Raw genomic sequence first — 227586 nt, forward strand, 5'->3', positions numbered from 1 at the left:
CCCCCGACGTGCTCACCCCGCGCGCGGATACCGAAACGCTGGTGGACTACGCCTTGTCCGGGCCGTTTGAACGGGTCCTCGACCTTGGCACCGGCTCGGGGTGCATTCTTGCGACGCTGCTGGCCGAGCGTCCGACGGCTTTGGGGCTTGGCACTGACCTGTCGCCGCCCGCGCTGGAGGTGGCCGCGCGCAACATCGCGCGTCTCGGCGTCGGTGAACGTGCCTCAGTTCTGCAATCGGATTGGTACGCGGCGGTCGCGGGCGCGTTCGATCTGATCGTGTCAAACCCGCCCTATATCGCGGCGGCCGAGATGCAGGGTCTAGCGCCCGAGGTCCGCGATTGGGAGCCGCATCTGGCCCTGACGCCGGGGGGGGACGGGTTGGCGGCCTATCGCGCCATTCTGGACGGAACGCATGCGCATTTGGTCCACGGGGGGCGCTTGGTGGTCGAGGTGGGCTATGCGCAAGGGGCCGCGGTGACCAAGCTTTTCCACGAGGCAGGTCTTGAAGACGTCGCCTGTCACCCCGATCTTAGTGGCAACGACAGGATTGTCTGCGGCACGCGCCGCTGACGCCAACAAAACGGCGCAAAAACCGGCGAAATATCGCGAATATGCGGGTATTTCATCAATTGCGTGAGTTTGCGCTGGACAGAACCGCGCCCTCATGTTTACTCGTCGCAGGGTGTGAATATCGGGCCATATCAGTCCCAGCGCACCTTATCTTACCAGACAGCGTGACGGTCAGCGGGGATGCAGGCCAAGACGCAAACTGAGACCAATCTCGGCCCGCACGAGATGCGTAGCTGCCGACAAACCAGGACAACTGGACCAAAACACACATGAGATCATCGAAGAACCGCTCGCGGTCCAAAGGGAACCGCAACCGCTCTGTCGGAAACATCGTCAACCGCGTGTTTGACAGCTCGGGTCCCGAGGGCAAGGTGCGTGGCACCCCGCAGCAGATCATCGACAAGTACAATCAGCTGACCCGCGATGCGCAGCTCAGCAATGATCGCGTGGCCGCCGAAAACTTTCAGCAGCACGCGGAGCATTATCTGCGCATGCTGGCCGAAGCGCAGCGCGAGATGGACGCCAAGCGCGACGCGCAACAACAGCAGAACAACACTCAAAACAACAACCAGAACAACAACCAGAACCCGCAGCAGGGTGGTGGCGACGGGGGTGGCAAGAACAATCGCCGCAACCGCGACCGCGATCAGCAGGGTCAGGGCGGGGGCAACCAACCGTCGCAGCCGCAAAACGATGGCGCGTCGCAGCCTGAGCAGGACGCAGCCCCCGAGGCGCAGCCCACGCCCGAGCAGGGCTCGTTCGACGCAGTGATCGACAATGCCGCTGACGGCGATACCGGCCTTGTCGAGACGCCTGAAAGCGCGCCCAAGCCCAAGCGGACGCGGCGTCGGCGCAAGCCCGAAAGCGATGGCGGTGATGGCGGCGATCAACCGCAGCCCCCGCAAGAAGCGGCGGAATGATCCAAAGGGGCCCTGCGGGGCCCTTTTTCGTCAGAGCGTCCGGCCCTTGACCCGAGCCATCAGCGAAAGGTCGGGCGCACGCGACGCGCAAATACCATACGGCGCTCGGCCAAAAGCTGCGATGCAGGTTTGTTGGCCGCACGTTTTAGGGTTTGGCCATCACGCGGGCCAATGCGCAGAAGCCTTCGATCGGCACCTGTTCGGCCCGGTCGGTCGGTTTGAGCCCCGCCGCGATCAAGCGATCCTCGATATCGGGGGCCTGACCCTTGAGCGCCGCGCGCAGCATTTTGCGCCGCTGCGCGAAGGCGGCTTTGACGACGCGGCTCAGAATGGCGGCGTCCGCCTCGAACCGGGGGGCGGGCAGGGCGTCGAGATGAACCACGGCGGAGTGCACCTTGGGCGGCGGTGTGAAGGCTTCGGGCGGCAGGCCCATCGCGATCCGCACCTCGCAGCGCCATTGCGCCAATACTGCCAGACGACCATAGGCCTTGCCGCCGGGTTGCGCGACGATCCGGTCGGCGACCTCTCGTTGGAACATCAACGTCAGGCTCTCCCACGGCGGCGGCCAGCGTTTCGGGGTCAGCCACCGCACCAGAAGCTCGGTCCCGACGTTGTAGGGCAGGTTGGCCACGATCTTGCGTGGCGGGGTCAGGTTGGCCTCCCAATCCACGGCCAGCGCGTCGTCGTTCAGGACGATCAAGCGCCCGGGGTAGGCCTCGGCGATCTCGGCCAGCGCGGGAAGACAGCGCGCGTCTTTCTCGATCGCAACAACCCGTCGCGCACCTTCGGCCAGAAGCCCGCGCGTCAGCCCGCCGGGGCCGGGTCCAATCTCCAACACATCCGCCCCCGACAGATCGCCAGCGACCCGCGCAATCTTAGCGGTCAGGTTCAAATCCAGAAGGAAGTTCTGCCCCAAAGCCTTGCGCGCCGACAGGCCATGGGTCGCGATGACGTCGCGCAGCGGTGGCAACCCATCAATCGCGCTCATGTCTGCGCCCGTCGCAGGGCCATGTCCCGCGCCAGTTCCAATGCCGCGATCAGGCTTGTCGGATCGGCCACGCCCTGACCCGCGATATCAAGCGCCGTGCCGTGGTCGGGCGAGGTGCGAATGAACGGCAAGCCAAGCGTGACGTTCACACCGCCGGAAAAGTCGATGGTCTTGATGGGGACAAGCGCCTGATCGTGGTACATCGCGACCGCTGCATCATAGCCCGCCCGCGCGCCGGCGTGGAACATCGTGTCGGCCGACATCGGCCCGATCACATCCAGGCCCGCCGCGCGCAGCCGGTCCAGTACCGGGGTGATCAGGTCGATTTCCTCGCGGCCCATCGCGCCACCTTCGCCGGCATGGGGATTGAGGCCCGCGACTGCGATGCGCGGGCTGGCAATTGCGAAATCGCGGCGAAGTGCGGCGTCGGTGATCTCAATCGTCTCACTCAGCAGGGCCTCGGTCAGTGCCCCTGCGACATCGGCCAATGCGATATGGATCGTCGTGGGCACAACGCGCAATTCCGGGCAGGCGAGCATCATCACCACGCGCGCGCCGCCCGCCAGATGGGCGAGGTATTCGGTATGACCGGGAAATCCGAACCCCGCGCCGTCGATCAGCGCCTTCTTGTGGATCGGCCCGGTGGTCAGAGCGGCGGCTTTGCCCTGCGCCACCAGATCGACGCCGCGTGCGATGGCGTCGATAACGCCCTGCGCATTGGCGGGGTCCGGCGTTCCGGGGGCGGTTGCGCCGCCAAATGCCAGCGGCAGAATCGGCAGGCCGCGCTCGGCGGCGGCTGGTGTTTCGGACGGGTCGCCAAGTTCGACCAATGGTGCGCCAAAGCCCGACAGGTGGCGCGGATCCCCGATCACGAAGAACGGCACGTCAGTTCCCAGCACGCGCCACGCCTTCACGGCGATCTCGGGGCCGATGCCCGCGGGCTCGCCGATGCTCAGCGCCAGTGGCAGGGGGGCGGGCGTGGTGTGGTTCGGGGTCTGGCCCATGGGCCGCACGCTCAATTCTCGAACGTGATGCGTGCTTCGGAGCGAAGCTCTTCGAGGAAGCCATTGGAATAGGCCTCAAGGGTCTGCCCGACCAAGCGCTGGCGCACCGCATCGCGGCCCTGTTCCGGCTCGGACCGGACCCGGTCACACAACATCAGCGCCAGCAGCACGGTGCCCCCCGACCGCGTGACCGAGGTCGACATCTCGCGCTCGTCCAGCGCGCGAAGGGCGAGGGAGACATCTTCGGGCAATTCACCCGGCGCGACCGTCTGGCGTTGAAAGCCGCCGGGGATCACACCGTTGAAATCATTGCAGGTGTCCACGGCATTGCGCAGACGCTCCGCCTCGGCGAGGGCCTCGGACGTGCGGCCGCCGGGGATGGCAATCGACACGTAATCAATCGCGGTGACGGGTAGGTTGGGCGCCTCGACCTCGCGCTGACCGCGGTATTGGAACAGGGCATAGGCCTGCCCCCCACCCAAGGGAACGGGTTCGGTGACTTGCCCCACGGACATGGTCAAGAAGAGGTCGCGCAAGCCCTCGGGCAATTCGTTGAGCCCGCGCCATCCGGTCACGCCACCGGCCTCGCGCGTAGGCGCGGCGGAGAACCGGCGCGCGGCCTCCGAAAAGGTTTCGGTGCTGCCGGCAATCTGCTCTCGCAGGCGGAGCAATTCCGACACCAGGTTCGCCTGGTTCTGCGGCGTCACGGGGATGATGATCTCGGCCAGCAACAATTCGATGCCACCGCCCAGAACCGTGCCCAGTTCCATCGCGCGGTCCACGTCTTCTTCCGTGACCTGCGCCCGGGCGCCGAAACGCGCGCGCACCACGTTGCGCCAGGTGATCCCGTTGGCGACGAAATCGCGCACGGTCTCCGGTGCGATGCCTTCGCTCGCCATTTGTTGCAGGAACTGCTCAGGGCCCAGGTTGGCGCGTCCGGCAAATTCGACCAGCCCGTTTTCGATGTCCTCGGGCGAGGCTTCGGCCCCCATCGCGATACCGGCGGCGACTTGCAGGCGTTCGTTGATCAGCGCTTCGGTAGCCTGCTGTCGCAGATCGCCTTGCGCGTTGAGGACCTGAAGAAAGCGCGCGCGCTGGTCGATCTCGTAATTCGTGACCACGGAATCGTTCACACGCACCGCCACGGCAAAGGGGTTCTGCGCCAACGCCGCCTGCGCGCCAAGGATAAAAGCGGCGGCCGCCAGCACCACGAAGCCGCCACGATGCGCCCGCGCGATGATCCGCTTGACTGCTCCGCCCATGCCCATCTTTTCGCCTACATTCGTCATGCTCAATCCGGCCATTTCTGCTGTGCCACTTTGGTTGGTTTTGTCCGGCGCGCTCCGAACGCTCGGGCGCGTTATCCGCCCCGGCAGCTGCGCGCAATGCTTCGCCCTTCGCGTCCGGCACCGAAGCCCGCCAGTGAGACGGTGAAGCCGAAGCGCGTCGCAGGTTCCACATCCGCCGCCGTCGTATACCGGCGCGAGACCGAGAATTCCATATCAACGCATTCGTTTTCGTATCCGAGGGAGACGCCCGCCCGTGTCGGCGTGTTCTCCGAAAAATCGTAGCGCCAATTCACGCCCGCGTCCCATCCGCTTTGCAACGTGTAGTCCGCATCCAGCGTCCATTCCGCGAGATTGTCGGGCCGCTCTTCGCCGGCATCGGCTTCGAGGAAGGTGTAGGTCGAGACAAGCTCGTGGTTGTCGCCCATCCAGAACAGCGATAATTCCGAGGAGGTGAAGCTGAGATCGGTGTCGAACAGGGCGCGGTTCACGACGCTGAGGTGGTCGTTGAATTGCACATGGGCGGCGACGAGGAAATCCGACTGCACCCCGTTCAACCCGGAGCCATTCGTCAGTTGCCCCTGTTCATCGGTGCGCAGCACGACGCCGCCCGCAACAGAGTAATTCAGCCCCGACGGCGCAGCGCGCGTATAGGTCAGGCCCAGATTGGCGCGCGGGCCGACCTCGCGTTCATCGGAGCCGGGAAAGCGGTCGAGCGAGAACAGGTTCGCCTCGTCGAACTCGACGATGAAACTGTCTTCGTTGGGGACGTCATTGCCGTAGGTCTCGGACCAGACGAATTGTGCAACTGGCTCGATCACGTGGCGCACGCCAGTGCCGGAGACGGCCTGCATCGGATAGCGAAACTCGATCGCGCCGTAAGGTGTTACCCGGGTTTCAGTGCCATTCAGATCGCCGCCCTGCTGCGTCGCGTAAATGCCACCATGCAAGGCACCCTGGAATGTCACGGCAAGGCCGCCGAAAATTTCGGTCCGGCGCCAATCCAACTCGCCCGAGATGCGGAACACATCGCGGCCGTTGGGGGCATCGCCGACGCTTTCGACCGTCGAGAACCGGTAGAGGCCCGTCCCCTCAAGCTCGGCCGTCAGGGTGCCACCGATCAGCGACGGGTTGTACCGGCGCACGATCTCGGCATGGGCCACGCGGGTCGGCAACACGTCATTGTCCGTGCCCTCGCGTAGCGATTGGTAGAGCGTGCCGTGGGCTTCGATATACTGCGCGCGCTCCACGCGGCTGATGCGCGCGAAGCTTTCGAGGATGTCTGGGTCGGGGAAGTCATAGGTGGTCAGGTATCCACGGTCGCTGACCGCCTGGGCCTGCAGGTCGAGGATGAAGCCGCCGCCGATTTCGAACTGTCCATTGGCAAAGAGGTAGGCGCGGGTGGTGTCGTCGGTCAGGTCATCCCAGGACACCGCGCCATCGGCCTGCACCCGTCCGTTGCGGAAGGCCTGTCGGTAGCGCAATTGGATGGTCTGGCTTCCGGTGCCGATCCAGGGCGTCACGGTGACATCGGCATTGTCGCCAAGCATGATGAAATAGGGCACACGCAGCTGCGTCCCGGTGCTGTCGTCGGCACGGATGGAGGGGGCGAGGAAACCGGTCGCGCGCTCGAGTGTGGGGTCAGGCAAACGCATCCGGGGCAGGTAGAACACCGGAATTCCCATGATGCGGAACGTGGCGTTGTCGAAGTAGAGCTGTTGTTCAAGCTCATCATGGACGATCCGGCGGGCACGGATTTCCCACAGCGGGGTGGGGTTTTCGAAGCAGACTTCGCAGGACGAGGCGACCGCCTGGTAGAGTTGCGTGTAGCGCCCGTCGGTGCGGTCGATCTGGGTCGCGGCAATCTGAAGCTGCCGATCCAGCACAAGCCGCGCGGATTGCAGGACACCGTTCTGCAGGTCGCCGGACAGTTCCGCGAATTCGGCGAAGATCTGCGTGTTGCCGGCCGCATCGGTCAGCGTCAGCGGCCCCTGCACGCGCAGTTCGTCGGTGGTGCCGTCGAAGGTGATGGATTGGGCCCGCAGGCGTGCGCCGTTGTAGAAGACCTCGACCGATCCATTGGCGGAGACCGAGGCACTGCCATCAAAGCGGATGTTGTCGGCAATCAACGTCGCAGGCGGCAGCGAAGGGGAACCCTGCGCTGCAAGAGGGGCACCCCAGCAGAGGACCACGGCCACAAGGGCCGCAAACATATGGCGCATGCGGCGCGTCACCCGTCCTCCGTATGCAATAATAGCCCGAGGGCCAAGAGAATTGCGGCAATTGGCGGCGTCCATGCGACAAGTGTTGCCGAAAGCTGGCCGGTTTCGCCCAAAACCTCGGCAAAGCGGCGGATGAACACCACGCCGAAGCCCAGTAGGATCGCTGTCAGTACCATCACCCCGGTTTTGCCGAACCGCGTGTGGCGCATGGTGAAGCCCGCACCGATCAGAACCATTGCCGCCAGCAGCAGGGGTGAGGACAATTGCATCTGCAACCAGGTGCGGTGTTGCAGGGCCGCGAAACCTGCGTCGTTGAGTTGCCGTATGAAGCCGGGAAGCTCGAAGATGGGAACCGTTTCCGGCTTGCCGAAGCTGTCGCGGATCTGCTCGGCGGTGAGTGTCGAGGGCAGGGTCAGCGTGGCAAGTGCTGTCGCATCGGCCTCGGGGTTGCTTGACCCGGCCAGCGGCCAGCGGCGCACCTCGGTCAGGGTCCAGGCGCCCGCATTCAGCACCGCCTCGGTGGCATCCATGCGGTCCAGCAACTGGCCATCGGCATCGAAGGTAAAGAAACTCGCGCCGAACAGATGCGTGCCATCGCCATTGGTCACCTCGGCGCGGATCACCGTTTGCTCGCTCCCGACGCCTTGGCGCAACCACAAACCCTGCCGGGAGACCGAGACGGTGCGGGTTTCCTCCCCCAAAAGGCGCGCCAGCGTCAGGTCGTATTGCCGCGCCGTGGCCGCCACCAGCGGGTTCAGGATCAAAAGCGACAGCACCCCGATCAGAAGCGCGGTCACGACCGGCGCCGCCGCCGACTTCAGAGCCGAACGCCCCGCCGCGCGCACCACCACCAGCTCGGACGTGCGCGCCAGCCCCAAAAACAGGACCAGCGTGGCCAGCATTACAAACAGCGGCATCAAGCCGTTCAAGCTTCGCGGCAGGTTTAACAACGCCAGTTGCAACACCGCGCCAAAGCCCTGATCGCTGCCGATCCGGCGGAGTTGATCTGCCATGTCGATGGGCAGTAGGATGGCCACGAACACCGCCAGCACGATCCCGAAGGCCCGCAGGAACCGACCGGCGATGTAGAGATGCAGGATCATGCGGGAATGGCCCTCCATCCGCTGCGCCTGCGCATCGCAAGCGCGGTCATGCAGATGGCCACACCGGCGGCCAGCGCGGGTTGCAGATAGGCCATGGCCCACGCATCCGCGTCGGCGCGCACGGCGGCCTCTCCGGCGTTGCGCACGATCTGCATCGGCAGGACCAGCATGACCGCAATCAGGATCTGCCGCCACACGCCAAAGCGGCTGAACGAACCAAGCATCAACGACGCAGCCCCGATCAGCGGCACGAAAATCGCGAACAACGACTGCGCCACGCGGTCGTGTCCTTCGAACACCATATGAGCCAGCGGCACGCCAAGCGCCTCGGCGGTCTGCGCATCGGCCTGCAACAGTATCGAGGTGGGCAATTCGCGCACGTCGACCCGCCGCTGCCGGGTGCCGTCCATCAACGCGCCGACGTCATAGGTAAAATCGCTGAACGAGATTGTGGAGAGCCGCCCGGTGTCCAGGTCAAGCGTCTGCGCCAATCCGTCGAACATCACCAGACGCGGACCGGTGTCAGAGCGGACCAGAAGCGCATTGGTGGCGGAATAGGTGACCTCAACGCCTTGGTTTGACGAATCCTGTAGGAACAGGTCCCTGAATTCGCCGAGTTCCGTGATCTCGCGAATGTAGACGGTCAAACCGCCGGTGGGGTGGATGAATTCGCCCGCGCGCAGGAAGCGGCCCGTCAGGTCATCACGTACCTCGTCCTGACGGTCGATGAACTGGGCACGTGCCGTCGGGGCGAGAACGTTGCCGAGGATCCCGACCAGGAGCGCCATGAGCAAGCCAAAGACGAAGACCGGCCGCAGCAGCCTAAATGCCGAAAGGCCCGCGGTTTGCAACACCACCAGCTCACTTTCGCCGATCATCCGGTTGAAGATGTAAAGCGTGGCCACGAAGGCCGAAACCGGCAGGATAAGCTGCACAATCCACGGCAAGGTCAGAGCTGAAAACTCAAGAAAGACACTGACGTTTTGCCCGTCTGCGATCAGGTCGTCGAACAGGCGCGCGGCCTGGTTGACCCAGTAAACCGACACCAGCACGAGGCTGAAAAAGCCGAACAGCATCACAAGCTGGCGCAAAACGTATCGGTCGTACTGACCCAATGTCACAAACCCCCATATGCGGTGTTTGATGGGCAGAACAACCGCGTCATCTATGTTCTAAATGACATTTTCGGGGATGCGTAGGGGTGATCTGGTCAACCCCGGAACACCGGCCTAATGTCGCGACCTGAATGTCACGCCTTTCATGCGCAGGAGCCGCCCCATGACCACGCCGATCACAGTTGATTTTGCCGAAACCGACCTTGATGCGCTGGCGCAGATTGAGGGGAAGCTGGCGATCATGGTGACGCCAGACGGCAAGCTGGATCCCGCCGGGCGCAGGGTGAACCGCCTCACGAAACAGGCGGTCGCGCGGCTTGTCGAGAGTGAGCGGTGGGAGAAAGTGAAGGCAGGCCAAGGCTTTACGCTTGGGTTTCCCGCCGGGCTCGCGGCCATGTCCGTTCTGGTGGTCAAGCTTGATCGCCGCCCGAGCGTTGAGGATGCGCGCCGTGCCGGGGCCGCGCTGGCCAAGTTCAAAGGCCCCGACGCGCTGACGCTTTGCGCGGGTGCCGTGACCCGGGTGGCGGAGGTGGCGCTGGGGATGGCGCTGCGGGCCTATGAGTTCACCGACCACAAGACCGCCGAGACGCCCGAGCGGGCGGCGGCCACGATCATGTGCACCAAACCTGATGAGGCCAAGGCGGAGGCCCGTGCCGCCATTGCCGTGGCCGAGGGGGTCTTTTTCACGCGCGATCTGGTGAATGAGCCTGCCAATGTGCTGACAACGCAGGAATTTGCTGATCGGTTGGCGGCGATGAAAGAGATCGGTCTCAAGGTCGAGGTGCTGGAGGAAAAAGACCTCGAAAAGCTCGGGATGCATTCGCTTCTGGGGGTCGGCGAAGGGTCGGAAAGCCCGTCGAAGGTTGTGGTGATGGAATGGAACGGCGGCGGCAAGGAAAAGCCCTTGGCGTTGGTCGGCAAGGGGGTCGTGTTCGACACCGGCGGCATCAGCCTCAAGCCCGCGGGCGGCATGGAAGACATGACGATGGACATGGGCGGCGCGGGCGTGGTCTCGGGCGTGATGAAAACGCTGGCACTGCGCGGGGCGAAAGCCAACGTGGTGGGGCTGGTCGGGCTGGTGGAGAATATGCCCGACGGACGCGCGCAACGTCCGGGAGACGTTGTGAAATCCATGAAAGGCGACACGATCGAGGTGATCAATACCGACGCCGAAGGCCGCCTCGTTCTGTGCGATGTGATGTGGTACGCGCAGGAGCGGTTCAAGCCGTCTGGGATGATTGATCTGGCGACACTGACCGGCGCGATCATCATTGGCCTGGGCCATGAGAACGCGGGCGTGTTCTCGAACAATGACGCGATTTGCGATGCTTTCCTGAAGGCGGCGAAGGCCGAGGGCGAAGGCGCGTGGCGGATGCCGTTGGGGAAGGCCTATGATGACATGCTCAAGAGCCGGATTGCCGATATGAAGAACGTCGGCGGACGCGCGGCGGGCTCGATCACGGCGGCGCAGTTCCTGCAGCGCTTCGTGAAGGAAGAGACGCCTTGGATCCACCTCGACATCGCGGGCACTGCCAGCGTGAAATCCGACACCATGCTGGCGCCCAAGGGGGCGACGGGCTGGGGCGTGATGGCGCTGGACCGGTTGGTGCGCGATGGTTATGAAAGCTGATTTGCAACATCAACGTCGCGGCGTAACCCATGGGTGAGGCTTACTTTTATCACCTGACCCGTGCCCCGGTTGAGGTGACGCTTGCGACCTTGTTGGGCAAGTCGCTGCAAGCCGGATGGCGGGTTGCGGTGCGCGGCCGGACCGAAGACGCACTGGCGCGACTGGACGAGCAGCTCTGGCTGCGTCCGGACGACGGGTTCGTGCCACACGGGCGCGCCGGTGGGCCCCATGATGCGGCGCAGCCGGTGCTTCTGACGACCGGGGCGGCGGGCAACGATCCGACCTGCCTTGTGTCCGTCGAAGGGGCCGATGTGACGCCGGAAGAAGTTACCAAGATGACGCGTGTCATGGTGCTGTTCGACGGCCATGACGAGACCGCGTTGCAGACCGCGCGGGCGCAGTGGAAAGCGCTGACAGGGGCAGGCGTGGGTGCGAAATACTGGTCGGAGGAAAGCGGCCAGTGGGAGATGAAAGCGCAATCCGGAACGTCCTGATATCCTGTTTTTGGATGACACAAGCTTTCGGTATGCGGAAAGTGGATAGCGCTTAGCGTTCCAGAACCAGCTGCCCATTCGTGATTTCCAGGCGTGAGAAGCGCGAAAGATAGCTCATGCCGAGCAGGCTTTCGTCCAACGCGCCGTTGTTTACGACGGCGCGGACATTGGTGTCGGTTGTGCCGCCGAGGGTCAGGGTGTCCAGCGTCACGGGCGCGGTGTCCACGGGGCCATTGGCGGTCCTTGCGCGGCCTATGAAGATCAGCTCGTCGGTGTCGATGCCAGCCGCGCTGGCATGGTTGCGTGACAGCACAATGCCGGTGGCGCCCGTGTCGACAACAAAGCGGATCGGGGTGCCGTTGACCTCGAGGGTGAGGTAGAAATGTCCGTCCCTGTCACGCGGTGTTGTGACGATTGTGTCGCTCAGCATCACTTGCTGGGGCAGGATTTGATCGCGCAGGTCGGTCCATAGCAGAACACCCATGAGCACGGCCACGAAGATGACCCCCCATAGCGCCAGTGCCTTGGTCATCTGACCGATACTGGTCTGGCGGTTGATGAGTGTGAAGGCGGCCAGTCCCACCAACAGCACAATCAGGTAAATGAGATTGGCGGTGGTCGCTTCATCCATGATCCGCTCCGTCGTTTGGATCAATATAGGTCGCGCTCAGATCACTTGCAGGTCGCGCAGGCCATCAATCACGAATTGCACCGACAGCGCGGCCAGCAACATGCCCAGAAGGCGGGTCACGACGGTGATCCCGGTGGGCCCGAGCAAGCGTTCGAGCGGTGCCGCAAGAAGAAAAAGCGCCAGGACTATCAGCAAAACAGCGGCCATTACGCCATGCACGGCCGTAATATGCAACGCGCCGCTTCCTTCTCCGGTCAGCAGGATCATCGACGCGATGGCGCCAGGTCCGCCGATAAGCGGGATGGCGAGGGGGAAGACGGAAGGGTCGTCAGGGGCGTCTTCGGCCTGAGCCGTGTCGGCCTGATCCTGCCGGCGCTGGGTGCGCCGTTCGAACAACATGTCGAGCGCGGTGAGGAACAGCAGGATGCCGCCGGCCATGCGGAAGGCCGGCATGGAGATGCCCAGGAAGGAAAGGACGGATTCGCCGGCCAGCCCGAAGAGCAGCAGGATGCCGAAGGAGACCAAGACCGAGCGTATGGCAATGATCCGTCGCTGTCGCGCATTCATCCCCGCAGTCAGGGCGACGAAAAGCGGCGTCAGGCCGATGGGATCGATGACCACGAAGAGCGTGACAAAGGCGGGAATGTAGAGGCTGAGATCCATTGTCCGTTCCAAAGGTTGCTAAGCGGAGCGGCTTGCGCCGCGTTGTTTTTTCTTTTGCGCCCCCCGATGGGGTCGCGATGGGGCGCTGCCCCAAACCCCGAGGTATTTGGAAAGCAAAGAGGGGCGGTCAGGTGCTTTGGGCTTTTTCCAGCTTCTCTTCGGCTTTCATCCAGAGCGCTTCAGCGCGTTCGAGGCCTTCGGAGACTTCGGCGTATTTGGCTTGCCAGACCTGAAGGCTGTCGGTGTTTTCGTCTTCATAGAGCTTGGGATCGGCGAGTTTCTTGGCGAGTTTATCGCGCATCTCTTCGATCTTGGCGACGCGGGCCTCGGCGCGTTTGACCTCGGATTTGAGGTCTTTGATGTCCGCCTGACTGACCTTTTTCTTTGGTTTGGCGGCCTTTTCCTTGGGCGGCGCGGTGTTGAGCAGTGACGCGCGGTAGGTTTCGAGGTCATGGGCGTAGGGGGCGACATGGCCGTCTTTCACCAACCACAGCCGGTCGGCCACGAGGCTGAGCAGGTGCATGTCGTGCGACACCAGAACGACCGCGCCGGAATAGGCGGTAAGCGCCTCGACCAGGGCTTCGCGGCTTTCGATGTCCAGGTGGTTGGTCGGCTCGTCAAGGATCAGAAGATGGGGTGCGTCGAGTGTAGCCAGCAGAAGCGACAGGCGTGCTTTCTGGCCACCGGAAAGCTTCGCGACCAGCGTTTCGGCCTGATCCGCGCCAAGCCCGAAGGAGGCCAGCCGCGCGCGCAGTTTCGGGGGCGCGTCGTCGGGGCGTTCGCGGCGGATGTGATCGAGGGGCGACTCGTCGAGGTGCAATTCGTCGACCTGATGCTGCGCGAAATAGCCGATGCGCAGTTTCGAGGACGAGGTGATGCGCCCGTCCATCGCCGAAAGCTTGCCCGCGAGCAGTTTGGAGAGCGTGGATTTGCCCTCGCCGTTGCGGCCCAGAAGGGCGATGCGGTCGTCCTGATCGAGACGCAGGTTGAGGCGTTTGAGAACGGGCGTGTCGGTGTAGCCGACCGCGGTGCCGTCCATGTTGACGATGGGCGGCGACAACTCTTCGGGTTCGGGGAAGGTGAACACGGTGCGCGCGGCGTCTTCGGGGGCGCGGATGGTTTCCATCCGTTCGAGCATTTTTACGCGGCTTTGCGCCTGTTTCGCCTTGGACGCCTTGGCCTTGAACCGGTCCACGAAGCTTTGCAGATGCGCGCGTTGGAGGTCTTGTTTCTTGGCGGCGGCGGCTTGCACGGCGCGGCGTTCGGCGCGGGTCTTGGCGAAGGTGTCATAGCCGCCGGTGTAAAGTGTCAATTGCCGGTCGTTGAGGTGCAGAATGTGACCCACCGCGCGGTTGAGAAGGCCGCGATCGTGCGAGATGACCAGCACGGTATGGGGATATTTGGCGAGGTAGGCCTCGAGCCAGAGCGCGCCTTCGAGGTCGAGGTAGTTGGTCGGTTCATCGAGCAACAGCAGGTCGGGTTGCGCGAAGAGCACGCCCGCAAGCGCCACGCTCATGCGCCAGCCCCCCGAAAACGCGGAGCAGGGCATTTGTTGTTCGGCATGGGTAAAGCCGAGGCCCTTGAGGATCGAGGCCGCGCGCGCCTCCGCCCCCCAGGCATCGATCGCGGTCAGGCGTTCCTGCACTTCGGCGATGCGGGCGGGGTCGGTGGCGTCATCCGCCAGAAGGGCCGCGCGTTCGGTGTCGGCCTCAAGCACAGTGTCGATGAGCGAGGTGTCAGATGACGGCACTTCCTGCGCCACACCGCCGATCTTGGCGCCCGAAGGCAGCGTGATGGAGCCGGTGTCCAGCGCCAGCTCACCCCGGATCAGGCGGAAGAGCGTGGTCTTGCCGGTGCCGTTCCGACCCACGATGCCCACCTTGTGGCCCGTGGGAATGGAGGCCGACGCGGCCTCAAGCAAGGGGCGGCCCGCGACCGAGTAACCGATATCATCAATGCGCAACATGGGGGGGACATGGCGAATGCGCCGGGCGGCGTCAATCGCATGATCACTGGTGGGCCGCAGACCGGCCTGCTACGCGGGGACGATGGACCGCACACAGCCACATTTAATCACGCTCATTTTGTTGACGGCGCTGACCGTGTTGTCGTTGAACATGTTCCTGCCCGCGCTTCCGGCGATGCAGGCGAGCTTTGGCGTGTCGGAGGCGGTGATCGGGCGTGCGATCTCGATCTACATGGCGGCGGCGGCGGTGTTGCAGCTTATCCTTGGGCCACTGTCGGACCGGATCGGGCGGCGCCCGGTGATCCTTGGGCTTCTGGCTATCTATGCCGTCGCGTCGGTGATGTGCCTTTTGGCAGAAGATATCACCTTGTTCCTGATTGCGCGGGTGGCGCAGGCGGTGGCGGTGGGGGGCGGCATTCTGGCCTCGGCGGTAGTGCGCGATCTGTTCGACGGGCGCAGTGCGGCGGCGAAGCTGTCGTTGATCGCCTCGGCCATGGCGGTCGCGCCGATGCTGGCGCCGATGATTGGGGGCCTGTTGGAGGCCGCGTTTGGCTGGCGGTCGATCTTTGTGGCCTATGCGGTGCTTGGTTTGGGCCTTCTGGTGTGGTGTTGGCGCGACTTGGGCGAGACGAAAGCGCGCGGGGCGATGTCGATGCGCGGCATCGGCGGGCTTTTGCGGGTACGGCTTTACTGGGCCTATGTCGGCGTGCAGGCGCTTGGCGTGGGCGTGTTCTACGTCTTCCTGACCGGCGCGCCGTTTGTGATGGTCGAGGCGTTTGGCCTTGGAACGGCGCAGACCGGGATTGTGCTTGGCTCGACCACGGCGGGATTTCTGGTGGGCGCGGGGGCGAGCGCGCGATTGGTGGAGCGGGTGGGTGAGTTGCGCCTGATCCTGCTTGGGCGTGCGGTGCCGGTGATCGGAATCGGAGCGGCCTGCATCTACTTCGCGTTCGGCGGCGCGGCGCTTTGGCCGCTGTTGGTCGCGACACTTTGCGTGGGACTGGGCAACGGGTTTTCGATCCCGAGTGCTGCGGCGGGCGCCTTGTCGGTGCGCCCCGAACTGGCGGGGAGTGCATCTGGTATCAGCGGTTCGGTCATGCTGGCGCTGGGGGCGGTGTTGACCGGCTTGGCGACCCTGATCGTGGAGGCGCAGACCACGCCGCTTGCCTTGTTGAGCCTGATGGGGGCCATTGCCACCGGAGCCCTGATCGCGGCGCTTGCCGTACGGGCCTGGGTTGGTGCCGCACAGGCCGGTTAAGCGGACGGCCGGACCGCAAAGGCCAGGCGCGGGCCGGGGTCTTTTCAACCGTCAATCCCCGTGTTAGCCCGCGCGCAAATTAAAACGCCCGAACGGAGCATTCCAATGGCCATCCAGCGCACTTTTTCGATCATCAAACCCGACGCCACCAAGCGTAACCTCACCGGCAAGATCAATGCCAAGTTCGAGGAAGCGGGCCTTCGCATCGTCGCACAGAAGCGTATCCACCTGACCATGGCGCAGGCCGGAGTTTTCTATGAAGTTCACAAAGAGCGCCCGTTCTACGGCGAGCTGTGCGAATTCATGGCCTCCGAGCCGATCGTGGTGCAGGTCCTTGAAGGCGAAGACGCGATTGCGAAGAACCGCGAAGTGATGGGTGCCACGAACCCGGCCGAAGCCGCTGAGGGCACGATCCGTAAAGAATTTGCGTTGTCGATTGGCGAAAACTCCGTCCACGGCTCCGACGCACCGGAAACCGCGGCGGTCGAGATCGCCTATTTCTTCTCGGGGCTTGAACTGGTCGGCTAAGCCGCCTTACGTCCCCGCCATGCCAAAAGGGCCGCGCAAGATGCGCGGCCCTTTTTTGTTGCGTGCCAGCCTGTGATCCGGAAACCGAAAAGGGCGCCCGCGTGGGGCGCCCTGTCCGGGGAGAGATGGTTTGGGGGGAGATTACTCGTCTTCGAGCGACGCGGCGCGGAGGCGGTCGAAGATGTCTGCGCCGTAGGCGGGGGTGCCGTTGACGAGGGTTGCGCCGTTCACGCCGCGCAGGTCGGAGGCAACGTCCTGGTCTTCGTTGAGGACCGAGAAGGTCTGACCCAGGCTGCCCGTGGGCGACACGCGGGTGCCGACGCCGTTGACGTTGGTGCGCTCGAGCGCGCTGTCTTCGAACTGGTTGAAGTGCTGGATCGCGGCGACGGAGGCTGCGGATTGGGCGAAGGCCGGGGCGGCGAGGGAAGCGGCGACGGCGGCGATGATTGCGATGTTTTTCATTTGACTGGTCCTATTCAGTTTGTGTGGTGGGCCTGATGTGGGAGGCGGCCCTGATTTGGTTTCGTTGGCGAGCCGTTGTGGCCTGCCGATGAGATGAATATGGCGGGTGGGTTGCTGAAATACGATACACGGAACCGCGAGAATTGGGGGTTTTAGGTGCGCTTGTGCACAGAACCTCCGACACCCTGCACCAACCCCACGGGGGCGTGAGCCTGGGTCTCAGCGGCGTGAAAACAGACGGTGATTTTGAAATGTTTGGGCGGAGAGGGGCGGTGCGATTCCCCCCATGGGCACCGCAAGCGCTCGTGATGTGCCAGCCTGCGGGCGATTGGCACGCAATTGCGCCGCTTTATTGGGCAAGGTGCGAATCTGGCGCTGGCAGCGGCGCAATCGCCTTCCATGATCCGGTGCTGCGTCGCTAACTGAACTCAGCCAGACTACGTGGGATTGTCTCCTCCCTTCCTAAATCCCGCGCAGTGGCACGACTTAGTGTCGGCGGTCCGCATATCGTCTCTCTTCCTTCCTGTGGATCGCCGGCACGTTTTTCCCCTTAAATCGTTGGGCTATCGCATGGCTCGCCATAAATCTGCCACATTTTGGCACCGTGAAATGCCGCATTTTCGATGGAGGGTCGGCCCTGTAATCAGTGTCGGAGTAACCCTATGCCTTCCCCCAAACCCATCCCAAAACCCGAAAAAGAGCAGGCCCCTGAAAAGGAGCGCCCGGTTCCGGTGCGTTTTTCGGATTGGGCCAGCATCTGAGCCAACCGCCGGGTTGCCGCGTCTGATACGACCGCGTCAGATCAGGCCCGGTGGTAAATTGTGCCGATAGGTCGCCGTGCTTTTTACGTGTCTGGTCGGTTTTGACACGCCACCGCAGCAGGCGCGGTGTAGCGTGCCGTCATGGAACATCTGACCCACACCCAAGCGATGCGCGATGCCGTTCTGGACGGTCTGCACGACATCCCGTTTCCCAGTGATGACGCCGAGCGGCCTGCCGCACTCCTGACGCGCTGCCCCGTTGCGGCCCCAACACCCCTTGTCTCAGCCGATGCGCTGGCCACTGAACTCGGCCTGACGGCGTTGCACATAAAGGACGAGCGCGATCGCATGGGCTTGGGAAGCTTCAAGTCACTTGGTGCGGCCTATGTCATTGCCTGCGATGCGCAGAGCGGCCGGGCGGCGGGCGCGGCCTATTACGCGGCCAGTGCCGGGAACCACGGCTTGTCGGTGGCGGCGGGGGCCAAGGCCTTCGGGGCGCGGGCGGTCATCTACCTTGCGCAAACGGTGCCGGCGGCGTTCGGGGCGCGATTGGAAGCCCTGGGCGCCGAGGTGCGGTGGCGTGGGGCGATTTATGAACAGAGCATGGCCGCCGCCGCCGAAGACGCCAAGGCGGAGGGGGCGATCGTGTTGTCGGATTCGTCCTGGCCCGGATATCTGGAACGGCCGCATCGCTTGATGGAAGGGTATCTGGTGTTGATGCATGAGGCGGCGGCCGAGATGGCGGAGGCGCCGACGCATATCTTCCTTCAGGCCGGTGTTGGCGGCCTGGCCTGCGCCTGCGCCGCCTATGCGCGAAAGGTCTGGGGCCATGCGCCGCGGATCGTCGTGGTGGAACCCGACGCCGCGCCTGCGCTGCACGCGTCCGTGGCGGCGGGCCGGTCGGTTGTGGCACCGGGCCCGGCCTCGGCGATGGGGCGGCTGGATTGCAAAGAGCCGTCGTTGATCGCGCTCAAGGGCCTGGCGCGGGATGCGGATGATTTTGTGCTGATCTCGGAGGCCGAGGGGCAGAGCGGCGCCGACACGGCGGCGCGGATCGCAATGCCCTCGACGCCGTCGGGGGCGGCAGGCTTGGCGGGGCTTTTGGCGGCGCGGGTCGGGGGACCGGCGGGCGATCTGGGCCTTGATGGCGGGTCGCGCGTGCTGGTGATCCTGAGCGAGGGGCCGGAATGACAGCGCCGCGTGGCCTTCCGCGCGCAGAATTCGCGGCGCGGTGTGCCAAGGCGCAGGTAGAGATGGCGCGCGCGGGGCTTGGCGCGCTCTTGCTGACTACAGAGGTTGAGCTGCGGTATTACACCGGGTTTCTGACGCGGTTTTGGGAAAGCCCGACGCGCCCGTGGTTCGTGATCGTGCCGTCTGCCGGCGCGCCGATTGCGGTAATCCCGTCGATTGGCGCGCATTTGATGGGGCAGACCTGGGTTGAGGACATTCGCACATGGTCCGCGCCGGATTACGGCGATGACGGGATCGGTTTGCTGGCCGAAACCCTGCGCGAGGTGGTGCCGGATGCGGGCGCCATCGGGTTGGCGAGCCATCTGGAAAGCCATGTGCGGATACCGAGGGCGGATTTGCACCGGCTGGAGGCCGCTTTGGGCGCGCGCCGCCTGATCGATGATGCGGCGATTACCTGGCGGCTGCGGACGATCAAATCCGAACCGGAAATTGCCAAGATCACCGCCGCTGTGGCCGTGGCCGACCGGGCCTTTGCGCGGGTGGATGAGATCGCCGGTGCGGGCGTCCCGTTGGAGCAGGTCTTTCGCCGGTTTCAGATGCTGTGTCTTGAGGAAGGGGCCGATTGGGTGCCGTATCTGGCCGGGGCGGCGGGGCGGGGCGGCTATCGGGATGTGATTTCTCCTGCGACGGAGGCGCCGTTGCAACCGGGCGATGTGTTAATGTTGGACACGGGCGTGATCCGCGATGGGTATTTCTGCGATTTCGACCGCAATTATAGTGTTGGCCCGCCCTCTGCTGCCGTCGCATCGGCCCATGCGCGGCTGATCGAGGCGGTGGATGCGGGGCTGGCGGCGGCGCGGCCCGGCGCGCGTTTCGCCGATCTGTTCCACGCGATGAACGCGGTGGTGCGCCCGAGTGGCCCACCGGACGCGAGCGCGTCGGAGGCGGGACGGTTGGGCCACGGGCTTGGCCTGCAATTGACCGAGGGGCCGTCGATCATTCCGGGCGATGACACGGTGCTTGCGCCGGGGATGGTCCTGACGCTGGAGCCGGGGGTGGATATGGGTGGGGGCAAGATCATGGTCCATGAAGAGGATATCGTGATCCGCGAGGGCGGCGCGGTTTGCCTGAGCCGCCGGGCCGGGCGGGAGATAGTGGTGATATGAGCGCGCTTGCCTATACGCTTGTTGACCGGATGCCGCCGCAACTGGGCTTGGTGGTGTTGCAATCGGACGAAACCATCGAGGCGGATATGCGCCGCTTGATGCCCGCGGAGGTGGAGCTGTTGGTGACGCGCATCCCCTCGGCGGAGGACGTCACGCCCGAGACGCTGGCCGCGATGGAGGGGGAGTTGGCCGGGGCGGTGTCGCTGTTCCCACGCGCGGCGCAGTTCTCGGTCGTGGGCTACGGCTGCACTTCGGGCACGGCGCAGATCGGCGCGGGACGGATCGCAGAGCTGGTGCAAGGCGGGTGCAACGCGGGCGCGGTGACGCAGCCGGTCTCGGCGCTTGTGGCGGCGTGCGGGCATCTTGGGGTGACGCGCCTCGGCCTGATCAGCCCCTATGTCGCGGCGGTCTCGACGCATTTGCGGCACGTGTTGACCGACGCGGGCCTGGAGATCGCAGCCTTCGGCAGTTTCGACGAGGGCGAAGAAGCGCGCGTGGTGCGCATTGCCCAATCGGCGGTGCGCGACGCGGCTTTGGCGGTGGCAGCGCAGGCGGACTGCGACGTGCTGTTCCTGTCGTGCACAAACCTGCGCACGCTGGATGTGATTGCAGAAATCGAGGGCGAGACGGGCCTGCCGGTCCTGTCGAGTAATCTCGTCTTGGCCTGGGACATGCTGCGTCACGCAGGGAAGCGCGGGGCCGAAAGCGCGCCGGGCCGTCTGTGGCGCGCGGGTTTTTGACAGGGGCCGATCACGGCAGGATATTACACCCTCAGGGGGCGAGGATAAAGGAAGACGACATGCGCGCGGCGCTTATCAAAGACTTCAACGCGGATTTGTCCATCGAGACGGTCGATGATCCTTCCTGCCCCGACAATGGCGTGGTGCTGGAAGTGGCGGCCTGCGGCGTCTGCCGGTCGGATTTCCACGGCTGGGTGGGGGAGCATCCGAAGGTTGGGCCGGGCTCGATCCTTGGCCATGAATATTGCGGCACTGTGGTGGCGGCGGGCCCGCAGGCCACGCATCCGGTTGGCGCACGGCTGATCGCGCCGTTCATCCTGGCCTGTGGGGCGTGCCCGGCCTGCGCGACCGGCGTGTCTAACACCTGCGCCAACCAGATCACGCCGGGTTTCGGCACGCCTGGGGCCTATGCGCAATATGTGGCGGTGCCGTTCGACCATAACCTTGTCGCATTGCCCGAGGCCATGTCACCGGCCTTGGCGGCGGGGCTCGGGTGCCGGGTGACGACCGCGTGGCACGCGCTCACGGACCGCGCGCAGGTGCGCACGGGCGAATGGGTCGCGGTGCATGGCACCGGGGGGATCGGGCTGGCCACGTTGCTTTTGGCGCGCGCGCTTGGGGCGCGGGTGGTGGCCGTGGATGTTGTTGATGACAAGCTTGCCCATGCCAAGGTGCATGGGGCGGAGGCCGTTGTGAACGCGGCCAACGTCGATGCAGCCGAGGCGATCCGCGAGCTCACCGGGGGCGGCGCGCATGTCTCGATCGAGGCGCTGGGGATCGGGCCGACGACAAACGCGTCGCTGGATTGTTTGCGCATTCTCGGGCGGCATGTGCAGGTCGGGATGCCTGCGGGCAGCGGCATGATGGAGGTCAACATGCGCGCGATCTATGCCAAGCAATTGTCGTTCTTCGGCACCCGCGGCATGCCCGCGTGGAAATACCCCAGCCTGCTGGAGATGATCGACAGGGGTGCCGTGGACATCACCCCGATGCTGGCGCGCGAGGTGGCCCTTTCGGGCGCGAGCGCGGAGTTGCACGCGATGCACGGGCCGACCGCGCCGGGGACGGCGGTGATCACGGATTTTGCCGCTTAGTCGAGCTTGAACCCGATAGTGCGGATATAGGCCCCGAAATCCGCGCGCTCGGGCTGGCTGTACTGGCGGACCTTGTCCTCGGACCAGGTGTAGGGATCGGCGGTTCCGAAGCTTTGTTCGAAGCGTTGGGTTCGGTAGGGCTGCGTTGCGGCGCGGTCGGCGTCATAGGCGGTGAGCGCGGCGGGCAGGGCGGCCTCGGAGTAACGGTCGGTGTGCAAGGTTGCGGCCAGCGGCAGGCGCTTGGCGATGCGCGGTGGCGCGTCGGGCCAACCGACCGCGAGACCGGCGAAGGGAAAGACATGATCGGGTAGGGACAGCAGGTCGGCCACCGCGCGCGCCTCATTTCGCACGGCGCTGATCGGGCAGGTGCCAAGTCCCACGGCATCGGCGGCGGCGGTGAAGGCCCCAAGCGCGATGGCCGCGTCGCAGGCGGCGTTGAAGACCGCGTCGAAATGGTCGTTGGCGAAGGGCACGTTGGCCTCGGCGTGCAGCAGGCGCTGCCGCCGGTTGTTGCCGCAGAACACCAGAAGTCTCGGCGCATCAGCGACCCAGGCCTGTCCGCCGACCAATGTGGCAAGGCGCGCGCGCAAGCCGTCGTCGTCGATCACGATGATATCGCGTTGTTGCAGGTCGCTTTTGGTTGGGGACGACAAGGCGAGCGCGCTGAGCGTGTCGATCAGGGGGCGTGGAACCGCGCGATCCGTGAACCGGCGGCACGATCCGCGCGCCGCCATCGTGGTGAGCGCAGGGGCATCTGCGGCCTCTGGTACGACCCTAGGGGCATCCAGAAACCGTGTGTCCAACGCCTCTTGCAAAGGTGTTTCATTAGCGTTGCTTACAGTTTCTGTCACAACATTTCCCATTCATAAAGTTGGGGTATCGGTGTATGCCGACGATAAGCCAAGCTGGAGAGCGGAGCCAAGATGCCAAGCGACGTTTTGAGTGTAACGATTGATCGCGCCGACGGGCCGCAGAGCTATGACGTGCCGGCCTATGACAATCAGACCGTGCTGGACGTGGTCAGTTGGGTGCAGCAGAACGTGGACCCGACGCTGAGCTATCGGTTTGCATGCCGTGTGGGCATGTGCGGGTCGTGCGCGATGATGGTCAACGGCGTGCCGCGATGGACCTGTCGCACGCATGTGTCGAAGGTGACGGCCGGCGCGGCGATCCATATCGGGCCGTTGCGAAACCTGCCTGTTATCAAGGATCTGGCGGTCGACATGGATCCGTTTTTCGACAAATGGGTGGCCGCCGAGGGGGTCCATCACGGCGGCCTGACGCGCGACGATCCGATTGCGCCCGTCGCTGAGGACAGCGCGGCGCGGGTGGAGGCGAACGCAGGCATCGAATGCATCAATTGCTCGGTCTGCTATGCGGCGTGTGACACGGTGGCGGGCAATGCGGATTACCTTGGCCCGGCGGCGTTGCAGCGGGCGTGGACCCTATTGAACGACGCCAAGGACGAAGGGCGTGTGGCGATCCTTGATGCGGTCAGCGGGTCGGGCGGGTGCCACAATTGCCATTCGATGGGGTCCTGCACGGCATATTGCCCGAACGAGCTTGATCCGATGTCGGCCATCGCGAAGCTGAAACGCGAGACGGCGAAGAACTTCTTCCGGAAGGGGCGATAGATGCTGGGGCTGCGACTTTACATGGCGCAACGCATCACGGCGCTTTTGATGGGGCCGTTCGTGCTCGGGCATATCGCGGTGATGATCTATGCGATCCAGGGCGGGGTGACGGCCGAGGAAATCCTCGGGCGGACGCAGGGATCGTTCCTATGGTTCGCGTTCTACGGGCTTTTTGTGGTGGCGGTGTCGATCCACGGCGCGATCGGTTTGCGGGTCATCGCGCATGAATGGGCCGGCCTGAAAGGCGCGGTTTTGGAGGCCGTGATGTGGGCCATCGGCCTGGCGCTTTTTGCACTTGGGGCGCGGGCGGTCTGGGCGGTGACATTCGCGGGGGTGGGCGCATGAAGGCTCCGGCGCGCGCGCATCCGCTTTGGGTGGCCTACATCGTGCATCGGGTGTCGGGCCTTGCGCTGGCGCTGTTCCTGCCGCTGCATTTCTGGGTGCTGGCGATGGCGGTGAGCGACCCCGGGGGCCTCAACGGATTTCTGGCGATGACCGAGGCCACCTTGGTTAAGATGGCCGAGTTCGGGCTGGTGTTCCTTTTGGCGGTGCACATGTTTGGGGGCTTGCGCCTTTTGGCGTCGGAATGGCTGCCGTGGCGGCCCGCACAAAAGAGCCTTGCGGCGGGGGCGGCGGCTTTGTCGTTCCTGATTGCGGGTGCGTTTTTCCTACAGGCGGTATGAAATATGACAGTTTCGATTGAACGCCACGACACAGATATCCTGATCCTCGGCACCGGGGGCGCGGGCCTTTTCGCGGCGCTTCATGCGCAACAGAGCGCGCCGGAGGGCACAAAAATTACTATCGCGGTCAAAGGCTTGATCGGAAAATGCGGCTGCACGCGGATGGTGCAGGGCGGCTATAACGTGGCGCTTGGCGGCGGCGACAGCGTTGAGCGGCATTTCATGGACACGATCAACGGGGGCAAATGGCTGCCCAATCAGGACATGGCGTGGCGTCTGTGCGAACAGGCCGTGGTGCGCATCCGTGAGTTGGAAAACGAGGTCGGGTGTTTCTTTGATCGCAATTCCGACGGCACGCTGCACCAGAAGGCTTTCGCGGGCCAGACGGCGGACCGCACGGTGCATAAGGGCGACCTGACGGGCATCGAAATCATTAACAGATTGATGGAAAAGGTGTTGGCCAGCGGTGTCGAAAAGCTTCAGGAGCATCGCGCGATTGGCCTGATCCCGACGAAAGATGGCAGCGCCCTGGCCGGTGTTTTGATGATCGACATGCGCACGGGCGGGTTCCGGTTCGTGCGCGCCAAGACGGTGCTGATGGCGACCGGCGGCGGCCCGACGATGTACAAATATCATACGCCCTCGGGCGACAAGACGATGGATGGCCTTGCGATGGCATTGCGCGCGGGCCTGAGCTTGCGCGATATGGAGATGGTGCAGTTCCACCCCACAGGGCTTTTGGCGGGCGATCACACCCGGATGACCGGCACGGTGCTGGAGGAAGGGTTGCGCGGCGCGGGCGGGCAATTGATCAGCCATTCCGGGCAACGGTTCATGTTCGATTACGACGGCAAGGGCGAACGCGCGACCCGAGATGTGGTGAGCCGCGGGATCTATGCTGAGATGCGCAAGAACAACAATCCCGAGCAGGAGGGCGTGTTCATTTCGATGTCGCACCTCGGGCCGGAATGGGTGGCGCAGAAGTTCAAAGGCATGGTCAAACGCTGCGCCGATAGTGGATTTGACCTTGCGGCGGGCAAGGTCGAGGTCGTGCCGACGGCGCATTACTTCATGGGGGGCGTGGTCGTGGACGTGGACACGCGCACGGCGATGGAAGGCCTATACGTCGCCGGAGAGGATGCGGGCGGGGCCCACGGATCGAACCGTTTGGGCGGCAACGGCGTTGCGAATTCAACGGTTTACGGCGGGATTGCCGGGGACACGATGGGCCGCGATGTGCGTGGCATGACCCTGCGCGAGCCGGATGAAGACGTGCTCAACGCCGAGGTCGCGCGCGCGATTTACCCGTTATCGAAAACCCCCGACCTGATCCTGCCGCTGCGCAAGCAATTGCAGGAGGTGATGTGGGAAGAGGTCGGCGTGATGCGGACCAAGGCCGGCATGAGGCGCGGATTGACCGGGATCGCCGAGGTGTCGGACGCGTTGATGGAGGTCGGTGTCGATGACAGCAATCTGGCGTTCAATCTGACGTGGCATGATTGGCTTAACCTGCGGTCGCTTTGTGATATCTCGGACGTGATCGCGCAGGCGGGGATCGCGCGCGAAAATTCACGCGGCGCGCATTTCCGCGAAGATTTCCCCGATCCCGGCGCGATGGACGACAGCGAGTTTACCGTGGCGCGGATGGACGGGGATGGGGTTAAAGTCACCCGTGAGCCCGTTCAATTCACCATCGTCCGCCCGGGCGAGACGATCCTGCCCGAAGGCGAACCCGAAACATTGGTGGCAGCACAATGATACCGATTAACCTGATACAACAAACGGCCGAAACCCTGATGGACAAGGCCGCGATTGAGATCCCGCAGGATTACCTCGACGGGTTGCAAAAGGCTGCCAAGACGGAAGACGGGGATCTGTCATCGTTCGTGCTCAAGGCGATGTTGGACAATTACGAGGCCGCAAAGGAAGACCGCCGCGCGATGTGCGGGGACACGGGCGTGCCGCGGTGGTTTGTGAAGATGGGCAACGAGGCGCAGGTAGAGGGCGGCATGATCGCGTTGGAGGCCGCGTTGCGCCGGGCAACGGCCAGCGCCACCAACGGGGTGCCACTCAGGCCCAACCGTGTGCATCCGCTGTGGCGGACGGACCATGACAACAACGTCGGCATCGGCGCGCCCGAGATCGAATACGGCTTTGAACCCGAGGGCGAGTGGATCGACCTGATCACCGTGCACAAGGGCGGGTTGTTCGGCACCGATTACCGGATGCTGTTCCCGTCCGACGGGATTCAGGGGATCAAGCGCTTCTACCTCGACAGCTTGATGGCATTCGGCAAGCGCGGCCTTGCGTGCCAACCCGCAATTATCGGGATCGGGCTTGGCGGGTCGAAGGACACCTGCATGGTGCTTGGCAAACGGGCCTCGATCCTACGCACGGTGGGCAGCCGCAACAGTGATCCGCGCATCGCCGAGATGGAGGACGAGTTCAAGGAACTTGGCAATTCCATCGGCATGGGTGCCATGGGATTTGTGGGCAAAAACATGGTGATCGATTGCAATATCGAGGTGGGTTACTGCCACACGGGCGGCATGCCGATGTCGGTGCATGCGTTCTGTTTGTCGTCGCGCAGGGCGGTTGCGCGCATCCATGCCGATGGCCGCGTTGAACACCGGACCGACCCTGATTGGTTCACCAATTATCAGCGCCGGGAAACCGTCGAGTGGGAACCGGCCCGGGAGGCTGCTGAATGACGTTGGTTATTCACCGAAAAAACCACTGGGTGCGCAAGGCTGTCTTTGCCTTGCATAGATCACTGGCCCAAACGTTCGAACATCTGGGAGAAATTTGATGGCCCCGCGCGAAATCATCCTTTCGACCACGCCCAGTGACGAAGACATCGCGCAATTGCGGCTTGGCGATGTCGTTTACCTGTCGGGGCTGATGTATACGGCGCGCGAGGGTGTTTACATGCGCGCGCTGGAAGATCAGGCGAACATCCCGATGGAGCTTCCGAGCCAATCGGCGGCCAACTTCCATTGCTCTCCGGCGGCGCGGATCAACCCCGACGGCTCGTTCGACATGGGCGCGGTGACGGCCACCGCCTCGTTCCGGTTTGCCAAGTGGTTGCCGGAATGGATGGCCAAGACCGGCGCGAAGCTGATCGTGGGCAAGGGCGGGATGACGTCGAAGGATTACAAGGAATATTTCGTGCCCAACGGCGCGGTGTATCTGTCGACCGTCGGCTACGGGACCGGCGCGTTGTTGGGGCGCGGGGTGGAGAATGTGGAGGCCGTGCATTGGAACGAAGAGCTTGGCCTCGCGCAGGCGATGTGGGTGATCAAATGCAACCGGATGGGGCCGTTTATCGTGGCCTCGGATTTCAACGGGAATTGCCTGTTCGAGCGCGAGAACGCGAAGATCGCAGAGAATGTCGCGCGGGTCTACGAGGGCACGAAGCCCGCGGTCCTCAAGCGCTATGGCGAGAGCGACGACCGCACCGATGAGGTGATCTAGGTCAGCTCGCTGAGCAGGATGCCGACGCCCATCGCGAGGCACAACAGGATCAGGATGCGCCGAAAGCCAGTGTCGCTGAGCCGTCGGAAGACGTAGATCCCGACCTGAGCCGCGAGTAATCCGCTGGGGATGGTGATCGCCAGCGCAGGCAGCGCGCCCTCATAGGCACCGCGCCAGTACAGCAGCACAACAGTGGTCGTCAGCATGACCATATTGAACGGTTGCAGCACGGCGCGGGTTTCGAATTTGGTCCAGGGGCGCAGCGACATCCACATCGACGGAAGCGCCCCGGACATGCCCGCAGCGCCGCCGAGCACGCCGCCGATGCCCCCGATGGCGGCGTCGATGACTGGCGTGCGACGGGTGAAGGCGGGAAGGGCGCGGCGAAACGCGAAATAGCCGCCGTACAGGATCAGGAACCCGGCCACGCCAAAACGCAATACGGCGGTGTCGAGCCCGCTGAGCAGCCAGATGCCGACGGGTACTCCGACGAGCCCGGGCAGGACAAAGCGCAACAGGCGTTTGGGGTGGTCGAAGATGGATGCGCGCACGACCCAAAGGCCCTGAACGCCTGCGACGACCGACATCAACGCCACGATAGCCACGGCTGTGACCGGGTCGAGAACCACGAGGTAGAACCCCAGTGCAAACAGCGCGGTACCGGTGCCCGACAGGCCGTTGATGAAGCCCCCCGCAGCGGCGCCGAGCACCAGAAAGAAAATCGTTTCAACGGGCATGCGCATCTTTCAGCACGTGGCGAAGGGCGGCGAGAACTTCCTCGATCGCGCGGGCCTTGAGTGGTGTTTCGGCGTGGGCGAGGCCCACGATCCGGGAGGGCGCGTCGGGGCCAAGTGGCAGACGTTTGACGGGCACGGCGTCGGCCGGCGGAACGGCCAGTCGAGGGATAATCGAAACGCCCAGATTGGCATGGACCATGCTGGTGATCGCCTCCAGCCCGTCCAGTTCCATCGTCTCGGACACGCGCAGGCCTTGGGAGACGATCCAATTGTCGATCAATGTGCCGACGACCGCGTCGCGATTGAACCTGATGTAGGGCCGCGTCGCCAGAAGGGTGAGTGGATCATCCTCAACATCGTGCGGGGCGGTGATCAGTTCCAGCGGCTCGCGCGCGAGGTCGTGGAAAACCAGACCCGCGGGCAGAAGGTGGGGCCGCGAGGCGAGGGTGGCATCAAGCTCCCCGCGCTGAACATCGGTCAGAAGCGCACTGGTCAGGCCGGGGCGGATGTGCAGGCCGACCTCGGGAAAGCGCGCCTTTAGAATGGCCATGGCGCGCGGGGTCAGGCCGGTCAAAGTGGTGCGCAGCGCGCCCAGATTAAGGGTCCCGCTTAGCCCGTCATCGGACAAGACGGCGCTGGCCAATCCGTCGTAATCGGCGATCAGACGCCGGGCGCGCGCAGCCACCTGCTGCCCGATGGGGGTCAGTGTGGGCGTGCGGGTGGAGCGGTCGAACAGGGCGAGGCCGAGGTCCTCTTCCAGACTGCGCATCTGCTGGCTGACGGCTGCATGGGTGACATGGACCACATCGGCGGCTGCGCTGAAGGTCTTGGTGTCCGCGACGGCGACGAAGGTTTTGAGCAGGCGAATGGTCACTTGGTAAGCTTGCCTTACACGAGCGGTGGTCACAAGGTGGAGAGTGTAAGGAGGCCTTCAAAAAGAGAAGGCCCGCGGACATGCCACGGGCCAATTCCGTTGCGGATACGCGCCGCGTCAGATTGCGAGGTATTCTTCGCGCAATTCCTTGTTGTCGAGCACTTCCTTGGCGGAGCCGTCGAACACCACGCTGCCGGTGTCGAGGATCACGGCCCTGTCGGCGAGGTTGAGTGCCGCGATGGCGTTCTGTTCGACGATCACGGTGGTGATCCCCTGTTCGCGGATGATGTCGAGCGTCTTGGCGATTTCCTGCACGATGACGGGCGCCAGGCCTTCATAGGGTTCGTCCAGCAACAAAACCTTCACGTCGCGGGCCAATGCGCGGGCGATGGAGAGCATTTGTTGCTCGCCGCCCGAAAGCGTCACGCCCTCCTGCTTGCGGCGCTCGCCCAGGCGGGGGAACAGTTCATAAAGGCGCTCGAACGACCAGCCGATGGGCGGGGCGATCTGCGCCAACTTCAGGTTTTCTTCCACCGTCAGGCCGGGGATGATCCGCCGATCTTCGGGGACAAGTCCGATGCCAACGCCCGCGGCCTCATGGCTTTTCATCTTGTGCAACGGCTGATGGTCGAGCCAGATTTCGCCATGGCGCAACTCCGGGTCATCGACCCGTGCGATGGTGCGCAGGGTAGAGGTCTTGCCGGCCCCGTTGCGGCCCAGAAGGGCGAGGATCTCGCCCTCGTGCACGTTGAAGGACACGTGCTGGACGATGTAGCTTTCGTCGTAATAGGCGTCGATCTCCCAAACCGAAAGGAACGCCGGGGCGTGGCTTGAGAAGTTGGTGGATCGGTCGAACTCGGGTTTCTCGTTCATGTCTGTATCCCCCCTCAGACCTGTGTTTCGCCAAGGTAGGCTTCGCGGACCTTCGGGTGGCCCTTGATGTTTTCCGGCGTGTCTTCGACCAGCGGCGTGCCCTGGGCCAGAACGGTGATCCTGTCGGCCAGCGAGAAGACGACATGCATGTCGTGCTCGATGATCGCCATGGTGATGTTGCGCTTTTCCTTGATCTCCTTGAGGAGCTCGATGGTGTTGTTGGTATCGGCGCGCGCCATGCCCGCAGTCGGTTCGTCCAGCAACAACAGCCGGGGCTGCTGCACGAGGCACATCGCCATCTCAAGACGCCGTTTGTCGCCGCGCGAGAGCGAGCTGGCCTGCATGTCACGCTTGGAAAGCATGTTCACCTCGTCGAGCATGCCCTCGGCCTCGGCGTTCAGGGCCTTTTCGGAGCGGATCGACGTGATGGCATGCAACGCGTAGGAACCGTCCCGACGCGCAAGGCAAGGGATCAGCATGTTCTCCATCACGCTCAGGTCGCCGAAGATTTCGGGCGTCTGGAACACGCGGCTGATGCCCATCTGGTTGATCTGGTGCGGTTTGCGCCCCAGAACATTGCGCTCCTCGAAGGTGACCGACCCGGTGTCAGGCTTCAGCTTGCCTACCAGCACGTTCAGCAACGTGGACTTGCCCGCGCCGTTGGGGCCGATGATGGCATGGCAGGTGCCTTCCATCACGTCGAGGTTCACATCGCCAAGCGCCTGAAGGCCACCAAAGCGTTTGTTCACATTCTTGACTTCAAGAAGTCCCATCGTTGCGTTCCTTACTCACCGGGGCCGGGTTGGGGGGCGGGACTGGGCGGCACGGCGCCCGGGTCTTTGCTCTTGCGCGAGAACAGGCCGTAGATCTTGCGCCCGCCTTCCACGATCCCGCCGGGCAGGAAAATCACCACGATCATGAACACAAGGCCCAGGGTCAGGTGCCAGCCGGAGCCGACGAAGGGATAGATGATGTTGACCAGAAGGTTCTCCAGCCCGTCGGGCAGGGGCGCGAACCATTCATGCAGCACCGACGAGTTGATCGTCGAAATGATCGCTTCGAGATAGGTGATCAGGCCCGCGCCCAGGATCGGGCCGATCAGCGTTCCGACCCCGCCCAGGATGGTCATCAAAACGACCTCGCCCGAGGCGGTCCACAGCATGCGCTCGGCGCCTGCGAGGGGGTCCATCGACACCATCAGACCGCCCGCGAGGCCCGCGAACATGCCCGAGATCACGAAGGCCGCCAGTGTGTAGGGCCGCGCATTCAGGCCGGTGTAGCTCATCCGGCTCTGGTTCGACTTCACCGCGCGCAGCATCAGGCCGAATGGCGACCGGAACAGGCGGATGGTGAAGTAGAAGGCCAGCGCAAACACAACGGCTGCGAAATAGTAGCCGACCGAAAAAGTGAACGACCATGCCCCGATATCAAGCGTCGTGGTGGCGTTCATCGGCAAGCCGAACAGGTGCGGCACGGGGATGTTGCCGGCCTCGGTCTGCGGCACGCCGATGATACGGGGATCATCGAGGGCCAGTTGCAGGCCGGTCTCGCCGCCGGTGATCGGCGTGAGCACCGAATAGGCGAGGCTGTAGCACATTTGCGCGAAGGCCAGCGTCAGGATCGAGAAATAGATGCCCGACCGGCGCAGTGAAATGTAGCCGATCAGAAGCGAGAACAGGCCCGCTACGATGGTCGACACGATCAGCGCCGGGATCACGTTCATCGTCAGCAGCTTGAACATCCACACCCCGGCATAGGAGCCGATCCCAAGGAAGGCCGCGTGGCCGAACGAGAGGTAGCCGGTCAATCCGAACAGGATGTTGAACCCCACCGCGAAGAGCCCGAAGATCACCAGGCGCTGCATCATGTCGGGATAGCCCGCGTTGAATTGCGCCATGCCGGAGCCATCGGGAAACGGGTTGAGGAAGAAGGGGGCGAAGACCAGCATGACCAATACGATGATGTAGAGCCGTGCGTCTTTTGCGTTGAGACCCAGCATATTCTTATTCCTCCATCACGCCCTTGCGGCCCATCAGGCCACGCGGACGGGTCAGCAAGATGACGATTGCGACGAGGTAGATCACCACCTGGTTGATGCCTGGGATCAGTTCGATGATCCATGACATGGACGCGAAGCTTTGCAGGATGCCCAGAAGGAAGCCGGCGGCGACGGCGCCGGGCAGTGAGCCCATGCCACCGACCACGACGACCACGAAGCTCAGCACCAGGAAGTCCATCCCGATATGGTAGTTGGGCGACAGGATCGGGGTGTACATCACGCCTGCCAGTCCCGCGACGATGGCGGCAATGGCGAACATGGTGACAAAGCGCTTGTCGATGTCGATGCCCAGAAGCCCAACGGTTTCGCGGTCGGCCATACCGGCCCGGACCACCATGCCGAAGGTTGTGAATTGCAGAAACGCAAAAACCAATCCGATGATCAGAGCGGCGAAGAAGAAATACACCAGGCGCCAATAGGGATACATGATTGCGAAGGGATCGAAGCCCAGAAGCTGCCCGACATCGAAGGAGCCCACGAAGGCTTCGGGGGCAGGGGTCGGGATCGGGTTGGCGCCGTAAAAGGCCTTGATGATCTCTTGCAGGACGATGGCGAGGCCGAAGGTCACAAGGATCTGGTCCGCATGGGGGCGCTTGTAGAAGAAGCGGATCAATCCGCGTTCCATCGCAACGCCGATCAGCGCCATCAGGGGGATGGCGACCACGACCGCGATCGGGACCGACCAGTCAATCAGGAAACTGCCGACGTTTTCGCCGAACCAATGCACGACATAGGGCGTGTCGACCATCATGGCGTTGCCAAGGAAGTCGGTGCGCGTCGGATCCTCGACCTCGAACGAGATGCCAAGCACATTGTTCAGCGTAACCGCGATGAACGCGCCCATCATGAACAGCGCGCCGTGGGCGAAGTTCACAACGCCGAGTGTGCCGAAGATCAGTGTCAGGCCAAGCGCGATCAGCGAATAGGCCGATCCCTTGTCCAATCCGTTCAGCAACTGAAGGATGATCGATTCCATCATTGTCCCTGGGTCCCCAAAAATCTGCGCGCGGGCATGTGGGCCCGGCCAGCGTCAAGCATGGCCCGGGCGCGTGATGGCGCCCGGGTCCGGTTTTTGTTGTGAAACGCCTCAGGCGCCGGGGTTACAGGACCCAAGCTGACCTTCGACGAAGTCGGGGTGGTCGACCGGATAGGTGACGGCGTCACGCGGGGTGACTTCCACAACTTCCAGAAGGTCATACTCGTTTTCGGGGTTCTCTTTCCCGCGCACGACCAGCACATCCTTGAAGCACTGGTGATCGGCTGCACGATAAAGGGTCGGGCCATTGCCCAGACCGTCGAACTCGAAATCGGCGAGGGCTTCGTCGACACCGCAGGGGTTGAACGTCCCGGCGCGCGTCACGGCATCCGCATAAAGCAGCGTCTGCACGTAGCACGTATGGGCGGCCTGCGACGGCGGGAAGCCGTATTCGGTGCCGAAGGAACGCGTGAACGCCTGTGAGCCTTCGTCCTGCAGCGACCAGTGCCAGTTGGTGGAACCGTGGATGTTCGCAATCGCGGAGCCCGCACCCTGCGCCATCAGGCGCGAGAACAGCGGAACCACAACGGCGAAGTCCTTGTTGTTGGCGACCATGTCGCGCAAACCGAACTGCACCGCCTGCGTGAGCGAGTTGACCATGTCGCCACCGTAGTGGTTCAGGATCAGCACGTCCGCGCCCGAGTTCGCAACTGGCGTGAGGTACGACGAGAAGTCGCCCGCGCCCACCGGCGTCAGAACCGAGTTCACCGTCTCCCAGCCGAGGCCTTCGGTATAGGAACGGATCGAGCGTTCCTGGCTCCAGCCCCAGTTGTAGTCGGCGGTGAGGTGATAAGCCTTCCGGTCGCCGCCATAGAGGCCTTCCAAGATCGGTGCCAGAGCGCGGCCCGTCATCTCGGTGTTGAAGAAGTGACGGAAGCCATTGGCCCGGCGATCCTTGCCGGTGGTGTCATTGGCGTGGGTGAGACCCGCCATGAAGATCACGCCCGCATCCTGACACAAGCTTTGTACGGCCACGGCCACGCCGGAAGACGAGCCGCCGGTGATCATGATCGCGTTGTCGCGTTCGATCATCGAGCGTGCCGAAGCGCGTGCGGCGTCGGAGTTGGTCTGCGTGTCACCGGTCACATATTCGACGCGGCGGCCCAGAATGCCGGTGCCGTCGAGGTTGCGCTCGGAGAAGGTGTTGAGCATGCCGCCATCGCCTTCACCGTTGAGGTGGGCAACCGCGAGGCGGTAGGCGCGCAGCTCGTCCGCACCCTCATCGGCATAGGCGCCGGTTTGGGGCACGTTGAAGCCGAGTGTGACCGAGCCTTCGCCCGGCGCATTGGTGAAGCCGGTGTGGCCATCGGCCCAGACAGCACTTGTGAACAGCGTCGGCGTGGCCAGAGCGGCACCAGACGCGGCGCCAGCCTTAAGAACCCCGCGGCGCGAGACTTTCGAAAAACTCATGTATTCCTCCCATGATACGAGCGATCCCGCATCCTCCTGCGAAATCCCTCACCTTGACTATGGAGGACGAAACTTTTGCACTCCACTTTGGCGCGTTTGCGAAACATCGTTTTGTAAAAACCTTAACGGAATTTCAGGAAACCTGTAAAAATAACGTAATTTCAATTTCTTAAAGGGGTGAGCGCAGGAGCCGCACGGCTCTTGGGGGACTGGACCTTTCCGGTATGCCGGAATTGCGTTTTGCGTCCAGACCCGACGTCGACAGGTTTTCGCCACCGGATGGGCCACGATGTAGCCGCCCCTGTAACCGTGCAGGCATACCACGAGATTCCCGAAGTTCGACCCTCCGAAATGCACACGTTTCAGCGTTCGAGCCGCCCATATCAGCAGTTCTGGGTCGGGCCTCGGTCAGGTTAATTGGCCCGTTTGGCGTGCTGTCCCATCACGCGCAACCATCGTCGCACCCGCGCCGGTTGTAGGGCACAGAAAAAAGCTGCGTAAATAATTGCGGATGCGTCGAAGGTTTGCCCGGACATCGATGAAGCAAAAGTATCTAAGCTATCGGTAATTTGACAGATGCATGCGGTCCGCGCGTTACACCTGACCGGCGGATTTTATTCAATTCGATCTCTCACATTCTCTCCATGGGATGTGATTTTACAGCGTCAAGTTTGTCGCGTCTAAACCGCCCGGCGATCACGATTTCAATCCTTTTCCCTGATCCGTAACACATACAGGAGATATCCATTATGACCCCATCCCGTTCTTTCTTGAGTGTCCGCGAGCGTATTGCGGCTTGGCGCGCCGAGCAGGAGGCCCGTGCCCTTGAACAGGCAGAATCCAACAACGTTCAGACCCCGGCGAGCGGCACGGGTGAGCCCGAACTTCGCAGTGAGGTTGTCAGCAACTCGATCGAAGTCGTCGCAACACCCGGCGCGCAACCCGCGCCCGAAGCCCCGGCGGTCGAAGCCGCTGATGCGCCCGCAGGCCCGCAAATCATTCGTGTAACCCAGGATGGTGACGACGTCGCGGTGGAAGGTGACATCCCCGAAAACGCCGTCCTCGAGATCACCCAAGGTGGTACAGGAAACGCCGACCCTGATGGCCCACGCGTGATCATCGACTCGGTCTCAGAGCAGATCGAGCGCAATCCTCAACCCGAACCGGAGCCCGGCCTCCAACTCGAAGGTGGCGAGGGCCGCGACAACCTGCGCGGTGGCACCGGCGACGATGTGCTCAATGGCAACGGCGGGAACGACCGCTTGACCGGCGGTGACGGTGACGATGTCCTCGCGGGCGGAACGGGGCGCGACGTTCTCGACGGCGGCACGGGCGACGACACCTTCGTCTTCAACGAGGGTGATGGCTTTGACCGCATCCGCAATTTCGACCTGCTCGGCGATGATAAATTGCAGATCAGCGTCGATGGGATCGAAACGCTCGACGATTTCCTCGGCACCCTGACCCGGGTCCGCGATGCCGGCGATGCGGTATCCGCTACCTTCAATTTCGGTGACGGTGATCGCCTTAACATCGTACTCGACTCGGTGGACAGCCTGACATCCGAGGATTTCATTTTCGGCTAAATCAGGCCAGGCCCGGTGCTTTGCACTTCACCCTGTCTCGTCGCAGGGCACCGGGCCAGCACCCCTTTTGCTTGATGTCTCATTCGCCCGCCAAGGCACGCAATCTGCTGCAACAGTCGCTAGCGCCCGCGCCCGACTGGCCCCGTTCTCGGCAAAAGATGGCGCCGCAATCCCTCGTCAGAAAAGCGATTGCCTCCCCCTCGTAAAATGGAGAAACGTGGCCTCCAGCAAGGCAGATGGCGTTGGCCGTCGGTTTTTTCATGAAGGAGATGTCAGGATGAAATGGGCACGCGGACGACAGGGCGACGGCACCGACGTGACAGGTGTGCTTGCAGACGGCATGCTGCACCCGCGCGCCTCGCTGGGATCAGACGTAGCCACCGGCGAGCCGGTTGCACTGGATGAATTGACCCAACTGCCCCCCGTCGTGCCGGGTAAGTTCATCGGCCTTTGGAACAATTTCAAAGCGGCCGCCGAAAAGGGCGGCATGGCACATCCCGAGCATCCTTTGTACTTTTTCAAGGCCAACACCTCGGTCAGCGGCCCTGGCGCAGAGGTTGTGATGCCCGCGTCTGCCGGGCGCGTGGTGTTTGAGGGCGAGCTTGGGATCGTGATCGGGCAGACCTGCAAGAACATCTCCCCCGAGCAGGCCGATGCCGCCATATTCGGATACACCTGCATCAACGATTTCACGTCGCTGGATGTTCTGAATGCCGACCCGTCGTTCCCGCAATGGACCCGTGCCAAGAGCTTTGATGGCTTTGGCGTTGTCGGGCCGGTGATCGAGACGGACGTGGATTGGCGTCAGTTGACGATCACCGTGCTTGTCAACGACCGGGAGCGGCAGTCCTATCCCGCCGCGGACATGATCCTGTCGCCTGCGCAGATCGTCAGTTGCCTGTCCCGGGACATGACGCTCCATCCCGGCGACCTGATCGCCTGTGGCACGTCCATCGGCGCACGGCCGGTCAAGCCGGGCATGGCGGTTGATGTTGTGATCGAGGGGATCGGACGTGTCGGTGTGACGATGGCGGCGCCGCAAGCGTAGCGCGAACAGCCGCGCCGCCGCTGTGTATTCTGGCTGCTGCTGGAATGCTCTTGGCGGGCGGTTCTTGTCCTGATCCTTCGATAATAGGTGGGGACATTTGCTCTGCATGCCGTCCGGCGCAGGGGCGCTTGTTCGGCTCCGGGTCGTGAACCGGAGATGGGCAATTGCTCCCATCGCCCTCCGAATCTTCTACAGGAATTTTTCCAAACCGAACCCTGCGAGGGCCCAAACCCTGCATTTGTGCCGCAGACACGTCGGTATACCAAGGCGTACGAAAAAATATTTCTTAACAAGGGCTTAAAAACGAACGATAAAATGACTTGGTAAGTTTGTTGCGATGAAATCTCTGTTGACGAAATAATCGTGCGGCTATCTTAGTGCGGCACATCGGTGGTTGCCCCGGCGGAAACGCCACTCACTGGTCCATGAAACGGCTGCAGGACGCAGCGTAGGCGCAGCGGAGAGGTGATACGGTGATCAAATCAATCCTCGTCCCGGTGCGCGGTGATGGCATGGTCGCAACCGTTTTGGCCCATGCCGCAGAGCTTGCGAAGAAACACGATGCAACGGTTAACGTTGTTCATTGTCGGGCGCAGGCCAAGGATATGATGCCACATGGCATGCCCCTGAGTGATTTCGCCCGCAAGGTCATGATGGAGCAGGCCAGCGAGCTTGCGAACCAGCAGGAAGACCACCTGCGGCGGATTCTGCACCGCCTCGCTCGGGAATTCGGGCTAAACGACGATCCCGACGCACAAGGCGGCCTGCGCTGCACCTTCACCGAGGAAAAGGGCCGCATGGCCGACGTCGTCAAACATGCGGGGCGTCTGTCGGATATCATCGTGCTGCCAAAGCCTCAGCGCGAACGCAATCTGGGCCAAAGTTCATTGAAATCAGCGCTCTATGGGGCGGGTCGGCCTGTGCTGATCTGCCCGGGGCAATTGCAACCGGACGCTACTTTCGCGCAACACGTGGCGATTGGGTGGAACGGATCGCTGCCCGCCGCGCGGGCCGTCGCGTCCTCACTCGACATCATGCACCGCGCCGAGCGCATCAGCATCCTGACCGGGGGCAAGGTGCAGACCAGCGGACCGACCGAGAAAGAGTTGGTCGACTATTACGCGCATCGCGGTATCACCGCCGAAATCGTGCGCTTCGACGGCAAAGATCCCGCCACCGAGCTTCTGAAGACCTGCGAAAGCATCGGGGCCAGTCTGCTTGTTACCGGCGCCTACAGCCATAGCCACGAGACCGAGATGCTGTTCGGTGGCAACACGGAACGCATCGTCGACCGAACCGAAATGCCCATATTGATGGCGCATTAGACCCGCCTTGACCGACCAGGGCGCAACGGTGATCGGAGACACCTTAAATCGAAATCAGGCCGAAATTGAACCAATACGACCCGTCCACAGGAACGGACATCTTTAGGGAGGACTACATCATGAAACTTACCAAACGGCTTTTCCTTGGGCTGGCTGCAAGCAGCGCCCTTGCCACATTGCCCGTCTCTGCCACCGCGCAGGATTGGGAACCGACGCGCCCGGTCGATTTCACGATCATGGCCGGTGCTGGCGGTGGTGCGGACCAGATCGCGCGCTTCGTGCAATCCGTCGTCGAAGCGAACGACATGATGAACCGTCCCCTGATCCCGACGAACCGTGGCGGTGGGTCCGGTGCCGAGGCGTTGTTGCACCTCAATGAGGCGCGCGATGCCGATCACACGTTGATGGTGACGCTGAATTCCTTCTACACCACCCCGATCCGGCAAGATGGCCTGGGCGTCGATATCGAGACGTTCACGCCGATCACCATGATGGGCGTCGATCCTTTCGTTCTTTGGGTCCACACCGAGTCCGGCATCACCACCTTTGACGAATTCGTCGAAACGGTCCGCGAAATGGACGGCGAATACGTAATGGGCGGCACTGGTTCGGGTCAGGAAGACTCGATCGTCATCGCGTTCATGTCCTCGGCCTATGACCTTGACATCAACTACATTCCCTACGACGGCGGCGGCGCTGTGGCCCGCGACCTTGCGGGTCAGCAGATCATGGCCACGGTGAACAATCCCGCCGAGGCCAACGGCTTCTACGCGGCGGGCGATTTCGTTCCGCTTCTGGCCTTCTCGGACGAGCGGATGCCGGCCTACCCGGACGTGCCCACAATGCGCGAGCTGGGGCATGACTTCTCCTACTACAACCAGCGGGCCATTGTCGGCGCGCCGGGTATGTCGGACGAGGCCGCAGCCTACTACCGCGAGGTCTTCGGTCAGGTCTATGAAGGCGACGATTGGCAGGAATACCTTGCCTCCGAAAGCCTGTCGCCGCTGCCGATGGATGAGGCCGAGACGCGCGCCTATTGGGCCACGCAGGTCGAAACCCATCGCCAGCTTCTGGCCGACATCGACGGCTAGGGCTGTATCAAGGACGAAGGGGGGCAGGGATGCGCCAAGGTGAGATATCTCTCGCAGGGCTTCTTGCCCTCCTTTCTCTCTATCTGATGTGGAAGAGCACCGAGCTTCCCATCGGATACATCAGCGGGCAGGGCCCCGGCGGTGGCTTCTGGCCCTTCTGGTTGTCGTTCGGAATGCTGCTGAGCTGCGCGGCGATCGCGTGGAAATGGTGGCGCGGGCTTAGCCCCGCTTCGGCAACCGACGAGCCTTTGATGGATGGGTTTGGATGGCGCACGATCGCCCTTGTGGGCGGCGGTGTCGTGGGGTTCGTGGCCCTGATCCCGATCATCTCGATGTATGGCGCGATCTGCCTGTTTCTGGTCTATTACCTGCGCTTTCTGGGGCGGCATTCTTGGCTTTTGACGCTGACGATCGCCATCGTCCTTCCGATCGGGCTCTTCTTCTTTTTCGAGGGCGCGATGTACATCTCGATGCCGCAGGGCCTGCCGTTCACGCAGCCCTTCTTCGACATGATGTACGACATCATTTATTGACGCAGCCCCGCACCCCCCACCGAGGATCACCATGGAAATCTTCTCATTAATTGCCGACGGCGTGGGCACGGCGGTACAGCCGATCAACCTGATGCTGATCGTTGTCGGGGTGACCGTCGGGCTGTTCATCGGCGCGATGCCCGGGTTGGGATCGGTCAACGGGGTGGCGATCCTGTTGCCGGTGACGTTCCTTGTGCCGCCGGCATCCGCGATCATTTTCCTCGCCGCGATTTACTATGGCGCGATGTATGGCGGCGCGATTTCATCGGTGGCGCTTGGCATTCCCGGGGCCTCAACGGCCGTGGCGACCACGTTCGACGGGCGGCCATTGGCGCTTCAGGGCCGTGCGAGCCTCGCCCTGGTGACCGCGGCGCTTGCTTCCTTCGTCGGTGGCACGGTCGCCACGGTGTTCTTCAGCCTTTTCGCGCCGCTTCTGGCTGATGTGGCACTGTCTTTCGGACCACCGGAGATCTTTGCCCTGATGCTGCTGGCCTTCGCGACCTTCGTGGGCCTGGGCGGCGATGACATCCCCAAGACGATCTTCTCGATCTGCTTTGGCCTCGTGCTCGCGACGGTCGGGTTCGACACCATCTCCGGCGAGCCGCGTCTTGTTTTGTTTGACATCCAGGGTTTCCTGCGCGGGATTGGCTTTATCGTTCTGGCCATCGGCGTCTACGGCATTGGAGAGATGCTATGGACCATCGAACAAACCCGCGGCGAGGTCACCACAACCAATCCAAAGATGACCGCGCGCGGCCTTGTCTCCGACACCAAGGAGGCCGTGCGCAGGGGCTGGAAAGGCACATGGATCGGCTCGATCCTCGGCTTTTTCGTCGGCGTCCTGCCTGCGGCGGGGGCCACCCCGGGCTCGCTGATGGCCTACGGTGTGGCCAAGATGACCTCGCGCACGCCCGAGGAATATGGCCGTGGCTCTCCGGATGGCGTCGCCGCTCCGGAGGCTGCCAATAATTCGGCCTCTACCGGGTCCATGCTGCCGATGCTGACCCTCGGCATTCCCGGCTCGCCCACCACCGCGATCTTGCTTGGGGGCATGGTCATGTGGGGCCTGACGCCCGGCCCGCGCCTGTTCGTGGACGAAAGCGAATTCGTCTGGGGCCTGATCGGGTCATTCTATATCTCCAACCTCGTGGCGGTTCTGATCAACCTCGCGTTCATCCCGCTGTTCGTGTGGATGTTGCGGATGCCGTTCACGATCCTCGCGCCGCTGATCTTCGTGCTGTCGATCATCGGGGGCTTCGCCGCCTCGCGGAGCATGCATGATCTTTGGCTGATCGTGATCTTCGGCATCGCCGCATTCTTCATGCGCAAGTTTGACTACCCGCTGGCCCCCGCCGTTCTGGCCATCGTTCTTGGCCCTATCGCCGAGCCGACCTTGCGCCAATCGCTGTTGTTGTCCTCGGGCGATCCGTCGATCTTCTTCACCCGTCCCATCGCCGCGCCAATCATGGTGATCGCGATCATCTTGATCCTGTGGCCCGCCGTGAAGCTGATCCGGCGCAAGCGGCAGGCGGCCACGGACTGACACCTACCCAATAGACCCGAACTGCCCTATAGAGCGGCGCCACAACCCGCGCCCCCTTAGCGATACGGAAAGCGAGACCATGCACACACTTGAAGACCTGATCCAGCGGCACCCAGACGGCGCCAACGCCATCGGCGCACCCGGCCGTGACTGGATGACCTATGCCGATCTCAAGGCGCTCACCCAGGATGTGCGCAAGACTCTGCGCCGCGCCGGTATCAGCGCACAGGATCGTGTGGCGATTGTGCTGCCCAACGGGCCCGAGATGGCGGCGGCCTTTGTCGCGGTGGCGCAATCGGCCACCACCGCGCCCCTGAACCCGGCCTACAAGGAAGACGAATTCGCCTTCTATCTCGAAGATCTGAAGGCGTCCGCGATCATTGTCGAGGCGGGCTACGACGGACCCGCGCGCGCCGCTGCGAACCGCTTTGGCATGGGCGTGATCGAGTTGACCGCGACGGACCCTGCGGGCAGTTTCACGCTCTCCACCGATATGGAAGGCAGCGCGCCCGAGGCTGCCCCCGCCGCCGATGATGTCGCCTTGATCCTGCACACATCCGGCACGACATCGCGGCCCAAGATCGTGCCACTCCTGCAATCCAACGTGGCGGCGTCTGCCGAGAACATTCGCGCTTCGCTGGCCCTGACGCCCGACGATTGCTGCCTCAACGTCATGCCGCTGTTTCACATCCACGGCCTGATTGCCGCGGTCAGCGCATCGCTCGCCGCCGGTGCCTCGATCAGCTGCGCGCCGGGATTTGATGCGCTCAAGTTCTACGGCTGGCTCGAAGGGGTGGACCCCAGCTGGTACACCGCCGTTCCGACCATGCACCAGGCCATCCTTGCCCGCGCGCCGCGCAATGCCGAGATCATCAAAAACGCCCGCCTGCGCCTGTTGCGTTCGTCGTCGTCGTCCTTGCCGGGGCCGGTCATGACACAATTGGCCGAGACCTTCGGCGCGCCCGTGGTCGAAGCCTACGGCATGACCGAAGCGGCCCACCAGATGTGCTGCAATCCGATCGAGCCCGGCCGCCAGAAACCTGGCGCTGTGGGTCTCGCTGCAGGCCCTGAGGTGCGCATCGCACACGAGGTCGAGGACCGCCTAATCGATGGTGTCGGCGAAGTCTCCATCTCTGGGCCCAACGTAACGCCCGGCTATGAGGCCAACCCGGAAGCCAATGAGAAGAACTTCTTCGAGGCCGAGGGCAAGCGCTGGTTCCGCACCGGCGACCAGGGCATGTTCGATGCCGATGGGTTCCTGTCCTTGACTGGCCGCCTGAAGGAAATCATAAACCGCGGCGGCGAGAAAATCAGCCCGCTTGAGGTCGATGGCGTATTGTCCGACCATCCCGCTGTCGGCCAATGCGTGACCTTCGCCGTCCCCCACGACAAACTGGGCGAAGACGTCGCCGCAGCCGTGGTTCTGAAGGAGGGACAATCGGCCACCGACCGTGAGATCCGCGATTTCGCGTCCGAGCGTCTCGCGGCCTTCAAAGTGCCGCGCAAGGTCCTGATCCTCGATGAGATCCCGAAGGGCGCGACGGGCAAGTTGCAACGCATCGGGCTGGCCGAGAAACTGGGTCTGGGGTGAGGGAAAAGCCATGAAAATCTGCATTTTCGGCGCAGGCGCCATCGGCGGCTACATGGGCGCAAAATTGGCTCAGGCGGGCGCGGACGTCAGCCTCGTGGCTCGTGGCCCGCACCTCAAGGCGATGCGCGAAAACGGCCTGCGCCTGATCGAGGAGGCGGGCGAGACGACGGTGCCCGTCACCGCCTCGGACAATGCCGCCGATCTTGGGCCGCAGGATTACGTGATCGTCACGCTCAAGGCCCATTCGGTCCCCGCCGTCGTCCCGCATATGCAGCCGCTCATCGGCGAGAACACCACCATCGTTTCGGGCGTCAATGGCGTACCGTGGTGGTATTTCCACAACCTGGGCGGACCGTTCGACGGCACCCGCCTGGGGACCGTGGACCCCGGCAATGCGCAATGGGACGGCTTCGGACCGGACCGCGTGTTGGGCTGCGTCGTCTATCCGGCGGCGGAGGTGGTCGAGCCCGGTGTCGTGAAGCACATCGAAGGCAATCGGTTCTCCCTGGGTGAGCCTGACGGGTCGAAATCCGAGCGCGCGCTGGCTTTGTCCAAAGCCCTCGGTGCTGCTGGCCTCAAGGCCCCGGTACGCCCGAAAATCCGCGATGAGATCTGGGTGAAGCTCTGGGGCAACCTGTCTTTCAACCCGATCTCGGCGCTGACCCATGCCACTCTCGATGTACTGTGCACCGAGCCCGGCACCCGCGACGTTGCACGCAACATGATGCTGGAGGCGCAGACGATTGCCGAGAAGCTTGGCGTCAAATTTCCCATCGACGTGGACCGCCGTATCCAGGGCGGCGCCGATGTTGGCGCGCACCGTACGTCGATGCTGCAGGATCTGGACCAAGGCCGCCCGATGGAAATCGATGCCCTCGTAGGCGCCGTGAAAGAGCTCGGTCGCGTGACCGACACACCAACGCCGACCATCGACACGGTTCTTGCCCTGATCGCCCTTCGCGGGAAAACGGCAGGGCTTTACGGCAGCTGATATCGATGTGGTGCCGCGTCGCAGGGCGCTTAGATCTGCGGTCGGACGCACGGAATTCCGCCCGTGATACGACAGAGCCTCGACAACGTCCAACGATAGACGCCTACCTTGAGCGGCGGGAGGCTTTGGCGCGACTTGCGAGACACAGATACTTGCAATTTGTCACAAGGCCCTGCGGCGGTTGGATTGAACGCTGCGGCACTTGCAGGTTCTGCATGCGCAACAAGCCTCGCCGCAATGAGCATGCGTTGCCGCTTACCTCTTCAATCTCATATGGAAAAATTGGCTCCGGCGGTAGGGATCGAACCTACGACCAATTGATTAACAGTCAACTGCTCTACCGCTGAGCTACGCCGGAACTGAGGGCGCGTATAGCAAGGCGGTTTTGGGGCGTCCAGTGGGGGAATTGGAAAATTTCATCCGGCTTGGAATGATGTGTCCGCCGTGATCGGGCCGGTGGTGGTGATCTGGCCGCGCTGGGACAGATCGATCAGGTGGGCCAAGACATTTCGGGCCGCCGCCGGACGCAATTCCGGGGCCACGTCGGTGTAGATCTGCGCGGCGAGGTCTTCCGCGTTTGCCGGGCCCAACGCAGCCAGCGCTTGTAGGATTTGTGCTTCGCGGCCTCGGCGGTGCTCCAAAAGCGCTTTGCAACGCGCGCGGGGGGTGGTCACGGCGGCGCCGTGGCCGGGCAGGAACAGCCGGTCGTCCCGCTGCGCCAGCCGCTCGACCGAGGCGAAAAACGCGCTCATGTCGCCATCGGGCGGTGACACCAGCGAGGTCGACCATTCCATCACCAGATCGCCCGAAAACAGGACATCGTTCCACGCAAAGCTGAGGTGGTTGGCCATGTGGCCGGGCGTTTCCAGTACGTCGATCTCGCCCCAGGAGCCGGAGATGCGATCGCCCTCCGCGATCTGTTCGTCTGGGGCGAATGTTGCGTCCACCCCCTCGCCGCCGCCGAGGGTTCCGGTCTCGGCCAGCGCCTGCATCACGTCGCTGCGGCCCCAGTCCGACGGACCTGCCGCTAAAACCTTGGCGCCGGTTGTGGCTGACAAAGGTGCGGCAAGCGGCGCGTGGTCGAGGTGGGAATGGGTGACCAGAATGCCCGCGATCCGTTCGCCCGGTGCAAGAGCTGCGAGAATCGCATCGTGATGGATGTCGGACAAGGGGCCGGGGTCGATGATCACGATGTCCCCCTCGCCCAGTAGGTAGGTCTGCGTGCCGGTGAACGTCATTGGCGATGGATTGGGTGCGGTGATCCGGCGCAAGCCAGGTTGCAGAACGTCGACTGACAAGGAAACGGACCTCCGCGTTCGAACGGCCGCAGGCGCGGCGCGTGCGCGACGGAGTATATGGGCCCTGTCGTACGCGTCAAACCTGTCGCGCCGGGGCAGGAACCGGGTATAGGGGGGCATGCGATTGGAGAACTTGATCAAATCCATCCTCCCCCGCGGCCTTTACGGGCGCGCTGCGTTGATCTTGATCGTGCCGGTGGTGACGATCCAACTGGTTGTCAGTTCGGTCTTCCTTCAACGGCATTTTGAAGACGTCGCGGCCCAATTGACACGCGCCCTGAGCCTTGATCTGAACCTGATCCTGCGCACGTGGGAGACAGAAGGCGAAGCGGCCGCGCTTGCGATGGCCAACGAGCTTGAAATCAGCGTTGGCGCGCCACGTTTCGATGGCGGTACGCATCTGTATTTCTACGATATTTCCGGGATCACCGTGATCGCGGTGCTGGAGCGCGTCCTTCCGGGGTTTGCAGGGGTCGATCTGAAAAGCAACGAAAGCGAGGTCGAAATCTTGGTGGACCGGGGGCAAGGGGCGCCGGTCGCCTTCACGGCCTCGCGGCGGCGGGTGTCATCGCGCGCGCCGCACCAATTGCTGGTGATCATGGTGGCGACCGGCATCCTCATGACGATGGTGGCCTACCTGTTCCTGCGCAACCAACTGCGCCCGATCCGGCGTCTGGCGGGCGCGGCAGAGGCGTTCGGCAAGGGGCGCCCGGTGAAGTATTACCCGTCGGGGGCGACCGAGGTGCGCTCGGCCGGGCGTGCGTTTCTGGACATGCGCGCGCGGATCGAGGGGCATATGGAGCAGCGCACGTTGATGCTGTCCGGGGTCAGCCATGACCTGCGCACGCCGTTGACGCGGATGCGTCTGGCGCTTGGGATGATGGACGAAGGACCGGATCGTGAGGACCTGACCCGCGATGTCGAAGAGATGGAAGCGTTATTGAACACCTTCCTCGATTTCGTGCGGGGCGATGCGTTGGATGATCCGAAGCCGGGCGATCCGGTGGCACTGGCGACGCGGGTGGCTGAAAATGCGCGGCGCGGCGGGGCGCGGGTTGACCTAATTCTGCCCGATGCAGCCGAAGACGTGCAGCTGCGTCCGGTGGCGATCCAGCGCGCGCTGATGAACCTTGTCTCGAACGCGTTGCGCTATGGCAAAACGGCACGGCTGACGGTGACGCTTTTGGAGCGCACGCTGCAGTTCACGGTGGAAGATGACGGGCCAGGGATCCCACGGGACCGGCGCGCCGATGCACTGCGCCCGTTCATCCGGCTTGACGCCGCACGCAACCAGAACCAAGGCTCGGGCGTCGGCCTGGGGCTTGCGATTGCCGACGATATCGCGCGGCGGCATGGCGGCACCCTTACGCTTGGCGACAGTGCGGCGCTTGGGGGATTGCGGGTGGATCTGACGCTCCCACGCTGACCTGTCTTTTTGGCTATGCTTTGCGCGCCGCAGGTCAACCGAACCGGGCCGGACCTGAGTCATTGGCTTGACCCGGTGCAACTAAGCCCGCTTTACTCAAGGTGTTGATAGGTTTCACATTTTATGAAGGAAATGCCTCATGCGCATCAAAACCCTGACCCTTGCCGCCCTGTTTACGCTGTCCGGCGCCGCGCTGGCCTCTGCGCAACAATGCCCGGCGCTCGGCTCGACCGGCGCTGTGGTTGAGGTTGACGGATCGCAGTTGAACCGTGGCATCCGCACCGAAGTCATCGCAGGCACGCAGATCGACGCGTGGGACTGTCAGCGGTTCTACATGGTCGGATACGTGAACGTCGCGCCGACCCTGACGATGCGTCTGAGCAATGCCGGATCGCGGGGGGTGGAAGTGATTGCGGAAAGCGATTGTGATCCGACGCTCTTGATCGAGACGCCAAACGGCCAGATAGCGTTTGACGACGACAATTACGACATCGGTCGTGGCCTTGATCCGGCGATTCCACTGCCTGCGATGGGCGATGGGACCTACAACATTTGGGTCGGGTCCTACCGCAATAGCTATTGCCTGACCACATTGCGCATCCGCTACCGCTGAGCGACAGCGCCGTTAGAAAAGCCCATGTTGGCGCAGCTTAACCGCGATGCTGCGCCAGCAAGGCGCGCGTGGCCTGAACCGCCAGTTTTTCGTGTGCATCTGCACGCGCACGGCGTGTGTCGCCACCGATCCAATCCGCCCCGGCACGGTCTATTGCGCGCGCTGAGGCGTGGTCCAACATGAACATGACAAGTTTGATGTGCTTCATTTTGGCACCCTCCTAGGCATATGAGGGTCGTTCGGTAAGCTGAATATCCGATGAAGATGCCCATCTGGTCCAGCCCGCTCACACGCATGTGTCCCGAAACCCGGCCAGATTGCCAAAAAAATGACCGCATCTGCGGATCTGCGCGGCATGTTGGGGAAGGATGGTAGGCCCGGCAGGACTTGAACCCGCAACCAAAGCGTTATGAGCGCTCTGCTCTAACCAATTGAGCTACAGGCCCCCGTTTTGCCGCGCCAGACGTAGCAGAGCCACAGGCCGGTGGGAAGCGGTGGCGGTGCGTTGCACAGCCGCGCCCGATCCTTTACCCCCGGCAGGCGCATATTTTCCCTGATCCGAGGTCGCCCATGCCACCGCTTGCCTTGATTGCCCTGCGCTATCTCGCGTGGCTCATCGGGCTGCGCATCCTCTACGTTGGCCTTCTTGCGCTGACCGGGGTTCCTAACACACCGGCCACAATTGTGATCCTTGCCGCCGTGCCTGCGGTCGAGATCGGCATATATACCAGGCGGCGCGCGGCGGAGGCGATCGACCTGGGTGGATGGGTGCGGATCTGGGCGGTGATGGTCGCGGTCTACGCGGTGGTGAACGTAGGCCTTCCTGCCCTGCTGATGCCGCAGTTTCAGGCCGCCGTGGTGGCGGGGCAGGGCCTTGGCAATCTGTTGATCATCACGGCAAGTGCGGTGGTGATGCTGGCGCTGTTTTTATGGATTGGCAGCCGTGCGGGGGGCGGTGGCGGCAAGGCCTGAAGCCACCATGGTCTGTCGAAGCGCCTCGATATGGTGCTTCATCCGCTTGCGTTTCGCGTGGGCTCCAAAGGCATCGAGAAACGCTTCGGGTGCGTCCGTCCCGTGCAGTTCAACCAATCGCTCCAAAGCCTGACGTCCATGGGTGCGATGGGCCCAGAGCACGCCAAGCCGATGGTAGTGCACGATCTTCTGCCGGATGGCATCGGCGTCACCGAATCCCTGAATGTTGAAATTCATGTGCTGCGACAAGGCCTTGACCGGTGCACCGCGCAGATATCCAAGGATGGGAAGGGTGAATTGGTCGATGTTGGAACGGGCGTAGTCGCGCTGCACTTCGCGTTCGAAATATATCGCCGCCGCGAGCCAATCGCTGCCGATTTGGGTGGGATGGCCATCGTCGGTGCGTTCGCGGAAAACCACCACGCCTGCATTGAAATAGGGGTAGGACACGATCCGCCGCCCGCCATTGTACCGCACACGATCGGTCGTCGGCTCCAGCCCGAATGTTTCGTAAAAGGCGGCCCAATCCGCGTCGCTGCCGACGGAGGCGGCGTAGTCCGAGACGCAGGCCGCGATATGAGCCTCGCCCAGTTCCGCTTCGAAATCCACCGGCGCGGCGAGGATGGTGTCGGTATCGAGAAAGACGGAGATGTCGCAATCGCGCGGGCAGGCGGCGGCGAGGATCTTGTTGCCATGCGGGTAGGGCGCGGCCCAGGGGGCGTGCCCGCCGTTGGTGCCGGGTATGTCGCGCAATTCCACGTCCGAGGCCATCAGAATGTCGAGGGTCAGCGGATCGAGCGCCGCGCGGTAATCCTCGCGGACATAGGCCACCGTGCGCTGATGAGCGGCCAGGTGTTGCTTCAAACTGGGCGCAAGCAGGCAGGCCTGCGCTTCAAGCCGCGCGCCATCGACGATGAAGAAGATCTCGGTTTTCCGACCGTTTGCCATGGACTGCCCCGTGGTCTTATTGTTGCAATTTTCGAAACGATAGCCCGCCAATTTGTCTAAAATTGGGCGGAATGCGCGATGGTGGTGGGGGTGGTGCATGGACCTCCTGCGCGGGTGCTGCTAACGCACGCGCATCGGTCGCATTCGGGGGATATTCGCGATGACTGACGATGGAAAACCGGCACTGACCTATGCGCAGGCAGGTGTCGATATCGGCGCGGGAAACGCTTTGGTCGACCGGATCAAACCCGCCGCAGCCGCCACGAAACGGCCCGGCGTCATGGCTGGCCTTGGCGGGTTCGGTGCGCTGTTTGACCTCAAGGCGGCGGGGTACGACGATCCGGTTCTGGTGGCCGCGACCGATGGGGTGGGCACCAAGCTCAAGATCGCGATCGACACCGGCCATTTCAACACGATCGGCGTCGATCTGGTGGCGATGTGCGTTAATGATCTGGTGTGTCAGGGGGCGGAGCCGCTGTTTTTCCTCGACTATTTCGCCACTGGCAAGCTTGAGGTCGAGGCCGCCGCCACCATCGTGGAAGGCATCGCGAAGGGATGCGCCGAGAGCGGCTGCGCGCTGATCGGGGGCGAGACGGCGGAAATGCCCGGCATGTACGCGCCGGGCGATTTCGATCTTGCAGGCTTTGCGGTCGGAGCCGTGGATCGCGGCGCGACCTTGCCGGAAAATGTGGCCGAGGGCGATGTGCTGCTGGGACTTGGCTCGGACGGGGTGCATTCAAACGGCTATTCGCTGGTCCGGCGTGTGGTGGAGCGCACGGGCCTTGGCTGGGACGCGCCCGCGCCGTTTGCGCAAGCCTCGCTTGGGGCGGCCTTGCTCGCGCCGACGCGGCTTTACGTCAAACCGGTGCTGAGCGCGATCCGCGCGGGCGGGGTGCATGGGCTGGCGCATATCACCGGCGGCGGGTTGACCGAGAACCTGCCGCGGGTGGTGCCCGAGGGGCTTGGCGTGTCGGTTGATCTGTCGGCCTGGCCGTTGCCGCCGGTTTTCGGCTGGCTCAGCCAGGAAGGCGGGTTGGATCAGGCAGAGATGCTCAAGACGTTCAACGCCGGGATCGGTATGGTTCTGGTGGTCGCCCCCGATGCGGCGGAAACGCTCAGCGCGCAGCTCAGCTCCGAGGGTGAACAAGTGTTCCGCATCGGCACTGTGACGACCGGCGCAGGCGTGCGCTACTCAGGACAGCTTGCGTGAGCAAACGCGTCGCGATCCTGATTTCCGGCGGTGGGTCGAATATGGTGGCGCTGGCCCGTTCGATGCATGGCGATCACCCGGCGCGGCCCTGCGTGGTGGTGTCGAACCGGCCTGATGCGACCGGGTTGGAGCGCGCCGCAGCGATGGGCATTCCGGCCATTTGCGTCGACCACCGCCCCTTTGCGGCTGACCGTCCGGCCTTTGAGGACGCGCTGCAGACGGCGCTGGCGGGTTACGCGCCCGACATGATCTGCCTTGCGGGATTCATGCGGGTGCTGACGGCGGGGTTTGTGGGGCAATGGGCGGGGCGTATGCTCAACATCCATCCTTCTTTATTGCCGAAATACAAAGGCTTGAACACCCATGCGCGCGCGATCGAAGCCGGTGACGCAGAGGCGGGATGTTCTGTTCATGAGGTGACGCCTGCGCTTGATGATGGCCCTGTTCTGGGCCAAGCGCGGGTCCCGATCGAGCCTGGTGACACGCCCGAACGCCTGGCTGCGCGGATCCTGCCGCTTGAACATCAGCTTTACCCCGAGGTTCTGCGCCGGTTTGTCGCCGGGGATCGCAGGCCGGTGCGTCTTCCCTGAGCCGAAACGGGCGACGTTTGGGCGACCGAGAGGCACCGAAGGTCATGGGCGCGCCGCCACACTCGGGCGCACATCGCCGCCGCTCCCTTTCCTTCACCGCGAACCTCCTTTATCAGGCTGCGATGGAACTTTTCCCAACAAGACGAACACCAAACCCGTGCCCACGACCCTGACCACCACCGCCGATCTTGCCGCCTTCTGCGCCCGTGCCGCAGATGTGCCGTATGTCACCGTCGACACCGAATTTCTGCGCGAGCGGACCTACTTCGCACAGCTCTGTCTGGTGCAGGTTGCGCTGCCCGGAGAGGATGAAAGCGACGCGGTTCTGATCGACCCGCTGGCGGATGGGATTTCCCTCGATCCGCTCTATGAGCTGTTCAAAAACCCAAATGTTGTCAAAGTCTTCCATGCCGCGCGGCAGGATCTTGAGATCTTCCATGTGGAAGGCGACGTGGTGCCCACACCGCTGTTTGATACGCAGGTTGCGGCGATGGTGTGCGGCTTTGGGGATCAGGTCGGATACGAGACGCTGGTGCGCAAGATCGCAAAGGCGTCGCTGGATAAATCGAGCCGGTTTACCGATTGGTCGCGTCGTCCGTTGAGTGATGCGCAGAAGACCTATGCGATCGCGGATGTCACGCATTTGCGGCAGATTTACGAGCATTTGTCCGCCGAACTGGCGAAGACCGGGCGCACGCATTGGCTTGAGGAAGAATTGGCGCAGCTGACCGATGCGGGCAATTACGTGGTTCGGCCGGAGGAGGCGTGGCGGCGCCTCAAGCTGCGTTCGAACTCGGGACGGATGGTTGCGATTGCGCGCGAATTGGCGGCGTTTCGCGAGACCTACGCGCAGGAACGCAACATTCCGCGCAACCGGGTTCTGAAGGATGACGCCTTGATGGAGCTTGCGGGAACAAAGCCCAAGTCCTTGAGCGATTTAGGAAAATCGCGCCTGCTTTTGCGCGATGCGCGCAAGGGGGCGATTGCCGAAGGGCTGATCGAGGCGGTGGCGCGGGGGCTGGCGGTGCCCAATTCCGAGGTGCCGAAACCGACGCAGGGTAAGGATCGCTCAAACCTCAACCCGGCGCTGGCGGATTTGTTGCGCGTGCTGCTGAAGGCCAAGGCGGAGGCGGCGGGGGTGGCTCCGAAATTGATCGCGTCGTCCAGTGATCTGGATGATATCGCGTCCGGCCATATCGAAGGCGTTTGGTCGTCGGGGTGGCGGCACGAGGTGTTTGGATCGGATGCGGAACGGCTTCTGAACGGAGAGGTTGCCTTGTCGGCCAAGGGGCAGAAGGTCAGGATTGTGAAGCTCTGACATCCTTTGGTTGCAGACGTCTACGCGCCGAAGTTCACGTCATTTATCGCGATACCGTGCGCCGGTTCTGGGCGGCTATGACGGTGATCGACCGGATCCCGGCAAGTTCTCCATTCGTCAGGGTCACGCCCGCAGTTATGGTCTGCACGCCCGGGAGCGGGGCACCGGTGGGGGCGGCGGCGCGAAAGTCGAAGAAAAGCTGACCATCTTCGGCCTCGGCCAGCACCAATTCAGCGGCGAAATAGCCCTGTGCGGGCGTCACGCCGGTGGCGCGCAGAATCGCGCCGGAGGTGGTCGCTTCAATGGAAAGTTGCGTGATTTCAGTGACTAAGCTACGCGGGTCGGTGGGCGTTCCGCCGGCGGCATCGGGGTCGACGCGGACCCGTTCCTCGCGGTCGCCACTGAACCAGTTGAGCGGGTTCAAACGGCTGTTGCCGCAGGCCGCGACGGTGAGGCACAAGGAGAACACGAGCAGGGCGCGCAGAAGCATCTGATGACCTTTCGGACTTCAATCACACCATGGCCTACCGGATCACGCGCAGGTTGGGAAGTCTCGCCCACACCCACGCCCCTTTACCTTGCCCGGTGCAGCCCCTAGGTCACGGGGGACACAGCCCGCAGGAGCAAAGATATGGCCAGCGAAGCCTTTGAAGAAATCGCGGAAACCTTTGAATTCCTTGATGATTGGGAAGAGCGCTACCGTCATGTCATCGAATTGGGCAAGGCGATGGACCCATTGGATGAGGCGGTCAAAGTGTCCGCCACCAAGGTCGATGGCTGCGCCAGCCAGGTGTGGATTTTGCCCCGGATCAAAGGCGAAACCTTTGATTTTCAAGGCGACAGCGACGCCATTATCGTGCGCGGTCTGATCGCGGTTTTGCACGCGCTATATGGCGGTTTGAGCCATGCGGACGTGCTGGAGGTGGACGCACCGGCGGAATTGGGGCGCCTGGGCCTTGATGAGCACCTGTCCTCGCAACGCTCGAACGGGGTGCGGGCAATGGTGGAGCGGATCCGGTTGCTGGCCGCGGAAGCGGCGTGAGCTTCGTTCAGCGAAACGGATATGCATGCATCTGAACGGGATGATTCCGGAAACCTGCGTTCTCGTGAGCCGGGCTCGAGCGGCGCGCAAACATGAAAACGGCCGCCCGGTGGCGGGGCGGCCGTTTTGCGTTTCTTCGGGACCTTGATCAGCGCGCGACCAGGGCCCGGTTAGCGCAAGATCAGCGGTTTTCGATCGGGACGTAGTCGCGCATCGTCTCGCCCATGTAGAGCTGCCGCGGGCGGCCGATCTTGAGGGCGGGATCGGCGAGTTGTTCCTTCCACTGCGAAATCCAGCCAACGGTCCGCGACAGCGCGAAGATCGGGGTGAACATCGAGGTGGGGAAGCCCATCGCCTCCAGAATGATGCCGGAATAGAAATCGACATTCGGGAACAGTTTCTTGTCCGAGAAATACGGATCGTCGAGGGCGGCCTTTTCGAGCGCCTTGGCGACCTGAAGCTTTGGATTGTTCTCTACGCCCAGAAGGTTGAGCACCTCGTCCGCGGATTTCTTCATCACCGTCGCGCGGGGATCGAAGTTCTTGTAGACGCGGTGGCCGAAGCCCATCAGGCGGTAATCGTCGTTCTTGTCCTTGGCGCGGGCGATAAACTCGGGGATCCGGTCAACGGTCCCGATCTCTTCGAGCATCTCAAGGCAGGCCTGGTTCGCGCCGCCATGGGCCGGACCCCAGAGACAGGCGATGCCGGCCGCGATGCAGGCAAAAGGGTTTGCACCGGAGGACGAGGCGAGGCGCACCGTCGAGGTCGAGGCGTTTTGTTCGTGGTCGGCATGAAGCGTGAAAATGCGATCCATCGCGGTCTCAAGGATCGGATCGACAACGTATTCCTCGGCCGGAACCGCAAAGCACATGCGCAGGAAGTTTGCCGCATAGGACATGTCGTTGCGCGGATACACGAACGGTTGCCCGATGGTGTATTTGTAGGCCCAGGCCGCGATGGTTGGCATCTTGGCGATCAGGCGGTGGGAGGCAATCTCGCGCTGGCGTTCATCGTTGATGTCGGTGCTGTCGTGGTAGAAGGCCGACATTGCGCCGACCACGCCGACCATGACGGCCATGGGGTGCGCGTCGCGGCGGAAGCCCCGGAAGAAGTTCGCCATCTGCTCGTGGAGCATGGTGTGGCGGGTGATGGTGTATTCGAATGTCTCGAGCTCATCCTTGGACGGCAGGTAGCCATAAAGCAGCAGGAAGCAAACTTCGAGGTAATGGGATTGCTCGGCGAGTTGGTCGATCGGATAGCCGCGGTGCAGAAGCTCGCCCTTGCCGCCGTCGATGAAGGTGATCGACGATTCGCAGGCCGAGGTGGAGGTGAAGCCGGGGTCATGCGTGAACACGCCCGCCTGTCCGTAGAGCTTGCCGATGTTGAGCACATCGGGGCCTGCGGTGGGCGAATGCATCGGCAAATCGTAGGATGTGCCGTCAATCGTCAAGGTGGCGGTTCTGGTCTGATCTTCGGCCATGTTCGTCCCTTCAAGCAACTGGCGCACCGGCGGGATGCCGGTGGGGGGCGGGGGTGGATCACCCCCTGAGTGCCCCCCGCGTCAGGTGTCGAGGGAGGCCGCGTCTGTCAGTCGGGCGAGGGTTTCAGTCCGGCCCAAGACAAGCATCATATCGAACACGGAAGGGCTGACCGTCCGTCCCGACAGGGCCGCGCGCAGCGGTCCGGCAAGCTTGCCGAATTTCAACCCATGGGAGTCTGCGGTGGTGTTCAGAACACCCTCCAGCGTGTCTCGGGACCAGCTAGCATTCTGCAACTGCGCAGTCAATTCAAACAGTATACCACGGGATACCGGATCGAGCGATGTCACGGCCTTTTCATCCAGCGTGAGCGGCCGGTTTTCCAGTACAAACCGAGCCTTATCGAGGATATCGGGCAGGTTTTTGGCCCGCTCCTTGAGGCAATACATCGCGGCCTCAAGGCCCTTTTGCTGCGTCTGCGAAAGGGCGGGTTGGTCGGTGAGGGCGAGAAAATCGGTGATCTGGCTAACCAGATCGGCATCGTCGGTGCGCGCGATGTGCCAGCCGGTGACATTGGCCAGTTTCTTCATGTCGAGGCGCGCAGGCGATTTGCCGATGCCCTCGAGGTCGAACCAGTCGCGGGCCTGGGCGTCGGTGAACAATTCGTCATCGCCATGGGACCAGCCGAGCCGGGCGAGGTAGTTGCGCATCGCCGCCGCCGGGATGCCCATCTCGGCATATTCCATCACGCCCGTCGCGCCGTGGCGTTTGCTGAGTTTCTTGCCGTCCTCGCCGTGGATCAGCGGGATGTGGGCCCAAACCGGCTGCGGCCAGCCCATGGCATTGTAGATCTGGATCTGACGGGCGGCATTGTTGAGGTGGTCGTCGCCGCGAATGACGTGTGTGATGCCCATGTCGTGGTCGTCGACCACGACCGCGTGCATATAAGTGGGCGTGCCGTCGGAGCGCAGCAGGATCATGTCATCGAGCGTCGCGTTCTGGATCGTGACGTCGCCCTGCACCTGATCGGCGATGACGGTGGTGCCGTCGCGCGGCGCCCTGAGGCGGATCACATACGGCGCGTCGGGGTGGTCGGCCACGGGCGTATCGCGCCAGGGGCTGAGGAACAGCGTGCTGTCGCCGTTCGCGCGGGCGGCATCTCGAAAGGCCGCGATTTCGTCCTGCGTCGAGAAGCATTTGTAGGCGGTGCCGTCGGCCAGCATCTGCTCGGCGACTTCGCGATGGCGGGGGGCGCGTTCGAACTGGCTGACGGCTTCGCCATCATGGTCAAGAGCCAGCCAAGCCATGCCGTCGAGAATGGCCTGCGTCGCCTGCGCCGTGGAGCGGTCGCGGTCGGTGTCTTCGATCCGCAGCAGGAACTTGCCGCCATGTCGGCGCGCGAAGAGCCAGTTGAACAGCCCCGTGCGCGCGGTGCCGATATGCATCATGCCGGTCGGCGATGGCGCGATGCGGGTGACGATCTGAGCCTCTTGGGACATCGACAAACCTTTCCAGCGGGTGACGGAGATCCGGCACCGTTAACCATTCCTAAACCACGTTCATGGCAGGGTTCGCGGGTCAGTAAACCCGTTGCGGAGGGGCGACAAGGGTGAAGGCCAGCGCGGCCATCAGCGCGGTGAACGCGATCCAGCAAGGCCAGCGCGGGGCGCTGATGCCGTGGACGGCGGTGTGCCTTGGCATCGGGGTTGGCGTCTATTTCGCGTTGCCGATGGAGCCGGGGGTCGGGTTTTACGCGGGCACGGCGGCGGTCTTTGCGCTGGGCATCGGGCTGCTGGTGTGGCGGCGCGAGGGGCTTGGGCCGCTTGGCATTGCGCTGGCGCTGATGGCGGTGGGGCTTGGCGTTGCAGGCCTGCGCGCGCATCAGGTGGCCGGTCCGGTGATGGAATTTCGGTATTACGGCGCGATCGAGGGTCGGATCGTGGGCATCGACCGCTCGGCCAGTGATGCGATCCGGCTGACGCTGGACCGGGTGCGGCTGGACGATGTGCGCAATGTGCCGCGGCGCGTGCGGGTGTCGCTGCATGGCGAGCAGGTGTTCCTCGATCCGGTGCCGGGCGCGGTGGTGATGATGACCGGGCATCTCGGCCCCCCTGGCGGCGCGGCGGAGCCCGGCGGCTTCGATTTTCAGCGCCACGCGTGGTTTCAATCGCTGGGGGGGGTCGGCTACACCCGCGTCCCGGCACTTCTGCTGACCCCGCCGGAGCCCGGCGATCAGCGGCTGTTTTCGCTTCGGATGCGGATGTCGGCAGCGGTGCAGGCAGCGATCCCTGGCCAGCCCGGCGCCTTTGCCGCAGCGGTTCTGACCGGTGATCGGTCGGGGCTGGATCAGGGCCCGGTGCAGGACATGCGCGACAGCAACATCGCGCATCTGTTGGCGATTTCGGGCCTGCACATGGGGCTTTTGACGGGGTTTGTCTATTCCGCACTGCGCTTCGGACTGGCGTTGATCCCGGTGCTGGCGCTGCGTTATCCGATCCGAAAATGGGCGGCGGTGGGCGCGCTGGGGGCGGGGGCGTTCTACCTGGCGCTGTCGGGGGGCAACGTGGCGACGGAGCGCGCGTTCATCCAGGTCGCGGTGATGTTCACGGCGGTGCTGTTGGATCGGCGCGCGATCACCCTGCGCTCGGTCGCGATTGCCGCGATCATCGTGCTTTTGCACCGGCCCGAGACGCTTCTGTCGCCGGGATTTCAGATGTCCTTTGCCGCGACAACGGCGTTGGTTGCGGTGTTCAATGGCCTGCAGGGCGCGCCGTGGATGCGCAAATGGCCGGGGTGGGTGAAGGGCGTTTGGGCGTTGGTCGTATCATCGGTGGTCGCGGGGGGCGCGACGGCCCCGTTCGCGGCGGCGCATTTCAACCGGTTGGCGGTCTACGGCTTGATCGCGAACCTTCTGACGGTGCCGGTGATGGGGTCGGTGGTGATCCCGTTCTCGGTCCTGGCGCTGTTGCTGACGCCGTTCGGCCTGTCGTGGGTGGCGTTCTGGGTGATGGAGCGGGCGTTGGAATGGATCCTCGGCGTGGCGGCACGGGTCGCGGATTTGCCCGGAGCGGTGGACATGGTGGCGAGCCCGCCGGGGCTGGTGCTGGCGATGATTGCGTTGGGCGGCATTGGGCTGTGCCTGTGGAACGGGCGGGCGCGGTGGGCGATGCTGGCGCCGGTCGTGATCGCGTTCTGGATCTGGAGCGGGTCAGAGCGGCCCGCGGTGCTGATCTCGGAAAGCGGCGGGTTGGTGGGCCAGATGACCGAGGCGGGCCGAGCGTTGAGCCGCCCGCGCGGTGACGGGTTTGTCGCGCGGATCTGGCTGGAAAACGACGGAGATCTCGCGGATCAGGACGGGGCGGCCACGCGCGCGGGATGGGTGCCGGCGGGCGACGGACAAATGGTTGAGATCGGCGCGCAGACCCTGTGGCACGGGACGGGCCAGGCGGCGTCGCGCGCGGCGCTGGCGGCGTGTGAGGTGCATGACATCGTGGTGGTGAACACCTGGCCCGACGACCCGCCCGCGCCCCTTGTCGCGGCGGAGGCGGAGACGCTGGCGCGGTTGATGGCACCGGAAATCGGGCCCGGCATGCGCTTGGGCGCGGCCAATGCGCAGCCGCCGACGGATTGCCTGCTGCTCAGCCCGATGGTCCTGTCGCGGACAGGGGCGGTGGCGCTGTCGTCGGGGTCGGAAGGCCTGCGGCTGGACACCGCCCGCGCCCATCAGGGGCGGCGTCTGTGGTCGCCGCGGATGCGCTGAGCATGCCGAATTTTGGCCCCTGAAAATGCAAAAACCGCGCTCTGGTCGCGCGCGCCAATCCGCCTATCTTGCCCCCATGGCCAAGATGCGCAAGAAATCCGATCTCCCCCAGAAAGACTGCGCGACCTGTGGGCGTCCGTTCAGCTGGCGCAAGAAATGGGCGAAGGTTTGGGACGAGGTGCGCTATTGCTCGGACCGGTGCCGGGCGGAACGGCGATCGGATTGTGCGGAAAATCGCGGTGATGCCCCGGCGGAAACGCCGCGCTGAGGTCGGTTGCCTCCGGCCCGGTTTCGCCGTAATCCGCCAAGTATACCGGAGCATACTTTGAGAGGGGCGCAGGCCATGGCAGATCGGGTCGAGCGGAACGGATTGCAGGTCGCCACGGAGCTGGCAGAATTCATCGAGACGCGGGCCTTGCCCGGCACGGGCACCGAAGCCGACGCGTTCTGGGCCTCGTTTTCGGAGCTTCTGCACGATCTGGCCCCGAAAAACGCGGCCCTTCTGGACAAGCGCACGGGGCTGCAAAGCCAGATCGACGACTGGCATATCGCGCGTCGCGTTCAGCCCCACGACCCCGATGCCTACAAGGCCTTCCTCGAAGAGATCGGCTACCTGGTGCCTGAGGGCGATGCGTTCCATGTCGAGACGACAAAGATCGACCCCGAGATTGCCCATGTGGCGGGGCCGCAGCTGGTCGTGCCGATCACCAATGCGCGCTTTGCGCTGAATGCGGCGAATGCGCGATGGGGCAGCTTGTATGACGCGTTTTATGGCACCGATGCGATGGGCAGCCTGCCCGCGCCGGGCGGCTATGACCGGGGCCGTGGCGCGCGGGTCGTGGCGCGGGCGCGGGTGTTTCTGGACGAGGCGTTTCCGATTGTTGGCGCGTCCCATGCCGATGTGCGGCGATACTACGTAGATCAGGGCGCGTTGTTGATTGACGACAAGCCGCTGGCCGATCCGGCGCAATTCGCGGGCCATACCGGCCGCGCGAAAGCTCCCGACAGCGTGCTACTGGTCAACAACGGCCTGCATGTGGAGCTGGTGTTTGACCGCGCGCATCCGATTGGTGCGCGCGATCAGGCGGGGTTGGCCGATGTGCGGATGGAGGCGGCGGTCAGCGCGATCATGGATTGCGAGGACAGCGTGGCCTGCGTCGATGCCGAGGACAAGGTGCTGGCCTATGGCAATTGGCTGGGGCTGATGAAAGGCGATCTGGAGGAGACATTCCGCAAGGGCGAACGCGATGTGACGCGGCGCCTGGCCGAGGACCGGGTGTTTGTCGGGCCGAAGGGCGAAGAGGTGTCCGTGAAGGGTCGCGCGCTGATGCTGGTGCGCAATGTCGGGCATCTTATGACCAATCCCGCGATCCTGCTGCGCGACGGGGCGGAGGTCTTTGAGGGGCTGATGGATGCGATGATCACGGTACTGATCGCCAAGCATGACCTTGCGCGGGCGGGCGGCAACAGCGCGGCGGGCTCGGTTTATGTGGTGAAGCCGAAGATGCACGGGCCCGAGGAGGTGGCGTTCAGCGATGAGATCTTCACGCGCGTCGAGGCGGCGTTGGGGCTGGAGCAATACACGGTCAAGCTCGGGATCATGGATGAGGAGCGGCGCACGTCGGTGAACCTCAAGGCGTGTATCCGGGCCGCGAAACACCGGGTTGCGTTCATCAACACCGGGTTTCTCGACCGGACCGGCGACGAGATCCACACCTCGATGGAGGCCGGTCCGTTTAGCCGGAAGGATTTCATCAAGCGCAAGGGCTGGATCACGGCCTATGAGAACCAGAATGTGGATATCGGGCTGGAATGCGGGCTGCGCGGGCGCGCGCAGATCGGCAAAGGCATGTGGGCGAAACCCGATGCGATGGCCGAGATGATCGAGCAGAAGATCGAACATCCGCGCGCGGGCGCGAATTGCGCCTGGGTGCCGAGCCCGACGGCGGCGACGCTGCATGCGCTGCATTACCACAAGGTCGACGTGGCGGCGGTGCAGGCGCGGCTGGAAGCGGGCGGGCGGCGCGCTTATGTGACGGCGCTTCTGGATATTCCGCTGGCCGCGTATCGGCGCTGGACGCGGGAGCAGGTGATCCGCGAGGTGGAAAACAATGCGCAGGGCATCCTGGGCTATGTGGTGCGCTGGGTGAACCAGGGCGTGGGCTGCTCCAAGGTGCCTGATCTGAACGGTGTGGGGTTGATGGAGGACCGCGCGACCTGCCGGATTTCGGCGCAGCATATCGCGAATTGGCTGCACCACGGGGTGGTGAACGAGATCGAGGTCGGCGAGGTGTTCCGGCGGATGGCGGAGGTTGTGGATCAGCAGAACGCAGACGATCCGGCCTATCGCCCGATGGCACCGGGCTTCAACGGGATCGCTTATGCGGCGGCGCTTGATCTGGTGCTGAAGGGTCGGGCGCAGCCGTCGGGCTATACGGAACCGGTGCTGCATGGGCGGCGGTTGGAGTGGAAGGCGGCGTGACGCACGCGGATCACGGCGGCGTGGTGTAGCCGTCCTCGATACGGCGCATCCGGTCGATGGCCTGGCGCAGGCGGGACAGCGCGTGCGGCGGGCAATCCGCATCGGTCGCGACATGCACGGTCGCGTGTCGCGGCGCGGGCGGGTTGAGGCGGGCGCTTTCATCGAGATAGGTGTCGAGTGCCGTTTCAAGCACCGCGGAGGTTGCAGCGAAGCGATGTTCGTGGAGCGCCTCGCACAGATGGTAAAGCAGATCGAAGGCACGGTCGGCGGTGACCAGATCGCTGACCTGCGCCTGTGTCCGGCTGAATTGCACCGGGTCCAATTGCTGCATTTCGGGGCCTTTGCGCTGTGGGGTCGGGGCTTTGGTGACAGGCTTGCGTTGAGGAATGATGAAGATGTGATGGCTTGCGCGGGTATAGGGCGCACTTTCTTCTGGAATCTGCGCCGCCTTCGGACCAGCATGGCTTGATGTGCCGCACGGGCCGCAGGAGACCACCAAGATGCCCCTGACCAATTCCGCCGCAGGTTATGGTAGCCTGACCAAACTGTTTCACTGGCTGATCGTGATCCTGTTCGCCACGCAATATCTCGGCGGCAACATCATGGTGGCCATCGGGTTCAATTCGAGTTTCGCCGGGATCGAAACGAATACCTATTACAATTGGCACAAATCGCTGGGCCTGGTGGCGCTGGTGGTGGCCGTGCTGCGGATCATCAACCGGCGGGTGGGCGAGCTGCCGCCATGGGCGCCGACGCTGTCGACGTTTGAACAGGCGCTGATCCACCGGGTCGAGCAGGTGTTTTACGCGGCGATGCTGATCATGCCGATCACGGGATGGTTTTACGTCATGTACGGCCATTACGGTGTGAACCTGTTCGGGATCTGGGAGATGCCGCGGCCGTTGCCGCGCGATGATACGCTGCGTGACGTGTTCAAATGGGCGCATATCGTGGCGGGGTGGATCCTTCTGGCGGCGATGGTGACGCATATAGGGCTGGTGCTGCGCCATCAGATTTTCAAGAAAGACGGGCTTCTGAAACGGATGATGTGAGGCTGTGCACGTGTGCACAAAGGGGTCAATTATCTGATTTTATGACATAAAGTGATTATAGTATAAGAATGAATAAGGCCTGTTGGGCACGGCTCCGGGCTTTTTTGTAATGCGCCCTCCGGCATTGGTTTTTCAAGGGCGCGCGCTCCGGCGTTACCTTTTTACAAGCGCGGGCTCTGGCATTTTTATTTTATGAGTGCGCGCCTCTGGCTTTGCGTTTTTATCAGCGCCCCTCTGGTGCGGCTCCGGAACGGCGCAAAAGCGCGCTGAAATCACTGGCCGGCATCGGGCGTTGCAGCGCGTAGCCTTGAAGAACATCGCAATCGAGATAGCGCGTCGCGGCCAGAAGCATGCCGTTTTCGAGGCCTTCGATCACGGTGCGCGCGCCTTCGAGCCGGGCAATCCGGCACAGCGCGCGCAGCGTCATGATCTGGCGCGGGTTTTCTTCGAGGGGCAACACGAGGCTGCGGTCGATCTTGGCGATATGCGGCTTGAGGGCTTGCAGGGCGATGACGGAGGAATGGCCGGAGCCGAAATCATCGAGGTCGATGCGAATGCCAAGCTCGCGCAGCGCGTCGAGATTGGCTGTGGTCGTGGCGTCGACCTTGTCGATGAACGAGGTCTCCAGCAATTCGACGGCGACCTTGTGCTGCGGGCCGAGGACGAGGCGGATCGTGTCGATGAACTCCGGGCGGGCGAGGCGTTCGGCGGAGGTGTTGACGGCGATGGTGGGGTAATCGATCCCGTCCGCGCGCCATCTGTTCTGCTGCGAGGCGACCATGTGCAGCACGCGATTGTCGATCTCGTCGAGCAATTTCAGGTCCGAGGCATCGCCCAGGAATGCCGCGGGCGAGAGCAGGCCGCGCTGCGGGCACATCCAGCGCACCAGCGCCTCCGCCCCGACGACCCCGAGCGATTGGGCATCGAATTGCGGCTGATACCAGCAGACAAACTCGTCATTGGTGAGCGCGTTGAGCAGGTCGCGCCGGACGTTGGTGGCATCGGCGGGTTTGGAGGCGAGGCTGTCGGAATAGGCGCGATAGCCGCTGCGCCCATTGCGCTTGACCTCATAGAGGGCGGTGTCGGCCTCGGCGAATACGGCAGACGGATTGTCGGGCGGGCCGGTGCCGATGGCGTAGCCGATGCTGGCCCCGACGAAGCATTCCTCCCCCTCGAACTCCATGGGCGAGCCGATGCGGAACACCAGCGCCTCGCATAGCGCATCGAGATCGTCCTGCGCGGGCGCGGTGGGGAAGAAGATGGCAAATTCATCGCCGCCCGCGCGGAACGCGGTGCCGCGCGGCGCGGGACAGGCGAGTGCGTCGAGCGTCGAGCGCAGGATTTCACCGACGTTGGAGAGGATGAAATCGCCTGCAAGGTGGCCGAGAGAATCGTTCACCTCCTTGAAATGGTCGAGGTCGAGCAGGATCAGGCAGAACTGGTCACGCTCTGTCATCAGGGCGAAGGCGTCGATCATCGCCTCGTCCAGCGCGCGGCGGTTGCCGAGCCGGGTCAGAGCATCATGGCGGGCGTCATGTTTGAGCTGCGCCTGCGCCTTGCGCAATTCCTCGGAACGCAGGTAATCGTCGGTGACATCGATGTTGACGCCGACCAGCCGGCTTTTGCCCCCGGGGACCGTCAGGGTGCGCGCGAGGCTGCGGATGTGGCGCACCGCGCCGTCTTCGCGGATGATCCGGTAATCGTGCTGGAAGTCCCTGTTTTCGCGGCGACATTTATCGGCATAAGCGACCATGTCGGTGACATCGTCAGGGTGGATGTGGCGTTCCCAGAAATCATCGGGGCGGTTGTTGAGCCCATCGGTGATGCCGTAGATTTCGAGCATCCGGTCGTCCCAATGGACGCTGTTGGTGCGCTCGTCATATTCCCACACACCCATGCGCGAGGCCGCGACGGCAAGCTGCAGCTTGCTGACAACCTCAAGGAGGTTGTCATTGTCGGACAGGTGTATCTCGTCGACATGTTTCATGGGGGGGCGGTTGTCGTTCAGGGGCTTGGTTCCTGCGGAACGGCTGCGGTTGGGTTTCCTCCCAGGACTAACCTCAAAAACTCAGCGTTCGGTAAACATCTTCTCTTCAAGTCTTCGAAGAGGGCGAAAAAAAGGCCCCACCCGGATCGGGTGAGGCCGTGAAGCGCCGATCAGGGTGCGGGGGGCGGCGGTGGCGGTGGCATGACGGTGAACAATTGCGCCAGCTCGGTCACATCGCCCGCCTGCATCCACCCGTCCTGCCCGGCGGTCCACACCATGGTGTCGCGCGCGAGCGCCCCGTCGGCGACCATGCGACCCATATCGGCCTTGGAGAAGGGGCCTTTGGTCTGCCCGTTCTCGGCCACGTGCCAGACGTGTTCGACGGGCGGGGGCGGCGGGGCGGCATGGGCGGCCTGGTGCGGTTGCTGATGACCCATGTGCATGTTGTTGGCCATCTGGTTGGCCATCGCCATACCCATGCCCATGCCAAGCCCTTCGCCCATGCCCGAGCCGGGCGTGGAGGCTGCGGCGGCCATGGCTTCGGCCGTCTGGAACTGCGTGTAGCGGTTCAGATCGCCGACGACGCCCATTGAGGTGCGCTTGTCGAGCGCCTCTTCGACCGCGGGCGGCAGGGAGACATTTTCGATATAGAGTTCCGGCAGCGTGAGGCCGTAGGAGCCGATGGTGTCGGAGATCCGTTCGGCCACAAGATCCCCGAGCTGCCCGGTGTTGGCGGCCATGTCGAGCACCGGGATGCCGGAGCCTGCCATCGCCTGGCTGAATTGCTGCACGATGATGTTGCGGATCTGGAACGTGACCTCGTCGGTGGTGAATTCACCGTCGGTGCCGACGATCTCGGTCATGAAGAGGCCCGCGTCCTTTACCTTAACGGTATAGGTGCCGAAGGCGCGCACGCGGGTGGGCCCGAAATCAGAATCGCGGATCATGATCGGGTTCTTCGTGCCCCACTTCAGGTCGGTGAAGCGGTTGGTATTGACGAAGTAGATCTCGGATTTGAATGGCGAGTTGAAGCCATGATCCCAATGCTGCAACGAGGTCATGATCGGCATGTTGTTGGTCTCGAGCATGTAGAGACCGGGGGTGAAGACATCCGCGAGCTGGCCTTCGTGGATGAACACCGCCACCTGACCTTCGCGCACCGTCAGCTTGGCGCCGTATTTGATCTCGTGGCCGTAGCGCTCGAAGCGGTAGACCATGGTGTCGCGGGTGTCATCGGTCCATTCGATGACGTCGATGAACTGGCCTTTGAGAAAATCCATTATGGGCATGGCGGTCGCGGTCCCCCTGCTAGAAGTGCGTCTGTTTTCAGGAAACATATAGGGATGCGATGCGTGCCGCCACAGGTTTGTGAGCAGGGGGAAACCCGGAGCGTCTTTCACCGGACGCCCGGTTCGGTCCGGGCGCGGACAGGGTCAGGAGACTGGCGCGCCACAGGGCGGCAGGTCGGGGCCGTTGCGGATATCGAGCCCGAAGAGCCCCGCCAATGCAGCCAGCCCGCCATCGGCATCGTAGAAGGCGAACAGCGGGAACTCGCCCTCGAACTGGACGGCGGCGGCCGGGAAACGCGTGTTGTCCGGCAGGGTGACGAAGGCCGCGTGGTCAGGCCCGAGTGGATTGCCGGTAAGCTGCGCGGGGTCCGCGCCGGTCCGGGCGATGGAAGCCCCGTAGGCAGAGAGCGCATCGGCGTCTGCGGCAGTCATGAAAGCCGCGTAACCGGTGTCGAGGGGGAAGGTCCCGACCACTTCAGCGCATTGGACGGGCGCGTCCGAGAACACCAGCGCCAGGAGGGCATGGGCGCCGGTTTCCGGCGTCTGGCGTGTGAGAGCATAGGGGGTGGTGTGCGGGACGGGGATGCCGGTGGCGGCGACATCGGGCCGAAGGAAGAGGTCCGATGGTGCGACGCGGTCGCCCTCCATCACCCATTGGCCAAGGGGGATACCGTTGGGGCCGGTCAGGCCGAGGAGCGTCCCGATGTCCTGTGCCGATACGGGGCCGCAAAGGGTTGCGGTCGCGAGGGCGGCAATGACGCGCGCGCAGGCGCGCGTGGGGGCGTCATCCTGCAAGGTCTGTGCAGGGTTCGGGCAGGAGCCAATCGTCCGTGCCGGCGATGAACTGGGTGTAGAGGGCGACCATGTTGCCCTGGGCATCGTGGAGGCTGACGACCGGATAGCCGCCATCGCCCCAGCCGGAGCCCGAGACCGGGAAGCGCGCGCCGGAGGGCAGTTCGGCGATGAAGGGAATGGTTGGGACCGCCGCGTCGAGTTGCGCGGCATAGGTGCCGTGGTAGGGGCCGCTGGAGGGGTCGGCATAGGCGTCGACCGCGCGGACATCGGAGGGGGTCAGGAACCCGGCGAGGCCGGTGTCCACACCGATGGTGGTAAGGTCGTAACCGCAGGCCACGGGCGCGTTGGACCAGATCAGTGCCATAAGCGCGGCGCGGCCCTGAGTGCGCTCCAGAAGGCCGATCAGGCGGGCGGGGGCATCGGGCACGGATAGCGCCGCGTCCCCGGTCGCCCACAGGGTCAGCGGATCGGTGGCGTAAAGCTGCCCGCCGCGCGGATGCCACATCTCGGAGACATGAAGCTCTGTCGGCAGGCCGATCTCCTGGCGCAGCCAATTGGTGGCGTCTTGCGCGGCGGCGGGCGTGCCGAGGGCCGCGAGGACGACCGCGAGACGGAGAAGGGGGCGGAGGTGTGCCATGTGTCGTATCCTGCGGCGTATCATGCGGTCCTTCAAGACGGCCCGCCCAGAAGCTCTTCGGCCAGCGCCGTGATCGTGCCGGGTGCCTCGTCGGGGGCCAGGCCGAGGGGCAGGCGGTCGTCGTAGAGCATTTGCAGCAGCAGCTCGTCATGGCGGGTCAGAAGGGCGAATTCCTCGTCGTCGTTGAAGATCGAGGGCCGCGCCGCGGGGCTGTCGTTGGGCAGGCCAAGGCCCTGCGCCACCTCTTCATGCACGCAGGAGCGGCGCAGAAGGTCGGGGTGTTCGTCGCGGATCACGGCGATCGCGGCGACATAGGTGCTGCTGCCCGGTTCGTTGAACGCGTAGACCGAGCAGAAGGTGAAGCGGCCCAGGTTTTCGATCTCGCGCACGGTCGCATCCGAGATGCCCGGCACCAGCTCGCGCAGCAGCGGGCCGGAGCTCGCCAGCGCGTCGGTGCTCATGTAGAGGACGTGGAAATTGCCGACGGTGTTGACGCTGCGCACCGGGTGGCCGGTGGCCCGCGCCAGCCGCGTGGCATAGGTCGAAAGGACCGAGCGGTCTTCGGCGCGTTGGGTGTCATCGACGCTGGGCCCGAAATGGGCCTGCAGGCGCACCGGCGCGGACCAGCGGCGCAGGCGCGCGGGCGTCTGGCGTTCGACGAAGCGGCCATTTTCGAACGTATATTCGTCGTAAAGCGCAATGCGTTCGAAATTCGCGGCCAGTTGGCGGGCGGAGAACGGGGTGTCCGGGCCGCCGCCGTCGGTGCGCAACAGGCCGTTGGCGATCAGCTGCGCCTGCACCGATTGGTAGTAATTGCGAAAGGCGATGCTTTCGGCGGAGGGCTCGGGCGGCGGGAGGTCTTCGCGGATCTCGGGGCGCGGCGAGGTGTCGGGTGCAACGGTGACGCAGGCGCCGAGCGCCAGTGCGGCGGCAAGGCTGGGGAGGGCCCGGAGGCGTGCGATATGCATCTGGGCCCTCCCGTCTGGATCAGGCTTGCGGCGCGGGGGGCGGTGTCGCCCCATCGGCCGCGAGGCGCCGCGCGGAGGCCGACGCGAGCGTGTCGCGCAACTCGGCCTCCATCTTGGCCATCTCGGTCTCGGCCTCGGCACGCTTGCGCTTGCCTTCGTCGGCGATTTGCAGGCTTTCGTTGATCGTGGCGATCAGGTCTTCGTTGGCCTTTTTCACCGCTTCGATGTCGAAGACGCCGCGCTCCATCTCTTCGCGGACCATGCGGTTGCTTTCGCGCAGGTTCGCGGCGTTCTGGGTCAGAAGCTGATTGGTGAGATCGGTGGCTTCCTTGACGGCCTTGGCCGCTTCGGTGGAGCGCTGGATCGTGACGGCCTGCGCAAGCTGCGTCTCCCACAAAGGCACGGTGTTCACGAGGGTCGAGTTGATCTTGGTGACGAGGCTTTTGTCATTTTCCTGCACCAGACGGATCGAGGGCAGCGATTGCATCGTGACCTGACGCGTCAGTTTGAGGTCATGGACCCGGCGTTCGAGGTCGTCCCGCGCGGCGCGCATGTCGCGCAATTCCTGCGCCTTGATGACCTGATCGGCCTCGGGCGCGGCATTGACGGAGGCCTCTTTGGCGGGGATGGTCTCGGTGTCCATCTCGGCCAGCTTGGCTTCACCGGCAGCGATATAAAGGGCCAGCTCGTCGTAGAAATCGAGCGTCTTTTCATACAGCTTGTCGAGCGATTTGATGTCTTTCATCAACGTGTGCTCATGGGCCAGCAGGTTGTCGGTGATCTTGTCGATCTGCTCTTGCACGTCCTCGTATTTGGCGAGGAAGTCATGCACCGGCTTGGCCTTGGAGAACAGACGCTCCCACCACGACCGCTTGCGGTTGGGGTCCAGCTCATCGACGGAAAAGCCGCGGATGGTGCCGACGATTTCGCGCAAGGAGTCGCCGGCGGGGCCGACATCGTCGTTCTTCACACCGGCCAGCATGGCCTGAGAGATCTGTTGCAGCTCGGCCTGGGCGGCGGAGCCGAAGGAGACAATGGAATTGGTGTCCGTCATGTCGAGTTCCGCCATGCGGGTGCGGATTTGCTCGGCGGTGGGCGCATCGGCTGCGGGCAGCGGCACCAGATCGGCAGAGGGTTCGGGCAGGATGACGGCGTTCAGCTCGTCCACCAGCGCTTCGACTTCCTTGGCCTGTTCATGCGTTTGAGTTTCCATGGTCTTATCCCTGTCGTTCCAGATATTGCGTTTCCCGGCGCAGACGGTCCTGCAGGACCTCGATTTCCACGTCGAAATTGGTGCGATCATCAATCAGAAGCGTTTCCTTGCGGGCGGCGAAATTCTGTTCGAGATCGTCGAGGAAGGCGATGTAGTCTTTGCGCAGCTGATCGTCGCGCTTGTTGGCGAAGAGGCTGGCGAACTGCACCGTCGCGTCACGCGCCCCTTGCAGGTAGACGCCCAGATAGCGGCGCGCGGCGTTGAGGTCGCGGGGGTCTTCCTCGATCTGGCGGAAAAGCTGCCGGACGGTGGCCTGGAATTGATCGACGCGGGCCTCCAGCTGCCGGTCGCGGGCGCGCGCGATGGCGTCCTTTTGCTGCGTCAGGAGGGCCTCGGCCTCGTCGATCTTGCGGGCCACGCGGTCGTTGGTGAAGGTGTCGACGCCTTCCATGCCCTTGTTGGTCAACGGGTCGAGCCCGAAGGAGAACAGGTGCAGACCGGCCGCCAGCGCGCCCACCACATTGGCCGCGACGATTTCCGACACCTCAAAGCCCGAGCCGCCAAGCACCAGAAGCGCCACGCCGATGCCGGTGCCGACGGCGCCGAAGATCTTGCGCGGGATCGCCGGTTTGCGCGCGACCTTGCGTTCGTTGTAGGCATCCTCGGCGCGCACGCCGTCGCGCGTCAGCCAGGCCGACAGCAGCAACATCGCGCCCCCCGCCAGATCCAGCGCCATCTGCGTGACGCCGGAACTGAAGATCACCGCCGGAAAGATCGTCAGCAGTGGCAACAGGAACAGGATGTTGATCTTGGCCCCATGGCGCAGAGGCGTGCGGCCCTTGAAGGGGGCGACCTCCATGCGCTGATGGGTCACGGTTTCGCGCGGCGTGTCGCCATCTCGCGCTTGCCCTGTGGGGCTGAACTCTCCGCCAAAACGTTTCGACATGGATCAGAGCGCCCCGAAGCCGCCGAAAATCGCACCGATGATCACGAGGCTAAGCACAAAGAAGCTGACGCCTTGAAGAAAGCTGGATGACATTGTGGTCCGGTCCCCGTTTCGTTTTGATCGACGCGCCTGGGCGTCGGGTGTGGTCGTGTCGGCTCGGCAATAGTGGCGCGTTAACCTTTTCAGGCCGCGCGCGTCTTGTTTTGCACGTCAGCCGTGCGATGTCATCTGCAACGATATGCAGGTTCGCGGCCAAAAACCAGCCATTGCCGCGCCGGACGGCAAGCCTTGGCTCATGCGAGACAGATCGGGGCGCGCGGGCGCGCGCGCAAGGGGCGGCAGGGGGGAAGCGCGCGCGTGCGTTCCCCTTGGTTGCGCCCGGCGCTGCTTGACGCTGCACTGCGGCGGGCGTAACCAAGGCCTGTGGCGATTTGTGAACCGGATTGCGGGCCACGTTAAACCTTCCGCTAAAGAGGTCGAGGACGCCGGGCAAGGCGCATCCCCCGACCATCATCCTGGTCCTGCCCGCACCGCCGGGGGGCCGCAGATTGGAGTGAGGGGCATGAAAGATACCGCCCAGACGCAGAAATGGTCGAAACGGACGCGCGCGGTGCATTCCGGCACGCGGCGCAGCCAATATGGCGAATTGTCCGAGGCGATGTTCCTGACGCAGGGGTTTGTCTACGCCTCGGCCGAAGACGCGGAGGCCCGCTTCATCGAGGCCGGGCCGGATGAGTTCATCTACGCGCGCTACGGCAACCCGACGGTCGCGATGTTCGAGGACCGCATCGCGGCTTTGGAAGGCGCGGAGGCGGCGTTTGCCACGGCCAGCGGCATGGCGGCGGTCAACGGCGCGTTGGTGTCGATGTTGCGCGCGGGCGATCACGTGGTGTCGTCGCGCGCGCTGTTCGGGTCGTGCCATTACATTCTGGATGACGTCCTGACGCGCTACGGGGTGGAGGTGACGTTTGTGGACGGCACCGATCTGGACGCCTGGCGCGCGGCGGTGCGCGCCGACACCAAGGCGGTGTTCTTTGAAAGCCTGTCGAACCCGACGCTGGAAGTGATCGACATTCCCGCCGTGGCCGAGATTGCCCACAAGGTCGGCGCGACGGTGATCTGCGACAATGTCTTTGCGACCCCGGTGTTTTCCGACGCGATCGCGCAGGGCGTTGATGTCATTGTCTATTCCGCGACGAAACATATCGATGGGCAGGGGCGGTGCCTGGGCGGTGTGATCCTCGGGACAGAGGCGTTCATCCGCAAGATTGTGGAGCCCTATCTGAAACATACCGGCGGTGCGATGAGTCCGTTCAACGCCTGGGTCATGCTGAAATCGCTGGAGACGATGGATTTGCGGGTGCGCGCGCAGGCGGCGACGGCTGTGGCCGTGGCGGAAGCTTTGGATGGGGCCGAAGGGCTGGCGCGGGTGATCTTTCCGGGCCTGCCCTCGCATCCGCAGCACGCCTTGGCGGAACAGTTGATGGAGCAGCCCGGCACGGTGATCGCGCTTGAGGTCGCAGGCGGGCAGGCGGGCGCGTTCCGGTTCCTCAACGCGCTTGAGATCGTGACGATTTCCAACAATCTGGGCGATGCGAAATCCATCGCAACCCATCCCGCGACGACCACGCACCAGCGCCTGAGCGATGCGCAGCGCGCGGAGGCGGGGATCACGCCGGGTCTGGTGCGGTTGTCGGTGGGCCTCGAAGACCCCGCCGATCTGATCGCGGATCTGACGGGGGCGTTGGCGCGGGTATGAATGGTGTGATCTTTCGACCCTACCGGCCGTCGGATGCCATTGGCCTTGCCACGCTGTTTCACCGCGCGGTGCAGGAGGGGACGACGGCGCATTATTCGGCCGAGCAGCGTGCGGCGTGGTGTGACCGTCCCCCGACTTCGGCGGGGTGGCGCGCGCGGGTGGAGGAGGCCGAAACGCTGGTGGCCGAGCGGCACGGGGCGCATGTGGGCTTCATGACGCTCGACATGGAAGCTGCATATCTCGATTTCGCCTATGTCGCGCCGGAGGTCATGGGCAAGGGCGTGGCGGATTCGCTTTATGCGATGATCGAGGGCCGCGCGAAGGTGCAGGGCCTGGTGCGTCTTGAGACCGAAGCGAGCCTTCTGGCGCAGCCGTTTTTCAAGCGCCACGGCTGGCGCGTCGTCAAGGTGCAGGAGGTCGAGCGGCAGGGCGTGAAGATCCCCAATGCGATGATGGAAAAGCGCCTTGTGCGGCGGTTTGCAGCGGCATGAAACCGTTCCTGATCCTGCAGCTGCGCCCCGAGGATGAGGCCGCGGACGAGGAATTCGCCGCGTTTCTCGCCCGTGGCGGTCTGTCCGAGGATCAGGTCACGCGGATCCGTCTGGATCAGGAGCCGCTGCGTGCGGTGGCGTTGCAGAATTTCGCCGGTGTGATCGTCGGCGGCGGGCCCGGCTGCATCAGTGATGACCCGTCGGACAAGGACCCGCTGGAGGCCCGGATCGAGGCCGATATCATGGGGCTGATGCCCGAGGTTCTGGCGCGCGACATGCCCTATCTGGGGTGTTGCTACGGGATGGGCATTCTGGGCGCGGCGTTGGGCGCGCCGGTGGGCAAGGGGCGCTTTGGCGAGGCGATCGGCGGGGTGGACTGCACCGTGACCGAGGCCGGAGCACGCGATGCGTTGTTGCAGGATCTGCCAACGCAATTCCGCGCGCTGGTGGGCCACAAGGAAGCGGTCGAAGCGCTGCCCGAAGGGGCGGTGCACCTGGTCGCCTCCGGGCCCTGTCCGTTCCAGATGATCCGCGCGGGCGAGAACGTTTATGCGACGCAGTTCCATCCCGAAGCGCGGGGGCAGAATTTCGCGCAGCGCATCGAGATTTACAAACATCGCGGCTATTTCGCGCCCGACGACGCGCAGACATTGACCGAAGCGGTGCTGGACGAAGAGATCACCATGCCCGAACGCATCCTGAAGGGCTTTGTCACACGCTATAGTGTTTGACATGAGCGTCGGCCTGTAAACGATTGAATTTAAATCGTAAGCCGACCTAATGCTGTGACGCTAGCGTTTAACAAATGTAAAACAAGACTTTTTGTCCGCGCCGCATGCCCCATATTGGAACTTCGTAACAGCCAGAGAAAGGGTGGCACATGAATGTGCATGTTAAGACCGCCGAGCAACGTCCGAGTGATGCCGACGCCCAACAAGCGCTTGCGCTTTTGGCGCAATGGGCCGAGGCCGCGGGCCGGACCGGGATGGACGCGCTCGACGCGGATGTCGCCCGTCTGGTGCGGGCGCGCAATTACCCAGAGTTTGCGCGCGATTATCCCGCAGATTTCAAGGTTGATGAGGCTTACAAGGCCACGCTGCCCGATCTGCAGAACGGGCCATCGAGCCTGATCAAGGGTGAGAACCGCCGCATTCAGCACGTCGGCATTTCGAACTTCCGCCTGCCGATCCGCTATGCGGTTCAGGGCGGTGGTGAGACGCTGCTTGAGACATCGGTGACCGGAACCGTCAGCCTTGAGGCCGACAAGAAGGGCATCAACATGAGCCGCATCATGCGCTCGTTCTACAAGCATGCCGACGAGAAATTCGGCTTCGACGTGATCGAGGCGGCGCTGGATGATTACAAGGCCGATCTGGACGCGTTCGATGCACGCATCCAGCTGCGCCTGAGCTATCCCATGAAGATCGAAAGCCTGCGCTCAGGGCTTTCGGGCTGGCAATATTACGATATCGCGCTGGAACTGGTCGAGACGGCCGGTGTACGGCAGCGGATCGTGCATCTCGATTACGTCTATTCCTCGACATGCCCCTGTTCGCTGGAGCTGTCGGAACATGCGCGGGCTGTGCGCGGCCAATTGGCCACGCCGCATTCGCAGCGCTCGGTCGCGCGGCTGTCGGTCGAGCTGAAGGGCGCGGGCGTCTGGTTCGAGGATCTGATCGAGATGGCCCGCAAAGGCGTGCCGACCGAGACGCAGGTGATGGTCAAGCGCGAGGACGAGCAGGCGTTCGCGGAATTGAACGCCGCCAACCCGATCTTCGTGGAGGACGCGGCACGGCTCTTCGCGGAGCAGCTTCAGGCCAATGCGGGCGTCGGCGATTTCCGCGTCATGGCGAGCCATCAGGAAAGCCTGCACAGCCACGACGCGGTGAGCCTGCTGACCGAGGGGGACACCTTCGCGGAGGTCAGCCTTGATCCAAGGCTTTTCCCGTCGATGATCCACGTGGGTTGAAGTGCTACATCAAGGCCGCATGGCAACCTATTGAAACAAAAGGCCTCTATCAAATTGATAGGGGCCTTTTTCATGGGCGCAAGCAGGCGCAAGCAGGGCGTGTATACATCCCGTAGCCGCCCCCGAAGGCGTGGGTGTTCTTGACAGGACGGCGGCGGCGGGCCAACGCTCCGCCCCATGTTCGATCTGCGCCCTGTGGGCTATGTTCTCGGCCTTCTGGTCCTGACCCTTGGGGTGACGATGCTGGTCCCTATGGCCGCCGATGTCTGGGCGGACAATGGCCATTGGGGCGCGTTCGCACAGGCGGCGGCGGTGACGTTCATCACCGGGCTGATGATGACGCTGGCCTGCGCCAACGGGGTCAGTCAGGGGCTGTCGATCCAGCAGACCTTCTTCCTGACCACGGGGGTGTGGCTGGTCCTGCCGCTGTTTGGTGCGTTGCCGTTTGTGTTCGGAGAACCCGGCGCGCGGGTGGTCGACGCGGTGTTCGAGGCGATGTCGGGGATGACGACGACCGGTTCGACCGTGTTCACCGAACTCGACTCGCTGCCCATCGGGGTCAACCTGTGGCGCGGATTGATGCAATGGTTCGGCGGCATCGGGATCATCGTTGTGGCGATGGTGTTCCTGCCGGAATTGCGCGTGGGGGGCATGCAGATCTTCCGGTCGGAAGCCTTCGACACCATGGGAAAGATCCTGCCGCGCGCGGGCGAAATCGCCAGTCGAATCACGGTGATCTACGTGGCGCTGACGCTGGCCTGCGCGCTGGCGTATCTGGCGCTGGGGATGACGCCGTTCGATGCGACGATGCATGCGCTCACGACGCTCTCGACAGGCGGGTTCTCGAACTACAACGACTCCTTTGGCGTGTTCCAGGGGCCGGCGGAATATGTCGCGGTGATCTTCATGATCCTCGCGAGCCTGCCGTTTGTGCGCTACATCCAGCTGGTCGCGGGCACGGCGCGCCCGATCCTGCTCGACACGCAGATCCGGACCTATCTGGTGGTCGTCGTGCTTCTGGCGCTGGCCTTCACGCTTTACCGGTTGCTGGTGAACAACGACGGCATCGAGACGGGCTTTCGCGAGGGGCTGTTCAATGTGACCTCGGTCATCTCGGGCACCGGGTATTCCAGCACCAATTACGAGACCTGGGGGCCGGTGGCGCCGGTGATGTTCTTCTTCATCGGGTTGATCGGCGGCTGCGCGGGCTCGACCTCTTGTTCGATCAAGGTGTTCCGCTACCAATTGCTGTTCGCGTCGATCTCGACCCAGGTGCGCCGGATCTATGCGCCGCACGGCATCTTCGAGCCGAAGTTCGAAGGCCGCCCCGTCGCCGAAGAGGTGATCTCGTCGGTGATGGCGTTCTTCGTGCTGTTCTTCGTGCTGATGGGGATCATCGCGGTGCTGCTGGGGTTGACGGGGCTTGATGTGATCACGTCGATTTCCGGGGCGGCGACATCGCTTGGCAACATCGGGCCTGGCCTGGGCGAGACGATCGGGCCAAGCGGCAACTTCGCACCGCTCAACGATGCGGCGAAATGGATCCTGATCGCGGCGATGTTGATCGGGCGGTTGGAATTGATGGCGGTTCTGGTGTTGTTCACGGCCGCGTTCTGGCGGGCGTGACGGGGGCATGACGGGGGCGTGACGCGGCCCCTCGATCCGGGGGCCGCGCCGGGTGCTCTACGGCGTGCGTTACTCGCCGAGCGCGATGCCCTCGCGGCGCGGATCGGCGGCGCCCACCAGCCCCTCGGGCGTGATCGCGATGGCATGCAGGCCGGAGGTCAGGCCGCGGATATTGACCTCGTATCCCATCTCGCCGAGCAGTTCGGCCAGGGCCTCGGCGCTGGTGCCTTCTTCAAGGTCATAGGTGCCGAACCGGTTGATCGCATGGGGCAGCGACAACGCGTCCTGCAAATCAAGGCCCCAATCGTAATGCGCGATGATCGCGGTGGCGACATAGCCGATGATGCGGCTGCCGCCCGGCGAGCCGATGGCCAGGATCGGCGCGCCGTCCTGCATCACGATGGTGGGCGACATCGACGAGCGGGGGCGTTTGCCGGGCTCCAACCGGTTGGCGATGGGTACGCCGTCGACATGGGTACGGAACGAGAAATCCGTGAGTTCGTTGTTCAAAAGGAACCCGCCCGGCGCCATCAGCCGCGAGCCGAAGCCGTTTTCGATGGTCGTCGTCATCGACAGGACATTGCCATAGCTGTCGACGATGGAGATGTGCGAGGTCGAGGGCAGCTCAAGGCTTTGATCGTCGGCCCAAAGCTGCGCATGGTCCCATTCGGGCGTGCCGGGGGCCACCTCGGGCAGGGCGTCGTCGCCGGCCAGAAGGGCCGCGCGTTCGGCGATGTAGGCCGGATCGACAAGGCCCTCGGTCGGCATGGGCACGAAATCGCTGTCGGCCATGTAGCGGCCCCGGTCGGCGAAGGCGAGGCGCGCGGCATCCCCGATGATCCGCCACGCATTCGGATCGTCGGGCGTGCTCAGGTCATAGCTGCCCGCCATGCCAAGGATCTGTCCAACGGTCAGCGCGCCCGACGATGGCGGGCCCATGCCGCAGACATCCATGCCACGGTATTCGGCGCAGATGGCGGGGCGCTCGACCACCTCGTAGATCGCCAGATCCTGCAACGACAACACGCCGGGATTGCCCTCGGCCGAACGGATCGTGTCGATGATGCCCTCGGCGATGGCGCCATGGTAGATCGCGTCCGAGCCCTCGGCCTGCATGGCGCGCAGCGTGGCGGCATAGGCCGGGTTCTGCAACAGCGTGCCCTCGGCCAGTGGTGTGCCACCGGGCAGGAAATAGGCGGCGGTGGCGGGGAAGGTCGCGAGGCGCTCGGCGTCGCGCGCGATGGAGCCTGCCATGCGCGGCGAGACGGCGAACCCGTCCTCGGCCAAGGCAATCGCAGGCGCCAGCAGGGCTTGCCAGTTCGCCCGACCCCAGCGGCGATGCGCATCCTCCATCAGTGCAGGCGTGCCCGGCGTGCCGACCGACAGCCCGCCGACAACCGCGTCGAAAAAGCCAAGCGGTTCGCCCGTGTCGTCCTGGAACAGCGTCGGCGTGGCGGCCAGCGGCGCGGTCTCGCGGCCATCGAGCGTCGTCAACTCGCCGGTGAGCGCGTCGTAATAGACCAGGAACGCGCCTCCGCCGAGGCCGGAGCTTTGCGGCTCCACCAGGCCCAGGACGGCCTGCACCGCGACCATGGCATCGGCGGCGGTGCCGCCCGCCGCCAGCACATCCGCGCCTGCCTCGACCGCCAGCGGGTTGGCGGCGGCGACCATCCACTCCTGCGCCGTGACCGGGTCGCCTGCGTTGCGCGCGGCAAGGGCGGCTTGCGCGCGGTCGGACAGGGCGGTGGCGCCGATTGGCGTGGCGCCCTCGGGGGCCACCGCATCGGCGGCTTCCTGGGCGGGGGCGATGGCCGGAACGGCGAGCATCAGAGTGACGAAGAGGGGCAGGGGCGCGCGCATGTGGCATCCTTTCGCGGCGGGGGTGGTGTTGCCCAGAAGGATGGCGCGGTGGTCCGCCATGTAAAGCGGGACCGGTGGCGTGCGTTGAAAGCGGCCGGGATCAGCTCAGGAAAACGCCCAGAACCACGAACATCAGCCCCAGCACCGACAAAAACAGCGCGCCCATGTTGATGGTGACGATCTTTTGCAGCCGTTCGCGCATTTCGGCATCGTCGAGCCCTGCGCGTTTCGCGGCAAACGCGGAATAGATGCAATAGCCCAGAAGGCCGATGCCCACGAGCGCCATCGCCGTTCCAAGCAAGACCATCCAACCCATGTGCGCCGTCCCTTTCGTTGCCCGGCGGACCTAAACGCCCGCGCCGTGTATCGCAAGCCTTGCGGCGCGCGCGGCGGGGCGATACGCAAGGGCTTCTTGCCGCAAATCACCTGAAAGGCCGCTTGTGATGGATGATGTGTCCGACGCCTCCGCCCGCCCCGAAAGCTACCGCGTGACAGCCGATGAGCTGCGCCAGTTTATCGAGCGGTTCGAACGGCTTGAGATGGAAAAGAAGGACCTTGCCGATCAGCAGAAAGAGGTCATGGCCGAGGCGAAATCGCGCGGCTACGACACCCGCGTGATGCGCAAGGTGATCGCGCTGCGCAAACGCGAGCCCGACGATATCGCCGAGGAAGAAGCGGTGTTGGAGATGTACAAGGAAGCGCTTGGCATGCGCTGAGCGCGGCCGCCTGAGGGCGGCTTACGGCGTCAGCAGCGTGACCCGGGGCAGCCCCGCGATGGCGTCGAGATCGGCGTCGTAGCTTTCGCTCATGTCGGCGATCAACTCTTCGGACCAGCCCGGATGGTTCAGCGTCTCTTCGATCTCCCCGGCCAGCGCATAGCGTTCCAGAAACGCGGCCAGCGCGCGGCGATACCGGCTTTCGGTCTCGGGCGGGTTGTCCTTGAGCCAGCCCTGCATGCGCGCAAAGCCCTTCGGGTCCATGATGCTTTCGGCCAGATCTTCGGTGCCGTCGAGGGCTGTCTGCGGCTCGACACCCGCCATCTCGCGCAGGATCTGCGCCCACAACAGCGGCGTGTCCTCGTTGCACCAGACCATAATGCGCGCGCCGGGATGCGCATTGCTCAGACGGCGCAACATCTCGGACCAGGCCACGGCGTGGGGCTGCATATTCGCGGTAAATTCGCGAAAGTCGCTGAACCGCGAGGCTTTGAACAACGCCGGGATCAGGGTCGCGGGATCGCGCATGCCGATGAAAAACTCGGGCTCCGCGCCGGGAAAAAGCGCGGTCAGCTGCGTCGTGGCGCGTTCGATCATCGGCCAGATCTGCGGGCCCTGCACCACCAGCCGGTTGATGCAGATGAAGCGCGGGTCCGACAGGATCAGCCGATCGACCGGCCCGCCATCGAGGATTGCATCCAGCAGCGCCTCTTGCACCTCTTCGCCCGCAGGCCGCCCTTCGAGCGCGCGCGCCGTGTCGCGCACCACCGCCCGGTAGCGCCCGGTGGGCGGCACCGCGACCCCGATCTGCGCCAGCCGCGCGCGGTTCTTGAGCAGCGACTGGATAAGCATATCGCTATCGGTGCAAGGGGCGCCAAGGTGAAACACAACCTGCATGGGGAAAGCGATGCCTGTGAATTGGGGTCAGTGATGCAAGCGCCTGTATAGTCGCGTGCCCGGCCCGGTGCAAATCGCGCCACGCGCGGGCCGGATTGACCATTGAAGGGCGGCGGCAAACTTGCTATCGCCGCACCCGTGACCCGCCCCGCGCGCGTCCACGCCCCTATAGCTCAGCTGGTAGAGCAACTGATTTGTAATCAGTAGGTCCGCGGTTCGAGTCCGTGTGGGGGCACCAACCTGCCTTTTCGCAGAAAAGGTCAGGGACGCTTTCAAACCATCGGCAGGCGGCAGAGGGGTCGCGGACGCCGCGAGAGCCTTGGTGCGCTTCCCCCAATCCCCTCTATTGCAGACCGAGGATCGCCCGTGCCTCGGCCAGAGTCGCCACGGGCCGTTCATGCGCCGCGCAGATCTCGGCGGCGCGGGTCACCAGGGCCGCGTTGGACGGGGCCAGGGTTGCGCGGTCGAGCCGCACGTTGTCTTCCAATCCGGTCCGCGCGTGGCCGCCGGCCGCGATGGCCCATTCGTTCAGCTTGATCTGCGCCGCTCCGATCCCGGCGGCGCACCAGGGCGCGTCGTCCCCGAAAAGCCGCCGCACGGTCGCCACGTAGAAGTCGAACACCGCGCGGTCGGGCGGCATCGCGTTCTTCACGCCCATCACGAACTGGACATAGGGCGTGCCGGTCAGCTGCCCCGCGTCGGCCATCTCGCGGGCCTTGAAAATATGGCTCAGATCGAAGGCTTCGATCTCGGGCTTCACGCCGTAGGTCTGCATCTCGGCGGCCAGCCAGTCCACCAGATCGGGCGGATTTTCATAGACCCGCGTGGGGAAATTGTTCGAGCCCACCGAAAGCGAGGCCATGTCCGGTCGCAGCGCCAGCATGCCACCGCGTTCGCGCCCCGCGCCCGAGCGCCCGCCGGTCGAGAATTGCACGATCATGCCCGGGCAATGCCGCTCCAGCCCCTCTTTCAGGGCGGCAAATTTGTCCGGATCGCTGGTGGGCGTCTGGTCGTCGTTGCGCACATGGGCGTGGCAGATCGTGGCGCCTGCCTCGAACGCGGCCTGGGTGCTTTCGATCTGCTCGGTGACGGTGATCGGCACGGCCGGGTTGTCTTCCTTGCGCGGCACCGAGCCGGTGATCGCGACACACAGGATGCAAGGCGCGCCGCTCATCTTCGCACCCGTCCGGCTATCTCGCTCGGTTTCGGCATCGCTGGTTCCTTCCGCAAAAGCTCTCGGCACCAAGGATATCGCGGAAAAGCGCGGGCGGGTAGGGGGGCGTTGCGGGGCGGCAGCGGCCCGTTGTCGTCACCGGCGACAGGCGACTTCGGGCAAATTCTGCATAGGTATGCAAAAACCCTTTGAGCTTGCCGGTTCTCGCCGTATGGTTTTCCCTATCATATGAGAATCGCGCAACTGGGAGGTATAGCGATGCAGAGACGGACTTTCCTTACGACAGTATCGGCCATGGCGATGGCGGCAGGTTTGCCGCGGCTGGCCCATGCCCAGGACCTTCCTTATGGTCTTTTGCCCGGTAAACCGTTCGACGGCACCACGATCAACGTGTTGTCGGTTGTGACACCGCAATTCGACGGCCTGCGCCTGCGCGACGCCGAATTCACCGAGATGACCGGCATCAACGTGGAATGGACGTTCATTCCCTTCGGCTCCCTGCAGGAGCGCGTGAACGCCGAAGGCATCGCCGCCAATGGCGCCTTTGACGTGGTCAACTACCTCGACAGCTGGGGCCCGCCCAACGCGCATTGGCTGGCGCGCATCGACGATTGGATGGAGCGCGACGGCATCTCCATGGATCGCTATCCGCCCGCCTTCGCCCGCTCTGCCCAGTTCGAGGGCGAAACGCTCGGCTTCCCGCTGCGGGCGCACGCGCAGCTGATGTTCTATCGCAAGGACCTGATCGACACGCCGCCCGCCACCTGGGACGATGTGATCGCCATCGGCAACGACCTGAAGGCGAACAACCCCGACGTCGCGCCGCTCGCGCTCTACTACAACAACGACGGCAACCGGCAGAACCTGTTCATCTGGATCAACTTCCTCTGGGCCGCCGGTGGCAAGATCTTCAACGACGACTTCACCGCCGGGTGGACATCGGACGAGGCCATTGCCGCGACCGAGGCCTATATCGCGCTGCACACCGAGCATCAGGTCACCAACCCCAACTCGCTCGCCTTCGTCGAGCAGGACGCGCGCCAGTCGTTCATGCAGGGCAACTCGGCCATGATCCCGGTGTGGTGGTGGGCCTATTCGGGCTTCATCAACCCCGAAAGCTCGACCCTGACCGCCGATCAGGTGGGCTTCGTCGGCATGCCCTCCTATCAGGGCACGACGGCGACCTACGCGATTTCCATGCCGTTCTCGGTCTCGACCTATTCGCAGAACCAGGAAGCGGCCTGGGAATTCCTCAAGTGGCTGTCGAACCCCGACATGGACCGCGCCAATGCGATCGAGCGCGAAGTGGGCGGCGAGACCATCGTCAACAACGTGGTCACCCATGTCAGCTCGCTGACCGACCCGGATGTGAACGCGGCCAACGCCGATATCCAGTCGGCCGCCTACGACAGCCTGCAGAACTCCGACATCATGCCGCAGATCCCGGAATGGCCGGAGGTCGGTGACCTCCTGTCGGCCGCGATTGCCGAAGCGGCTGCGGGCGGGGACGTGCGCGAGCTGATGATGGCAGCAGCTGAACAATCGGACCGGGTGCTGCGGCGCGCGGGCCGCATCCAGTAACCTCTCCGGAGGGGTGGGGGCGTCCGCGTCCCCACCCACGTTCCCAACATGCGTGATCGAACCCTGAAATACCTGCTGGTCGTGCCAGCGGTGCTGGTGGTCTTTGCCACCGCCGTCTGGCCCCTGATCGAGAGCCTGCGCTTTTCCATGACGCGCGGCCTGTCCTCTCGGGCCAATTTCCCGCAGGATTACGTCGGGTTTGAAAACTACCAATGGGCCTTCCTTTACGAGCCCGCCTTCTGGAATTCGGTCTATGTCACGGGGCTTTACACTGTCGTGACCGTGGTGCTGACCACGCTTTTCGCGCTCGGCCTCGCCATGCTTCTGGCCCCGGGCGGCAAGTTGCGCTCGGGCGTGCAGACGCTTCTCATTTTGCCCTTCGCGATGAGCCCGGCGCTCATCGGCGTGTCGTTCCGGTTCATGTTCAACCCCGAATTTGGCCTCTTCGATGCGTTCTTCGGCGTGGTCTTCCCGCCGCTTGCGGATGTGAGCTGGCTGGCCGATCCCGACCTTGCCTTTGCCGTCATCGTCATGGCCGATGTCTGGGGCTGGATCCCGTTCCTGACGCTGGTGCTGATCGGTGGGCTGGCCTCCGTGCCGCAAGACACGATCGAGGCCGCGCAGGTCGACGGCGCCTCGGGCTGGCGCGTCTTCAAGGATGTCACCCTGCCGCAGCTTCTGCCGGTTCTGGCCGTCGTCATCATCCTCAAGGCGATCTTCAGCCTCAAGACCTTCGATCAGGTCTACATGCTCACCAACGGCGGGCCGGGCACCGCGACCCAAACGCTCAGCCACTACATCTACATCACCTCCGCGCGCTACGGGCAGGTCGGCTACGCCGCCTCGGTCGCGTGGCTGATGGTGATCCCGATGATGGTGCTGACCTATTTCTACGCCAAATTCGTGTTCAAGAAGGACTGAGGGCCATGAGCGAACAATCCGCAGTCCCGACAACCGGCGCGAATTCCGAATTCTGGACCGGCAAGCGCAAGCAACGCTTCTGGCGCGCGGTGCAGACGATCCTGATCCTGATCGCGGCCTTCATCATGCTGATCCCGATCATCTGGATCTTCCTCGCGGCGTTCAAATCCCACGTGGAGGTCTATCAGCTCCGCCTGTTCTTCACGCCCACGTTCGAGAATTTCGGCACCGTCTTCGAAGACCCCTATGACCTCGGCTCCAAGCTCTACAATTCCACCATCGTGGCCTTCGTCACCGTGGTGTTCGCGATCCCCATCGCCACCATGGCCGCCTATTCCTTCTCCCGCTTCACCCTCAAATTCGAAACCACGATCCTTGTCGTGATCCTCGCCACGCAATTCGTGCCGGCCGTCGTGATCATCCTGCCGTTCTTCATCATGTTCCGCGATCTGGGCCTGTTGGATACGCGCATCGGCCTGATCCTCGTGAACCTTGCCATCGTCATGCCGTTCGCGATCTGGATGATCAAAGGTTTCATCGACGGCATCCCGATGGACACTGAAGAGGCCGCGATGGTCGATGGCTCCTCACGCTTGCAGGTGATCCGCAACATCGTGTTGCCCATGGCCGCGCCCGGCCTCGTGACCGCGTCGATCTTCTGTTTCATCCTGGCGTGGAACGAGTTCCTGTTCGCGCTGTTCCTGACCAACCGCGAGGCCACGACCCTGCCCATCGGCCTGGCGCTTTTCCGCGGCGAGGAGGGGGATTTGTGGAACCTGCTTTCGGCGGCGGGCATCATCATCATGTTGCCGATGTTCGTCCTCGCGCTCGCGATCCGGAAGTACTTCGTGCAAGGCATGACGATGGGGGCCGTCAGATGATGACCGCGTCATCTGTACGCCTGTGGCGTGACGGGGGCGGTGCGCTGATCGCTCAATCATCTGCGTGCGTTTCGGGCAACGCGCGATGCACTACAGAAAAACTACAAAAAAACTACAGAAAAATGTCACCGAAAAAGGGTCTGACCCATGGCTGAAATTCGCCTCAACAACCTGACCAAACGCTGGGGCGATTTCGTCGGTGTGGATGATCAGTCCCTGCATATCCACGATGAGGAATTCCTCGTCCTGCTCGGCCCCTCGGGCTGCGGCAAGACCACCACGATGCGCATGATCGCGGGCCTTGAGGACCCCACCGCCGGCGAGATCTGGATCGGTGACCGCATGGTCAACGACGACCTGCCGAAAGACCGCGATGTCGCCATGGTGTTTCAGAACTATGGCCTCTATCCGCATATGACGATTTTCGACAATATCGCCTATCCGCTGAAGGTGCGCGGGGTGCCCAAGGCCGATATCGAGCCGCGCGTGAAGAAAGCCGCGGAACAGGTTGAATTGACGGAGTTTTTGCACCGCAAGCCCAAGGCGCTTTCGGGCGGTCAGAGGCAGCGCGTGGCGCTGGCGCGCGCCATCGTGCGCACGCCCAAAGTGTTCCTCATGGACGAGCCTTTGTCGAACCTGGACGCCAAGCTGCGGGTGACCATGCGCGCCGAGCTGAAACACCTCTCGCGCGAGCTGCAGATCACCACCGTCTACGTCACCCACGATCAGATCGAGGCGATGACCTTGGCCGACCGCGTCGCGGTGATGCGCCACGGCGTGATCCAGCAGCTTGGCACGCCCGACGAGATCTACAATGATCCCGCCAACATGTTCGTCGCGGGCTTCATCGGCAGCCCCGCGATGAACCTGATCAACGGCTCCGTGCAATCCGGCATGTTCGTCACCACCGGCGGCACCCGCCTCATCAAAGTCGGCGGCCCCGACCGCGCACACGCCATCCTCGGGGTTCGTGCCGATGATATGAGCGTCCATGATGCCGGGCAGGGCGACATTGACGTATCGATCTATGCCTTTGAAAACACGGGCGAAAGCACGCTTCTGACGGTGCAATGGGGCAAGCAGCGCGTCATCGCGCGTGGCGACCGGCACCTGCGCAAGGAACAGGGCGAGACGGTCGGTATCAAGCTCGACGAAGACCACCTTTACCTCTTCGATCCCGACTCCGGCGACCGTATCCGGCTTGAGGGACAGTGATGGCCAAGGTCCCGGCAGTGGCGAAATCGGCCAACGGGATCCTTGCGGTCCCGGCCGATCTGATGCCCCGGGATCTGAGCATATCGCTTGACGATTATACGCGCGGCGGCACCGACCGCTTCCTTGCCGAAGGGCAGGGAACCGCGCAGGAGATGACCGGGTTCGAGGCCCAATACGTCAACATTATCGACTATATCGTCCGCATCACCCACCGCATCTGGGAAGAGAAGGACATCGGCTACATTTACGACACCTATGCCCATAATTGCCGGGTGTGGGATGATGTGGGCCTGCAATACGGGCGCGACAAGATCGTGGCCGACACGACCCACACGATCAACGCCTTCCCCGATGTGAAGCTTTACGCCGATGAGATCATATGGGCCGGTGATGCCGCAACGGGGTTCCACACCTCGCATCGCACTGTCATCAAAGGCACAAATACCGGGTTCAGCCGCTGGGGTCCGCCCACGATGCGGCCGGTGAATGTCTGGTGCATCGCCAATTGCGTGGCCCGCGAGAACGAGATTTTCGAGGAACACGTGCAATATAACCTCGGCGCGATGCTGCAGCAGTTGGGCTACGACCTGCGCGCGCTGGCGGTCACGGCGCGGGCCACGGGCGTCGAAACTGATCCGCTGTTTGCCGCATCGGGCCGCACGCGGGTGCCCGGTCAGGGCAAGCCAGCCCACGGCGCGGCGCGCGGCGATGGGCCCTTTGATGTTGCCGATTTCCTGTGCTCGATGACGCAGGATGTGTGGAACCGGCGGATGCTGTCGCGCCTGACGCGGGCCTATGCGCCGGCGCTGAATTACCAGGGGCCGACAAACCGCAGCTACCGCAGCCTCGCGCAATATCAATCCGCATTGCTGTCGCTTCTGGCGATGTTCCCGGACCTCAGCTTCGAGCCGGAGTCGCTGTATTACATGCAAGACGACCAGGGCACGACCTGGTCGTCGCTGCGCTGGTCGGCCACGGCGACCCATGGCGGCTTCGGCCCTTACGGCGCACCGACCGGCCGCGAGGTGCGCATCTGGGGCATCACCCAGCACAAGATCGAAGGTGAGGTGATCACCGAAGAATGGATGCAATTCAACGAATTCGACCTCCTGCGTCAGTTGGCGCCGGACCCTATCCCATAAGCAAGGGCGCGCAGGCCGCCGCCCAAGCCAGACCGCAACCCCGCAACCGTGGAGGATCACATGAAAGACCTCAGCCCCGCTCAAATGGACCGCAACATTGTCCGTTATGGCGACCTCAAGCCCTGCAAAACCGCCTTCATCGATGCCCATACGCCGGGCAGCGACCGCAAGGAAAACTTCACCATCGTGGGTGGCGGGGTCTCGGAATCCGCAGATCAGCATGTCCATATTACCGACAAGGTGGGCTTCAACATCGGGGCTGCGGGCCAGCCGCCGAAATGCCGCAACTCTTTGCATATTCACAGTACCGCGGAGGTGTTCTTCGTGCTCAAGGGGCGCTGGCGGTTCTTCTGGGGCCGTTGGGGCGATGCGGGCGAGGTGACGCTGGAGGAAGGCGATATCATCAACATCCCCACCGGCATTTTCCGCGGGTTCGAGAACATCGGCGATGATTATGGGATGATCATGGCGGTGCTTGGTGGCGATGATGCGGGCGGCGGCGTGCTTTGGGCGCCGCAGGTGATCGAGGATGCCGCCGATCACGGGCTGGTCCTGGCCGAGACGGGGCGGCTTTACGACACCAAGAAGGGCGAGGCCTTGCCCGAGGGCGTGAAGCCGATGCCGGTGCTCACCGCCGAAGAACTGAAGGCCTATCCCGAACCCACCACCGCCGAGGTCGTGCCGAATTACGTCGCGCGATATTGGGACATGGTGGCGTTGGCCGACCGCGCGCCGGTGCAGGTGATCGGCGAGGCCGGCATGCTGCGCGACAAGCCGGGCTTTGAGGTCAGCCTGATGACCCGCGCGTCCTCCACGACCGAGATGCACGCGCATGACCGCGCCTCGGTTCTGATGCCGGTGAAGGGGCATTGGCGCGTGTCCTGGGCGGCCAATCACACCTACGCCGCGGGTCAGACCACGCTTGCGCCGGGCGACACGATGGTCGTGCCGGCGCATCTTGATCACACGGCCTATCCGTCGATGACGGGCGAGGCGGCGCTTTATCATGTCGTGGCAACCGACGATCCGGCGGGGGCGACCTGGAATGGCTGATATCCCCGACGATCTGCTGGCGCTGCTGCGCGCGGTCGACACGCCCACCGTCTGCAACGCCATCGAGGTGGCGCAGGGGCAGCGGGGCTTCAACCGCTTCACGCGCGGCACAATGCAGCACTCCAAACCCGGCGATCCGCCCATCGTGGGCCGGGCCCGCACCGCTAAAATCGCGGGCCTCGCCCCGCCGCAAGAGGCGCCGGATGTGATCCGCGCGCGCCGGATGGAATACTTTCGGTCGATGGCCGAAGGCGACGGGCCAACCTGCGCCGTGGTGGAGGATGTGGACTACCCCAATTGCATCGCCGGTTGGTGGGGCGAAGTGCATGTCGCCGTGCACAAGGGGCTTGGCCTGGCCGGGGCGGTCACCAACGGGGTGATGCGCGATCTTGATGTGATCGACGCGGGCTTCCCGGTGTTGGCCGGATCGGTTGGCGTGAGCCACGGTTTCGTGCATGTGCGCGAGATCGGCACGCAGGTGTCGCTTATGGGGATGCAGGTTGAGCAGGGCGAGCTGGTCCATGCCGACCGCCATGGCGCGCTCGTCGTGCCCGAGGCGGTAATCCCGTCGCTGAAGGCGGCAATCGAGACGGTCATGGCCTCCGAGGCGATCGTGTTGGAACCGGCCCGCGAGGATGGGTTCGACATCGACAAACTGGCAGAGGCCTGGGCGAAGTTCGAAGCCGCGCGGACCTGATAAAGGGCTGCGACGTTCGAGGTGCGACTCGGCGGGGCGGGCGCAGGGTTTTGTGCCGGTTCCCGATTGGTGAAGCGGGCGCTATTGGCGCCCGTTTGCCTTTTTCTGACGATTTGCCGCGGCGGTTGGCGGCGGTCTTTCGGAGCCATATTGTATGCAATGGCATGCCAAATCTGTGACGCAGCAACCATGAGTTGCATCTACCCCATTGAAATTGCAGAAAAATCCAGAAAGTTGTAAAAAACTTAACCGCACAGGGGCCTGTTAACCCTTAATCTTTACCGAATGAAAAGCATTTGATGTCGATCAAACTGTTTTTGCTGCCTGTTTGTGTAGCCTAGCCGCAGGGAGGTGGGCTTCGGCGTGAGGCGTCCTCCGTTCGAATGTGCAGGAGGACACACCATGAGTGACAGCGATCAGTCGAGTTCGGTCAAGCCCAAGCCGCATGTGGACGCGGCCGGATACGCGCGCATGTACGCGCAGTCGATCGAAGCGCCCGATGCCTTCTGGGCAGAGCACGGCAAGCGCATCGACTGGATCAAGCCGTTTACCAAGGTTAAGAACACCAGCTTCACCCCCGGCAATATCGACATTCGCTGGTTCGAAGACGGCACGCTGAATGTCAGCGCCAATTGCATCGACCGCCACCTGGACGCGCGTGGCGATCAGACCGCGATCATCTGGGAGCCCGATAGCCCCGAGGATGAGGCGCTTCATATCACCTACCGGCAGTTGCACGCCGAAGTCAGCAAGATGGCCAATGTCCTCAAGGACCTGGGCGTCACGAAGGGCGACCGGGTTGTCCTCTATCTGCCGATGATCCCCGAAGCCGCCTATGCGATGTTGGCCTGCGCCCGGATCGGCGCCATTCATTCCATTGTTTTCGCAGGTTTTTCCGCCGATGCCCTTGGCGCGCGGGTCAATGCCTGTGACGCGAAAGTCGTGATCACCGCCGATGGCGCCCCGCGTGGCGGGCGGGTCACGAAGCTCAAGGACAACGTCAACCAGGCGCTGCAGCATGTCGTGGCCGAAGTGCAGTGTCTCGTCGTTAAACGCACCGGTCAGGAAGTCGCCTGGCGGCGGGGTCTGGACCACTGGCTGCACGAGATGGCAGAGAAGGTGAGCGCCGATTGCCCGCCCGAGGAGATGAACGCCGAAGACCCGCTGTTCATTCTCTATACCTCCGGCTCCACGGGGCAGCCCAAGGGCGTCGTGCACAGCTCCGGCGGCTACCTCGTCTACGCCGCGATGACCCACGAATACACGTTCGATTACCATGACGGCGACGTCTTCTGGTGCACGGCGGATGTCGGTTGGGTCACCGGCCATAGCTATATTGTCTATGGCCCGCTGGCCAATGGCGGCACCACGATCATGTTCGAAGGCGTGCCGACCTACCCTGATGCGGGGCGCTTCTGGGCGGTGTGCGAAAAGCACAAGGTCAACCAGTTCTACACCGCGCCCACCGCGATCCGGGCGCTGATGGGCAAGGGTCCGGAATGGGTCGAGAAGTATGATCTGAGCGATCTGCGCGTGTTGGGATCGGTGGGGGAGCCGATCAATCCCGAGGCGTGGAACTGGTACAATGACGTCGTCGGCAAGGGCAAATGCCCGATCGTCGACACCTTCTGGCAGACCGAGACCGGTGGCCACATGATGACGCCGCTGCCATTCGCCACCAAGCTCAAGCCCGGCGCGGCGCAGCAGCCGTTCTTCGGCGTGCAGCCCGTGGTGCTGGAGCCGACGTCGGGCGCGGTGGTCGAGGGCAATGGCGTCGACGGGGTGCTTTGCATCGCCGACAGCTGGCCCGGTCAGATGCGCACCGTATGGGGCGATCACGTGCGGTTCGAGAAGACCTATTTCAGCGACTACAAAGGCTACTATTTCTCGGGCGACGGCTGCCGCCGTGACGAGGATGGCGATTACTGGATCACGGGCCGCGTCGATGATGTGATCAACGTCTCGGGGCACCGGATGGGCACGGCCGAGGTCGAAAGCGCCCTTGTGGCCCATTCCAAGGTCGCCGAGAGCGCCGTGGTTGGCTACCCGCATGACGTGAAGGGGCAGGGGATCTACGCCTATGTCACGCTGATGCAGGGTGAAGAGCCAACCGAGGAGTTGCGCAAGGAGCTTGAAACATGGGTCCGAACCGAGATTGGCCCGATCGCCAAGCCCGATCTGATCCAATGGGCGCCGGGCCTTCCTAAGACCCGCTCGGGCAAGATCATGCGCCGGATCCTGCGCAAGATCGCCGAAGATGATTTCGGCGCGCTTGGCGACATCTCGACATTGGCCGAGCCGGAAGTGGTCGATGATCTGATCGCCAACCGCATGAACCGGAGGGATTGAGCCATGGATGGAGCAACCACACCAGGCACCACGCCGATCCTGATCCTTCTTGGGCCGCCGGGCGCGGGCAAGGGCACGCAGGCGCGCAAGCTGGAGGAACGTTTCGGCGCGATCCAGCTGTCGACGGGCGATCTTCTGCGCGCTGCCGTGGCCGCGGGCACCGAAGCGGGCCAATCCGCTGATGCCGTGATGAAGGCTGGCGGGCTGGTCAGCGACGAGATCGTGCTGGAGATCCTGACCGACCGGCTGGCCGAGGGCGATTGCGCCAAGGGCGTTGTGCTCGACGGGTTTCCGCGCACCACCGCGCAGGCCGAAGCGCTTGACGCCATGCTGGCCGAGAAGGGGCAGGGCATCCGCGCCGTGATCTCGCTTGAGGTCGACGATGTGGCCATGGTCAGGCGCGTTGCGGGGCGGTTCACCTGCGGCTGCTGCGGCGAGGGGTATCATGACGACTTCAAACCCACCGCGATCACGGGCGTCTGCGATGGCTGCGGCTCGCGCAACATGACGCGCCGGGCCGATGACAATCCCGAAACAGCCTTGTCGCGGCTCAAGGCCTACGCCGAACAGACCGCGCCGCTGGTTGCCTATTACGGCGCGCGCGGCACCCTCAAACGCGTCGATGCCATGGGCGATATCGACAGTATCGAAACCGAGATCAGCCGGATCGTAGAGGCCGCCTGATCGCGCGGCCCCGCATCTCTGCGCGGCCGGACGACGATTTTTTGAAACGACCAAACACGACAAAGAGGAGGACAGTCATGGTCGACAATCCAAACGAGGCTTCAGCAGCCACCGGGGACGACTCGGTCTACTGGAAGACCAACATCCGCATCATCACCGTGTGCCTGGTGATCTGGGCCGTCGTGTCCTTTGGCTTCGGCATCGTGCTGCGACCCCTGTTGTCGGGCATCGCCGTCGGCGGCACCGATCTGGGCTTTTGGTTCGCGCAGCAAGGCTCGATCCTGTGCTTTTTGGCGCTGATCTTCTTCTATGCCTGGCGGATGAACCGGCTCGACAAGCAATACGGCGTGGATGAGGAGTAACCCCCCATGGACCAGTTTACCCTAAACCTGCTGTTTGTGGGCGCGTCCTTCGCGCTCTACATCGGCATCGCGATCTGGGCCCGGGCGGGTTCCACATCTGAGTTCTACGCCGCCGGTCGCGGCGTTCACCCGGTCACCAACGGTATGGCCACGGCGGCGGACTGGATGTCTGCGGCCTCGTTCATCTCGATGGCGGGCCTTATCGCTTTCACCGGCTACGACAACTCTTCGTTCCTGATGGGCTGGACGGGCGGCTACGTGCTTCTGGCGCTGCTGCTGGCGCCGTACCTGCGCAAGTTCGGCAAGTTTACCGTGTCGGAATTCATCGGTGATCGTTTCTATTCCAAGACCGCGCGCATGGTTGCCGTGATCTGCCTGCTGGTGGCCTCTATCACCTATGTGATCGGCCAGATGCAGGGGGTTGGGATTGCCTTCGGTCGCTTCCTTGAGATCGACGCCTTCTGGGGTCTGCTCATCGGCTCCTGTGTGGTTTTCGCCTACGCCGTTTTCGGCGGCATGAAGGGTGTGACCTATACGCAGGTTGCGCAGTATTGCGTGCTGATCACCGCCTACACGATCCCGGCTGTGTTCATCTCGCTGCAGCTGACGGGCAATCCGATCCCGGCGCTTGGCCTGTTCGGTAATACCTCTGACGGTGAACCGCTTCTGGCGACGCTGGACCTGATCGTGACCGATCTTGGCTTCAATGAATACACCGCCGCCCATGGCTCGACCATCAACATGGTGCTCTTCACCCTGTCCCTGATGATCGGCACCGCCGGTCTGCCCCACGTCATCATGCGCTTCTTTACGGTCCCCAAGGTGTCTGACGCCCGCTGGTCGGCCGGTTGGACGCTGGTGTTCATTGCTCTGCTTTACCTGACGGCTCCGGCTGTGGGTGCGATGGCGCGTCTGAACATCTCGGACATGATGTGGCCCAATGGCACCGATGGCGAAGCTGTCAGCGTCGAGATGATCGAAAACGATCCCGAATATGCCTGGATGGGCACCTGGGCGGCCACGGGCCTTCTGGGTTGGGAAGACCGCAACGGCGACGGACGCATCCAGTACTACAACGATGCGAACCCCGATCTTCAGGAACGCGCCGCGGCCGCGGGTTGGGAAGGCAATGAGCTGACCAACTTCAACCGTGACATCCTGGTTCTGGCCAACCCGGAAATCGCCAACCTTCCGGGCTGGGTGATCGGCCTTGTGGCGGCGGGCGGCCTTGCGGCGGCTCTGTCTACGGCGGCGGGTCTTCTGCTGGCGATCTCTTCGGCGGTCTCCCACGACCTTCTGAAGGGGCAGTTGACGCCGAACATGTCCGAGCGGTCCGAGCTTTTGGCAGCGCGGATCTCGATGGCGGCGGCGATCGTGGTGGCGGTCCTTCTGGGCCTCAACCCACCGGGCTTCGCGGCGCAAACCGTGGCTTTGGCCTTTGGCCTTGCGGCAGCCTCGATCTTCCCGGCTTTGATGATGGGCATCTTCTCCAAGCGCATCAACAATTCCGGTGCGGTTGCGGGTATGCTGGCAGGTCTGGTGGTGACGCTGGTCTACATCTTCCTGCACAAGGGCTGGCTGTTCATTCCGGACACCAATTCCTTCACCGATGCTGACCCGCTTCTGGGCCCGATCAAGTCGACCTCGTTCGGCGCCATCGGGGCTGCGGTCAACTTCGCGGTGGCCTATGTGGTCTCCGGCATGACGAAGGAAACGCCGCAGCACATCAAGGATCTGGTGGAAAGCGTGCGCATCCCGCGTGGTGCCGGCGCTGCCTCCGATCACTAAAACGACCGGGGCCCCGCCGCACGGTTTACGTGTGGCGGGGCCCGACCCGGCATCGCGCAATCAGCCCTCCAGACGGGGCATCTCGACCGGAGGAGACCGGGATTGCGCGGTTCAAACGACCAAAGCCTGTCCGCCTCTCGGGGTGGGCAGGCGCCCTTTTCTCAGGACATGCCATGCCTCTTTCGGACGACCTGACCCGCTTTCTTGCCTCCGTTCATCCCTATGACGGTTTGCCCGAGGGCGATCTGGCGGAGCTGGCTGCGGGATGCAGCGTGGTTGATGTCGCCGCGGGCGAGCGGTTCTTTTCCCTGGGCGATACAATCCAGTTTCTCTACCTTCTGGTGGCCGGAGAGGTCGACGTGCGTGATGAGCAAGACGCGCCGCTGTCGCTTCTGGGGCCCCGCAATTCCTTCGGCGAGCGCGCGATCCTGCGCAATGAACGCGCCAGCCGCAGTGCCACGGCGCTCTCCGCCGTCACCGCGATCCGCATCCCCGCAGGCGTGTTGTTGCACCTGATCGCCGAGCATCACGGCGTGGCCAAATTCTTTGACCGCACCGGGCGCACCGGCGGCACACAGGGCAGGGCGCGTGATCTGGCCAGCCTTCCGGTGGCCGAGTTGATGACCCGCGATCCGGTGACCTGTACGCCGGACGCCACAATCCGCGACGCCGCCACCCTGATGCAGGAGCGTGGGATCTCCTCGATCTGCATCGCACAGGACGGACGCTTCCACGGCATCGCCACCCTGCGTGATCTCAACGGCAAGGTCATCGTGGGCGGGCGCGACCCAATGGGCCCGATCTCCGGTATCATGACGCAAACGCCGCTGACGCTTGGGCCCAAGGCGCTGGTCACCGATGTGCTGCACCTGATGGTCGAGCGTGGCATCGGCCATGTGCCGATCACGGAAAACGCGGCGCTGGTCGGCATCGTCACCCAAACCGACCTGACGCGCGCGCAGGCGATGACATCGGCCGATCTGGTGGGCCGCGTTGCCAAGGCGGACGACGCCCCGCAAATGGCGCGCGCCACCGCCGAGATCCCGCAGCTTCTGGTGCAATTGATCAGCAGTGGCAGCCGGCACGAGGTCGTCACGCGCCTGATCACCGATATCGCCGATACCGCCACGCGCCGTCTGCTGACGCTGGCCGAGGCCGACCTTGGACCGCCGCCCGTACCCTACCTCTGGCTCGCCTGCGGCAGTCAGGGGCGACAGGAACAAACCGGCGTCTCGGATCAGGACAATTGCCTGATCCTGTCCGACGACATGACCGAGGCCGACATGCCCTATTTCGAGGCGCTGGCCAGGTTTGTATGCGACGGGCTCAACACCATCGGCTACGTCTATTGCCCCGGCGACATGATGGCGACCAATCCGCGGTGGCGGCAGCCGCTTGCCACGTGGCGCAGTTATTTCACCGGCTGGATCGCGAAACCGAACCCCGAGGCGCAGATGCTTGCCTCCGTCATGTTCGACCTGCGGCCCATCGGCGGCGATGCGACGCTTTTCGATGGCTTGCAGCAGGATGTCCTCAAAGCCGCATCGGCCAATTCGATTTTCGTGGCCCACATGGTGTCCAATTCGCTGAAGCATAACCCACCGCTTGGGCTCTTGCGCGGTCTGGCCACGATCCGCGCGGGCGAGCATCGCAACCGACTCGACATGAAGCACAACGGCGTCGTGCCGATCACCGATCTGGGCCGGATCTATGCGCTGCAAGGGCAGTTGACGGGCGTCAACACCCGCGCAAGACTTGAGGCCGCGATCGAGACGGGTGTCCTGTCGCCCTCGGGCGGCGCGGACCTTCTGGATGCCTATGACCTGATCGCGACCATGCGCCTTGAGGATCAGGCGACGCAGATCAAGGCGGGCGACGCGCCGGACAACTACCTTGACCCCGCCACGCTGTCGGATTTTGAACGGAGCCATCTGCGGGATGCTTTTGTTGTGGTAAAGACCATGCAATCGGCCGCCGGATCGGGAAAGGGAGCGTTGTCCTGATGTTCATCGAATTGATCGCAACCGTTTTTGCCGGGATCGCCTGTGCCGGGGTCGCGATGCTGCTGAACCGCATAACGGGAAGCCGCCTGCCGAAATGGTTAACGCCGGTGGCGGCGGGCCTCGGCATGCTCGCGATGACGGTGTCCAACGAATACACTTGGTTCAACCGCACGGCCGCCGAATTGCCCGACGGCATCGAGATTGCCATGACCGTCGAAAACAGCTCCTGGTTCCGGCCCTGGACTCGCGCGTTTCCCTATGTGGAACGCTTCGTCGCGGTCGACACCGGCACCGCGCGCACGAATGAAGCGGTGCCGGATCAACGTTTGGCGAACCTTTATTTCTTCGGGCGCTGGTCGCCGGTGGATCGTGCGCCGATGTTGATTGATTGCGCGGGTGCGCGCTCGGCGATCCTGATCGACGGGGCGGCTTTTGGGGTCGATGGCTCCGTGACCGATGCGCAATGGGAGGCGATGCCCGCCGATGATCCGATCCTGACGTTGGTGTGCGAGACCTGAGATGCTCAACCTTCTGTCCCTGCGCCTGCGCATTTTCCTGTTCTTCTGCCTTCTGGCGGTCGGCGGGATCGCGGTGGCGGTTGGGGCGGTGTGGTTTGCGGCCGGGCGCCCGGCTGCGGGGCTGACGGCGGTTGTGATCTTTGCCTTCGTCAACACCGGTGTGATCCTCGGCATTTGGCTGCTGTTTGATGAAAACGTCGCCAAGCCGATCCTGAACATGTCCGCGCAGTTGCGCCTGCGCGCCCATTCGGGTGGCGGGGCGGGCGTCGACCCGAGCGAGGCGCGCTATCTCGGCGATCTGGCCCCGGCGGCGCAGGCGCTCACGCAACGGGTCGGTGACGTGCAAAGCGACACCGAGGCCCGCGTCGCCTCCGAGACCCAGCGCCTGCAGGGCGAGGCCGAGCGTCTGACCGCGATCCTCAGCGAAATCCCGATTGCCACCATCCTGCTCAATGCCAGCGGCGAGATCGTATTATACGACAGTCAGGCCGCGACGGCTCTTGCCCGCATTGCGCCGCCGCGCCTGAAGGCGCGCCTGACAGATTATTTCGACCCCGATCCGATCACCGCCGCAATGGGCGCGCTTGTGGACGCCGACGGCGATGTGCCCCTCCGGCTCACCGATCCCGAGGGCGCGCATGTGTTTCACGGGCGGCTCAAGGCGTTGCGGGATGGCGGGCATATGGTCCTGATCGACCCGCCCGACCTGTCGGAGGCCGACCCCGCAATTTCACCGCGCCCGCTCGTCTATGATTTCGATCTGCTGGCGCAGGAAGACGCGGGCGATCTGGCCGATACGCCCTTGGCGCAGCTGTCATTTGTGGCCTTCGACACCGAAACCACCGGCCTCTCCGTGCAGGACGACGCGGTGATCCAGATCGGTGCGGTAAGGGTTCTGCGCGGGCGCATCGTCGAGGGGGAAGTCATCGATCAATACGTCGATCCCGGTCGTCCGATCCCGCCTGCTTCGACCCGCATCCATCACATCACCGATGAGGATGTGATCGACGCGCCCGATATCGCGGTGGCCGGGCGCACCTTGCATGCGTTTTCGCGCGATGCGGTTCTGGTTGCGCATAATGCGCCGTTCGATATCGGTCTGTTGCGCAAGGATGAAGGCCGCATGGGCGTGACCTGGACGCATCCGGTGCTGGATACCGTGCTGCTGTCCGCCGTCGTCTTCGGCACCAGCGCGCAGCATTCGCTGGACGCGCTTTGCGACCGGCTCGGCATCACCATCGCCGAGCATCGCCGCCACACGGCCCTTGGCGATGCACGGGCCACGGCGGAGGTTCTGGTCTGTCTTCTGCCGATGCTGGAGGGCATGGGTATCGCCACATTTGGCCAGCTTTTGGCCGAGACCCGCAAACATGGCCGCCTCTTGCAGGACCTTAACGGTTAAATTTTCCGAAACGATTGTGCGATTTCACGCAGCTTTCACGCACAGCTTGCGGTTGGTTCACGCGCCCGTGCCATGGTGAGCGTGTCGCCGGACCCCTTTCACTTGCCCGGTGTTGACTAAATTTGGAGTTCTGCCGCTTCCCTCTCCCTCAGGTCCATTTCCGGGCCACTTACTTCCGAGGCACAGACCCGTCGCTTTTTCATAACGAAACCCTTTTGGGTCGGGGATCGCTTTGAGTGAGGCGGTCCCCGATCTGCGTTTGGACGGTCCAAAGCGTTCGGCCAAACACCTGACCCACAGTTTTTGATCGAGCGCCGTGCGGTATATGCGCGTCGCGCGCGCCCGGCCTTCAAGGTGAAGGCCGGACGCCTTAGTGTTAGAGTTCCGTGAATATCCATCCTGCGCAATCTGAGGCGTTGATCGCTGGCGCGAGGTGACGGCACAGTGAGGGGCAACGGCGCACAGCGGATCGGGGGGTATCATGGGCACGACGGACGCATGGAACGGCTACAACGATTGGGCGTTGGAACTGGCGGGGCTGACAGATGCGGCGGCGGTCGATCTGTCGCTCTGTTGGGAGCCGCTCTTCATCCGTATCCTGGGCGCTGACGGAACCCCTGCCAACCCGCGGGAGGCCAAAGATTTTTTCAAACGCGCCAAGGCGCTGGGGCGCGACAAAGGCTTCCACGTTCCCCGGATCGAACGGCAGTTCCACGACCTTCTCGACGCCCCGAACGAGCCCGTTGAAATCATCGCCTACCGCAGGCTGGACCGGCGCAAGCGGTTCAGCGGCAAGGCCAAGGGCGGCGGCAACGGACACGGCAAGGACGCGGCCACCACCGCGACCAAGGACAGGAAACGCCGTCTCCGCTTCGACATTCTCGCCATCGGCACCGTGATTGATGCCGACAGCCTGCCGCAGATCAATCGGGTCAAGCGGCGCGATGCCTCGGTGCCGCCCGCGCTTGTTTTCGGGATCATCGACGACGGCATCGGTGCATTGCACGGGCGCACGCGGCGCACGCCCACCCGCAGCCGCCTCGAAAAACTCCTTTGGCTCGGGGCACAGCCCGGCGCAAATCCGGTGCAAACGCAGGCGCAGATCAACGCCGAGTTGACCCGTCCGGTCGCCCGTTCGGACTACGACGCCTATCGCGAAACCACCGACGCGCTTTACCCGCCGCGCACGCGGCACAGCCTGGCGCGCGCGGAAAGCCACGGGGCGCATATGCTCGACCTCGCCGCCGGTGCCGATCCTGGCGGTGCGCTGGCCGATATCCCGATCCTCGCGGTGCAGGTCGCCCCTGCAAGCTTTGATGATACGTCCGGCACACTGCTCAACTTCGACATTCTGATCGGGCTGCACTGGTTGATCGTGGAAACGGCGTTTCTGGCCGGGCGCGGTGTGCCGGTCGATCTGGTGGTGAACATGAGCCTTGGCTACACTGCCGGGCCCAAGAACGGGCGGTCGTTCATCGAACAGGCGATCGCGCGGATTATGACGCTGGCCGAGGTGACGCTGCGCGTCAACGTTCACCTCACACTGCCTTACGGCAATGGCTATTCCGACAATGTCATCGCGCGCAGCAATGTTGATCCTTTGACGGCGAAAGGCTTCAATCTCCGCCTTCACCCCGATGATCGCACGCCGTCCTTCCTTGAAATGCGGCTCACCGACCAAAGCCCGGTGCAGGATCTCGCGCAAGCCCGGATCACGATCACCCCGCCGCGCGGGGGCCTGCAGACCCCGGTCCACCAACTGGCGCCCGGGCAGCAGGCCGACCTGAAGGATGATCGCGGGCGTCTGGTCGGGCGGCTCTATCACGTCCCGCCGCGCCCGCTTTTCCCCGGGCAGGTGGAGCCTGCGATGCTGCTTCTGGCAATGGCGCCAACCGTTGGGCTCCGCGCCGATACCGATCTGACCTGCGCAAGCGGCCAATGGCGGATCGCGCTGGAAAATTGCGACACGCAGGCGATGGATGTGACGGCGCAGGTGCAGCGCGATGACGATCCGTCAGACCGTAACACCGGCGCACGGCAGGCCCGTCTTGAGGGCGCTGAGACCCGGATCTGGGATCCGGTGAGCCGGGCGTTCGACGGCATCGACGAGGGGGCAGGGCGCGTCACCCGGCGCGGCACCAACTCGGCGCTGTCCACGATCCCGCATCGGCGCGCCTATTCCGTTGGCGGCGCTCTGGTGCGCCGGGCCGCGGCGCAGCTGGTGGTTGAACCGGCGGACTATTACGGGGCCGAAGGCGCCGATTGGTCCGGCAGAGCCCCCGACCTCAGCGCGATCAGCGAACGCGCGCGCGGCGCACCCGGGATTGCGGCAGCGGGGCTAAGCTCGGCGGGCAATGCGCGTCTTTCAGGCAGCAGCACGGCCTGCGCCACGGCCGCGCGCGATCTGGTGGAGCGGTTGCGTGGCGGGCAGGTCCTGCCCGATATCACCCATCCGGCGGCGGGTCCGCGCCTTGGGCAACGCACCATAACCGACACGCCCGCGATCCGTCGGCGCCCCTGATCCGCGACGCCGGCATTCGTTCTACCGATGCGGCATCTGCCCCAGCGCCTTTTGCCAAAGATAGGCGCTGATATCGTTCACCGGTGTGTTGAGCGGTGCCACATCCGGCGGCGGGGCCGCGTTGGGGTGTGCATCGCCCAGAAGCTGGCGCACTGAATCCTCGTTCAGATCATGGATCGGGTTCGCGGGCCCCGGCAGGTCCAGCGTCCGCTTCGCCGTGCTGACCTCGCCCGACATCCAATTTACCAGCGCCTCGCCAAGCGTGACACCCAAGACCAGACCGCAAATGCTGTCGTGTGGGTAATGTACGCCCGCAACGGTGCGGTTGTCGGAAATCCGCATCGCCGTGCGCATCAGCATCCGCGCCGATCCATTCACATCGCGCGTCGCATCGTTCATGTCGAACCGCCCGGTGTTGCCCGCCTTGCGGTCCACCAAGCCCGCCAGAATTGTGGCCAGCGCGAAGGATTCCGTCGCATGCCCCGAGGGCCAGGCCCCATGCGTCGGCGTGTCGATGACCGGCATGACCTTCGACGACATGAGCGACGGGCGCGGCACGTCAAACACGAACTTGAACGGAAATTCGATGTAGCCACACAGCCGCACGACCGCTTCGGTCAGCTCGAACACCCAATCGCTGCGCGACCAGTCGAGCAACAGAACCGCCCCGAAAAACGATGTGATGTCTTCGGTCTGCATCAGGATTTCGTCGATCCTGTCGGCGCGCAGATCCGCCGCATCGCGCACCATCGGAAGCTGCGTGGTCGCGAAATAGGCGTTGTCGGGCCGGTTCAACGTCACGAGCGGATCATTGCCCGCGATCAACGTGGAGTTGAGGTCACTGCCGGTGACGGAAAAGCGCGCGAAAAGCTGATCGTCGATGACCACTTCACGCGGGATATCGGAGAGGTATTCCAGCTTTTCTCCGGCGGTGCGACCGGCGAGAAGATTGGCAGGTGTCGTGCCTGGATCGACATCGCCGGTCCAATAGGGTGCAATGCCTTCGCGGTGGCTCAGCAATGCCGAAGCCATCAGGCCATCGGCCTCGCCACTGTCCTCACGACCCGCGCGACCGGCGCGACCCGCCCGGCCCGCGCGCCCGGCACGTCCTGCTCTGCCCGCGCGTCCTGCGCGCCCGGCTCGCCCTGCGCGTCCTGCATATGTCGCCATGATACCCCCTACCGCATCATTAACTTACGTTAACGGAAACATGCTTGCCGCGGCCTCAAAGCGTCAATGAATTGGGCAGCTCCCGCCAAGCGTTAAAGTTTTTTTCACGAAAAATTTGCGATTGCGGCGCGTTTCCGCTTCCATGGGGGCGGGAGTACGGGACGGTTTGGGACAAGCGTTGGAAAGACGGCTGAAAATCCGGTTCTTTGGAACCTTCTCGGTGTCGTTGCACGGCGCGGAGCACGACGCGGAGCACGGCGCGGGGCACGGCGCAGACCCGGCTGCCTCCGGAGCGCTGCGTGATCTGACGCCCAAGGGCAAGAAGGCGAAGGCCATTCTTGCGCTGCTGGCCGAGGCGGAGACGATGCGGCGCGGGCGGCGCTGGATCGAGGCGATGCTCTGGAGCGACCGCGCGCCGCATCAGGCCAGCGGATCGATGCGCCAGAGCCTAAGCGAAATCCGCGCCGCCCTCGGGGATTACGCCGACGCCTTGGGCTCGGACCGCGGTGATGTTTGGCTCGACCCGCAGGCGATTGAAACCGACCTCTGCCCGGGTAGCCCCCTGCGCGAAGCGGGGCGGGGGTTCCTCGAAGGGTTTGACGTCCGCGACGATGCGTTCGAGCAATGGCTGGCCGAGGCGCGCAGCCGCCATGACCCAAGCACGCCCGCGCCGCAGAAACGCTTGGCCCGGCCGATGAAAGGCCGGGTGACGATTCGCTCCGCGGTTTCCAATATCGGCTCGGTCACTGAGAATGTCGTGGGCCGGGTCTTGGCCGATACCGTTGCGCGCGGGATCGAACAGAACCTCAGCGCCGCGCGCTACGTCAGCGAAGATCGCACCACGCCAGGCCTGACGCCGGATCTCGAAATCCGCTGCGACACCGCCCACGACGGTGGACAGGCCGTCGCCTTCATCCGCATCGAAGAAGGTACATCGGGGCGGGTCTTATTTTCCGACCACCTGTCGGCCACGGGCACATCCGCCGACCTGCTGCAATCGGACGCGATCCACCGCATCGTCAATGCCGCGTCCGTGCAGGTGCCTGCAAAACTGGTCGGTCACATCGACCTGTCCCGGCCGGAGGCGGCCGCAATGGGGTTTTCCAGTCTCGCGCGCCGTCAATTGAAGCAACTCAACGAAACCGGTCTGGCCGAGGCCAACGCCAATTTCGAACGCGCCTATGAGGTCGACAACAACGGCGTGTTTCTGGCCTGGCGGGCCTTCGTGCGCATGGCGCAGCTGGTCGAGGCCGTGAACGGCGATGCGGCGGGATGGCGCGAGGAGGTCGACCAACTTGCCTCCGACGCGCTCAGCCAATCGGGTGGAAACAGCCTCGCCGTGGCGCTTGTCGCGCTGACCCGGTTCATGCTCGACGATGATCTGCGCCCTGCCGCAGAGCTGGCCAATACGGCGATGTTGCTCAACGCCAACAGCCTCTTCGCGCGGCAGACGCTTGCACTGGCGCATTCGGCGGTGGGCGATGCCGAGCAGGCCTACCGGATATCGTCAAGCTGCCGCGTGGCCGCCGCCCATGACGAATTGAGCCATCTGTGGGACCTATACCATTCTTTGGTTTGCATCGGGGCCGGGCGTCTCGAAGAGGCCCGCCAGACCTCGCACAAATCCGCCCATAAGGCCCCGACCTTCATCGCGCCCCGGCGTCAATTGGTGGCGCTGTGCGCGCAATCGGGCGATTTCGAGAATGCCAAGGCGCATCTGACGGCGCTGGAATCCCTCGAAGGCGGCTTCACCATCGACCGCTACCTCAACGATCCCGAATATCCGAACCTGACGCTGCGCAACGCGGGCCTGCTGGACCCGGTGCGAAAGATCAAGGACTGAGCCCGCATGACATTCGAACAGATCCGCACCTTCCTGTGGGTCGCGCGGCTTGGCGGGTTTCGCAAGGCCTCCGAGCGGCTGCATCTATCGCAGCCAGCTGTCTCCACCCGGATCGCCAACCTTGAAGACGAGCTGCAGGTCAGTTTGTTCGACCGTGGCCCGGGGCGGCTGATCCTGACCAAACAGGGGCAGCAATTGCTGACCTATGCCGAGCAGATCCTGTTCGTCGAAGAAGAGATCAAGCATCGCGTGGGCTCTGCCGCGCAGGTCGAGGGGCTGTTTCGCATCGGCGCGTCCGAGACCATCGCCCAGGCCTGGCTGCCCGACTTTTTACAAGCCTTCTCAAACTCTTATCCAAGCGTCAATGTGGACCTGACCGTGGATATCTCGGGTGCTCTACGCGATGGTCTAGTCGAACGGCGGCTGGATCTGGCGCTTCTGATGGGGCCTGTCAGCGCGTTTTCGGTCAAGAATGTCGCCCTGCCGCGTTTCGATCTGCACTGGTATCGCGCCGCAGGCCTCGACCCGGTAGACCTTGCCCGGATTCCGGTCATTTCCTACGCCAGCCAAACCCGCCCGCATCGCGAATTGACCTCCGCTCTCGCGCAGTTGGTCGGGCCGAAGATGCGCGTCTTCACCTCCGCCTCGCTTTCGGCCAGCCTGCGGATGATCGCCGCGGGCATCGCCGTGGGGCCCTATCCCAAAGTGCTGGCCGCACCGTTTCTCGCCGCCGGTGATGTTGCCGAATTTGACCCGGACCTGCCGCTCTCGCCGCTGGAATTCACTGCCTCCTACCTCGCCGAGCCGCGCAGTGTGCTGATCGAGACCTCCGCCGAGATGGCGCAGGCCGTCGCCGGGCAGTGGCACGCGGCCCACGCGACCTGACATCCAAAAAATCTATCACTGACTATCAAAAATGATAATTTGGTCAGATGCACGCGCCCGTGCCACGCTCTGCTTGGACCAAAGGGGGATGCGATGGCCGAGCCGTCCATGACACAAAGAACGCCACCGTCACAGCGACAGGGCAGGACCGCGCCCGAGATCCGTTCCCTGATCCGATCCGGCGCGCATCAGGGCCACACGGCGGGCCTCGCGCCGGGCAAGCTGCAATGCAACCTCGCCATTCTGCCCGAAGCCTACGCGCTGGATTTCCTGCGGTTTTGTCAGCGCAATCCCAAGCCGTGCCCGGTCGTCGGCGTGAGCGAAACCGGCGATCCGACGATGCCGACGCTTGGCCATGACATCGATATCCGCACCGACGTGCCCAAATACCGGGTGTTTCGCGATGGCAGGCTCGTTGATGAGCCCAACGACATCCGCGCTCTCTGGAGCGGTGATCTGGTCACGGTCGCGCTTGGGTGCTCGTTCACCTTCGAAAACGCCCTGATGCGCGCGGGCATCCCGGTGCGCCATATTGAACAGGGGCGCAATGTGCCGATGTTCCGTTCCAACATCGCGCTGCAACCGGTCGGGCCCTTCGGCGGCGAGATGGTCATCACCATGCGCCCGATCCCTGCCGACCGCGTGGCCGACGCCCATATCATCAGCGCAAAATTCCCGCACGCCCACGGCGCGCCGATTGCGACGGGTGATCCGGCAGCCCTTGGCATCGCCTCGCTTGATGCGCCCGATTACGGCGACCCGGTGGAGGTCAACGCGGGCGAAGTGCCGGTCTATTGGGCCTGCGGCGTGACCCCGCAAAACGTGCTTCTTCAGGCGAGGCTGCCGCTCTGCATCACCCATTCACCCGGCCATATGTTGATCTCGGACGTGGCCGAAGACGCGGAAACGACAATATTTTCAGACCAATAAACGATCCAACAGGAGGATATCCCATGAAAAAGACACTCACCGCCCTCGCGGCCACAACCGCCCTTGTGGGCGCGGCGCAGGCCGAGGATCTCAACGTCGTCGGAAGCTGGTCGTCGCTGCCGCTGCACAACCAGTATGAAGCGCCGTTCTGGACCGAAACGCTTCCCAATGCGGGCGATTTCAATGTCGAGCTGACCACCCACAACCAGATGGGTTTGGGCCTGTCGGAGATTTACCCGCTGCTGGGACAGGGGGTTTATGACGTCGCGATGACGGTGGCCGATTATGCCGTGGGCGATGCGCCCGAGTTGGAAGGCCTCGATGTGCCGCTTCTGGCGCTGACCGCCGACGAGGCGCGCGCCATGGTCAATGCGGCGCGGCCCATGGTCGAGGAAATTTTCCGCGACCGCTTCAACGCCGAGGTTCTCGCCATCGCGCCCTATCCGCCGCAGGTCGTGTTCTGCAATGCCGAGATCAGCAGCCTCGCCGATCTCGAAGGGCTGCAGGTCCGCGCCTCGGGCCGAATGACCGCGCTCTTCCTCGAAGCTTTGGGGGCCGAGGGCGTGAACGTGTCCTTTTCCGAAGTGCCGGGCGCGTTGCAGAACGGTGTCGTGGATTGCGCCGTGACGGGTGCGGGCTCGGGCTATTCCGCCGGATGGTGGGAAGTGTCCACACATCTTCTGCCGATCCCGCTCGGCGGCTGGGACAGCGTTGTGACCGCGATGAATGCCGACCGTTGGGATGGCCTGTCGGCGGAGGCGCAGGCCACGATCGAGGCCGAGATCGCATCGGGCTTCGAGGACCCCGCCTGGGCCTCGGCGCAGGATGCGTTGGTCAACGATATCGCGTGCCTGACCGGCAATGGCGAGTGCACGGCGGGCGACGCGCGGGACATGACGTTGGTGGAGGTCTCCGACGCCGATTTCGAGCGTGCGCGTGAGGTTCTTGTGACGCAGGTGCTGCCTGATTGGGCCGAGCGCGCGGGCGGCGATTGGGCCGAGCGCTGGAACGCCTCGGTGGGTGAAGTCGTTGGCGTGACCATCGAGTGATCGACGCAATGGAGGTAGGGTTGCAAGGTTGCAACCCTACCTTAGAGACTTGATAAGAAAGCATAATCATGGAATTGGTTTTGATCGACCGCCTGCGCCGGATCAACCGCGCCGTGGCGTTGCTGGTGGGCCTTGGCCTGCTTGGGATGGCCGGTTTCGTGGTGTTCGACATCATCCTTCGCCAATTCCACGCGTCGTTCGGCGGGTCGGAGGAATTGGCGGGCTACGCCATGGCGCTGGCGACCAGTTGGGGCATGGCCTACGCGCTTTTGGAGCTTGGGCACATCCGCATCGACCTGATCCGCGCCAAACTGGGGCAGGGGATGCGCGCCGTATCGGACGTCTTCGCGATGGTCGTGCTGTCGGGCGTGGTCGTGACGGTGGCGATCAAATGCTGGCCGGTGGTCGAACGCGCCATCGACAACGGCAGCCGCGCCAACACGCCGCTGGCCACGCCACTGGCCTGGGTGCAGGTGCCGTGGTTTGCGGGCTGGGTGTGGTTCGCCTTCGTGTCCTGCGCGCTGACGCTGTGCATTCTCAGCCTTTTGGTGCGAGGCCAGGCCGCCTCGGTCGAGGCGCGCGCCGGGGTCTTTGCGGAACAGGATGAATTCCTATGATCACCTATGTCTCCGCCGGTCTTCTGGCGCTGCTGGCCCTGTCGATCCCCGTGGGTATCGTGTTGTTTCTGCTGGGGTTTGGCGTCGATCAGTTCTTTTCCACCTTCCCGCTGACGCGTGGCCTGGGCAATATGGTGTGGTCTTCGTCCAACTCCGCCACGCTCATCGCGATCCCGTTCTTCGTGCTTCTGGGCGAGGTCCTTGTCCGCTCGGGCGTGGCCACCCGCACCTATGCCGCCCTCGACCGCTGGGTCAGCTGGCTGCCCGGCGGGCTGGTCCACGCCAATGTCGCCACCGCGACGATGTTCTCGGCCACCTCCGGGTCAAGCGTGGCGACCGCCGCGACGGTGGCCACCGTGGCCATGCCGCAGGCGGAAAAACTGGGCTATGACCCCAAGCTGTTCTCGGGTGCGATTGCGGCGGGCGGCACGCTTGGCATCATGATCCCGCCGTCGATCAACCTGATCGTGTTTGGGTTTCTGACCCAATCGTCGATCCCGCAGCTGTTCCTTGCGGGGCTGATCCCGGGCCTTATCCTTGCGCTGACCTTCATGGCGGTGGCCGCGATCATCTGTGTGATCCGGCCCGATCTTGGCGGGCAACGGCGCCTTTTCCCGTTCCCGCAGATGATGCGCGCGCTTCTTGACCTGATCCCGATCCTGATCCTGTTCGGCCTGATCGTGGGCTCGATCTATCGCGGGTGGGCCACCCCGACCGAGGCGGCGGCGGTGGGCGTTTTGGGCGCCTTCGCGATTGCGGGCGCGTTTGGCGGCATAAACTGGATCATGCTGCGCGACAGCCTTCTGGGCACCGTCAAGATCACGGCCATGATCATGCTGATCATCATCGGCGCGTCGTTTTTGAACTTCACCATGTCTTCGGCGGGTCTGGGCCGTGAATTGACGGACTTCATGGAGGGTCTGGGCCTCGGCCCCACCGGCTTCATCCTGGCCGTTGTCGTCCTTTACATCGTGTTGGGGTTCTTCATCGAGACGCTGTCGTTGATGGTCGTCACCATCCCGATCATCGTGCCCATGGTCCTTGCGCAGGGCTATGATGCGATCTGGTTCGGCATCCTGATGATCGTTCTGATCGAGATGGCGCTGATCACGCCGCCCGTTGGCCTCAACCTTTACGTCGTGCAGGGCGCGCGCCGCTCGGGCAGCATCAACGAGGTCATGTTGGGGGCCGCGCCCTTCGCGCTGGTGATGCTGGCCATGGCCTTTGCGCTGATCGCCTTCCCGCAACTCGCCCTGTGGCTGCCCAACGCGCTGCAATAGCGCGCGGGCCCCTTGTCTTGAACACACCAATGCGGTCCAACCGGGCCGCACACCAAGAGGAACCATCCAATGAGCTGGCAATTCTGGGTCGACCGTGGCGGCACCTTTACCGATATCGTGGCCAAGGATCCCTCGGGCGCGTTGCACACGCACAAACTGCTTTCGGAGAACCCCGAGGCGTATCGCGATGCCGCCGTGCACGGGGTGCGCACGCTGCTGGGTCTGGGGGTCGATGACGCGATCCCGGATGGTGCGGTTGACGCCGTGAAGATGGGCACAACCGTCGCCACCAACGCGTTGTTGGAACGCAAAGGGGAGCGGACGCTTTTGTTGATCACCCAAGGTCTGGGTGATTTGCTGCGGATTGGGTACCAGAACCGCCCGCGCCTGTTTGATCTCAACATCGAGCTGCCGGAATTGCTCTACGAGGATGTCGTCGAAGTCACCGAACGCCTTGATGCGGAGGGAAATATCGAGACCCCTCTCGATGCCGCCGCCGCCCGCGCCGCGCTGCAGGCGGCCCATGATACGGGCTACCGCTCCGTCGCCGTTGCGCTGATGCATTCCTACCGTTTCCCGGACCACGAGACGACGCTCGGTCAGATCGCGGCAGAGGTCGGCTTCACGCAGATCTCGCTGAGCCATGAGGCCTCGCCACTGATCAAGCTGGTGGGGCGCGGCGATACGGCCGTGGTCGACGCCTACCTGTCGCCGATCCTGCGCCGCTATGTGGATCAGGTGTCCTCCGCGTTGGGTCGCGATACGCGATTGATGTTCATGCAATCGAACGGCGGGTTGACCGATGCGAGCCTGTTTCAGGGCCGCGATGCGATCCTGTCGGGGCCTGCGGGCGGCGTGGTCGGCATGGTCCGCACGGCGCAGGCGCTGGGTCACGACAAGCTGATCGGGTTCGACATGGGCGGCACGTCGACCGATGTGTGCCACTATGCGGGCGAATATGAGCGGTCGTTCGAGACGGAAGTGGCGGGGGTGCGCATGCGCGCGCCGATGATGTCGATCCACACGGTTGCGGCGGGCGGTGGCTCGATCCTGAGCTACCGCGATGGGCGGATGCAGGTCGGCCCGGAAAGCGCCGGGGCGAACCCCGGACCGGCGGCCTACCGGCGCGGCGGGCCGCTCACCGTGACCGATTGCAACGTGCTTCTGGGCAAGCTCCAGCCCGCGCATTTCCCGCCCGTGTTCGGCCCCAATGGCGATGAGCCGCTCGACGCCGACGTGGTGCGCGCGCAGTTCGAGGCCCTGCGCGCCGAGATCGGCAGCGATAAATCGGTCGAGGATCTGGCCGAGGGGTTCTTGCGCATCGCGGTCGAGAACATGGCCAATGCGATCAAGAAAATTTCCGTCCAACGCGGTTATGACGTCACGCAATATACGATGAATTGCTTCGGCGGGGCCGGGGGGCAACACGCCTGCCTTGTCGCCGATGCCCTTGGAATGGAACGGATTTTCATCCATCCCTTCGCTGGCGTCTTGTCGGCCTTTGGCATGGGGCTGGCCGATATCCGCGCCATGAAGGAACGCCAGATCGGCGCGCCGATCGCCCAGGATGCAGGCGCCGATATGGCCGCCCTGTCCGATCTGGCCCGCGCCGAGGTTGCGGGGCAGGGCATGGCGCCTGACCGGATCGAGATCATCGCCACCGCCCACATCCGCCCCCGCGGTGCGCAGCAGACGCTCGAAGTGCCCTTTGGCGATGCGCAGGCAATGACCGCCGCCTTCGTTGAGGCTCACAAACAACGTTTCGGTTTTGAGCCCGACACCTCTGACCTGCTTCTCGATGTGCTGGTCGCCGAGGCCGTCGGCCAAACCGGCGAAGGCGTGTCGATGCCCGATCCCGACGGCGCGGCACGCGCGCCTGTCGATGTGCCCTTGCATACCGGCGGCGCGCTGCGCGATGTGCCGCTTGTGGATCGCGCCACGCTGGCGCCTGGCGATCACGTCGATGGCCCCGCGATCCTGACCGAGCCCACCGGCACCAACATGATCGAAGACGGCTGGCGCGCGACCTGCGTGGCGGGCGGCAATCTTCTACTGGAACGCGTGGTGCCGCTGGAACGCGCCGAGGCCATCGGTACGGCGGTCGATCCGGTCATGTTGGAGGTGTTCAACAACCTTTTCATGTCCATCGCCGAGCAGATGGGGGCCACGCTTCAGAACACCGCCTATTCCGTGAACATCAAGGAACGGCTGGATTTCTCGTGCGCGATCTTCGATCAACGCGGCGATCTGGTGGCCAATGCGCCGCACGTCCCGGTTCATCTCGGTTCGATGTCGGAATCGGTGCGCACTATATTGCGCTTGAACGCGGGGAAGATCCGGCCCGGCGACGTGTTCATGATGAACAACCCGTTCAACGGCGGCACCCATCTGCCCGATGTGACCGTGATCACCCCCGTCTTCGATGCGGCGGGCCAGGACATCCTCTACACCGTCGCCTCGCGTGGGCACCACGCCGATATCGGCGGCAAGACCCCCGGTTCCGCCCCGCCCGACAGCCGTGTGATCACCGAAGAAGGCGTTGTGATCGACAATTTCCTACTGGTCAAACAAGGCGTTCTGCAAGAGGCCGAGACGCGCGCGCTTCTCGCCTCGGGTGATTATCCCTGTCGCAACATCGACGAGAACATGGCTGATCTCGCCGCACAAATCGCGGCTAATGCCACAGGCGTCGGCGAGTTGACCAAGATCACCGGCCAATTCGGCCTCGCCACGATCCACGCTTATATGGGCCATGTGCAGGATAATGCCGAAGAGAGCGTGCGCCGTGTCCTCGACGTGCTGAAAGACAGCGCGTTCACCTACCCGATGGACGATGGCGCGCAGATCCAGGTCGCGATCACCGTCAACAAAGCGGCGCGCGAGGCGACGCTTGATTTCACCGGCACCTCGCCGCAAAGCGCGCTGAACTACAACGCGCCGCTGGCGATTTGCCGCGCCGTGGTCCTCTATGTCTTCCGCACGCTGGTGGGCTCGGACATCCCGATGAACGAGGGCTGCCTGAAGCCGCTCAACCTGATCGTGCCGGAAGGCTCGATGATAAACCCGGCCTATCCCGCCGCCGTCATTTCCGGCAACACCGAGGTCAGCCAATCCATCGCCGATACGCTCTATGGCGCACTTGGCGTCATTGCGGGCTCGCAGGGCACGATGAACAATTTCGTCTACGGCAACGACCGTTACCAGAATTACGAGACGATTTGCGGCGGTACCGGGGCGGGGGACGGCTTTGACGGCACCTCCGCCGTGCATTCGCACATGACCAACACCCGCATGACGGATCCGGAGGTTCTGGAAAACCGCTTCCCGGTTCTTGTAGAAGAATTTGCCATCCGGCAGGACTCCGCAGGCGCGGGAACATGGCGTGGCGGCGAAGGCATCACCCGGCGTCTGCGCTTTGACGAAGCGACCACCGTCACGACGCTCAGCTCGCACCGCATCGAGGCCCCGCATGGCGTGGCGGGCGGCGGCGAGGGCGGGGTCGGCATCAACGAAGTCCATCGCGCCACCGGGCAGGTGGAGCGCTTGCAGGGCAACGATCAGGTGGAACTTGAACCGGGCGATGCCTTCGTCATGCACACCCCCGGCGGTGGCGGTTACGGCGTGCCCTGATCGCCAAGCTTGCGCAGCGCGCGCAGGGTCCGAAACTCCGTCTGTTCCGGCTCGGCCGCCAGCAAGGGTTGGTTTTCCAGCTGCTGCGAATAGGATCGCCGTTCCAGCCGGTTCAACTCGCGCTTGACCAGCTCCACCTGGAACAGCAGCCGATCCTTGGAGGTCCGCAACGTCTCAAGCGACGCGCCGATGCAGCTGTCCTGCGGTTCGGTGAACACCGACATTTCGTTGAGCGTTGCAATATTGACGGCCGGCAGCAGCACCCAATCCAGCGCATCGCGATACACCTGACTGGTCAGCGCCTCGAGCGGATAACTGAACCCGTCCTCGGTTTTCAACGCGCGGTGCGGATTGCCGGCAATCGCCGCGAACCGCACCAGCGCGCGCGCCGGTTTGTCGGCGTGATGCGAATACAGCACCCGCAGCTGCCGCAGCGACAGACCCGGTAGCCATATTTCCTCGTCGGGATTGGAAAACACACCGTTCGTTGTCCTGTCCCGAAACTCGGCTAGAACCTGCGTCAGACGGTCACTGATTTCACAGCAAAACACCTCGTCCATCGGCTTTTCGTTGGAAAAGGTGATCCGATGCCGATGTTCGGGCTTCGAGATCACAATCGCCACGGGAACCCAAGGGCCATCTCGGGATGCATGGGACAATGTGATGGAAAGCCCGTCTTTGAAAGAATGATCGGGCAAACGGGACTCCAGGGCAAACATGATTAAAAAGACTAATTATAACATTTGATTTAATGAATCGTTAATTCTTGGTAACGCGTTCGCGATGTCGCGTCTCGCTATCCCTCCGTCACTGCGGACCGCAACGCTTGAACGCGCCCGTCAATCATGGGCCGAAGCGTCGATCAATGTTGCCACCACTCCGAGCACTTCGTCGGTCTGGTTGCGAAATGGCGTCACGGTCAGGCGCTTGTCGATCCCATCAGCCTGAAATTGCAGGACTTGTTCCTCGCGCAACCGGAAGACTTCATTGCACACCGCCGCCAGTTGCGCGCTGTTTTCGGGCAGGGCGCATTGCGACAGGTGCACACCGGTCGGCGGAAGGTCGTTGATTTTGAACTGCGTCATCGCCGATTGCGACGCGCGCCGCACGATCAACGCCTGATCGATCACCAGAACCGGGAAGGGGACCACCTCCAAGGTGGCGACCAACTCGGTCGAGACCCGTTGCAGCTCGGCGGAATTGACCTGCAATTCCTCGTTCACCGTGATCAGTTCTTCGTTGGTCGATTGCAGCTCTTCGTTGGAGGTCTCAAGCTCTTCGTTGGTGGCCTGAAGCTCTTCGTTGGTCGATTGCATCTCTTCGTTGATGGATTGCAATTCCTCGTTGGAGGTCTGCAATTCCTCGACCGTTTGTTGCAGGGCCTCGCGCGTCTGGCTGATCTCAAACTCCATCTGACGGATGTAGTCGCGTTGCTCATCGCGGCTGAGGTCCTCGACATTCGTGACCTGCACCTCCGTGGCGCGCGTCTCGATCGCGACCAGAACGTGATCCTCGCCGTAATCCGTGCTGGGAAGCGGGTAGCACACGGCGCGCACTTCGGTGGCCTCCTCGCCTTCCAGGCTCTGCCAGCGACCCGCCCGGCGCGCCTTGCTCTTGAGCGCGGTCGTGTACAGGCTTGCGATGTCGTCGCGCAGCGGCCTGCGCAGGTTGCGCACACCGATCCACAGCGGCGCATTTTCGGTCATCTGCGTAAACGAGGAGATGTCGCCGATGATGCGCACCATCTCGCCACCGCGCGTGACGATGAAACCGTTGGCCGCCACAACGCGGGCCAGCGCATCGAAGGTGCCATGGGGCGAGACCTGCGGGATCGGCGCCTGGCCGGGGCGCGGCAGGCTCGGTGTCGGCGTCCAGCGCCCGAAGGACGTGTTGCCCGTATCAAAGGCCGGGACCGAGTTTTGGCCCATTCGGCGCTTGGAATAGATCTTTTCGCTGCCCGCGCGGGTCTCGAACAGGGTTTCCATGTTCCCCACCGTCTCCGACGTGCCCAGAAACAGCAGCCCATGGTGGTTCAACGCGTAATGCATCCGGTGCAGGACGCGGCCCTGCAGGGCGGTGTTGAAATAGATCAACACGTTGCGAAGGCTCACGAAATCGAGGTTCAGGAATGGCGGATCGTGGAAGATGTTATGCAGCGAGAACAGCGTGATCGCCTTCAGCTCGGGCACCACTTCGATCCGGCCGTCATGGATGGTGAAATAGGTCTCCAGCAGGTCATCGGGAATGTCCGCGGCCGCCGTGATCGGGTAGACCCCGCGCCGTGCCACTTCCAGCGCGCGGTCGTCGATGTCGGTGGCAAAGATCTGCACCCGGGACTTGCGCAGCTGGTCCAGCCCGCCAAGCGCTTCGGCCAGCATGATCGCGATGGAATAGGCCTCCTCGCCGGTGGCGCAGCCCGCCACCCAAAGCCGCAGATGCCCGACATCGCGGTCCTTGACCATATGTTCGAACTCGCCGCGCAGCTGGTCGAACTGGGTCTTGTCGCGAAAAAACCGCGTGACCGAGATCAGCAGGTCGCGAAACAGCGCGTCCACTTCGGTCACCGAGGTGCGGCAGAACGAAATGTAATCGTCGTAATCGTTGATATCGAGGGCCGCCATGCGCCGGTTGATGCGCCGGGTGACGGTGGCCTCCTTGTAGTCGCGAAAATCGACGGAAGTGCGCGCCAGGAGGATCTGAAAGATATCCGACAGTTTGCTGGGGCGCTCGTTGAGGCGGCGCAACTGATCGAAATCGCGCGGCTGCGCCAGGATCTTGGTCAGGTGCTGGCCGATTTGCTCGGGCGACAGCGTCAGGTCGATACACCCGGTCTCGGCGGCGGAGGCGGGCATGCCGTCGTATTTCGCCGTCGCGATGTCCTGCGCGATGGTGATGCCACCGGCCTCACGGATCGCTTTGATCCCGTAGCTTCCGTCGCTGCCGGTACCCGACAGAACCACGCCGACGGTCCGCTCTCCGGCCTCTTCGGTCATGGATTTGAACAGCCGGTCTGCCGATGGTTTCGGCGAGGCGCTGTGCCCGCTCGGCTCCACCAATTTCAGCATCCCGTCTTCGAGGATCACGTCCGAATTCGGTGGCGTGATGAAGATCGTGTTGGCCACGGGCTTCGTCGTGCCGTTCAGTTCGACCACCGGCAACGGCGTCTCGCGCGAGATCAGCGTCGTCAGCAGGCTCTTGTGCGTTGGCGACATGTGCTGCGCCAGCACGTAGACCGCGTTCGCATCGGGCGGCAAGTTCTGTACCAGCGAGGACGCGGCTTCCAGCCCGCCCGCCGACGACCCGATCCCCACGAAAAACAGGGAAGGGTCCAAACCGGTCGATGTGTCGATGTCCTGTTTGGCCTCGGCCATGCGGCGTCTCCCCGGTGCGGTGCGTGTGTCGGCCGCTTAGGGCTGCAGCCTACGGGGCACCCCCGGCCCGCACAACGACGCGCAACGGACCGGCAACATGATTTCAGGGGGCATGGACAGAAAGACACCAACAGGGGGAGGTCATTTCTGCAACAGGTCAGCGCGGCTCGAACGACAACGCCCCGGTCAGGCGCTGCGGCCCCAGCGCCTGCATCTCCACGATCAGCGCGCCATCGGTGCCCGGCGCAAAGGCCACGCCCTGCCCATCGCCCGACGCCAAATCGACCCGCGCATCCGACGCCGTGCCGGAAACAGCAACCACGTCCGACGCGGCGCCCGAGAACACCACCTGACCCGAGGCGGAGCCGCCCGTGATCGCGATCTGCCACTCGCCGGTGAACCGGCCTTGCACGGTCGCGCAACCCAGCGTGCCGGTCCAATCGCTGGCCGAAGCCGCCGCCGCCTCCAACGTACAGCGGATCCGCAATTGCGCCCCGTCGGGTGCTGTCAGGCGCGCATTGGTGCGCCATTCGCCCGACATCCACGCCGCGATCTCGGCCGCCGCCGGCATCGCCAGCACCGCAAGGCCCGCGCTCAGGAGGAGTGTCTTCAACGTCATCGTTTCACCATTCGTATCAGGGACGGCAGAAAGCCTAGGTCAACCAGCAACGCCATCCAGAGCGAGAAGATCACGAATGCGCCAAATACCGGCAGGCTCGCGGTCGCGCTGACCACGGTGGCAAGGAACCCAAGCGACATGATCAGGGTCGAGGCCACCATCGGCGGGCCCGCATGGGCCAGCGCCTCGGCCACCCGCGCGTCCACGTCCCCCTTGGCCAACCGCCACCGGTTCAGGAAATGGATCGTGTCATCCACCGCAATCCCGAACGCCACCGTCAGCGCGAAGGCCACCGTCATCGTCATCCCCTGACCGGTCACGACAAGGGCTGCCTCGATCGCCATCATCGGCATCGCGCTCACCCCCGTGGCCAGCATTGCCAAAACCAACGAGCGCTGCGAGATCGCCACCACCGCCAGGATCGCCAGAAGTGCGATGTAAAAGCTCTGCCGCATGCTCGCCACGGTCTCCGGCACCACCTCGTGCGACAAAAGCGATTGCCCGGCCAGCTCGGTCATCTCGCCCATGCCGGTCTCGCTCAGCGCGGCCTCTAGCGCCTCCAGTTCCGCGCCGAACTGCTCCGGCTCCGTGCCAAGCGGCAGCAAAACGGGTAACGCCAACGCCATGCGGTCCTCGGCCTGGAACCGCTCGGGCATCTGCGGCGTGCCCTCCGACATCTCGCCGATGCCGCTGAAGGCAATCTCGGCCACGGCGGCCAATCCCGGCGCGTCGGCCTCTGACAGGCCCGGCGTGCCATCGGCATCGTCCACCACCACGAACAACGACGCGGAGCCAAGCCCCTCCGCCTCCATGTAGATCAGGTCCTGCCCAAGCGGGCTTGCGTCGCGCACATGTTCCGACAGCGAAAAGGTCGGCGCCGCCCGATTCAGCGTCGGCACAAATGCCAGCACCACCAACGCCCCCAGTGCCACCGCAAGGCCGGGCCGCCGCAGGCCTGCGCGCGCGGGCCGGAGCGCGCCATCGAATCTCCGCAAATCCGGCAGCGCCTCCTGCGCCAACAGCCGCGCGAGGATCGGGAACACGAGGCAGACGGCGGCAAATCCGCAGGCCACCGCCACCGGACCCCAGAACGCCAGCCCCAGCAGCGCATCCGTGCCCACGAAGCCGAAACTCCCCAGCGCCAGCGCCGAGGTCAGCGACGTCATGAAGGCCGCGGGCAAGACCTCACGCAGGGCCCGGTCCAGGCCCATGCCGCGCTCGCGGCTGGCATAAAACAGGTGCAGCGTGTCCGCGAAGGCCAGCACCATCACCAGCGTCGGGAGCGTCGCCAACCAAGGGTCCAGCGCGCGCCCCGACCAGCCCAGAAGCCCGGTGAACCACAACACGCCGCAGATCGCGGGCACCGCGCAAACGAGGATCGCCCGGAACGAGCGCACGATATACCATCCCACAAGGATGCAGATCAGCACCGCCAGGGGCGTCACGACCGCCTGATCCCGGATCAAACTGGTTGAGATCTGGCGCTCCACCGCCTGCTGACCCACTGCGCGGACGTCGAGCGGGGCCGCCGCCGCCGTCAGCTCGGGCAGAAGCTCTGCCAAGGCGCCCGGCGCCACGCCCTCGGCGGCGATCACGTGCAACAACGCCGCGCTCCGGTCATCGCTCACCAGCGCCTGCGCCGCTGAGCCGGACCCCAGGAATGTCTCGAACCGCGCGGCCAATGGCGCGTCCGGATCGGCCAGGATCAGCGGCGTCGTGACCCCTTCGGCGGGGATCGAGAACAGGCTGACCACCTCCGCCACGCCGTCGCTGAATTGCAGATCGAGGATCAGGTTTTCCAAGGCCGCGAAGGCGTCTTCATCGGCCAGATCCGGCGCGCGCACCAACAGCGCCTCGTCCGACACTCCCAGCCCGAAGCGGTCCTGGAACCGGGCGTAATCGAGAAAGCCTTGGCTGTTGCCCTCCAGCGCGCCGATCACATCGGCCTCGACCTCCAGATCACGCGCACCCCAGATCGCGACCGCCGTCAGCAGCAGCGCAAAGGCCCCAGCCAGCCACAGCCGCCAGCGATGGCGCGGTGCCGCACGTGTTTCGCTCATGCCTCGGACCCGTTGTTTCTTGTCGACATTACCACGGCGCGCCGCGGTCTGGGCGCCTGGTTTCGGTGACCGGCCAGATAGGGCGCAGGGCCGGGTTGGCGAGGGTGGCTGTACGGGGAAGGGCGGCGGGCTTTCGGCATGGATGCGCGGGAAAACCCGGGCCGCTGTGGTATCGATCAGAATTTTCGATTGAACATAGCGTCTGCGATTGGCAAAAGCCTTGTATGATCAACAAGCTCGAAATGTTCATCGCCGTGGCCCGCGAAGGTCACTTTGGCCGCGCCGCCGAAAGCCTTGGCCTGACCCAGCCAACGCTTTCCACCGGCATCAAGCAATTGGAAGAGAGCTTGGGCGTACAGCTGATCTTTCGCGGCTCGCGCTATGGCGGCCTGACACCGGAGGGGCAGCGGGCGCTGGTCTGGGCCCGACAATTGGTCAGCGATGCCCGCACCTTCCGGCAGGAAATGCGCACCGCCCGCCATGGCCTCAGCGGGATTGTCCGACTTGCCGTCATTCCCACGGCGCTGACCTGGGCCGCGCGGCTGTCGGCGCAGTTTTCGCAGGCCCACCCCAACGTGCGCTTCACCATCCTCAGCCGAACCTCGGTCGAGATCTTGAAAATGCTGGAAAATCTCGAAATCGACGCCGGTCTCTCCTATCTTGACAACGAACCGCTCGGGCGCGTCTCGGTTGAGCCGCTCTATCGCGAACGCTACACTCTCGTGGCCCACCGCGACAGCGATCTCGCCTTGCAGGACAAAATCCAGTGGGAGGATCTGGCCGGCGAACGCATCTGTCTTCTGACGCCCGACATGCAAAATCGACGGATCATCAACGAAGCTTTCATGGAGGCCGGGATTTCCCCCGAGGCGCAGGTCGAATCGAACTCCACCGTGGTCCTGGCGGCCCATGTCGAGGCGGGCGGCTGGGTCACCGTGCTGCCCCATGACATGGCGCATTTCCTGTGCGCCGGTAAACCGCATCTGGCGATCCGCCCGATCGAGGGCGGCGGCATGGACCACTCCGTCGGCCTCGTCGCGCCCTACCGCGAGCCCCACACGCCGATCATCGAGGCGCTGATCCGCGAAACCCGCACCATGGCCGATTTTTCGGGCTGAATCTCGGCAACATGTCGGATTTCGACCGGTACATGTCCGATTGCATACATTGGTATTTTCAATCGACTGACGGGATATCAATATTGAAACGCGATTAAAAACCCTGCATCCTGAGTACGAAAGCTCCGGAGCTCGCCATGACAGCCACAGCCGCCCCGTCCGAGACCGCCGAAATTCAGGCGATCCTCGACAAGAATATTACCCTCGAAGGCCCGCTTCTGCCGATCCTGCACGATGTGCAGGCCACGTTCGGTTGTGTGCCTGACGCGGCGCGCGCGCCCATCGCCGAGGCGCTCAACATCACGCAGGCCGAGTTGCACGGCGTGATCTCCTTCTACCACGACTTCCGCCGCGAACCGGCGGGCCAGCACGTGCTCAAGATCTGTCGCGCCGAGGCGTGTCAGGCGATGGGCGCCAATGCGCTCTCCGACAAGGTGCTCTCGATGCTTGGCCTCGACTGGCACGGCACCTCCGCCGATGGGCGCATCACGGTCGAGCCGGTCTATTGCCTCGGGCTCTGCGCCTGTGGCCCGGCCGCGATGGTCAACGGGCAGGTGCGCGGCCGCGTCACCGCCGAGACGCTGGTGTCGGAGGTCTCTGCATGAAGGCCCGTCAGGATGACAAGATGAAAGTCTACGTGCCACGCGATGCTGCCGCCAAGGCCCTCGGCGCAGATGCCGTCGCCGCCGCGTTCGAAGCCGCCGGGGCGGAGGTCATCCGCAACGGCTCACGCGGCATGACCTGGCTGGAGCCGCTGGTCGAGGTTACGCGCGACGGCACCCGTATCGGCTATGGCGCGGCCACACCTGCCGATGTTCCCGCCATCCTTGACGGCTCCGCCGAAACCCTTGGCCCCGTCGAAGAAATCCCGTTCTACGCCAGGCAAAACCGCCTGACCTTCCAGCGCTGCGGCGTGATCGACCCCGTGTCGCTTGCCGATTACGAGGCCCATGGCGGCCTCGCGGGCTTGCGCCGCGCGGTCGCCATGTCCGACGCCGAGATCGTGGCCGAGGTCACCGCCTCCGGCCTGCGCGGGCGCGGCGGGGCGGGCTTTCCCACCGGCATCAAGTGGGAGACGGTGCGCAATGCCGACGGCCTGCAGAAATACATCGTCTGCAACGCCGACGAGGGCGACAGTGGCACCTTCGCCGACCGCATGATCATGGAGGGCGACCCGTTCTGCCTGATCGAAGGCATGGCGATTGCAGGCCTCGCCGTTGGTGCAACCAAGGGCTACATCTACCTCCGCTCAGAATATCCCGACGCCATCGAGGTGATGGAAGCCGCGATCAGAATTGCGCGTGAAAACAATATCCTCGGCGCCGTTCTTCATTCGGAGCACGCCTTTGATATCGAGGTCCGCGTCGGCGCGGGCGCCTATGTCTGCGGTGAAGAAACCTCGCTTCTCAATTCGCTCGAAGGCAAGCGCGGTGTGGTCCGCGCCAAGCCGCCGCTGCCTGCGCTCGAAGGCTTTCTTGGCCGGCCCACCGTGGTGAACAACGTCATCTCGCTCGCAACGATCCCGGTGATTTTCGAAAAGGGCGCCGAGCATTACGCCAGTTTCGGCCTGGGCCGCTCAAAGGGCACGATGCCGATCCAGATCGCGGGCAATGTGAAACACGGTGGCCTGTTCGAGACCGCCTTTGGCCTGCCGCTCGGGGAACTCGTGAACGATGTCGCGGGCGGCACCGCGTCGGGTCGCCCGGTCAAGGCCGTGCAGGTTGGCGGACCCCTCGGTGCATATTTCGCGCCCGAGAAATTCGACACGCCCTTTGCCTATGAACCCTTCGACGGGGCAGGCGGGCTGATCGGGCACGCGGGCGTGGTGATCTTTGACGACACCGCCGACATGTTGGGCATGGCGCGGTTTGCGATGGAATTCTGTGCCGTGGAATCGTGCGGCAAGTGCACGCCGTGCCGCATCGGGGCCGTGCGTGGGGTCGAGACCATCGACCGGATCGGGCAGGGCGACGTGTCTGCGATCCCGCTTCTGGTGGACCTGTGCGAAACCATGAAAGACGGCTCGCTCTGCGCACTCGGCGGCTTCACGCCGTATCCGGTGATGAGCGCGCTGGAGCAGTTTCCCGAGGAGTTTGCCGGTGCAAGGGAGGCTGCGGAATGACAAGGCTTCTTGGTTTTGCGCCGACTGCGTCGTCGCCCGAGGAGAGGGGCGCTGCCCTTCGCGCTCCCCGAGGTATTTTTGAAGCAAAGAAGGCGGAGTGCGTTTGATATGAAAGATTTCATCATCCCCAATGATCGGAAAATCTTCGACGATCGCGATATGGGCACGCCTGCTGTTGATGGCGCACCGGTCACGCTGACGGTCGATGGGTTCGAGGTTACCGTTCCCGAGGGCACCTCCGTGATGCGCGCTGCTGCCGAGATCGGCATGTCGATCCCGAAACTCTGCGCCTCTGACAATCTCGAAGCGTTCGGCTCTTGCCGCCTGTGTGTGGTGGAGATCGAGGGGCGGCGCGGCACGCCCGCCTCTTGCACAACGCCGGTGGCCGAAGGGATGGTGGTGCGGACGCAATCGTCTAAGGTGAAGAAGATCCGCAAGGGTGTGATGGAGCTTTATATCTCCGATCACCCGCTTGATTGTCTGACCTGTGCGGCCAATGGCGATTGCGAATTGCAGGATATGGCGGGCGCCGTGGGCCTGCGCGATGTCCGTTATGAGGCGCCCGAGGGCGCGGGGCTCGCCAACCATTTCGAGGCCCGCACCGGTGTGCAGGACAATCCCGAGTGGCTGCCAAAGGACGACAGCAACCCGTATTTCACCTACGATCCGTCGAAATGCATCGTGTGCAACCGCTGCGTGCGCGCCTGCGAAGAGGTGCAGGGCACCTTTGCGTTGACCATTGAGGGCCGGGGCTTCGACAGCCGCGTCTCGGCCGGGGGGCCGGACAACGATTTCCTGACCTCCGATTGCGTCTCTTGCGGGGCTTGCGTGCAAGCTTGCCCGACCGCGACGTTGCAAGAGAAATCCGTGATCGAGCTTGGCACGCCCGAGCGCTCCGTCGTGACCACCTGCGCCTATTGCGGGGTGGGGTGCTCGTTCAAGGCGGAGTTGAACGGTGACGAATTGGTCCGCATGACCCCCTATAAGGGTGGCGAGGCCAATCGCGGCCATTCCTGCGTCAAGGGTCGCTTCGCCTGGGGCTATGCCAACCACCAGGACCGCATCCTGTCGCCGATGATCCGCGACAGCATTGATCAGCCGTGGAAGGAAGTCAGCTGGGAAGAGGCGATGGATTTCACCGCCAACCGCCTGAAGTCGCTGCAACAAAAGCACGGCCGCAAATCCATCGGCGTCATCACCTCGTCGCGCTGCACCAATGAGGAAACCTACCTCGTGCAGAAACTCGCGCGTGGCGTCTTCATGAACAACAACACCGACACTTGCGCGCGGGTCTGCCACTCGCCCACGGGCTACGGTCTGGGTCAGGCTTTCGGCACCTCCGCCGGCACGCAGAATTTCGACAGCGTCGAGAAGGTTGATGTCGCCGTGATCATCGGCGCCAACCCGACCGATGCGCATCCCGTCTTCGGCAGCCGCCTGAAGAAACGCGTCCGCGCGGGCGCCAAGCTGATCGTTATCGACCCGCGCAAGACAGACGTGGTCCGTTCCGCCCATATCGAGGCGTTGCATCACCTGCCGCTGCGCCCCGGGACCAACGTGGCCGTCGTCACGGCGCTGGCCCATGTCATCGTCACCGAGAAGCTCTACGACGAAGACTTCATCCGCACCCGCTGCGATTGGGACGAATTCCAGGACTATGCCGCATTCGTCTCCGATCCGCGCCACTCGCCCGAGATGACCGCCGTTCTGACCGGCGTCTCGGCGCAGGAGCTGCGTGCGGCCGCCCGGCTTTACGCCACCGGCGGCAACGGTGCCATTTACTATGGCCTCGGCGTCACCGAGCATTCCCAAGGCTCCACGACCGTCATGGGCATCGCGAACCTCGCCATGATGACCGGCAACATCGGCCGCGAGGGCGTCGGCGTGAACCCGCTGCGGGGCCAGAACAACGTGCAGGGCTCCTGCGACATGGGCTCGTTCCCCCATGAGCTCCCCGGCTATCGCCACGTCAAAGGCGATGAGGTCCGCGCAATTTTCGAGAGCAAGTGGAACGTCAAGATCGACCCCGAACCCGGCCTGCGCATCCCCAACATGTTGGACGCCGCCGTCTCGGGCACGTTCAAAGGCCTCTATTGCCAGGGCGAGGATATCCTGCAATCCGACCCCGACACCCACCATGTCCAGGCCGGTCTCGCCGCCATGGAATGCGTCATCGTGCATGACCTCTTTCTCAACGAGACGGCCAATTACGCCCATGTCTTCCTGCCCGGCTCCACCTTCCTCGAAAAGGACGGCACCTTCACCAATGCCGAGCGTCGTATTAACCGCGTGCGCGAGGTGATGAAGCCCAAGCAGGGCTATGCCGATTGGGAGGTTACGCAGCTTCTGGCGCAGGCCATGGGGGCCGATTGGAACTACACCCATCCGTCTGAAATCATGGACGAAATCGCGGAAACCACCCCCGGCTTCGCCAACGTCAATTACGACATGCTGGAGGAACGCGGCTCGGTCCAATGGCCCTGCAACGACGCGGCCCCCGAAGGCTCGCCGACCATGCATGTCGACGGTTTCGTGCGCGGCAAGGGGCGTTTCATCAACACCGAATATGTCGCCACCGATGAACGCACCGGCCCGCGCTTCCCGCTCCTGCTGACCACCGGACGCATCCTGTCGCAATACAACGTGGGCGCGCAGACCCGGCGCACGGAGAACTCCGTCTGGCATTCCGAGGATGTGCTTGAAATCCACCCCCACGACGCAGAAGTGCGCGGCATCAAGGAGGGTGACTGGATCAAACTGGCGAGCCGTGCGGGCGAAACAAGCCTGCGCGCGACGCTCACCGACCGCGTCGTGCCGGGCGTCGTCTACACGACCTTCCACCACCCCGATACGCAGGCCAATGTCATCACCACCGACTTCTCCGACTGGGCCACGAATTGCCCGGAATACAAGGTCACGGCGGTGCAGGTCGGCCTGTCGAACGGGCCCACCGAATGGCAGCGCGAGTATAACGAACAGGCGGCGATGTCGCGGCGGATCGAGGCGGCGGAGTGAAACCGACCCGCTCCATATCGGCGCAGGCCCTCGGCCCCGAGGGCGCGCGCGATGTGGCGCGGTCGCTGCCCGAAGAGGTGCCAGTGGCCGTCACGGTCAACGGTTCCACCCAGGCCGTCATGATGTGCACCCCCGCCGACCTGCGCGATTTCGCTACCGGTTTCGCCTTCACCGAAGGCTTCGCCACGCCCGATCAGATCGAAAGCCTCGACATTGTTGAGACCGATCACGGCATCGAAGCCCGTTTCTGGGTCCCCGACGCCATTGCTGATGCGCTCGGCGAACGTCGCCGCGCGATGATGGGCCCCGTCGGCTGCGGCCTTTGCGGGATCGATTCACTCGAACAGGCGCTGCGCGATTTGCCGGTGCTGGGGCAGGGTGGCTCTATCGGGCTGGCCGAGGCCGCCAAGGCGCCGGACGCCCTGCGCGGCCATCAGCCGCTTCACGACCTCACACACGCCGTCCATGCTGCTGGTCTTTTGCTCGGCAACGGCCTCATCCTCGCCCGCGAGGACGTGGGCCGCCACAACGCCCTCGACAAGCTTATCGGTGCGGCTCTGCGTGATGGTCATGACCTCAGCCAGGCCGCCATCGTTCTTACCTCCCGTGTTTCCGTCGAGATGGTCCAGAAGACCGTCCTCGCCGGATGCCCGATCCTTATCGCCGTCTCTGCCCCCACGGCCCATGCCGTGCGTCTGGCTGAGGCCGCAAACCTCACCATCGCCGCCTTCGCCCGAGATGGGCGCCTTGAGACCTTCACCCATCCCAACCGTATCGACCGGAGCAAGATCCATGCCGCATGAAAAGCTCACCCGCATGGCCAATCAGATCGCCACCTTCTTCGCCACCCAACCGGGCGCGGATCAGGCCGAGCGCGTGGCCGGCCATCTGAAGGATTTCTGGGGCCCGGAAATGCGCGACGCGCTCAAGGCCCATGCTGCCGAGGATGACAGCGATCTTGCCCCGCTCGTGCGCGACGCGATCCCGCTGATCTAGGCGCGGCCTGACCGACTGTCGGACCCGTCCGCCAAACCTGTCCATCAGACGGCAGCTGCGCCCCTTGGGACACATCTTGCCGCGTGTTCCGGCCAGCGCGCGAACTCCGTTTACCTGAAGACTGTTTCGCGAAAAACCCCGTTCATCCATACACATATGCGCTCCAATGACCGCATCTCGCCGCGCAGAACTGCGGCGGTCAAACCCCGTTCATCTGCCGCATATCCGGTCCGCTGAACGCGCCTTCGCATCGCTTGAGGCCCTGCGCGGTCCGGGGTAGGGTTCCAATATCCGAATTGCGGTCTCATTATACGGAACCAAACCATGTCCAAAACCCGCGCCAATCGCCGCTATCGCAGCCAGGAATGGTTCGACAATCCCAACAATCCGGGCATGACCGCGCTCTATCTCGAACGCTATCAGAACCAGGCGTTTACCAAGGGTGAGTTGCAGGCCGAAAAGCCGATCATAGGCATCGCACAAACCGGCTCTGATCTGGTGCCCTGCAATAAAATCCATGTTTTCCTGATGGATAGGATCAAGGCGGGTATTCGGGATGCGGGGGGTATCCCGCTCGAATTTCCCGTCCATCCGATCCAGGAAACCGGCAAACGCCCCACCGCCGCGCTCGACCGGAACCTGCAATATCTGTCGCTTGTCGAGGTTCTGCACGGCTATCCCATCGACGGCGTCGTGCTGACCACGGGCTGCGACAAGACCACGCCCGCCATGCTCATGGGGGCTGCCACGGTCGATATCCCTGCCATCGCGCTCAACGGCGGCCCCATGCTCGACGGCTGGTACAAAGGCAAGCGCGCAGGCTCCGGCACCAGCATCTGGGAAGGCCGTCGCCTGATCGCCAAGGGCGAGATTAATTACAATGAATTCATGGAGTTGGCCTGCGCCTCTGCGCCGTCTCTGGGCCATTGCAACACCATGGGAACTGCCTCCACGATGAACGCGTTGGCCGAAGCTCTCGGCATGACCCTTCCCGGCGCCGCAGCCATTCCCGCGCCGTTTCGCGAGCGGATGGAGATGGCCTATTTGACCGGTCGCCGTGCTGTCGAGATGGTCGAAGAAGACCTCAAGCCATCCGACATCCTCACCCGCCAAGCCTTTGAAAACGCGATCAAAGTCAACACCGCCATCGGCGGATCCACCAATGCGCCGCCCCACCTTCAGGCGCTTGCCCGCCATGCGGGCGTCGCGCTGCACGTCACCGATTGGGAGGAGATCGGCCATGCGTTGCCGCTTCTCGTGAACATGCAACCCGCCGGAGAATACCTCGGTGAAAGCTTCTACCGCGCCGGCGGCGTCCCCGCCGTGATGGGCGAATTGATCGCCGAAGGCCTGCTGGACGGCTCCGTGATGACCGCCAGTGGGCAGCCGCTTTCGGATACGCTTGCCGGTATTCGGTCGCTGGATCAGGATGTTATCCGTCCCGTCGTCAACCCGATGCGTGAGAGTGCTGGCTTCGCGGTCCTGTCCGGCAACCTCTTCGACAGCGCCTTGATGAAGACCTCGGTGATCTCCGAAGACTTCCGAAATCGCTTCCTCAAGGACAACAAATACGAAGGCCGCGCCGTTGTTTTTGAAGGGCCCGAGGATTACCACGACCGCGTCAACGACCCCGATCTTGCCGTTGATGAGCGCTCGATCCTGTTCATCCGCGGTGTCGGCTGCGTCGGGTATCCCGGCTCTGCCGAAGTGGTGAACATGCAGCCACCTGACGAGCTTATTCGCAATGGTATCAGGCACTTGCCGACCGTCGGTGACGGGCGGCAATCGGGCACGTCGGAGAGCCCGTCGATTCTGAACGCCTCGCCCGAAGCCGTTGTTGGCGGTGGATTGGCCTATTTGCAGACCGGGGATCAGGTGCGGCTCGACCTGAATGAAGGGACGTTGAACGCGCTGGTGCCGGAGGCGGAATGGGAGGCGCGCAAGACTGCGTGGACCCCGCCGGAGATCGAACACCAGACACCTTGGCAAGAGATCTACCGCGCCCACGTCGGGCAACTTGCCGATGGCGGGTGCCTGGAGCTGGCGACGGCGTATCAGCGCATCGCGAAGGACCTGCCGCGCGACAATCACTAAGGCATGGCTCAAAGGCGCATCAGCGCGGTTTCCAGATCGCCATACCCCGTAAAGCGGCGCTCGAACGCAAGGCCGAGCGCCTCCGCATGGCCGCGGGCCAGGTCGGTCAGGCCCGGGTCGTCGGTCTGTGCCTGATAGACGAGTTTTTCGTAATTGCCGAAATACATGTCGCGCAGCTCGGGGAAGCGGTCGAGGCCGAGGGGTTTGGTGACGAAGGCGTCGAATTGGCGGACCAGAAAGTCGGTAAGGTAGAAGGCCGTCATCTCGTCACGGGCCGCAAATGCCGCGTTTCCCTCGAAAAAACTGTAACAATGCGGACCTTCGAGCATCTCGATGCCCAATTCCGCGCATTTGGCCTGTAACAAACCGCCGGTGCCGCAATCGGCATAGAGGACGTAGACCTGCGCATACGCACGTTCGCGTGCGCGAAACGCAGAGGCGACCGCGTCGGGGATGGCGTCGGGCGTGTTGTGCAATTTCGCGGGCAGGCACTGGAGATCCAGATGATCCCAGCAATTTATCCTTTTTAAAGCAAGCACTTCGTGGGCGAGAGCGCCGCACGCCAACAAAAGCACGCGCCCGGTTTTGCGGGCTTGCATCCCATGCTCCACCAGATTTTCGTCACTCACTTGCATTGAAACACCTCTCACGTGCCTGTGCGCTCACGCGGCCGTCAATTGAGCGAAGCGCCCGGTGCGGTGATTGTGGGTCCAGCCAAGACACACGGCGATCACGCCACCGACATACCACAAAAGGGACCCGACAAAATGGCAAGCACAACCACCAACCAGACCGCATCCGCCCTTCCGCGCATCTCCGCTGACACGATCGTTTTGATCCTGTTGTCGGGGGCCGCCGCTTCGATGTCCTTCGACATCTGGGGCAAGGTGGTCGCACCGCTTCTGGGCTTTGGCGGGCTTGCACCGGTCGGCCTCGCGCGCGGCTTTCTGGGCGCGCTCGGCCTGCCCAATGGCGCGCCTTATGGCAACCTGATGCACCTGTTTCTGGTGGGCATGATCGCCTATCCGGTGGGCTGGCTGTTCATCGCGCGGCCGATCTTTGCCAGGGTTCTGCCAGGCCTGCATTGGACAATCGCCTCGGCGCTCTACGGTGCGGCGTTGTGGGTGTTCGCGATTGGCTTCATCGCCTGGTTCGCCGGCAACCCGGCCTTCCTTGGCTTCGCCCGGATCACCTGGGTCGCACTGGCCGGTCACGTGCTGTACGGCGTCGTGGCAGCAGCCACGGTGGTCTATCTGGAAAAGCGCACGGCCTAAGCCGGACGCAGCGGAATAAAAGGGACGGGTCGCAGCGAGGCGGCCCGCCCTTTGCGTGTCAGAGCTTGCGCACGAAGCTCCATGATACAAGGCTGAGCATCGCGCCGACTCCCAAGGGTGCGGCCATCGCCCAGAACCCGTGGCCCCAGGCCAGCGCCAGCCACAGCAGCAGTGCGGAGCCCGCGAGGGCCAGGAAGAAAAGCCCAAAGAGAATGCGGAATTGGATGTTCATGTTTGTCGTCCTCACGTTGTTTTAAATGCGTGAGATGGAGCGATTTTTTCGCGTGCCAAGCGCGGCGGATTAACGCGGCCCGGACAGGCGCGGCGCAAGGACGGCCAGCGCGATGCCACACAGGATCACAAGGCCCGCAATGGCCTCAAGCCCGGTGATCCTCTCGCCCAAGATCAGGGCGGCGGTGGAGATGCCGACGACCGGGATGCCGAGGGCGAAGGGCGTGACCTGTGCGGCGGGGTGGCGCGACAGGAGCGCGCCCCAGATCGAGTAGCCGACGATGGTCGAGGCAATCGCGACATAAAGCACCGCGCCCCAGCCGGACGTGTCCATGGCGGCGATGGTGGCAAAGGGGGCGGGGCCTTCGAACGCTGCCGACATCGCCAGCATGGGCAGGGGCGGAATGAGGCTCGCCCAGACGAACAGCGCCAGCATGTTGACCCCCGGCAGGCGGCGCAGGATCAGGTTGCCGCACGCCCATGACAGCGCGCCGCACAGCACCAGCGTGAGACCCCAAAGCGTGATGCTGCCGCCGCCGATCAGGGCAAAGCCCGCCACGCCCGCGCAGGCCAGTGCGATGCCCGTAGCCTGCAACCACGTCACGCGTTCGCCATATACCAGTGCGGCGAGAAGGATGGTCAGCGGCGCCTGGCTTTGCAGCAGGAGCGAAGCCAGCCCCGCGGAGGCATCGGCGCGCATGGCCGAGAAGAGGAAGGCGAATTGGCCCATGTTCAAGAGCGCCCCGACCCCAAGGATCGCAAACCAAGAAGCGGGGCGTTTGAACAGGAAGATGAGCGGCACAAGGATCGCAAAGCGCAGGCCGACGAACAAGAGCGGCGGCAGCGCATCGAGCGCCAGTTTCATCGCGGTGAAGTTCGTACCCCAGACCAGGATCACCACAAACGCCAGGGCCAGATCGCGGGGCGGCATCATCGGGCGGGCACGGGCGCGCTGAACATCGCAAGGCGCGTGCCGGTGCGGGTCCAGCCGAGACTGTCGTAGAAGGCTTCGGCCATATCCGTCGGGTCTGCAACGACCCAAATCTCGTTGCATCCAAGGCTGGCGGCATGATCTGAGAGCCGCGCAATCAAGGCGGTCGCATAGCCGCGGCGACGATGCGGCCCCGCGATGCCCAATTCATTGATCCACATCTGAGGCGGTTTGTCTGGGTGATGGTAGTGCATGCCCGTGATCATGCCGACGATCTGGCCTTCGACAGCAGCCACGGCCATGTGCAGGCGCGGATCGGCGAGGTAGCTGTGCAGAAGGTCAGGCTGCGGCGGGGCGTCGAAGACATCGGCGTGCAGGTGGTCGAACAGGGATGCGTCGTCCGGTCCGGTCAGGATGATCTGCATCTGTGCGCGCGCCTACCAGTGCCCAAGTGAAAAAACCCGCGCGAGACGTTCCCGCGCGGGCCAATGCTAGAGGCAGCGTGGCTCAGGCGCCAGCGGCGAGCTGATTGTGCTTGCGCGCGACGAATTGCTTGGCGGTTTCGACCGCCACGGCGGCATCGCGGCAATAGGCGTCGGCGCCGATGGCCTTGCCGAATTCCTCGTTCAATGGCGCGCCGCCGACCAACACGATGTAATCGTCGCGAATGCCATGTTCGTTCATCGTGTCGATGACGACCTTCATGTAGGGCATGGTCGTGGTCAGCAGGGCGGACATGCCGAGGATGTCGGGTTTTTCGGTCTCCAGCGCCTCGAGGTAGGCCTCAACGGCATTGTTGATGCCCAGATCGACCACCTCAAAGCCTGCGCCTTCCATCATCATCGACACAAGGTTCTTGCCGATGTCGTGGATGTCGCCCTTGACGGTGCCGATCACCATCTTGCCGACGCGCGGCGCGCCGGTCTCGATCAGCAGCGGCTTCAGGATCGCCATGCCACCCTTCATCGCGTTGGCGGCCATGAGGACTTCGGGCACGAAGAGGATGCCGTCGCGGAAGTCGTTGCCGACGATGGTCATGCCGCCCACCAGCGCTTCGGTCAGGATGCGGTAGGGTTCCCACCCGCGCTCCAGCAGGATATTGACCCCTTCCTCGATCTCCTCCTTGAGGCCGTCATAGAGGTCGTCGAACATCTGCGCGACGAGGTCTTCGTCGTTGAGTTCGGACAGGATGATATCGTCGTCTTCTTCAGACATGGGCCTTCTCCATGACGTGTCCTGCGCGCAGTCGGACGGTTGGCTTTTGAAAATTGGTAATCTTTTCGGCGGGCGACACATGGCGAATTGCGACATGGGGCGTCTGCGCCGCGACCTGCCTTGCAAATGTTCGCTAAATGTTCCATGTTGCGCCATGGCTTTTCCAACTTCCAAACCTCCTGGCCGGGCCGCGCTGAGCAATGTGGCCGGGCGATTTGAACGGCAGGGGCGAGAGGCGGTGGATGATGGTTGGAATCTTGTAGAAGATCGCCCGATGCTGCGTACCGAAGTCACCGATGAGCGCCCGCGCCGCATCATCACGCGCAACACCTCGCCCGATATCTCGTTTGACCGATCGATCAATCCATACCGGGGATGCGAGCATGGCTGCATCTATTGTTTTGCGCGCCCGACCCATGCCTATCTTGGCCTGTCGCCGGGGCTTGATTTCGAGACACGACTGGTTGCACGGCCCGACGCGCCGCAGGTGTTGGAGGCGGAATTGCGGCGCCCGTCCTATCGCTGCGATGTGATCGCCATTGGAACCAACACCGACGCCTATCAACCGATCGAGAAAGACCGCCGCGTGATGCGCGGGGTTCTGGATGTGTTGCAGCGGTTTCGCCATCCGGTCGGCATCGTCACCAAGGGCAGCCTGATCGAGCGCGACGCCGATATCCTGAGCGAGATGGGGCAGGCGGGCCTGGCGCGGGTGGGCGTGTCCGTCACCACGTTGCAGGCTGATGTTGCGCGCAAGATGGAGCCGCGGGTGCCGCCGCCTGCACGGCGGTTGCGCACCATCGAACGGCTGAGTAACGCAGGCGTCCCGGTCCGTGTGATGGTGTCGCCGATTGTGCCCGGCCTGACGGATCACGAGATCGATGCGATCGTCAGCGCGGCGCGCGATGCGGGCGCGGTGGCGGCCAGCATGATCCCCCTGCGCCTGCCGCTCGAAGTGTCGCAGCTCTGGCAGGATTGGCTGGCCGAGCATTATCCCGAACGGGTAGGCCGGGTGATGTCGAAGCTGCGTGATATGCATGGTGGCAAGGAATATGACGCCGAGTTCGGCAAGCGAATGCGCGGCGAAGGCATATGGGCCGATCTTTTGCAGCAACGGTTTTCGCGTGCGGTGCGCGCGGCGGGATTGGCCGAAAATTTGCCGCCGCTCAGGTGCGATCTGTTTGAGGTTCCGCTGGCCGAGGGGGACCAGTTGGCGCTGTTTTGACATGGGGCTCTGTGCGGCAGGTTACGGTTTGCGGGCTCAGGGGTTGCGGGCTTAGGGTTTGCGGGCCACGACGAAAAGGCGCGGCGCGGTGTCGGGCTGCAGCAGCGTCTCCTTGACCTCAAAGTCCGCACGGGTGATGGCCGCTTCGAGTTCTGCGCGGCTGAGGTTGCGCACGAAAGGTGCCTTGCCAATCGCGCGCATGACCGGGATCGCCAGCGGCAGGAACCAGGCCCCGTCCGAGATCAATCCGGTCTTCGACAGGAACAGACCGCCGCGGGGCAGGGCCTCGAAGATCTGCGCAACGACCGCGTCGAGGTCGCGCACCAGATGCAGAAGGTTCAATGCGATGACGGTATCGAACGGACCTGCGGGCAAGGTGCCCGCATCGGCCACCGCAAACGATAGGCCCGGAGCCGTGTCGGCCCCCAGTTTCGCGCGTGCGATGTCGATCATGCCCGGCGAGACATCGGTGCCGAGGTAAGAGGAGACGCCGCCCGCCAGTTCCAGCGCGGTCGATCCGGTGCCGCAGCCAAGCTCCAACACCGTCGCTTGCCGAGGCAACAGATCGCGCATACGGGTCAGGGTGGCCGAGTAGGCGGCTTGGTCACTGATTGGATCAGTCGCGTATTTCGGCGCGATCTTGTCCCAGAAAGCGGCGTCGCGGGTGGACATGGCGTTCCCCTTCGCGTTGGGCGGCGTGGTCCGGTTTGGCGGGCCAGGTGGTGCCGCGTGGAGACAGGTTGCCCGGTCAGTGGGTCCGCGGCAAGTGCGAGCTCAGGCTTGGGCGCGCGCGCGGCGGCGGCCCCGCCGTTCCCGGGCGGGCCCCGGCGTGGCCTCGGTGCCATCGACATCCGAGGAGAAGCCACCAAGTTCAGCCGCGATCGTGTCGAGGCCGGGCACCGCGCCGCGCGGGGTGGTTTCCAACGCGGCGCGCATGTTCGCGAGATGCTCCGGTGTCGTGCCGCAGCACCCGCCGATGATCGTGGCTCCGCAATCGCGGGCGAGCACGGCGTAGCGCGCCATCAGCTCCGGCGTGCCGTCGTAATGGATGTGACCGTTCACGTATTTCGGGATGCCCGCGTTGCCCTTGGCGATCAGCGGACGTTCGGTGCCGCTGGCGCGCAGGCCAAGCACCGTGCGCAACAGATCCGACGCGCCGACCCCGCAATTGGCCCCAAACGCCACGGGTTTATGGGGCAGGCGGTCAACCATCTGCGCCATGGCAAGGGATGTCAGGCCCATCATGGTCCGTCCTGCGGTGTCAAAGCTCATCGTGCCACAGAAAGGCATGTCGGCCAACCGCGCGGCTTCAGCGGCGGCCTTGTATTCCTCCGGTGCGCTGATCGTTTCGACCCAGAGCACATCCGCCCCGCCGGCCTTCAGCCCCTCGGCCTGTTCATGGAACATCTCCACGGCCAGCGTATGCGTCAACGTGCCCATCGGGGCCATGATCTCGCCGGTGGGGCCGACGGACCCCGCAACGATGACCGGTCGGTCCGCGCGATCCGCGACGTCGCGACCGATCTCGGCCCCGGCCTTGTTGAGGTCAAAGACGCGGGTCTGCGCGTCGTGCAATTTCAGACGCGCCGCAGTGCCGCCGAACGTGTTGGTCAGAAACAGATCCGAGCCCGCATCGACCGCGCCCTGGTAAAGTGCGCTGATCCTTTCGGGATGATCGACGTTCCAAAGCTCGGGTGCATCGCCCGATTGCAGTCCCATGTTGAATAGCGTCGTGCCGGTCGCGCCATCGGCCAGCAGCCAGTCGCGGGTTTCCAGAAGACGGGTGAGGCGATCAGTCATGGGGCGGCCTTGTTTTGCGCATGTGGGGCTGTGTGCCGCGCGCGTTCATTATGAACAAGGCTGAAAAGTTGCATGATTTTTATGAGGCGAGTTCAAAAAGGCGGGCCTGGATCGGACCCGCCTTTTGGTCTGTGCAGTTTGGCCTGCGGGCCGGGTCGCGTGCGCCCGAGGCGGTGCCTGGGTCTGTGTTCAGACCTCGTCCATCAATTGCGCCTTGGCGACGGCCAGCAGGGCCTCGTATTTTGCGCGCACCTCGGCCTCGGAGAGTTTGCCGCCCAGATCGCCGAGCACCTTGCGCATGACGTCCTCGTGGCCGGCTTCCTCGAAATCGGCCTTCACCACTTCAGCGGCATAGGCAGTGGCCTCGTCGCCAGATTTCCCGAGCGCCTCGGCGACCCAAAGGCCCATCAGCTTGTTGCGGCGAGCCTCGGCCTTGAACTGCATCTCGGCGTCATGGGCGAATTTGTTCTCAAAGGCGTTTTCGCGGTCATCGAAGGTGGACATCTGGGCTGCTCCGTTCGGGCAAGGGTTACTTTGGCCAAAGCATATCCCCGCGCGCCAGAGGGCCGCAAGGCGTAGCCTTTGCGCGTGCTTGCGACACAACGCGCGATGACCTATAGCCAGCGCATATTTGCGCGGGTCCAAACGCCTGCGCCCTGGGATGGGACGGCAGACATGGCACGGCGTAAGAAGGTCTACGAAGGCAAGGCCAAGGTCCTGTATGAGGGTCCCGAACCCGGAACACTGGTTCAGTATTTCAAGGACGACGCCACGGCGTTCAACGCCGAGAAGCGCGACGTGATTGACGGCAAGGGCGTGCTGAACAATCGGCTCAGCGAGTTCTTCATGAACGGTTTGACCGCGATTGGCGTCCCGAACCATTTCATCAAGCGCATCAACATGCGCGAGCAGCTGATCCGGGCGGTGGAGATCATCCCGCTGGAGGTTGTGGTGCGCAATGTGGCTGCGGGCTCGATCTGTCCGCGCCTGGGCATCGAAGAAGGCACGGCGATGCCGCGTCCGATCGTAGAATTCTACCTCAAGAACGACGAATTGGGCGATCCGATTGTCAGCGAAGAGCACATCATCGCGTTCCAGTGGGCCACGCAGCAGGACATGGATGACATGGTGAGCCTGGCGCTCAGGGTAAACGATTTCATGAGTGGGTTGATGCTTGGGGTGGGGATCAAGCTGGTGGATTTCAAGATCGAGATCGGGCGTATTTGGGACGGAGATTTCATGCGGCTGATCGTGGCTGATGAGATCAGCCCCGACAGTTGCCGGTTGTGGGATATCGAAACCGGTCGCAAGCTCGACAAGGATGTGTTCCGCCGCGATCTGGGCGATCTGGCCGATGCCTACACCGAAGTGGCGCGCCGCCTTGGCGTGATGCCGCAAGGGCCGGTGGGCGTGTCGAAGCCAACGCTGATCAACTGAGATGGCCTTGCCCGGCCGCGGGCAGGCGATGTGCATAGTTTTGGAACAAAGAGGGCAGGGGCGATGAAAGCTGTCGTGACCGTGATGCTGAAACAGGGCGTTCTGGACCCGCAGGGCGAGGCGGTGAAATCCGCGCTCGGCTCCATGGGGTTCGAAGGGGTCGACGGCGTGCGCCAGGGCAAGGTGATCGAGCTGGATCTGGCCGATGGCACAACCGAGGCGCAGGTCAACGAGATGTGCGAGAAGCTTCTGGCGAACACTGTGATCGAAAGCTACCGGGTGGAGATGGGCGCGTGAAGGCGGCGGTCCTGCAATTTCCGGGCTCGAATTGCGACCGCGACATGGTTGCGGGGTTCCAGCTGGCCGGGTTAGAAACGTCAAAGGTCTGGCACAAGGAGACCGCGCTGCCTGCTGGTATTGACGTGGTCGGTGTGCCGGGCGGGTTTTCCTACGGCGATTACCTGCGATGCGGCGCGATTGCGGCGCAGTCGCCGATCATGCGCGCGGTGGCGGAGTATGCCGAGGGCGGCGGGCATGTATTGGGCGTGTGCAACGGGTTTCAGGTGCTGTGCGAGACGCGGCTCTTGCCGGGCGTGTTGATGCGCAATGCAGGGCTTAAATTCGTCTGCCGTGCCGAGCCTTTGACCGTTGTCACCACCAACAGCCCTTTCACACAAGCCTATTCAGCGGGTCAGGAGATCGCCATTCCGATTGCCCATCACGACGGAAATTACCAGATCGACGATGCCGGTCTTGCCGCGTTGCGCGCAGAGGACCGGATCGCCTTTACCTATCGCGACAATCCAAATGGTGCGCGCGCGGATATCGCTGGTGTGTTGAGCGCCAATCGCCGGGTTCTTGGGATGATGCCGCATCCCGAGCGCGCCGTTGAAGAGACGCAGGGCGGGGCCGAGGGTGCGCCGCTGTTTGCCGGGCTGGCCGGGGCGCTGGTTGCGGCGTGATCCCGCATCGGTCTTGAGCGCCGCAGCGGCTGAGCCTACGCTGCGCCCATGAGTATGACGGAGACGAAAGCCAGGCGCCTGGCGCGGTTGAGCCGATGGCGGCCCTGGATCCTGCGTGGCGGGCTGGTGGTGTTCCTGCTGATCGCGATTTCGGTGATATGGGTGTCGAACATCCTGCTGACGGAACGCTTCACCGAGACACAGCGCAACCGCGCGGAATTGCGGCTGGCGATTTATTCCGGCTCGGTCCTTTCGGAAATTCAGCGCCATCAGGTCGTACCGGTTCTGTTGAGTCGCGACCCAAGCCTGATCCGCGCGCTGGAGGCCAATGATTACACCAATACGTCGCAATATCTGATTTCGTATGTCGAGGATATCGGCGCGGCTTCGATCCTGTTGCTGGACCGCGAAGGCCGGGTGGTGGCCGCCACGGATCGCGCGCGGATTGCCGAATTGCGCAGCGATGAGCCTTTTTTCGTTGAGGCCACGCGCAGCCCGGACACGGTTTTTACCTCGAACGAGCCGGAGACCGGGCGCTTTGATTTCACCTTTTCGCGGCAGATCGAAAACGGCGACGGCCTGTTGGGCGTAATCCTGGTCGAGATTGACCTCGGTCGTCTTGTGGACCGGTGGCGCGGCACCTCAGAGGCGGTGTTTCTGACCAATTCGCAGGGCCAGATCATCCTGTCGACGGAGCCGCGCTGGCGCGGTCGGACAGAGACCGAGGCGATGGCGCTGCGCACGCCGCCCAGTGCGATCCAGCGCGCGTTGGATGGGGCGGGCGATTGGGCCTTTGGCGATCCCAGTCCGAACTTCTTCGGCTCGGCCACGATCCGACTGGAGAACCGCATCACCTTTCGTGGCTGGCGCATCGTCAGCTACACCGCCTATGCGTCGGTCCGGGAGCGGGTGAACGGCGTACTGGCGCTTCAGATCATGGGATTCGCCCTGCTTCTGGCCGGAGCGTTCTATGTCTTGAGCCGTCGCGCCCGGATGCAGAGCATGGTTCTCGCCCGTGAGTCGGCGGATCTGCGCCGTCTGAACGAACGGCTGCAGCGGGAAATTGCCGAGCGTCAGAAGGTCCAGCGCAACCTTGAGGAGGCCGAACAGAGCCTTGCGCAGAACCAGAAACTGGCCGCCCTCGGTGAGATGTCGGCAGCGGTCAGCCACGAGTTGAACCAACCGCTGGCGGCGATGAAAACCTACCTCGCGGGCGCACGGCTTTTGTTGCAGCGCAAGCGCACCGAAGAGGCCGCGTCGAGTTTCCAGCGGATCGATGACCTGATCGAACGGATGGGCGCGATCACGCGGCAGCTGAAAAGCTATGCCAGAAAGGGCGGAGACGCGCTTGAGCCGGTGGACATGCGCGATGCCCTGAAGGGGGCGTTGACGATGATGGAGCCGCAGTTGCGCACTGACACGGTGGAGATCACGCAATCGCTGCCGCGCAAGCCCGCGATGGTGATGGTGGACCGCCTGCGGTTGGAGCAGGTGATCATCAACCTTTTGCGCAACGCGCTTGATGCGATGAAAGGGTCGGATACGCGCGAGCTGGACCTGATGATCGTGGAGGGCGAAGAGGTCGTTTTGACGGTACGCGACACCGGAGACGGGATTGACGATCTGGAGGCTTTGTTCGAGCCATTCTACACGACCAAGAAGCCCGGCGAAGGTGTCGGGCTCGGGCTGGCGATCTCATCGGGGATCGTGACGGACCTTGGGGGGCGGTTGACCGCGCGCAATTCGGGGCGCGGCGGGGCCGTGTTCGAGGTGCGGCTGCCCGCGCTGGCCGAAGATCAGGGCGGCGCGACGGCGGCCGAGTGAGACAAGCACCATCCCGCACCTTCACGCGGGGCGGTTGGACCATCCCCGGGGCGGCAGGCGCCCTTGGGCACCAAAAGGGAAGTCTTCAAAATGAAGATCGCGATCATAGACGATGAGCAGGACATGCGGCAGTCGATCAGCCAATGGCTGTCGCTGTCGGGCTTCGAGACGGAAACCTATGCCAGCGCCGAGGATGCGCTGAAGGCAATCGGGGCGGATTTCCCCGGCGTCGTTGTGACGGATGTGAAGATGCCGGGCATGGACGGCATGGCCTTTCTCAAGCGCCTCATGGGGGTCGACAGCGGAATTCCCGTGATCCTGATCACGGGCCACGGTGATGTGCCGATGGCCGTGGAGGCGATGCGGATCGGGGCCTATGACTTCCTGGAAAAGCCGTTCAATCCGGACCGGATGACCGATCTTGCCAAACGGGCGGGGCAGCAGCGGCGCCTGACGCTCGACAACCGGGCGCTGCGCAAGGAGCTGTCGGATGGCACGGTCCTGATGCGCAAGCTGATCGGGTCGAGCCCGGTGATGGAGCGGCTGCGTGAGGATATCCTCGATCTGGGGCAGGCCGACGGCCATGTGCTGATCATCGGCGAGACGGGCACGGGCAAAACGCTGGTCGCGCATGCGCTGCATGCCGTTGGGCCGCGGGCAGGCAAACATTTCGTGGTGTTGTCCTGTGCCGCCCATGACGAAGAGGAGCTGACCGCCAAGCTGTTTGGTCCGGTCGGCGAAGATCAGGACAAGCCGCTGGTGGAACAGGCGCGCGGTGGTACGCTGGTTCTGGAGGATGTCGAAAGCCTTAGCGAGCCGTTGCAAGCGCGCCTGCTGACCTTCATCAACCAGCAGGGCACGCCCGCCGAGACGCGGATCGTAGCCATTTGCAATGCGCCCGAGCCGGATCAATGCGAAGGCGCGCTCAGGCCCGATCTGTTTTACCGGCTGGCCGCGATGCGTATTGATCTGCCACCGCTGCGGCAGCGGGGTGAGGATATCCTGACGCTGTTCACCCGCTTCGGCGAACAGTTCTCCGAGGAATACGGCACCGAGGCCCCGCAGGTCACCGCGCAGGAGGCGGCACAGCTTTTGCAGGCGCCCTGGCCCGGCAATGTGCGCCAGCTGATCAACATCGCGGAACGCGCGATCCTGCAACAACGGCGCGGCTCGGGCTCTATTGCGTCACTGCTGATGTCCGACAATGCGCAAATCGCGCCACAGGCCATCGGCGACGGCAAGCCGCTCAAGGAATATGTCGAAGCGTTCGAGCGAATGCTGATCGACAACACCATGCGGCGGCATCGCGGTTCGATTGCCAATGTGATGGACGAATTGTGTCTGCCGCGTCGGACGCTGAACGAGAAGATGGCGAAGTACGGGTTGAGCCGTTCGGATTACCTCTGAGGCGACGTCAAAATGACCTCTCCACAGCGTCACGTGGCCATCTGGCTAGGCGGTTCCGTCGGGATCGCCCTTTTCGCCGGGTTGGTTTTCGGCCTGCTGTTTTTCCTGCTTTTTGCCGCGTGGATCGTGGCGAAGTGGAAGGCATGGGCCGGGATCGCTCTGGCGGGTATTGTCCTGGTGGCGTTCTTCGGGCCTGCGGTGGTCGATCAGACTGTATTTGATCGCCAGTTGGCCGAAATTCGGGCGCAGGACGTGACGACGGACCCTCTGGATTTGACGGGGCGAACGGTTTTGTTTGTGGGGATGTCGGGGCGCTACCACCCCGTCGAGTGCAGCGATCTGTGCCGCAACATCGCGGCCTTTGGCGGGGCTCAGGCCGTCTATTTCGGCTTTGATCGGAGTCTTGATCTGCGTGTTTCGGGTCCGCCACTGAACCTTCTAGACCGTGAGATCCGACAATTCACGGGCCCTCCGCAAGATTGGCCGGTCGAGGGCGCACCGATTGAGCGCGTCACGCCCGAGCGGATCGACTACGTCGTGTTCGAAGGCAACTTCCGGTCCGCCGCTTTGCAAGACGAAATGCATCCTGAGGTCTCCAGCTATGGGGGGCTGTTTCCTTTCGATACGATTTTTGGCGAATATGCGATCTATGCCGTCGACGACCCGACAGCGTTTGACATCTTGTCTGCCGAGCCGCTGTTCACCCGGTTCGAAGTGACCCGCCATCGCGCCACGGTGCCGGGCCTTCCGTTTGTACTTTTGGGCGACCGAACCTTTGACCACCGATATGCGTCCGGTCAGAGCCAGTGGAACACGTTGAATACAAGGGATGCTGCGGCGTTCCTATGCGGGCCTCCTGACCGCAGGCACAACGGCAATTGCCGCCTTATTCAGTAATAGCTTCAAGCCTTTGGGTTTGACCGGGCCCACCGAACCCACCGCAGATCACATCCGATGCCCACACGACCGGACCTGGAACATTCGTGACCGTCCGGAACGTTTCCCCATTGTCTTTCGCTGCATGCGTCCCTTAGTGTGAAGAGACTGGCCAAGCGCCAGCGATCAGTTTCTCTGCACCTTTGCCCGGTGACGCGCATGTGACGCGACGGGTCGGGGAGGCAGGTCACTTGGCCCGGTGGACGTATTTTTTTGCCGCACGGGTCGCACCGAACCGCCTTTCGAGGCACGAATGGGTGGCGAAACCGTTTGTTTCAGCCACCGGAGACAGACGCGATGCACCGCCACGGCGCACATACGGACACGCTTACAGGGCCATGGCCCCTGTCCGTGCGACCCGGGCTTATCGCGACATCAGCACAACGTGTTCACCGACAACCCGCAGTGCAGGGCCTCGCGCCGTGCAGGCGTACGTGTCGTGGCCACGAGCAAGGATATCATGGCGAAGAAAATGCTAATCGACGCCACCCACGCGGAAGAAACCCGCGTTGTGGTGGCAGACGGAAACCGGGTTGAGGAATTCGATTTCGAGTCGCTGAACAAGCGGCAACTTGCAGGCAACATTTATCTGGCAAAAGTCACGCGGGTCGAACCCTCGTTGCAGGCAGCCTTCATCGACTACGGCGGGAACCGGCACGGGTTCCTCGCGTTTTCGGAAATCCACCCTGATTACTACCAGATCCCGGTTGCGGATCGTGAAGCGCTTCTGGCCGAGGAGCGCGCCTATGCCGAACAGCAGGCCCGCGAAGACGAAGAAGCCACCGCAAAGCCCAAACGGCGTCGGCGCCGCCGCAAATCCTCCGAGACCAAGGCCGAGGAGACCGGCACCGATGCGGTCGCGACGGAAACCCCGTCCGGCATGGATGTGGTCGACCTAGAAGAGGGCGACGCGACGGCCGCAGATGCGGAGAATGATGCGCACGAGGCCGGATCCGATGGCGAGGTCGAGGGCCTGTCGCCGATGGAGTTGGTCGCCGAGACGCCGGTGGAAGAGCCCGCCGATGATGTGGATGCCGAGGACGATGAGGATGGCGAGGATGGCGACACCGAAACCGTCGCCGATGATGACGACGCCGAGGAAATCCGCCCGGTGCGCAAACCGCGCCCGCGCAAGTACAAGATCCAGGAAGTCGTCAAGGTGCGGCAGATCCTTCTGGTGCAGGTCGTCAAGGAAGAGCGCGGCAACAAGGGTGCTGCGCTGACCACGTATCTGTCGCTGGCCGGACGGTATTGCGTATTGATGCCAAACACCGCGCGCGGCGGCGGGATCAGCCGCAAGATCACCAACGCATCCGACCGCAAGAAGCTCAAGGAAATCGCGACCGCGCTGGACGTGCCGCAGGGTGCGGGCCTGATCGTGCGCACGGCGGGTGCGCAGCGCACCAAGACGGAAATCAAGCGCGACTACGAATATCTGCAGCGCCAATGGGAGCAGATCCGAGAGTTGACGCTGAAATCCACGGCGCCTGCACCGATCTATCAGGAAGGTGACCTGATCCACCGCACGATCCGCGACCTCTACAATCGTGATATCACAGAGGTCCTCGTGGAGGGGGAGGCGGGCTACAAGCACGCCAAGAACTTCATGAAGATGATCATGCCGAGCCACGCCAAGAATGTGAAGCATTACACCGACCCGATGCCGTTGTTTGCGCGTCACAAGGTGGAGGGTTATCTGGCCGATATGTTCAACCCGACGGTCCAGCTGAAGTCGGGCGGCTACATCGTGATCGGGATCACCGAAGCGCTGGTTGCGATCGACGTTAACTCGGGCCGGGCGACCAAGGAAGGCTCGATCGAGGAAACCGCGACCAAGACCAACCTTGAGGCCGCCGATGAGGTGGCGCGTCAGGTGCGGCTGCGTGACCTTGCAGGCCTGATCGTGATCGACTTCATCGACATGGACGAGCGCCGTAACAACAGCGCCGTCGAGCGGCGGATCAAGGACAAGCTGAAGACCGACCGCGCGCGCATTCAGGTTGGTCGGATCTCGAGCTTTGGCCTGATGGAAATGTCGCGTCAGAGGCTGCGGCCCGGCATGTTGGAGGCCACGACGCAGGCCTGCCACCATTGCCACGGCACCGGTCTTGTGCGGTCCGACGACAGTCTTGCGCTGTCGATCCTGCGCCAGTTGGAAGAGGAAAGCACACGCGGCCGCTCCAAGGAGGTCTTGCTGACTGCGCCCATCGGGATCGTGAATTTCCTGTTCAATTTCAAGCGTGAGACGCTGGATGCCATCGAGGCGCGCAGCGGGATGGCGATCCGGATCGAGGCGGACGCGGCCCTGGTTGTGCCCGATTTCAAGATCGAAAAGTTCAAGACCGCGACTCGCAAGATCACGGCGACTGCACCGGTGATTTCGATGGATGCCGGGTTGATGGATGACATCGACGAAGGCGTCGAGGCCGAGGTTGCCCCCGAAGAGGTCGAAGCCGAGACACCAGAGACCGACGAGCAGCCCAAGAAGAAGCGCCGTCGTCGGCGCGGTGGCCGTGGCCGTCGTCGCGGGGGTGAAAACGGTGAGAATGGTGAGGGCCAGTCCGAGGATGGGTCGGAGGCATCGTCTGATGCGGATCAATCCGGTGAGGCCCAGGCTGAGCAGGATCAAAGCGCCGATGCGGCTCAGGCTGAAGCCAACCCTGAGACGCCGGATGGTGACGAGGAACAGCCGAAAAAGCGCCGCCGCTCCCGCCGCGGTGGCCGTGGTCGCAAAGCCGCCGATGGCGAAGCGGATGCAACGCAAGACGCTCCGGCAGAGGCGGATACCCCGGCGGAGGAGGCCCCGGCTGAACCTGTTGCAGAGGCCGCGCCCGCGCCTGAACCTGCGGCGGAAGTCGAGCCTACTCCCGAACCGGAGCCCGAGCCTGCACCCGAGCCCGAACCGGAACCCGTTGCGGCAGAGGCCGCACCCGAACCGGCGCCGGAAGAACCGGCCAAGCCCAAGCGGCGCGGTTGGTGGTCCCGCGGATGAGATCAAACGGAAAAGGGCGCCCCTCGGGCGCCCTTTTTTGTGGCCGCGATAGCCGCGTTTACTGAGATGTTTCGCGCAGGATCGACACGATTTCCTGCATGTTCGGCAAGGGCACATAGCCCTGCACCAACTGATCACCGAAGACAAACGACGGTGTGCCGGTGATCCCCATGCGCGAGGCAAGTTCGCGGTTGTAGTTGATCGTGTCCTGCACCAGCGGATCGGTCATCGCGGCAAAAATCGCCTCGCTGTCCAATCCGAGATCCGTGGCCAGGCGCGCCAGCGACAATTCGGTCACATCCGAGCGCATGGCGATCAGACCAGCGTTCACCAATTCATAAGCCTGGCCACCGAGCGCGATGCGCGTGGCGATTGCAAAGCGGCTGGCCAGTTCTGATTGTTCGCCCAGGATCGGGAATTCCTTGGTGATGATGCGGATGTTGCCGTCCGCTTCAACCAGTTCCGTCACCTCCGGATGCGCGCGGCGGCAGAACGAGCAGCGGTAGTCGAGGAATTCGACGATTACGACATCGCCGTCGGGATTGCCGCTGACATGGTCGAACGCCGAATTGAACAACGCGTCGCGATTGTCGACGACCGCCCGTGCCTGCGCTTCGGCCTCCATCGCGGCCTGACGCTCTTCCAGAATGGCAATCGCCTCCATCAGAACTTCCGGGTTTTCGAGCAGATAGGCGCGAACTTCCTCGCGGAAGGCCCCCCGTTCCGCCTCGGTGAGGTCGCCCAGATCGGTGGCGGCGGCTTGCCCCGCCAGAAGCGCGCCAAAGGCTGCGCCCAACAAATACTTCGTCATGTGAAACTCCGCGCGTCGACTTTTCCCGTTCCTAACATATTGCGCCGCGCCCGCCACCATTGACGGCACGCATCGGGGCTGATTTCACCGGGGCAGAAACCCCGGAGGCTAAGATGCGACATTCCGACCGCGCGCTGGTGGACCCGTTTATCGTGATGGATGTCATGGAATCTGCCCGCGCCGCCGAAGAGGCGGGGCGTCATATCATCCACATGGAGGTCGGACAGCCCGGCACCGGCGCGCCCGAAGCAGCGCGCAAACGGCTTGCGGCAGAGATGGACGCGGGGCCGCTGGGATACACCGTCGCCCTCGGGCGGCCCGATCTGCGCGCCGGGATCGCGGCGCTTTATGACGAATGGTACGGGCTGGACCTTGACCCGTCGCGGGTGGTGCTCACTTCGGGGGCCTCGGGGGCGTTCCTCTTGGCGTTCACGGCTCTCTTTGACGCCGGGGCGCGGGTTGCGTTGGGCGAGCCGTGCTATCCGTCGTACCGGCAGATCCTACGTGCGTTGTCGTTGGAACCGGTGGGCCTGCAAACGCAGGCCGCCACGCGGTATCAGCCGACTCCGGGCGATTTGGCCGACGATCTGGACGGTTTGATCGTGGCCAGCCCCGCGAACCCGACCGGCACGATGTTGTTCGAGCCCGAATTGCGCGCGCTATCCGATGCTTGCAGGTCGCGCGATATCGCATTGATTTCGGACGAGATTTACCACGGGCTGCAATATGAAGGGCGGGCTGTTTCGGCACTTGAGGTGACGGATGAGGTCTATATCATCAACTCGTTTTCGAAGTACTTCTCGATGACGGGATGGCGGTTGGGGTGGATGGTCGTGCCGCCCGATCATGTTCGGATTATCGAACGGTTGGCGCAGAACATGTTCATCTGCCCGCCCCACGCGGCGCAGGTGGCCGCCCTTGGCGCGCTGAGCCCGGAGGGACGCGCCGAGTTGGATCGGCACCGCGATACCTATGCCCAGAACCGGGATGTTTTGCTGCGGGGGCTGTCGGAGGCCGGGCTAAACCGCTGTGCACCTGCGGCTGGGGCGTTCTACGTTTATGCGGATGTCTCGGACTTCACCGACGATGCGCGCAGATTCGCGACGGAGATCCTCGACGAGGCGGGGGTGGCCGTGACACCGGGTCTGGATTTCGACAAGGCGCGCGGCGCAGGGACATTGAGGTTTTCCTATGCCCGCGCGACGGCGGATATCGAAGAGGGCGTAGCGCGGCTGATTGCGTTCATGGCCGCGCGAAAGGGCTAGGCCACCGCGGCATGGTTTGGTAGCCTGCCGCCAACCAAGAGGGACCATTCCCCGTGATCCGAGCAGTCCTATTGATCGCCCTTCTATGGCTTCCCGTGCCTGCGATTGCGCAGGGTTTTGGTGCCTTGGCGCGGGTGTTGGCCGATGACAGCAGCCTCAACGATGCGCGCGACGGGGTGGAGCTGGAGCTGGCGTTGAGCCAGGCGGTGCCGTTTCGGGTCTTCACGCTCAATGGGCCGATGCGGGTTGTGATTGATTTCCGGGAGGTGGATTTCAGCGGCCTGCCCGCGGCGTTCAACCGTGCAAGCGCGGTCGAAACGCTGGCGCATGGCGGCGCATCAACGCCGGGCTGGTCGCGTATGGTCCTGACGCTGAACACGCCAATGGTGCCCGAGATCGCGGCGATGCGGACCGATGACACGAGCGGTGAGGCGGTGATCCGGCTGTCGTTGCAACCGGTCGATGCGGAGGATTTTGCCGCCCGCGCCGGGCCACCACCGGGCATTGGTGAGATCCTGTTGCCAGTGGTGGCGCGGGCGGTGCGCCCGGTCGAAGACGGCGGGCCGGTACTGGTGGTTCTCGATCCCGGCCATGGCGGTGTGGATCCCGGCGCGGTCCGGGAAGGCTATACCGAGGCCGAACTGATGCTGATTTTTGCGCGGGAATTGCGCGAGATCATGCGTAGGACGGGTGAGATCGAGGTGGTCGTGACCCGTGACGCGGATGTGTTTGTGCCCTTGCCGACGCGCGTGACAATGGCTCGCGCGGCGGGGGCGGATTTGTTCATTTCGTTGCATGCGGACGCCATCGCCGAGGGCCGCGCGCAGGGGGCGACGGTCTATACTCTGGCGGCGGAGGCCAGCGATGCGGCGGCGGCGGCCTTGGCCGAGCAGCATGACCGTGCGGATCTGTTGCAAGGCATCGACCTGGAAGGCAGCGATGACGAGGTGGTCAGCGTGCTGCTGGACCTGGCGCGGATGGAGACGGCCCCGCGCAGTGGTGCGTTTGCCGATACCCTGGTTGAGGCGATTGACCAAACCGGGTTGGATTTGCACGCCCGCCCGCGCGGCGAAGGGGCGTTTTCGGTCCTGAAGGCTGCGGATTTTCCGGGCGTGTTGCTGGAGGTCGGTTTCCTGAGTGAGGGTGGTGACCTGCAGAACATCCTCGATCCGGATTGGCGCGCGCGGATGCAGGCGGCGATCACCGACGCGGTCATCGCCTGGGCCGAAGCGGATGCCGCCGCGTCCGCGCTTAGGCGCCAGTGAATACCGCCAACCAGACCGAGTGCCCCTTCAACGCGGCGTCTTCGGGGCGAAACCAGACCTCCGAAAACCCATGATCGTCCAATAGTTGACGGTAATCCGACGGCGCCAGGCTGGCGTGATAGACGGGTGAGGCTCCGACACGTCCCACGGCCTCGCCGGCGCTTGGCCCGGTGGTCAGAAGCAAGCGCGCGCCGGGGGCGGCATGGGCTTTGAAAACCGAAAACATCGCCCGTTGATCTGATGGGGAGAGGTGAAAAAAACTGTTGAACGCCAATATGATGTCGAACGTTGCGCCTATTTCGAGCCCGCGCATGTCGGCGTGGATCGCGCGCACCTCCGGCACCCGCGCACGCACCTCTGCGATCATCGCGGCGGCTGCGTCCACACCGGTGACGTCATCACCCCGGGCGGTGAAATATTGCGCAATCGGCTGACCCGCCCCGCAGCCCAGATCAAGCACCCGCAAACCCGGCGCGCGCCCGGCCACACAGGCCTCCAGCGCGGGGCGTTCCCACAGGCTTTGATTGCGGGTTTGCGCCCATTGGACCGCCTCACGTTCGTAGGCGGGCAGGATATCTTCGGGCCGATCGGTCATGACCCTTCAATATCATGGCAAATTGCCGCTGTCGTGTTTTGACCGCGGGCGCCGGGACGCGTATAAAGAAGCCAAAATTGAGGCGACGAACATACCATGCGATTCATTATCGGCTTTTTTGGTGCGATCTTCAGTGCGATCACCCTTGGCCTTGTCTTTGCCGCTGTCGGCATTGGCGGGTTGATTTTCATGTATTCGCGCGGCCTGCCGGATCACGAGCAGCTGTCCAACTATGCGCCGCCGACCATCAGTCGGATCTATTCGCGCCAGGGCATGATCGTGGATGAGTTCGCATCCGAGCGGCGCCTGTTCACCGCCGCCGATGAGATCCCCGACCTTGTGGCCTACGCGTTCGTCTCCGCCGAGGACCGCAATTTCTACAACCATGCGGGATATGATCCGCGCGCCATCGTGGCCGCGTTCATCGAAGCGGTCCGGTCGCGGGGCCGCGACGTGCGCGGGGCGTCAACAATCACGCAGCAGGTCGTGAAGAACATGCTGCTCGACAATTCTTTCAACATCCAGCGCAAGGTCCGTGAGATCATCCTTGCGGCGCGGATTGAACGAACGCTCACAAAGGACCGGATCCTTGAGCTGTATCTGAACGAGATTTTTCTGGGGCAGAATTCCTATGGGGTGACGGCGGCCGCGCAGACCTATTTCAACGCTACGCTCGAAGACCTATCCCATGAGCAGGCGGCCTTCCTTGCCGCCATGCCGCAGGCCCCGTCGCTCAGCCCGGTGCGCGACTATGAGCGTCTGATCAACCGACGCAATTACGTGCTGCGTGAGATGTACGAAAACGGCTACATCACCGAGCAAGAGATGAACACGGCACGTGCCGCGGCCCTTGAGACCGTACAAGGCGGCCATATCGAGGCGTTCCGCCTGACCCTGCCGCCGCGCAATTACTTCACCGATGAAATCCGCCGTCAATTGAGCGCGGAGTACGGGGCCGATGACTTCCTGTCCGGCGGATACGCCGTGCGGTCTACGATGGACGAAGGGCTTCAGGCGGTTGCCGAGGTCGCGCTGCGCCGGGCTTTGGAGCGCTATGACCGTGACCTGGGCGTTTGGCGCGGTGCTTATGCGACGATCGACCCCGCAGACCTTGGCGACGGTGAGGAGGCGATCTGGCGCGCGGCGCTGGCCGATGCTGATATTCCGCGCGACATCGAAGGCTGGTCAGCGGCTGTGGTTCTTGAGATCGGCGAAAGCTCGGCGCGGATCGGGATCGAGGGCGTGGAAGAGGACGAAGACGGCCATTTCATTCCCGCCGAAGACGTGCAATGGGCGCGGCCCCTGCGCGAAGACGGCTCACGCGGGTCGACCGCGCGGGTCGCAGGCGATCTTCTGAGTGTTGGCGATGTGGTACATGTGCGCGCGATGACCCGCGACAGCGACGGCTCTTTCATTCGGTGGACCCTCCGGCAAGTACCCGAGGTGCAGGGCGGGTTCATGGCGATGGATGTCCACACGGGCCGCGTTTTGGCGATGCAGGGTGGGTTCTCCTACCAGCATTCGTCGTTCAACCGCGCCACGCAGGCGACCCGACAGCCGGGCTCGTCGTTCAAACCGTTCGTTTATGCGGCAGCGCTCGACTCGGGCTACAGCCCCAACACCATTGTCATCGACGCCCCGATTGAGGTCGAGACCGGCGAAGGCATCTGGCGACCGCAGAACGCGTCGAACCAATTCTACGGCCCGTCGCCACTGCGCACGGGCATCGAGCGCTCGCGGAACCTGATGACCGTGCGTCTGGCGCAGGATGTCGGCATGAACACCGTTGCGCGCTACGCTGAACGCTTCGGCGTCTACGATGATATGCAGCCGTTCCTGGCCAATTCGCTTGGCAGTCAGGAGACTACTCTGTTCCGAATGGTGGCGGCCTATGGGATGTTCGCCAATGGCGGTGAACGGGTTGAGCCGACGCTCGTGGACCGGATCCAGAACCGTTATGGCGAGACGGTCTATCGCCACGATCAACGCCTGTGCCCCGATTGCGAGTTGGCCTCTCTTGATCCTGGTGTGGCGCCGCGCATCGTGTCCACGCGCGAGCGCGTCATGGATCCGATCACGGCCTATCAGTTGACCTCTATGATGCGCGGTGTGGTGCAGCGCGGCACGGCGTCGGGCACGGTAAACCTGCCGGTCCCCGCGGCCGGCAAGACCGGCACGACCAATGAGGCGCGCGATGTCTGGTTTGTGGGCTTCACCTCCAACATCGCGGCCGGGTGCTACATCGGCTACGACCAGCCACAACCGTTGGGCCGTGGCGCGTCGGGTGGCGGCATGTGCGGTCCGGTGTTCCAGCAGTTCATGATGGAAGCCATTGCCGAATACGGCGGCGGCGATTTCCCGGTGCCTGAGGGCGGCCAATTCTTCCCCATCGACCGGTTCTCGGGCGCGCGCCTGCCCGCAGGTGCGTCGGGCGATTATGTCGTCTACGAGCTGTTCCGCGACGGCGAAGAGCCCTACGAGGGCATCCTGTCGGTGATTGATGGCGGTTGGGCGATGTCGTCGGACATTCCGATCTTCTCGCGCGGTGAGGCGGGCGGCGGCGGCGGGCAGGGCGTGCTTGTGGAGACCTCTGACGGCACCACGGCGCGGGTTCCAACCTCGACCGGGTTCGGAACGCTCAGCTCGGGCGGGCTCTACTAGGCACTTGGCGGCCTTGCGCGCCCTGAGCCTGCGTGGGCTCAGGGGTTGCGCTTGAGGGCCGTCGATTGATCCTCTAAATCATCGGGCATACGCAGCCGGAAAGGTCGGATACATGCGCGCCGAAACGCAGTCCAATATCGAAAAAATCCGCAATTCCCTGACCCTTCTGGGCCAGCGGATGGATATCGACACGGCGCCGCATCGCCTTGAGGAATTCAATGCGATGGTCGAGGATCCCAACCTATGGAACGACCCCGACAAGGCGCAGAAGCTGATGCGCGACCGGCAGATCCTGGTCGACAAGCTGAAGACCTATGAGGCGATCAAGCAAGGCGTGGATGACAATTCCGAACTGGTGGAATTGGGCGAGATGGAAGGCGACGACGAGGTTGTGGCCGAGGCCGAGGATGCGATCGCGGCCCTTGTCGAAGTGGCGGCGGCCAAGGAATTGGAAGCGCTTTTGGATGGCGAGGCCGACAGTAACGACACCTTTCTTGAGATTAATTCCGGCGCGGGCGGCACCGAAAGCTGCGATTGGGCGGCTATGCTGGCGCGCATGTATACGCGTTGGGCGGAAAAGCAGGGCTACGAGGTGGATCTGCAAAGCTTCAGCGCGGGTGAAGAGGCGGGGATCAAATCCGCCGTCTACAAAATCAGCGGCCACAATGCCTATGGCTGGATGAAGTCGGAATCGGGCGTGCATCGCCTTGTTCGGATCAGCCCCTTCGACAGTGCCGCCAAACGCCACACGTCGTTCACCTCAGTGAAGGTTTATCCCGTGGTCGACGACAACATCGAGATCGAGGTGAACCCCTCAGATATTCGCATCGACACCTACCGGTCGTCCGGCGCGGGCGGGCAGCACGTCAACACCACCGACTCGGCCGTGCGCATCACGCACCACCCGACCGGGATCGTCGTGACATCGTCGGAAAAGTCCCAGCACCAAAACCGTGATATCGCGATGAAAGCGCTGAAATCCCGGCTCTATCAGATGGAATTGGACAAGCGCTCCGCCCTGATCAACGAGGTGCATGAGAATGCGGGTGATGCGGGTTGGGGCAACCAGATCCGGTCCTACGTGTTGCAGCCCTACCAGATGGTGAAGGACCTGCGCACCGGCTTTGAGACGTCGGACACGCAGGGGGTTCTGGACGGAAATCTTGACGGGGTGATGGCCAGTGTCTTGGCGCATGGCGTGTCGGGCAAGGGCCGTGCAGAGGCGCAGGGCGAGGCGTGAGCCCTAGGCGGGATCGCTTGAGTCCGGCGTCGCTTATTTTCTTTTCCATTGCACAAACATGGGCAGGGAGGACCTGACATGGCAGAGCTTTGGGCCCTTGGCGCAGGGGAGCTGGCCCGGATGATCGCGGCGCGCGAGGTATCGCCCGTCGATGTGATGCGCGCGACCTTGGCGCGGATTGATGCGGTGAACGGTGCGGTGAATGCGGTCGTGTCCCTGCGCGATCGCGAAGCGCTTATGGGCGAGGCCCGGTTGTGTGAGGCGATGCCTGCGGAGGGCTGGTTGCACGGCATTCCGGTGGCGATCAAGGATCTGGTGGCGACCAAGGGCCTGCGGTCCAGCTCGGGGTCGCCCCTGTTCGCGGATCACGTGCCGGAGGTCGATGATGGCCTCGCGCGCCGCCTAAAAGCTGCCGGGGCCATCGTGATCGGCAAGACCAACGTGCCGGAATTCGGGCTGGGGTCGCATTCTACCAACCCGATCTTCGGGGTGACGCGCAATCCGTTCGACCTGTCGCGGACTGCCGGGGGATCATCGGGTGGCGCGGCGGCGGCATTGGCGACGGGCATGCTGAGTGTCGCGGATGGCTCGGACATGATGGGCAGCCTGCGCAACCCGGCCGCGTGGTGCGATGTCTGGGGGTTCCGCCCCAGCGTCGGACTGGTGCCGGGCGAGCCGGGCGACAGCGCACTCTTGCATCGCTTGGCGACCCACGGACCGATGGCACGGTCGGTGAGTGATCTCGAGGCGCTGCTTGTTACGTTGTCGGATGATGTGTATCGGCCAATAGGCCGGGTGCCCGATGCGCCACGCATTGGATGGCTGGCCGATTGGGGCGGAGCCTATCCGATGGAGGCGGGCTTGTTGCAGGCCGGCACCGCAACGTTGGAGCGGGTCGCGGGCGATCTGGGCTGGCATGTTGAGGCCATCGCACCGCCGATGCCCGCAGAGGTGCTCTGGAACAGCTGGGTGACCTTGCGATCCTTCGTCGTTTCGATGGAATTGGGCGCGCCCTGGCGCGCCCCAGAGCAGCGCGCGCACCTGAACCCGCAAGCGATCTGGGAGGTCGAGCGCGGTCTTGCGCTGACCGGCGATCACGTTGAGCAGGCGCTCGCGCAGCGGTTGGGCTGGCTTGAGGTCTTGGCCGATCTGTTCGGTCGCTATGACGCGCTGGTTTTGCCATCGACGCAGATGTGGCCTTTCCCTGCAGGGTGGGATTGGCCCCGCGAGGTGGCGAGCCAAGTGGCCGACACCTACCACCGCTGGATGGAGGTTGTGGTCCCCGCAAGTCTTGGCGGTGTGCCAGCTTTGGCCTTGCCCGCTGGTTATGGGCCGACCGGTTTGCCCCATGGCCTGCAACTGATCGGGCCGTCCGGCGCAGATGCGAAGGTGTTGGCCTTGGGCCGCGCGTGGGAGGCGGCGATCGGGCCGCGCGGCTGTCACACGCCTTGAGGTTTTACACGTATCGGTTGAGCAGGTTAGACTGTCCGCGGGGAGGGACCGGACATGTCAGACGTTACCAGCCATCCGGTGGGCGAAGGTGCCCCCGATATCCGCGAGATGGAGATCGGTGATCTGCGCCGCGCCCTGCACAATGGGTGGCGCGATTTTCGGCGAAAACCGTTCTTCGGGCTGTTCTTCGCGGCGGTCTATGTGGTTGGCGGGTGGGCCATTTACCTGCTGCTGTTCCAGGCGCATCTGGAATGGCTGGCGATCCCGCTGACATTTGGTTTCCCGCTGATCGGGCCGTTCCTGGCGGTTGGGCTTTACGAGGTCTCGCGTCGCCTTGAGGCCGAGGATTACGATTGGACGGCGCGCGATATCTTCGCCGTCGTCTGGCGGCAGCGCCTGCGCCAATTGCCGTCGATGGCCTGGGTTATCATCGTCTATTTTCTGTTCTGGTCGTTCTTCGCGCATATGCTGTTTGCGCTGTTCCTGGGGCCCTCTGCCCTGACCAATGTGACCAGCTCCTATGCCTATCTTCTGGAGCCCGAGGGGCTAACTATGCTGCTGGTGGGGGGGGCGTTCGGGGCAGTGTTTGCGTTTGTGCTCTTCGCTCTGACGGTGGTGTCATTGCCGCTCTTGTTGGATCGGGAGGTTGATTTCGTGACGTCGATGATCACATCCATCGCGGTGATCCGCCAGAACCCGAAGATCATGTTCGCCTGGGCGTTTACCATCGCCGCGCTGACGTTTCTTGCGATGATGCCTGGGTTGGTAGGATTGATCGTGGTGTTGCCGGTGCTGGGGCATGCGTCGTGGCACATCTATCGGCAGGCCACCGTGACGTCGGGCGAACGTGGCGCGACGTAAGCCGCTCAGAATTGGTTCCAAATGAAAAAAGCCGGGCAGGGCGCCCGGCTTTCGCATGTCCTGCGTTGAATGGAACGCTTAGCTGTCGGACTTCGCCGACGGCTGCGGCACCGGACCTGCGGCCGCGGGGCGCGGTACCGATGCGGCGTCCGAGGTTGCGGCGGTGCTGCCGCCGGTGGTGATCGGGGTGCGCGGTGCGGCGTTGTTTGCACCGGTCGAAAGCGGATCTTCGGCCCGCTGAACCGACCCTTCGAAATGCGCACCGGACTCTATGGCGATTGTCTTATGGATGATGTCACCCTCGACCCGCGCGGTGGAGGTCAGGCGCACCTTCAAGCCACGCACACGGCCCACGACCCGTCCGGTGACGACGATATCGTCGGCCACGATCTCACCCTCTATATTGGCGCTTTCGCCAACTGTGAGAAGGTGGGCGCGGATGTCGCCCTGCACCGTGCCTTCGACCTGAATGTCACCGGTCGTGCGAAGGTTGCCCACAATCGTCAGGTCAGACGACAGCATCGACGGCTGGGGCTTGGATTTGCTGCCCGAGCTGGCGGCGGTGTTCGGCTTGTTCATGGTATCTCCCGAAGTCGGGCCCGAGGTCGGGCTGTCACCGCTGGACCCGTCGGACGCGCCGCCCTGCTTAGGTCCCGGTTCGTTGATTTTTGATTTAGAAAACATTGCGTCCTGCCCTTATGAACGTCATCGGATTGACCGGCGTCCCGTTGCGATGCACTTCGTAGTGCAGATGGACACCTGTGCTCCGACCGGTCGTTCCCATATCACCAATGCGTTCCCCGCGCGAGACCCTTTCCCCTTCACTCACACGGATGCGATTGAGGTGGGCATAGCGGGTCATGAACCCATTGTTGTGTCTGACTTCGACTGTAAGTCCGTAGCCGCTTTGGCGGCCAGCAAATTCAACCACACCGTCGCCACCGGCAACAATCGGCGTACCGCGGCTGCCCGCGAAATCGAGACCGTTGTGCATCCGGCGTCCGCCGTTGATCGGATCGCGGCGCGGGCCGAACCCGGAGGTTTGGCGATAGGGCCCCTGGACGGGGTTGCTGAACGGAAGGCGTTCGGCCGCAATGCGCCACAGGTTGATCTCGTCGAGTTCCTGCAAAAGCTGGTTGGCACGGTCCGACAGGGGGTCGGGGCCGTCGCCGGAGGTGGAGATGATCGGCGTCAGGGGGCCGCCCTGACCGGAATAGCCGCGCCGTACACTTTCAATCAGATCATCGGTGCTGAGCCCGGCGGCGCTGAACATTTCATCCAACGGTTCCATCGAGACGGCGACGGCTTCTTCCAGCTGGCGGAACACGCGGTTCTGACGTTCTTCGGTGAGCGCAAACTCGAAGTTCAGGCGATTGATTTCGTCCGCGGCCTCGGCCATCTGCGTGTAGGTCTCGTCCCGTTCTTCAGCGGTGTTTTCCAGCGCGTCATTCAGGAAGGCCAGCGTCTGCTGCAATTCCCACTCGCGCTCGGCGGCAGTCTGCACGGTGCCGGTTTCAGCTTCCAGTTCCCCTTGCAGGGTCGCAACGGTCAGGCGCGCGTCGTCGCGTTCGTCTATCGCGCGGCGCAGAGTTGCCTGGATCACGTCGACGGCGGTTTCCAGTTCGCGGCGCCGTTCCTCGGATTCCAACAGACGCGTCTGCATGTCCGACACCTGGTCCATCGCAAGCGCGAAGCGATCTTGCGCCGCAGAGGCGGCAGCGGCGCGCGCGTCGCGTTCCAGTGCCATGTAATTCAGGCGCTCCTGATACATCGCTTGCTCGCGCTGTGCGAGATCGCGGGCATTTCCGGCGGAAATCGTATCGATCAGGAATATGGATGTTACAATCACCGTCCAACCAACAAACACCGCCGATCCAAGGATCATGGACGCCTGCGCCACAGGGCGCAGCCGGATAAACCGGGTGCCCTCTTCCGATTTCAGGAAGAGTCGTTGTTCAGGCAAATGCCGTTCAAGTGCCGCATTCACGCGGCTTACAAGCCGAGATGTCACTGTTCTTACGCCTCGCTTCCCCTTGTACTTTGCCGCGCCACCGTTTTGTCCCCAGTGGCGGCTGCGACGACCTTGGGGATAAGGGACGTCGCGTTTGATGCCAACATCGTAATCCTAATGTCAGGGAAACGCACCAAAAAAGCTTTCATTTCCAGCGGATTTCCGCCGATGATGCGTTTCGGCCCGGGGTGGTGCGCCCCTTTAACCCGCGAGGGGCCAGTAAAAATCGGGTGGAATGCCCGCTTCGGCTCGCTTTTCCTCGTTGAACGGGGGCTTCAAGGCGCCGTGGAAATAGCGCTGCACGAGGCCGTGGAAGGCCTCTTTTGGGTCGAGGTCGTGCCGCCCACACAGGAAGTGGAACCATTTCGAGCCGTAGGCGACATGGTGCACCTCTTCGGCGTAGATCACGTTCAATGCCGCGACCGCGCTTGCGGCGGCAGGATCGGATTTGGCTTTCTCGAAGGTCTTGATCATCGACGGCGTCACGTCGAGGCCGCGCGCCTCCAGCACCATCGGCACAACCGCCAGCCGCCCCATCAGGTCATCCGCCGTGTCTTCGGCCGCGCGCCACATGCCGGCATGGGCGGGCAGGGCACCGTAATCGCTGTCCATCTCTTCAAGACAATCGGCCATCAGGTTGAAATGCTTGGATTCCTCATCGGCGGCCTTGACCCAATCATCGAAAAATCCAATCGGCATCGGCGTTTCCGAAAAGCGCGCGATGATGTCCCAATGTAGATCGACTGCGTTTAATTCGATATGCGCCACCGCGTGCACGATGGCGATGCGCCCCTCCGGCGTGCCGGGCTTGCGCCGGGGCACGTCGCGCGGGTCCAAAAGCGCGGGCTCTGTCGGGCGCGCGGGTTGGTCCGGCGGCGAGGCCGTGCCAATGTCGGGCGCCGCACCCGCCGCACGCGCGGCCTGCCATTCGGCGGCAAAGCGCCGCGAGAGCGTGGTTTTTTCCCGCGCATCCGCTGTGCGCAGAACCGCGTCGGCCATTTCGGCTAGGGGTCGCATGACGTTGCCTTTCCTGTGCCGCTTGCGGGGTCGGGCCGCACCCACGCAAGCGAGAGATCAGAGCGCCTGCGCGGCTTCCAAGACGGCTTCGGCATGGCCCGGCACCTTCACCTTGCGCCAGATCTGAACGATCTTGCCATCCCCGTCGATCAGGAATGTCGCACGCTCGATCCCCATGGATTTCTTACCGTACATGTTTTTCTCGACCCAGACGCCATAATTCTCGCAAACGTCGCTTTCGGCGTCAGACACCAATGCGACCCCAAGCTCGTGCTTGGCGATGAACTTGTCATGCTTGGCGGCAGTGTCCTTGGAGACGCCGATCACCTGCGTGTTCGCGGCCTCGAATTCCGCACCCAGACCGGTGAAGGCGATCGCCTCCTTGGTGCAGCCCGGCGTGTCGTCGCGCGGGTAAAAGTACAAGACCACGTTCTTGGGGCGCAGCGCGGACAGGGTCAGCGTCTCGCCCCCGTCACGGGGCAGCGTGAAATCCGGCGCGGTGTCAGCTATATCGGGCATGGTTGGGGGTCCTTTGGGTCGATCTGGCAAAGATGTTGTTCGGGTTTGCAAGCTAGGCGATTTGCGGCCAGATTAAAGGGCAACGAAAACAACCTTGGCGGGGCCGCGCGCGCGAACGGAGCGGATGGAGCAGTCTGAGACCTCCCCAGCTGAAACGACCCACCCCCGGCGCCGGTTCTGGTTCCGGGCGCTTGGTGTTGTGCTGTTGGTGCTGCTGCTGCCGGTGGTCGCGCTTTGGGCCCGTTTGTTTGTGGCGCCGATGACCCTGCCGGACGGAATGCAGGCGCGCATCGAGGCGACGATCAACGATGCGATGACCACAGGCGATGTGTCCGTGGGCGATATGCGATTGGCCTTGCCCGAGGGCGGGCGTGCGCCGGAGATCGAATTTCAGGACGTTGCACTCAGCACGCCCGAAGGCGAAGTGCGCGCGCTTTTCCCCGGCCTTCGCGTGCGCGTCGCGCCCGGCCCGTTGGTCGGGGGGGCGCTGAGGGTGCGCAATGTCACCGTCACCGATGCGGGCCTGAACCTGCGGCGTGGCGAGGATGGGCGGTTGGATCTTGGCTTTGCGGGGGCGGAGACGAACGAGACAGAAGCGCCGGAGGTCAGTCTTGCCGACACGCTTGCGCGGCTCGACCGGATGTTCGCCTCGGCGATTTTCTCGCAGCTTGAAGAGGTGCGCGGTGAGGGGATGACGGTGCGCTTGACCGATGCCATGACCGACCGTGACATGCGCCTGCACGGGGCAACGATGGTGCTTGAGCGTCGGCAGGGGCAGATGGGTCTGTCGGTTGTCGGGCGCTTGGACGGCAGCCGCGATGCGACGCTCGACATTTCCCTCAATCGCCGCGCGGGCGGCGGCGAGACCGAGGTGTCACTGGTCTTCGACACGCTTGCCGCGCGCGATCTGGCCGCCAGCAGCCCCGCGTTGGCGTGGCTCGACCTGATGCGCGCGCCCATCGACGGCTCGCTGACTGCCACGATGGGCGATGATGGCACGCTGGGGGCCGTGGACGGGCAATTGCGGATCGGCGCGGGCGTCCTCAGCCTGCCGGGGCAGGACGATCCGGTGCCGTTCAACGCTATGGCCGCGCGACTGGCCTATGACCCGGACACGCGCCGGGCCGACCTGCGCGATGTGCGGCTTTCAGCTGATCAGCTGTCATTCACCGCGCGGGGTCATGCCGATGTGGCGCCGGATGGGTCGATGTATGTCGGGCAATTCACACTCGGCGATATCGTCGCGGATCCCGAGGGCCTTTTCGACGCGCCGTTGGCCATTGATGGCGCGTCGGTGGATCTGCGTCTGACGCTCGGTGAGGCGGTTGTGGCTGAAGTCGGACAGGCGGTTCTCTACGACGATGATCTGCGCGCCACCGCAAGCGGCACCCTGCGCGCCGCGCCCGATGGCGTGAGCATGGCGGTCGATGCGCATCTCAGCCGCGCGAATGTCAGGACAATTCTGACGTATTGGCCACGCGCCGCGATCCCCAATAGCCGCTGGTGGGTCGAGGAGCGTTTGCTGGCCGCCGAGGTCGAAGGCGTCGATTTCGCGCTGCGCCGCGGGCCGGGCGAGCCCACGCGCTATGAGGTGTCGTTTGATTTCAGCGGCGCCGATATTCGCGCGCTGCCTGCGGCGCCGCCGATCCGCGACGCGTCGGGGGTCTTCAACCTTCAAGACACCCGCATGGTGGTCGGGATCGACAGCGGCCGCATCTCGGTGGAGGGGCAGAGTGCCGCTTCGCTTGGCGGCTCCACGATGGTGATCGACGATGTGTCGGTGCGTGGGCCCCGGGCGGAGTTCGACCTTGCGATTTCCGGGGCGGTGCCGGACGTGATGCATGTCCTGGCTGGTCCGCCCTTCGCAGTCCTTCAAGCCAGCGGTTTTGAACCGGAGGACATCGGCACAGGCGTATTAACCGCCCGCGCTCGTCTCGCGACGCGGCTTGTACAGCAGGACGCGGATGCGGGCCTTTCCGGGCTTGAGATAGACGTCGACGGAGAGGTCACGGATTTCCGCGCGACTGAACTCGTGCCCGGGCGCACGCTGGAAGCGGAGCGGCTGACGATCCGGATGAACCGCGAAGAGCTGGCGATTGGCGGGCGCGCTCGGTTCGACGGGGTGCCGGTCAGTGGCCAATGGTCCGTGCAGGTGTCGCCCGGGGCCGACCCGGGCAGCCTTGTGCAGGCGCGCGCGACGCTGGATCGGCAAGCGCTTGAAACCTTCGGGGTGGCCTTGCCGGATTGGCTGTTGACCGGGCGCGGACCTGCAGACCTGACGGTGTTTTTGCGGGCCAACGGGCCTGCGACCATGCAGATCCGCTCCGAGCTGGATGGGATCGGGCTTGCCATTCCGCCGTTGGCCTGGCGTTTGCCTGAGGCAGCAACCGGGGCGTTCAGCGCCGACATCCGCCTTGGCCCAAGACCCGAGGTGCGCCAGATTTCGCTGTCCGGCGCAGACCTGACGCTTGAGGGGGCGATCAGCTTCACCAATGATGGCTGGCTCGATCGTTTTTCCGCCGGGCAGTTCCGTGTCGGCGACTGGCTGGATGTCCGGGGAGGGTTGGTCGCACGGCGCGGGCAATCGCCCGCCATCGAAGTGTCGGGTGGCCTTCTGGATTTTCGTTTCATGCCATCCTTGTCCAGCACCGGCGGCTCGTCGAGCGGGGATGTCGGCCCTCTCAACATCGCCCTCGACCGCATGCAGATCGCCAACGGGATCGCCCTGACGAACCTGCGCGCTGATCTAGATGGCGCCACGATGAGCGGTGATTTTCGCGGTCTGGTCAACGAGACCGCCGCCGTCACCGGGCAGCTGGTGCCGGGTGCCAACGGGCCATCGGTGCGCATGCAGTCCGACGATGGCGGGGCGGTTTTGCGGGCGGCCAATATCATCACAAACATCCACGGCGGTCCTTTCGACCTGATCCTGACGTCGCGCGCGGAACAGGGCCAATACGACGGGCAGGTCACCATCGAAAGCCCGCGCCTGCGCGATGCGCCGGTGATGGCCGAAATCCTAAACCTGATCTCGGTCGTGGGCCTGCTGGAGCAACTGGGTGGCGACGGCATCAATCTGGGCCAGGTCAACGGTCGGTTTCGTGTGACGCCCGATCAGATCACCGTCACTCAAGGCGCGGCGGTCGGGCCGTCGATGGGGATCTCGATGGACGGGGTTTATGACGTTGCCTCCGAGCGCTACGAATTGCAGGGCGTGGTGTCGCCGTTTTACCTGGTCAACGGCCTGTTCGGAGCCATCTTTGCCACCCGTCAGGAGGGGCTTTTTGGGTTCAATTACCGCGTGATCGGGGACGCGGAGGACACCCGCGTGTCGGTCAATCCGCTCTCGCTTTTGACCCCGGGGATCTTCCGGGAAATCTTCCGTGCGCCGCCGCCTGACTTCAGCCAATGAGCCATCTATGAAACTAGACGATTTCGATTTCGATCTTCCCGAAGGGTTGATCGCAACCCGCCCCGCGCGGCCCCGGTCTTCGGCCCGATTGCTGCTGGCCGAGGGGGATGTGATTGGCGACAAGACGGTCGCGGATCTGCCGGATCTGTTGCAGCCCGGGGACCGGTTGATCCTCAACGACACCCGCGTGATCCCCGCGCGCCTGACCGGAGAGCGGCGCCGCATGACGGCCGAGGGCGAGGTGCGCGCCAAGATCGAAGTGACGCTGCTTGAACCGCAGGCCGACAGCAGTTGGAGCGCGCTTGGCAAGCCGATGCGCAAACTAAAGCCTGGCGAAAAAATAATATTCAGCAATGCGCTAGAGGCCGATGTTCATGTAAGCGACGGCAACCTTCGGCTGCGGTTCAACCTGACGGGCAACGATTTCGACGCCGCCCTGAACGCGGCCGGGGCGATGCCATTGCCGCCTTACATTGCGGGCAAACGCGCGCCTGATGAGCGCGACAAGGAGGATTACCAGACGATCTGGGCCAAACGTGCGGGTGCCGTTGCGGCCCCCACCGCCAGCCTGCATTTCGACGAGTCGCTGATCGCCGCCCTGAGCGCGCGCGGGATCGAAATGACCTTCGTGACGCTCCATGTCGGGGCGGGCACGTTTCTTCCGGTGACGGTGGATGATGTAACCACCCACAAGATGCATGCCGAATGGGGCGAGGTCCGTGACAAGGCCGCCGCCGAGATCAACGCGACCCGCGCCGCGGGCGGGCGGATCATTCCCGTGGGCACCACCGCGCTGCGCCTGATCGAAAGTGCGGCCGCGCCCGATGGCACGATGCGGGCCTTCGAGGGCACCACCGATATCTTCATCTACCCTGGCTACGACTGGCGGGTCACGGACGCGTTGATGACCAACTTCCACCTGCCGAAATCGACCCTGATGATGCTGGTCTCGTCTCTCATGGGGGCGCAGGTGATCCGGTCCATTTACGACCACGCTGTCGCAAACGAATATCGCTTTTTCTCCTACGGCGACGCTTCCTTGCTAATCCCGTCGCGAAAGTGACAGACGTCGTCCGAAATCACCGTTTACACACCAGGATCACCGGCCAGCGCGGGAGGCTCCCATGATTGCTGTTATTCGCACCACCTGGGCGCTGCTTTTGGGGATGTTCCTTTTGCAGGTCGGCAACGGCGTGCAAGGCTCCATGATGGGCGTCCGCGGCGCCATCGAGGGCTTTTCCACGTTCGAGCTTTCGCTGATCGGGTCGGCCTATTTCCTGGGCTTTCTGGGCGGCAGCCGCATGGCGCCGAAATTCATCGCGTCGGTCGGGCATGTGCGCGTCTTTGCGGCGCTGGCGTCGTTCATTTCGGCCATCGTGATCTCTTACCCGCTTTTGACCGAGCCGTGGGCGTGGATGATCTTCCGCGTGGCGCTTGGGTTCTGTTTGTCGGGCGTCTACGTAACTGCGGAATCGTGGCTCAACAATTCGGCCACCAACGAGACGCGGGGCCAATCGCTCAGCGCGTATATGTTGATGCAGATGATGGGCCTCGTCGCGGGGCAAGGCATTCTGGCGGCGGGCGATCCGACCGGCTGGGTCCTGTTCATCATCCCCTCGATCCTTGTCTCACTGAGCTTCGCGCCGATCCTTCTGTCCGCCGTGCCGACCCCGGCGATCGAGGCGACGCGGCCGATGTCGCTCAGGCAACTCTATGATGCGTCGCCGTTTTCATTTATCGGCATGCTTTTCATGGGCGGTGTCTTTGCCGGTCAATTCGCCATGGCACCGGTCTATGCGACTGAATTGGGTCTGGGCCTGGGGCAATTGTCCGGCTTCATCTCGTCATTTTTCTTGGGCGCGATCGTCCTGCAATATCCTGTGGGCTGGTTCTCTGACCGAATGGACCGTCGCGTCCTGATCATCGGGGCGGCTGCGTCGGGGGCGCTTGTGGCCCTTGCGGGGTTCTTCTTCGCAAATTCCTATTTTGCCCTGCTTTTGATCGCGGCGCTTTCCGGCGGGTTGGCGCAGCCGCTCTATGCGCTTCTGCTTGCCTATGCCAATGACTACCTGGAGGTCGAGGATATGCCCGCCGCATCAGGGGGCTTCATCTTTGTCAACGGCATCGGCGCCATTGCGGGGCCACCGATGATGGGCCTCCTGATGGGACAGGTGGGCCCCGGGGGGTTCTGGCTGTTCCTCGCTGCCGTGCTTGCGGGTGTAAGTGTTTATGGTCTCTACCGGATGACGCAGCGCCAGTCGGCCTATGTTGAAGAAGACGACTACGATAGCGTGCCCTACACCAACGTGATGCCAGGTGCTGCGACCGCCGTGGCGCTTGAGGCCGCGCAGGAGCTCTACATCGAAGCCGCCGAGGAAATGGCCGGTGACGACACCGAGCACGAGGTGCAGGCATGACACAGGCCTCCGAGGTCGTGGCCTTCTGGGAGAAGGCCGGGCCCGCGGCCTGGTACAAGCAGGACGATGCCTTCGATCAGGCCATCCGCGACCGCTTCGGCGAGACGTGGCAGGCGGCCCATGACACCGGTCTGCGGGAATGGGCAGTTGATGCGCCGGGCGCGCTGGGGCTTGTGATCCTGCTGGATCAATTCCCGCGCAACATGTTCCGCAACGACCCGCGCGCCTTTGCCACCGATGCGGCGGCGCGCGACGTGTCGGGCCAGATGATCGCCAACGGCTGGGACCGAAAGATCGACGGGCCGCTGCGCCAATTCGCGTACATGCCGTTCATGCATTCCGAAGACATCGCGCATCAGGAAGTCAGTGTCGACCTGTTCGAGACCCGCATGGACGAAGGAAACAACGACCTGCATGCAAGGGCCCATCGCGAGATCATCCGCCGCTTTGGGCGGTTTCCCTATCGTAACGCCGCGCTTGGCCGCGAGATGACCGCCAAGGAACAGGCGTTTGTCGATGATGGCGGCTACGGGCATATCCTGCGCGCGTTGGAGGGAACCTGAACGCGGTTTCGTCGGTTGACCATGAAGATCACTCCAAAATCAAAGGAAAGGATCACCTCTTATGGCCAACTCGACCACATCACATCCGTCCCGCACCCCCTACACCTATCCTGCGCCTGAAACTCCGACCACACCTTTCCCACAGACCTGGCCGTTCTGGGCGGCCTTGTTTGTCGCGGCGACCGGCATTGTGCTGGCTTGGCTTGCGCAACCGGCCGTGCTTGATGCCATCCTGCCGCTCTGGATGGTGCCCGTGGGTTATTTCACGGCGGGCCTCGGGGTCACGGCGCTGTTTCTCGCATGGATGAGATACCGCGCGCGGTGATATGCAACGAGCGCAACCCGGACTGCGACCTAGCGTCAATTGTGCGCCTTCCGCGGTTAGTTTAACGTTGAACAAACGCTTCAATGAGACAACGCCGGAAGGAACGACCCCATGGCAGCACAGAATTTCGACGTCATCGTGATCGGCGCAGGGCCGGGCGGCTACGTGGCTGCGATCCGCGCCAGCCAGCTTGGCCTGAAGACGGCGATTGTGGAGCGCGAGCATATGGGGGGCATTTGCCTCAACTGGGGCTGCATCCCCACGAAGGCGATGCTGCGCTCGTCGGAGGTGTTCCACCTGATGCACCGGGCGAAGGAATTCGGATTGAAAGCGGATGGGATCGGCTATGATCTGGATGCGGTCGTGGATCGCTCGCGCAAGGTGGCCAAGCAGCTTTCGGGCGGTGTGGCGCATCTGATGAAGAAGAACAAAGTCACGACCATCATGGGCGAGGCGACGATTCCTGCAAAGGGCAAGGTGTCGGTCAAGACCGATAAGGGCTCCGAAGAGTTGACGGCGAAGAACATCATTCTGGCCACCGGCGCGCGGGCGCGCGAATTGCCGGGGCTGGAGGCCGATGGCAAGCGGGTCTGGACCTACAAGGCCGCGCTGACACCGCCGCATATGCCGAAAAAGCTTTTGGTGATCGGGTCGGGCGCGATCGGGATCGAGTTTGCAAGCTTCTACAATACGCTGGGGGCCGACACGACGGTGGTTGAGGTCATGGACCGGGTGTTGCCGGTGGAGGATGAGGAAATCTCGGCCTTCGCGAAGAAATCGTTCGAGAAGCAGGGGATGAAGATCCTGCAGAAGGCGATGGTCAAGAAGCTCGATCGCGGCGCTGACGCGGTCACGGCGCATATCGAGATTGGCGGCAAGGTTGAAAAGCACGACTTCGACACTGTGATTTCCGCCGTCGGGATCGTGGGCAATGTCGAGGGGCTGAACCTCGAAGGTTTGGGTGTGAAGGTGGACCGGACCCATGTTGTCACCGATGAATTCTGCCGCACCGGTGTGGACGGGCTTTTTGCCATCGGCGACATCGCGGGCGCGCCTTGGCTGGCGCATAAGGCGAGCCACGAGGGTGTGATGGTGGCCGAATTGATCGCCGGAAAGAACAACGTGCATCCGATCAAACCCGAAAGCATCGCGGGCTGCACCTATTGCCATCCGCAGGTGGCCTCGGTGGGGCTGACGGAGGCGAAGGCCAAGGAGCGTGGGCACAAGATCAAGGTCGGGCGCTTCCCGTTCATCGGCAACGGCAAGGCGATTGCCCTGGGCGAGCCGGAGGGGATGATCAAGACGATCTTCGACGAAAAAACCGGCGAGCTTCTGGGCGCTCATATGATCGGGGCGGAGGTCACGGAACTGATCCAGGGCTATGTTGTCGGCCAGAAGCTGGAGACCACGGAAGAGGACCTGATGGAGACGGTTTTCCCGCATCCGACGCTGTCTGAGATGATGCACGAGAGCGTGCTGGATGCCTATGACCGGGTGATCCATATCTAGGCGGATCGGTGCGGTTGCAAGGTTGCAACCGGGGGTCATGTCGTTGATATATAGTGAAAAACGCATTATAGTATAAGAATGAAAACGGGCGCCGCAGCGATGCGACGCCCGTTTTTTGTTTGGCTCAGGCCCTTACTGGACCGTGATCGGAACCGAGGCGATGGATAGACGGTCCTGATCGACGAAATACTGGATCATATAGGAGCCTGGCGCATCCGGCACGGTGAGGGTCAGCGGGCTGCCCTCTGACGTGCGGGTGTAACTTTGCCAACGATCACCGCCGCTGGCCCCAGCGGGGCCGATAGCGATGAAATCACCGCTGTAGTTTGGGCCAGTCCAGCCGACTTCGATCTCGGAGCCGGGGGCGGCCGATGTGGGCGCGGTCAGCGTGGCCTCGGCCGCCGTGACCGTCAGCGAAACCGATGCGATGCTGAGCCGGTCCTGATCCATGAAATACTGGATCTCATAGGTGCCGGGGGCCACAGGAACCAGAAGCCGCATTGGTGAGCCATCGGACGTGCGCGTGTAGTTTTCCCACTGCGCACCGCCATCCGAGCCAGCCAGCCCGATCCCGATGAAATCGCGATCATAATCCGGCCCGGTCCAACCGATCTCGATAGTGGAACCACCGACAGCAGTTTGGGGAGCGGTCAGGGTGGCTTCTGCCGGGGTGACGGTGATCGTTTCGGAGACGAGGCTGACCCGGTCCTGATCGAGGAAATACTGGATCGCGTAGGTCCCCGGTGTGGTCGGCACCAGCAGGTCCACCGGGTTGCCATCGGCAACGCGGGTGAAGTTTTCCCACTGCCCGCCGCCTGTCGCGCCGTCGATACCGATGCCAATGAAATCGCGGTCCTCTGCCGGCCCGGTCCAGCCGACCTCGATGGTGGAGCCTGCAACGGCGGTCTGCGGCACGGTCAGCGTGGCCTCGACCGCCGTTACGGTAAGCGGCACTGCGGCGAGGCTGACGCGGTCCTGATCGAGGAAATACTGGATCAGATAGTCGCCGGGTTCGGTCGGGACCAAGAGATCAAGCGGTGAACCATCACTGGTGCGGGTGAAATTCTCCCATTGCTGGCTGCCGTCCGCGCCGACCCGCCCGATGGCGATAAAGTCGCGCGGATTGTCGGGGCCGGTCCAACCGATCTCGATGGTGGAGCCTGCATCGGCGGTGGTGGGGGCCGTTAAGGTGGCACTTGTGGCGGCCACGGTAATCGGAACCGTCGCGATGGGGGTGCGATCCTGATACAGGAAATACTGGATCAGATAGGAGCCCGGCTCTGTCGGGATCAGCAAATCCAGCGGGTTGCCGCGATTGGTGCGAACGAAGTTTTCCCATCGCGCGTTGCCATCGGCATCCGCACGGCCAATTCCGATGAAGTCGAGATCGTTGTCGGGGCCGGTCCAGACGATTTCAATGGTGGACCCGGCCTGCGCCATAGCGGGGGCAGTTATGGAGGCCTCGACATCGGTGAGCGTGATGGCGGAGGCGGCGATGGGCGCGCGGCCCTCGTAGACGAAGTATTGGATGACGTAGTCGCCGGGCTCTACGGGCATCAGAAGTTCAACAGGGTTGCCGCGATTGGTGCGGGCGAAGTTTTCCCATTGCGCGTTGCCGTCCGCGCCCACGCGGCCAATGCCAATATAGTCAAGGTCATTGTCCGGGCCGGTCCAGCCGACATCGAGCGTGGTTCCGGCCACGGCGGTGGCGGGGGCTGTGATCGAGGCCTCCGGCAGCGTGATGGTGATCGGCACTTCGGCCAGCGGCACGCGGTCTTGGTAGAGGAAATAGCGGATCAGGTATTGGCCGGGCTCGACGGGCATCAGAAGCTCCAGGGGGGAGCCCTCGGATGTGCGTGTGAAGTGTTCCCAGCGGTCGCTGCCATCGGCATCGGCGCGGCCAACGGCGATGTAGTCGAGATCCGCATCGGGGCCAGTCCAGCCGATTTCGATCGTGGATCCGCCGGACGCCTCGGTAGGCGCGGTCAGGGTGGCCTGCACGGCGGTCACCTCAAGCGGGCGGGTGGCCATGACACGCTCATCTTCGCGCAGGATATAGTGAAGCTCGTAATCGCCGGCCTCGGTCGGGGCGGTGAGGTCAAGCGGGTTGCCGAAGCTGATGGCGCGGCCATTGGAGCGGGTGGCGCGGTCGCCGATGGGCACGATGGCAATCCGGTCCTGATCGTAGCCGGTGCCGGCCCATTCGACGGCGAATGGCGATCCGATGGCGACCTGATCGGGGGCCGCAAGGGTGACGGCGACGTCGGTGATTTCGATGGTGGCGGTGCCGATAGGCTCCGCGTTGCCGCCATCCTGGCTGTAGTTGATGGTGTATGTGCCGGGCTCGGCAGGCATCCGGAGACCGACGGTGGGTTCCGTGCCGACGGAGGCGACGCTGAGCAAGACGTCTGTTTCGGGATGGCGGATCGTGAGGTAGTCGCGCGGGTCGCCCGGCCCTTGCCAGCCGACCTCGACGTCTGCCGCAACTGAAGCGGTGTCAGGCGCGGTCAGGGTGGCGGTGACGGCGGGCTCGTCAAAGACGACGATGATCTCGCGGGGCTGGTCGACGATGACGAAATCGGCGGTGGCCTCGACCTCCTGCGCGGTCCAGTAGCCGGTGACACGGTAGGCGCCGCGGCTGAGCTGGGTGGTGGTGGGGTTGGTCATGCCGAGTTCGGGGGCGGGGTCGAGGGGGGTGACCTCCCAGATCACGGGGTCCGTGACGGGCAGGCCGCCGACATCGCCGATCCGCGCGATGAACGTCACGTCGATGGAGAGCGCGGGCAGGGGGATGATGACCTCGGCGGGCGTGTTGGGCTCGACGGTGAAGCGGGCGTCATGGGTGGTGCCCTGGCTGACGCGTTCGACGGACAGGGTGTAGTCGCCGGGCAGCAGGGCGACATTGCCGCCGGGGGCCTGGACCGGGCCAAGCAGAACGGTGCCGGTTGCGTCGCTGAGGGTCCAGTTGAGGGGCGAGGCCGGGACGCTTTGGTCGGGCTCGACCCGGGCGGTGAAGGTGACGGGACTGGTCTCCACGATGGCGGGCATGGTGACGATGATGAGGTCGGATTGGTCTTGGGTGACGATGGTGTTGATCTGGTAGGTGACCGGGCCCGAGGGTTCTTCGCGGGTGGCCTGGATGGTGTAAAGGCCTGCATCGAAGGTGTAATCGAGGCTGGCGCCCGGCAGGTTGTCGGCAAGGATCGTATTGCCTTCGCCGATGATCCGCCAAGAGATCGGGCGGGTGGCAAGCGCGCCGTCGGGCTCGACCCGGGCTTCGAGGCGCATCATCGTGGGCTGTGCGGCGACGACCTGTTCCAGCGCGGACGACAGCTCGGCGGCGTTGTCGGCGGTGAGGAACTGCCCGCCGGTGTTGTCGGCGATGCATTGCATCTGCGCGCGGGCCTCGGGTTCGGAGGCGACGTCGAAACCGATGACATGGGCGGTGAAGGCGACGCCGCTGGCCTCCAACTCGGCGGCGATGGCGCAGGGGTCGGGGTTGCAGTTCTCGATGCCGTCGGAGACGAGGATGACGGTGGCGGCCTCTTCGGTGTGGCGCAGCGATTGCGCGGCGGCGACCACGCTGTCCGTCATCGGCGTGCGGCCCCGGGGGTTTATGGCGTTAACCGCGTCGAGGATGCGGTCCTGCGTGCCGGGGGCGGGGGGCACGATGGTCTCGATATCGGCGCAGCTGCCGCGTTCGCGGTGACCATAAACCGTCAGGCCGAGCGAGACATCATCGGACATCTCGGCCAGCATGTCGGCGATCACATTGCGCGCGATGACGATCTTGTTCACCCCGTCGATCTGCCCCCACATCGAGCCCGACCCATCCAGAACCAGGATTGTGTTGGGGCGATCATTGGCCTGAGCAAGGGCCGAGAGCGGCAGCACAATGAGGGTGAGAAGGGCGAGGAGACAGGCGCGCATCATCAGACTCCATGTCGATCAAACAGAATTTTCCGGACCGGCAGAGAGCGTCCGTTCACCTTTAGGCTAACGTGTTCGATGCGCGTCGCATAGACAGGTTTTCCGGCAGTTTGGCGCGATTTCGGACGTCATTGACGGCGCGGGGGAAACGGCGCATGCCTGCGCCCATGCCCGATGCCCGCGCGCAGCGCACCCCCTGGCCGTTGATCGCGGCGCTGTATGTGACCGGCCTTCTGGCGGGGGCGCAATTTTCGAAAGTATCGCTGACGTTGGAGGGATTGGCGCAGGTCTACCCCGGCTGGCCGGTGGCCTTTGCGGTGTCTGGCGTGGCGGTGATGGGGATCGTCTTCGGGGTGATGGCAGGCGGTATCACGGCAAGTTTCGGGCCGCGCCGCGCGATCCTCTGGGCGCTGGCGATCTCGGGCCTGGCGGGCGGATTGGGCGCGTTTTTGCCACCGTTTCCCGTGCTTATGGGTTTGCGCATTTTCGAGGGCGCGGGGCACCTGATCCTTGTGGTGGCGGTGCCGACCCTGATGGCGGGGCTGGCCGTCGCGCGGGACCGCGCGTTGGTAATGGGGATCTGGGCCACGTTCTTTGGCGTGGGCTTCTCGGTGACGGCGCTTTTGATCGGGGACGCGGGCCCGAGCCGCATCTACGGGGTGCATGCGGCGTTGATGGTGGTCATGGTTGGCCTGTTGGCGCGGATGTTGCCGAAGGGCGTTGTTACGGCGCGGCGGGCGTTGCCGCGATTGTCGGATCATCTGTTGATCTATTCGACGCCGCGCCTGTTCGCACCGGGGCTGGGGCACGGGATCTACGCGGGCCTGTTCCTGGCGCTGATCACCTTTGTGCCAGCGGCACTGGGCGCGCCATGGCTGGCGGCGGTGCTGCCGATTGTGAGCATCGCGGGCTCGCTTTCGGTGGGCGTTCTGGCGCGGTGGATCGCGCCGGGCACCTTGGTGTGGACGATGTTTTTGCTGTTGGCGGCGCTGTTCGGGTGGACGGCCCTGGCGGGGGCGTTTGCGCCCTATATCCTGATCGCGGCGATGGTGGTCAGCGGCGTGGTGGCGGGCGCCGGATTTGCCGCGGTGCCGTGGCTGCACAAGGCGGACGAGGATCGGGCCCTGTCAAACGGGGCGCTGGCGCAATTGGGCAATGTGGGTACGTTCAGCGGCACGCCGATTTTTGCCGCGCTTGCGGCCGGGGCGTATCTCCCGGCGGCAGTCGGGGTGTGTTTGGTCGCGGCGTTGGTAACCGGCTTGGCGTATCGCGCGGCACGCGCGTGACCAGAAGTGCGCGGCCCGCGCGTGACCAGAAGTGCGCGGCCCGCGCGTGAGCGGGCAAGGTCGGCGGCACGCGCAACACATTTGCCCGTCTGCCCTCAGACTTCGTCGCGATCCTCGAGCCATGTCAGCAATTCGCGCCGACGCAGGGGAGAGCGGATCTGGTCCGTCAGGACGCTGTCGGGCGTGACCTGGAGCGCGCCATTGTCAGTATGGTCGACCGAGAATGCCTTGGATGCAGCCACGATCCGTTCCCCTTCATGGGAGATCGCAACCGCAGACACCCACATGCGCCGCACGGAGTTGAGGCCAACGGACACGTTCAGCCGCCGCTGCGCGCGGTTCATGATATCGTTCAGGCTTCCGATATCACGCGTCTTGCCCTGTCCCAGCGGGCCCTGATTGGTCCGATCCATCGGTGCGCTGGCATCGTCATGGGCGATTTCGCTGCGGTCCGTCACGATCGCGCGAGAGGTCCCGTCATCCTTGCCCAGATCGACAACGATCGCCAGAAGGTAGATCGGCTCGCGCCCCATGTTCGTGACCGTCAGGCGCGCATTCTCATCCTTGGCCGCGCCCCTGTCGATATGAAGCGAGGGGCGCCGTTGGGTGCGGATGGTAAAGAAAAACAGCTGCAGGTAGGTCAGCCAGATAACGACCATCAGGATATCCATGGCAAGGCCGATCATGTCGGCATTCTGTGCGAGAAACTGCGGCATCGCGGGGCCCCTTTCGTGGTTGGCACAGGGACAACGCGGCACGGGTGGGTTTTGGTTCAATGCAATCGCGTGAAGTTCTTTAAACGTTCCGCAATTCTCCTTGGAGACTCGCGCCCATCAACCTATGTGTTGCGGATCGGTTAACGGGGGTTGCCATGCCAGAGATGAAGCAGATCGAGGTGCGCGGGGCGCGTGAGCACAACCTCAAGAATATCGATCTGGATATTCCGCGCGATCAGCTTGTGGTGGTCACGGGGCTGTCGGGATCGGGCAAATCCAGCCTCGCGTTTGACACGATCTATGCCGAAGGGCAGCGGCGCTATGTTGAAAGCCTGAGCGCGTATGCTCGCCAATTTCTTGATATGATGGAAAAACCTGACGTCGATCATATTGCGGGACTGAGCCCCGCGATTTCCATCGAGCAAAAGACGACATCGAAAAACCCGCGCTCGACCGTGGGCACCGTGACGGAGATCTACGATTATCTGCGTCTGTTGTATGCGCGCGTTGGCACCCCCTACAGCCCCGCGACCGGCAAGCCGATCGAGGCGCAGCAGGTGCAGGATATGGTGGATCGCGTGATGGCGATGGAGGAGGGCACGCGCGCCTATCTACTGGCGCCGATTGTGCGGGACCGGAAGGGCGAATATCGCAAGGAATTCCTTGAGCTGCGCAAGCAGGGGTTTCAGCGTGTGAAGGTCGATGGCGAGTTTCACGACCTGGATACCCCCCCGACATTGGACAAGAAATTCCGGCATGACATCGACGTGGTGGTGGACCGGATCGTGGTGCGCGAGGGGGCGGAGACGCGGTTGGCCGACAGTTTCCGCACCGCATTGGATCTGGCCGACGGGATCGCGATCTTGGAGACGGCGCCGAAAGACGCCGGCGATGGCGAAGCCGCACCTGACCCGGAGCGGTTCACGTTTTCGGAGAATTTCGCCTGCCCGGAGAGCGGATTTACCATTCCCGAGATCGAGCCGCGCCTGTTTTCGTTCAACGCGCCGTTCGGGGCCTGTCCGAAATGCGACGGCCTTGGGCAGGAGTTGTATTTCGACCCCGGCCTGATGGTGCCGGATGTGACGTTGTCGTTGGAAGATGGCGCGATTGCGCCGTGGCGGAAGGGCAAGAGCCCGTATTTCGTGCAGACGATCGAGGCGATTGCGAAGCACTACGGGTTTGATGCGAAAATGCCGTGGAAGAAGCTGCCGGAGAAGATCCAGCAGGTGTTCTTGCGCGGCTCGGGCGAGGAAGAGATCAAGTTCCGCTATGACGAGGGCGGGCGCGTGTATCAGGTTGAGCGCACGTTTGAGGGCGTGATCCCGAACATGGAGCGCCGCTATCGCGAAACGGACAGCGCGTGGATCCGCGAAGAATTCGAGCGGTTCCAGAACAATCGCCCCTGCGGCACGTGCGGGGGCTATCGCCTGCGGCAAGAGGCGTTGGCGGTGAAGATCGGCAAGGCGGATGATTTGCAGCACGTGGGGCAGGTTGTGCAGATGTCGATTGCCGAGGCGCTGGCGTGGTGCGAGACGGTGCCCGACGCGTTGACGGCGCAACGCAACGAGATTGCGCGGGCGATTTTGAAGGAGATCCGGGAGCGGCTCGGGTTCCTGAATAACGTGGGGCTTCAATATCTCACGCTGTCGCGCAATGCGGGCACATTGTCGGGCGGAGAAAGTCAGAGGATCCGATTGGCGAGCCAGATCGGGTCGGGCCTGACGGGGGTGTTGTATGTGCTTGATGAGCCGTCGATCGGCCTGCATCAGCGCGACAATGACCGGCTGCTGACGACGCTTAAGAACCTGCGCGATCAGGGCAACACGGTGATCGTGGTGGAACACGACGAAGAGGCGATCCGCGAGGCCGATTACGTGTTCGATATCGGCCCCGGCGCGGGCGTGCATGGCGGCGAGATCGTGGCGCAGGGCACGGTGGAGGAGTTGATTGCCACGAAGGGCTCGGTCACGGGCGATTACCTCGCCGGGCGGCGTGAGATTTCGGTTCCGGGCACGCGGCGCAAGGGCAACAAGAAGAAGGTCAGTGTGGTCAGGGCGACCGGCAACAACCTGCAAGGGATCACCGCCGATTTTCCGTTGGGCAAGTTCGTTTGCGTGACGGGTGTATCGGGCGGGGGCAAGTCGACGTTAACCATTGAGACGCTGTTCAAGACGGCGTCCATGAAGCTCAACGGGGCGCGGCAAACGCCGGCGCCGTGCGAGACGATCAAGGGGTTGGAGCATCTCGACAAGGTGATCGACATCGACCAGCGGCCCATCGGGCGCACGCCGCGCTCGAACCCCGCGACGTATACGGGCGCGTTCACGCCAATCCGCGATTGGTTCGCGGGCCTGCCGGAGGCGAAGGCGCGGGGCTACAAGCCGGGGCGGTTTTCGTTCAACGTCAAAGGCGGGCGCTGCGAGGCGTGCCAAGGCGACGGCGTCATCAAGATCGAGATGCATTTCCTGCCCGATGTCTACGTGACCTGCGAGACCTGCAAAGGCGCGCGCTACAACCGCGAGACTTTGGAAATTCAGTTCAAAGGCAAGAGCATAGCCGACGTTCTTGATATGACGGTTGAAGATGCGCAGGGCTTTTTCAAGGCGGTGCCAAGCATTCGCGAGAAGATGGATGCACTGGTGCGGGTCGGCCTTGGCTACATCAAGGTGGGCCAGCAGGCGACCACCCTGTCCGGCGGCGAGGCGCAGCGGGTGAAGCTGTCGAAGGAGCTGGCCAAGCGGTCCACGGGGCGGACGCTTTATATCCTCGACGAGCCGACGACGGGGCTGCATTTCGAGGATGTGCGCAAGCTGCTGGAGGTGCTCCACGAGCTGGTGGATCAGGGCAACACGGTGGTGGTGATCGAACACAACCTCGACGTGGTGAAGACCGCCGATCATATCATCGACATCGGTCCCGAGGGCGGTGATGGCGGGGGCATGATCGTCGCGGAAGGCACGCCGGAAGAGGTGGCGGAGGTCGCGGAAAGCCATACCGGTCAATACCTTGCGCCGATGCTGAAGGCGCGCAAGCACGCGGCGGAATAGGTTAACGGGCCATGGTGCGGGCGTTTGGACGGGCGATGTTGGCGCCATTTCGGCAGCCTCTCAAAGCGCTCCTTGCAGCCTTCATATTGGTTGGATTGCCCCTTCTGGTGGCCTTGCTCCTTAATATTTGGCAGAGCGCGTCCTTTTCGCCGAATTCGTTTTTCGCGCCGGACGCTCTGGGCGATCCTGTCCTTCTCCAGCACGCATTGTGGTTAATCGGGGGGACGGGGGGCATGCGCGCCATGCTTGGCCTGTCGTTGGTGGTGTTCGGACCGGTAGCCTATGCGATCTGGTGGCGGGCGCTGGACGCGGCTGAGGGACCGCTGCGAATGAGCGCTCTGAGCCGTATGGCGGGTTGGTTTTAGCTGGCGCTGTCTATTTTGCGCTTGTGCCGATGTCAGACCCCGCAGCGGATACGGTGGTTTTAAACCTTTTGGTGATGCTTGCCTTGGTTATTTTGGCGCGGTTTCAGCCGCGCATTTCGGCGGCACTTGGTGGATCAGAGACGCCAAAGCCCGGATGGGGGCTATGCCTGGGATGTGCTGTGATCATTCTGCTGTTCGGGCTGGTGATCCAGATCCTCGGGATTTTTGCATGGATGGGGGTGATGGGGTTTGGGCCAAGCGGATTTCGATCGCCCGACCCCGGTGTGCCGGCCTGGATCACACGGCTGCGCCTGCTGGATTGGCAGCCAATTTTCATGGCCCTAGGGTTTGCCTACACCGCCCTTGTCGCGGTCGCATTGCTGCGCGCGCCGGATGCTGCGGCGCAGGGGACGAAGGGGACGCAGACAGAGGCGGGCTGACCCGGCGGTCCATGCGGCGGAGCAGCCCAGTGCATTTGGCGATCTACGCGTCGCGGTGACGGCGCAGAAGGCCGAGCCCGGTCAGAGCGGCCAGCAACAAGGCCGCGCCTGCGGGCAGGGGCACCGGCGCGATATCGGCGGGGTTCGAAGAGACGTTGACGCCGCCTGTGATCGAGATCCGGAAATCTTCGGAGATGGAATCCGTGGGCAGAACGTCGAACGTGTAGGTGAACACGTCCGCGAACGCGGCGCCGGTGGCGAATTCATCCAGCGACGAGACGAGCGCGTTTTGGTAGATGTCGACACCGTTGTGCTGAATGACCAATTCGGTGCCGGAGGCGGCGGCCCCGCCGACAGCCGGGTCGATGGATTGCGCTATGACCATCTCGATCGCGAAATCGATGGTCACGGTTTCGACCTCGGCCCCGAAATTCCCGAAATTCCACACGGCGCGGCGTTGACCGGTGGCAAAGGCAGTGCCGACCCCGTCGATCCGTCCCTGGGCCGAAAGCGAGGCCTCGCCCATCTCGACGGCGGCGGTGGTGGTCACCAGACCGCCTGAGCAGCAGCTGTCGCCGCCATTGTCGTCACCGGTCACAAGGCTTCCGGTCCCGGTGGTAGAGGTGGTCGACGGGGCAGGCAGGTAGCCGCCGGATTGAAAGAGTTCCTCTGCCGGGGTGGCTTGCAGCGTGACGCCGACAATTGTCTCGAAACTGGCAACAGTGGCTGCGGAGAGCTGCGTTGCGGCGAGGGTGGCAGCGGCGAAAACAAGGATCCTGATCATAATCTGTCTCCTGATCAAAGGGTTGGGGGCCAAAACGGCCCGAAATAAACGTTTCTTCAATGCGGACAGTATGACACCACGGGCACGATTGAGCCAATGGAGGAAATCCCCATCGCTCCGGTCGGCGCGGTTCGGGCCATGGTTCAGCCGCCCGGGGGGCGCATGATCGCGCGGTGATAAACTTCGTGCGAGGCGGCCTGCGGCGTGGTGGCGGGGCGCGGGAGATCGCCATAGGGTCGCGGGCATGAGATGTATCTTCCTGCCCTTGTGGGCCCTGCTCGCCCTGCCGATCCCGGCCCTTGCGCAATCCCAATGCGGCGGGGCGGACGCGCCGTGTGAGCTGGAGGGGGGGACGTATCACCTGCGCCTGCCGGATGGGTGGCCGAATGGATTCGACGCGGCGGCGGAGCTTCCGGTTTTGATCTTCTATCACGGGCATCGCGGCACCGGGCGGCCGATCCTTGGCAATGGCGGGTTGGCCACGGACTTCGCTGCCAATGGCTATGTCCTGGTGGCGCCCAATGGCGTCGCGTTGCAGGACGATGGTCCGCAGAGCTATCCGGCGCGCGATGGGAGCCCGCGCGATGATGTGGCGTTTACCTTAGCGATGTTGGACGATCTGGCGGCGCGGGTGCCGATCGACCGCGATCGGATCTATGCGTCGGGCTTTTCCGCCGGTGGGTCGATGGCGTGGTTGATGGCCTGCGAGGCGGGCGAGCATTTGGCCGGGATGGTGTCGGTGGCAGGCGCGTTGCGGGCGCCCAACGGCACGGAATGTGCGGGGCTTGAGGGCCTGCCGATCCTGCAGGTGCACGGGTTTGCCGATTTGCAGGTGCCGTTCGAGGGGCGCGCGATCCGCGACTGGCATCAGGGCAGCTTGTGGGACAGCCTTGGCTATGCGTTGGCGCGCAACGCCTGCCGCACGCATCCCGACACGGTGGAGATCGGTGAACGCTTCCGCCTGCGCGATTGGGACGCGTCATGTGCGGGCGCGCCGGTGCGCCTTGCGGTGCATGACGGGGCGCATGGGTTGCCGCAGGGCTGGACCGCGATGGCGCGTGGCTTCTTCGAGGCGCTGCGTTAAGCGGTGTGCACGGGCAACGCGTCGAGCCCATGGAAATGGTAAATGTCGGCGTAGCGGGCGGGGCCCGTGGCGCGGATGTGCGGGCAGCGGTCGAAGAGGGCGGGCAGGGCGATAGACAGCTCCAGCCGGGCCAAAGGCGCGCCGACACAGAAATGCAGGCCCGCGCCGAAGGCCAGATTGGCGGGGCCCGTACGGTCGGGATCAAAGGTTAACGGACCCGGATAGGCGGCGGGGTCGTGGTTGGCGGCGGCCAGCAGCAGGGCCACCTGATCGCCGCGTCGGAAGGTGTGGCCGTTAAGCGTGACTTCTTCATACGCGGTGCGGGTGAACATGTGCAGCGGCGGGTCGATGCGCAGCATTTCCTCGGCGAAGGCGGCGGCGTCGGGCGGCGGGCGGTGGCCATCGGAGAGGCAGAGATTGATGGCATTGCCGAGGGCATGCACGGTGGCCTCGTGGCCCGCGTTCAGCAGCAGAATGCAAGTGGTGATCAGCTCATCGGTCGAGAGCGTCGCACCGTCGTCTTCGGCGGCGATAAGCGCCGAGATCAGGTCATCGGCGGGTCGGCTGCGTTTTTGTGCAATGTAGCCGCGCAGAAAGGTCACGAACGCCTCGGTCGCGTGCACGGCCGCGTCTTCGTCGGCGCGGCTGCGGCCGGCCTGATACATGCCGACCATGGCGTTGGACCAGCGCAGCAGGTCGGGGGCCATCGCCTCGGGCACACCCAGAAGCCGGGCGATGATGATGACGGGGATTGGGCGGCAGAAGGTGTCGAGCAGGTCGTGTTCGGTGTCCGGGAAGCGGTCGATGAGGTCATGGGTGAGTTGGGTGATCTCGGGCGCGAGCGCCTTGATCCGGCGTGAGGTGAAGGCGTGCAGGACCAGCCGGCGCAGACGGGTGTGGCGCGGCGGTTCCAGCTCCAGCATGGAATGCGCCTCAACGTCGTAGAAGGGTTTGAGATGGTCGGGCACGGGGAGCGCCTCGATTGGTTCGCGGCCAAAGCGGCGGTCGCGCAGGATGGTGTTCGTGAGCTCGTGGGTGGTGGTGCAGATCAGGCCGTAGTCGGCCCAGTACACCAACGGCCCCGCAGCGCGGGCGCGGGCGTAGAACGGGTAGGGGTTCTGGACGAAACCGGGCTCTGTCGGATCTTGGTGGAAGGTTTGCATCTTGGCTGTTGAAGCCTCCGGCGGAGGTATTTGGAAAGCAAAGACGAGCGGGGCGCGCCCGGAACTGGAACGCGCCCGCCAGCGTCGGGGCGGGCGGGCGCGTTAGTGCTGAGGCAGTGGTACGGGTCCGAAGGTCAATCCGCGCCGCGCACGGGGATGGTGGCCGTGGGAGCGGGATTGAACACCCGTTGCACCAGGAATATCACGACCGCGGTGCCGACGCCGATGAGATCGGTCATCAACCCGCCTTCGATCATCAAAAGGGCCGCGATGATCAGGGCTGCGCGCAGGAACCAAGCGGGCCGCGCGCCGAGGAACCAGCCCTGGATGCCCGAGCTCAACAGGAAGATCCCGAAGATCGCGGTGAGGCCCGCGCGCACGAGGTTGTACCAGGCCGGGGCTTCGTGGACCATCTCGCCCGCCACCTCGACGATGGGACCCTGCATCAGCAGCGCGCCGTTGTAGAAGAACATGAAGGGCACGATGAAGGCGGCGATGCCGATCTTGAACGAGGCCACCGAGGTTTCCATCGGGTTGGCGCCCGAGATGCCCGCCGCCGCGTAGGAGGCCAGCGCCACAGGGGGCGTGATGGCCGAGACCACGGCGAAGTAGAAGACGAAGAAATGCGCCGTGAGGGCCGGAATGCCCAGTTGGATAAGGCCCGGTGCGACGACCGAGGCGGCCACCGCGTAGGCCGCCGTGGTGGGCATGCCCATGCCGAGCAGGATGGCGATGCACATGGCGAAGAAGAGCGCCAGAAGCTGGCTGACGCCCGCGAGGTCCAACAGGACGGCAGAGAAGCGTGCGCCAACCCCGGTGAGCGAGATGACCCCCACGATGATGCCCGCGCAGGCGCAGACGGCGATGATCTGGATCGACATCGTGCCGGCAAGTTCGAACGCCTTGATGATGCTGCGCGGTCCCATGCGGTAGGGGGTGAGCCACGATACCACGGCGGCCGCCCCGGTGGCCAAGGTGCCCGCACGGATCACCGAATAGCCCATGAACAGCGCCGCGATCAGGATCACGATGGGCAGGAAAAGGAACACCCGCCGCGCCATGTCCCGGAATTTCGGGATGTCTTCTTCATTCATGCCTTTCATGCCGAGTTTGGCGGCTTCGAAATCGACCATGAAGTAGACCGAGGTGAAGTAGAGGATCGCGGGGATGATCGCGGCAATCGCGATCTCCTGATAGGGAATGCCGGTGATCTCGGCCATGATGAAGGCGCCTGCGCCCATGATCGGCGGCATGATCTGCCCGCCGGTGGAGGCGGCGGCTTCGACCGCGCCGGCGGTTTTCTTGTGGTAGCCGACCTTTTTCATCAGCGGAATGGTGAGCGAGCCGGTGGCCACCACGTTGCCTGCGGAGGTGCCGTTGATCATGCCCATCAACCCGGAGGCGAAGATGGCCACCTTGGCCGGGCCGCCCCGTGCGCGACCGGCGGCAGCGAAGGCGAAGTTGACGAAGTAGTCACCCACTTTCGAGGCCTGCAGGAAGGCGGCGAAAATGATGAAGAGGATGATGTAGGTCGAGGACACGGCGGTGGTCGGCCCGAGGATGCCCGCGTCGGAATACACATGGCCGAAAAACCGCTGCCAGGAATAGGGTTCCTGCACGGCGAGGATGCCGGGCAGCATATGCGCGGTGAAAGTGTAAAGCAGGAAGATGCCGGTGATGATGACCAAGGCCAAGCCGGTCACGCGCCGCGTCAATTCGAGGATCATCGCAGCCCCGGCGGTGGCCGCAAAGGCCAAGCCGATTGGCGCAAAGGATGTTCCGACCTGGTTGCGCGCTGCCGTCCCGTAGATCGTCGTCAGGTAAAGTGCGACGACCATAGCGCAAAGGGCCAAAACGATGTCCGACGCCGAAACCGTCGCGCGACTTTGGCGTTCGAACCAACTCAGGACGATGGCACTGACAGTTGCCACGAGGAGCGGCAGGCCGAAGTAATAAAACTCGGCCGTATAAGTCTCGGTTCCCGGGAAAGACGCCCATGTCGTGATGCCACCCATTTGCGGCAGCTCGCCCGAATTAATCAGTCCGATGAAGCCGATCACGGTGTAGCCGGCGTACAGCACGGGAAGGATCAGCGCGTAGCCGAGAAAGCCGAGGGTGCGCGTCTGCCGGTCGGCCGACGTGTCGGATTGGAACGAATGCGAAGCGTAGAGCGCAAAGCCCAGGACCAGCGCGCCTGCGATATGCACGATGCGGAAATTCCACGTCTCCATCGGGAAACGCGGCAGGAATGCGATGTCGATGCCGGTGATGTTGGAGATCGAGAGGCCGTTGAGCGCGGCCATGTGGAAGGCGGCATAGAGGAAGGAGAGACCCGCCAGGGTAAACAGCAGCCAGCCGGAAAACAGCCGCTGATTGGAGACGACGGGTTCTTCGTCCACGCCCTCGGCCAGCACGGCACCGTCGCTGATCTGATCTTCGGGCGTTGGGTCAGTGCGGTCGGTCATTGAATTACCCATCGAATGAAAGCGCCGCGCGGATGGCGGCAGAAAAGGCGGGAGTGTTTTGGGGTTGGGGCGGGCCCGGTTGCAGGCCCGCCCCGATCAGGACGGTTTAGCCGCCGTGGATCTGGTCGGCCGGGATTTCGGCACCGGCATTTTCCGTGAACCACTGGGCCGCGCCCGGGTGCCACATCATCACACCGTTGTTGGTGTTCCAGTTCTCGGGCAGGGTTGCCGTGGCCGCGCGGTGGATGTTCACCATCCGCTCGTTGTCGGCCATGATCACGTCGACCACCGAATAGACGAAGCTGTCGGGCAGTTCGCAATTGGCGATGGCGAAGTTCCACATGGAGACTGCGGGGCTGTCGGCATCGAGCGCCTCATAGGTGTCGGCGGGCATGTCGAACGGCGTCACCGGGAAGTTGTCGAGGATCGAGGACAATTCATCCCCGGTCATCTCGATGATGGTGATGTCGGTCGATGCTTCAAGCTGGCTGATGGCGGGGGTCGGGATACCACCGGCCACGCCCCAGACGTCGAGCAGGCCATCCTGCAGCTGGCTGCCCATATCATTGAAGCCGCCGTTGCGACGCTCGAACTCGACGCCGAGGCTTTCCATCATGCGCGGGAAGTAGGTGTCCGCGGTGGAGCCTGCCGGACCGAAGCCGATCAGCGCGCCTGCGGGGATGTCGGAGACGCTTTCGATGCCGGACGAGGCCAGGGCCGTGATGTAGAAGGGCGTCTGGTACATCGGGAACATCGCGCATGCGCCGGTCATCTGCAGGCCAGGTGCGATCGGGTTGTTGCCGGCCAGCGAGTCTGCGGCCGGGCCCATCGTGGTCATGCCGAACTGTGCCTCGCCAGTGTGCACCAGCGCCATGTTCTGCATCGGGCCGCCGGTCACTTCGGCGCCGCCGGACAGGCCAAGCTCATCGGCCACAAGGTTGGCCCAACCGGAGCCATAGGCGAAGTAGGTGCCGCCTTGGCTTGCGGTGCCGAGCGTGAAGCTTTCGGGCCAGCCGGTGCGGTCGATATGGCCGTCGGCAAAGGCCGTGGTGGACACAAGGGCAGTGGAGAGCGCAAGTGCGCCCAGTTTGGTGAAAGTCATGGATGTCTCCCTGGTTAACGCGCGCCGGCTCCCAACCGGGCGCTTGGGCGAAGGGATGCGGGCAAGGTGGCGTGCAAACAACAGCCGCGTGAGTTTGTTAGCGTTAACGCTGCGAATGCATGGTCGATTATGGGTGGATTTCGACCCAATGACAGGGCGGATATGGGTGGAAATCGACCCATCGCAGGTGGGCGGCGGGGTTCGGCCGAGGCAAAGGGACGGGCTTGGGAAGTATTTGGTGCGTGCCGAAGGGGGATATCAGCGGCTTACCCGGCGTGGCGTTCGCGGAAATTCTGCAGGGTCAGACCATGCTTTTGCATCTTTTCGTAGAGCGCCTTGCGGCTGATCCCCAGCGCTTCATAGGTGGCCTTGGCGGAGCCGCCATTGGCGCTGAGCGCGGCTGCGATGAGGTCGCGTTCATGGGCGGCCATCTGTTCGGCGAGCTTGCCGGTGGGGGCCGTGACGGTACCTGTGCCATGAAGGCCGAGGACGGCGCGTTCGGCTTCGTTGCCAAGCTCGCGGACATTGCCGGGCCAGGGCCGCGCGGCCAGCTCGGCCAGCGCGCCGGGGGGCACCACGGGCACCGGGCGTTTGTGGCGGGCCGAAGCCTGGCTCAGCAGGATCTGGTAGAGGCCGGGGATATCTTCGCGGCGCTCGGCCAGCGTCGGCATCCGAAGCGTCACGACATTGAGCCTGTAGAACAGATCGTCGCGAAACGTGCCCGCCGTGACCGCCTCGGCCAGCGCGTTTTTCGACGCGGCCACAACGCGAAGATCAAGGGCGACGGCCTCGTTGGAGCCAAGCGGTGTAATGGCCCGGTCCTGCAACGCAGTCAGAAGTTTGCCCTGCACGGTCATCGGCAAGCTGTCGATCTGATCAAGGAACAGGGTCCCGCCGCGGGCATGGGCGAATTTGCCATAGCGCTCGCGGGTGGCGCCGGGAAAGGCCCCGGGCGCGTGGCCGAACAGCTCGCTGTCGATCAGCGCTTCGGGCAGGGCGGCGCAATTGATCGCCACGAAGGGCCGCGCGGCCCGGTCGGAGGCGGCGTGCAGGGCCCGTGCGGCCACCTCCTTGCCGGTGCCGGTTGCGCCTTCGATCAACACATCGGTATCGGCGCCCGCCACCGCGCGGAGCCGGGCGCGCAGGGCGGCCATGACCGCCGAGCGCCCGTTCAGGCGGTGGGTGATCGGATCGTTGACAGCTTCGTCGGCGCGCAGGGCGCGCAGTTCCATCGTCAGGCCACGCTTGTCGAGCGCACGGCGCAGAATGTCGACAAGGCGCGCGGGATCATAGGGCTTTTCGATGAAATCATAGGCTCCGGCCTTGAGCGAACTGACCGCCAGTTCGACATCGCCATGGCCGGTCATCAGGATCACCGGCAGGTCGGGATCGCGTTGCAGCGCGGCCTGCATCAGGGCGGTGCCGTCCATGCCAGGCATGCGGATGTCGGTGACGAGCACGCCGGGAAAGCTTTGGGAGATGTGGTCCAGCGCTTCATCGGCGGTGGCACACAAGACGGCGGGCAGATCGGCGAGCGCCAGCGTCTGGCCTGCGGCGTGGCGCAGTTCGGGTTCATCATCGACGAACAGGACGGGGGCTTCGGTGGTCATTGGGCGGCAACCTCGGATGCGCCGGGCAGGGCCGCTTCGAGCGTGATGCGGAACACCGCGCCGCCGTCTGGATGGTTGGCCGCCGACAGGGTGCCGCCGAAATCGCGCACGATGTTGTAGGAGATCGACAGCCCCAACCCCAGCCCCTGCCCGGGATCCTTGGTGGTGAAGAACGGATCGAAGGCCTGCTCAAGCGCGGCGTCGGTCAGGCCGGGGCCACAATCACGCACTGCAATCTCGGGCCGCTCGCCATCGGTCAGCGTGATCTCGATGCGCGCCTCGGGGCCATCCATCGCGTCGAGCGCATTGCCCAGAAGGTTCACCACGACCTGCTGCAGACGCACCGGACCGCCGCGCGCCCAGACCTCGACCTCGGGGCAATCGTAGATCACCTCGGCATGTTTCAGACGCGGCTGCATCAGCTCAAGCGCATCGGCAACGACGGTTTTCAGCGCCACGGGGCCGGTCCGGTCCTGCGGACGACGGGCGAAATTGCGCAGGTGTTTCGAGATCGAGGCCATCCGATCGGCCATGCCCGAGATGCGGGCGATGTTTTCGCGCGCCTCTGCGGGGCGGTCGCGGTCCAGGAAAGCGCCGGCGTTTTCGGCATAGGATTTCACGGCGGCCAGCGGTTGGTTGAACTCATGGCTGAGCGCGGCGGACATCGAGCCAAGTGCCGCCAGTTTGCCGGCCTGTACCAGCTCTTTCTGGGTGGCGCGCAGGCGGTCTTCGGTCGCGCGGCGTTCCTCGACCTCGGATTTCAGGGCTGCGGTGCGTTCGTTCACACGCGTCTCAAGCAGGGCGGCCAGCGATTGCTCGGCGGCGAGCCGCTCGATCAGGCGCGCGCGGCGGCCGAGGATCGTTGCGGCCACAAGCCCCGCCATCACCACCAGAAGCGACAGCAAGAGGACCGAGGTCCAGGCTTGCTGCGTCGCGGGACCGGTGGGGGTCATGATCGACACGCGCCAACCGGGGGCGGCGATCAGGGCGGTCTGGCGCACGAAGTTTTCCGTGCCGACCCGGGCCAGTTCCAACCCGAAGCCGGTGCCCGGATCGAGGGCTTCGGTGCGCATGGCCAGATCCCGCAGCCGCGCAAGGGGGTATTGCTGAGTGCTGGTGATCTGATCGCGCATCCCGTCGGAGAGCGGCGCGATGGTTCGGAAATGCCAATCGGACCGATCCGAGAGGAACACGACGTTGTTCACATCGGTCACCAGGATGGTCGAGCCGCTTTCGGCCCAGGCCTCTTCAAAGATGTCGAGGTTCAGTTTCACCGCGACGACGCCGATGGTTCGGGAATTGTTGATGACCGGGGCCGCGAAGAAATAACCGCGCTGCCCGGAGGTTGTGCCGAGCGCGTGGAACCGGCCCATGCCGGTTGCAAGCGCGTCGGTGAAATAGGGGCGGAAATCGAAGGTGCGGCCCAGGAACGATGCCTCTGCGCGGTAATTCGAGGTTGCGATGGTGCGCCCGTCGATATCCATCACGTAAATGTCGGAGACCTCCAGCGAAAGCGCGGTCTGACGCAGCATCTCATTGGTGAACGGGACGAGGCCGATGTTTTCCGGCTCATCCAGGGTCTGGCGCAGGATCTGGCGTTCGGCCAGCAGGGCGGGTAGGGCTTCGGTGCGTTCGAGCGCGCCGCGCAGCACCTGGGTGGCCAGACGCAGTGTCGCGGCATCCTCGGCGCCGGCCTGTCGCAGGTAGAGCCGCTCGATCCGGGGATGGGAGGCCACAATCGCCAACAGCGCCACACAGACCGCCAACGCGACCAGCCAGATCGCCCGGCGAGGCCGCGTGGCGCGCGTGCGCAGGGGCGAAAGCCCGTCAGATAATCGCGTCTCGGTCACGCCGTATGTTATGGCAGGGCGGCGGCAAGTCAGCAAATCCGGAAACCGCAACGCCCGCTTTTTCCGCGCCTTTGACTGGAATGCGCGGGCAGGGCGTGCATAGATATCAATTGAGCCGGTCTGCGACAGGACAGCCCGGATTTTTGGAGGACAACACATGAAAGTAACGGTTTCTGCGCTCGCGACGACGGCCGTTTTGGCCCTGACGGCGGGCGCGGCCCAGGCCCAAGCGCCAACGCTGGTGGTCTCGTGCGGCGGGGTTGGCGACGCGGGGCAATGGATTGGCGGGACGTCTGAGACCTCGGACATCTCGGTCACGGACGGGCCGCTGACGCTAAGCGGGCAGGCGATCCCGGTGGACGGCAATCATGTGTCGCTTTTCGCCGTCAGCGCGGCGGGCGAGTACCGGATCGAGGCGCAGCCGGTGGGCGGCGGGGACAGTGTGATCGAGCTTTACGATGAAGCCGGTGCCTTGATCATCACCGATGACGACAGCGGCGGCAATTGGGCCAGCCGCGCCGAGACGTCGTTGCAGCCCGGCAATTACTGCATGCTGACGCGCGGTTTCGCGGGCGGCGATTTGAGCTCGGATATCCGCGTTGGGCGGCTTGAACATGAGGCCATCACCGAGGGGCTGACGGGCGGGTTTTACGGCGGCGGCGATGGATCGCTGTTTGTCGGCATCGATCCCTGCACCAACGAGACGGCCGCGGCCCCGCTTGGGTCCGGCCCGCTGAACGCGGCGCTGGCCTCTGGCGATGTGAGTGCGGTCAACACGATCACGGGCGCGCCCTATTACCGGTTCACACTGGACGCGGCGCAGGCGATTTCGATCCGGGCCGAAAACGAGGATGCGGATCCCTACATCTACTTCTTCGACGGCGATGGCACCTTGATCGGCGAAAACGACGATGCGCAGATCGGCAGCACCTGGACGCTCAACAGCCGTCTGGATTTCACCACGCCGCTGCAGCCGGGCACCTATTGCATCGGCATGCGGGCGCTGTCGAACCCGGATGTGCCGGTGACCGTGACCGTCGTTGCCTACAGCCAGGCCGACGCCCTGGCCGAGCTTTATGCCACGGGTGATGCCGCGCCGCCGATGGACGGCTCTTACCCGATCGTGGATCTGGGCGTGTTGCCGGGCCGCTCGGTGCGCGATGTGACTGTGTCGGGGCCGACGGCAAGCTGGTTTGCGATGGATGTGCCCGAGGCCGGTGCGCTGGTCATCAATGCGGTCGAGGTCACCAACTCCGATCCCGTGCTGATCCTTTACGACGATCTGGGCCAGGAAATCGCCTATAACGACGATGCCAACGGGACGTTGAATTCCGAGATCGTGGCGCGGGTGAATGCCGGGCGGTATCTGCTGGCGGTGCGGCAGTATTCGGACGGCTACGATGGGATCATCCGGATCGCGACGGAGCGCTATATTCCGGCGGAGTAAGCTGCGCCGAGACGACATAGGCCGCCCGCGCGATTGACGCACGGGCGGCCTTTTTTATCGGAGTAAAGCGGTTGGATCAGGCGCCCGACAGGGCCGAGACGATCCCGCCGAAATCCGCCGCCTTGAGCGAGGCGCCGCCCACCAACGCGCCGTCGACGTTCGAGACGGCAAAGATCTCCGCGGCGTTCGAGGGTTTGACCGAGCCGCCGTAAAGCAGCGGCACATCTTGTGCGGCGGACCCGAAGCGACCCGACAGCTCCGCACGGATGTGATCGTGGACGTCGGCGATCTGGTCCAGGGTCGGGGTGCGGCCCGTGCCGATGGCCCAAACGGGTTCATAGGCAACGACCAGGCGGGACAGATCGGCACCCTCCGGGATCGACCCGGCCAGTTGCGTGCCGACCACGTTGAGGGTGACACCGGCATCGCGTTCGGCCTCGGTCTCGCCGATGCAGACGATGGCGATCAGACTGGAGGTGAGCGCCGCGGTGACTTGTGCTGCGACGTCTTCATCGGTTTCGCCATGATCCGCGCGCCGCTCGGAATGACCGAGGATCACGTGGCTCGCGCCCGCGTCGGCAAGCATCTGCGCCGAGATATCGCCGGTATGGGCGCCCGACGCGTTCGGGTGGCAAGTCTGCCCGCCGATCATCAGCGCGCTGCCGTGGGCCATGTCGGCCATGCGCGCGATCAGGGTCGCGGGCGGGCACAGCAAAACCTCGCAAGCCTCCGCCTCCAGCAATGCGGTGAGTGCCGCAACCTCAGTCAGCGCCTCCGTGGTGCCGTTCATCTTCCAGTTGCCTGCCGCCAATTTCCGTGCCATCGCCGCCTCCGAGTTTTCGTTGTGCCGCGAGCGTTCGCAAACCCGCGACCGCTGGTCAACCCGAGAGGTGCCCGAGATGATCCCCCATATCGACGCAAACGCGCTGGCTAGAAGCGCGCCCGAGGCGCTTGCCGCCGTCAAGACCGGTGCCGAGGAGGTCGGGTTTCTGACGCTGCACAATACCACGCTGACGACGGCAGAGGTCGCGGCGGCCATCGCGGCCTATCGCGCGTTCTTCAAGGGCCCGCGCGCGGTGAAAGAAGCGGTGAACATGGATGTTACCGGGTCGAACCGGGGCTGGGGCGGGCCGGGCTCCGAGCAGGTCGATCCGCAGGCCAACCCCGATTACAAGGAGGTCTTCGATTGCGGTGTGGAGCTGCCCAAGGGCGATCCCTTCGCGCGTCTGCCGGTCTATGCGCCGAACCAATGGCCCACCGCGCCCGAGGGCTTTCGGGAAACCATCGAGGGCTATTTCACCGAGGCGCGGGCGATTGCGCTGCGACTTTTGTCGGGGATTTCCGTGGCCATTGGGCGCGATGCGATGTTCTTTGACGACAAATTCGCCAAGCCGATGGCGCTTTTGCGGGGCAATTTCTATCCCGAACGGCCCGCCTGGGCGGGGGAGAAGGATTTCGGCATCGCGGCCCATACGGATTACGGCTGCCTGACGTTGCTGGCCACGGATGGACAACCGGGTTTGGAGGTGCAACTGCGCGATGGGTCGTGGGTGCCGGTGCAGGCCGACCCGGGGACGTTCATCATCAATTTCGGCGAAATGCTGGAAATGTGGACGGCGGGGCAGGTCCGCGCGACGCCGCACCGGGTGATCGGCGGGGCGCAGGAGCGGATCTCGATCCCGCTGTTCTTCAATCCGGTCTTTGACACCAACGTCGCCCCGGACGGCGCCGCGCCCCTGAGTGCAGGAGAGCATCTGTCGAAGCGCTATCAAGAGACCTACACGCATCTTCAATCGACTGCGTAACGCGTACGCTGGCGTGGGTCTGCGGTTCTCGTTGCAGCCCGTTGCTCCGCTTTGTTCCCCAAAAGATGCCAGGGTGGTCAGCTTTTGGGGATGGTGCAGCGCGCTCTACTGCGCTTGCGGCTCGACGTTACAAATGCGCCAGCGCGCGACGGGCCCAATCGGCTGCCACGTCGGGATCATCCAGCGCGGCATCGGGCAGGGTCCAATAGGGCATGAAGGTCGGTTTGTCGCGACCGTCGCGTTGGTATTGCCAGCGGGTGCAGCCTGCGTCTTCGAGCACTTGTTGAAATGCGCCCGCTCCCTTGAGGTAAAGCTGCCCGTCCGACATCAAAAGCGCGAAGATCGTGCGGTCGTGATAAAGACACAGGCCGCCCATCATCTTGCGCGTGGTGATCTCGCCGAGGCCGGAAAACAACTCGACCGCATGGGCGATCTCTTCGGTGGAAACGGCCATTTGACCCTCAGCTTGGTGGGCCACGCCCTTTTAGGCGTGGCCCGGATGCACAATGCGTTACTCGGCAGGCTCGGCGGCGCGGTGTTCCTTCTCTGCGCTGTAGCGTTCCTGCGCGGTTTCCACTGCCTTGGCATGGATTTCGGCCAGCTCCGGGCGCAGTTTCTGGGCCCGCATGGCGGCGTCCATCGTCGAGCGGTGCTGCCCCTGGAAATGCGGGAAGACCTCACGCGCGATCAGGTCGTAACTGCGCCGGGTCGCCTCGAAATTCGCCCAATTGTGCCCCAGCAACAGATAGGCCCCGAAGCCGCCGTTGGATTGTGTCCAAAGCCGTTCGATCTGGGCGCGGCACATCTCGGGCGTGCCAATCGCACCGAAGCCGGAATCGTTAATGAAATCAATCATCTCACGGGCGTTTGCGCCGGGCATCGACATCTGTGGGAAGGCGGCGATTTCCTGGAAGTAATGGAACCAATGCTCGATCCCGTATTCCACATCGCGGTAGGCCTGCTCCTTGGTTTCGGCGATGTGACACAGGCCCACAAGCCGCCATTTGGAGCGGTCGGGCGTGTGGCCGTAATGCTTTGCCTCTTCCTCGATCACATCCCAATGAAGCGCAAGCGCGTCGAAACCGGCGGCGGTGGTTGCCCCGATGGAGATCATGCCGGTGCCGTATTTGCCCGCCAGTTTCGGCCCGGTGGGCGAGGCGACGGCGGCGGTGCAGATGTCGAAGTTGGAATAGGGCCGCAGGTGCAGGCGCGCGTCCTTGAGCGTCCAGCGGTCGTTCTCGAAATTCACTGGTTCCTCGGAGCGCAAAAGCTGCGTGATGACGTCGATCCCATCGGCCAGCAGGCCCCGCGTGTCCTTCTGGCTGAGGTTGATCATGGCGGCATCGGTGGGCAACGAGCCCGGCCCAAGCCCCAACATAACGCGTCCACGTGTGATGTGATCAAGCTGCACGATCCGTTCGGCGACCCAGAGCGGGTTGTGGTAGCTGACCGAGACGACGCCGGTGCCCAGTTTGATGTTGCGCGTCCGCTCGGCGGCGGTGGCGATCATGATTTCGGGGCTGGCGGAAATCTCGGAGCCTGCGGAGTGATGTTCCCCGAACCAGACCTCGTCGTAATCGCAGCGGTCGAGCCATTGGACCAGTTCAAGGTCCTGTTCGAGCGCGAGGGTCGGGTTGATCCCGGGCTTGTGAAACGGCGCGAGAAAAATGCCGAAACGCATTCTGTCGTTCATGAAAAGTCCTCCCTGACTACGCCACCCGTGGTCGGGTAACGTAAGGGAAGTCTACACGCACAACGTGTATCTCCTAGAACAATATGCGCAAACAGACGCGCGGGTTAACCGTTTGCGCGGTCTGCCGCCAATGCATCGACATCCTTGAACTTGATCGATTCTCCACAGCCGCAGGCGTCCGCCACATTGGGATTGCGGAACTTGAACGACGCCTCAAGCAGGCTGACCTCGTAGTCGATCTCGGTCCCGAAGAGAAACATCTGCGCCATGGGCGCAATCATGACGCGCGCGCCGTCCTGCTCGACCACCTCGTCGTTGGGGTCGATCTCGGACACGTAGTCCATGGTATATTCCATCCCCGCGCAGCCGCCTTTCTTGACGCCGATGCGCAGGCCCTGCGTGCCGCCTTGCGCCATCAGCTTGGCGATCTGCGCGCTGGCCTTGTCGGTCAGGGTAACGGCTTGCTTTCCGGGGATGCCGAACATGGCGTCGGTCCTTTTGCGGTGCGTGTGTGCGTTCAATGTAGGGGCAGGGCAGCGCTGCCTCAAGCGGTGATGTCTGGGTCGCGCGCGCCGTCCGCAGGCGCGGGCCGGCCCGAGGGTTGCTTACATGAAGCCCAATTCAAGGCGGGCTTCATCGCTCATCATGTCCATGCCCCAGGGCGGGTCCCAAGTGATCTCGACATTCACGGTCTTCACGCCATCGAGCGGTTCCACCGCATCGGCCAACCAACCAGGCATTTCGCCCGCCACGGGGCAGCCGGGCGCGGTCAGGGTCATGATGATCTGCACGTCATTCTCCGCCCCGATGTCGATCGTGTAGACAAGGCCGAGATCGTAGATATTGACGGGAATTTCCGGGTCGAACACGGACCGGCACGCCTCCACCACATTGTCGTAGAGCGGGTGGTCGGTGCTGGAGGGCGCGATCAGGGGCGCCCCTTCCATCTGTGGGGTCTGCTCGGTCATGGTCTGGTCCGTTTGAATACCTGAGTGAAGATATAGGGTTTGCGAAGCGGATCGTAAAGGCACGGCGAAAAGGGTCAGATGCCGGGCCGGTTTTTGCAGCTTACACAAATTGCCTTGGTCGTGCCGCCGTGTCTGTGCCACGGTCGCGCAATGGATTTAATGGATCGGGAGAGCGTCGATGGATTGGAACGCAATGGCGGCCCCATGGCTTCAGTACGAGGCCGAGATGGAGCAAACCCACGATCCGATCCGCGATGAGATGATGGCGCGGGCCGGTCTTGAGCCGGGACAACATGTTCTCGACATCGGGCCCGGTAGCGGAAGCTCGCTTCTGGACGCGGCGCGCGCCGTGGGGCCGGTCGGCCACGTCACCGGGATCGAGATTGCGCCTCCGTTCGTGGAGCGCTCCAACGAACGGTCGCCGGACAATGCCGAGGTTCTTCTTGGCGACGCGCAGGATCATGCGTTCCCCCAGGCCCATTTCGATGCGGCGATCTCCCTGATGGGGGTGATGTTTTTCCGCGACACGGATGCGGCCTTTGCCCATTTGCGCGGCGCGATGAAACCCGGCGCGGCATTGCATTTCGCCTGCTGGGGGCCGCCGCAATCAAATCCCTATTTCACCGTGCCCGCCCAGGTCGCCGCCGGGATTTTCGGGCCAGGCGATGCGTTTGACCCGGAAGGGCCGGGGCCGATGCGCTTCGGGGATCGCGACAAGCTGGCCGAAATGCTGACCCGAGCCGGATGGCAGCCCGAGATCGAGACCGTGGATCTGCACCTGACCCCGCCGGGCAGCGCGGCGGACTTCGCGCAAATCCAGATGCGGGTCGGGGCGGGTGCGATGCGCCTTGGACAGGCGAAAGCGGCCGGCACGCTGACCGATGCACAAAAACAGGCGCTGCGGCAGGCGTTGACTGACGCGTTCGCGCAGATGGAGCAGGACGGCAAACTGCGCATTCCCGCGCGGATGCACTTCGTGTGCGCCACCGCCTGACGCACCGCACCCGTTGCAAGTCGGGCGCGTCCGGCGTATCGCCCGGCGCCATGACACAGCGTTTCGACTTCACCCTCAACGCCACCTCCGGCAAGGCGCGCACCGGCGTGATTTCCACGCCCCGCGGCGCGATCCGAACGCCCGCCTTCATGCCGGTGGGCACGGCGGCGACGGTCAAGGCGATGATGCCGGAAAGCGTTGCGGCAACGGGGGCGGATATCCTTTTGGGCAACACCTATCACCTGATGCTGCGGCCCTCGGCGGAGCGGATTGCGCGATTGGGCGGGCTGCATGGGTTCATGAACTGGCCCAAGCCGATCCTGACCGATAGTGGCGGATTTCAGGTCATGAGCCTGGCCGACCTGCGCAAGCTGACCGAAGAGGGGGTGACGTTTCGAAGCCATATAGACGGGTCGAAACACCTCTTGAGCCCCGAGCGGTCGATGGAGATCCAGAAGCTGCTCGGCAGCGATATCGTGATGTGTTTCGACGAATGTCCGGCGCTTCCGGCAGATCGTGCGGTTTTGGAAAGCTCCATGCGGCTGAGCATGCGGTGGGCGCAGCGGTCACGCGATGCGTTCGGCGACAGGCCGGGGCATGCGTTGTTCGGGATCCAGCAAGGTGGGTTGGACGAAGACCTGCGCGCCGAAAGTGCAAAGGCGCTGCGGGCGATTGAATTTGACGGCTACGCGGTGGGCGGCCTGGCCGTGGGGGAAGGGCAGGAGGCCATGTTCGGTTGCCTCGACTATGCGCCCGATCAACTGCCCGTGCACAAGCCGCGTTACCTGATGGGGGTGGGCAAGCCCGATGATATCGTGGGCGCGGTCAAGCGCGGGATCGACATGATGGATTGCGTGCTTCCGTCGCGGTCCGGTCGGACGGGGCAGGCCTGGACGCGGCGCGGACAGGTGAACATCAAGAATGCGCGCCATGCCGATGATCCCAGACCGCTGGATGCGGAGTGCCCGTGCCCGGCGTGTTCCAAATATAGCCGCGCCTACCTGCACCATGTGTTCCGGGCAGGCGAGATGATCTCGGGGATGCTGCTGACCTGGCACAACCTGCATTACTATCAGGAGCTGATGGCAGGGATGCGGTCGGCGATTGCGGAGGATCGGTTTGACGCCTTCGAGGCGGCGTTCCATGCCCTGCGGGCCGAAGGAGATATCGCGCCGGTCTGACTGCTCAAGCTTGAGCAGAGGTGTTAAGGTAATGAATCGAATGTATAATCGCATTATTGTATAAGATAACGAGGCGAGGCTGGCGATAGCTTGTGCGGTCGTGTCACCCGGCCCCACATCTCATTTGCGCGGCCTCGTCGCGCGCATCGGAGGCGTCATGGCGACACGTACCATCATCCGCGCCAACGGCTCGATCCCGGGCGCCGTGATTGCGGCGATGGTCTTTGGCGGGATCGCGGTGTTCGGGCTCCGGGTTTTTGTGATCGCGGCCGCGCTGGGGGAGGTTGCGCCTTGGGTCTGGGGCATTCTCGGGGTCAGCCTGCTTTTGCTTTGGGGTGTTGTGCATGTGTTGTGGAATGCCTTTGGGGTGGCGCTGATCCTGAGTGCGGACGGTGTGCGAAAACCGGGGCCGTTTCGCGGATTGTATTTGCCTGCGGACGGGCTTCGGCTGGGGCTTTACGACACGGTCCGGTCGGGCCAGTCGGGCGGGCGTCGCAGCCAAAAGGTCACCGAGATCTGGAGCTGGACGCGCGCGCGCGGTGCGGTGCTTTTGATGGAGGCTCGGCGCGATGCGCCGGAGGTTGCACGGGTGGTGAAGGGGGCCGAGTTGCACCTTGGCAGGCGCCCGGAGCGCATGGTCGCGCGCGGGGAGGACGGGTTTTCGTGATCGGCACAGCGAGGTATGGCAACGCCGCATTGGGGCGCTTTTCCACAGGATTTTGCGGTTTGCACCGGCATTGGACGCAAAGGATGGTTGTCTCACGTCCGGGTGAGGTGCAAACTCCGTACAGCACAACGGCACAAGGTGCGCTTGAAACCGCATCACACGCGCCCCACGTTAACACACCAGAGAGAGGAAGGGGCTAGGCTGCCGCCAAGCGGGGCCCCGCACCCTTGCCTGAACCAAAGGAAGGCATCAGGCTTATGCCAGAGCAAACCACCTATCCGGTCCTGCCATTGCGCGACATCGTGGTGTTTCCCCACATGGTCGTGCCGCTGTTTGTGGGCCGCGAAAAATCCGTCCGCGCGCTGGAAGAAGTGATGCAGGATGACAAGCAAATCCTGCTGTCTTCGCAGCGCGACCCCGCGGATGACGATCCCGGCCCGGACGGGATCTATGACAACGGCGTCCTTGCCAATGTGCTTCAGCTTCTCAAGCTGCCCGACGGCACGGTCAAAGTGCTGGTCGAAGGCCGCCGCCGTGTGCATATCGACGACTTCACCATGGTAGAGCCGTATTTCGAGGCGCACGCCAGCCTCGTGGCGGAATCGACCGGTGATCTGGAGGCGATTGCCGCGCTGACGCGGTCTGTCGCGGAAGAATTCGAGAAATACGCCAAGGTCAAGAAGAACATCCCCGAAGAGGCGCTGACCTCGGTCTCGGAGGCCTCGGACCCGGCGAAACTGGCCGATTTGGTGTCCGGTCATCTTGGCATTGAAGTGGACGAGAAGCAGGGGCTTCTTGAAACGCTCGAAGTCGCGGCGCGGCTTGAGAAGGTTTATGGCCTGATGCAGGGGGAGATGTCCGTTCTGCAGGTCGAGAAGAAGATCAAGACCCGCGTGAAGTCCCAGATGGAGCGCACGCAGCGGGAATATTACCTCAACGAACAGATGAAGGCGATCCAGCGCGAGTTGGGCGATGGCGAGGACGGCGCGGGCGAAGTGGCCGAGCTGGAAGAGCGCATAGAGGCCACGAAGCTGTCGAAGGAGGCGCGCGAGAAGGCGGATGCGGAGCTTAAGAAGCTCAAGAACATGTCGCCGATGAGTGCCGAGGCGACCGTGGTGCGCAATTACCTCGACTGGATGCTGTCGATCCCGTGGGGTGTGAAGTCGCGCGTCAAGAAAGACCTCGGTCGCGCGGAAGAGATCCTCGACAACGACCATTACGGCCTTGAGAAGGTCAAGGAACGGATCGTTGAATATCTCGCGGTGCAGAAGCGCTCGGCCAAGTTGAAGGGGCCGATTATGTGCCTTGTCGGCCCGCCGGGTGTGGGCAAGACATCGCTTGGTAAATCTGTTGCGAAGGCGACGGGGCGCGAGTTCATTCGCATCTCGCTCGGTGGCGTGCGCGATGAAAGTGAGATCCGTGGCCACCGCCGAACCTATATCGGCTCGATGCCGGGCAAGATCATCCAGGCGCTGAAGAAGGCAAAGACGACCAATCCGCTGATCCTGCTCGATGAGATCGACAAGATGGGGCAGGACTTCCGGGGCGATCCGGCGTCTGCGATGTTGGAGGTGCTGGACCCGGAACAGAATTCCACCTTCGTGGATCACTATCTTGAGGTCGAATATGACCTGTCGAATGTGATGTTCCTGACCACGGCGAATTCCTACAACATGCCGGGCCCGCTTTTGGACCGGATGGAGATCATCCCGCTGGCCGGCTACACCGAGGACGAAAAGGCGGAGATCGCGCATCGCCACCTGATCCCAAAGCAGGTGAAGAACCATGGCCTGAAGGCGAGCGAGTTCACGTTGGAGCCCGAGGCGCTGCAGGAGATGATCCGCACCTATACCCGCGAGGCGGGGGTGCGGAACCTTGAGCGGGAGATCGGCAAGCTGGCGCGGAAAGCGGTCACGCGGATCGTGCGCGGCAAGGATGAAGAAGTCGTTGTAACCCCCGAAAATCTCGACGATTTCCTTGGCGTGAAGAAGTATCGCTACGGCTTGGCCGAGGATGCGGATGCGATTGGTGTTGTCACCGGCCTGGCCTATACCAGCGTTGGCGGCGACCTGCTGCATATCGAGGCGCTGAACCTGCCGGGCAAGGGTCGGATGAAGACCACCGGCAAGTTGGGCGACGTGATGAAGGAGTCGATTGATGCTGCCTCTTCCTATGTGCGGTCGATCGCGCCGCAGATCGGGGTGAAGCCGCCGAAATTCGACCGGATGGATATCCACGTCCACGTGCCCGATGGCGCGACGCCGAAGGACGGGCCGAGTGCCGGTCTGGCGATGGTGACATCGATCGTGTCGGTGCTGAGCGGGATTCCGGTGAAGCGCGACATTGCGATGACGGGCGAGGTGAGCCTGCGCGGCAATGCGATGCCGATCGGCGGGTTGAAGGAGAAACTTCTCGCGGCCCTTCGGGGGGGCATCACGACGGTGCTGATCCCGGAGGAAAACGAGAAAGATCTGGCCGAGATCCCCGATAACGTGAAGGAGGGGCTGAAAATTATTCCCGTCAGTCACGTGTCGGAGGTGTTGAAGCACGCGTTGGTGTCCGCACCCGAGCCGATCGAATGGGATGAGGCCGCCGAAGAGGCCGCCGCCGCCCAGGCCGCGCTTGAACGAGGCGGTACAGGGGCCACGGCGCACTGAGCCGAGGCCCGAAAACAAGGTAAACAGGCGCCCCCGCGGAAACGTGGGGGCGTTTTTTCATCCGCGCGTGTCCGTGTGCGGGGGCCTAAGCCATTTGCATGGGGGCGAAACGAAAACGGCGGCCCAATGGACCGCCGGTTCGAAAAACATGTCGCGTGGGATCAGTTGTGGTGCAGCAGGAGCAGCAGCAGAACCGCGAAGATCGGCACGAAGATTCCCTGGTTGGACGCGGCGGTGTCAACGATCACGACGTCCTGCGGGACAACGATGCCACCGGCGTTGGCGGCGGTTGCGAATGCGGCGACGGCCACAGCGGCGATCAGAACTTTTTTCATTGGAATTCCCCAAGTGTTTAGCAGACGAAAGACGCGGCGTTGCAGCCCCGCGTTAAACTCACCTTGGCAAACTCCGGGCTGCGCGATCAATGCTGTGCGGCCAAAAAACAGTTTGTTGCAGCCGCGATCGCCCCGAAAGTGGCCGTGTCGCAACGCTTTAGCGCCCCAAATGCGTGAATTGGGCATAGAATCGTGTCGAATGGACAACGCACGGCCACGGAATGGAACGCTACGTAAACCGATTCGTTGCTATGACGGCGGTGTTCCGCCCATTGTGATCGCCGGGGGCACACCAGCCCGAGGGTCTAAGTATCATGTCCGAGTATTCAAGACGCGCCCTGTTGTCGGGGGCCGCCGCTGGCCTGATGGCGCCTTTCGTGGTGCGCCCGGTCGCGGCGCAGATGGTGCCGCAGAGCTTTGCGGGCAGCGGCGACATCCGTAGCGGGGTCGACGCGACCGTCACCCGCGTGCCGACCGCGCAGCCCTATGTCGCGATGACGTTTGACGACGGCCCGCACCCCCGCCTGACGCCGCAGCTTCTTGATATGTTGGCCGCCCGTGGCATCCGCGCGACCTTCTATGTGATCGGGCGCAATGCCCAACGCTATCCTCAGATCCTGCAGCGCATGGTGGCCGAGGGGCACGAGATCGGCAATCACACCTGGTCGCATCCGAACTTGCACGGCCATTCCGATGGGGCGGTCCTGAGCCAGGTCGACCGCACAAATCGCGCGGTCTACGAGGCCGTGGGTCGCCCGCCGGTGACGATGCGCCCGCCTTACGGCAACCTCTATGACCGTCAGCGCCTGATGCTGCACCAGTCGCGGGCAATGCCGACGGTGCTTTGGTCCATTGACACGCTGGACTGGCAGCGCCCGGGCTCGTCGGTGGTGTCGCGCCGGGTGATTAACGGGAGCCATTCCGGTGGCGTGATCCTGGCCCATGACATCCATTCGGCCACGGTCCGCGCGATGCCCGCGGCCCTCGACGGCGTGGTTGGTCGCGGCTTTCGGTTTGTGACGGTGTCGGAACTGATCGGGTGGCCGCGCTGGGATCGCCGCCGACTGCGATTGGTCGCAGCGCCCGGTTAACACCTTCGGTTAACGCCGTTTTTTCGTTGCCCTAGCCGAATTGACCCTGATCGGGTATGCTGTTTCCCACAGAGAAACAATCCGTGACGGCATGCCGTACACGGAGGGAAAGGCAAATCGAGATGGCGACCAAAACACAGACCGATAGCGAAACAGCCCCCAACAACGGCGCGGCTGCCGGCGCGAAGGCGACCACGAAAGCGGCGGCGAAAACTCCGACCAAAGCGGCCGCCAAACCGGCAGCCACCGCGACGACGCGAGGCAAGGCGACCTCGGCGGGGCGACGCAAATCCACGGCGCGTGCGGCTGATGCCGCGGCGAAGCCCGCGGCTGCGAACCCCTCGGCTTCGAAGGCCGTGACATCCGCGTCGAAACCTGGTGCCGGATCGCCGGTCGCGACCGGAGCGCCAGCGGATGCTTTGCGGCGCCCGGACCTGATCCAGGCCATTGCGGATCGTGTGTCGCTCAAGCGGTCGGAGGCCAAAATGGTGTTCGACGTCGTCCTTGACGAGATTGGCAAGGCGCTGGACGCCAATGACGAGGTGATCGTGCCGCCGTTGGGGAAGATGATGGTGAAAAAGCGCATCGCCAAGCCCAATGGCGCGATGCTGACCGTGAAGCTGAAGCGGGCGGAAGCCGATCCCACCGCAGGTGATGTCGCCCCCCTAGGAGCCCCCCTTGCGAAGCCTGGGAAACAGGGCTAAAGAGCCGCCAAATCGGGTGATTAGCTCAGTGGTAGAGCGCTTCGTTCACATCGAAGATGTCGGGAGTTCAAATCTCTCATCACCCACCAAATCCCCTTCAGCCTTGGCGAAGCGGAGGGCCCGAAAGCGGGTTCCGGCGCAGGCAAGCTCCGCGCCGGACGAGATGATTTTTCGCTGGTTTCGCCATTGCGATTTGGCCGTCGGGGCGCTTAAGCAGCCCCATGTTTCACGTTGACCTGCCGCCGATCTACGTTCTGCGCCATGGCGAGACCGAATGGAACCTTGCCGACCGGATGCAGGGGTGGTGCGACTCGCCCCTGACCGCTCTTGGTCGCGCGCAGGCCGAGGCGCAGGGGCGGTTGTTGCGCGCGCATTTGCCGGAGGGCTGCGGGATCCGCATATCACCTTCGGGCCGTGCGGTGGAGACGGCGCAGATTGCCCTGGGCGCGCGGGCGCGCGCGGCGGTTCTAGACGTAAGGTTGCGTGAGGTGAACGTGGGCGATTGGGTGGGCCGGACGCCGCAGGAGATTGCCGCCGAACATGTCTTCGTGCGCCCGGACGAGGACCGCCACCTGTGGAAATTCCATGCGCCCGGTGGTGAGACGCTGGAGCAGATGACGGCACGGTGCCGCGGCGTGTTGGCGGAGCTGACGGGGCCGAGTGTCTTGGTGACCCATGGCGTGACCTCGCGGCTGCTGCGGTGCCTGGCGTTGGGGCGCGCGCCCGAGGCGCTTGGCGATTTGCCGGGCGGACAGGGGATCGTACATGTGATCGAAGACGGAAAAGCGCGGATTTTGCGCGAGTAACGGCTGGACGGGGGGGCGTGGGATTTGCTACAGCCCGCGACGGTTCGGGTGGTTAGCTCAGTTGGTAGAGCGTCTCGTTTACACCGAGGATGTCGGGGGTTCGAGCCCCTCACCACCCACCAACCAAGCCCTTTGCGGGACGTAAAAGGCGTGGCGTGCGGAAGCGGGCTCTCGCGCAGGCAGGTTCCGTGTGCACGATCTTCTCGAAAGCGTATCGAAGACCGGGACATCGGCCGCGTGTTGACCGCCGCGCCGTGAGCCCGCAGAATTGCGCCAACGACCGAAAGGAATGGACCCGTGTCAGACCCCAATTCTCCTCATCCGCAGGCCTATACGCCGCCGCCGCCCAACCCCTACCAGCCTGCGATCATCGTCTATGCCGTGTTCGCCGCAAGCTTCCTTTTGGCGCCCATCGCCATCGGCGCGCTGATCTATGCCTATATCGAAAAGGGCAAATCGGGCGAGGTCGACACGCATCTGACATTCATGATCCAGACCTTCTGGATTGGGCTGGCGATCATGCTTGTGGGCGTCTTGACGACGTGGTTGCTGATCGGGTTTGTGATCTTGCTGGGGTGGTTCCTTTGGGTGGTGGTGCGGATGATCACGGGCTTCCAGCTTGCGCTTGCGCGTCAGCCGATCCGGGGGACGGAATTGATAGGGATGAAGGCGGTCTGATTGGTGCGTCTGCGCACATGGGACGTTGGCTTGATCGGAATTGGCGCGTTGGGGCAAGGGTTGTAGCTCTGAGCCATCGTGAACAAGGAGATGCGCCATGAGCTGGAACCCCGCCCTCGACCCCGAATGCCCGACCGGCGACGCGGTGGATGCGATCGAGACGGTGATCGTGCCCCGTGCGCGAGATCTGGGCGATTTCGAAGTGCGCCGGGCCTTGCCGGCGCCGAAGCGGCAGATGGTCGGCCCGTTCATCTTCTTCGATCAGATGGGGCCTGCGGAATTCATCACCGGGCAGGGGGTCGATATCCGCCCGCATCCGCATATCGGCCTTTCCACGGTGACGTATCTGTATGAGGGCAAGTTCCATCATCGCGACAGCCTTGGCACCGACCAATGGATCGAGCCGGGCGCGGTGAACCTGATGACGGCGGGCCATGGGATCACGCATTCGGAGCGGATCGACGGCGCGATGTTGCGCAACCCGTACCGTCTGGCGGGGATACAGACGTGGATCGCGCTGCCCAAGGATGCTGAAGACGATGCCCCGGATTTTGTGCATGCAGCCAAGGCGGAGCTGCCGTTTCTGGAGGGCGAGGGCAAGCAATTGCGCCTGATCCTTGGCACGGCTTATGGCGAGGCGGCACCCGTGGTGACGCCGTCGGAGATGTTTTATGCCGATGCGCATCTTGAGCCCGGGGCCAAGCTGCCGATGCCCGACGATCACGAGGATCGCGGCGCCTACGTGGTAAATGGCGCGGTCGATATTGCGGGACAGACATTCGAGGCCGGGCAGATGATGGTGTTTCGCCCCGGCGACCGGGTGTCGATGACGGCGGGGGCGCACGGCGCGCGGGTGATGATCCTGGGGGGGGCAACTTTGGAAGGGCCACGCCATATCTGGTGGAATTTCGTGGCCTCGTCGAAGGAGCGTATCGAAGCGGCGAAACAGGCCTGGCGGGAGGGAGATTGGCAGCATGGGCGATTTCAATTGCCGCCGAGTGATGATCGGGAGTTCATTCCGCTGCCGCAGAGGTGACAGCTGGATCGCGGGCCACTATGATCTCGCGGCGCATCCGCAATGGCGATCCGAGAGCTTCGCGTGACAGATCGAGTGTTTCTTATCCTGCTGTGCCTTGGCGTCAGCCTTGCCGCCCCGGCGCGCGCGTTCGCCCCGGAGGATTGTTCCGAGAATTACGTGGCCGATGGCCTACCGGCCGAGACCCGTGTCGCAAATGTGCCGGAGTATTTTGTCGAGCCGGGCCAGATCGGCGGCGACCTGATCTGTACGCTGGTGCCCGGTGAGGCAGAGGGCGCGCCGGTCATCCAGGTGTCCGAGCGGATGGCCAACAGCGCGCATGGCGCGTTTGTGCAATACTTCCCGAACCGCATGCAGGTGCTGCGCACGCAGGGCCCGGCCGCTGGCCTGATGCTGACATTGTGCGGGCCGATCCCTGATGATCTGCCGCGCGAACGGCATCCGGGCGGCGTGTGGTGCCGGGTCGACCTGTCGCCCGGGCGGGGGGTGACGCTGGATCTGGAATATGACGCGGGCGGCGCTTTGGCATGGCTGAACTTCGAGGTCTCCGCCGGGCCGGAGGGCATGGTTGCGGGCTCGACGCTTGCGCCGCTTTTGCCGCAGGTGGCGCCTCAAGACCTGCGCGCCGCGGTGTTCCTGCCGAAGCCCGATGTCACGCACCTTCTGGAATTGATCCGCGGCCCGGAGGTGTTCCGACTTGTCACGCCGCAGGACCTCCTCACATTGCACAGCGGCCTGCGCAATGATCCGCAGGAGTGGCATATCGTGGTCGAGACCGGCGCGCCGCAAACGGGCCCCTTCGCCCAGATCGTGCTGTCGTCTGAGATGCTGGCCGATGCCATGGCCGAGCTTGCGCTGTTGGAGGGGCTGATCCGGACCGATCGCGGTCCGTGAGCCCTCCCTTGCGCTCAGGTTGCACGCATTGCACCGTCGGCCCATGTCCGCCGGACCTGTCATGCATATCCGCCCCGCCATGCGCACCGATCTGCCCGAGATCATGAGCCTGCACGCGGCCAATTGGCGGCGCGATTACGCCGGCATTCTGCCTCAATACGCTTTGGGCAATCAGTTGACGGACCACATGGCCGCAATCTGGCACGACGGCGCGTTGCGCGACCGGCGCTGTCTGGTGTCGCGGGACGGGGCGGGGACGCTTTTGGGGTTTGCCGCGATGCTGGATGAGGGGCCGGACGGCTGCGCGTTTCTCGACAACCTGCATGTCGCGCCACCGTATCGCGTGCTTGGCGTGGGGCGGGCGTTGATGTCGTCGGTGGCGGTGCTGGCGATCCCGGGGCGTCTGACGTTGGAAGTGCTCAGCGCGAATGCGCAGGCCCGCGCGATCTACAAGGCCTGGGGCGGGAAGGAGAGCCCCGCGTTTCAGGACGACATCATGGGTCTTGCGGTGCCTGCGGTCACGGTGGGCTGGGAAGACACCGTGTGGTTGGTAGACCGTTTGAGCGGGGCGGATGTATGAACACCAACGCCGGCACACCGACGCGGGCGATTTTCCTGATCCTGCTGGCAATGGTGTGCATTTCGATCAACGACATGCTGATCAAGCTTCTTTCGGGGGGCTATCCGCTGCATCAGATGGTGTTCATCCGCTCGATCATCGGGGTGGGGTTCACGGCGCTGATCCTGATGCGGGAGGGAGGGATTTCGCTGCTGCGCACCGATCAGCCGGGGCTGCACCTGATCCGGGCGCTGCTGATCGTTGTTGCGAACATGACCTTTTTCGCAGCGTTGGCGGTGATGCCGCTTGGGGTGGCGACGGCGCTGTTTTTCGTGGCGCCGCTGTTCATCACGCTATTGGCGATCCCGGTGCTGGGGGAACGCGTGGGGGTGCATCGCCTGACGGCGTTGGTCATAGGGTTTGTCGGCGTTGGCGTGATGATGTTGCCTGCGAGTGATTTTGGCGCGGTGCCGCGCGGCGCGCTGTTTTTGCCGATCATTGCCGCGGCCTGTTACGCGGGCATGCAGGTGATGACGCGCAAATTGGGTGCGAAATCGGCGGCCTCGGCGATGGCGATTTACATCCAACTGGCGTTTATCGGTGTCTCAGCGGTGTTCTGGGTCAGTGTGGGCGACGGCCGTTTGGCGGCGCAGGTCGAAAGCGAGAGTTTGGTTTTCCTTCTCAGGGCATGGATTTGGCCCGCGCCAGAGGATGTGTGGAAATTCGCGGTGCTTGGCCTGATGTCGGGGATGATCGGCTATTGCCTCAGCCAGGCGTACCGCTTGGGCGATGCGGCGACAGTGGCCTCGTTCGAATATGCCGCCCTGCCGATGGCAATTTTTCTGGGATGGATCGTATTCGGCGAACGCCCGGGATGGGTGATGTTGCTTGGCACGGCTTTGATCGCGGGCGCGGGCCTTTATGTTTTCGCGCGCGAGCGGCGGCGCGCGGGCGTTGGACCGGCGGCAGAACGCCCGATCCGGCGAGGCTGAAGCGCACTGGGTCGGAAAAGCCGCCGATCTGGGTGCACGACCGCTTGACGGGGCAGGCGGGGGGCCTTAGACCGCCCCTCACGCCGGGATGCCCGGTGTAAAGGGTGAGCGGTTGTAGCTCAGTTGGTTAGAGTACCGGCCTGTCACGCCGGGGGTCGCGGGTTCGAGCCCCGTCAACCGCGCCACCACCCTTTGCACGGAGCCTTTCACAGCGTATCGCGCGGTTGTAGCTCAGTTGGTTAGAGTACCGGCCTGTCACGCCGGGGGTCGCGGGTTCGAGCCCCGTCAACCGCGCCACTTTCCCCTTCGAAACCAATGCGGATTTCGCTAGCGTCCCGACCATGGGTGTGAGGGGAATTGTTTTGTCCGCGCTGCTTTGCGCGTCGCCTGCGATGGCTGAGCCGCTGGACCTGCCGGTGGCGGAGGTTTTGGCCCTGGGGCAGGCGGCCTATGCCGATCGCGCCAGTTTCGAGCGCGTGTTGCAGGCGCGGATGCCGAGCGTGGTGTTTGACGCCGGCGGACAGGTCGCCTCGGTCGAGGATCCGTTCCTGTGGTCGCTGGCCGGGCGGTTCGGCGGCGCGGGGGCAAGCCCAAGGCCAGGCGCAATTTTCGGCTGCGCGCGCTACGGGGTGGCGACGCGGGATCTGTTCTTGGAATATGGCTTTGCGGCGCCGGAGACCTTCGCGTTGATGGGCGACGCGCTGCCGCTTTCGGATGATGTGGAGGTCTGGCCCAACGCTGCGGTGGCGCGACTGCATTGCATCTTTGTCTGGGATGATGCGGAAACGGTGCGGATCGTGCCGGAACCAGCGGCGCAGGCCGCGCTGGGGCATCTGTTCGAGGCGGTCACAGCACAGCAGGAAGGCTCCGATTTTGCCGTTCTGGGCGAAGACGGCTTCCGCCTGCGGGGACGAAACGGGGCGGGGGACAGGGTGGTATGGCTGGAAAGCGGTGATGTGATCCTGACCAATGGCCATCAGCAGGTGTCGTTCCGCGCGTACCTGATCGGGGGCGCGGTGTAGCGGGGTAGGCGCGCGGGTGGAGCGCCGTCCTTGACACTCTTCGGACCCGGGCGATAGGCAGCGCGGGATGCAAAAGGCCGGGGGCCATTGAACCAGATGAACGGCTCGAACCAGCGCCTTGTCCTGAGCGGCCAAACCCCTGTCGGGAAAGGCTCCGTGCGCGATGTCTATGCGCACCCGGACCGGCCCGGTTACCTGATCAAAGTGTTCAACGATCGCAAACTTGTAGATGCGAGCCAGGGGGTGCGGGGCGCGGCGCGGTTCGTACGCCCGCACTATCCCTACGATGATTTCGTGCGCGAGCAGAATGAATACACACGCTGCATTCTACTGGGCCACAAGCTGGGATGCCGCGTACCGATCGCCGAGATCGCCACCGTCACCCTCACCGACCTTGGCCCCGGTCAGGTGGTGCGCCGCATCAGCGACGGCGCGGGCGCGATCGGCAAGACCGTGTCGATGCTCCTGCGGGAGGATGCGTTCGGCGATGAGGAATTCATGCGTCTGAACGGGTTCATGCGCGATCTCTGGACGCTTGAGATCAATGCGCCCGATTTGTCCTGCGACAATGTCGCCTTCGATGGCGAGGCCGGGCAATTCGTTCTCGTGGACGGGATCGGCGAGAAGACCCTTCTGCCGGTCCGGGCCTGGATCGGAGCGCTCAACCGCAAGAAACTGCATCAGATGGCGCATCGGATGGGTCGCTACATCAACGCCGACTGGAACGAGGACAGCCGTCAGTTCACAGCGCTCTGACGCCCCGTTTCAGCCCCGGTGGATCCAGCCACCGCCAAAGATGCGCGTGCCGGTGGGATCGTAGAAAACGCAGGCCTGTCCGGGGCTTACGCCCTCCTCGGCCACGACAAGTTCAACCTCGGCCTCGGTGGCCGAGAGGGGCCGGACCGTGGCGGCGCGCGGTGGTCGGGTGGAGCGGATCTTGACGTCCAGCTCCCATGTCTCGCGGCTGTCGAACGGCGCATCTCCAAGCCAGTTGATCTCACGCACCGGCACGGTCCGGGTCGACAACGCGTCCTTCGGGCCGACAATCACGCGGCGTGTGTCAGGGTCGAGTTTCACGACGTAGAGCGGATCGGCCAACCCGCCGATGCCAAGGCCCCGGCGTTGACCGATGGTGTAATGGATCACGCCGCGATGCGTGGCCAGAACATTGCCGTCGATGTCGACGATGTCACCGGGATCGGCGGCGCCGGGGCGCAGTTTCTCGATCACCGCGGCATAATCACCGTTCGGCACGAAACAGATGTCCTGACTGTCGGGCTTGTCGGCCACGCTCAGCCCGTATTTCGCCGCAAGCGCACGGGTCTCGGCTTTGGAGGCGAGGTGGCCAAGCGGAAAGCGCAGGTAGTCGAGCTGCTCCTGCGTCGTGGAGAAGAGGAAATAGCTTTGGTCGCGTGCGGCATCGGCGGCGGAATGCAACTCGGCCTTGTGAGGCCCCATGTGGCGTTGGATGTAATGGCCGGTGGCCATGCAATCCGCGTCGAGGTCTTTCGCTGTGCCGAGCAGATCCTTGAATTTCACCCGCTCGTTGCAGCGGATGCATGGCACGGGCGTGGCCCCGGCCAGATAGCTGTCGGCAAACTCGTCGATCACGGCATCCCTGAAGACATTTTCGTAGTCGAGCACGTAGTGCGGAAAGCCCATGGTTTCGGCCACGCGCGCGGCGTCGTGGATGTCGCGCCCGGCGCAACAGGCACCCTTTTTGGCCAATGCGGCGCCGTGATCGTAAAGCTGCAACGTGACGCCCACGACGTCATAGCCTTCCTCAGCCAATTGCGCTGCGACAACAGACGAATCCACGCCGCCCGACATAGCGACGACAACGCGCGTGTCCTGCGGGGCTTTTGCGAAGCCAAGGGAATTGAGGCCGTCTGAGCGGTCGAGCGCCATGGGAAATGCCTTATCTGAAGGGCTGCCGCAGCCATATAGGAAAAAGGCGAGATATCTCAAGCCACGCTTACCCGATCTTAAGGCTCGTGGGTCAAGGTGTTAGCGACCCAAGACCAAGACCGATGAGGCCGAGATGTACATTCGAAAGATCCAGGGGCCGCATGCGGTGACGCTGCCTGACGGAACAACTTTGACCCGATCCGACCTGCCTTCGCCGAACACAAGTCGGTGGGTGGCAAGCCGAAAGGCGGCAGTCGTGCATGCCGTTGATGGGGGGCTGATGAGTGCCGAAGAAGCGATTCGCACCTACGCCCTGTCTGAGGAAGAGCTGGAAAGCTGGCGCTCTGCTGTCCTTCAGTTTGGAGAAAAAGCTCTGAAAACAACGGCTTTGCAGAAGTTTCGCCAATAAGTGATCGAAAAAAGTGATGTTTTGAACAAAATGCGTAGCGTCGGTAACCTGTAATTAACCATTTCGACTAAAAGTGAATCCAACAACCGAGATGAATTGGAGAGAACTGATGCGGGTTCTGCTAGTCGAAGATGATCCTACCACGTCGCGCAGCATCGAAATGATGCTCAAGCATGCGAACCTGAACGTCTATTCCACAGACCTCGGGGAAGAGGGAATGGACCTCGCCAAGCTCTATGATTACGACATCATCCTTCTCGATCTGAACCTTCCGGATGTCTCCGGCCACGAGGTCCTGCGCCACCTGCGCACCGCCAGGGTCGAGACGCCAATCCTCATTCTCTCCGGCCTCGACGATCCCGAAAACAAGCTCAAGGGCTTCGGTTTCGGGGCGGATGATTATCTGACCAAGCCGTTCCACCGCGAAGAGCTGGTGGCCCGCATCCACGCGATCATCCGTCGCTCCAAGGGCCACGCGCAGTCGGTCATCAATACCGGCCTGATCTCGGTCAATCTCGATGCGAAGACAGTCGACGTTGAAGGCACTCCAGTGCACCTGACCGGCAAAGAGTATCAGATGCTCGAGCTGCTTTCGCTGCGCAAGGGCACGACCCTCACGAAAGAGATGTTCCTGAACCATCTTTACGGCGGGATGGACGAGCCTGAACTGAAAATCATCGACGTGTTCATCTGCAAGCTGCGCAAGAAACTGGCGGAGGCCACGGGCGGCGAAACCTACATCGAAACCGTGTGGGGCCGCGGCTATGTGCTGCGCGATCCGGTGAGTGGGGCGTCGCAGATGGATATGGCGGCCACCGGCTGATCGTTCCAAACTCGCTAGCTAAAAAGCGCCCCGGCCGCATCGCCGGGGCTTTTTTTTGTGGCGATGGCTTCTGCGAATTCGGGCCGCTCTCTGGACCAACGCGCTGCCGGGACCTATCACCCAAGAAGGCAGGCAGACGTCCGGGGGAAGTGGCCATGGCGAAACACAGTGACACCGATAGTGCCAAAGTCGCAAATCTGGACGAGGCGGCGGCAATCCAACGTCTGGCGGAACTGGCGCAGCTCCTGGGGTCGGCCAACGCCGCCTATTACCGGGATGATGCCCCTGACCTGACCGATGCGGAGTATGATGCGCTCAAGCGCGAGAACGCGGCCATCGAAGCGCGCTTTCCCAAACTCAAGCGCCAAGACAGCCCTTCTGAGCAGGTCGGCGCCGCCCCTGCCTCGGGATTTGCAAAAATCACCCATGCCCAACGCATGCTGTCGTTGTCGAACGCGTTCGACGTCGAGGATGTGGCGGATTTTGTCGCCGGTATTCGCCGCTACCTTGGCCTGACCGAGGATTCACCCCTGGCGTTCACGGCGGAACCTAAGATTGACGGCCTTTCGCTGTCCTTGCGTTACGAGCAGGGAACTCTTGTTCACGCGGCCACACGCGGCGATGGGGCGGTGGGCGAGAACGTGACCGTCAATGCACGAACCATCGCCGATATTCCGAGCACGTTGGAAGGTGCACCGGATGTGTTGGAGGTGCGGGGCGAGGTCTATATGTCCCATGCCGATTTCGCGGCCCTAAATTCGCGGCAGGCCGAGGCGGGCGACAAGATGTTCGCCAACCCGCGCAATGCGGCAGCAGGATCATTGCGGCAGCTGGACCCGGCGATCACAGAATCTCGGCCCCTGAAATTCTTCGCCTATGCCTGGGGCGAGTTGAGCGCACCGCTTGCGCAGACCCAGACCGGATCGCTCGAACGGCTCAAGTCGCTTGGTTTCCAGATCAACCAGTGTACCAGAACCTGTGCTAGCTGCGAGGCGATGCTGGCGCATTATGCCAGCATCGAGGCGAGGCGCGCGGGGCTTGGTTATGACATCGACGGGGTTGTCTACAAGGTGGATGACCTCGCCTACCAGCGGCGTCTCGGCATGCGATCGACCACGCCGCGTTGGGCGATTGCGCATAAATTTCCCGCAGAGCTGGCCTGGACCCGGCTGGAGGCGATCGACATTCAGGTTGGCCGAACCGGGGCGCTGAGCCCGGTCGCGCGCCTGACGCCGGTGACGGTGGGCGGCGTTGTCGTGTCGAATGCGACGTTGCACAACGAGGATTATATCGCGGGGCGCGATGCCAGTGGCGCGCCGATCCGTGTCGATGAAAATGGCAACGGCAAGGACATCCGCGTGGGCGACACCGTGCAGATCTACCGCGCCGGAGATGTGATCCCGAAGGTGGCCGATGTCGATTTGGGCAAGCGGCCCGGCGACGCCGCGCCGTTCGTGTTTCCAACGGTTTGCCCGGAATGCCAAAGTCAGGCGATCCGCGAGGAAGGGGATGCGGTGCGGCGCTGTACCGGTGGCCTGATCTGTCCGGCGCAGGCGGTCGAGAAGCTGAAGCATTTCGTCTCGCGCGCGGCGTTTGACATCGAAGGGTTGGGGGCCAAACAAGTCGAGGCGTTCCACCATCTGGGGTGGATCGATGCGCCCGCCGACATCTTCACCCTTCGCGCGCGTGATACCGAGCGAAAGCTGCTCCGTCCCGCGGTGCGGCAGGTCGCGCTTTGGCAGCGTGGCAACACACCCGAGGAGGTCGCGCAGCGGATGGTCGACCGTCGCGAGATGCTCACCACCATGGGGATCGACCCGCTTGTCGGATACGAGGCGGCGCTGGACACATTGTCGGGTCGGCCGCTTTCCGAGATTAAATCCTGGGGCGAAAAATCCGCTGAAAACCTGTTCCAGGCGATTGACGAAAAACGCGAAATCCCATTGGCCCGGCTGATATTTGCCCTTGGGATCCGCCATGTGGGTGAGGTTGCAGCCGCCGATCTGGCGCGCCACTTTGGCACGTGGGAGGCTTTGGCCGGCACGGTTGACGCGGCAGCTCCGGCCGCCAGCGCGCACCGCGCCGCCGAGGAAAGCATCGTGGCAGAGCGGGCAATGGCTGCGGACGAAGGCCGCCGCGCGAACCTTTCTGCTGCGCGCGAGGCGGCCTGGGCCGACACGCCGGCGCAGGCGCGGGCCGCGTGGGATGATTTGACCGGGATCGACGGCATCGGAGCCACGGTGGCCGTGTCGCTTGTGACCACGTTCCAGCAGAAAACCGAACGCGCCTCCATCGACGCCTTGGTCGCCCTGTTGACGCCCGTAGCGCCCGAAGCGCGCGCCATGGACAGTCCCGTGGCGGGCAAAATCGTGGTCTTCACCGGCAGTCTGGAGAAGATGACGCGGGCCGAGGCCAAGGCGCGGGCGGAATCCCTGGGCGCGAAAGTGTCGAGCAGTGTTTCGGCCAAGACCGACCTGCTGGTGGCCGGGCCAGGGGCCGGATCGAAGGCCACCAAGGCGGCGGAGCTTGGGATCGAGACCATTGACGAAGACGAATGGCTGGCATTGGTGGGCGATGGTTGATCATATCCCAAAAGGTCGGCCCGAGATCCTGTTTCCACTTTTCGCGGGCTTGGAGACGCTGGACGGTGTGGGTCCGAAAACGGCGAAACACTATGCGGCCATCGGGGTGGAGACGCCCAAGGATCTTATCCTGACGTTGCCCAACTCCGGGTTGGACCGGACGCGTCGCGCCTCGATCCGGGAGGTGCCGCTGCCCGGGCCTGCGACGGTCGAGGTGACCATCGGGCAGCATCACAAACCGCGCGGTCGGGGGCCGTACCGGGTGGATGTGGAAGATGCACAGACGGCGTTTCAGTTGGTGTTCTTCCATGCCCGGGGCGATTACCTCGACAAGCAGCTACCAGTGGGAAGCCGCCGCGTCGTTTCAGGTAAGGTGGAGCTATACGACGGCATCGCGCAGATGGCGCATCCCGACCACATGCTGCCGCCCGAGGACGCCGCGCAGATCCCGACGTTCGAGCCGGTTTACCCTCTGGCCCAAGGGCTGACGCAGCGGGGGGTGCAAAAGGCGATGGCCTCGGCGTTGCAGAAGGTCGAATTTCTTGGTGAATGGGTCGATCTGGAGTTGCGTAAGGCGCGCGAATGGCCCGCCTGGGCCGATGCGATTGCGCTTGTCCATGCCCCCGAAACCACAGCAGATCTGAGCCGCGCGACCCCGGCCCGTGCGCGCCTGGCCTATGACGAATTGTTCGCGCATCAGCTGACCCTGTCGTTGGCCCGTGCGCATCGCCGGAAGAAGCCGGGCCTTGTCAGTGCGGGCGACGGCGCGTTGCGGCGCAAGATTTTGGCCACGTTGCCCTACAAGCCCACCGGCGCGCAGACCCGCGTGATGGAGGAAATCACCAAGGATATGGGCACGCCGCATCGGATGAACCGGCTGCTGCAGGGCGATGTCGGGGCGGGCAAGACGCTTGTTGCGTTGATGGCGCTTCTGGTCGCGGTGGAGGCGGGCGGGCAGGGGGTGATGATGGCGCCGACCTCGATCCTGGCCGGGCAGCACTACCTGAACCTCAAGCCGCTGGCCGATGCGGCTGGCGTGGTATGCGAGGTTTTGACCGGTGCTGACAAGGGGGCGGAGCGGCGCGCAAAGCTGGCGGCGCTCAAGCGCGGTGACATTCACATTCTGGTCGGCACCCACGCGGTGTTTCAAGATGACGTCGCGTTCGCGGATCTGCGCCTCGCCGTGGTGGATGAGCAGCACCGCTTCGGTGTGCGCGAACGGGTCCGGTTGAGCCAGAAGGGCGAGGCGCTGGACGTGTTGGTCATGACCGCCACGCCGATCCCGCGCACACTGAGCCTGGCGCAATATGGCGATATGGATGTCTCGGTGCTCGACGAGAAACCGCCCGGACGCACGCCGGTGAAGACCGCCCTCGTCTCCACGGCGCGGATCGATGAAGTGATCGACCGACTGCGCCGCGCGTTGGAGGAAGGGCGGCAGGTTTACTGGGTCTGTCCGCTGGTCGAGGAAAGCGAAATTTACGACGCGACCGCCGCCGAGGAGCGGTTCAAGATCCTGCGCGCGGCCTTGGGGGACGGGGTTGTGGGGTTGGTCCACGGGCAAATGCCGCCGAAGGACAAGGATGCGATCATGGCCGCGTTCAAAGCGGGCGAAACCCGCGTGCTTGTTGCCACGACGGTGATTGAGGTTGGGGTCGACGTGCCCAATGCGTCCATCATGGTGATCGAACAGGCCGAGATCTTTGGCCTGTCGACGCTGCACCAATTGCGCGGCCGTGTGGGGCGGGGCGCGGCAGACTCGACCTGTTTGTTGATGTTCCGCGCGCCGCTAGGCGAGACGGCGACGCGCCGGTTGCAGGTCATGCGCGACACCGAGGACGGGTTCCGCATTGCCGAAGAGGACCTCGCGATCCGCGGTGCGGGCGATTTGATCGGCACGGCGCAATCGGGCCTGCCACGGTTTCGCATTGCCAATCTTGAGGAGCAGGCGGATTTGCTGGCACTGGCGCAGAGCGATGCGCGCACGCTTCTGGCCCGTGATCCCGAGCTCAGCAGCGCCCGGGGACAATCGGCGCGCGTGCTTTTGTGGTTGATGGAGCAGGACAAGGCGATCCGCCTTCTGGAGGTCGGCTAGGCCCCGTATTTGAGAACAAAGCGCGGTTTGTTCGCTAATGTTCTTAAAAAGTTCTTTACAATTTTACTCACTTGTGAGAACAAAGGGTCAACAAGACGTTAACAGAGCAGCTCCGGAGGTTCCAATGCTTCGCCAGACCACTCAGATCCTTGCCCGTTCGCGCAGCACGTTGATGTATGATCTGGTTGGTGTGGTGGCCTTGGCTGCGATGACGATCGGCATGCTGTTCCTGCCGGGTGTTGTGTAAGTCTTTTTCGTTTCTGCCTGCGATCCATTTCGGGTTCTGGCACCGGCGACTTGTCCCCGCCCGTGTCGTCTGACATCCCGCCAGCTCCCTGCCTCGGAGCGTCCCGGATCCGCATACCTCCGCCGCCATCCTGTCCCGGATGCGCGGCGGTTTTTTTGCAATATAGTCGGCAGTAAGGGGGTCAGGCGCAGGCTGCGCGTTCGGCCTCGGCGATGGCGTCCGCGGTGGCGTCCAGTGACAGTAGGATCGAGGCGTGGCGGTTGCGATAGTCGCGCGCTGGCTCCAGCACGTCGTAACCGTCGAAGGGCGCGTCCGGCACCGGGCCGCCATCCTTGAGCATGGCGCGCAGGGCATCGCGGGTCGCCTCGACCTCAGCGCGGCTGCGGCCCAAGACGTTTTGCCCAAGGATCGCTGCGGACGCCTGACCCAGGGCGCAGGCCTTCACATCCTGCCCGAAGCGCGAGATCACGCCGTCGGTCATATCCAGATCCACGGTGACGGTCGAGCCGCAGAGCGGTGCGCGTTTTTTCACGCTGGCCTGCGGGGCGTCGAGGCGGGCGCGATAGGGAATATCGGCGGCCAACGCGAGGATGCGCTGGGAATAGAGCTTGATCAGATCGTTATCGCTGGCCATGGCTTTGCCTTTCGGAACCTCCTGCCATAGGTAGCGGCGAGGATTTGATTTGCAAAGAGGTGCGACATGGCGACCTTTGATCCGGCGACGCTGCGTTATGATACCAACGGGTTGATCCCCTGCATCGCGCAGGCGGAGGGGTCGGGTGAGGTGTTGATGATGGCGTGGATGAACGCCGAGGCGGTCGCACGCACGCTGGAGACCGGGCGCGTCACCTATTGGAGCCGGTCGCGGCAGGCGTTCTGGGTGAAGGGCGAGGCCAGCGGGCATGTTCAGGAGCTGCTGGATTTGCGTGTCGATTGCGACCGGGATTGCCTGCTGGCGATCGTTCGGCAGACGGGCCCCGCGTGTCACACCAACCGGCGGGTGTGTTTTTATACCTCGGTCATCTCGGGCGAAGAGGTGGAGTTGATGGCGCCACAATAGCTGTGATCACGCGTGAGAAGGTGGGTTAAGTATCTGCTTCATAATGACAAAATGAATTTTGTTAGGATTTTGGAAAGGTTCGCCTTTCCAATGGGACGGGGCGCTGCCCCTTCGCGCCCTTCGGGGCGCTGACCCCGAGGTTTTTTAGGCAAGATCAAGGAGCGGGCGCGCGCTGAGCCATCAGAGTCCCACCATGGCGCGGATATCCTGGGGGGTGGCACCCTCGGCGCGGTACGTACGGATCGCGCGGGCGTCGTCGCGTTTGGCAAGGCGCTTGCCGGTCTCGTCGCGGATCAGGCGGTGGTGGTGGTAGATGGGCGCGGACAAGCTCAATTCCCATTGCAGGAAGCGTTGCAGGAAGGTGGCCTCAAACAGGTCTTCGCCGCGGATCACATGGGTGACGAAGGTGTTTGCATCATCGACGATGACGGCGAGGTGATAGCTGGCGGCCATGTTTGGGCGTGCCAGAATGGGATCGCCGACGCGCGTTAAAAGGTGATCCGCGGTGACGTCGTGCTCGCCCGCGTGGGCCGGGCCGGTCTCTGTGAAGGCGGGCAATGGTCCGTCGGTGGTTTTCGACAGTTCATAGCGCAGGGCATCCGTCGGCAGGCGATCCGCGTAGGCGCGTCCCCGGCACGTGCCGGGATAGATCCGGCCATCGGGGCCGAATTCGGGCACACCTTCCTGTGGGGCGGAGGCCGCGTTGGCAATCTCGGCGCGGGTGCAGCGGCAGGGATACACCGCGCCGTGGGCGGCAAGGTCTTCGATTGTGTCTCGGTACTCGTCGAAATGCTCGGACTGGCGGCGCACCGGGCCATCCCATGTCAGGCCAAGCCAGCGAAGGTCTTCGTAGATCAGATCCTCCCATTCGGGGCGGGCGCGGGATTGGTCGAGATCGTCGATGCGCAGGAGGAACTGGCCACCGGCGACGCGCGCCATGTCATGGGCGAGGATCGCGGAATAGGCATGGCCGAGGTGCAATGGCCCCGTGGGCGAGGGCGCGAAGCGGGTGATCACGATTTGCGCAGGATGTAGATGGAAGACTTCATGTTTTTGCCCGGCAGATGGTCGCCGTAGGCCTCGTGGATCAGGGTGGCGGTGTCCTGGGCCTTGGCGAGCGCATCCATGTAGCTGGCGTCGGCCAGCGTCGCGTCATTGAAGCTGAACCCCACAAGGCCGTTTGGGGGCAGCGCGTCCAGCAGGACATGCAGCGTGTCGGCGGGCGCGGCGCCAAGGCTGACGACGCCGATGGCAGCGATGATCGGGTAGCCAGGGGGCGGGGCGTCACCCGGGGCGCTTGGCCAGAGCTTGCGATAGGCGCCGGTGGCCTGCGCGTGGTCGAGCATTTCGGGCGTGATGTCGGTGCCGTCGATGGTGGTGAAGCCCTGCGCGGCCAGCGCGCGCCCCGACAGGCCCGTGCCACAGCCGAAATCGAGCAGCGGCGCCGTCAGATCGGGGGCAACCGCGGCCAAGGCCTGCGCCAATCGGCCCGGCGTCGCATAGCCCGCGCCCTGCACATCCGCATCGTAGGTCTCGGCCCAATCGCGATAGAGCGCGCGGGTTTCTTCGGGAGAGCGGGGCTGCCAGAGCGGTTTGTCGAAGGTTGCCATGGGGGGCAAGTTAGCCGTGCAGGCGACCCCGCGTCCAGTTCACTCGGCCGCTTCGCGTTGGGGGGCCAGCCAATCGGACCAATCGGCCTTGGCACGGTCGGTGTAGGCCTTGTAGCGATCCTTGCGGCCGCGTCGGCCCCCTTTGAGGCCTTCGACGGGGGGAAACAGGCCGAAATTGACGTTCATCGGCTGGAACGTCTTGGCCTCGGCCCCGCCGGTGATGTGGGTGACGAGCGCGCCCATGGCGGTGGTGTGGGGGACCGGCGCCAGGGTTTCGCCGCGCATCTCGGCGGCGGCCATGCGGCCCGCGAGCAGACCCATGGAGGCCGATTCGACATAACCTTCGACGCCGGTGATCTGCCCGGCGAAGCGGATATGGGGTTTGGAGCGCAGGCGCATTTGCGCGTCGAGGAGCGTGGGGGAATTGATGAAGGTGTTGCGGTGGATCCCGCCCAGACGCGCGAAGGATGCGTCATGAAGGCCGGGAATCTGAGCAAAAACAGACTTTTGCGCGCCGTACTTCATCTTGGTCTGGAAGCCCACGATATTGTAGAGCGTGCCGAGCGCGTTGTCGCGGCGCAGTTGCACCACGGCGTGGGCCTTGGTCTGCGGGTCATGGGGGTTGGTGAGGCCCACGGGCTTCATCGGGCCATAGCGCAGGGTTTCGCGGCCGCGTTCGGCCATGACTTCGATCGGCAGGCAGCCGTCGAAATAGGTCGCGGTCTCGCCCTCGTTGAATTCGGTTTTGTCGGCGCTCAGCAGCGCGTCGATGAAGGCCTCGTACTGGTCCTTGGTCAGGGGGCAGTTGATATAGGCCTCGCGCTCGTCCTGGGTGTCGCCCTTGTCGTAGCGCGACTGGCGCCAGGCGACGTTCATGTCGATGGTGTCGGCATAGACGATGGGGGCGATGGCATCGAAAAAGGCGAGGCTGTCCTGGCCTGCCTCATCGGCGATGGCCTGTGCCAGCGCGCCGCCGGTCAGTGGGCCGGTTGCGATGATGGTGGGGCCGTCTTCGGGCAGGGCGGTGACCTCGTCGGCGACAATCTCGATGTTGGGATGGGCGCGGATCTTGGCGGTGACGGCCTCGGCGAAGGGGTCACGGTCGACGGCCAGCGCGCCGCCTGCGGGCAGTTTATGCGCGTCGGCCGTGGTCATGATGATCGAGCCCGCGGCGCGCATTTCCCAATGCAAAAGGCCCACGGCGTTTTGTTCGTCGTCATCGGAGCGGAACGAATTGGAGCACACCATTTCCGCCAGATAGCCGGTACGGTGGGCAAAGGTTTCGACCTTTGGGCGCATCTCGACGATGCGGACCGATACGCCGAGCGTCGCGGCTTGCCAGGCGGCTTCGCAGCCCGCCATGCCGCCGCCGATGATTGTGAGGATCTGGTTGGATGCTGTCATGGAGCCGCTTTACTGCATGGGCCGGGAGGGCCTCAAGGGGGCAGGGGGCGGCCGGGCAAAAGAAAGGGCGGAGGTCGTTCAACCTCCGCCCAGGTCCGGGTGTATGCAGCGCGGCCGCGATCGGCGGAATGGGTGGGCTATTCGCCTACGGCGACCCGGCGGCTTTCCGGGAACAGGCCATCGAGAATGCGGCCCTCCTGATCCACGACGAAGATGTTGTCGACGGGGTCTGTTTGAGCCTCGACCTCTGACCGGACCTCGGCATCGGGCCGGGTATGGGACCGGGACCGCAGGAAGGTGGCGGGCGCGTCGGGTTGCCGATGGTCAGAGAGATCTTCGACGGTTGCCTGCGCGGTCACGGCGGCTGCTTTGGCCCGGTCCACCGCCTGAAAGATATTGTGCATTTCGGGCTCTTCGCGCGGCATGCGCGGGGCAGGACGCGCGGTCATTTTGGTGGACGTGTCGATGTTGACCCGGCGCGGCGCCTTTGCAGTGTTGACGTCATTGCGCCGGGGACGCCGTTCCCAGATGACGTCGCCATAAAGCAGCATCAGACCGGCCACGAGTGCCAGATCGCTCCAGAACCGGGCGATGACGGATATATCGAAGGCCGCGATCACAGCCAGGGCACCGGCGTAGATCGTCATGAGGGACAGGACCATCGCACACAGACGCGTGGCGAGGCCGATCATGATCGAGACCGTCAGAAGGAACACGAGCCCGGCGGCAACACCATCCGCGCCAGATCCTGAGAGGAATGAAGAGAACAGGGCGGCGTAATCGACGCCCGGGATCAATTTCAATGCCACCGCGAGGAAATAGCTCGCGATCACAACACGCAGGGCAACATGGGCCCAAACATCGAAGCGGATACGATCCGCAGTACCAACACTCATTTACACAACCCCAACTGTAAACGCCCCAGCCCAGTCAGGTTACTCATTAACCGTTCGACAAACCGCGCCGCCCGGATACTAAATGCGCCACGAGTTGGGCGCACTTTTGCCTTAATTTAAGATGATTTGGCCGAGGATTATGGCGAGAATGTGATGCGATTTGGAAAAGATTGCGGCTGAACTGCGGCTTTTCCGCCTTAATTCGCAGCGGCGATTACGCGCGCTCTGAGGGGGCGGGACGAGGGAGAGCGGAAAGGTAAAGGAAAAACAGAAGGTTACGTTGTGTTTTTTGGGCGTCGGGTGCAGGTATCAGCATGGCTTCATGGTGGTGACCGAAATTGGGCAGGTTTTGGACACAATGCGTCTCCGCGCTTTGAGGCTCGGAGGAAGTTACCACATTTTTCGGTCGCAGCGCCTATAGAGGTCATATTTCCGCCGCAGCTTTAGCTGGCGCGCTGTGCCGATACCACCGGCGATCGCGCTGTCAGTCGCGGCGCAGGGCGAACCGACCGGGACCGTGGGCGGCGAGCAAAAGATAGCCGCCGGCGATCACCCAGTTTTTGAAGGCAATGGTCATTTGCCACGGGTCATCCATGAGGACGTGGAAGGTGCTGGTGACAACGCAATAGGCTGCGGCAAGGATCGCAAGGGGACGCGTGGCGAGGCCAAGGGCCAAACCGATCCCTGCGATGGCGGTAAACAGGGCTGCGGGCCAGATCAGCCAAGGGGGTAGCGACGCCAGAGCCAGCAGGGCCTGCGCCTCGGTCGGGGAGGCAAGCTTTTGGGCGGTGCCCGCGAACATCAAGGCTGCAAGCAAGAGACGCCCCGCAAGCGCAAGGGTGTCAGTCACGGTTTTCCAGCGCGGTTGCGATGCGCTCCTGCGCTGCGGATTGGCGCTTGGCCTCGGCCAGAAGGTCGGCTTGAAGGGCAACTTGCGCCTCTACAAGGTCAATCTGCCGCTTCATGAGTGAGGTGTACGAGCCGTCTTTGCCCGACCCCATGGCACGCACCATATAGATGCTGAACCCGATGAAACAGGCGATGAGCAGGATGAACGGCCACATGGAGATCAGCGCGTCAACCATCGCCTATTCCTCTGTGCCGCCATCTTCGCCGCCTTCGACCACCTCGGCGTCTTCGTCCCCCTGATCCGCGATATAGGCTACGGAAACGACTTCCTCGCCCTTGCCGGTGGTGAAGACCTTCACGCCTCCCGCCGACCGCGAGCGGAACGAAATGCCGTCGATCGGAACCCGGATGGATTGGCCCGTGGAGGTGGCCAGCATGATCTGATCGTCAAGATCCACGGGGAAGCTCGCCACCAGATCGCCGCCGCGCATGGCCTTGTCCATGGCCATCACGCCCTGACCACCGCGCCCACGCACGGGGTAGTCATGCGAGGACGACAGCTTGCCTGCGCCGCCCGAGGTGATCGTCAGGATCAGATCTTCGGAGGCGGACATCTCGGCATAGCGTTCCTGGCTCAGCTGACCCTCGGCGACGGCATCCTCGTCGGGGTCGGCCTCTTCCTCGGGCGCGCCGGCCATGAGGCGGCGTTGCTTGAGGTAGGCGGCCCGTTCCGACGCTTCGGCGTCGAAATGGCGGATGATCGACATCGACACGACCTCATCGCCCTCGGACAGCTTTACACCTCGCACGCCGGTTGACGCGCGCGAGTTGAAGACGCGCACATCCGTGGCCGGGAACCGGATCGCGCGGCCCTTCTTTGTCACGAGCATCACGTCGTCGTCGTTGGAGGCGATGCGCGCGTTGATCATGCGCCAGCCTTCGCTTTCGCCTTCGAATTTCATCGCGATCTTGCCGTTGCGCATGACATTGGCGAAGTCCGACAACGCGTTGCGGCGCACGGTGCCGCGGTCGGTGCAGAACACGACCTGCAATTCGTCCCAGTGATCCTCGTCGCGGTCCACGGGCATGATCGCGGCAATGCCGGTCCCGATTTCTATGGGCAGGATGTTCACAATGGCCTTGCCGCGCGAGCTGCGCGAGCCTTGCGGCAGGCGCCATGTCTTGAGCTTGTAAACCATGCCGCCGGTCGTGAAGAACAACAGCGGCGTGTGGGTGTTGGCCACGAACAGCGATGTGACCACGTCGTCGTCTTTCAACGAGCCGCCCGATACGCCCTTGCCGCCGCGCCGTTGCGCGCGGAAATCGGCCAGCGGCGTGCGTTTGATGTAGCCACCCTGGGTGATCGTCACGACCATATCTTCGCGTTCGATCAGGTCTTCGTCTTCCATGTCGCCGGACCAATCGACGATCTCGGTGCGCCGGTCGACGGCGAATTTTTCGCGCACTTCGGCGAGCTCCCCTGAGATGATTTCGAGGATACGGTCGCGCGAGGCGAGGATGGCGAGGAATTCCTTGATCTTGCCGGCAAGCTCTTCAAGCTCGTCGGTGACTTCCTTCACGCCCAGTTGCGTCAGGCGTTGCAGGCGCAGCTCAAGAATGGCACGGGCCTGCGTTTCAGAAAGGTTATAGGTGCCGTCGTCGTTGGCCTTGTGGGTCGGGTCGTCGATCAGTTTGATGAACGGCAGGATTTCCTCGGCGGGCCAGGCGCGGGTCATCAATTTGGCGCGGGCCTCGGGCGCGTCGGCAGAGGCGCGGATGGTGCGCACCACTTCGTCCACGTTGGACACGGCCACGGCCAGACCGCACAGCACATGGGCGCGGTCGCGGGCCTTGCGCAACTCGAACGCGGTGCGGCGGGCCACAACCTCTTCGCGGAAGTCGAGGAAGGCGGTGAGGAACCCGCGCAGGGTAAGCTGCTCGGGCCGTCCGCCATTGAGCGCCAGCATGTTGCACCCGAACGAGGTCTGCATCTGCGTGAAGCGGAAGAGTTGGTTGAGGACCACCTCGGGCGTCGCGTCGCGTTTGAGTTCGATCACCACGCGCACGCCGACCCGGTCGGATTCGTCCGCCACGCCCGAGATGCCGTCGACCTTCTTGTCGCGCACCAATTCGGCGATACGTTCGATCATCGAGGCCTTGTTCACCTGATAGGGGATCTCGTCGATGACGATGGCGTAGCGGTCCTTGCGGATTTCCTCGGTGCGGGTCTTGGCGCGGATGATCACCGAACCGCGGCCCTCAAGGTAAGCTTTGCGCGCGCCCGCACGGCCCAGAATGATGCCGCCGGTCGGGAAATCGGGGGCGGGGACGTATTCGATCAGCTCTTCGGACGACAGGTCCGGGTTCTCGATCAGCGCCTGACAGGCATCGATCACTTCGCCGAGGTTGTGGGGCGGGATGTTCGTGGCCATTCCGACCGCGATGCCGCCCGCGCCGTTGACCAGCATGTTGGGAAAGCGCGCGGGCAGGACGGAGGGTTCTTGCTGCTTGCCATCGTAATTGTCGACGAAGTCGACAGTTTCCTTGTCGATATCGGCAAGAATATAGGCGGCGGGCGCGTCCATGCGCACCTCGGTGTAGCGCATGGCGGCGGGGTTATCGCCGTCCATCGAGCCGAAATTGCCCTGTCCGTCCAGAAGCGGCAGCGACATGGAGAAGTCTTGCGCCATGCGCACCAGCGCGTCGTAAATCGCGCTGTCGCCGTGGGGGTGGTATTGGCCCATCACGTCGCCGACGGGGCGGGCGGATTTGCGGTAGGATTTGTCGTGGGTGTTGCCGGTTTCGTGCATCGCGAACAGGATGCGGCGGTGCACGGGCTTGAGCCCGTCGCGCAGATCGGGGATCGCGCGGGAGATGATCACGGACATGGCGTAGTCGATGAAGCTGGTCTTCATCTCCGCCGAAATGTCGATGGAGGGGCCGGAATGCTCGGGCCGCTCGGGCAGGGTTTGCCCGCCATCGCCGGGTGGGGGAGGGGTGGTGTCGGGAGTGTCGGTCACAATCTCGCCTGTCCGCTGTCTTTTTCGCTATATTTTGTTGTCGGCAGCATAGTCCGACGCGACATCGGGTGCAATGGTCGGGCGCGTTTTTGGCAGCGCCGCATCACGTTTGCTAACAAATTGTTTTCTTTGAGTATTAACGATTTCGGCGCAAGCTGAGACTCTGAAAGGGAGGGCAACACAAAAGAGGTGCCGCAAAATGACTGAGACCGAGTTGATGTTGAAAGGATACGGGCTGACCACGGCCGAGATGATTTACCGGATGCCGGATCATCAATCCGTGCTCAATACCTTCGTCTGGCAAGAGTATGACCTTGCCCCTGATTACCCGCGATTGTTCGAGTTCATCGAATTCTGGCACGAAGAGATCGAAGGCCCGCTGCACTGCGTGCGTTTCACCCACCGCAAGGTGATCGCGCCGGGCGAATGGCGCAATGTGACCGGGGAATTCACCCTGCACTGACGCCTGCCAAGCCGGCGTTGTGCGCATTCGAAAAGGATGCAGCGCGCGCGTTATGGTCGGGCGCGCTCGAGCATACCGAACAGGTCGCGCGGATCGTCGGGATCGGCCAGCATGTCGAGCCGGTCGAACATTGCGTGCCGCTCCAACGCGTCGCGCACGTAGCGCAGCGCGCTGAAATCCTCCGTCGCAAATCCGACCGAGTCGAACAGCGTGATCTGGCGCCCATCCACACGGCCCGCAGCCTCCCCACGGATGACCTGCCACAGCTCAGTCACCGGGTGGTCGGGATCAAGCGCCTGAATCTCGCCCTCGATGCGGGTTTGTGGCGGGTATTCCACGAAAATATCGGACCGTAGAAGGATATCGCGGTGCAGTTCCGTCTTGCCCGGACAATCGCCGCCGATGGCGTTCACATGCACGCCGCTGCCCACCATGTTGTCGGTCAGGATCGTGGCATATTGCTTGTCGGCGGTGCAGGTCGTGATGATCTGCGCGCCCTCAACGGCCTCTTCGGGCGAGGCGCAGGCAATGATGTCGAGGCCTGAGCCCGCCAGATTGTGTGTCGCTTTGGCCGTCGCGTCCGGGTCGATGTCGTAAAGCCGCACGGTGTCGATCCCGCAGATCGCCTTGAACGCGAGGCATTGGAATTCCGATTGCGCGCCATTGCCGATCATCGCCATGACCCGCGCGCTTTTGGGGGCAAGGTGGCGGGCGACCATCGCGCTGGTCGCGGCGGTGCGCAAAGCGGTCAGGACCGTCATTTCCGACAAAAGCACTGGATAGCCCGTGTCGACATCGGCCAGAAGCCCGAAGGCCTGCACCGTTTGCAGCCCGTCGCGGGTGTTCTTGGGGTGGCCGTTGACGTATTTGAAAGCGTAATGCGTGCCATCGGACGTGGGCATCAACTCGATCACGCCGTCGGGCGAATGGGCTGCGACGCGTGGGGTCTTGTCGAAAAGCTCCCAGCGTTTGAAATCGGCCTCGATGGCATCGGCCAGCTCACATAGCATCCGTTCCAAACCGATCGCATGGATCAACGCCATCATGTTGGCGACGGACACGAAGGGCACAAAGGCGCGCTCGGACGGGGCGGGAAGTGTCATGCGGCAAATCCTGAGACAAAGGTGCGGGTCGGGCGGTCGAAGATTTTACGCCCCATGAGCGACGCGGTCAGCTCTACCATCAGCGACGCGGTGCGGCCGCGTTCGTCGAGAAAGGGGTTGAGTTCCACCAGGTCGAGCGATGTGACCAATCCGCTTTCGTGCAGCATCTCCATCACCAGATGCGCCTCGCGATACGTCGCGCCGCCAGGCACGGTGGTGCCGACCGCCGGCGCAATGGCAGGGTCAAGGAAGTCGACATCGAAGGAGACATGCAACGCGCCCCCGGCGGCGGCGACCCGGCCGAGAAAGGCGCGCAGCGGGGCGGCGATGCCGTGTTCGTCGATGGACCGCATGTCGTGTAGATCCACGGGCAACCCCTCGAGCGCCGCGCGCTCGGGCGGATCGACGGAGCGCAGGCCCATCATGCAAACGTTTTCGACCGGGATCGGCGCGGGGGCATCGGGGAAGGCGTCAAAGCCTGGCTGGCCGGTGACATAGGCCACGGGGCAGCCATGCAGATTGCCCGATGTCGTTGTCTGGGGCGTGTTGAAATCGGTGTGCGCGTCGAGCCACAGCAAGAATTGCGGGCGACCCGCGCGCGCGGCATGGGCCGCGACACCCGCGACACTGCCCATCGACAGGGCGTGATCGCCGCCCAGAAAGATCGGAAACCCACGGCCCATCGCATCTTCTGCGGCGCGCATCAGGGCGCGGGTCCAGCCGATGGTCTGGGGCAGGGCGTGAAGGTGGGGGTCTTCGGGCAGGTCGACGGGATCGGGGCTGGTATTGCCTGCGTCGTGGACTGTGACGTCGAGCGCGCGCAAGGCCTCTGCCAGGCCCGCAACGCGAAACGCGTCGGGGCCCATCAGGCAGCCTTGGCGCGCCTTGCCGCAATCCACGGGGGCGCCCACCAGAATGCAATCGCGGTCCATGAGGTGATCCTTTTCCATCTTGGTCGATGCAGAGTTCGTGCAAATCGAGATAGTTTGAAGAGGGCAATTTGTACGATATGTGTGATGATGTGCCGAAATGCAGTTAAAAGGTTTCAGTATGGACAGGATGGATCGCGATCTTTTGGCGGCCTTGCGCCGGGACGGGCGGGCGGCGTTATCGGATCTGGCCGCGACGCTTGGCGTGAGCCGGGCCACGATCCGGGCGCGGATCGAGAAGCTTGAAACGCGCGGGATCATCCGCGGCTACACCGTCCAGACCGCGCAAGACCTTATGGATGCGCCCGTGCGCGGGTTGATGATGTTGGCGATTTCCGGGCCAGGGGCCGAGAGGGTGATGCACCGCCTGACGGGCAATCCGGCGGTCAAACAGGTGCATTCGACGAATGGCAAATGGGATCTGATCGTTGAAATCGGGACCGAGACGTTGGAAGATCTGGATCGCGTGCTGTTCGATATTCGCCGCCTCGAGGGGGTTGAGACGTCGGAGACGAGCCTGATGCTGAATACGCGCAAAGGCGGGCGGCGCGCGTAAGGTCTGCGCGCCGATCAGGCCGCGCGCCTGGCGGCGGCGACCCAGATCGCCATCAGTACAAGACAGGCCAGACCATTCCATGATGCCATGCTGAGGCCGAAAACCTCCCACGCGACCTCGTTGCACAAGACAAGTTGCGGGCCGGAGGTCGTGTCGAACAATTCCTCGACGCTGAGCGATCCGAGGTCTTGCGCGGCGGAGGCGCCGCAGACCTGTGGCCCGTCCCACCATGCGCGCTCCACGCCCGTGTGCAGCAGGGCAAGGCCCGCGCCGACCAGGGCGCTGCCCGCGCCGAGCCATGCGATAATGGCTTTGGGGAAAACGAGGCCAACGGCGGCCAGCGCAATCGCCACGCGATGCGGCCAGCGTTGCCACAGGCACATCACGCACGGCAGCAGGCCTTCGACATATTGGAAATAGAGCGCCCCCAAAAACAGCGCGAGCGAGCCCGCGCCTGCCAGTGCCATCAGGTGTCGGCGGGTGAGTGTCATTGTCCGGCCATCGCGTGCTTCGCTCTCAAAACCCGATCCAGCCCCGGACGACGCTGATCAAGGACGCGCCTGCAAAAACCAGCGACGCAATCCATGCGGTGCCGAGGATCGCCCCCAGGATCACGAGGATCCCATCGCGTTGCAACAAGCCCATGGCCACCACAACCACTGCAAAGCCCGGCACGGTGTTGGTCAACGGGATCGGCAACAGGATGGAGGCGCTGAACACAACAAGCGCGACGCCCACGGCCCGATCAAGCGGCTTGCGGGTCAGCGCCACAAGGCGCGGTTTGCTGATCGCTTCGATACGGCGCAGCCAGGGGCCGGCGCGGCTGGCGAGGTTGGCAAGGCTTTCGCTTGATACGGTACGGTTGCCCAGACGTGCGGGCAGCCACGGCGCGCTGCGCCCGATCAGGATTTGCGCGGAGATGAACATCAACGGCAGCGCCACAACCTGCGGAACCCCGTAGAGGAACGGGATACAGCAGGGCAGAGCGAGCACCAGAAGGAACAGGCCGAATGCGCGCTCGTGCAATTGCTCAAGGATCCAGAACAGCGTCACAGCCTCGCCCTCGGCGTCCTGCGCGAGATCGCTCAAGCGCTGGGAAATCGCGCGCGCTTCATCGGGTTGGGCCGTCATGCCGTGTCGTCTCCTGTGCGGGGCGTGGACCGGAATGGGCCAGAACCGTTCGGCGCACCGCGTAGCAAATCCAGCCGCCGCCGACCAGCGTGCGGAACGGCAAATGTGCGAGGGCGTCTTCGGCGTGAATTTGGACTGGACGGCTTGGGGCGGCTTCGCTAGTCAGGCCCACGTTGGCCCGAGTGGCGGAATTGGTAGACGCAGGGGATTCAAAATCCCCCGCCGCAAGGCTTGTCGGTTCGAGTCCGACCTCGGGTACCAGCCCTCCGTAAATATGACATGCGAGATCTGTCTTTGCCCTTTTGGGGCACCGGCATTCGCGGGCAATGCCGATTCGTCCCAATTCCGGTTCGGAACGTGGTGCAGGGCTGTTTGAGGTTGTCGATGCGCGGCCAAATCGGACCATTTCATTTGTGACTTTTTCAAGAAGTCACGACAAACTGTTTCCAGGGTCAACGCGATTGATTGTCCTCATTTGCGGGACAATGCCCCTTGCGCACAAAAACGCAGCTTCCGCAAAACCTCAATCGCGCGCAACGTAGACAGGTGGGAGGCGCCTTCCGGTCTATGGCACGGGTCCGCCCTTGGTGCCGATCCCGAAACAATCGGCCATGCCGTGGCCCTGCCACCGGGCCAGGTTCGACGGGTTTTTGCCCCATTTCTGACGCATAGGACGAAAATTTTTCTTCAATTGTGCCGAGTTTCCGGTATCCCTTGGTCAGCCCCACTGGGGGGCGATGTCTGCAAATAGGCCACGGGGGCGGCCGCACACGGTTGATCGCACAAGTGTACGTGCGAGAGAGGTGTTGCCGTTGTATCCGGGCCCGTATGGCCCACACGAGTAACGAGTATTTCACGCCCTTCTCGGGTGTGTAACGGCTGCCTGTTGCGGATCTGTGCTCCGCCCTCTCTTCCTAGTCTGGATCACGTCTGCGGTCGCCCTCAAGCTTGGGTGCCGTCGCCATCAGCGGGTCTTTGTTCTGCGCCTGTGCGCGCGTCGATCTCGGGTCGGCCCAAGGAGTGTGCGAGATGACATCCGTGATCGATTTCGACACATTCGCCCTGGGTGGCGCGGCCAGCACGGTGTTGCGCAGTGACGGTATTCTTGTCGTAGCGTCGCGGGGCGCGGAGCAGGTGCTTGCGTTCGAGCGCGCTTGCAATGTGCAATCCATGGGCTTCCGCGATGTCGCGCAACCGGGGACGCTTCGGCTTTTTTCCGGCACCGGCGATCTGTTGGAGGCGCGCGATATCCTGGCGACCGGCGCCAATTCCGAAAGCACCGTTGTTCTGAACGCGACAAACGTGACCCGGGTCGAGGTTGCGTTGCCGGGCGCGGGCCGGATCACAACGCTTGAATTGGAAGCGACGGCGATTCCCCCCGATTTCATCGTGGAAGGCGGTTCGGGCGACGATCTGATTGATTCCGCCTATGACGGCGACCCGCAAGGCGACCGCATCGACGCGCGCGACAATGCCGACCGTACCAACGACGACGACGTCTTGGCCGGTGCGGGCGACGACACGGTCGATGGCGCTGCGGGGGATGATGTGCTCGACGGGATGACCGGCGATGACCTGATCCTTGGCGGGTCTGGCAGTGACGTGGGCCTCGGCGGGGCCGGGGACGACACGCTTTTCGGTGACAGTGGCACACAGGACAATGGGGCGGTTCGGGAGGTATTTCAGTGGAGCCTCGGCCCTGCCGATGCGCGCGACTTCAGCCAGAATACCGGAAACGTCACGGTGGCCTTCTTTGAGGTGAACGGCGGCGCCAGCGACAACATCTCGACCGAGACGCAGTTGGTGGATGGGATCGACACGGGCGGCGCGCCGGCCGATGTGACCTCATCGCTCGACAGCGAGACGGGCGGGCAGGGCAATTCCGACACCTACACGCTCGATTTCTCTGATCCGGTCGAAAACATGTCGTTCCGGATCAATGATGTCGATGGCGACGGCCTGGTGACCATTCGCGCATTCCATGCCGATGGCAGCCCCGTGGATGTGGCGTTGGTCGCAGGCTCGGACGTGACCCTGCGCGACACCGATGGGGACGGCCAGGTCGATACCGCCGATAGCGATGGCGGCTATTTGTCGGACACTGCGGAGGCCTATTCCGTCCTTGTGACGATCCCGGGCCCGGTGTCACGGCTCGAGCTGTTTCACACGCAGAACGGCCCCGGAAATTCGGGCATCAACGTGACCGATGTCTATTTCGACGTGCCCGGCGTGCTGCCGTTGGAGGGTGCGGGGGGCGAC

General features: G+C 63.7%; 203 protein-coding genes, 8 tRNA genes and 1 riboswitch (2 of these 212 running past the window's edge). Of the genes, 127 read left to right on the forward strand and 84 right to left on the reverse strand.

The window, feature by feature from the left end:
• On the forward strand, window positions 1-572 hold the 3' portion of the coding sequence (gene prmC / locus V8J83_RS01910; RefSeq protein WP_339982910.1) for a peptide chain release factor N(5)-glutamine methyltransferase. It extends 271 nt beyond the left edge of the window; the window shows 572 of its 843 coding nt (coding positions 272-843); its start codon lies beyond the left edge, outside the window; its stop codon occupies window positions 570-572.
• Between the two features lie 269 nt (window positions 573-841).
• Window positions 842-1492, forward strand: coding sequence for a DUF4167 domain-containing protein (locus V8J83_RS01915; protein WP_339982912.1), 651 nt, complete (start codon window positions 842-844; stop codon window positions 1490-1492).
• A gap of 145 nt (window positions 1493-1637) precedes the next feature.
• On the opposite strand, the gene rsmA is transcribed toward V8J83_RS01915, so the two are convergent.
• The 6 genes from rsmA to lptF all read right to left on the reverse strand — a co-directional run bounded on the left by rsmA (window position 1638) and on the right by lptF (window position 9216).
• Window positions 1638-2480 (reverse strand): 16S rRNA (adenine(1518)-N(6)/adenine(1519)-N(6))-dimethyltransferase RsmA, encoded by an 843-nt coding sequence (gene rsmA / locus V8J83_RS01920; protein ID WP_339982914.1) that lies wholly within the window; start codon window positions 2478-2480, stop codon window positions 1638-1640.
• On the reverse strand, window positions 2477-3484 hold the full coding sequence (gene pdxA / locus V8J83_RS01925; protein WP_339982915.1) for a 4-hydroxythreonine-4-phosphate dehydrogenase PdxA: 1008 nt from the start codon (window positions 3482-3484) through the stop codon (window positions 2477-2479). The genes rsmA and pdxA overlap by 4 nt, the downstream gene beginning before the upstream one ends.
• 11 nt (window positions 3485-3495) lie before the next feature.
• Window positions 3496-4773: a peptidylprolyl isomerase gene (locus V8J83_RS01930; protein ID WP_339982917.1), complete on the reverse strand. Its 1278-nt coding sequence runs from the start codon at window positions 4771-4773 to the stop codon at window positions 3496-3498.
• Between the two features lie 71 nt (window positions 4774-4844).
• Window positions 4845-6992: an LPS-assembly protein LptD gene (locus tag V8J83_RS01935; RefSeq protein ID WP_339982919.1), complete on the reverse strand. Its 2148-nt coding sequence runs from the start codon at window positions 6990-6992 to the stop codon at window positions 4845-4847.
• A gap of 8 nt (window positions 6993-7000) precedes the next feature.
• A complete protein-coding gene (gene lptG, locus V8J83_RS01940; protein ID WP_339982921.1) occupies window positions 7001-8113 on the reverse strand; it encodes an LPS export ABC transporter permease LptG in 1113 nt (370 codons plus the stop codon).
• Window positions 8092-9216, reverse strand: a complete 1125-nt coding sequence (gene lptF, locus V8J83_RS01945; RefSeq protein ID WP_339982924.1) for an LPS export ABC transporter permease LptF — start codon at window positions 9214-9216, stop codon at window positions 8092-8094. The genes lptG and lptF overlap by 22 nt, the downstream gene beginning before the upstream one ends.
• A gap of 157 nt (window positions 9217-9373) precedes the next feature.
• On the opposite strand from lptF, the gene V8J83_RS01950 reads away from it, so the two are divergent.
• Both V8J83_RS01950 and V8J83_RS01955 read left to right on the forward strand, forming a co-directional pair.
• Window positions 9374-10840 carry a leucyl aminopeptidase gene (locus V8J83_RS01950; RefSeq protein WP_339982926.1) on the forward strand — a complete coding sequence of 489 codons (1467 nt, stop codon included), beginning with the start codon at window positions 9374-9376 and terminating at the stop codon, window positions 10838-10840.
• A gap of 29 nt (window positions 10841-10869) precedes the next feature.
• Entirely contained in the window at window positions 10870-11334 is a 465-nt protein-coding gene (locus V8J83_RS01955; protein ID WP_339982928.1) for a DNA polymerase III subunit chi, read from the forward strand.
• A gap of 52 nt (window positions 11335-11386) precedes the next feature.
• Here V8J83_RS01955 and V8J83_RS01960 read toward each other — a convergent pair whose 3' ends face one another.
• The 3 genes from V8J83_RS01960 to V8J83_RS01970 form a co-directional block, all read right to left on the reverse strand.
• A complete protein-coding gene (locus tag V8J83_RS01960) occupies window positions 11387-11965 on the reverse strand; it encodes a retropepsin-like aspartic protease family protein (RefSeq protein WP_339982930.1) in 579 nt (192 codons plus the stop codon).
• 36 nt (window positions 11966-12001) lie between these two features.
• On the reverse strand, window positions 12002-12628 hold the full coding sequence (locus V8J83_RS01965; protein ID WP_339982932.1) for a MarC family protein: 627 nt from the start codon (window positions 12626-12628) through the stop codon (window positions 12002-12004).
• Between the two features lie 127 nt (window positions 12629-12755).
• Window positions 12756-14594 (reverse strand): ABC-F family ATP-binding cassette domain-containing protein, encoded by a 1839-nt coding sequence (locus V8J83_RS01970; RefSeq protein WP_339982934.1) that lies wholly within the window; start codon window positions 14592-14594, stop codon window positions 12756-12758.
• Between the two features lie 82 nt (window positions 14595-14676).
• Between V8J83_RS01970 and V8J83_RS01975 the strand changes: the two genes are divergently transcribed.
• Together V8J83_RS01975 and ndk are read left to right on the forward strand one after the other, a co-directional pair.
• Window positions 14677-15852, forward strand: a complete 1176-nt coding sequence (locus V8J83_RS01975; protein WP_339982937.1) for a multidrug effflux MFS transporter — start codon at window positions 14677-14679, stop codon at window positions 15850-15852.
• 105 nt (window positions 15853-15957) lie between these two features.
• Window positions 15958-16380: a nucleoside-diphosphate kinase gene (gene ndk / locus V8J83_RS01980; protein ID WP_339982939.1), complete on the forward strand. Its 423-nt coding sequence runs from the start codon at window positions 15958-15960 to the stop codon at window positions 16378-16380.
• 141 nt (window positions 16381-16521) lie between these two features.
• Here the strand turns inward: ndk and V8J83_RS01985 are convergent, their stop codons facing one another.
• Window positions 16522-16842, reverse strand: a complete 321-nt coding sequence (locus V8J83_RS01985) for a hypothetical protein (protein WP_339982941.1) — start codon at window positions 16840-16842, stop codon at window positions 16522-16524.
• Between the two features lie 902 nt (window positions 16843-17744).
• Here V8J83_RS01985 and V8J83_RS01990 point away from each other — a divergent pair.
• From V8J83_RS01990 to V8J83_RS02005, 4 genes are read left to right on the forward strand one after another with little or no spacing between them, the layout of a single operon-like run.
• Window positions 17745-18794 carry a pyridoxal-phosphate dependent enzyme gene (locus tag V8J83_RS01990; protein WP_339982943.1) on the forward strand — a complete coding sequence of 350 codons (1050 nt, stop codon included), beginning with the start codon at window positions 17745-17747 and terminating at the stop codon, window positions 18792-18794.
• Window positions 18791-19960 (forward strand): M24 family metallopeptidase, encoded by a 1170-nt coding sequence (locus tag V8J83_RS01995; protein ID WP_339982945.1) that lies wholly within the window; start codon window positions 18791-18793, stop codon window positions 19958-19960. The genes V8J83_RS01990 and V8J83_RS01995 overlap by 4 nt, the downstream gene beginning before the upstream one ends.
• Window positions 19957-20700, forward strand: a complete 744-nt coding sequence (locus V8J83_RS02000; protein ID WP_339982947.1) for a maleate cis-trans isomerase family protein — start codon at window positions 19957-19959, stop codon at window positions 20698-20700. The genes V8J83_RS01995 and V8J83_RS02000 overlap by 4 nt, the downstream gene beginning before the upstream one ends.
• 59 nt (window positions 20701-20759) lie before the next feature.
• Entirely contained in the window at window positions 20760-21794 is a 1035-nt protein-coding gene (locus V8J83_RS02005; protein ID WP_339982949.1) for a zinc-binding dehydrogenase, read from the forward strand.
• Here the strand turns inward: V8J83_RS02005 and V8J83_RS02010 are convergent.
• Complete coding sequence (locus tag V8J83_RS02010) at window positions 21791-22645, reverse strand: nitroreductase family protein (RefSeq protein ID WP_339982951.1); 855 nt, start codon at window positions 22643-22645, stop codon at window positions 21791-21793. The genes V8J83_RS02005 and V8J83_RS02010 overlap by 4 nt on opposite strands.
• Window positions 22646-22717: 72 nt before the next feature.
• Between V8J83_RS02010 and V8J83_RS02015 the strand changes: the two genes are divergently transcribed.
• The 6 genes from V8J83_RS02015 (at window position 22718) to V8J83_RS02040 (ending at window position 27585) form a co-directional block, all read left to right on the forward strand.
• Window positions 22718-23428, forward strand: coding sequence for a succinate dehydrogenase/fumarate reductase iron-sulfur subunit (locus tag V8J83_RS02015; RefSeq protein WP_339982954.1), 711 nt, complete (start codon window positions 22718-22720; stop codon window positions 23426-23428).
• Window positions 23429-23773: a succinate dehydrogenase gene (locus V8J83_RS02020; RefSeq protein WP_339982956.1), complete on the forward strand. Its 345-nt coding sequence runs from the start codon at window positions 23429-23431 to the stop codon at window positions 23771-23773.
• Complete coding sequence (locus tag V8J83_RS02025; protein WP_339982958.1) at window positions 23770-24111, forward strand: succinate dehydrogenase, cytochrome b556 subunit; 342 nt, start codon at window positions 23770-23772, stop codon at window positions 24109-24111. The genes V8J83_RS02020 and V8J83_RS02025 overlap by 4 nt, the downstream gene beginning before the upstream one ends.
• 3 nt (window positions 24112-24114) lie before the next feature.
• On the forward strand, window positions 24115-25869 hold the full coding sequence (locus tag V8J83_RS02030) for an L-aspartate oxidase (protein WP_339982960.1): 1755 nt from the start codon (window positions 24115-24117) through the stop codon (window positions 25867-25869).
• Window positions 25866-26822, forward strand: a complete 957-nt coding sequence (locus V8J83_RS02035) for a fumarate hydratase (protein ID WP_339982962.1) — start codon at window positions 25866-25868, stop codon at window positions 26820-26822. The genes V8J83_RS02030 and V8J83_RS02035 overlap by 4 nt, the downstream gene beginning before the upstream one ends.
• A gap of 97 nt (window positions 26823-26919) precedes the next feature.
• Window positions 26920-27585, forward strand: a complete 666-nt coding sequence (locus tag V8J83_RS02040) for a fumarate hydratase C-terminal domain-containing protein (RefSeq protein WP_339982964.1) — start codon at window positions 26920-26922, stop codon at window positions 27583-27585.
• On the opposite strand, the gene V8J83_RS02045 is transcribed toward V8J83_RS02040, so the two are convergent.
• From V8J83_RS02045 to V8J83_RS02075, 7 genes are all read right to left on the reverse strand, one after another.
• A complete protein-coding gene (locus tag V8J83_RS02045) occupies window positions 27582-28322 on the reverse strand; it encodes a sulfite exporter TauE/SafE family protein (protein ID WP_339982967.1) in 741 nt (246 codons plus the stop codon). The two genes, V8J83_RS02040 and V8J83_RS02045, sit on opposite strands and share 4 nt — an antisense overlap.
• Window positions 28312-29196 carry a LysR family transcriptional regulator gene (locus V8J83_RS02050; RefSeq protein WP_339982969.1) on the reverse strand — a complete coding sequence of 295 codons (885 nt, stop codon included), beginning with the start codon at window positions 29194-29196 and terminating at the stop codon, window positions 28312-28314. The genes V8J83_RS02045 and V8J83_RS02050 overlap by 11 nt, the downstream gene beginning before the upstream one ends.
• Before the next feature lie 117 nt (window positions 29197-29313).
• Window positions 29314-30069, reverse strand: a complete 756-nt coding sequence (locus V8J83_RS02055) for an ABC transporter ATP-binding protein (RefSeq protein WP_339982971.1) — start codon at window positions 30067-30069, stop codon at window positions 29314-29316.
• A gap of 14 nt (window positions 30070-30083) precedes the next feature.
• Window positions 30084-30842: an ABC transporter ATP-binding protein gene (locus V8J83_RS02060; RefSeq protein WP_339982974.1), complete on the reverse strand. Its 759-nt coding sequence runs from the start codon at window positions 30840-30842 to the stop codon at window positions 30084-30086.
• 11 nt (window positions 30843-30853) lie between these two features.
• Window positions 30854-32068 (reverse strand): branched-chain amino acid ABC transporter permease, encoded by a 1215-nt coding sequence (locus V8J83_RS02065; protein ID WP_339982976.1) that lies wholly within the window; start codon window positions 32066-32068, stop codon window positions 30854-30856.
• A gap of 4 nt (window positions 32069-32072) precedes the next feature.
• Window positions 32073-33104: a branched-chain amino acid ABC transporter permease gene (locus V8J83_RS02070; protein WP_339985939.1), complete on the reverse strand. Its 1032-nt coding sequence runs from the start codon at window positions 33102-33104 to the stop codon at window positions 32073-32075.
• A 111-nt stretch (window positions 33105-33215) separates the two neighbouring features.
• On the reverse strand, window positions 33216-34574 hold the full coding sequence (locus tag V8J83_RS02075) for a substrate-binding protein (protein ID WP_339982979.1): 1359 nt from the start codon (window positions 34572-34574) through the stop codon (window positions 33216-33218).
• 749 nt (window positions 34575-35323) lie between these two features.
• Here V8J83_RS02075 and V8J83_RS02080 point away from each other — a divergent pair.
• From V8J83_RS02080 to V8J83_RS02115, 8 genes are all read left to right on the forward strand, one after another.
• The gene (locus V8J83_RS02080; protein WP_339982981.1) at window positions 35324-36160 is read left to right on the forward strand and encodes a calcium-binding protein; all 837 of its coding nucleotides are present in this window, start codon (window positions 35324-35326) and stop codon (window positions 36158-36160) included.
• A 277-nt stretch (window positions 36161-36437) separates the two neighbouring features.
• Window positions 36438-37208 (forward strand): fumarylacetoacetate hydrolase family protein, encoded by a 771-nt coding sequence (locus V8J83_RS02085; protein WP_339982982.1) that lies wholly within the window; start codon window positions 36438-36440, stop codon window positions 37206-37208.
• 473 nt (window positions 37209-37681) lie between these two features.
• The gene (locus tag V8J83_RS02090) at window positions 37682-38533 is read left to right on the forward strand and encodes a universal stress protein (RefSeq protein ID WP_339982985.1); all 852 of its coding nucleotides are present in this window, start codon (window positions 37682-37684) and stop codon (window positions 38531-38533) included.
• Between the two features lie 119 nt (window positions 38534-38652).
• The gene (locus V8J83_RS02095; protein ID WP_339982987.1) at window positions 38653-39624 is read left to right on the forward strand and encodes a Bug family tripartite tricarboxylate transporter substrate binding protein; all 972 of its coding nucleotides are present in this window, start codon (window positions 38653-38655) and stop codon (window positions 39622-39624) included.
• A 29-nt stretch (window positions 39625-39653) separates the two neighbouring features.
• Complete coding sequence (locus tag V8J83_RS02100; RefSeq protein WP_339982989.1) at window positions 39654-40157, forward strand: tripartite tricarboxylate transporter TctB family protein; 504 nt, start codon at window positions 39654-39656, stop codon at window positions 40155-40157.
• A gap of 31 nt (window positions 40158-40188) precedes the next feature.
• Complete coding sequence (locus tag V8J83_RS02105; RefSeq protein ID WP_339982991.1) at window positions 40189-41700, forward strand: tripartite tricarboxylate transporter permease; 1512 nt, start codon at window positions 40189-40191, stop codon at window positions 41698-41700.
• 79 nt (window positions 41701-41779) lie between these two features.
• Window positions 41780-43291, forward strand: a complete 1512-nt coding sequence (locus V8J83_RS02110; RefSeq protein WP_339982993.1) for an acyl--CoA ligase — start codon at window positions 41780-41782, stop codon at window positions 43289-43291.
• Window positions 43292-43301: 10 nt separating this feature from the next.
• Entirely contained in the window at window positions 43302-44282 is a 981-nt protein-coding gene (locus V8J83_RS02115) for a 2-dehydropantoate 2-reductase (RefSeq protein ID WP_339982995.1), read from the forward strand.
• Window positions 44283-44565: 283 nt separating this feature from the next.
• On the opposite strand, the gene V8J83_RS02120 is transcribed toward V8J83_RS02115, so the two are convergent.
• Both V8J83_RS02120 and V8J83_RS02125 read right to left on the reverse strand, forming a co-directional pair.
• A tRNA-Asn gene (locus tag V8J83_RS02120) sits at window positions 44566-44640 on the reverse strand.
• Window positions 44641-44698: 58 nt separating this feature from the next.
• Window positions 44699-45580 carry an MBL fold metallo-hydrolase gene (locus tag V8J83_RS02125; protein WP_339982998.1) on the reverse strand — a complete coding sequence of 294 codons (882 nt, stop codon included), beginning with the start codon at window positions 45578-45580 and terminating at the stop codon, window positions 44699-44701.
• Window positions 45581-45698: 118 nt separating this feature from the next.
• On the opposite strand from V8J83_RS02125, the gene V8J83_RS02130 reads away from it, so the two are divergent.
• Both V8J83_RS02130 and V8J83_RS02135 read left to right on the forward strand, forming a co-directional pair.
• The gene (locus V8J83_RS02130) at window positions 45699-47006 is read left to right on the forward strand and encodes an ATP-binding protein (protein WP_439649747.1); all 1308 of its coding nucleotides are present in this window, start codon (window positions 45699-45701) and stop codon (window positions 47004-47006) included.
• Between the two features lie 139 nt (window positions 47007-47145).
• On the forward strand, window positions 47146-47619 hold the full coding sequence (locus V8J83_RS02135) for a hypothetical protein (protein ID WP_339983001.1): 474 nt from the start codon (window positions 47146-47148) through the stop codon (window positions 47617-47619).
• Window positions 47620-47656: 37 nt separating this feature from the next.
• On the opposite strand, the gene V8J83_RS02140 is transcribed toward V8J83_RS02135, so the two are convergent.
• Entirely contained in the window at window positions 47657-47827 is a 171-nt protein-coding gene (locus V8J83_RS02140) for a hypothetical protein (protein WP_339983002.1), read from the reverse strand.
• A 161-nt stretch (window positions 47828-47988) separates the two neighbouring features.
• Window positions 47989-48065 (reverse strand) — tRNA-Ile (locus V8J83_RS02145).
• Between the two features lie 124 nt (window positions 48066-48189).
• On the opposite strand from V8J83_RS02145, the gene V8J83_RS02150 reads away from it, so the two are divergent.
• The gene (locus tag V8J83_RS02150) at window positions 48190-48591 is read left to right on the forward strand and encodes a hypothetical protein (protein WP_339983005.1); all 402 of its coding nucleotides are present in this window, start codon (window positions 48190-48192) and stop codon (window positions 48589-48591) included.
• On the opposite strand, the gene V8J83_RS02155 is transcribed toward V8J83_RS02150, so the two are convergent.
• Complete coding sequence (locus V8J83_RS02155) at window positions 48547-49539, reverse strand: GT-B fold glycosyltransferase domain-containing protein (RefSeq protein ID WP_339983007.1); 993 nt, start codon at window positions 49537-49539, stop codon at window positions 48547-48549. The two genes, V8J83_RS02150 and V8J83_RS02155, sit on opposite strands and share 45 nt — an antisense overlap.
• A 160-nt stretch (window positions 49540-49699) precedes the next feature.
• On the opposite strand from V8J83_RS02155, the gene purM reads away from it, so the two are divergent.
• From purM to rnd, 3 genes are all read left to right on the forward strand, one after another.
• Window positions 49700-50749, forward strand: coding sequence for a phosphoribosylformylglycinamidine cyclo-ligase (gene purM / locus V8J83_RS02160; RefSeq protein ID WP_339983009.1), 1050 nt, complete (start codon window positions 49700-49702; stop codon window positions 50747-50749).
• Window positions 50746-51339 (forward strand): phosphoribosylglycinamide formyltransferase, encoded by a 594-nt coding sequence (gene purN / locus V8J83_RS02165; protein WP_339983012.1) that lies wholly within the window; start codon window positions 50746-50748, stop codon window positions 51337-51339. The genes purM and purN overlap by 4 nt, the downstream gene beginning before the upstream one ends.
• 157 nt (window positions 51340-51496) lie before the next feature.
• Entirely contained in the window at window positions 51497-52657 is a 1161-nt protein-coding gene (rnd, locus tag V8J83_RS02170) for a ribonuclease D (RefSeq protein WP_339983015.1), read from the forward strand.
• 43 nt (window positions 52658-52700) lie between these two features.
• On the opposite strand, the gene V8J83_RS02175 is transcribed toward rnd, so the two are convergent.
• On the reverse strand, window positions 52701-53147 hold the full coding sequence (locus V8J83_RS02175; RefSeq protein ID WP_339983017.1) for a hypothetical protein: 447 nt from the start codon (window positions 53145-53147) through the stop codon (window positions 52701-52703).
• A 141-nt stretch (window positions 53148-53288) separates the two neighbouring features.
• Here V8J83_RS02175 and V8J83_RS02180 point away from each other — a divergent pair, with 141 nt between their 5' ends.
• Entirely contained in the window at window positions 53289-53699 is a 411-nt protein-coding gene (locus V8J83_RS02180; RefSeq protein ID WP_339983019.1) for a SufE family protein, read from the forward strand.
• A 181-nt stretch (window positions 53700-53880) separates the two neighbouring features.
• On the opposite strand, the gene gltA is transcribed toward V8J83_RS02180, so the two are convergent.
• Window positions 53881-55179 (reverse strand): citrate synthase, encoded by a 1299-nt coding sequence (gltA, locus tag V8J83_RS02185; RefSeq protein WP_339983021.1) that lies wholly within the window; start codon window positions 55177-55179, stop codon window positions 53881-53883.
• 81 nt (window positions 55180-55260) lie between these two features.
• Window positions 55261-56676: a glutamate--tRNA ligase gene (gltX, locus tag V8J83_RS02190; RefSeq protein WP_339983023.1), complete on the reverse strand. Its 1416-nt coding sequence runs from the start codon at window positions 56674-56676 to the stop codon at window positions 55261-55263.
• Window positions 56677-56786: 110 nt separating this feature from the next.
• Between gltX and V8J83_RS02195 the strand changes: the two genes are divergently transcribed.
• The 3 genes from V8J83_RS02195 to V8J83_RS02205 all read left to right on the forward strand — a co-directional run bounded on the left by V8J83_RS02195 (window position 56787) and on the right by V8J83_RS02205 (window position 61419).
• The gene (locus V8J83_RS02195) at window positions 56787-58937 is read left to right on the forward strand and encodes a ComEC/Rec2 family competence protein (RefSeq protein ID WP_339983025.1); all 2151 of its coding nucleotides are present in this window, start codon (window positions 56787-56789) and stop codon (window positions 58935-58937) included.
• Between the two features lie 76 nt (window positions 58938-59013).
• Complete coding sequence (locus V8J83_RS02200; RefSeq protein ID WP_339983028.1) at window positions 59014-59205, forward strand: DUF2256 domain-containing protein; 192 nt, start codon at window positions 59014-59016, stop codon at window positions 59203-59205.
• Between the two features lie 75 nt (window positions 59206-59280).
• Entirely contained in the window at window positions 59281-61419 is a 2139-nt protein-coding gene (locus tag V8J83_RS02205; RefSeq protein ID WP_339983031.1) for a malate synthase G, read from the forward strand.
• 10 nt (window positions 61420-61429) lie between these two features.
• On the opposite strand, the gene V8J83_RS02210 is transcribed toward V8J83_RS02205, so the two are convergent.
• Complete coding sequence (locus V8J83_RS02210; protein ID WP_339983034.1) at window positions 61430-61750, reverse strand: hypothetical protein; 321 nt, start codon at window positions 61748-61750, stop codon at window positions 61430-61432.
• A 169-nt stretch (window positions 61751-61919) separates the two neighbouring features.
• Here V8J83_RS02210 and V8J83_RS02215 point away from each other — a divergent pair, with 169 nt between their 5' ends.
• Entirely contained in the window at window positions 61920-62471 is a 552-nt protein-coding gene (locus V8J83_RS02215; protein WP_339983036.1) for a cytochrome b, read from the forward strand.
• Window positions 62472-62694: 223 nt separating this feature from the next.
• Here the strand turns inward: V8J83_RS02215 and V8J83_RS02220 are convergent, their stop codons facing one another.
• The 7 genes from V8J83_RS02220 to V8J83_RS02250 form a co-directional block, all read right to left on the reverse strand.
• Window positions 62695-64458: a putative bifunctional diguanylate cyclase/phosphodiesterase gene (locus V8J83_RS02220; RefSeq protein ID WP_339983038.1), complete on the reverse strand. Its 1764-nt coding sequence runs from the start codon at window positions 64456-64458 to the stop codon at window positions 62695-62697.
• A gap of 170 nt (window positions 64459-64628) precedes the next feature.
• Window positions 64629-65747 carry an SPFH domain-containing protein gene (locus V8J83_RS02225; protein WP_339983040.1) on the reverse strand — a complete coding sequence of 373 codons (1119 nt, stop codon included), beginning with the start codon at window positions 65745-65747 and terminating at the stop codon, window positions 64629-64631.
• A 144-nt stretch (window positions 65748-65891) separates the two neighbouring features.
• Window positions 65892-66542, reverse strand: a complete 651-nt coding sequence (locus tag V8J83_RS02230; RefSeq protein ID WP_339983042.1) for a hypothetical protein — start codon at window positions 66540-66542, stop codon at window positions 65892-65894.
• On the reverse strand, window positions 66532-67179 hold the full coding sequence (locus tag V8J83_RS02235) for a hypothetical protein (RefSeq protein ID WP_339983044.1): 648 nt from the start codon (window positions 67177-67179) through the stop codon (window positions 66532-66534). The genes V8J83_RS02230 and V8J83_RS02235 overlap by 11 nt, the downstream gene beginning before the upstream one ends.
• A 32-nt stretch (window positions 67180-67211) precedes the next feature.
• On the reverse strand, window positions 67212-68147 hold the full coding sequence (locus V8J83_RS02240) for a DUF2927 domain-containing protein (protein WP_339983047.1): 936 nt from the start codon (window positions 68145-68147) through the stop codon (window positions 67212-67214).
• 19 nt (window positions 68148-68166) lie between these two features.
• Window positions 68167-69360 (reverse strand): toxic anion resistance protein, encoded by a 1194-nt coding sequence (locus V8J83_RS02245; protein WP_339983049.1) that lies wholly within the window; start codon window positions 69358-69360, stop codon window positions 68167-68169.
• Between the two features lie 4 nt (window positions 69361-69364).
• On the reverse strand, window positions 69365-70306 hold the full coding sequence (locus tag V8J83_RS02250) for a 5-bromo-4-chloroindolyl phosphate hydrolysis family protein (RefSeq protein WP_339983051.1): 942 nt from the start codon (window positions 70304-70306) through the stop codon (window positions 69365-69367).
• A 413-nt stretch (window positions 70307-70719) separates the two neighbouring features.
• Window positions 70720-70798: riboswitch (SAM riboswitch) on the forward strand.
• Window positions 70799-70868: 70 nt separating this feature from the next.
• Here V8J83_RS02250 and metZ point away from each other — a divergent pair.
• The 5 genes from metZ (at window position 70869) to V8J83_RS02275 (ending at window position 76151) form a co-directional block, all read left to right on the forward strand.
• Window positions 70869-72065, forward strand: a complete 1197-nt coding sequence (gene metZ / locus V8J83_RS02255) for an O-succinylhomoserine sulfhydrylase (protein WP_339983053.1) — start codon at window positions 70869-70871, stop codon at window positions 72063-72065.
• On the forward strand, window positions 72062-72556 hold the full coding sequence (locus V8J83_RS02260; RefSeq protein ID WP_339983056.1) for a GNAT family N-acetyltransferase: 495 nt from the start codon (window positions 72062-72064) through the stop codon (window positions 72554-72556). Before metZ ends, V8J83_RS02260 begins: the two co-directional genes overlap by 4 nt.
• The gene (locus tag V8J83_RS02265; protein WP_339983059.1) at window positions 72553-73287 is read left to right on the forward strand and encodes a glutamine amidotransferase; all 735 of its coding nucleotides are present in this window, start codon (window positions 72553-72555) and stop codon (window positions 73285-73287) included. The genes V8J83_RS02260 and V8J83_RS02265 overlap by 4 nt, the downstream gene beginning before the upstream one ends.
• Window positions 73288-73436: 149 nt before the next feature.
• The gene (gene folE2 / locus V8J83_RS02270) at window positions 73437-74525 is read left to right on the forward strand and encodes a GTP cyclohydrolase FolE2 (protein ID WP_339983061.1); all 1089 of its coding nucleotides are present in this window, start codon (window positions 73437-73439) and stop codon (window positions 74523-74525) included.
• A gap of 177 nt (window positions 74526-74702) precedes the next feature.
• Window positions 74703-76151, forward strand: a complete 1449-nt coding sequence (locus tag V8J83_RS02275; RefSeq protein WP_339983063.1) for a TrkH family potassium uptake protein — start codon at window positions 74703-74705, stop codon at window positions 76149-76151.
• Window positions 76152-76220: 69 nt separating this feature from the next.
• On the opposite strand, the gene ggt is transcribed toward V8J83_RS02275, so the two are convergent.
• Together ggt and V8J83_RS02285 are read right to left on the reverse strand one after the other, a co-directional pair.
• Window positions 76221-78011, reverse strand: coding sequence for a gamma-glutamyltransferase (ggt, locus tag V8J83_RS02280; protein ID WP_339985943.1), 1791 nt, complete (start codon window positions 78009-78011; stop codon window positions 76221-76223).
• 100 nt (window positions 78012-78111) lie between these two features.
• Window positions 78112-78327 (reverse strand): hypothetical protein, encoded by a 216-nt coding sequence (locus V8J83_RS02285; RefSeq protein ID WP_339983065.1) that lies wholly within the window; start codon window positions 78325-78327, stop codon window positions 78112-78114.
• Window positions 78328-78454: 127 nt separating this feature from the next.
• On the opposite strand from V8J83_RS02285, the gene V8J83_RS02290 reads away from it, so the two are divergent.
• Window positions 78455-78727, forward strand: coding sequence for a DUF2312 domain-containing protein (locus V8J83_RS02290; RefSeq protein ID WP_339983067.1), 273 nt, complete (start codon window positions 78455-78457; stop codon window positions 78725-78727).
• Window positions 78728-78748: 21 nt separating this feature from the next.
• Here the strand turns inward: V8J83_RS02290 and V8J83_RS02295 are convergent, their stop codons facing one another.
• Window positions 78749-79579, reverse strand: coding sequence for a hypothetical protein (locus V8J83_RS02295; RefSeq protein WP_339983069.1), 831 nt, complete (start codon window positions 79577-79579; stop codon window positions 78749-78751).
• A gap of 207 nt (window positions 79580-79786) precedes the next feature.
• Here V8J83_RS02295 and V8J83_RS02300 point away from each other — a divergent pair.
• Window positions 79787-79862: transfer RNA gene (locus tag V8J83_RS02300), tRNA-Thr, on the forward strand.
• A gap of 105 nt (window positions 79863-79967) precedes the next feature.
• On the opposite strand, the gene V8J83_RS02305 is transcribed toward V8J83_RS02300, so the two are convergent.
• Complete coding sequence (locus V8J83_RS02305; protein ID WP_339983070.1) at window positions 79968-80798, reverse strand: 3-oxoadipate:acetyl-CoA acetyltransferase; 831 nt, start codon at window positions 80796-80798, stop codon at window positions 79968-79970.
• A gap of 258 nt (window positions 80799-81056) precedes the next feature.
• Between V8J83_RS02305 and V8J83_RS02310 the strand changes: the two genes are divergently transcribed.
• From V8J83_RS02310 to V8J83_RS02380, 15 genes are all read left to right on the forward strand, one after another.
• Entirely contained in the window at window positions 81057-82379 is a 1323-nt protein-coding gene (locus V8J83_RS02310) for an ABC transporter substrate-binding protein (protein WP_339983072.1), read from the forward strand.
• 48 nt (window positions 82380-82427) lie between these two features.
• The gene (locus V8J83_RS02315; RefSeq protein ID WP_339983074.1) at window positions 82428-83300 is read left to right on the forward strand and encodes a carbohydrate ABC transporter permease; all 873 of its coding nucleotides are present in this window, start codon (window positions 82428-82430) and stop codon (window positions 83298-83300) included.
• A 5-nt stretch (window positions 83301-83305) separates the two neighbouring features.
• A complete protein-coding gene (locus tag V8J83_RS02320) occupies window positions 83306-84181 on the forward strand; it encodes a carbohydrate ABC transporter permease (protein WP_339983075.1) in 876 nt (291 codons plus the stop codon).
• Between the two features lie 147 nt (window positions 84182-84328).
• Complete coding sequence (locus tag V8J83_RS02325) at window positions 84329-85396, forward strand: ABC transporter ATP-binding protein (RefSeq protein ID WP_339983078.1); 1068 nt, start codon at window positions 84329-84331, stop codon at window positions 85394-85396.
• Window positions 85396-86538 (forward strand): ester cyclase, encoded by a 1143-nt coding sequence (locus V8J83_RS02330; protein ID WP_339983081.1) that lies wholly within the window; start codon window positions 85396-85398, stop codon window positions 86536-86538. Before V8J83_RS02325 ends, V8J83_RS02330 begins: the two co-directional genes overlap by 1 nt.
• A 60-nt stretch (window positions 86539-86598) precedes the next feature.
• On the forward strand, window positions 86599-87591 hold the full coding sequence (locus V8J83_RS02335) for a cupin domain-containing protein (protein ID WP_339983084.1): 993 nt from the start codon (window positions 86599-86601) through the stop codon (window positions 87589-87591).
• Window positions 87584-88288: an RraA family protein gene (locus V8J83_RS02340; protein WP_339983086.1), complete on the forward strand. Its 705-nt coding sequence runs from the start codon at window positions 87584-87586 to the stop codon at window positions 88286-88288. Before V8J83_RS02335 ends, V8J83_RS02340 begins: the two co-directional genes overlap by 8 nt.
• A gap of 402 nt (window positions 88289-88690) precedes the next feature.
• The gene (gene acs / locus V8J83_RS02345; protein ID WP_339983088.1) at window positions 88691-90637 is read left to right on the forward strand and encodes an acetate--CoA ligase; all 1947 of its coding nucleotides are present in this window, start codon (window positions 88691-88693) and stop codon (window positions 90635-90637) included.
• 3 nt (window positions 90638-90640) lie between these two features.
• A complete protein-coding gene (locus tag V8J83_RS02350; RefSeq protein ID WP_339983091.1) occupies window positions 90641-91321 on the forward strand; it encodes an adenylate kinase in 681 nt (226 codons plus the stop codon).
• A gap of 77 nt (window positions 91322-91398) precedes the next feature.
• Window positions 91399-91683, forward strand: coding sequence for a DUF4212 domain-containing protein (locus tag V8J83_RS02355; RefSeq protein ID WP_339983094.1), 285 nt, complete (start codon window positions 91399-91401; stop codon window positions 91681-91683).
• A 6-nt stretch (window positions 91684-91689) separates the two neighbouring features.
• Entirely contained in the window at window positions 91690-93471 is a 1782-nt protein-coding gene (locus tag V8J83_RS02360; protein WP_339983100.1) for a sodium:solute symporter family protein, read from the forward strand.
• 173 nt (window positions 93472-93644) lie between these two features.
• Window positions 93645-95474, forward strand: a complete 1830-nt coding sequence (locus V8J83_RS02365; RefSeq protein WP_339983102.1) for a DUF294 nucleotidyltransferase-like domain-containing protein — start codon at window positions 93645-93647, stop codon at window positions 95472-95474.
• The gene (locus V8J83_RS02370) at window positions 95474-95992 is read left to right on the forward strand and encodes a hypothetical protein (protein WP_339983104.1); all 519 of its coding nucleotides are present in this window, start codon (window positions 95474-95476) and stop codon (window positions 95990-95992) included. The genes V8J83_RS02365 and V8J83_RS02370 overlap by 1 nt, the downstream gene beginning before the upstream one ends.
• Window position 95993: 1 nt before the next feature.
• Window positions 95994-97394, forward strand: coding sequence for a 3'-5' exonuclease (locus V8J83_RS02375; protein ID WP_339983107.1), 1401 nt, complete (start codon window positions 95994-95996; stop codon window positions 97392-97394).
• Between the two features lie 481 nt (window positions 97395-97875).
• Window positions 97876-99915 carry a hypothetical protein gene (locus V8J83_RS02380; protein WP_339983110.1) on the forward strand — a complete coding sequence of 680 codons (2040 nt, stop codon included), beginning with the start codon at window positions 97876-97878 and terminating at the stop codon, window positions 99913-99915.
• A gap of 21 nt (window positions 99916-99936) precedes the next feature.
• Here V8J83_RS02380 and V8J83_RS02385 read toward each other — a convergent pair whose 3' ends face one another.
• Window positions 99937-101085: a phosphatase PAP2 family protein gene (locus V8J83_RS02385; RefSeq protein ID WP_339983114.1), complete on the reverse strand. Its 1149-nt coding sequence runs from the start codon at window positions 101083-101085 to the stop codon at window positions 99937-99939.
• 142 nt (window positions 101086-101227) lie between these two features.
• Between V8J83_RS02385 and V8J83_RS02390 the strand changes: the two genes are divergently transcribed.
• From V8J83_RS02390 to V8J83_RS02420, 7 genes are all read left to right on the forward strand, one after another.
• Window positions 101228-102928 (forward strand): hypothetical protein, encoded by a 1701-nt coding sequence (locus V8J83_RS02390; protein ID WP_339983117.1) that lies wholly within the window; start codon window positions 101228-101230, stop codon window positions 102926-102928.
• A gap of 6 nt (window positions 102929-102934) precedes the next feature.
• Window positions 102935-103813 (forward strand): LysR family transcriptional regulator, encoded by an 879-nt coding sequence (locus tag V8J83_RS02395; RefSeq protein ID WP_339983120.1) that lies wholly within the window; start codon window positions 102935-102937, stop codon window positions 103811-103813.
• Window positions 103814-103921: 108 nt separating this feature from the next.
• Window positions 103922-104743: a putative hydro-lyase gene (locus V8J83_RS02400; protein ID WP_339983122.1), complete on the forward strand. Its 822-nt coding sequence runs from the start codon at window positions 103922-103924 to the stop codon at window positions 104741-104743.
• A 23-nt stretch (window positions 104744-104766) separates the two neighbouring features.
• The gene (locus tag V8J83_RS02405) at window positions 104767-105792 is read left to right on the forward strand and encodes a TRAP transporter substrate-binding protein (RefSeq protein WP_339983124.1); all 1026 of its coding nucleotides are present in this window, start codon (window positions 104767-104769) and stop codon (window positions 105790-105792) included.
• A gap of 68 nt (window positions 105793-105860) precedes the next feature.
• The gene (locus V8J83_RS02410) at window positions 105861-106409 is read left to right on the forward strand and encodes a TRAP transporter small permease subunit (protein ID WP_339983127.1); all 549 of its coding nucleotides are present in this window, start codon (window positions 105861-105863) and stop codon (window positions 106407-106409) included.
• Window positions 106406-107689: a TRAP transporter large permease gene (locus V8J83_RS02415; RefSeq protein WP_339983130.1), complete on the forward strand. Its 1284-nt coding sequence runs from the start codon at window positions 106406-106408 to the stop codon at window positions 107687-107689. Before V8J83_RS02410 ends, V8J83_RS02415 begins: the two co-directional genes overlap by 4 nt.
• A gap of 69 nt (window positions 107690-107758) precedes the next feature.
• A complete protein-coding gene (locus V8J83_RS02420; RefSeq protein WP_339983134.1) occupies window positions 107759-111319 on the forward strand; it encodes a hydantoinase B/oxoprolinase family protein in 3561 nt (1186 codons plus the stop codon).
• Here the strand turns inward: V8J83_RS02420 and V8J83_RS02425 are convergent.
• The 4 genes from V8J83_RS02425 to V8J83_RS02440 form a co-directional block, all read right to left on the reverse strand.
• Window positions 111304-111942 (reverse strand): hypothetical protein, encoded by a 639-nt coding sequence (locus tag V8J83_RS02425; protein WP_339983136.1) that lies wholly within the window; start codon window positions 111940-111942, stop codon window positions 111304-111306. The two genes, V8J83_RS02420 and V8J83_RS02425, sit on opposite strands and share 16 nt — an antisense overlap.
• Window positions 111943-112158: 216 nt before the next feature.
• A complete protein-coding gene (locus tag V8J83_RS02430) occupies window positions 112159-114690 on the reverse strand; it encodes a chemotaxis protein CheB (RefSeq protein ID WP_339983138.1) in 2532 nt (843 codons plus the stop codon).
• 157 nt (window positions 114691-114847) lie between these two features.
• Complete coding sequence (locus tag V8J83_RS02435) at window positions 114848-115309, reverse strand: hypothetical protein (RefSeq protein WP_339983140.1); 462 nt, start codon at window positions 115307-115309, stop codon at window positions 114848-114850.
• The gene (locus tag V8J83_RS02440) at window positions 115306-117369 is read right to left on the reverse strand and encodes an efflux RND transporter permease subunit (protein WP_339983143.1); all 2064 of its coding nucleotides are present in this window, start codon (window positions 117367-117369) and stop codon (window positions 115306-115308) included. Before V8J83_RS02440 ends, V8J83_RS02435 begins: the two co-directional genes overlap by 4 nt.
• Before the next feature lie 224 nt (window positions 117370-117593).
• On the opposite strand from V8J83_RS02440, the gene V8J83_RS02445 reads away from it, so the two are divergent.
• From V8J83_RS02445 to V8J83_RS02475, 7 genes are all read left to right on the forward strand, one after another.
• Window positions 117594-118487, forward strand: coding sequence for a LysR family transcriptional regulator (locus tag V8J83_RS02445; protein ID WP_339983146.1), 894 nt, complete (start codon window positions 117594-117596; stop codon window positions 118485-118487).
• Window positions 118488-118624: 137 nt separating this feature from the next.
• Window positions 118625-119092, forward strand: coding sequence for a formate dehydrogenase subunit gamma (locus tag V8J83_RS02450; RefSeq protein WP_339983149.1), 468 nt, complete (start codon window positions 118625-118627; stop codon window positions 119090-119092).
• Between the two features lie 20 nt (window positions 119093-119112).
• Entirely contained in the window at window positions 119113-120609 is a 1497-nt protein-coding gene (locus V8J83_RS02455) for an NADH-ubiquinone oxidoreductase-F iron-sulfur binding region domain-containing protein (protein WP_339985946.1), read from the forward strand.
• A gap of 108 nt (window positions 120610-120717) precedes the next feature.
• On the forward strand, window positions 120718-123624 hold the full coding sequence (gene fdhF, locus V8J83_RS02460; RefSeq protein ID WP_339983153.1) for a formate dehydrogenase subunit alpha: 2907 nt from the start codon (window positions 120718-120720) through the stop codon (window positions 123622-123624).
• On the forward strand, window positions 123621-124427 hold the full coding sequence (fdhD, locus tag V8J83_RS02465; protein ID WP_339983156.1) for a formate dehydrogenase accessory sulfurtransferase FdhD: 807 nt from the start codon (window positions 123621-123623) through the stop codon (window positions 124425-124427). Before fdhF ends, fdhD begins: the two co-directional genes overlap by 4 nt.
• A complete protein-coding gene (locus V8J83_RS02470) occupies window positions 124417-124620 on the forward strand; it encodes a formate dehydrogenase subunit delta (protein ID WP_339983159.1) in 204 nt (67 codons plus the stop codon). The genes fdhD and V8J83_RS02470 overlap by 11 nt, the downstream gene beginning before the upstream one ends.
• Before the next feature lie 324 nt (window positions 124621-124944).
• The gene (locus V8J83_RS02475; protein ID WP_339983162.1) at window positions 124945-126714 is read left to right on the forward strand and encodes an IlvD/Edd family dehydratase; all 1770 of its coding nucleotides are present in this window, start codon (window positions 124945-124947) and stop codon (window positions 126712-126714) included.
• Between the two features lie 8 nt (window positions 126715-126722).
• Here V8J83_RS02475 and V8J83_RS02480 read toward each other — a convergent pair whose 3' ends face one another.
• Complete coding sequence (locus tag V8J83_RS02480) at window positions 126723-127349, reverse strand: DUF1638 domain-containing protein (RefSeq protein WP_339983165.1); 627 nt, start codon at window positions 127347-127349, stop codon at window positions 126723-126725.
• A 132-nt stretch (window positions 127350-127481) separates the two neighbouring features.
• Between V8J83_RS02480 and V8J83_RS02485 the strand changes: the two genes are divergently transcribed.
• The gene (locus tag V8J83_RS02485; protein ID WP_339983168.1) at window positions 127482-127988 is read left to right on the forward strand and encodes a hypothetical protein; all 507 of its coding nucleotides are present in this window, start codon (window positions 127482-127484) and stop codon (window positions 127986-127988) included.
• Window positions 127989-128046: 58 nt separating this feature from the next.
• On the opposite strand, the gene V8J83_RS02490 is transcribed toward V8J83_RS02485, so the two are convergent.
• From V8J83_RS02490 to V8J83_RS02505, 4 genes are all read right to left on the reverse strand, one after another.
• Window positions 128047-128220, reverse strand: coding sequence for a hypothetical protein (locus V8J83_RS02490; protein WP_339983170.1), 174 nt, complete (start codon window positions 128218-128220; stop codon window positions 128047-128049).
• A gap of 69 nt (window positions 128221-128289) precedes the next feature.
• Entirely contained in the window at window positions 128290-129150 is an 861-nt protein-coding gene (locus V8J83_RS02495; RefSeq protein ID WP_339983172.1) for an EamA family transporter, read from the reverse strand.
• Complete coding sequence (locus V8J83_RS02500) at window positions 129150-129575, reverse strand: GNAT family N-acetyltransferase (RefSeq protein ID WP_339983174.1); 426 nt, start codon at window positions 129573-129575, stop codon at window positions 129150-129152. Before V8J83_RS02500 ends, V8J83_RS02495 begins: the two co-directional genes overlap by 1 nt.
• Window positions 129576-129657: 82 nt before the next feature.
• The gene (locus V8J83_RS02505) at window positions 129658-130365 is read right to left on the reverse strand and encodes a corrinoid protein (protein ID WP_339983176.1); all 708 of its coding nucleotides are present in this window, start codon (window positions 130363-130365) and stop codon (window positions 129658-129660) included.
• Between the two features lie 154 nt (window positions 130366-130519).
• On the opposite strand from V8J83_RS02505, the gene V8J83_RS02510 reads away from it, so the two are divergent.
• Window positions 130520-131590, forward strand: coding sequence for a PA0069 family radical SAM protein (locus tag V8J83_RS02510; protein WP_339983178.1), 1071 nt, complete (start codon window positions 130520-130522; stop codon window positions 131588-131590).
• A gap of 51 nt (window positions 131591-131641) precedes the next feature.
• Here the strand turns inward: V8J83_RS02510 and V8J83_RS02515 are convergent, their stop codons facing one another.
• The 3 genes from V8J83_RS02515 to V8J83_RS02525 form a co-directional block, all read right to left on the reverse strand.
• On the reverse strand, window positions 131642-132262 hold the full coding sequence (locus V8J83_RS02515) for a class I SAM-dependent methyltransferase (RefSeq protein ID WP_339983180.1): 621 nt from the start codon (window positions 132260-132262) through the stop codon (window positions 131642-131644).
• A gap of 102 nt (window positions 132263-132364) precedes the next feature.
• Complete coding sequence (gene bmt / locus V8J83_RS02520) at window positions 132365-133390, reverse strand: betaine--homocysteine S-methyltransferase (protein WP_339983182.1); 1026 nt, start codon at window positions 133388-133390, stop codon at window positions 132365-132367.
• Window positions 133391-133579: 189 nt separating this feature from the next.
• On the reverse strand, window positions 133580-133894 hold the full coding sequence (locus V8J83_RS02525) for a DUF1476 domain-containing protein (protein WP_339983184.1): 315 nt from the start codon (window positions 133892-133894) through the stop codon (window positions 133580-133582).
• Between the two features lie 171 nt (window positions 133895-134065).
• On the opposite strand from V8J83_RS02525, the gene purC reads away from it, so the two are divergent.
• The 7 genes from purC to V8J83_RS02560 all read left to right on the forward strand — a co-directional run bounded on the left by purC (window position 134066) and on the right by V8J83_RS02560 (window position 142948).
• Window positions 134066-134827: a phosphoribosylaminoimidazolesuccinocarboxamide synthase gene (gene purC / locus V8J83_RS02530; RefSeq protein ID WP_339983186.1), complete on the forward strand. Its 762-nt coding sequence runs from the start codon at window positions 134066-134068 to the stop codon at window positions 134825-134827.
• Between the two features lie 63 nt (window positions 134828-134890).
• A complete protein-coding gene (gene purS / locus V8J83_RS02535; protein ID WP_339983188.1) occupies window positions 134891-135124 on the forward strand; it encodes a phosphoribosylformylglycinamidine synthase subunit PurS in 234 nt (77 codons plus the stop codon).
• A complete protein-coding gene (gene purQ / locus V8J83_RS02540) occupies window positions 135121-135789 on the forward strand; it encodes a phosphoribosylformylglycinamidine synthase subunit PurQ (protein ID WP_339983190.1) in 669 nt (222 codons plus the stop codon). Before purS ends, purQ begins: the two co-directional genes overlap by 4 nt.
• Window positions 135790-135837: 48 nt before the next feature.
• On the forward strand, window positions 135838-137613 hold the full coding sequence (locus V8J83_RS02545) for a sensor histidine kinase (protein ID WP_439649748.1): 1776 nt from the start codon (window positions 135838-135840) through the stop codon (window positions 137611-137613).
• A gap of 90 nt (window positions 137614-137703) precedes the next feature.
• Window positions 137704-139020 carry a sigma-54-dependent transcriptional regulator gene (locus tag V8J83_RS02550; protein WP_339983192.1) on the forward strand — a complete coding sequence of 439 codons (1317 nt, stop codon included), beginning with the start codon at window positions 137704-137706 and terminating at the stop codon, window positions 139018-139020.
• A 12-nt stretch (window positions 139021-139032) separates the two neighbouring features.
• Window positions 139033-139917, forward strand: a complete 885-nt coding sequence (locus V8J83_RS02555; RefSeq protein WP_339983194.1) for a hypothetical protein — start codon at window positions 139033-139035, stop codon at window positions 139915-139917.
• A 499-nt stretch (window positions 139918-140416) separates the two neighbouring features.
• Window positions 140417-142948 (forward strand): Rne/Rng family ribonuclease, encoded by a 2532-nt coding sequence (locus V8J83_RS02560; RefSeq protein ID WP_339985950.1) that lies wholly within the window; start codon window positions 140417-140419, stop codon window positions 142946-142948.
• Window positions 142949-143006: 58 nt separating this feature from the next.
• Here V8J83_RS02560 and V8J83_RS02565 read toward each other — a convergent pair whose 3' ends face one another.
• Window positions 143007-143759 carry a DsbA family protein gene (locus V8J83_RS02565; RefSeq protein WP_339983196.1) on the reverse strand — a complete coding sequence of 251 codons (753 nt, stop codon included), beginning with the start codon at window positions 143757-143759 and terminating at the stop codon, window positions 143007-143009.
• Between the two features lie 113 nt (window positions 143760-143872).
• Here V8J83_RS02565 and V8J83_RS02570 point away from each other — a divergent pair, with 113 nt between their 5' ends.
• Window positions 143873-145024, forward strand: a complete 1152-nt coding sequence (locus V8J83_RS02570; protein WP_339983198.1) for a pyridoxal phosphate-dependent aminotransferase — start codon at window positions 143873-143875, stop codon at window positions 145022-145024.
• A 53-nt stretch (window positions 145025-145077) separates the two neighbouring features.
• Window positions 145078-146289, forward strand: a complete 1212-nt coding sequence (locus V8J83_RS02575) for an N-acetylmuramoyl-L-alanine amidase (RefSeq protein ID WP_339983200.1) — start codon at window positions 145078-145080, stop codon at window positions 146287-146289.
• Here V8J83_RS02575 and V8J83_RS02580 read toward each other — a convergent pair.
• On the reverse strand, window positions 146276-146884 hold the full coding sequence (locus tag V8J83_RS02580) for a class I SAM-dependent methyltransferase (RefSeq protein ID WP_339983202.1): 609 nt from the start codon (window positions 146882-146884) through the stop codon (window positions 146276-146278). The genes V8J83_RS02575 and V8J83_RS02580 overlap by 14 nt on opposite strands.
• A 96-nt stretch (window positions 146885-146980) precedes the next feature.
• On the opposite strand from V8J83_RS02580, the gene V8J83_RS02585 reads away from it, so the two are divergent.
• The 4 genes from V8J83_RS02585 to V8J83_RS02600 all read left to right on the forward strand — a co-directional run bounded on the left by V8J83_RS02585 (window position 146981) and on the right by V8J83_RS02600 (window position 153098).
• Window positions 146981-149545, forward strand: a complete 2565-nt coding sequence (locus tag V8J83_RS02585) for a penicillin-binding protein 1A (protein WP_339983204.1) — start codon at window positions 146981-146983, stop codon at window positions 149543-149545.
• A 112-nt stretch (window positions 149546-149657) separates the two neighbouring features.
• Complete coding sequence (prfB, locus tag V8J83_RS02590; protein ID WP_339983206.1) at window positions 149658-150785, forward strand: peptide chain release factor 2; 1128 nt, start codon at window positions 149658-149660, stop codon at window positions 150783-150785.
• A 78-nt stretch (window positions 150786-150863) separates the two neighbouring features.
• Complete coding sequence (locus tag V8J83_RS02595; RefSeq protein ID WP_339983208.1) at window positions 150864-152237, forward strand: amidase; 1374 nt, start codon at window positions 150864-150866, stop codon at window positions 152235-152237.
• A 54-nt stretch (window positions 152238-152291) separates the two neighbouring features.
• On the forward strand, window positions 152292-153098 hold the full coding sequence (locus tag V8J83_RS02600) for a DUF2189 domain-containing protein (RefSeq protein WP_339983210.1): 807 nt from the start codon (window positions 152292-152294) through the stop codon (window positions 153096-153098).
• Between the two features lie 78 nt (window positions 153099-153176).
• On the opposite strand, the gene V8J83_RS02605 is transcribed toward V8J83_RS02600, so the two are convergent.
• The 4 genes from V8J83_RS02605 to V8J83_RS02620 form a co-directional block, all read right to left on the reverse strand.
• On the reverse strand, window positions 153177-153782 hold the full coding sequence (locus V8J83_RS02605) for a bactofilin family protein (RefSeq protein ID WP_339983212.1): 606 nt from the start codon (window positions 153780-153782) through the stop codon (window positions 153177-153179).
• Window positions 153772-155109: a DUF5930 domain-containing protein gene (locus V8J83_RS02610; protein ID WP_339983213.1), complete on the reverse strand. Its 1338-nt coding sequence runs from the start codon at window positions 155107-155109 to the stop codon at window positions 153772-153774. The genes V8J83_RS02605 and V8J83_RS02610 overlap by 11 nt, the downstream gene beginning before the upstream one ends.
• A gap of 201 nt (window positions 155110-155310) precedes the next feature.
• The gene (locus V8J83_RS02615; protein WP_339983214.1) at window positions 155311-156126 is read right to left on the reverse strand and encodes a ferritin-like domain-containing protein; all 816 of its coding nucleotides are present in this window, start codon (window positions 156124-156126) and stop codon (window positions 155311-155313) included.
• A gap of 57 nt (window positions 156127-156183) precedes the next feature.
• Window positions 156184-156645: a peroxiredoxin gene (locus V8J83_RS02620; protein WP_339983215.1), complete on the reverse strand. Its 462-nt coding sequence runs from the start codon at window positions 156643-156645 to the stop codon at window positions 156184-156186.
• A gap of 124 nt (window positions 156646-156769) precedes the next feature.
• On the opposite strand from V8J83_RS02620, the gene V8J83_RS02625 reads away from it, so the two are divergent.
• The 6 genes from V8J83_RS02625 to lpdA all read left to right on the forward strand — a co-directional run bounded on the left by V8J83_RS02625 (window position 156770) and on the right by lpdA (window position 164871).
• A complete protein-coding gene (locus V8J83_RS02625; RefSeq protein ID WP_339983216.1) occupies window positions 156770-160057 on the forward strand; it encodes an AsmA-like C-terminal region-containing protein in 3288 nt (1095 codons plus the stop codon).
• A 7-nt stretch (window positions 160058-160064) separates the two neighbouring features.
• On the forward strand, window positions 160065-161120 hold the full coding sequence (queA, locus tag V8J83_RS02630) for a tRNA preQ1(34) S-adenosylmethionine ribosyltransferase-isomerase QueA (RefSeq protein WP_339983217.1): 1056 nt from the start codon (window positions 160065-160067) through the stop codon (window positions 161118-161120).
• 61 nt (window positions 161121-161181) lie between these two features.
• Window positions 161182-162474, forward strand: coding sequence for an MFS transporter (locus V8J83_RS02635; RefSeq protein WP_339983218.1), 1293 nt, complete (start codon window positions 161182-161184; stop codon window positions 162472-162474).
• Window positions 162471-163037: a DUF924 family protein gene (locus V8J83_RS02640; RefSeq protein WP_339983219.1), complete on the forward strand. Its 567-nt coding sequence runs from the start codon at window positions 162471-162473 to the stop codon at window positions 163035-163037. The genes V8J83_RS02635 and V8J83_RS02640 overlap by 4 nt, the downstream gene beginning before the upstream one ends.
• A gap of 61 nt (window positions 163038-163098) precedes the next feature.
• Window positions 163099-163362: a hypothetical protein gene (locus tag V8J83_RS02645; protein WP_339983221.1), complete on the forward strand. Its 264-nt coding sequence runs from the start codon at window positions 163099-163101 to the stop codon at window positions 163360-163362.
• Window positions 163363-163473: 111 nt separating this feature from the next.
• Window positions 163474-164871 (forward strand): dihydrolipoyl dehydrogenase, encoded by a 1398-nt coding sequence (lpdA, locus tag V8J83_RS02650; protein WP_339983223.1) that lies wholly within the window; start codon window positions 163474-163476, stop codon window positions 164869-164871.
• A gap of 132 nt (window positions 164872-165003) precedes the next feature.
• Here lpdA and V8J83_RS02655 read toward each other — a convergent pair whose 3' ends face one another.
• Window positions 165004-168801, reverse strand: coding sequence for a VWA domain-containing protein (locus tag V8J83_RS02655; protein WP_339983225.1), 3798 nt, complete (start codon window positions 168799-168801; stop codon window positions 165004-165006).
• Window positions 168802-168968: 167 nt separating this feature from the next.
• Between V8J83_RS02655 and V8J83_RS02660 the strand changes: the two genes are divergently transcribed.
• Window positions 168969-170087, forward strand: a complete 1119-nt coding sequence (locus tag V8J83_RS02660; protein ID WP_339983227.1) for an MFS transporter — start codon at window positions 168969-168971, stop codon at window positions 170085-170087.
• Window positions 170088-170182: 95 nt separating this feature from the next.
• Here the strand turns inward: V8J83_RS02660 and V8J83_RS02665 are convergent, their stop codons facing one another.
• Window positions 170183-170803 carry a hypothetical protein gene (locus tag V8J83_RS02665; RefSeq protein ID WP_339983229.1) on the reverse strand — a complete coding sequence of 207 codons (621 nt, stop codon included), beginning with the start codon at window positions 170801-170803 and terminating at the stop codon, window positions 170183-170185.
• Window positions 170804-170958: 155 nt separating this feature from the next.
• Here V8J83_RS02665 and uvrA point away from each other — a divergent pair, with 155 nt between their 5' ends.
• The 3 genes from uvrA (at window position 170959) to V8J83_RS02680 (ending at window position 174655) form a co-directional block, all read left to right on the forward strand.
• Window positions 170959-173850, forward strand: coding sequence for an excinuclease ABC subunit UvrA (gene uvrA, locus V8J83_RS02670; protein WP_339983231.1), 2892 nt, complete (start codon window positions 170959-170961; stop codon window positions 173848-173850).
• A 233-nt stretch (window positions 173851-174083) separates the two neighbouring features.
• A complete protein-coding gene (locus tag V8J83_RS02675) occupies window positions 174084-174215 on the forward strand; it encodes a hypothetical protein (protein WP_339983233.1) in 132 nt (43 codons plus the stop codon).
• Between the two features lie 29 nt (window positions 174216-174244).
• Window positions 174245-174655, forward strand: a complete 411-nt coding sequence (locus tag V8J83_RS02680) for a hypothetical protein (RefSeq protein ID WP_339983235.1) — start codon at window positions 174245-174247, stop codon at window positions 174653-174655.
• A 43-nt stretch (window positions 174656-174698) separates the two neighbouring features.
• Here V8J83_RS02680 and V8J83_RS02685 read toward each other — a convergent pair whose 3' ends face one another.
• The gene (locus V8J83_RS02685) at window positions 174699-175439 is read right to left on the reverse strand and encodes a VPLPA-CTERM sorting domain-containing protein (protein ID WP_339983237.1); all 741 of its coding nucleotides are present in this window, start codon (window positions 175437-175439) and stop codon (window positions 174699-174701) included.
• Window positions 175440-175683: 244 nt separating this feature from the next.
• Between V8J83_RS02685 and V8J83_RS02690 the strand changes: the two genes are divergently transcribed.
• Window positions 175684-176523: a CE1 family esterase gene (locus V8J83_RS02690; protein ID WP_339983239.1), complete on the forward strand. Its 840-nt coding sequence runs from the start codon at window positions 175684-175686 to the stop codon at window positions 176521-176523.
• On the opposite strand, the gene V8J83_RS02695 is transcribed toward V8J83_RS02690, so the two are convergent.
• From V8J83_RS02695 to V8J83_RS02715, 5 genes are all read right to left on the reverse strand, one after another.
• The gene (locus V8J83_RS02695) at window positions 176520-177686 is read right to left on the reverse strand and encodes a cytochrome P450 (protein WP_339983241.1); all 1167 of its coding nucleotides are present in this window, start codon (window positions 177684-177686) and stop codon (window positions 176520-176522) included. The genes V8J83_RS02690 and V8J83_RS02695 overlap by 4 nt on opposite strands.
• 134 nt (window positions 177687-177820) lie before the next feature.
• Window positions 177821-180151, reverse strand: coding sequence for a TRAP transporter permease (locus V8J83_RS02700; protein WP_339983243.1), 2331 nt, complete (start codon window positions 180149-180151; stop codon window positions 177821-177823).
• A 106-nt stretch (window positions 180152-180257) separates the two neighbouring features.
• Window positions 180258-181253 carry a TAXI family TRAP transporter solute-binding subunit gene (locus V8J83_RS02705; protein ID WP_339983245.1) on the reverse strand — a complete coding sequence of 332 codons (996 nt, stop codon included), beginning with the start codon at window positions 181251-181253 and terminating at the stop codon, window positions 180258-180260.
• A gap of 266 nt (window positions 181254-181519) precedes the next feature.
• A complete protein-coding gene (locus tag V8J83_RS02710) occupies window positions 181520-182863 on the reverse strand; it encodes a sigma-54-dependent transcriptional regulator (RefSeq protein ID WP_339983247.1) in 1344 nt (447 codons plus the stop codon).
• Window positions 182860-184713 (reverse strand): sensor histidine kinase, encoded by a 1854-nt coding sequence (locus V8J83_RS02715; protein ID WP_339983249.1) that lies wholly within the window; start codon window positions 184711-184713, stop codon window positions 182860-182862. The genes V8J83_RS02710 and V8J83_RS02715 overlap by 4 nt, the downstream gene beginning before the upstream one ends.
• A 157-nt stretch (window positions 184714-184870) precedes the next feature.
• Here V8J83_RS02715 and V8J83_RS02720 point away from each other — a divergent pair, with 157 nt between their 5' ends.
• Window positions 184871-186160: a PPC domain-containing protein gene (locus V8J83_RS02720; RefSeq protein WP_339983251.1), complete on the forward strand. Its 1290-nt coding sequence runs from the start codon at window positions 184871-184873 to the stop codon at window positions 186158-186160.
• 76 nt (window positions 186161-186236) lie between these two features.
• Here the strand turns inward: V8J83_RS02720 and tpiA are convergent, their stop codons facing one another.
• Window positions 186237-186983, reverse strand: coding sequence for a triose-phosphate isomerase (tpiA, locus tag V8J83_RS02725; protein ID WP_339983253.1), 747 nt, complete (start codon window positions 186981-186983; stop codon window positions 186237-186239).
• On the opposite strand from tpiA, the gene V8J83_RS02730 reads away from it, so the two are divergent.
• Window positions 186937-187965 carry an isopenicillin N synthase family dioxygenase gene (locus tag V8J83_RS02730; RefSeq protein WP_439649749.1) on the forward strand — a complete coding sequence of 343 codons (1029 nt, stop codon included), beginning with the start codon at window positions 186937-186939 and terminating at the stop codon, window positions 187963-187965. The genes tpiA and V8J83_RS02730 overlap by 47 nt on opposite strands.
• A gap of 127 nt (window positions 187966-188092) precedes the next feature.
• Here V8J83_RS02730 and V8J83_RS02735 read toward each other — a convergent pair whose 3' ends face one another.
• The 4 genes from V8J83_RS02735 to V8J83_RS02750 all read right to left on the reverse strand — a co-directional run bounded on the left by V8J83_RS02735 (window position 188093) and on the right by V8J83_RS02750 (window position 190626).
• Window positions 188093-188419 carry a TfoX/Sxy family protein gene (locus V8J83_RS02735; RefSeq protein ID WP_339983255.1) on the reverse strand — a complete coding sequence of 109 codons (327 nt, stop codon included), beginning with the start codon at window positions 188417-188419 and terminating at the stop codon, window positions 188093-188095.
• 57 nt (window positions 188420-188476) lie between these two features.
• Window positions 188477-189658, reverse strand: a complete 1182-nt coding sequence (locus V8J83_RS02740) for an LLM class flavin-dependent oxidoreductase (RefSeq protein ID WP_339983257.1) — start codon at window positions 189656-189658, stop codon at window positions 188477-188479.
• A gap of 104 nt (window positions 189659-189762) precedes the next feature.
• Entirely contained in the window at window positions 189763-190143 is a 381-nt protein-coding gene (locus V8J83_RS02745) for a HesB/IscA family protein (protein ID WP_339983259.1), read from the reverse strand.
• Window positions 190144-190263: 120 nt separating this feature from the next.
• Window positions 190264-190626: an SUF system Fe-S cluster assembly protein gene (locus V8J83_RS02750; RefSeq protein WP_339983261.1), complete on the reverse strand. Its 363-nt coding sequence runs from the start codon at window positions 190624-190626 to the stop codon at window positions 190264-190266.
• Window positions 190627-190804: 178 nt separating this feature from the next.
• Between V8J83_RS02750 and V8J83_RS02755 the strand changes: the two genes are divergently transcribed.
• The 4 genes from V8J83_RS02755 (at window position 190805) to lon (ending at window position 196125) form a co-directional block, all read left to right on the forward strand.
• Window positions 190805-191620: a class I SAM-dependent methyltransferase gene (locus V8J83_RS02755; RefSeq protein ID WP_339983263.1), complete on the forward strand. Its 816-nt coding sequence runs from the start codon at window positions 190805-190807 to the stop codon at window positions 191618-191620.
• Between the two features lie 50 nt (window positions 191621-191670).
• Window positions 191671-192801, forward strand: coding sequence for a tRNA guanosine(34) transglycosylase Tgt (tgt, locus tag V8J83_RS02760; protein WP_339983265.1), 1131 nt, complete (start codon window positions 191671-191673; stop codon window positions 192799-192801).
• 157 nt (window positions 192802-192958) lie between these two features.
• Window positions 192959-193468, forward strand: a complete 510-nt coding sequence (locus tag V8J83_RS02765; protein WP_339983267.1) for a hypothetical protein — start codon at window positions 192959-192961, stop codon at window positions 193466-193468.
• Between the two features lie 257 nt (window positions 193469-193725).
• Window positions 193726-196125, forward strand: coding sequence for an endopeptidase La (gene lon / locus V8J83_RS02770; RefSeq protein WP_339983269.1), 2400 nt, complete (start codon window positions 193726-193728; stop codon window positions 196123-196125).
• 161 nt (window positions 196126-196286) lie between these two features.
• Here the strand turns inward: lon and V8J83_RS02775 are convergent, their stop codons facing one another.
• On the reverse strand, window positions 196287-196646 hold the full coding sequence (locus V8J83_RS02775; protein ID WP_339983271.1) for a hypothetical protein: 360 nt from the start codon (window positions 196644-196646) through the stop codon (window positions 196287-196289).
• 128 nt (window positions 196647-196774) lie between these two features.
• Between V8J83_RS02775 and V8J83_RS02780 the strand changes: the two genes are divergently transcribed.
• The 14 genes from V8J83_RS02780 to V8J83_RS02845 all read left to right on the forward strand — a co-directional run bounded on the left by V8J83_RS02780 (window position 196775) and on the right by V8J83_RS02845 (window position 204998).
• Entirely contained in the window at window positions 196775-197551 is a 777-nt protein-coding gene (locus tag V8J83_RS02780) for a polysaccharide deacetylase family protein (RefSeq protein WP_339983273.1), read from the forward strand.
• A gap of 122 nt (window positions 197552-197673) precedes the next feature.
• Window positions 197674-198255, forward strand: coding sequence for an HU family DNA-binding protein (locus tag V8J83_RS02785; protein ID WP_339983275.1), 582 nt, complete (start codon window positions 197674-197676; stop codon window positions 198253-198255).
• A gap of 14 nt (window positions 198256-198269) precedes the next feature.
• Window positions 198270-198344: transfer RNA gene (locus tag V8J83_RS02790), tRNA-Val, on the forward strand.
• Window positions 198345-198476: 132 nt separating this feature from the next.
• Window positions 198477-199061 (forward strand): histidine phosphatase family protein, encoded by a 585-nt coding sequence (locus V8J83_RS02795; RefSeq protein WP_339983277.1) that lies wholly within the window; start codon window positions 198477-198479, stop codon window positions 199059-199061.
• Window positions 199062-199107: 46 nt separating this feature from the next.
• A tRNA-Val gene (locus V8J83_RS02800) sits at window positions 199108-199183 on the forward strand.
• Window positions 199184-199358: 175 nt separating this feature from the next.
• Window positions 199359-199739, forward strand: a complete 381-nt coding sequence (locus V8J83_RS02805) for a DUF4870 family protein (protein ID WP_339983279.1) — start codon at window positions 199359-199361, stop codon at window positions 199737-199739.
• 97 nt (window positions 199740-199836) lie between these two features.
• On the forward strand, window positions 199837-200775 hold the full coding sequence (locus V8J83_RS02810; RefSeq protein ID WP_339983281.1) for a pirin family protein: 939 nt from the start codon (window positions 199837-199839) through the stop codon (window positions 200773-200775).
• A 42-nt stretch (window positions 200776-200817) separates the two neighbouring features.
• Entirely contained in the window at window positions 200818-201669 is an 852-nt protein-coding gene (locus V8J83_RS02815; RefSeq protein ID WP_339983283.1) for a hypothetical protein, read from the forward strand.
• A gap of 43 nt (window positions 201670-201712) precedes the next feature.
• Window positions 201713-202249: a GNAT family N-acetyltransferase gene (locus V8J83_RS02820; RefSeq protein ID WP_339983285.1), complete on the forward strand. Its 537-nt coding sequence runs from the start codon at window positions 201713-201715 to the stop codon at window positions 202247-202249.
• Entirely contained in the window at window positions 202246-203220 is a 975-nt protein-coding gene (locus tag V8J83_RS02825) for a DMT family transporter (protein ID WP_339983287.1), read from the forward strand. The genes V8J83_RS02820 and V8J83_RS02825 overlap by 4 nt, the downstream gene beginning before the upstream one ends.
• 108 nt (window positions 203221-203328) lie before the next feature.
• Window positions 203329-203405, forward strand: a tRNA-Asp gene (locus V8J83_RS02830).
• Window positions 203406-203440: 35 nt separating this feature from the next.
• A tRNA-Asp gene (locus tag V8J83_RS02835) sits at window positions 203441-203517 on the forward strand.
• 95 nt (window positions 203518-203612) lie between these two features.
• Entirely contained in the window at window positions 203613-204242 is a 630-nt protein-coding gene (locus tag V8J83_RS02840; protein WP_339983289.1) for a hypothetical protein, read from the forward strand.
• A 96-nt stretch (window positions 204243-204338) separates the two neighbouring features.
• A complete protein-coding gene (locus V8J83_RS02845) occupies window positions 204339-204998 on the forward strand; it encodes a YrbL family protein (protein WP_339985954.1) in 660 nt (219 codons plus the stop codon).
• Window positions 204999-205007: 9 nt separating this feature from the next.
• Here the strand turns inward: V8J83_RS02845 and mnmA are convergent, their stop codons facing one another.
• On the reverse strand, window positions 205008-206150 hold the full coding sequence (gene mnmA, locus V8J83_RS02850; protein ID WP_339983291.1) for a tRNA 2-thiouridine(34) synthase MnmA: 1143 nt from the start codon (window positions 206148-206150) through the stop codon (window positions 205008-205010).
• Window positions 206151-206283: 133 nt separating this feature from the next.
• Here mnmA and sciP point away from each other — a divergent pair, with 133 nt between their 5' ends.
• From sciP to V8J83_RS02875, 5 genes are all read left to right on the forward strand, one after another.
• Window positions 206284-206559, forward strand: coding sequence for a CtrA inhibitor SciP (gene sciP, locus V8J83_RS02855; RefSeq protein WP_339983293.1), 276 nt, complete (start codon window positions 206284-206286; stop codon window positions 206557-206559).
• Window positions 206560-206668: 109 nt separating this feature from the next.
• Window positions 206669-207382: a response regulator transcription factor CtrA gene (gene ctrA / locus V8J83_RS02860; RefSeq protein ID WP_339983295.1), complete on the forward strand. Its 714-nt coding sequence runs from the start codon at window positions 206669-206671 to the stop codon at window positions 207380-207382.
• Window positions 207383-207537: 155 nt separating this feature from the next.
• Window positions 207538-209964 (forward strand): NAD-dependent DNA ligase LigA, encoded by a 2427-nt coding sequence (gene ligA, locus V8J83_RS02865; RefSeq protein WP_339983297.1) that lies wholly within the window; start codon window positions 207538-207540, stop codon window positions 209962-209964.
• Window positions 209957-212059 carry an ATP-dependent DNA helicase RecG gene (gene recG, locus V8J83_RS02870; RefSeq protein ID WP_339983299.1) on the forward strand — a complete coding sequence of 701 codons (2103 nt, stop codon included), beginning with the start codon at window positions 209957-209959 and terminating at the stop codon, window positions 212057-212059. The genes ligA and recG overlap by 8 nt, the downstream gene beginning before the upstream one ends.
• A gap of 124 nt (window positions 212060-212183) precedes the next feature.
• Complete coding sequence (locus V8J83_RS02875; protein WP_339983301.1) at window positions 212184-212306, forward strand: hypothetical protein; 123 nt, start codon at window positions 212184-212186, stop codon at window positions 212304-212306.
• 181 nt (window positions 212307-212487) lie between these two features.
• Here V8J83_RS02875 and V8J83_RS02880 read toward each other — a convergent pair whose 3' ends face one another.
• Entirely contained in the window at window positions 212488-212940 is a 453-nt protein-coding gene (locus V8J83_RS02880; RefSeq protein WP_339983303.1) for an iron-sulfur cluster assembly scaffold protein, read from the reverse strand.
• 66 nt (window positions 212941-213006) lie between these two features.
• Between V8J83_RS02880 and hisI the strand changes: the two genes are divergently transcribed.
• Window positions 213007-213366 carry a phosphoribosyl-AMP cyclohydrolase gene (gene hisI, locus V8J83_RS02885; protein ID WP_339983304.1) on the forward strand — a complete coding sequence of 120 codons (360 nt, stop codon included), beginning with the start codon at window positions 213007-213009 and terminating at the stop codon, window positions 213364-213366.
• A gap of 180 nt (window positions 213367-213546) precedes the next feature.
• Here hisI and gluQRS read toward each other — a convergent pair whose 3' ends face one another.
• The 7 genes from gluQRS to gyrA all read right to left on the reverse strand — a co-directional run bounded on the left by gluQRS (window position 213547) and on the right by gyrA (window position 221145).
• A complete protein-coding gene (gene gluQRS / locus V8J83_RS02890; protein WP_339983305.1) occupies window positions 213547-214383 on the reverse strand; it encodes a tRNA glutamyl-Q(34) synthetase GluQRS in 837 nt (278 codons plus the stop codon).
• Entirely contained in the window at window positions 214380-214976 is a 597-nt protein-coding gene (locus tag V8J83_RS02895) for a class I SAM-dependent DNA methyltransferase (RefSeq protein ID WP_339983306.1), read from the reverse strand. Before V8J83_RS02895 ends, gluQRS begins: the two co-directional genes overlap by 4 nt.
• A gap of 39 nt (window positions 214977-215015) precedes the next feature.
• Window positions 215016-216380, reverse strand: coding sequence for a methylenetetrahydrofolate--tRNA-(uracil(54)-C(5))-methyltransferase (FADH(2)-oxidizing) TrmFO (gene trmFO / locus V8J83_RS02900; RefSeq protein WP_339983308.1), 1365 nt, complete (start codon window positions 216378-216380; stop codon window positions 215016-215018).
• A 137-nt stretch (window positions 216381-216517) separates the two neighbouring features.
• The gene (locus V8J83_RS02905; protein WP_339983310.1) at window positions 216518-217276 is read right to left on the reverse strand and encodes a DoxX family protein; all 759 of its coding nucleotides are present in this window, start codon (window positions 217274-217276) and stop codon (window positions 216518-216520) included.
• A 484-nt stretch (window positions 217277-217760) separates the two neighbouring features.
• Complete coding sequence (locus V8J83_RS02910; protein ID WP_339983312.1) at window positions 217761-218126, reverse strand: DoxX family protein; 366 nt, start codon at window positions 218124-218126, stop codon at window positions 217761-217763.
• Complete coding sequence (locus V8J83_RS02915) at window positions 218119-218361, reverse strand: MerR family transcriptional regulator (protein WP_339983314.1); 243 nt, start codon at window positions 218359-218361, stop codon at window positions 218119-218121. The genes V8J83_RS02910 and V8J83_RS02915 overlap by 8 nt, the downstream gene beginning before the upstream one ends.
• A 3-nt stretch (window positions 218362-218364) precedes the next feature.
• Complete coding sequence (gene gyrA / locus V8J83_RS02920; protein ID WP_339983316.1) at window positions 218365-221145, reverse strand: DNA gyrase subunit A; 2781 nt, start codon at window positions 221143-221145, stop codon at window positions 218365-218367.
• A gap of 199 nt (window positions 221146-221344) precedes the next feature.
• Here gyrA and V8J83_RS02925 point away from each other — a divergent pair, with 199 nt between their 5' ends.
• Complete coding sequence (locus V8J83_RS02925; protein WP_339983317.1) at window positions 221345-221608, forward strand: usg protein; 264 nt, start codon at window positions 221345-221347, stop codon at window positions 221606-221608.
• Window positions 221609-221658: 50 nt separating this feature from the next.
• On the opposite strand, the gene ocd is transcribed toward V8J83_RS02925, so the two are convergent.
• Window positions 221659-222711 carry an ornithine cyclodeaminase gene (ocd, locus tag V8J83_RS02930; protein WP_339983319.1) on the reverse strand — a complete coding sequence of 351 codons (1053 nt, stop codon included), beginning with the start codon at window positions 222709-222711 and terminating at the stop codon, window positions 221659-221661.
• Window positions 222708-223661: an arginase gene (gene rocF, locus V8J83_RS02935; RefSeq protein ID WP_339983321.1), complete on the reverse strand. Its 954-nt coding sequence runs from the start codon at window positions 223659-223661 to the stop codon at window positions 222708-222710. Before rocF ends, ocd begins: the two co-directional genes overlap by 4 nt.
• 100 nt (window positions 223662-223761) lie before the next feature.
• On the opposite strand from rocF, the gene V8J83_RS02940 reads away from it, so the two are divergent.
• A complete protein-coding gene (locus V8J83_RS02940) occupies window positions 223762-224196 on the forward strand; it encodes an Lrp/AsnC family transcriptional regulator (protein WP_339983323.1) in 435 nt (144 codons plus the stop codon).
• 14 nt (window positions 224197-224210) lie between these two features.
• On the opposite strand, the gene V8J83_RS02945 is transcribed toward V8J83_RS02940, so the two are convergent.
• Entirely contained in the window at window positions 224211-224687 is a 477-nt protein-coding gene (locus tag V8J83_RS02945) for a disulfide bond formation protein B (RefSeq protein ID WP_339983325.1), read from the reverse strand.
• 25 nt (window positions 224688-224712) lie between these two features.
• The gene (locus tag V8J83_RS02950) at window positions 224713-225327 is read right to left on the reverse strand and encodes an exopolysaccharide biosynthesis protein (RefSeq protein WP_339983327.1); all 615 of its coding nucleotides are present in this window, start codon (window positions 225325-225327) and stop codon (window positions 224713-224715) included.
• 176 nt (window positions 225328-225503) lie between these two features.
• Between V8J83_RS02950 and V8J83_RS02955 the strand changes: the two genes are divergently transcribed.
• A tRNA-Leu gene (locus V8J83_RS02955) sits at window positions 225504-225588 on the forward strand.
• A 768-nt stretch (window positions 225589-226356) separates the two neighbouring features.
• Window positions 226357-227586, forward strand: partial view of a Hint domain-containing protein gene (locus tag V8J83_RS02960; RefSeq protein WP_339983329.1) — the start only. Its footprint extends 2109 nt past the window's final position; only the first 1230 of its 3339 coding nucleotides appear in the window; its start codon is at window positions 226357-226359; its stop codon lies off the right edge, out of view.

It is taken from the genome of Gymnodinialimonas ulvae (assembly GCF_037543845.1).
Lineage (GTDB): Bacteria > Pseudomonadota > Alphaproteobacteria > Rhodobacterales > Rhodobacteraceae > Gymnodinialimonas > Gymnodinialimonas ulvae.

What these genes read in the sequence shown, in the direction of transcription:
- V8J83_RS02035 (WP_339982962.1), top strand. Translation starts at nt 25,866, where the DNA reads ATGATACCGATTAACCTGATACAACAAACGGCCGAAACCCTGATGGAC.
- mnmA (WP_339983291.1), bottom strand. Translation starts at nt 206,150, where the DNA reads ATGGCGCTCGACCGCTCAGACGGCCTCAATTCCCTTGGCTTCGCAAAA.
- V8J83_RS02795 (WP_339983277.1), top strand. Translation starts at nt 198,477, where the DNA reads ATGTTTCACGTTGACCTGCCGCCGATCTACGTTCTGCGCCATGGCGAG.
- lpdA (WP_339983223.1), top strand. Translation starts at nt 163,474, where the DNA reads ATGGCAGCACAGAATTTCGACGTCATCGTGATCGGCGCAGGGCCGGGC.
- bmt (WP_339983182.1), bottom strand. Translation starts at nt 133,390, where the DNA reads ATGACTGATCGCCTCACCCGTCTTCTGGAAACCCGCGACTGGCTGCTG.
- sciP (WP_339983293.1), top strand. Translation starts at nt 206,284, where the DNA reads ATGTACATTCGAAAGATCCAGGGGCCGCATGCGGTGACGCTGCCTGAC.
- V8J83_RS02925 (WP_339983317.1), top strand. Translation starts at nt 221,345, where the DNA reads ATGACTGAGACCGAGTTGATGTTGAAAGGATACGGGCTGACCACGGCC.
- V8J83_RS02820 (WP_339983285.1), top strand. Translation starts at nt 201,713, where the DNA reads ATGTCCGCCGGACCTGTCATGCATATCCGCCCCGCCATGCGCACCGAT.
- V8J83_RS02680 (WP_339983235.1), top strand. Translation starts at nt 174,245, where the DNA reads ATGTCAGACCCCGCAGCGGATACGGTGGTTTTAAACCTTTTGGTGATG.
- V8J83_RS02705 (WP_339983245.1), bottom strand. Translation starts at nt 181,253, where the DNA reads ATGACTTTCACCAAACTGGGCGCACTTGCGCTCTCCACTGCCCTTGTG.
- V8J83_RS02495 (WP_339983172.1), bottom strand. Translation starts at nt 129,150, where the DNA reads ATGCCGCCCCGCGATCTGGCCCTGGCGTTTGTGGTGATCCTGGTCTGG.
- V8J83_RS02940 (WP_339983323.1), top strand. Translation starts at nt 223,762, where the DNA reads ATGGACAGGATGGATCGCGATCTTTTGGCGGCCTTGCGCCGGGACGGG.
- V8J83_RS02445 (WP_339983146.1), top strand. Translation starts at nt 117,594, where the DNA reads ATGATCAACAAGCTCGAAATGTTCATCGCCGTGGCCCGCGAAGGTCAC.
- V8J83_RS01975 (WP_339982937.1), top strand. Translation starts at nt 14,677, where the DNA reads ATGGACCGCACACAGCCACATTTAATCACGCTCATTTTGTTGACGGCG.
- V8J83_RS02815 (WP_339983283.1), top strand. Translation starts at nt 200,818, where the DNA reads ATGGCGATCCGAGAGCTTCGCGTGACAGATCGAGTGTTTCTTATCCTG.
- V8J83_RS02580 (WP_339983202.1), bottom strand. Translation starts at nt 146,884, where the DNA reads ATGACCGATCGGCCCGAAGATATCCTGCCCGCCTACGAACGTGAGGCG.
- V8J83_RS02585 (WP_339983204.1), top strand. Translation starts at nt 146,981, where the DNA reads ATGCGATTCATTATCGGCTTTTTTGGTGCGATCTTCAGTGCGATCACC.
- metZ (WP_339983053.1), top strand. Translation starts at nt 70,869, where the DNA reads ATGAAAGATACCGCCCAGACGCAGAAATGGTCGAAACGGACGCGCGCG.
- V8J83_RS02295 (WP_339983069.1), bottom strand. Translation starts at nt 79,579, where the DNA reads ATGCTTATCCAGTCGCTGCTCAAGAACCGCGCGCGGCTGGCGCAGATC.
- V8J83_RS01915 (WP_339982912.1), top strand. Translation starts at nt 842, where the DNA reads ATGAGATCATCGAAGAACCGCTCGCGGTCCAAAGGGAACCGCAACCGC.
- V8J83_RS02115 (WP_339982995.1), top strand. Translation starts at nt 43,302, where the DNA reads ATGAAAATCTGCATTTTCGGCGCAGGCGCCATCGGCGGCTACATGGGC.
- V8J83_RS02825 (WP_339983287.1), top strand. Translation starts at nt 202,246, where the DNA reads ATGAACACCAACGCCGGCACACCGACGCGGGCGATTTTCCTGATCCTG.
- V8J83_RS02485 (WP_339983168.1), top strand. Translation starts at nt 127,482, where the DNA reads ATGGCAAGCACAACCACCAACCAGACCGCATCCGCCCTTCCGCGCATC.
- V8J83_RS02150 (WP_339983005.1), top strand. Translation starts at nt 48,190, where the DNA reads ATGCCACCGCTTGCCTTGATTGCCCTGCGCTATCTCGCGTGGCTCATC.
- V8J83_RS02350 (WP_339983091.1), top strand. Translation starts at nt 90,641, where the DNA reads ATGGATGGAGCAACCACACCAGGCACCACGCCGATCCTGATCCTTCTT.
- V8J83_RS02700 (WP_339983243.1), bottom strand. Translation starts at nt 180,151, where the DNA reads ATGACCGACCGCACTGACCCAACGCCCGAAGATCAGATCAGCGACGGT.
- V8J83_RS02370 (WP_339983104.1), top strand. Translation starts at nt 95,474, where the DNA reads ATGTTCATCGAATTGATCGCAACCGTTTTTGCCGGGATCGCCTGTGCC.
- ocd (WP_339983319.1), bottom strand. Translation starts at nt 222,711, where the DNA reads ATGACACTTCCCGCCCCGTCCGAGCGCGCCTTTGTGCCCTTCGTGTCC.
- V8J83_RS02510 (WP_339983178.1), top strand. Translation starts at nt 130,520, where the DNA reads ATGGCTTTTCCAACTTCCAAACCTCCTGGCCGGGCCGCGCTGAGCAAT.
- V8J83_RS02505 (WP_339983176.1), bottom strand. Translation starts at nt 130,365, where the DNA reads ATGTCTGAAGAAGACGACGATATCATCCTGTCCGAACTCAACGACGAA.
- V8J83_RS02550 (WP_339983192.1), top strand. Translation starts at nt 137,704, where the DNA reads ATGAAGATCGCGATCATAGACGATGAGCAGGACATGCGGCAGTCGATC.
- V8J83_RS02380 (WP_339983110.1), top strand. Translation starts at nt 97,876, where the DNA reads ATGGGCACGACGGACGCATGGAACGGCTACAACGATTGGGCGTTGGAA.
- V8J83_RS02625 (WP_339983216.1), top strand. Translation starts at nt 156,770, where the DNA reads ATGGAGCAGTCTGAGACCTCCCCAGCTGAAACGACCCACCCCCGGCGC.
- prfB (WP_339983206.1), top strand. Translation starts at nt 149,658, where the DNA reads ATGCGCGCCGAAACGCAGTCCAATATCGAAAAAATCCGCAATTCCCTG.
- V8J83_RS02290 (WP_339983067.1), top strand. Translation starts at nt 78,455, where the DNA reads ATGGATGATGTGTCCGACGCCTCCGCCCGCCCCGAAAGCTACCGCGTG.
- V8J83_RS02080 (WP_339982981.1), top strand. Translation starts at nt 35,324, where the DNA reads ATGACCCCATCCCGTTCTTTCTTGAGTGTCCGCGAGCGTATTGCGGCT.
- V8J83_RS02420 (WP_339983134.1), top strand. Translation starts at nt 107,759, where the DNA reads ATGAGCTGGCAATTCTGGGTCGACCGTGGCGGCACCTTTACCGATATC.
- V8J83_RS02635 (WP_339983218.1), top strand. Translation starts at nt 161,182, where the DNA reads ATGATTGCTGTTATTCGCACCACCTGGGCGCTGCTTTTGGGGATGTTC.
- V8J83_RS02490 (WP_339983170.1), bottom strand. Translation starts at nt 128,220, where the DNA reads ATGAACATCCAATTCCGCATTCTCTTTGGGCTTTTCTTCCTGGCCCTC.
- V8J83_RS02020 (WP_339982956.1), top strand. Translation starts at nt 23,429, where the DNA reads ATGCTGGGGCTGCGACTTTACATGGCGCAACGCATCACGGCGCTTTTG.
- V8J83_RS02340 (WP_339983086.1), top strand. Translation starts at nt 87,584, where the DNA reads ATGGCTGATATCCCCGACGATCTGCTGGCGCTGCTGCGCGCGGTCGAC.
- V8J83_RS02240 (WP_339983047.1), bottom strand. Translation starts at nt 68,147, where the DNA reads ATGCATATCGCACGCCTCCGGGCCCTCCCCAGCCTTGCCGCCGCACTG.
- acs (WP_339983088.1), top strand. Translation starts at nt 88,691, where the DNA reads ATGAGTGACAGCGATCAGTCGAGTTCGGTCAAGCCCAAGCCGCATGTG.
- V8J83_RS02330 (WP_339983081.1), top strand. Translation starts at nt 85,396, where the DNA reads ATGGCCAAGGTCCCGGCAGTGGCGAAATCGGCCAACGGGATCCTTGCG.
- V8J83_RS02070 (WP_339985939.1), bottom strand. Translation starts at nt 33,104, where the DNA reads ATGGAATCGATCATCCTTCAGTTGCTGAACGGATTGGACAAGGGATCG.
- V8J83_RS02690 (WP_339983239.1), top strand. Translation starts at nt 175,684, where the DNA reads ATGAGATGTATCTTCCTGCCCTTGTGGGCCCTGCTCGCCCTGCCGATC.
- V8J83_RS02325 (WP_339983078.1), top strand. Translation starts at nt 84,329, where the DNA reads ATGGCTGAAATTCGCCTCAACAACCTGACCAAACGCTGGGGCGATTTC.
- V8J83_RS02545 (WP_439649748.1), top strand. Translation starts at nt 135,838, where the DNA reads ATGAGTATGACGGAGACGAAAGCCAGGCGCCTGGCGCGGTTGAGCCGA.
- V8J83_RS02220 (WP_339983038.1), bottom strand. Translation starts at nt 64,458, where the DNA reads ATGAAACATGTCGACGAGATACACCTGTCCGACAATGACAACCTCCTT.
- V8J83_RS02075 (WP_339982979.1), bottom strand. Translation starts at nt 34,574, where the DNA reads ATGAGTTTTTCGAAAGTCTCGCGCCGCGGGGTTCTTAAGGCTGGCGCC.
- V8J83_RS02765 (WP_339983267.1), top strand. Translation starts at nt 192,959, where the DNA reads ATGGCGACACGTACCATCATCCGCGCCAACGGCTCGATCCCGGGCGCC.
- ctrA (WP_339983295.1), top strand. Translation starts at nt 206,669, where the DNA reads ATGCGGGTTCTGCTAGTCGAAGATGATCCTACCACGTCGCGCAGCATC.
- V8J83_RS02060 (WP_339982974.1), bottom strand. Translation starts at nt 30,842, where the DNA reads ATGGGACTTCTTGAAGTCAAGAATGTGAACAAACGCTTTGGTGGCCTT.
- V8J83_RS02685 (WP_339983237.1), bottom strand. Translation starts at nt 175,439, where the DNA reads ATGATCAGGATCCTTGTTTTCGCCGCTGCCACCCTCGCCGCAACGCAG.
- V8J83_RS02615 (WP_339983214.1), bottom strand. Translation starts at nt 156,126, where the DNA reads ATGCGACCCCTAGCCGAAATGGCCGACGCGGTTCTGCGCACAGCGGAT.
- V8J83_RS02025 (WP_339982958.1), top strand. Translation starts at nt 23,770, where the DNA reads ATGAAGGCTCCGGCGCGCGCGCATCCGCTTTGGGTGGCCTACATCGTG.
- V8J83_RS02620 (WP_339983215.1), bottom strand. Translation starts at nt 156,645, where the DNA reads ATGCCCGATATAGCTGACACCGCGCCGGATTTCACGCTGCCCCGTGAC.
- V8J83_RS02100 (WP_339982989.1), top strand. Translation starts at nt 39,654, where the DNA reads ATGCGCCAAGGTGAGATATCTCTCGCAGGGCTTCTTGCCCTCCTTTCT.
- V8J83_RS01950 (WP_339982926.1), top strand. Translation starts at nt 9,374, where the DNA reads ATGACCACGCCGATCACAGTTGATTTTGCCGAAACCGACCTTGATGCG.
- V8J83_RS02245 (WP_339983049.1), bottom strand. Translation starts at nt 69,360, where the DNA reads ATGGAAACTCAAACGCATGAACAGGCCAAGGAAGTCGAAGCGCTGGTG.
- V8J83_RS02840 (WP_339983289.1), top strand. Translation starts at nt 203,613, where the DNA reads ATGGCTGAGCCGCTGGACCTGCCGGTGGCGGAGGTTTTGGCCCTGGGG.
- V8J83_RS02055 (WP_339982971.1), bottom strand. Translation starts at nt 30,069, where the DNA reads ATGAACGAGAAACCCGAGTTCGACCGATCCACCAACTTCTCAAGCCAC.
- V8J83_RS02180 (WP_339983019.1), top strand. Translation starts at nt 53,289, where the DNA reads ATGGCCAGCGAAGCCTTTGAAGAAATCGCGGAAACCTTTGAATTCCTT.
- V8J83_RS02260 (WP_339983056.1), top strand. Translation starts at nt 72,062, where the DNA reads ATGAATGGTGTGATCTTTCGACCCTACCGGCCGTCGGATGCCATTGGC.
- V8J83_RS02355 (WP_339983094.1), top strand. Translation starts at nt 91,399, where the DNA reads ATGGTCGACAATCCAAACGAGGCTTCAGCAGCCACCGGGGACGACTCG.
- V8J83_RS02740 (WP_339983257.1), bottom strand. Translation starts at nt 189,658, where the DNA reads ATGAACGACAGAATGCGTTTCGGCATTTTTCTCGCGCCGTTTCACAAG.
- V8J83_RS02515 (WP_339983180.1), bottom strand. Translation starts at nt 132,262, where the DNA reads ATGTCCACCCGCGACGCCGCTTTCTGGGACAAGATCGCGCCGAAATAC.
- V8J83_RS02310 (WP_339983072.1), top strand. Translation starts at nt 81,057, where the DNA reads ATGCAGAGACGGACTTTCCTTACGACAGTATCGGCCATGGCGATGGCG.
- V8J83_RS02015 (WP_339982954.1), top strand. Translation starts at nt 22,718, where the DNA reads ATGCCAAGCGACGTTTTGAGTGTAACGATTGATCGCGCCGACGGGCCG.
- V8J83_RS02415 (WP_339983130.1), top strand. Translation starts at nt 106,406, where the DNA reads ATGATCACCTATGTCTCCGCCGGTCTTCTGGCGCTGCTGGCCCTGTCG.
- V8J83_RS02235 (WP_339983044.1), bottom strand. Translation starts at nt 67,179, where the DNA reads ATGGCACACCTCCGCCCCCTTCTCCGTCTCGCGGTCGTCCTCGCGGCC.
- V8J83_RS02605 (WP_339983212.1), bottom strand. Translation starts at nt 153,782, where the DNA reads ATGTTTTCTAAATCAAAAATCAACGAACCGGGACCTAAGCAGGGCGGC.
- queA (WP_339983217.1), top strand. Translation starts at nt 160,065, where the DNA reads ATGAAACTAGACGATTTCGATTTCGATCTTCCCGAAGGGTTGATCGCA.
- V8J83_RS01930 (WP_339982917.1), bottom strand. Translation starts at nt 4,773, where the DNA reads ATGACGAATGTAGGCGAAAAGATGGGCATGGGCGGAGCAGTCAAGCGG.
- V8J83_RS02390 (WP_339983117.1), top strand. Translation starts at nt 101,228, where the DNA reads ATGGGGGCGGGAGTACGGGACGGTTTGGGACAAGCGTTGGAAAGACGG.
- V8J83_RS02335 (WP_339983084.1), top strand. Translation starts at nt 86,599, where the DNA reads ATGAAAGACCTCAGCCCCGCTCAAATGGACCGCAACATTGTCCGTTAT.
- V8J83_RS01935 (WP_339982919.1), bottom strand. Translation starts at nt 6,992, where the DNA reads ATGCGCCATATGTTTGCGGCCCTTGTGGCCGTGGTCCTCTGCTGGGGT.
- folE2 (WP_339983061.1), top strand. Translation starts at nt 73,437, where the DNA reads ATGAATGTGCATGTTAAGACCGCCGAGCAACGTCCGAGTGATGCCGAC.
- lptG (WP_339982921.1), bottom strand. Translation starts at nt 8,113, where the DNA reads ATGGAGGGCCATTCCCGCATGATCCTGCATCTCTACATCGCCGGTCGG.
- gltX (WP_339983023.1), bottom strand. Translation starts at nt 56,676, where the DNA reads ATGTCCCAAGAGGCTCAGATCGTCACCCGCATCGCGCCATCGCCGACC.
- V8J83_RS02440 (WP_339983143.1), bottom strand. Translation starts at nt 117,369, where the DNA reads ATGAGCGAAACACGTGCGGCACCGCGCCATCGCTGGCGGCTGTGGCTG.
- V8J83_RS02785 (WP_339983275.1), top strand. Translation starts at nt 197,674, where the DNA reads ATGGCGACCAAAACACAGACCGATAGCGAAACAGCCCCCAACAACGGC.
- V8J83_RS02665 (WP_339983229.1), bottom strand. Translation starts at nt 170,803, where the DNA reads ATGCCGCAGTTTCTCGCACAGAATGCCGACATGATCGGCCTTGCCATG.
- recG (WP_339983299.1), top strand. Translation starts at nt 209,957, where the DNA reads ATGGTTGATCATATCCCAAAAGGTCGGCCCGAGATCCTGTTTCCACTT.
- V8J83_RS02215 (WP_339983036.1), top strand. Translation starts at nt 61,920, where the DNA reads ATGCCCCTGACCAATTCCGCCGCAGGTTATGGTAGCCTGACCAAACTG.
- V8J83_RS02130 (WP_439649747.1), top strand. Translation starts at nt 45,699, where the DNA reads ATGCGATTGGAGAACTTGATCAAATCCATCCTCCCCCGCGGCCTTTAC.
- V8J83_RS02470 (WP_339983159.1), top strand. Translation starts at nt 124,417, where the DNA reads ATGCCGCATGAAAAGCTCACCCGCATGGCCAATCAGATCGCCACCTTC.
- uvrA (WP_339983231.1), top strand. Translation starts at nt 170,959, where the DNA reads ATGCCAGAGATGAAGCAGATCGAGGTGCGCGGGGCGCGTGAGCACAAC.
- V8J83_RS02385 (WP_339983114.1), bottom strand. Translation starts at nt 101,085, where the DNA reads ATGGCGACATATGCAGGACGCGCAGGGCGAGCCGGGCGCGCAGGACGC.
- ligA (WP_339983297.1), top strand. Translation starts at nt 207,538, where the DNA reads ATGGCGAAACACAGTGACACCGATAGTGCCAAAGTCGCAAATCTGGAC.
- V8J83_RS02320 (WP_339983075.1), top strand. Translation starts at nt 83,306, where the DNA reads ATGAGCGAACAATCCGCAGTCCCGACAACCGGCGCGAATTCCGAATTC.
- V8J83_RS02750 (WP_339983261.1), bottom strand. Translation starts at nt 190,626, where the DNA reads ATGACCGAGCAGACCCCACAGATGGAAGGGGCGCCCCTGATCGCGCCC.
- V8J83_RS02205 (WP_339983031.1), top strand. Translation starts at nt 59,281, where the DNA reads ATGGCAGATCGGGTCGAGCGGAACGGATTGCAGGTCGCCACGGAGCTG.
- V8J83_RS02565 (WP_339983196.1), bottom strand. Translation starts at nt 143,759, where the DNA reads ATGACGAAGTATTTGTTGGGCGCAGCCTTTGGCGCGCTTCTGGCGGGG.
- V8J83_RS02455 (WP_339985946.1), top strand. Translation starts at nt 119,113, where the DNA reads ATGAAAGTCTACGTGCCACGCGATGCTGCCGCCAAGGCCCTCGGCGCA.
- V8J83_RS02135 (WP_339983001.1), top strand. Translation starts at nt 47,146, where the DNA reads ATGCGCATCAAAACCCTGACCCTTGCCGCCCTGTTTACGCTGTCCGGC.
- V8J83_RS02095 (WP_339982987.1), top strand. Translation starts at nt 38,653, where the DNA reads ATGAAACTTACCAAACGGCTTTTCCTTGGGCTGGCTGCAAGCAGCGCC.
- V8J83_RS02410 (WP_339983127.1), top strand. Translation starts at nt 105,861, where the DNA reads ATGGAATTGGTTTTGATCGACCGCCTGCGCCGGATCAACCGCGCCGTG.
- V8J83_RS02710 (WP_339983247.1), bottom strand. Translation starts at nt 182,863, where the DNA reads ATGACCACCGAAGCCCCCGTCCTGTTCGTCGATGATGAACCCGAACTG.
- V8J83_RS02265 (WP_339983059.1), top strand. Translation starts at nt 72,553, where the DNA reads ATGAAACCGTTCCTGATCCTGCAGCTGCGCCCCGAGGATGAGGCCGCG.
- V8J83_RS02175 (WP_339983017.1), bottom strand. Translation starts at nt 53,147, where the DNA reads ATGCTTCTGCGCGCCCTGCTCGTGTTCTCCTTGTGCCTCACCGTCGCG.
- V8J83_RS02845 (WP_339985954.1), top strand. Translation starts at nt 204,339, where the DNA reads ATGAACGGCTCGAACCAGCGCCTTGTCCTGAGCGGCCAAACCCCTGTC.
- V8J83_RS02110 (WP_339982993.1), top strand. Translation starts at nt 41,780, where the DNA reads ATGCACACACTTGAAGACCTGATCCAGCGGCACCCAGACGGCGCCAAC.
- V8J83_RS02085 (WP_339982982.1), top strand. Translation starts at nt 36,438, where the DNA reads ATGAAATGGGCACGCGGACGACAGGGCGACGGCACCGACGTGACAGGT.
- V8J83_RS02210 (WP_339983034.1), bottom strand. Translation starts at nt 61,750, where the DNA reads ATGCAGCAATTGGACCCGGTGCAATTCAGCCGGACACAGGCGCAGGTC.
- V8J83_RS02555 (WP_339983194.1), top strand. Translation starts at nt 139,033, where the DNA reads ATGACCTCTCCACAGCGTCACGTGGCCATCTGGCTAGGCGGTTCCGTC.
- V8J83_RS02915 (WP_339983314.1), bottom strand. Translation starts at nt 218,361, where the DNA reads ATGGTTGACGCGCTGATCTCCATGTGGCCGTTCATCCTGCTCATCGCC.
- V8J83_RS01955 (WP_339982928.1), top strand. Translation starts at nt 10,870, where the DNA reads ATGGGTGAGGCTTACTTTTATCACCTGACCCGTGCCCCGGTTGAGGTG.
- V8J83_RS02040 (WP_339982964.1), top strand. Translation starts at nt 26,920, where the DNA reads ATGGCCCCGCGCGAAATCATCCTTTCGACCACGCCCAGTGACGAAGAC.
- V8J83_RS02000 (WP_339982947.1), top strand. Translation starts at nt 19,957, where the DNA reads ATGAGCGCGCTTGCCTATACGCTTGTTGACCGGATGCCGCCGCAACTG.
- V8J83_RS02275 (WP_339983063.1), top strand. Translation starts at nt 74,703, where the DNA reads ATGTTCGATCTGCGCCCTGTGGGCTATGTTCTCGGCCTTCTGGTCCTG.
- V8J83_RS01960 (WP_339982930.1), bottom strand. Translation starts at nt 11,965, where the DNA reads ATGGATGAAGCGACCACCGCCAATCTCATTTACCTGATTGTGCTGTTG.
- V8J83_RS02810 (WP_339983281.1), top strand. Translation starts at nt 199,837, where the DNA reads ATGAGCTGGAACCCCGCCCTCGACCCCGAATGCCCGACCGGCGACGCG.
- V8J83_RS02225 (WP_339983040.1), bottom strand. Translation starts at nt 65,747, where the DNA reads ATGCCCATAATGGATTTTCTCAAAGGCCAGTTCATCGACGTCATCGAA.
- V8J83_RS02405 (WP_339983124.1), top strand. Translation starts at nt 104,767, where the DNA reads ATGAAAAAGACACTCACCGCCCTCGCGGCCACAACCGCCCTTGTGGGC.
- V8J83_RS02430 (WP_339983138.1), bottom strand. Translation starts at nt 114,690, where the DNA reads ATGGCCGAGGCCAAACAGGACATCGACACATCGACCGGTTTGGACCCT.
- V8J83_RS02595 (WP_339983208.1), top strand. Translation starts at nt 150,864, where the DNA reads ATGGCAGAGCTTTGGGCCCTTGGCGCAGGGGAGCTGGCCCGGATGATC.
- V8J83_RS02030 (WP_339982960.1), top strand. Translation starts at nt 24,115, where the DNA reads ATGACAGTTTCGATTGAACGCCACGACACAGATATCCTGATCCTCGGC.
- hisI (WP_339983304.1), top strand. Translation starts at nt 213,007, where the DNA reads ATGGCGACCTTTGATCCGGCGACGCTGCGTTATGATACCAACGGGTTG.
- V8J83_RS02305 (WP_339983070.1), bottom strand. Translation starts at nt 80,798, where the DNA reads ATGAGCGGCGCGCCTTGCATCCTGTGTGTCGCGATCACCGGCTCGGTG.
- V8J83_RS02360 (WP_339983100.1), top strand. Translation starts at nt 91,690, where the DNA reads ATGGACCAGTTTACCCTAAACCTGCTGTTTGTGGGCGCGTCCTTCGCG.
- V8J83_RS02285 (WP_339983065.1), bottom strand. Translation starts at nt 78,327, where the DNA reads ATGGGTTGGATGGTCTTGCTTGGAACGGCGATGGCGCTCGTGGGCATC.
- V8J83_RS02905 (WP_339983310.1), bottom strand. Translation starts at nt 217,276, where the DNA reads ATGAGTGTTGGTACTGCGGATCGTATCCGCTTCGATGTTTGGGCCCAT.
- V8J83_RS02500 (WP_339983174.1), bottom strand. Translation starts at nt 129,575, where the DNA reads ATGCAGATCATCCTGACCGGACCGGACGACGCATCCCTGTTCGACCAC.
- V8J83_RS02640 (WP_339983219.1), top strand. Translation starts at nt 162,471, where the DNA reads ATGACACAGGCCTCCGAGGTCGTGGCCTTCTGGGAGAAGGCCGGGCCC.
- V8J83_RS02895 (WP_339983306.1), bottom strand. Translation starts at nt 214,976, where the DNA reads ATGGCAACCTTCGACAAACCGCTCTGGCAGCCCCGCTCTCCCGAAGAA.
- V8J83_RS02660 (WP_339983227.1), top strand. Translation starts at nt 168,969, where the DNA reads ATGCCCGATGCCCGCGCGCAGCGCACCCCCTGGCCGTTGATCGCGGCG.
- V8J83_RS01990 (WP_339982943.1), top strand. Translation starts at nt 17,745, where the DNA reads ATGGAACATCTGACCCACACCCAAGCGATGCGCGATGCCGTTCTGGAC.
- V8J83_RS02745 (WP_339983259.1), bottom strand. Translation starts at nt 190,143, where the DNA reads ATGTTCGGCATCCCCGGAAAGCAAGCCGTTACCCTGACCGACAAGGCC.
- tgt (WP_339983265.1), top strand. Translation starts at nt 191,671, where the DNA reads ATGACACAGCGTTTCGACTTCACCCTCAACGCCACCTCCGGCAAGGCG.
- V8J83_RS02140 (WP_339983002.1), bottom strand. Translation starts at nt 47,827, where the DNA reads ATGAAGCACATCAAACTTGTCATGTTCATGTTGGACCACGCCTCAGCG.
- purS (WP_339983188.1), top strand. Translation starts at nt 134,891, where the DNA reads ATGAAAGCTGTCGTGACCGTGATGCTGAAACAGGGCGTTCTGGACCCG.
- V8J83_RS02655 (WP_339983225.1), bottom strand. Translation starts at nt 168,801, where the DNA reads ATGCGCGCCTGTCTCCTCGCCCTTCTCACCCTCATTGTGCTGCCGCTC.
- V8J83_RS02005 (WP_339982949.1), top strand. Translation starts at nt 20,760, where the DNA reads ATGCGCGCGGCGCTTATCAAAGACTTCAACGCGGATTTGTCCATCGAG.
- V8J83_RS02600 (WP_339983210.1), top strand. Translation starts at nt 152,292, where the DNA reads ATGTCAGACGTTACCAGCCATCCGGTGGGCGAAGGTGCCCCCGATATC.
- purM (WP_339983009.1), top strand. Translation starts at nt 49,700, where the DNA reads ATGACTGACGATGGAAAACCGGCACTGACCTATGCGCAGGCAGGTGTC.
- V8J83_RS02435 (WP_339983140.1), bottom strand. Translation starts at nt 115,309, where the DNA reads ATGACGTTGAAGACACTCCTCCTGAGCGCGGGCCTTGCGGTGCTGGCG.
- V8J83_RS02365 (WP_339983102.1), top strand. Translation starts at nt 93,645, where the DNA reads ATGCCTCTTTCGGACGACCTGACCCGCTTTCTTGCCTCCGTTCATCCC.
- purC (WP_339983186.1), top strand. Translation starts at nt 134,066, where the DNA reads ATGGCACGGCGTAAGAAGGTCTACGAAGGCAAGGCCAAGGTCCTGTAT.
- V8J83_RS02695 (WP_339983241.1), bottom strand. Translation starts at nt 177,686, where the DNA reads ATGCAAACCTTCCACCAAGATCCGACAGAGCCCGGTTTCGTCCAGAAC.
- fdhF (WP_339983153.1), top strand. Translation starts at nt 120,718, where the DNA reads ATGAAAGATTTCATCATCCCCAATGATCGGAAAATCTTCGACGATCGC.
- ggt (WP_339985943.1), bottom strand. Translation starts at nt 78,011, where the DNA reads ATGCGCGCGCCCCTGCCCCTCTTCGTCACTCTGATGCTCGCCGTTCCG.
- V8J83_RS02780 (WP_339983273.1), top strand. Translation starts at nt 196,775, where the DNA reads ATGTCCGAGTATTCAAGACGCGCCCTGTTGTCGGGGGCCGCCGCTGGC.
- V8J83_RS02735 (WP_339983255.1), bottom strand. Translation starts at nt 188,419, where the DNA reads ATGGCCGTTTCCACCGAAGAGATCGCCCATGCGGTCGAGTTGTTTTCC.
- V8J83_RS01985 (WP_339982941.1), bottom strand. Translation starts at nt 16,842, where the DNA reads ATGAAAAACATCGCAATCATCGCCGCCGTCGCCGCTTCCCTCGCCGCC.
- V8J83_RS02105 (WP_339982991.1), top strand. Translation starts at nt 40,189, where the DNA reads ATGGAAATCTTCTCATTAATTGCCGACGGCGTGGGCACGGCGGTACAG.
- V8J83_RS02720 (WP_339983251.1), top strand. Translation starts at nt 184,871, where the DNA reads ATGAAAGTAACGGTTTCTGCGCTCGCGACGACGGCCGTTTTGGCCCTG.
- V8J83_RS01995 (WP_339982945.1), top strand. Translation starts at nt 18,791, where the DNA reads ATGACAGCGCCGCGTGGCCTTCCGCGCGCAGAATTCGCGGCGCGGTGT.
- ndk (WP_339982939.1), top strand. Translation starts at nt 15,958, where the DNA reads ATGGCCATCCAGCGCACTTTTTCGATCATCAAACCCGACGCCACCAAG.
- V8J83_RS02065 (WP_339982976.1), bottom strand. Translation starts at nt 32,068, where the DNA reads ATGCTGGGTCTCAACGCAAAAGACGCACGGCTCTACATCATCGTATTG.
- trmFO (WP_339983308.1), bottom strand. Translation starts at nt 216,380, where the DNA reads ATGACAGCATCCAACCAGATCCTCACAATCATCGGCGGCGGCATGGCG.
- V8J83_RS02200 (WP_339983028.1), top strand. Translation starts at nt 59,014, where the DNA reads ATGGCCAAGATGCGCAAGAAATCCGATCTCCCCCAGAAAGACTGCGCG.
- V8J83_RS02315 (WP_339983074.1), top strand. Translation starts at nt 82,428, where the DNA reads ATGCGTGATCGAACCCTGAAATACCTGCTGGTCGTGCCAGCGGTGCTG.
- V8J83_RS02375 (WP_339983107.1), top strand. Translation starts at nt 95,994, where the DNA reads ATGCTCAACCTTCTGTCCCTGCGCCTGCGCATTTTCCTGTTCTTCTGC.
- V8J83_RS02525 (WP_339983184.1), bottom strand. Translation starts at nt 133,894, where the DNA reads ATGTCCACCTTCGATGACCGCGAAAACGCCTTTGAGAACAAATTCGCC.
- V8J83_RS02755 (WP_339983263.1), top strand. Translation starts at nt 190,805, where the DNA reads ATGGATTGGAACGCAATGGCGGCCCCATGGCTTCAGTACGAGGCCGAG.
- V8J83_RS02155 (WP_339983007.1), bottom strand. Translation starts at nt 49,539, where the DNA reads ATGGCAAACGGTCGGAAAACCGAGATCTTCTTCATCGTCGATGGCGCG.
- V8J83_RS02945 (WP_339983325.1), bottom strand. Translation starts at nt 224,687, where the DNA reads ATGACACTCACCCGCCGACACCTGATGGCACTGGCAGGCGCGGGCTCG.
- rocF (WP_339983321.1), bottom strand. Translation starts at nt 223,661, where the DNA reads ATGGAAAAGGATCACCTCATGGACCGCGATTGCATTCTGGTGGGCGCC.
- V8J83_RS02400 (WP_339983122.1), top strand. Translation starts at nt 103,922, where the DNA reads ATGACACAAAGAACGCCACCGTCACAGCGACAGGGCAGGACCGCGCCC.
- lon (WP_339983269.1), top strand. Translation starts at nt 193,726, where the DNA reads ATGCCAGAGCAAACCACCTATCCGGTCCTGCCATTGCGCGACATCGTG.
- gltA (WP_339983021.1), bottom strand. Translation starts at nt 55,179, where the DNA reads ATGGCCGAAGATCAGACCAGAACCGCCACCTTGACGATTGACGGCACA.
- V8J83_RS02775 (WP_339983271.1), bottom strand. Translation starts at nt 196,646, where the DNA reads ATGCCCAATTCACGCATTTGGGGCGCTAAAGCGTTGCGACACGGCCAC.
- V8J83_RS02480 (WP_339983165.1), bottom strand. Translation starts at nt 127,349, where the DNA reads ATGCAAGTGAGTGACGAAAATCTGGTGGAGCATGGGATGCAAGCCCGC.
- V8J83_RS02875 (WP_339983301.1), top strand. Translation starts at nt 212,184, where the DNA reads ATGCTTCGCCAGACCACTCAGATCCTTGCCCGTTCGCGCAGCACGTTG.
- V8J83_RS01965 (WP_339982932.1), bottom strand. Translation starts at nt 12,628, where the DNA reads ATGGATCTCAGCCTCTACATTCCCGCCTTTGTCACGCTCTTCGTGGTC.
- V8J83_RS02645 (WP_339983221.1), top strand. Translation starts at nt 163,099, where the DNA reads ATGGCCAACTCGACCACATCACATCCGTCCCGCACCCCCTACACCTAT.
- V8J83_RS02250 (WP_339983051.1), bottom strand. Translation starts at nt 70,306, where the DNA reads ATGTCGAAACGTTTTGGCGGAGAGTTCAGCCCCACAGGGCAAGCGCGA.
- tpiA (WP_339983253.1), bottom strand. Translation starts at nt 186,983, where the DNA reads ATGGCACGGAAATTGGCGGCAGGCAACTGGAAGATGAACGGCACCACG.
- V8J83_RS01970 (WP_339982934.1), bottom strand. Translation starts at nt 14,594, where the DNA reads ATGTTGCGCATTGATGATATCGGTTACTCGGTCGCGGGCCGCCCCTTG.
- pdxA (WP_339982915.1), bottom strand. Translation starts at nt 3,484, where the DNA reads ATGGGCCAGACCCCGAACCACACCACGCCCGCCCCCCTGCCACTGGCG.
- V8J83_RS02450 (WP_339983149.1), top strand. Translation starts at nt 118,625, where the DNA reads ATGACAGCCACAGCCGCCCCGTCCGAGACCGCCGAAATTCAGGCGATC.
- V8J83_RS02570 (WP_339983198.1), top strand. Translation starts at nt 143,873, where the DNA reads ATGCGACATTCCGACCGCGCGCTGGTGGACCCGTTTATCGTGATGGAT.
- V8J83_RS02880 (WP_339983303.1), bottom strand. Translation starts at nt 212,940, where the DNA reads ATGGCCAGCGATAACGATCTGATCAAGCTCTATTCCCAGCGCATCCTC.
- V8J83_RS02045 (WP_339982967.1), bottom strand. Translation starts at nt 28,322, where the DNA reads ATGCCCGTTGAAACGATTTTCTTTCTGGTGCTCGGCGCCGCTGCGGGG.
- V8J83_RS02395 (WP_339983120.1), top strand. Translation starts at nt 102,935, where the DNA reads ATGACATTCGAACAGATCCGCACCTTCCTGTGGGTCGCGCGGCTTGGC.
- V8J83_RS02950 (WP_339983327.1), bottom strand. Translation starts at nt 225,327, where the DNA reads ATGACGGCCCAACCCGATGAAGCGCGCGCGATTTCCCAGCGCTTGAGC.
- rsmA (WP_339982914.1), bottom strand. Translation starts at nt 2,480, where the DNA reads ATGAGCGCGATTGATGGGTTGCCACCGCTGCGCGACGTCATCGCGACC.
- V8J83_RS02475 (WP_339983162.1), top strand. Translation starts at nt 124,945, where the DNA reads ATGTCCAAAACCCGCGCCAATCGCCGCTATCGCAGCCAGGAATGGTTC.
- V8J83_RS02675 (WP_339983233.1), top strand. Translation starts at nt 174,084, where the DNA reads ATGCGCGCCATGCTTGGCCTGTCGTTGGTGGTGTTCGGACCGGTAGCC.
- V8J83_RS02560 (WP_339985950.1), top strand. Translation starts at nt 140,417, where the DNA reads ATGGCGAAGAAAATGCTAATCGACGCCACCCACGCGGAAGAAACCCGC.